Consider the following 223127-nt stretch of genomic DNA (forward strand, 5'->3'; position numbering starts at 1 on the left):
AGCTGATCAAAGGCCCCGCCGCCTTTCGTCCGCACAAAGGCAACCCGCATACTGTCCCGCGCCTGTTGCGCAATGCGCGCCCACTGCCGCGCCACGGGGCCTCGCACGATCACCGAACTCCCGTCCAGATGCACCAGCGGCATATCCTGCGCAAAGCTTGTTCCACCCCCAGATGACACCCGGCTTCCAGAAGCCGCGTCCGGGGTAATCGCCACGCTAATCGAACTTGCGCCCACCACAGCTTTGTCCGGTGACTTCACCCAAAAGGCCATGGTGAGCGTTCCGCCGCGACACGCAAACTGAAACTGGGCCTTGTCTGTCTCAAACCACGCAATGGGCGTCGCACCGCCCTCATAGCGCCAAAGTTCATCGGCCATGAGCGGCCCGGTGAAAGCCAAAGAAAGAACTGCGGCAGCAAAAATACGCATGGCAAACCAGTGAGTGATCGACAGGTTCACTGGCCACCAAAACCGCTAAAATTCTCTTTCAATTTTCGCGAGCCAACAAAAGGTGATGACCCAGTCGCACAGGGCGCCTCTCACGCTGATCAAATAATTCCAGAGCACTTGCCAAGAGTTCGAGAGCAGAACACTCTCCTTCTCATCAAAGGACAAGCTTGGCTTGAGGACGAGTCTCATATGACCGAAGTACAATCCAATATCGGACTTAATCGTCGCCATGTTCTGTTTGGCGCAGCGTCTTTAGCGGCACTGACGCTGGCCGGGTGCACGAGCATGGGCGGCGGCATGTCTCACGAGGAAGCTCTGCTCGCCTATGGTCCTCTGCCCAAAGAACGTTTCCCGGTCCCGGCCGTCAATCTGAACAAGGTCGACCCACGGTATTTGCGCCGCACGGTCGCCTATAAATCCAATGAGGCGCCCGGAACGATCATCGTCGACCCGGGCAAATTCTATGTCTATCGCATCGAGGGGAATGGCATGGCCACGCGCTACGGCGCCAATGTTGGCCGCGCAGGCTTCCTCTGGAATGGCGACGCTTATATCGGCCGCAAGGCCGAATGGCCGGTCTGGACGCCGCCCCGCGAGATGATTGCCCGCCAACCTGAAGTGGCAAAATATGCGGGCGGGATGGCCCCCGGTCTCGACAACCCACTCGGGGCACGAGTGCTCTATCTGTATCAGGATGGCCGCTACACGCTCTACACCATCTACAGCACCATCATGCCGGAGACGATCGGCAAGAACATCACTAGCGGCTGCGTTGGCCTTCTCACGCAAGACGCCAAGCATCTGTTCGACAAAACCCCGGTCGGCACCAAGGTTGTGGTGCTCAAGGCCTAGTCGCCAAAACACAAAAGGCCCCTGCGGGGGCCTTTTAGCAGTCTATCGACGATGGGGCCTCAGCGGTCCTGCTCGTCGCTCCAACCTTTAGCCCACATCATGCCAATGATCGCCCCTTTGATGGGCGGCATCACAGCGAGCGAGCCGAAAAGCGTCACCGGCACCAAAATGTAGAGATAGAACATCGGGTCATTCGCCCCCCGCAGTTCCATGTCCAGCATCAACACAGCGACAACATGAACGATAAGCGTGATGACCACGAGGCTCGTAAACAGCCCGGCCTTAAACTCACCGATTGGTTCATTGCAGTTGGCGCAGACATCCACCTGTTCGAGATAGTGATGGAATAGCCATCCCTTCCCACAATTTGGGCACTTGCACTTAAGGCCACGCTTCATCGCTGGCCATACGCGCTTCTGGTTAGAGACGGGCTCTTGCATCTGCCTTCCCCTCTTTCGGATTGCGGCCCTCTAGGGCTAGGTCCGCATACCGTCTGGGTCAAAGTGGCGATTTGTATCACCCTGACCAAAATTTACGCATCAGGCGACTAAATTAGCCAAATCCCAACCCAATCGGCCACGGAACAATTTTCACGCTTGCGCGGTGCCTTAAGGGAGAAACACGCATATGGGTTCCACACTCTTGACCTTACCCCTTGGGAAGGCCGTACCTACCGTGCCGGTCCCGCCAACCATGGGTCAATCCGGCCAGTTTCGACCCACTCAAGCCGACTCAGCGGCTTTCAAATAGCGCTCGAAAAACCATAAAACACTGTCCCGCATCTGGGGCGTTTCCATATGGCCAACACCCGGCTCTATCAGCAGGTCGAGCGCTTCTGGCTTACCCAGATAGGCTGCTTCAAGCTCCAACCAAGCAGCCTTAAACGCATCTGGCGGCGTCAGGCTATCGTCTTCACCGATGCACACCATTTGCGGACGTGGCGCGATTAAAGCTGCCACCTGTCCGGCGTCGAACTCTTCCAGCAAGCCCGGCACGACCATATAGATGCCGTGACCGTCATGCGCCCCGGAGGCGATCATCTCCCTCTGATTGGCAAAGCAACAGAGATGCGCCACCACGGCAATGCGCTCGTCCAAGGCGGCATGAAAATAGCTCAGCGTTGACCCCATGGACATGCCCAGCGCACCGATGCGACCGGGATCAACATCGTCTCGGCTGGCGAGATAGCTCAATGCGGCAGCTTCTTCATTGAGCATTTTGCCGAGAAGCGATTTCCCATACCAAAGCAATGCCTTAGACGCGCTCGCTTCAGTAACGGTGTTACGTCGACCAAAGCACGGCATGTCGATGCATAGGGTGACATAGCCCGCTTTCGCCAAGGCAGGCCCGGGCCCATCGAGCAAATACTCCCGCCCCCGGATCAACTCTTCAGCGCCAATATCATAATTACCGCCATGCGAATGCGCATAAAGGATCGCTGGCCCGCGCCCGACATGGTCAAGCGGCCTGGTCAGCAGCCCCCGCACCTGCTCCTCGCCGATTTGAAGCGTTAGAACTTCAAGAACATAGCCGTCACGCCGCGTTTCGAGGCTATCAATGACTGCCGCTTCGGGAACCTGCCAGCGAATGAGCTCAGCAAGCCGAGCGCGTGTCTTCGTCATGGTCCCCTCCAAGCCCAAAACCTAAGCGTCAAACAATCATACTTTTGAGAAAGTTCAAACTCCTTCCTTTGCGTATAATCACCGAGCGCCAAGACCATAGGTCTCACGCGACGATCCAAAACCTGTCCCGCTATTGGTCTCCCGAGTTGCGGGCAAACCAGTCGCCGCGAGGCCTATGCCGCTTTCCGCTCTGCGCGGATCGCCACGAGGGCCGCGACAAGCGCAGCGACTGCCGTGGCGAGCATGATCAGGAGTAGGGAATAACGCGCGTTCTCGGGCGTAATGATCACGCCGACCAATCCTGAGATAACGGCCGCCCCACCCACGGAAATCGCGCTGGCAAGTCCCGCGGCACTACCGATCAGCTGCGGCTTGACCGAAATCGCCCCAGCGTTGGCGCTCGGCTGCGTAAAGCCATTGGCAAAGCCAACAAACATGCACGGCACAAAAAGCATCAACACATGGTCGGCTCCTGCCCACACCACGAGCAGCCCGCCCAAGAGCCCGCCGATGGCCAAAAGCCGCCCGAGCAGAAGCAATCGCGATAGCTCAAGCTTGCCCGACAAACGCCCGGCAAAAAAGCTTCCCAGCATGAAGCCGACTGTGATTGTGCCCAAGAGCAGGCCGAGGGTTGCGGGCGAAACGTTATAGAGCGCGTGTGCGGCCAGAGGCGCGCCAGCCAGAAACGCATAAAACCCGCCCATGGAGAAAGACATGCAAAGCGCATAGGCCCAGAACTTCTGCGACGACAGCAACTCCGGATAGGCCCGCATTTGCGACAGCACAGAGGTCGACCGCTTATAGTTGGTTTCGCGGAAATCAGACCAGCACAGAACCAGCACCAGAACCGCCAACACAGCCAACAGCGCGAAACCGACGCGCCAACCGAACACTTGATCTATGACACCACTGATGCTGGGCCCGAGCAAAGGGGCAATGCCCCAGACAGTCGCGATATAGCCAATCTTGCTCGCGGCCTCTTCGCGCGTATGCACATCGCGAATTGAGGCCAGAGACACCGCGTAAACCGGCGCAATCACCGCCTGCACCATGCGAAAAGCGAGAAAACTGGTCGCGTCTTGCGCCAACGCCGCGCCGAGTGTGGCGACAAGAAAAACCGCGAGGGCAGCGAGAATGACCGGGCGTCGACCAAAGCGATCGGACAGTGGCCCAAGCACCAGCTGCAAACACGCCGACACACCAGCATAACCAGCCAGCGCCAGGCCGATAACGCCGTAATCAACCTCGAACTCCCTCGCCAAGGCCGAGAGCGACGGGACAATGAAATTCAACGGCAAGACAGCAAGTGCAGCCAGCAAAATCAGGGTTATGACGCGCGGCGCGCGAACTTCTGTCGTCATTGGGAAACCGCCTTTGCCAGCCGGAGATGGGAGTCGAAACGGAGCCTCAGCCCAGTTCCTTCCATCTCAGCTTAACCTATGCAGCACGACAAAAATCGCCAACTCTGTTCATCATGTGAGAGACAGCTCGCATGGCTCGTCTATTCGCCCGACCACGGCCCGCTTGAACCGCGCGGCACCAGCGACACCGGCACAACACGGTCTTCGCGGCTGATCCCCGGCGCCTTAATGCGTTGGATGAGCAGATCGACAGCCCCCTCGCCCAGTCTATCCAGTGGCTGACGCACGGTAGAGAGGTCAATCAGCGGCCAACTGCTCATCTGCATATCGTCAAAGCCGATGACAGAGACATCCTGAGGAACACGAAGTCCGAATGTTTTCAATGCACTCAGGGCTGCAATCGCAACCAAATCATTCACGCAAGCGATGGCCGTAACGGCGCGCCGACCAATGGCCTCTATGGCGCTTTCTGGCAGCTGGGGAATGAGCTCGACCCCGTGCTCCCATACAATGTCCAGCCGCCCTTTGGCAGTTGCGAAGAAACCCTCTCGCCGACTGTCCGAGGAGAACAGCTCCTGCTGGCCCCGCAAATAGCCAACGCGTTTATGGCCCAAGGCGATGAGGTGTTCTGCCGCCAGTCGTCCGCCAACGAAATGGTCGGACATAATGCTGTCTAGGCCAAGATGAGGCGAGTCCAATGCAACGAGGGGAAAGTGTTCAATGCCGTCCATATCGAAGCCGGGATGAAGGAGGGCGACGGCCCCGTCGACTCCATGGTTGATCAGCGTCTGGATCAGATGCTCCTCGCGCTCAACCTCCGTACCGGAATCAACAACGACGGTCGCAAAGCCGTGTGCTTCAGCGCGTCGTTGCACCGCCTGAGCTATCTCAGGGAATATCGGGCTGGTCAGGCTCGGCAGGATACAGCCGATGGTATTGTTGCGTCCGGTCTTGAGCGCACGCGCAGCATTGTTGCGCGTATAGCCCAGTTCGGCCGCGACCCTGCGGACCAACTTATCCACCTCGGACGAGACTTTATTAAGATCGTTCAACACGTAAGAGACTGTAGCGGACGATACGCCCGCAGCTCTTGCGACGTCTTTGATGGTCGGACCGCGCCCTTTAATCATTCCGATCAAATCCCCCGTTCATCCGCCCCTTCATTGCTGAAATCTCCGCCGCCGCCAAGGAAATACTAGTCCCTGCCCGCTCCATCTTGACGCCCGCAGAAAAATGCCTTTAAAAGTTTACACGATTAAACGCCGCTCATCAGGCGGTTTGCGAGCGCTCCGGCTTCCGCAGCGTGACGAAGGACTATTGCTATGAAAGCTTGGGAACTCACCCGAGATCTACTGCGCGACACCAAGCCTGTCGTGCGGACCGCTGAAGAACAGACCTGGGACGCGACCGATGTCATGGCCGGGACGGACTTCAACCTCAAGCTCTTTTGGTCCAGCAATGTTCCGGGCTCCGCAGCCCCAGAAAGCCTGATGGCTGGCGCGCTGCAGTCGCTTGAAAACAAGGGCTACATCCTCGCGCCTTACGCTGACTTGCTCCAGCAAGGTCTCGATGCCGTTGCCGCTGGCGACTACGAAAACCTCTACATGATCGACATGCGCCTGCGCGCCATCATGCAGGCCGCCAAGCCCGATCCAGAACACAAGTCGCAAAAGACCCTGCGCTACAAGTCTTGGGAAGAGTTCGACGCGGCCGTAACTTGGCCAGCTGACGAAGCCGTCGACACCACCAGCAAAGACTTTGCCGATCAGACCCGCGCCGCTTGGCTCGGCCAGCTCGTTGGCGCCGCTGCCGGCACCGCGCTCGAAGGCTACACTGCTGATAACATTGCCGAAGTGTTCGGCCCGATTACCAGCTACCCGCGCGAACCCAACACCTATAACGACGACATCACCTTCGAGATCGCCTTCCTCGAAGCCTATCGCGAAAAGGGTTCGGCCGTGACGGGTGAAGACATCGCCGCCCGTTGGACCGGCATGATCCCGCTCGGCTGGTCGGCTGAAGCCATCGCGCTCAACAATATCCGTCGCGGTATTCTCCCGCCCGTCTCCGGTTCGCTCGACAACCCGTTCGACGAATGGATCGGCGGCCAGATGCGCGGCACCATTTGCGGCATGGTCGCTCCCGGCGAGGCACGGGAAGCTGCGCGTCTTGCTTATATGGACGCTGAAATCTCAGCAGCCGGTAACGGCATTTTGGGCGAAGTGTTCAACGCCGTTCTCGCGGCCCGCGCTTACACGCTCACCGACACGCGTGAGCTGCTGAACTCGACCATCGATCTCATCTCCACCGAAACCGAATACGGTGCCGTTCTGGCTTTCGCGCGCAACGCTTGCGAAACCTCGCCAGATTGGCGCTCGGCTTGGGCCAAGTGCGATGAAGAATACGTCGAATACAACTGGATCCACGTCTACCCCAACGCTGCCGCTCAGGTCGTGGCGCTGTGGTTTGGTGAAGGCGACTTCGACAAGACCCTCGAAATCATCTGCGGCATTGGTCACGACGTCGACTGCAATGCCGCTCAGATCCTGTGTGTCATCGGCATCCAGAAGCGCAGCGGCGTGATCGCTGAGAGCTGGTACAAGCCGCTGATTGCCGACGATATCGTCACCTACATGCGCCGACCGGCTAAAATCGCGTTCGCAGACCTCGTTGCCCAGACAATTGAGGGCGCGCAGAAGGCGTGACGAGCGCAGAGCATGGCGGTGCCCCACTGCCGTGCTCTGCCCCCAATTACGCCCCGCAAGAGGCGTATAAACGCAAGGCCCTTCCCCCGAGGGCCTTGCAACCTCTAGTGGCTAGTCTTTCAGCCGCACCCAGCGACCATCAGAATGGCTTTTGGCCATGGCATGGATAGCGCGCTCAATCTCCAGCCCCTTGGCAAAATCAATCACATGCCCCTGCCCGCTCTTGATCGTGCGGATGAGCTCGTGCGCCTCGATCGCCTTGAGGTCGTTGAAACCGAGGCCATGGCCTGCTGCCGGAACAAATAGATTATAGGGTGGATGATCTGGGCCAGCCAAAATGGTCCTGAACCCTTGATCGGCTGGTTTGCCGCTGCGCGTGAACAGCTGCAACTCATTCATCCGCTCCTGGTCATAGGCAATCGTGCCGTCAGAGCCAAAAAGCTGAATGGCAATGCGCCCCTTACGTCCCCAAGCGGCGCGGGACAGTTGAATGGCGCCGGACACACCGTCCGTAAGGCGGAGGAGGACATGGGCGACGTCAAAGTTCTCGACATCGCGGGCCGTGCCGTCCGCCGTCAACCGGCTTGCATAAGGCTTGCCGAGATCGGCAAAAACCGCATCAACAGGCTCGAGCATGGTCGAGAGAATGGACAGCGGATGCACGCCGAAATCATCAACCACGCCATAGCCGGACTTGGCCTCGCTACGCCATGAGAATGGCGCGTTCGCATCCGCCATAAAATCTTCATCCATCTCCACGCGGAACGAATGCACCTGACCAATCGCGCCGGATTTGACCAGTTTGGCCATGTGCCGGACCATTGGATTTTGGATGTAATTATAGCCCAACACCGCCTTACGGCCGCTCGCCTTGGCGGCTGCGAGCATAAGCTCGGCATCAGCAAAACTTGGCGACATCGGCTTTTCGCACCAAACATGCTTGCCAGCCTCTAGGGCGGCAATCGCCATTTCCGCATGCAGAGCATTGGGCGTCGTGATGGAGATGACCTGAACTTCGGGGTCCAGCAACAGATCCCGCCAATTGCCGGTCGCGCGTTTAAACCCAAGCTTATGCGCCTGATCGTCGGCCAGTTCGCGGTTCCACTCGGCCAGATGGATCAGCCGAGGCCGCTCAACATCCCCGAATATGGACGCCACGCTATTCCAGGCCAGCGCGTGGCACTTCCCCATATAGCCAGTGCCGATAAGGCCAACACCTAAGCCCGCCATGTTCTCACTCCCAGACATGCAGACGGCGCCCATAAAGAGCGCCGTCGTTTCGTTCGTTACGCTCGCTTACTTGTATTCAGCAGCATTGGACGCATCGACCAGCACGGTGCCGGTATCGACCCAAGCGTCGACAGTCTCGCCCTTCTTGAGCTTGATCAGGCTTTCAATGCCGAACTTGCCCATATTAGTTGGTGCCTGAGCAATCGAGGCTTCCATGTCACCAGCGATGATGGCATTGGCAGCGTCTGGGTTGGCGTCAAAACCAACGATGGTGATCTTGTCGAGAAGCGCTGCCTGCTTGACCGCTTCAACAGCACCGAGCGCCATATTGTCGTTCGAGCCGAAGATACCAGCAAGGTTTGGATTACCAGCCAGAATGGTTTCAGTCACAGAAATACCGGTCGCACGATCCCAGTTTGCTGGCTGTTCGGCCACGATCTTGAGGCCGCAACCTTCAAGACCACCCTTCGCACCATTGTAACGTTCCTGACCGGTCGACTGGCTGATCAGGCCCTGCAGAATGGCGACTTCAGCGCCGCTTGGCAGGTTGTCACAAAGATACTTGGCGGCAAGTGCTGCGCCGACTTCGTTGTTGGTGCCAATGAAGGAAACGCCTTCATTGGTGCCACGGGTGTCGACGAACACCACTGGAATGCCCTGAGCCTTAGCTGCCTCCACAACTGGGGCCAGAGCATTTGGATCGGTTGGAGCCAGCGCAATGCCGTCAACCTTCTGCGCGATCAAGTCTTCGATTTGGTTGATCTGAGCCTGAACGTCGGATTCCTGTGGCGGAGCCACAACAATCACTTCAACGCCATGCTCAGCACCGGCCGCCTTGGCACCGGCTTCAACAGCGGCCCAGAATGGGTTGCCCGCGCCGGGGCCCTTCATACCGAGCACATAGGTTTCTGCCTGTGCGCCGATTGCCATGGTTGCGAAAGCAACGCTAGCGAGTAGTACAGCTTTCATCACGGTCCTCCCTAAGAACCACTCCACTTGAAACTACGGTTCGGTCCGGCTGGAGTGCACCGGACCGACCTGTTGGTAAATCCTAACGGCGAACCGATGCCCGACGACGGACCACGTCGATCCAGACCGCGAAGATAATGACGGCACCAATAAGAACCATCTGCCAGAACGGGCTGACATTGTTGATGTTTAGGCCATTCCTCAAAAGCCCCATGATCAACACGCCAGCCAGAACACCGATCACCGTGCCACGCCCACCAAAGAAGGACGCACCGCCAATGATAACCGCCGCAATGGCGTCAAGTTCAAGGCCGATCCCCGCATTGGGGAAGCCAGAGTCTGTGCGGCCAGCGAGCAGCAACCCGCCAAGACCAGCGAAGAACCCAGAGATAACGTAGACCAAGACCAGGACGCGGTCGACGTTGACCCCGGACACACGAGCCGCCTGCGGATTGCCGCCAATGGCATAGATATGGCGACCGACATTGGTCTTCTCGAGGAAGAACCACAGGCCCACAGCACAGACCGCAACCAGAAGGAGCGAGGCCGGGATACCTGCCGGTGGCGCAAAGATGCCAAGGTCATAATAGGCCTGCCCGATGTAACGCACTTCTGGCTGCAGACCCGAAACCGGCGCACCATTGGTGGCGAGATAGGTCAGACCGCGAGCGATATTGAGCGTGCCGAGCGTCATGATGAACGGGTGCGGTAGCTTCAGCCACGTCAGGCCAATGCCGTTGACGAGACCCACTGCGATCCCAACGAGCGGCCCAATCAGAATAACGACCGGCCACGGCAGCCCCATCTTACTGGCAACCGCCAGACAGACCATGCCCAAAGCCATGGTTGAACCGACCGACAAGTCGATACCGGCAGTAACGATGACAACGAACATGCCGAGCGCCAACAGCGCCAAGGTCGCGTTCTGCTTGAGAATATTGGTCAGGTTCTGCGGTGTCAGGAACACGTCAGGACGCGACAAGGCAATCACAAAGGCCATCACCAGAACGACGATGATAATGCCGTAGGACTCAAGGAATTTGGAGAGCTTGGGGTTATACATCTCAGGCTCCTACAGACGGTCATGAGCAAGGGCTTCATTGTGCCCCTTGGTGCCCATGATCCAACCGATCACTTCGTTACGATGCGTTTGATCCAGCGGCGCTTCAGCGAAATTCGTGCCCTGATAGAGCGCCATGACGCGGTCGCAGCAGTAGAAGATATCGTCCATACGGTGCGAGATGATGATCACCGCCACGCCGTGGTCCTTCAGCCGCTTGATCAAGTCGAGCACCTTGCCCACTTCCTTGATCGCCAAGGCGGCAGTCGGCTCATCCATGATAACCAGACGCGCATCAAACGCCGTTGCACGGGCAATTGCCACAGCCTGACGCTGCCCACCGGAGAGATCTTCGGTGTTCTGGTCGACCGACTTCACATGAATGTGGAGGTTATCGAGATGCTTCTTAGCCATCTCTCTGGACTTGCTGTGGTCAATGACAGTCAGCGGCCCGAACTTCACACCCGGCTCGCGCCCCATATAGATGTTTTCGTAAATGGGCATGTTTCCGGCGAGCGCGAAGTCCTGATAGACCATCTCAATGCCTTGAGCACGAGCGTCCTTGGGGCTAGAAAACCGCACCGGCTTGCCGTCGAGCACCAATTCGCCTTCAGAAGGCTGAAACAGGCCCGACAGAATTTTCATCAAGGTCGACTTGCCCGCGCCATTGTCACCAACAACGCCCAGCACTTCACCTTTGCCAACATGGAAGTTCACATCATGCAGAGCGGTGATCGCCCCGAAATGCTTTGCTACTCCCCGCGCCTCCAACAGAGGCACCTGCGTATGAGCCATGTCTGTTCCTCCCAGTCACAGCAGCAAATAGAACGCCTGTTCATATTTGCGAGTTAGTAGAACATTCATTCCATCTATGTTAGAAAGCGTCAACAGTATTCTTCAAACAAATTGCTCGCCTTTTGGGCCAAACAGCGAAGACCACTGACACCATTGAATAATCTTCTCCCTCACAGGGATCGCTCTGGAGTATTTTAGAATGACCAACTCAAAACACACTCCAGAATCCGACAACAAGCTGGCTCCGCCCCGCGATTATTCTGCCTTGCGCGACATGGTTGTTGCGCGCTGGGAAGACCTCCCCAAGCGCCTCACCGAAGTTGCTCGCTACGCACTAGATAATCCTGATGAAATTGCTTTTGGAACGGCAGCCTCGATCGCCGCCAAGGCCAATGTCCAACCATCGACCCTGGTTCGCTTTTCCCAGTCGCTCGGCTACCAAGGCTTCTCCGATCTGCAGGATGTGTTCCGCTCCCGTCTGCGCGATCAGGTGATTGGCTATGACCAACGCCTCGCCAAGTTCGGCGAGAATGCGGACGGCAAATCCCGCTCCACCTTGATTCTGGAAGGGGTCACGGAAGCCGCCAGCACCTCGCTCGCGGCGCTGCAGAGCCGCACTCAGCCCGACCAGCTCGACAAAGCTCTCGACATCCTTACCCCTGCCGAGACCATTTATCTCGTTGGCCTGCGCCGCTCGTTCCCGGCCACGTCTTATCTGGCTTATGTCTTGGGCAAGCTCGGAATTAAGTCCATGCTGATCGATGCGGTCGGCGGGCTCGCCCCTGAGCAAGCCAGCTTCATCACCCCGCAAGACGCCGCCATCACCATCTCCTTCACGCCCTATGCGAGCGAAACCGTCGCCCTCACCCAGCAAGTGCGGGAGCGCGGGGCAAAAGTGGTGGCCATTACGGATTCAGTCTTCTCGCCACTGACAGCGCAGTCGGACCTCTGGTTTGAATTGGCCGAGGCAGACTTTGAAGGGTTCCGCACCCTTAACGCCACGATCACCCTCGCAATGGCAATCGCAGTTGGAATTGCCGACCGCCGCAAAGCGACAGCCGGCTAATGCATTGCCCAAAGGCAGACTTCAGAGCTTGATGACCGAACCGGTCTTCAGGCTCTCGGTTGCAGCTTCCGCCAGCTTCTGCGCCATCAGACCATCATGGCCAGACGCACGCGGAGCCTCACCCTTTTCCAGATAATCCAGGAACTTATGGATCTCGGCTGTGTAAGCCGCCTGGTAGCGTTCAACGAAGGAGAACGGGATGGCGTCTTCAGTCCAACCGTTTTCATTCGCCAATTCCACCGTGGTGTTGTGAATATTGGCAGCGCGCAGCAGGCCCTTAGAGCCATGCACTTCAATGCGCTGATCATGCCCATAGGTGGCGCGACGCGAATTGGTAATGACAACCATTTTCCCCGAAGCAGTCTGCATATGCACCGCCGCCGTGTCGATGTCGCCCGCCTTGCCAATGGCCGGATCAGCCATCACGCCACCCAGGGCATGAACCGTCGCCACTTCTTCGCCGCCGAGCAGGAAGCGCGCCATGTCAAAGTCATGGATCATCATATCGCGGTAGAGGCCACCCGAGCGCTCGATATAAGAGACTGGCGGCGCCGAAGGATCGCGGCAGGTGATGGTGATGATTTCCGGGTCACCAATTTCACCAGCGCGCAAACGCTTTTCAAGCACCGAAAAATTCGGATCGTAACGACGGTGGAAGCCGATCATCAGCGGCACACCTGCCGCATCGACAACCTTCAAGCATTCTTCAATGCGCGACACCGAAAGCGACACAGGCTTTTCGCAAAGGATCGCCTTTCCCGCACGCGCCGCCATCTCAATCAGATCGGCATGGGTATCGGTCGGCGTCGCGATCAGAATGGCATCGACGTCAGACGCGGCAATAACCTCCTCCAGCGGAGCGGTTTTCGCGCCAACAACCTCGGCCAGCTTGCTCGCGGCGTCAGGCATCGCGTCAGCAATATAGCTGACCTTCGCACGGCCTGAGCTCGCAATAGAACGAGCGTGCACATTGCCAATACGCCCTGCCCCAAGAATACCGAAACGCAACATGAGTTTGCCTCCTAACAATCTCGCCGCGCATGTAGCGTTGCACGGACCTCACGCCAAGTCATAGTGATTTGCGTCATTCCGAAAAGAATTTCAACATCAAAATAGAACGTACATTCCAGATTGACGAAGTGACGGAATTGATGTTTCACTCAAAACAACACATCCGCGAGCTCTCGACAGCGCGCGCATCGAGATTCTGAGGAGGCTATCGATGAGTGAGGTACACCCCACGCTCGACATTATTACTCTAGGCCGCGCCTCGGTCGACCTCTATGGCCAACAGATTGGCACACGGCTCGAAGACACTGTCAGCTTCGCCAAGTCGGTTGGCGGTTGCCCGGCCAACATAGCCATTGGTTCGGCCCGTCTGGGCCTGAAATCGGCATGGCTTGGCCGCGTCGGCAACGAACAATTCGGTCGTTACATCACCGAACAAATGGCCCGCGAAGGCGCATCGACCGATGGGATCACCATCGACCCCACCCGCCTCACCGCCCTCGCCATTCTCGGCATTGAAGACGACAAGAAATTCCCACTCCTGTTCTATCGCGAAAACTGCGCCGACATGGCACTGAGCGAAGACGATGTGGACGAGAAATTCATCCTCAGCGCGGGCGCCATCCTCGTCACCGGCACCCACTTCTCCCGCGCCAATACGGCTGCGGCCCAGTTCAAGGCGATCAAGATCGCCCGCGAAAACGGCATGAAGGTCGTTTTCGACATTGATTACCGCCCAAACCTGTGGGGCCTTGCTGGCCACAATGCCGGCGAAGAGCGCTACATCGCCTCCGACACTGTCTCGCAAAAGCTGCGCGATGTGCTTCCCCATTGCGATCTCATCGTCGGCACTGAAGAAGAAGTGCTCATTGGCTCCGGCGCTGATGATCTGCACGAAGCCCTCCGCACCATTCGCGCCCACTCCCGCGCCACAATCGTTCTCAAGCGCGGCCCGATGGGATGCATCGTTTACGAAGGCGACATCCCGAACGATTTGGAAGACGGCATTATCGGCCAGGGTTTTCCAATCGAGGTCTATAATACACTCGGCGCTGGCGATGCCTTCATGAGCGGGTTCCTCCGCGGTTGGCTGCGCAACGAGCCGCTCGACACTTGCGCCACTTGGGCCAATGCCTGCGGTGCCTTCGCTGTCTCCCGCCTCCTCTGCTCGGCTGAAATCCCAAGCTTTGTTGAGCTGCAGGATTTCCTCGCCAAGGGAAGCTCTGAACGCGCCCTGCGCAAGGACGCGCGCATCAATCACATCCACTGGGCGACCACGGCCCGCCGCCGCGATTATCCGACCCTCAAGGCTTTCGCGATTGACCATCGCATCCAGCTCGAAGACGTGGCTGACCGACTTGGCGCGCCGCGCGAAAAGATCTCCGAATTCAAGGTGCTCGCCGTGCAGGCTGCCGCCCGCGTTGCCGATGGCCGCGATGGCTTTGGCATGCTGCTCGACGACAAATACGGCCGCGACGCGCTGTTTGCCGCCTCGAAAGTACCAGACTTCTGGATTTCTAAGCCACTAGAAGAGCCCGGCTCGCGCCCGCTGCGCTTTGAGTTCAGCCAGGACGTGGGCTCGCGTCTCGTCGAATGGCCGATTGATCACTGCATCAAATGCCTCTGCTTCTATCATCCCGACGATCCGGCCGACCTGCGCGCTACCCAGATCGACAAGCTCAAAACCCTGCACGAAGCCGCCCGCAAGATCGGTCGTGAACTGCTGGTCGAAATCATCGCCGGCAAACACGGCAAGCTTGACGCCAACACCATCGCCCGCGCGCTTCAGGACGTCTACGACGCCGGAATAAAGCCCGATTGGTGGAAGCTCGAACCACAGGCCTCGCCCGAGGCTTGGGTCGCCATTGACGGCACCATTGAACGCAACGATCCGCTCTGCCGCGGCGTCGTGCTCCTCGGCCTCGAAGCGCCCCGCGCCGAGCTCGAAGCAGCGTTCAAAGCCACCACTGCCTCGCGCACCGTAAAAGGCTTCGCGGTCGGCAGAACACTCTTTGCCAGCGCCGCCGAAAAATGGTTGGCTGGCACAATCACAGACGATGAGGCCGTGGAGGATATGGCCCAGCGTTTCGCCGAACTCGTTTCGGCTTGGGAGCAGAGGGGGAACGCATGACCCAAACTATTCGCCTCACCATGGCTCAAGCCGTGGCGCAATTCCTCGCGGCTCAACGCACCATTATCGACGGCAAGAACGTTCCGATTTTTGAAGGCGTCTGGGCAATCTTTGGCCACGGCAATGTCGCGGCCATGGGCGAGGCGCTGTATTCGGTCAAAGACAAATTGCCGACATATCGCGCTCACAATGAGCAAGGCATGGCTCACGCCGCCATTGCTTATGCCAAGGCCAATTTCCGCCAGCGCTTCATGGCCTGCACCACTTCCATCGGCCCCGGCGCGACCAATATGGTCACCGCCGCCGCTCTGGCCCATGTGAACCGCCTGCCCGTGCTCTTCCTGCCCGGCGACGTGTTCGCCAATCGCCGCCCCGATCCAGTGCTGCAGCAGGTCGAAAATTTTGCAGACGGCACTGTCTCGGCCAATGACTGCTTCCGCCCGGTCTCGCGCTATTTCGACCGCATCACCCGCCCTGAGCAGATCATCTCCGCTCTCCGCCGCGCAATGCAGGTTCTCACTGATCCCGTCGATTGCGGCCCAGTCACCCTTGCACTGTGCCAAGACACGCAGGCCGAGGCTTACGACTACCCAAGCTCATTCTTCGATGAAACCATTTGGTCGCTCCGCCGCCAGGGTCCGGACGAGAATGAACTCGCTGCCGCTGTCGCAGCGCTTCATAACGCCAAGCAACCGGTGATCATCTCCGGCGGTGGCGTGCTCTATTCCGGCGCCACCGAGGCTTTGCGCAGCTTGGCCGAAACCCACGGCGTGCCCGTTCTCGAAACTCAGGCCGGAAAATCCTCCCTGCCCCATTCGCACCCGCTTAATATGGGTTCGGTTGGTGTTACGGGTTCCTCGGCCTCCAACCAGTTGGCAGAAGCCGCTGACGTGGTTCTCGCCGTCGGCACCCGCCTTCAGGATTTCACCACCGGCTCTTGGGCCCTATTCAAAAACCCGAACGTCAAATTCATCGGCCTTAACGTCGCCGCCCCCGACGCTGCCAAGCACCGCGCCTTGCCGCTCGTCTCCGATGCAAAGCTGGGCCTCAAGGCTCTCAGCGCTGCTCTGAGCACGACCAAAGCTCCCGCTGCATGGACCGACAAAGCTGCATCCGGCAAAGCCGAATGGCTCAAGGCCGCTAACGCCGCGACCGCCTCGTCAAATGCGCAGCTCCCATCCGACGCTCAGGTGATCGGCGCTGTTCAGCGCGCCATCCCCGATGCCATCGCCGTCTGCGCCGCAGGTGGTCTGCCCGGCGAATTGCACAAGCTCTGGCAGGCCGAAAAGCCGGGCCATTACCACCTTGAATACGGCTTCTCCTGCATGGGCTACGAGATCGCTGGCGGTCTCGGCGTCAAGCTGGCGCGGCCCGACGAAGAAGTCGTCGTCATGGTCGGCGATGGCTCCTATATGATGATGAATTCTGAGCTCTCGACCTCGGTCATGATGCGCACAAAGCTCATCGTCGTGCTGCTGGACAATCGCGGCTACGGTTGCATCAATCGCCTGCAAATGGGCACCGGCGGCGCCAACTTCAACAATCTGCTTGAAGACGCCAATATCGAAATCATGCCCGATATCGACTTCGCCCTCCATGCCCACGCGCAGGGCGCGCATTCGGAAAAAGTCGCCTCGATCGCCGAACTCGAAACCGCCCTCGCCGCTGCCAAATCCCGCGACATGACCTCGGTCATCGTCATCGACACCGATCCGCTGATCACCACGCAGGCGGGCGGTCACTGGTGGGATGTGGCTGTGCCGGAAGTGTCAGACCGCGCCGAAGTCCGCACCAAGCGCGCCGAATACGAAACCAATATTACTCGCCAGACCATCGGCTAAGTCTTTTCTAGGGAACACGAAGAATGATCCGCATCGGTGCAAACCCCATCGGCTGGTCCAATGATGACATGATCGAGATTGGTGGCGAAACCAGTCTCGAAACCTGTCTGACCGAAGCGCGCGAAGCTGGCTTCACCGGCATGGAGCTTGGCAACAAGTTCCCGCGCGTTGCCAGCCAGCTCCGCCCGATCCTTGAGGCCCACGGCCACAACCTCGTCTCCGGCTGGTATTCAGTCGAACTGCTCACGCGCGACGTCGCCGCCGAACTCAAGGCCGCCGAAGCCCACGCCACGCTCCTGCGCGACATGGGCTGCAAGGTCTTCATCGTCTGCGAAACCTCCAACGCCATCCACGGCCAGATTGAAACCCCGCTGTCGGCGCGTCCGGTTTTGGCCAAGGCGGATTGGAAGCAGTTCGGTGAGCGCCTCACAGCCTTCGCCGAAGCGATCAAGGCACAGTACGGTCTGACGCTGGTCTATCACCACCACATGGGCTCCATCGTCCAGACCGAAGCCGAAATTGACCGTCTTATGGCTGTAACCGGCCCCGCAGTGCATCTCCTGCTCGACACCGGCCACATCACTTGGGGCGGCGGCAATCCGGCCCGCGTCGCGCGCAATCACCGCGCTCGCATTGGCCACGTCCATTGTAAGGACGTTCGCGCTGCGGTCATGAAACAGTCGAACTCGGAAGACTGGTCCTTCCTCAATTCAGTCCTCGCAGGCGTCTACACGGTCCCCGGCGATGGCCTGGTCGATTACCCCGCAGTCTTTGCCGAAATCTCGGGCTACGAAGGCTGGGTGGTCGTGGAAGCCGAACAGAACCCGAAGAAAGCCAATCCGCTGCAATACGCCAAGCTCGGCTACAAAAACCTGCGCGGCTATATTGAAGCCGCTGGTTTCACCGTCACCGAATAAAGCGAGAAGCCGACATGTCTAAACTGCTCGTAAAACCAAACGGCACCTCCGGAAAAGTCATCGACGTTACGCCGGAAAGTGCAGGCTGGACCTATGTCGGCTTCACCCTCCACAAGCTCAGCCCCGGCCAGTCGGTCAGCGCCCCAACCGGCGACCGCGAAGTCTGCCTCGTCCTCGTCTCCGGCACAGCCGACATCACCGCCGGGTCCGAAAACTTCCCATCGGTCGGCAAGCGCACCTCGCCTTTCGAAGGCAAGCCCGAAGCCGTCTACATCCCCGGCCATTCCAACTGGTCGGCAAAAGCGGTAACCCAAGTCGAATTAGCCGTCTGCTCTGCACCAGCGCTCACCGAGAAAAAAGCCCGTTTCATCTCGTCCGAAGACATGAGCCAGGAAACCCGTGGCAAAGGCACCAATGTCCGCCACGTTACCAACATCCTGCCCGAAACCGACCCAACCGCAGACTCTCTGCTGGTGGTGGAAGTCATCACCCCCGGCGGCCACACCTCGTCCTACCCGCCCCATAAGCACGACGAAGACAATCTCCCCCACGAGAGCCTACTCGAAGAGAGCTACTACCATCGCCTCAACCCGCCCCAAGGCTATGCCTTCCAGCGCGTCTACACCGATGATCGCTCCCTCGACGAAACCATGCTGCTTGAAGATGGCGTCACCGCGCTCGTACCCAAGGGCTACCACCCCTGCGCCACCATCCACGGCTATGACCTCTACTACCTAAACGTCATGGCCGGCCCGACCCGCATCTGGAAGTTCCACAATCAGACCGAACACGAGTGGCTGCTCAAGCAGTAGCGCCAAAAACACAAAAGCCGGGGTCCTGCCCCGGCTTTTTCATGAGCCTACCATCTCAATCGGTTCCAGCAGTCAGCACGACTGGAGGAGTAAGCGTCGTCCGACTTAGGCGGAAGCGGCACGTTGCTCGGATAGCAACTCCAACAATATCGCCTTCATATCTGCGACGTCCTGCACTGTGACAGATACAGTCAAATCACCATGCACGAACCTATTCCGCTTAGCGGCCATTGCGCGCATTTGAGCAGCTTGCTCCGGCAGAATATCTCCCTGTCCGGCCAATAGCTCCACCAACCGTCCCGGACTCTGTGGGCGCTGGGTGTGAGAAGGATAGATGGTCCGCACCAATGCCTCGGCCAACGACCAAAGCTTAATCAGTGCCAACCTTGGATCAACTGAGCTGATGGCATCTACCGCCTGAAACTCGACTTGTAACTGATCAAGAGCGAGTTTCGGCAAGTCATCCTGCGCCTGCCCATAATAGACGACCTGAAATTTCCAATCGGGGTGGCGCTCGAAGAGTGAGCGCACTCGCTCCAAGTTCTGCTCAGCACCTGGATTACTCTTCACACCCTTAGATTTGACCTCAATGGCAAACTTCTCGTTACCTTTGGTCGCGATTAAATCGGGCTGATAGTACCGAAAAACGTCTTCTAACCCAGAAAAACTACGGGGTTCGACTTGCACGTCAAACCCGCGCGCTTGCCACTCTAACGCGAGTTGTTCGGTCATTTCATTCGCGGCACTAGATAAAGCGCTCATAGCGAAACTCCGACAGTCGAAACCTCATCAATGCGTATGTAGAGCACGGGATCCTCCACAGCCATAGCTCTCAACAGGACGTCACTAGGCGCGACAAATGCGGCTGCATCGCGCACATTGAACCTTTGCACCAGCACTCGATCTACAATGGCATCATCAGTGTAAACCCTCGGCACCAGCGCATCCATCGTTAATTTCACGATGTTGTCTATGTCGCCCTCCATCGGACTTGCGGGAAAGTATAACATTGTAAAGGACAGCCTCGGCCATTCATGAAACGCCCAGAGCTTGGCACCAATCTGGTTTTCCGCGTCGAGAAGTGCGGCTTCTGCTGCCTGTAGCACCAAACGCCGCCACGCCGCCCGTGCTTGACTGTTGCCTGACTGCAAACTTACGGGCGTACCAACCACCAAAAATTCTATCGGCAGTGAAGGCCACATCGCATGAAACTTTCGATGGTGACGCGCTGGTAAAAAGCTTGCGAGCGCGCCTAAAAGGGCGTGATCAAATGAAAGCACAATAACTGGACAAGCGAAAAGCGGGAGAAATCCCCCCCCTTCTCGCACCCCGCCCCAAGCCCGCCGCAACTGCGCATTAAGTCAATCTCCACAGCCGCCCAAAGCTGCGCCAAAAACCCATTGCCTAGCGCCCATTCCGCACTATGGTCACGGCGAAATAACCCGAGATTGAGCGACATGTCCGAAATCGACACCCGCATTGCCAAACAGATCGCCACCGAAATTGCGGCACGCCCTGAACAAGTGCGCTCCGCCGTGGAATTGCTCGATGGTGGCGCGACGGTTCCGTTCATCGCCCGTTACCGTAAGGAAGTCACCGGCGGCCTCGACGACACCCAGCTGCGCAACCTTGCCGAGCGCCTCACCTATCTGCGCGAGCTCGAAGCCCGCCGCGCGTCCATCATCAAATCCATCGATGAAAAAGGCCAGCTCACCCCCGAATTGACGGCCTCACTCGTCGGCGCGACCACCAAGGCCGAGTTGGAAGACCTTTACCTTCCCTATAAGCCCAAGCGCCGCACCAAGGCCGAAATCGCCCGCGAACGCGGCCTTGCGCCCCTCGCCGAAGCCATTTTGGCCAACCACAATGCCGACCCCTATAAGCTCGCCGAAGCCTTCATCACCGAAGAGGTTCCGGGCACCAAGGAAGCGCTCGAAGGCGCGCGCGACATCGTCGTGGAAGGCCTCACCGAGAATGCCGCCCTCCTCGGCCAGCTCCGCGCCTATATGCGCGACAAGGCCATGCTCGTGTCCTCCGTCCTCAAGGGAAAGGACGCCGAAGGCCAAAAGTTCTCCGACTATTTTGAGCATTCCGAACGCTGGAACAAAACCGCTGGCCACCGTGCTCTGGCGATGATGCGCGGCCGCGACGAAGGCTTTTTGGGCCTCGACATTACCATCGATGCCGACCTCACCGATCCGGTAAAGCCGGTCGAACGCATGGTTGGCGCAGCCCTTTCCGCCCAAGGCTCTGGCGCGGGCGATATCTGGCTGCGCGAAGTCGCCGCTTGGGCATGGCGCGCGCGCCTCTCCGTGTCGCTTTCGGTCGATCTGATGGTCGAGTTGCGCGAACGCGCTGAAGCCGAAGCGATCCATGTTTTCGCCCGCAATTTGAAAGACCTGCTGCTCGCCGCTCCCGCTGGCTCGCGCACCACTATCGGCCTTGATCCGGGCATTCGCACCGGCGTCAAAGTGGCCGTTATCGATGCCACCGGTAAGGTTTTGGATACCGATACCATCTACCCCTTCCAGCCGCGCAACGACGTTATGGGCGCGCAAGCCGCTCTTGGCCTGCTGATCAAAAAGCACGGCGTAGAACTCATCGCCATCGGCAATGGCACGGGCTCCCGCGAAACCGAAAAGCTCGTCGCCGACCTGATCGAACGCCTGCCCGCACCAAAACCCACCAAGGTCATCGTTTCGGAAGCTGGCGCATCGGTCTATTCGGCCTCCCAGCTCGCTGCAAACGAATTCCCCGATCTCGACGTTTCCCTGCGCGGTGCGGTCTCCATCGCCCGCCGCCTGCAAGATCCGCTAGCGGAACTGGTGAAGATTGAACCCAAGGCTATCGGCGTTGGTCAGTATCAGCACGACGTCGATCAGGGCCGCCTCGGCCGTCAGTTGGATGCCGTAGTGGAAGACGCTGTGAACGCCGTCGGTGTTGATCTCAACACCGCATCCGGCCCCCTTCTCGCGCGCATCTCGGGTCTGTCGTCCTCGGTTGCCGACGCCATCGTTCTGCACCGCAACGAAAACGGCCCCTTCGCCAATCGCAAGGCCCTGCTCAAGGTCGCCCGCCTCGGTCAGCGCACCTTTGAACAGGCCGCCGGGTTCCTCCGCATCACCGATGGCGACGAGCCGCTCGACGCCTCCGCCGTGCACCCGGAAGCCTATGGCGTCGCTCGTAAAATCGTCAAATCCTGTGGCCGCGATCTGCGCACGCTGCAAAACGACAAAACCGCGCTCGCCAACATCGACCCGCGCCAGTTCGTTGACGACCGTTTTGGTCTGCCGACGGTCAAGGACATCCTCGCCGAACTCGAAAAGCCCGGCCGCGACCCGCGCCCTGCCTTCAAGACCGCCACCTTCGCCGAAGGCATTGACGAGATCAAACATCTCGTCCCCGGCATGTTGCTCGAAGGCACCGTCACCAATGTCGCCGCCTTCGGCGCTTTCGTTGATATTGGCGTCCATCAGGACGGTCTCGTCCACGTCTCGGCCCTTGCCGACAAATTCGTCAAAGACCCCCATGAAGTGGTGAAGGCGGGCGACGTCGTAAAAGTCCGCGTGGTGGAAGTCGATGTCGCCCGCAAGCGCATTGCGCTCTCTATGCGCAAGGACGATACCCCCATCCAGCGCGAGCGCGGCAATGAACGCCCGAATGAGCGTCCAAGCGGCAATGCCCGCCCGAACAATTTACGCCCGCCCAACCAGCGTCCCGCCCAAAATAACTCTGGTGGCGCCTTTGGGTCTCTCGGCGACCGCCTCAACGACGCTTTCAAAAAGCGCACTTAAAGATCAAAAAAGTGGGGCGACACTGTCGCCCCGCTTATCGTTGACCACCGCCCTTAAGGCAGATGAACCGTATGCTTCGGCTCAAACTCGGCCTTGCCAAAGGTGGCGCGCAGATTGTTGTCGGTCCATTCAAACGGATAGCCCAGCTTGAGCGGCATAGCCTCGGTCAGCTGGCGCTGAATTTCATCCGGCAGGTTGAAATCGCCCGCGTGCAGGTTCTCCGCCACCTGCTCCACCTTGCGCGCCCCAATGATTGCAGCGGTAACCTGGTGATTACCGAGTAGCCAGCTCAAGGCCACTTGGCTTGGGGTTTTGCCGAGTTGCTTGGCCACCGCGACCAGCACATCAATGGCCTTGAGAGCATCGTCGAACCAATAGCGCGGCAGAGCAATCGACGCCTGAATGCCCATCCGCGTATCAGCGTCGGGCTTATCCTTGCCCTGATATTTTCCCGATAGCATCCCCGCCGCCAGCGGGCTCCAGCAGATCATCCCCACACCCGCATCCTCACATGCGGGCAGGATTTCGCGTTCCACATCGCGACGAATGAGATTGTAGAGATGCTGCGCCGAGATCAGCTTCTCATAGCCCTTGGCCTCCGCCAGCGTATTCGCCTTGGAGATTTGCCAGCCGTAGAAATTGGAGCACCCAAGGTAACACACCTTCCCTGAGCGCACCAAATCCTCCGCCGCCCGCATGCTCTCCTCAATCGGCGTATAGGGGTCAGGGCCGTGGAACTGGTAGAGATCGATATAGTCGAGCCCCATGCGCTTGAGGCTCTTCTCGCAAGCCTCAATGATATGTTTTCGCGACAGCCCGCGCGAGGTCACGGCGCTATTGGTCGGAAACCAGCACTTCGTTGCCACCACCAGATCGTCGCGGACAAAATCCTTGAGCGCGACCCCGAGCATGCGCTCGCTATCCCCGCCGGAATAGCCGTCCGCCGTATCAATGAAATTGCCACCGCCCTCGACAAAGGCGCGCACAATGGCCGTAGACGCTTCCTGGTCGCAGCCCCACTGCTTATTGCCAAAGGTCATAGTGCCAAGGCAGAGGCGCGAGACCAGAAGCCCCGACTGTCCCAAATAGCGATATTTCATAATCCCCTCCTCCTTGGACTAATCAAAGAAACCGGCGTCTTCCTCCGCGAGATATTTTTTCGCCCCTTCGGCATCAATGTCCAGCCCAAGGCCGGGCGCTTCGAGAAGCGCGACATGGCTATTGGTGACGATCTTTTTGGGGAGGCCAATGACGATGTCCGTCCACCACGGGTCAGACGCACTTGGATATTCAAAGGCGATGAAATTGGCTGGCAGCGTCGCGCAGACATTGATCAGCGCCCCCAGTCCCAGCAGGCCATTGGCCGTGCCATGCGGCGCCATCATGATCGAGTGCATATAGGCGTGCTCCGCCACCCACTTCAGCTCGGCGATTCCGCCAATATCCGCCGGGTCCGGCCCCACCACGCGCACCGCCTGCGTTTCAATCAGCTCTTTGAAATTGTGCCGGAGATAAATCTGCTCGCCGGTATGGATCGGGGTTGAGGTAGACACGGTCAGCTCGCGATAGGCTTGCGGATTGACCCAGGGCACATAGTCCCCCGTCAGCATATCCTCGAGCCACATGAGGTCATATTTCTCCACCGCCCGCGCAAAGCGGATGGCATCGTTGAGAAACCACCCCGGCCCACAATCGAGCGCTAGGGATACCTTATCCCCCAGCACCTCCTTCATGGCCGCGACGCAATCGAGCATATGATTGAACCCACGCTCAGAGATCTGCCCCTGATCCATCGCCCCATGATAGCCCGTCTTGGTCTGGCGCGGCCCATAGTGGAAGTCGTCTATGCTGTCCTTCATGTTGGAGTGGAAGCTGATCCCTTGCTTCACCATGAAGAAGTTCTCGTCCCGCTCCATCATCCATTTCACATCCGCCGCATAATCCTCCGGCCGGTCGCCGGTGCGCTTCTGTCGGATGGAACCATTGTAGACGCGCACACTATCGCGCACCTTCCCGCCCAGCAGCTTATAGGCGGGCACACCTGCCGCTTTACCGGCAATATCCCAGAGCGCGTGCTCAATGGCACTAACAGCCGCCCCATAAGGCTTGAACGACCCGCGCTGGCGGATTTTCATCATGCAGCGCTCGACGTCTGTCGGGTCCTCCCCAATCAGCGCCTCTTTGAAATGCAAAACGAAGGGCTTGAGATAGGTCTTGGTGAATTCCACCTCGCCTAAGCCATAAAGTCCTTCATCGGTCACAATGCGAACAATAGGGTGACGCCCGATAACGGCGCAGCGCAGATCAGTAATCTTCATGGGTCCCCTCCCGTAAAAAGATAAGACCTAGGCGCTTGCACTCCCTGGTGCTTTGAGACGCGCTAGGCGCATTTGCTCGATAATATGGCGCCCAGAACCCTCCACGTGCTGGGCAACAATAGCTGCGGCCTTCTCCGCGTCTTGCTTGCGGATCGCCTCAATCAGCTCTCTATGTTCCCGCACCACCGTCTGGCGACGGCTCAAGGATGTCGGGAATTTTCGCGCGATAGAGCGCAAAATCTCTCTGTGCCGCCACCAAAGGTCCGCCGCATGGCGATTATAGTGCCGGCCATAAATGACCATGTGAAATTGCGTATCGAGCTGGCCGTGCTTTTCCGGATCACCGAAGTTCAAACCCTCGATCTGATCCTGAATGCGTTCCAGTTCGGCGATATCCGGATCACTGGCAATCGTGCAAAACCACCGCGTCAGCGAGGGCTCAATGAGCATTTCGATCTCGCAAATATCACGCACGAAATCCTCGTCAATGCGCACCACCCGCGCCCCACGATTGGGCTCGATCGTCACCAGCCCTTCGCCACGCAAAACCTGTAACGCTTCGCGCACCGGATTGGTCGATGTGCCATAGGTCGCGGCCAGTTCGCCGATCTTCAATCGCGCCAATGGAGCCAGTCGGCCCGAGACAATATCGTCGCGGATCCTCTGGTAAATCGTGCTGTGTGAAACGTCGAAATCAGGCGCGATCATGATGCTTTTTGCGCAACCAACATGCCCCATCTGTAGCGCCAGAACATCGACAAGCCAAGAGCGATCATCACATAATCAGATTCAGATAATGTACGATCTAATAGCCATTGACAGACAGGTTAACGTCTGTAACGTTTTCGACAGCAACAAAACGTTCATCGAAAGAACGATTGCCAGCAAGCAGGCAGTACGTCCCGTCAGGCCCCGCATGGTCTGGACTGCCACCTAAGGAGGCGCAGCTGAGATTACTCGCTGCGGGGAGGACAAACCTCGGCCGAGGGGGCTGAGAGCTTCTCCCATGATGAGGAGGACTACCAATGACACATTCGCAAGGCCGCTTCACGCGGTCGGGCTGGGCTTGTGCACGGCGTGTTTCTGCTTACGCCCTAGCCGCAGCCACCACCGCATCCATGCTTTCACTTCCTGCCATGGCGCAGACGGTCGACCTCAGCAAATGGTCGCCGGAATACGTCAAATCCATTGCGGGCACCCACACATTTGACACCAATGGCGATTGCGCTGCTGTCGTCCCCGCCGACTACAAGGGCAAGGTCAGCTATTGGTACACTGGCCCCTTTGAAGCCGATCCCGAAATCGCCCACAAGGTCGACAAAGACTTCTGGGAAGCCTTCAAAGCCGCCTACCCCAATATCGAAACTGACATTCAGTCGATCACCTATAACGAGCTCCTCGACAAGTTCCGCACCTCCCTGCTCGGCAATGCCGCCCCAATGGTCGTGCGCTTGCAAATTCTCGGTGGCGTCGAGTTCTCCGCCAAGGGCTATTTGAACCCACTCAAGCCCGAAGATGTCGGCTATTCCAGCTCCGATTTCTGGCCAGGCGCGATGAAATCCGTCACCTATGACGGCGTCCCCTACGGCATTCCCACCAATAACGAGACGATGGCGCTCATTTGGAACGCCAAGATCTTCAAGGACGCCGGTCTCGATCCTGAAAACCCACCCGCCACTTGGGACGATCTCGTCACCTATTCGAAAACCATCAAAGACAAGCTCGGCATCTCTGGCTATGGCCTCGTCGCCAAGCAAAACGCGGGCAACACCCCGTTCCGCTTCATGCCTCAGCTCTGGGCCTATGGTGGTGGCGCGCTCGACGAAGCCGCTGACAGCCCGTCCTATACCGATGTCTGGGTGAACAACGATGGCTCCAAGGCGGCGCTGCAAGCCGCCGTGCAGATGTATGTGACCGATAAGTCGGCTCCGACATCTGCCCTGACCAATACTCAGGCCGAAAATCAGGCGCCGTTCATCGCTGGCCAACTGGCCATGATGATCGCCCACCCGTCTGAATACGCCCGCATGGTCGATCTTTCGAGCAAAGCCACCGGCGCTGATAAAGCCGTGGCCGACGAAGTGATTGAGAACATGCGTTATGGCCTCATTCCAGAAGGCCCAGCCCGTCGTGCTGTGGTGTTCGGTGGCTCCAACATCCACGTGGTCAAACCCGAATATGTCAACGGCGGTGCCTATGACGAACAGGCTGTAAAGGCGCTCGTCTGCATGTGGACCAGCCCGGAATGGTCAACCAAGCTTGCTTGGACAGGCTCCAACCCGGGTCACCTTGGTGGCTTCACCACCGAATGGATGAAAGAGCGTCTCGACACCATCAAGTTCCTCGACGTCACCACCTCCATGCTGCCCAACGGCATTCCCTTCCCGGTTCTGCCCGAAAGCCCGGAAATCATGAACATCGTCATTCCGGACATGATGCAGAACGCGCTGACCGGAGCCATGACGGTTGATGAGGCGGTCAACGACGCCGCGGCCAAGATCGAAGAGATCATCGGCGGCTTCTAACCCGGTTTTCGCTCCCGAAACGCTGATCGGCGGTCGCAGGGCACCCGCCACCGCCGGTCACTCTCAAGCCTATAGGGACGTCTCTAATGACCAATATTTCAGGGCAGCCCGCCATGCGTGGGCGGCAGTTAGACGAGGTTTATCGTAAACCCAATGTCGCCGAACGGGCCTGGCAGAGCCGTGCAGACTATCTCTACGTCATGCCAGCCATTGTGGTGATGTTGGTGGTGATCGCTTACCCGGTCTACTACACCATTGAATTGAGCTTTTTCAAAACGCCGCCGAGCCTCCAGCTCAAAGACAAGATTTTCATCGGCTTTGAAAACTACACCACCATTCTGGGCCAGGCCTCGTTTTGGAAGGTCACCGTCAACACGCTGATCTGGACCTTCTTCTCCACGCTCTTCGCCTTTGTGCTCGGCTTAGGCGCAGCCCTCGCCCTCCACCGCGAATTCGTCGGCCGGGCATTCCTGCGCGCCATCCTCCTTATTCCGTGGGTCGTCAGCGCCGTAGCTGCCTCTTACGTCTGGAAGTGGATGTACCACTCCGACTTTGGCGCCATTGGCGCACTCATGGTGCAGCTCGGTGTCACTGATCAGCCCATCAACTTCATCGACAACACCACCACCGCGCTGCCCTCGCTCATTGTCATCAACGTCTGGAAGGAATTTTCCTTCGCCATGATCATGCTCATGGCCGGCCTGCAGACCGTGCCCGAGCAATTGCTGCGCGCCGCCAAGGTCGATGGCGCTAATGCCTGGCAGCGCTTCTGGCATGTGACCTTCCCGCATTTGGCGGGCGTCTCCACCGTCACCGTGCTTTTGCTGCTGGTGACAAACTTCAATTCCTTCATCATCCCTTGGCTCACCACCGGCGGCGGACCCGCTGGCGCGACCGACATCTGGATCACCCAGATTTATCAGCTCGCCTTTGGCCGCCAACGCTGGGGCGTGGCAGCGGCCTACTCGGTCCTGCTGTTCCTCATCATGATGACACTGGGCTATTTCTATGTCCGCGCGCTCTCTCGCGGCGATGACAAGAGGGAAGTCGCATGAGCACTTTCACCGCATCGCAAGACCGCGCCGTTGCCAGAACCAGCTTTGACGGCTGGCGCTGGGGTGGCCGCTTGTTCTTGGTCTTTCTCGTCGGCTTCACCGTCATGCCTATGGCGTGGATGCTGATCACCTCGCTCAAGACCGGCTTTGCCGCCATGCAATATCCACCGCAATGGTGGCCGACCGAGCCAACGCTCGACAATTACTGGCGGCTTCTCGATCCACGCGGGCAAGTGGGGCAGGATTTCCTGCGCTACTTCGGCAACAGCGTCTGGGTTTCCGTCGCCACCACAGTTCTCGCCGTGGTCGTCGCCGTCCCCGCTGCCTATGCCTTTTCCCGCTTCCGCTTTCCGGGCCGAACATTCCTCTTCTTCGCGGTGCTGCTGCGCAACATGTTCCCGGCGGTCATCTTCCTCGTCCCGCTCTTCATCCTGATGCGCTGGCTGGGGCTGGTGAACACCCACGGATCGCTGATCCTCACCTATCTCACCTTCGGCCTGCCGCTCGCCATTTGGCTGCTCAAAGGCTTTTATGACAACATCCCGATCCAGCTGGAACAGGCCGCCCGTATCGACGGCGCCACCCGCTTCCAGGCCTTCTTCTACATTGTCATGCCCCTCTCAACGCCGGGGATCATTGCCACCTCGATCTATTCCTTCATCGGCGCATGGAACGAATACATCTACGCCTACACCTTCCTGACCCGTCACGATCAGATGACGCTTCCGGTCGGCATTCAGCGCTTCTTCTCTGAAAACGCCACCGACTGGCCCGGCCTCATGGCCGCGACCTTCCTCATGAGCGTGCCCGTCGTGGTGCTGTTCCTTGTCCTTCAACGCTATTTCGTGCGGGCCCTCGCTGAGGGCGCCGTCAAGCACTAGGGAGCACTCCCATGGCTGAAGTCGTCCTCCAAAACATCATGAAGCGCTACGGCGATCTCTATGCCGTCAATGATGTGTCCTTCACCGTCAACGATGGCGAGTTCGTCGCCCTCGTTGGCCCCTCGGGTTGCGGCAAAACCACGACCCTAAACCTCATCGCCGGGCTCCTCCCTATCACGTCAGGGAACATCTCCATCGGTGATCGTAACGTTACCCGTCTTGATCCCAAAGACCGCGACATTGCCATGGTTTTTCAAAACTATGCGCTCTACCCGCAAAAGACGGTCTTTCAAAATCTGGCCTTTCCTTTGCAGATGCGAAAGCTGCCCAAGGACCAGATTGAGACCAAGGTGAAAGAGGCCGCCCGCGTCCTCGACATCACCCACCTGTTGGAGCGTCGCCCCCGCGAACTCTCAGGCGGTCAGCAACAGCGCGTTGCCTTGGGCCGGGCTCTGGTGCGCGATCCGCTGGTCTTTCTCATGGACGAGCCGCTCTCCAATCTCGACGCCAAGCTGCGCGTGCAGATGCGCTCTGAGATCAAGCGCTTCCACCACAACCTTAACGCCACCATTGTCTACGTCACCCATGACCAGCTCGAAGCTGTCACCATGTCCGACAAAATGGCGGTGATGAACGGCGGCCTGCTCCAGCAATACGACGCTCCAGAGAAAGTCTTCGCCGATCCGGTGAACATGTTTGTCGCCAGCTTCGTCGGCTCTCCGGCCATGAGCCTTATCCCGCTCGAAGCCGTCACTAAGGGCGCCGATACCGTCCTGCGCTCTCCCGAAGGCTGGGACTTTACCCTGTCTCCGGAGAACGCCCGTAAAGCGCAACGCTCGACGACCGTCAAAGTCGTCCTCGGCGCGCGCCACTCAACCCTGAAACTGCACCACAGCGCCCAACCGGGCACCGTTCCCGGCAAAGTCTATACCGTCGAACCCACCGGCGACATCACCTTCGCCCAGGTCTTCATCTCCGGCGCAGTGGTCAACATCAGCCTCGACCCTTCGGTCCACATCCGGCCCGACGACTTGGTCCATATCGAGTTCGACCAATCCCGCATCCATCTCTTCGACGAAAACACCACTATGGCCCTCAAGGCCGATTGAACCGAGTTTTGCCATGAACCTGCACGACGCTGCACTCAATCACGTCAATACAAACTCCCGTCCATCGGAACTGCGCATTACCGATATGCGGGTCGCCGAAATCCAGGGCGCCCCCTTCTATTCGGCCATCCTCAAGATCTACACCAACCAAGGCATTGTCGGCCTTGGCGAGGTCCGCGACGGCGCCAGCGCAACTTTCGCGCTCATGCTCAAAAGCCGTCTCTTGGGCGAAAACCCCTGCGATGTGGATCGCCTCTTCCGCCGCATCAAACAATTTGGTGGCCATGGCCGTCAGGGTGGCGGTGTCTCCGCCATTGAAATCGCCCTATGGGACATTGCCGGCAAAGCCTATGGCGTGCCGATCTATCAGATGCTCGGTGGCAAATTCCGCGACAAGGTCCGCATGTATTGCGATACCGACGCCACCGTCCCAAGCGGCACCGAAACCGGTAAGCGCCTCAAAGAACGCATGGATCTGGGCTTTACCTTCCTCAAGATGGATCTGGGCCTCATGCAGATCGTCGACACGCCCGGAGCGGTCGTCTCGCCCGCCGGCTCGCTGGAAGGGTTTAAAACCCACCCGTCGCGCGGTGCTGTTCGCTCGATGGAAGATCGCCGCGCCCGCAATGCGGTCTATGACGTCCACAATGTCCGCCACCCCTTCACCGGCCTCAACTTCACCGAACGGGGGCTCGAACTGCTCGAGCAATATATCTACGAGGTGCGCGAGGTCATCGGCTACGAGATCCCGCTCGCCATCGACCATGTAGGTCATATCTCGCTGCAGTCGGGCATTCGCCTTGCCAAGCGCATCGAAAAATACGCCCCCGCATGGCTCGAAGACGTGATCCCTTGGCAATACGCCGACCAATATCGCACGCTGCAACAAGCGACCACCGTGCCGATCTGCACGGGCGAAGACATCTACCTCAGGGAAGGCTTTGAGCCGCTCCTCAATTCCGGCATCGCCATTATCCACCCCGATCTTCTGACTTCAGGCGGCATTCTCGAAACCAAGAAAATCGGCGATGCGGCGCAGGAAAAGGGCATCGCTATGGCCATCCATATGGCCGAAAGCCCGGTCGCGTGTATGGCCGCCGCCCACATGGCGATCGCCACCGAGAACTTCATGGCCCTCGAATACCACTCAGTCGACGTCGACTGGTGGGACGACATCGCCGTCGGCATTGATGGCCCCATTGTCAAAGACGGCTTCATCACCGTCTCCGACAAACCCGGTCTCGGCATTGATGACATCAACGACGAAGTCATCAGCCAACACATGGGCCCCGGCGTCACCGGCATCTGGCAGCCAACCGATCAGTGGGACGATGAATACAGCTGGGATCGCACTTGGAGCTAAGGCGGCCACAGGGGGAATGTACCGATGAAAATCACAGCAATCATTCCCTACCCCGCCTGGGTTGGGATCAGAAACCAACTCATCGTCAAAGTGGAAACCGATGAAGGCATCTACGGCTGGGGAGAGTCAGGTCTCTCCGGCCGAGAGAAGGCCGTCATCGGGGCCATCGAGCATTTTCGCGAGTTCCTGCTGGGCAAAAACCCAATGGCTATTGGGGCGATCTGGCAGGAAATCTATCGCTCGCAATATTTCGAGGGTGGGCGCGTGCTCACCGCCGCCATGTCGGCCATCGACATCGCCCTGCATGATCTAAAAGGCAAGGCCCTCGGCGTGCCGGTCTATGAATTGCTCGGCGGCAAGCAGCGCGACTTCATCCCCACCTTCGCCACCGTTCGGGGCCCCTGTGGCGAGATCATGGTGCGGCAAGCCGAAGAACTGGTTGAGCTGGGCTGGCGCGCTATTCGCCTCTTTCCACACGGCCATGAAAACCCCCGGATTTTCGAGCCCCGCGAAAGCCTCGCCGAGACGGCAAACTGGTGCACAAAAACGCGAGATGCCGTGGGCCATGAGATCGTTCTCGGCATTGATTATCACCATCGCCTCTCAGTCGCCGAAGCGGCGAGCTTTTGCCAGAAAATGCCCCCGGGAACCCTCGATTTCCTCGAAGAACCCATCCGCGATGAAACGCCCGAGGCCTATGAGGCCCTGCGCCGTCTCACCGACATTCCCTTCGCTATCGGCGAGGAATTCGCCAGCAAATGGCAGTTCCTGCCCTACATCGAACGGGACATTCATCAGTTCAATCGCATCGACGTCTGCAATGTCGGTGGGCTGACTGAGGCGATGAAAGTGGCGGGATGGAGCGAAGCTCACTACGTCGATGTCATGCCCCACAATCCATTGGGGCCCATCTGTACCGCCGCCACCGTCCACTTCGGCGCGGCCGTACCCAATTTCTCGTGGCTCGAAACCCGCGCCTCTCCCGGCGAGCTTTACCACGGCTTCGACAACCCTGAGTTGTTCCCCAGCCAGATCACCCTCAATGGCACCGTCTATGACGTGCCCGACACACCCGGCCTTGGCGTCGAGGTGGATGAAGAGCGCCTCAAAGCCCAAAGCTTCAAATTCTGGGAAGCGCCTCATCTCATCCGCCGCGATGGCTCTGTCACCAATTGGTAATTTGGATTTTTGCAACGATGACCCATACGCCTGATATTACCCGCCCTTCCCAAACCCTTGTTGACGCCGTCTTGCACATTGGTGCTGCCGCTGCCTCGTCAACCTTGGCCAAACTCGGTGTCCGCAATTGCCATATTCGCGGCCCGGTGGCGCAGCAGTCGGGCAAGGCCATTGCGGGTCCTGCTTTGACGCTCCAGTTCATGCCCAAGCGCGAAGACATTTACGGCGAGGACGAATATTCCGACCCAGAAAAGCAGCTCCATCGCCACGTGCTCTACCATGTGCAAGCGGGCGATATTGTCGTGGTGGATGCGCGGGGCGACATGAGTTCCGGCGTGTTCGGGGATATGATGTCGACCTATTTCAAAGGCCGTGGCGGCGCGGGCATGGTCATTGACGGCGTCCTGCGCGACCGTCCCAATCTGTCAAAACTCGACATCCCACTGTGGATCAAAGGCTGGACGCCTAACTTCCACACCCAGACCGACATCATGCCTTTTGCCGTCAACGTTCCCATCGCCTGCGGCGGCGTCACCGTCATGCCGGGCGACATTATCGTTGCCGATGACGACGGCGCGGTCTGCGTCCCGGTCGCCTTGGCTGCGCAAGTGGTTGAATTCGCCAACAATCATCACGAGTGGGAGGACTATTCCCGCATGATGCTCAAGCGCGGCGAACCGCTCCAGCGCTATTATCCACTGCACAAAGACGCGCGTGAAGAATACGAAGCTTGGCGCAAGCTTAACCCGCTACAGCTCTAGCGTCCCTAACGGGTCTCCCTCCCGGAGGAAGGGTGGCATGCGGATGCCACCCTTCTTTTTAGCTGATGCTGTGGGGGCCTTCGTCGGACCCGGCTTCCCAGCGCCGCAGCGCATCGCGACCGCGCGACAAGCGAGACATGACCGTCCCCGGACGAACACCGAGCACCCTGCCCGCCTCGTCGTAACTCAGCCCTTCCATCGCCACCAGGCGCACAGCGTCCTGCTGCTCAGGCGGCAAAAGGTCAAACGCCCGCTGCAACTGGCTCAGCCGAACGCTGTCTAATTGATTGGGCGCCAGCGTATGGCTGTTCTGCTCAACAAAATCACACTCGCGCGCTCTGCCACTATGGCCCGAACGCAGCTGGTCGATGTGCAAATTATGGAGGATGGCGAGCAGCCACTGTTTTAGATTGCGCGATGGGTCGTAGGTGGCGCGGCGCTCGATGGCACGGAGCAAAGTATCATGCACCAGATCGTCAGCATCAATCGGATGTCGCGTGAGCCTCAGCGCATAGCGCCTCAAAACCGGCACAGCACTTAATATCTCAAAATCGCTTGTGTCTAACCGCCCCATCAGCCCCCCAGCTTATCCAAGCGCATAGTCTAAGCTGACGACGGACAACTAGGCAAACCTCTTTTTGCGGCACTCGCCTCCGCTAGACCCACAGAGATTTCAGACGTAGCGGCGCATTGTCGAGAAATTATTGGACAAGCTCTTGGCGCGGCAACACAAAATCTAGGATCTTCTGTCGCCGCGCTTTTCTATATGAGTCTATGACTTAGACAACTTTGGAGATGTCCGGCACCGCATCGAGCAACATCTTGGTATAGTCCGCCTGCGGACTATCAAAGATCGCGTCGGTCGGCCCCTTCTCCACCAACACGCCATTGTGCAATACGCCAACGGCGGTCGACATCTGCCGCACAACGGCAAGGTTGTGGCTGATGAGCAGATAAGTCAGCCCAAATTCGGCCTGCAATTCGCTCATCAAATCCAAGACTTGCGCTTGCACGGATACGTCCAGCGCCGAAGTCGGCTCATCACACACGATAAATTCCGGCTGGCTCGAAAGCGCACGCGCAATGGCGATGCGCTGCCGCTGCCCCCCCGAAAACTCATGCGGGAACTTCCGCATAACGGACGGGTCTAGGCGCACCTTGGTGAGAAGATCAGCAACGCGTTGCTCGACTTCGCTGCCATTGCGCGCAATGCCGAGCGTCCGCATGGGTTCAGCGATAATGTCCTTCACCCGCCAGCGCGGATTAAGGCTCGCATAGGGGTCCTGGAAAATCATCTGAACGCGCTTGCGCCGCTCTTGATGCCCAGCGCCACCAGCCCAAATGTCGTGACCGGCCACAGTGATCTGGCCCGAAGTTGGGCGCAGCAGCCCGACAATCATCTTGGCGCAAGTGGATTTACCCGAACCGGATTCCCCCACGAGGCCAAAGGTCGTGCCCTTCTCAATCGAGAAGCTAACATCGTTGACCGCGCGGAATTTCTCCACCTTGCCCGGCAACAACTTGAAGAAGCCGCCACCGCCAATTTCAAAGTCACGGTGAAGGTTTTTCACCTGCACATAGGCTTTGTCGTCAGCGACAGTGGGCGCAACCGCCGCTGCCCCGTCCTTGCGTTCAATCGTCGGGATCGAGTTGATCAGCTTGATCGTATAGGGCTCGCGCGGACGACGAATAATGTCCCCGACCGTCCCAGTCTCCACCACCGTACCCTGATGCATCACCACCATGCGGTCGGCGGTTTGCGCAATCACGCCCATGTCGTGGGTGATCAGCATCACCGCAGCGCCACGGCTCGAACACAGCTTTTTCAGCACCTTGATGATCTGGGCCTGCACGGACACGTCAAGCGCCGAAGTCGGCTCGTCCGCAATGATCAGCTCCGGCTCAGCCGCGATAGCCAGCGCGATAACCACACGCTGGCGCATCCCGCCCGAAAACTGATGCGGATAGGAGTCGATGCGTTCGGCGGCGCGCGGAATGCCCGCTTCCGTCAGCAGATCAATCGCCTTCTGCCGCGCTTCCGCTTCGGAAAGCGGCAAGTGCGTGCGGATGGTTTCAACCAGCTGCTGACCCACCGTGTAGAGCGGGTTGAGGCTCGTCAGCGGATCTTGGAAGACCATGCCGATACGCTTGCCGCGCAACGCGTCACGCTGTTCGGTCGGCAGATTGTCGATGCGCTGACCATTGAGGAGGATTTGGCCTCCCGCAATATGCCCAGGACGATCGATGAGCCCAATAACGGCGGAGCCGGTCATCGACTTGCCCGCACCGGACTCCCCGACGACGCCGACAATTTCGCCCGGCATGATGTCAAACGACACGCCGTTTACGGCACGGAACACGTCGTCGCGGAATGGAAACTCAACAACGAGGTCGCGAATAGAAAGAACGGGTTCAGGCATTAGCGCAACTTCGGATTGAGAGCATCACGCAGCCAGTCACCAAGGAGGTTGACCGACAGAGCGAGAAGGATGAGCGTCAGTGCGGGGAACGCGAGGATCCACCATTCGCCGGAGAACAGGAACTGCTGGCCGATACGGATCAGCGTCCCAAGCGAAGGCTGCGTCGGAGGCACGCCCACACCAAGATAGGACAATGTCGCCTCTTCGATGATGGCGAGTGCCAGCCCGATCGTGCCGATCACCAGAACCGGACCAACCACATTGGGCAGCACATGGCGGAAGATGATGAAAATCGGATGCACGCCAAGAATGCGCGCCGCTGACACATAATCCTTCTGCCGCTCAACGAGGGTTGCGCCACGCACCGTGCGCGCGAACTGCGCCCAGTTGGCCAGACCAATGGCAATAATCAGAACCCAGACCGCCGCGCCTTCCTGCTGATTGGGCGGGATAACGCCGCGCGCAATGCCGAAGATCAACAGCGCAATGAGAATGGCCGGGAAGCTGAGCTGAACGTCGCAAACACGCATGATGATCGCATCCACCACGCCGCCGACATAGCCTGACACGAGGCCGAGCCCGACACCCATCACCATAGCGAACAGCGTCGCCATAATGCCCACGAATAGTGACACGCGCGATCCGTACATAATGGTCGAGAGCACATCGCGCCCCTGACTATCCGTGCCGAGCGAGAAATACTTGCCGGACATCGAAGTCGAATTGGGCGGCGTGAACCCGTCCATCAAATTCAGCGTCGCTGGATTGAACGGATTATAGGGCGCCAACAATGGCGCAAAAACCGCCATCAGAATAAGCGCCAGCGCGATAATCGAGGCAACGATCGCAACGGGTGAATGGCGATAGGACCAAACAACGTCTGACTTGATAAAGCTCTGCCAACGCGACGGCGCGGCCGCTGGAGCTTCCGGAGTTTGAGGGAGGTCTGTCACGAGTTACTTCCCCGTTCTTGCGCCGTCGCGCAGGCGCGGATCGACGATAAAGTAAAGAATATCAACGATGAGGTTGATAATAACGAACACCAACGCCACGAAGACGAGGTATGCAGCCATGACCGGAACATCGACGGCGGCGACCGAATTGACGAAGAGCGAACCCACGCCCGGCCACTGGAACACCGTCTCGGTGATAATCGCGAAAGCGATCACCGACCCCAGTTGAAGCCCCGTGATGGTGATCACCGGCACCATGGTGTTCTTGAGCGCATGACCAAAATTGATGGCACGCTTGGAAAGGCCCCGAGCGCGCGCAAACCGGATGTAGTCCGTGCGCATCACTTCGAGCATTTCTGCCCGCACAAGGCGCATGATCAGCGTCAACTGGAACAGCGACAGCGTAATCGCCGGCAGAATGATCGAGCGCAGGCCCGATTGGGTCAGCAGCCCGGTTTTCCACCAACCGAGCTCGACAACTTCGCCACGACCAAACGAGGGCAGCCATTTGAGCTCGACCGCGAAAACGTAGATCAGGCCAATACCAATAAGGAAGGTCGGCAAGGACACGCCCACCAGCGACAGCGTCATGATCACGCCAGTCGAAAACGCCTTCTGGCGCAGAGCGGTGTAGATGCCGAGCACAACACCACCCACCAGAGCGATGATGGACGAGGCGAAAGCCAATTCGATGGTTGCGGGCAAGCGATCGAGGATGAGTTGGCTGACCGGCTGTTGCAGCCGATAGGAAATGCCAAACTGGCCTTGAAGTGCGTTCACCACGAAATGGAAAAACTGGACATAGAAGGGCTCGTTTAGACCAAGCCGTTCACGAGCCGCGTCATAATCCGCTTGTTTTGCGTCCTGGCTCAGCAAAGCTGCGAGCGGATCGCCGACGTAACGGAAGACGAGGAAGGCAATAAACGCCACGACGAGCATGACGAGGACGGATTGCAGAAGTCGTCGGGCAATAAAGGCGAGCATGTGGCTCCCTCAAAATACGAACCGCCGCGGAAGAACTCTCTTCGCGCGGCGGCCTTGGATTGCAGGAAGTTAGTCGAAGGTGACCGTAGTCATGTTCGGCTGGTTTTCCGGCTGAACAGCCAGGGTCACGCCATCACGCATTGCGTATGCGAGCACCTGGTTGTGGATCGGCATGAGCACGCGATCTTCCTTCACGACCTTCCAGATTTCGGCAATGGTCGCATCGCGCTGTTCGATGTTGTCCATGGTGCCGAGCGCGATGATCTTCTCATCGAGTTCTGGGTTGGTGTAGAGGCCGACGTTATAGGTGCCGTGCAGATCAGTCTTGGAGTGGACGAGGTCGTTGAAGACATAGGCCGAGTCAAATGTCGGAACGCCCCAACCGAGCAGGTAGAAGTCCGACTTGTTCGCCAAGATGATCGGGCTGTGTTCAGCCACTGGACGCGATGCCAGCGTCACCTTGATGCCGATCTGGCCGAGCATGCCGACATAAGCGGTCGAGATCGCTTCGTCGTTCACGTAACGGTTGTTTGGCGTATCGAGCGTCACCGTAAAGCCGTTCGGGTAGCCAGCTTCAGCCATAAGGGCCTTCGCCTTTTCCACGTCTGGCTTCGGATAAGCGTCGAGTTCTGGCGTCCAACCGTTCACGAACGGAGGGTTCGGGATACCGGTCGGGATCGACTGGCCGCGCATCACAACCTGCTTGATCGCATCACGATCTAGCGCAAGCTCCATCGCTTCGCGAACCTTTGGATTGTTGAAGGGGTTGCTGTCCTTGATGTCGGACGAAGCCAGTGGCTCTTCACCAAAGCGATAGCCGAAATAAATGAAGCGGTTTTCTGGGCCGATTTCGACCTTAAAGCCTTCGGTATTGCTCAGACGATCGATGTCTTGTGGCGGAACGTCCTGAACGATATCGACTTCACCCGAGAGCAGAGCCGAAACGCGGGTCTGCGCGTCAGCGATCACCAGATATTCGATCTTGTCGACAGCAGGCTTTTCGCCCCACCAGCCGGCGTTGTAATCAAGCACGGTCTTCACGTCGACTTCGCGCGAAGCGAGCGTGTATGGACCGGTACCATTGGTGTTGAGCACCGAGTAGTTGCTCGCGCCAGCGGCAAAGTCCTGCACCACAGCCAGATCATGTTCATCGGACCAGGTCTTGTCCATGATGAAGGTGTTGGTGAGGTTGTTTGGGTAGATCAGGGCTGGGCCCTTCATCTGGAATTCGACGGTGTAATCGTCGACCGCAGCAACCGAAACCACTTCGGCATGCAGCTGCTTCATGTTCGAGAACTCGCTCTTGGCGCGTTCAATCGAGTAGATCACGTCTTCAGCGGTGAAGTCGTTGCCGTTGTGGAATTTGACGCCTTCACGCAGCTTGAACACCCAAACTGTTGGGTCGCCTTCCTTCAGGGCCCACTCTGTCGCCAAACGTGGCGTCAGAGCGCCGTCATTGGCGCGGCCGAGCAGCGTTTCATAGATGTGGTGGGAAAGAGTGTGGGTATTCCCTTGGTTCTGCGAGTGCGGATCCATAGTCAGCGAGTCCGAGGAACGCGCCCAGCGAATGGTTTCCGCGCTGGCCACACTAACGAGCATAGTGGATGCAGCGAGCACCGCAGCAATGCGGGTGAGTGAAGTGTTCATTAAGTCCTCTCCATTTCCTGAATACTTGCTCTCTCTCGAATGAACTGGAGAGCTTTGAAGACAGCAAAGCCGAAAACAAACGCCAGTGCAATTGCAGGCAATGGGCAACAATATTCAGGAATGTCGGGAAAACTAACCCACGTAACCCCATTCGCCCGGATTCGGGAGGGTTATCTTTCGATAGCAGGCCCTAAGATGAAACACATACAAAGCTTGCAACGCATGCTTTGTATACGGAGCCAAGTCCGCTTTTCTTCCAATCGTCCTCAAAAAATAATCATTCGTCTGATTTCGCCGCTTTGAGACCAGTTCAACACAGCACGACCGCAGAGAATCTTTAAATTTTTCAAGTCTGACGCCAGTTCAGTCCCTCTGTCCTGCCTCTTCCATCTGCCCAAATCTCTGTCATGATCAGAAGAAGAGATTGAGGATTCCGGAGGAGACACGAATGACAGAACAAGGCCTCTACACTGTCGTAGATACGCGCTTCTCAGGGCTAATTTTGGGCAATGCCAAGCTCGAAACAATCTACACCGGCTGCCGCTGGGCCGAAGGCCCGGTCTGGTTCAAAGATGGCAATTATCTCTTGTGGAGCGACATCCCAAACCATCGGATGCTGCGCTACATCCCCGATGTCGGCACCCATGTGTTCCGCGCCGATAGCCACTACTCCAACGGCAACACCCGAGATCGCTCTGGCCGCCTGCTCTCCTGCCACCACGGCACGCGCAGCGTCACCCGCACCGAGCATGACGGCACCATCACCACGCTCGCCGACAGTTTTGAGGGCAAGCGCCTCAACTCGCCCAATGACCTTGTTGTCCATTCCAATGGCAGCGTCTGGTTCACCGACCCGACCTACGGCATTCTCTCGGACTATGAAGGCTTCATGGCCACCCCAGAGCAGGCCAAACACAATGTCTTCCGCCTTGATCCATCAGGCGAATTACAATCAGTTTCCGGCGACTTCGCCCAGCCCAATGGCCTCGCCTTCTCGCCCGACGAAAAGCTGCTTTATGTCGCCGATAGCGACTCCAGCCACGACGAAAACGTGCCGCGCCGCATCACCATCTTTGATGTCATCGACGGCCGCCTCTTGGCCAATGGCCGCAAATTCTGTGATTTGAAATTCGGCATTCCCGACGGCCTGCGCACCGACACTTTTGGCAATGTCTGGACCAGCGGCGGCAACGCCGTGCACTGCTACGCCCCCGACGGCACGCTCCTAGGGCGCATCAACATCCCCGAGACCGTGTCCAACCTCACCTTCGGCGGCCCGCGCGGCAATCAACTCTTCATCACGGCGACAACCTCAGTCTACGCAATCTTCGTCAACGCCAAAGGCGCGCAGGTGCCTTAGGTTTCCTGCCCCATCCCCACCGTCATTGCCCGACTTAATCGGGCAATCCAGCCCAACGCCGCCACGCTCTGGATCACCCGGTCGAGCCTTAGTGATGACGACGGGGGAGAGAGAGTGCTCAGAAGAGCAACGGCCGTTGTCTGAGCGATAGCTCGCCACACCACAGGGCCAACTCCTCCCCCTGACAGGGGGAGGCTGGGTGGGGGTACGCCTCGCCAGCAAGCCTGTCACCCTCGCCAAAGCGAGGGCCTCTGTTTCGCTTCCGCATACGCCAGCGCAACGAACGACCACCACTGCCCCGTCATTGCCCGACTTGATCGGGCAATCCAGCCCAACGCCGCCACGCTCTGGATCACCCGGTCAAACCGGGTGATGACGACGCGATAAGCCAACACTCATAAGCCCCCGCCTTCCACGGCCGCATAGCCCCTTCGCCTCCCTCCCCCTTGCGGGGAGGGACTGAGGGTGGGGGGCGGCGTCCACCAGCCCCGCCACCCCGGGGCCTACCACGAGGCTCTGTACTTTCCATTGGCCCATCACCAAGCACACGGACACTCTCGCCTGCACCGCCGAGCCCTCCTGCGTGCTGAATACTCGGTTCGTAACAGTGACACTGTCTTGTGGGAGGGAAAAGAGACGGGCAGATTTTGGACGGCCCTGCAGCAAAAGCCGCCGTCGACCTAACCGACGAGCTTCCAGAACGACGCGCCTCCTCCCAGCAACTCCGAGCGCCTCGACCACTGGCCGGAGAGCATCGCGCGCTATCTCGCGGAGCATGATGAGACGGACCGTACAGAGAATGGACTGGCCGCACCGCGGATCGAACATCCGATGGAGAGGCTGGCGTCACTTCGTGGGCGTCTCTGCGGCGCGGCCTCTATGCGGTGCGCGAAAGCAGTTGACCGGGGATTGCGCCTTCTTTCGCTTTGAACTCAAGCCATTCGCTTTGGGTCTGTGCGGTGCTGGCCTTCAACATCTCAGCCACAGACTTACCGGCGTTTTTTTTACGTGTCCGCCAGGGGAGCATTCTGGCTGTCCGTGACCACGATCCCGCGGGCTTCCAGTGCAGACTTGGCCTTCGCCATTCTCTGTTCTGCAAGGTCTGGGCCAACGATTGACTCGGTGCCTACGTCCTTTGCCAGAAAAGCATAGTCATCGGCGTATTCCGCACCCCCGCCATTGTAGAAGCGAGCGACCACTTTGCCGTCGATCTTGATTTCCGAATAGGCCTTGGAGACGTGGTTGTCGAAGCGGGTCATTTCCCCGTCATAGGCGGGTGGCAGACGGTCGGCGACACCTGGAATGGATGGCCGCTTGGCAAGTTCATCAAGCCAGGCGCCCCTATCGGTTTCGCGCAGCTTAGAAAGAGCCCGATTCTTCGCTACCCTTTCTGCCACATCCTCGGGAAGGGTAATCTTTAGGTCAGCGGGCTCGCGCCGCTCAATTGTTGATGGCGCGTTTTTGGAGGTGTTGCCAGCTTCAGACGCAGCCCGCATGCCAGCCACCCGCATCTCAGCGGTCCTACGTGCCTCAAGCCGGCGGTGATACGATTGGAAAGGGCATCGACCATTCTGGTCTCCCGCGAGTGAGATGTTTCTTAGTCGCGTTTGACCTAGAGATAGCGATGTGGATATGAAAAGATCCGCTCGTGCCTGTCATTTCTGCCCTAGATACTCTACGCGCTTCTGGATTAAAGTTTGCATATCCGTATAGCGCTGATCAGATTCCATCCCGGCCCGGTCAATGATGAATTCTCGCTGGGGTGGTGGGGCAAGAGCCGCGAATTTTTGCTGTGTTATGGCAGTATCGGCCCTCGCGACTTTTCCGCCGAGCATTTCGGCGATCTGGTCGGCTCTTGCCTGAGCCAGGTCGGGACCATTGGTCCCGTTCACGTCATTTGTGAGCTTGCCTTGTAGTAACCCTTTCATGGAGTCGTCAGCCCTAACAGCGCCTTGATTATCCACGGTGGCCACCACCTTGTTGTTCACAACCACCTCGGCATAGGTCTTGGCACCTTCGTAGCTTTTTAACTCCGGTGGATCGATGAACCCGGTTGTATATTCAGACTCAAGGCGGAATTGAAGGAAACGGAGCGTCCGTTGATATTCCTCTTCTGATCCCTTCATTGCCCGCGAAATCATGTCTTCGCGCGGGGTGATCCCCTTTATCACCGCTGGGTCTTCGCTTGTGACGGAGGCTGTACCTCCGATGGCTTCCGATATGACCTTCAGTTCAGCCACCCGCAGGTCAGCGTTCTTGCGCGCTTCTAGGCCGGCGGTTATTCGATTGGAAATGGCATCGACCATTCTGGTCTCCAAGGTAGCTTGAAGTGTAAAAGACAGGGTTCAGTAGAAAAAATTAAAATTCAATTACTCACGGACATTGAATTTCATCGAAGTAGTTGAAGTGGCGCGAAAGAATATCTTCGCACCACTATAATTTTCAAAAAGAACATGTTCGATTTATCGTTGGCCAAGAACACTTCGATATGGTCCACCGAGATGAACTAGTCCGTCAGGCTGGCATAATTTTCGAATAGGGTATCTGCGGCGTCCGCAATGATCAGGGCGTTTCCATTGTGATAGAACGCTAGGTCAGAAACGCTTGCGACGTTGAAGAACAGGATGTCCTGGCTGCCGCCGGAATCGAGGATTTCGTTCACACCATCATTGTTGTGATGGATGCTATCCTCCGCGAGACCACCTTAGATAATGCCAGTGCCGCTGGTCATGTCGAAGATCTTGTGGTCGTTGGCCCCGCCACCCTCAGACCCGCCCCGAAGTCTCGGCTCCGTGCCCGATCACCACCCCGTCTCCCTCGCGAAAGCGAGGGCCTGCGTTCCGCTGCCGCAATCACCGGCCCAGCCCCTTCCCCCAAGTTTGGGGGAGGTTGGGTGGGGGTAACGCTTCGCAAAAACAGGCCCAGCGCCTGCGCCCCGTCATTGCCCGACTTGATCGGGCAATCCAGCCCAACGCCGCCACGCTCTGGATCACCCGGTCAAGCCGGGTGATGACGCTGCGAAAAGCCAACACTCATAAGCCCCCGCCTTCCACTGCCGCACAGCCCCTTCGCCTCCCTCCCCCTTGTGGGGAGGGACTGAGGTTGGGGGTCGGCGCACACCACGCCGTCACCTTTGGCCCCGACCCGAGCTCTCAACACTTTGCCCCACCACCACCCCGTCGCCCTCACGGAAGTGAGGGTCTCCGTTCCGCTTCCGCAATCACTAGCCCTGTGCCCATCGCCCTCCCTCCCCACCGTCATCCCCGGGCCTGTCCCGGGGATCCAGCCCGACGCGACCACGCACTGGATCACCCTGACAAGCCGGGTGATGACGAAGTGAAAAGATAACGCCCAAGAGAGCCACGAACTCGCCACGTGCACCGACGCAGCTCCTCCCCTTAGCAAGGGGAGGCTGGGTGGGGATGCGCCCCGCACACCCAACTCGTCACCCTCGGGCCTGACCCGAGGGCTCTGCACTTCGCGATGCCCAAACGCCGACCGCGCCCGCGCCCCGTCATTGCCCAACTTGATCGGGCAATCCAGCGCGATGCATCAACGCTCTGGATCACCCGGACAAGGCGGGTGATGACTGCGCGAACAAGGCAAATCGGCGGCAAGAACAAATGCAAACCCCACTGAACACAAGAAACAGTAGAGTAGCTCCTGTTCATAAGTTCCTCTGTAGCCTTGAACTCGTCCACAAACCGCGCGCATCAAATAAAACTCTACAATCACGGGAAATATTCATGACTCAACTCTCGACGGCAGACATGAAGCTGATCGACAGCATATTCGGGATGTACTCTGGTTACGTACTCGACTTTAGCAACGACAGATTTGCGTCGTTTTTCAATAGAGACTTGAACATCGACATCTACAACGCCCGCTACGCGATGCACGGAGGCTCGAAGGGAAAGGTGTTCCGAGGTTTTCTCGAGATTTCCAGCAATGTGGAGGTTGTGAGGGCACTGACGGCGCTGTGGGAATATCGCGAAAACTATCGGCTGGACCACAACGAATCCGAGACTGTGCCGCAGGCACGTCAGCGCCTCTCCCAGTTGGTAGTCAAACTGGGCGGCAAGCCACTTCCAGCTGGTTTCGACGAGCCGACGCCAACAGCACCGCCACAGCCAGAAGCGTCGAAAGAGCCGAGCGAAGTCGTTCAGGCAGCATTGGAAGAAGAATTCCTAGCAATGACTCAAATGGGAGACCATCCGCAGCAGCGAGGCTATGCTTTCGAGCGGTTCCTAAAGAAATGGTTCGACGCTTGGGGGCTCGATGCGCAAGCAGCCTTCACGACCAAGAGTGAGCAGGTCGACGGCTCGTTCCAACTCGACGGTGCAACATACCTCGTGGAAGCCAAATGGCACACAAAACCCACTAATGGTGCCATGTTGCACGGCTTCCAAGGCAAGCTGCTAGAAAGACCGGACTGGACCCGCGGACTGTACGTCAGCTACGGCGGCTACTCGGACGAGAGCTTTGAAGCCTTCACCGCGCGGCGTCTAATCATGATGGATGGCACCGACATTTACCACACGCTGCACCGCCGACTAGATCTGGGTATCGTAATTGCCAAGAAAGTTCGGCATCATAGCGAACATCGGCAGCCCTTCGCCAAAGTGACTGACCTGTTTTAGTTCTGGCGGTAGCAACGTCGCAACTATATCGACCTGCGCCACGCTCGTTGGCGCTATCTGAATTTTTTAGATCGCAAGTGTGTGCCCGGTCACCACCTACTCAAAAAACCATAGGTTCGAAACGTCCGCCGCCCTCACCCAATGCGCAGTATCTCCACCTCACCCCCAGCCACGCTCGCCACATCGCCTTCCCCCTTCCCCATCAGCGCCCGCGCGATGGGTGAGCTGAACGAGATCGTGCCCGACTTTGGGTCAGCCTCGTCCTCGCCAACAATGCGATAGGTCTGCACGCGGCCGTCTTCGCGCTCAAAGGTCACTGTCGTACCGAAGGCCACGACAGAGCGGTCTACGGAATTTTCCACCACCTGCGCCGTGCGAATGCGTTCTGAATAATAGCGAATGTCCCGATAAGGCGACGCCGCTTGCCGACGACGCTCATTGATATCCTCCACCACCATCGCCGTGTCATAAGCGTGTTTGGCCGCCAGCAGCTGCGCCTCCAGCGCCTCCAGCCCCGCTGCCGTCACCAGATTGGGACCATCCGGGATCGGACGATCCGGCAGCATGGTTTCCGATGCCGTTTCAGCACTGTCTTCTTTTGTAAAAGCCACGCTCATCGCGGAAACCTCAGTGAAATATCAGGAAACTCGCACGCCCTAAGGCCCCGCCGCGCCCATGCGGTGCCAAGCCAGAGGCCAAACAATGCCAGCCATATGCCCATAATTGGCCAAAAAAAAGCGGACCGAAGCCCGCCCTTTGTCTCTGCTGTATGAGCAGGTCTTAAAATTCCCAGTCTTCGTCTTCGGTGGCGACAGCCTTGCCGATGACATAGCTCGAACCCGAGCCCGAGAAGAAGTCGTGGTTCTCGTCAGCGTTCGGCGATAGCGCCGACAGGATCGCCGCATTCACCTGGCACGCTTCGGGCGGGAACAGAGCCTCGTAGCCGAGGTTCATCAGCGCCTTGTTCGCGTTGTAGTGGAGGAACTTCTTGACGTCTTCCGAAAGGCCAACGTCGTCATAGAGTTCTTCGGTGTAGCGGATTTCGTTGTCGTAAAGCTCGAGCAGAAGATCGTAGGCGAAATCCTTGATTTCCTGCTTCTTTTCGGCCGACAGCGTTTCGATTTCGCGCTGGAATTTGTAGCCGATGTAATAGCCGTGCACCGCTTCGTCGCGGATGATGAGGCGGATCAAATCGGCCGTATTGGTGAGCTTGGCGCGGCTCGACCAGAACATCGGCAGATAGAAGCCCGAGTAGAACAGGAAGCTTTCGAGGAAGACCGAAGCGACCTTCTTCTTGAGGCTATCCCCGCTCTCATACTGATCGAGGATCAGCTTGGCCTTGTGCTGCAGGAACTGGTTTTCTTCAGACCAACGATAGGCATCGTCCACGTCTGGCGTCGAGCAGAGCGTTGAAAAGATTGACGAATACGAACGTGCGTGCACCGCCTCCATGAAGGAGATGTTCGACAGAACAGCTTCTTCGTGCTGGGTCTGCGCGTCGCCCATCAGGCGGATCGAGCCGACACCATTCTGGATGGTGTCGAGCAAGGTCAGGCCCGTGAACACGCGGATCGTCAGCTTCTGCTCATGCGGGGTTAGCGTCGCCCAAGACGGTATGTCATTGGAAAGCGGCACTTTTTCCGGGAGCCAGAAGTTCGACGTCAGGCGGTTCCAGACCTCAAGGTCCTTCTCGTCCTGAATACGGTTCCAGTTGATCGCACGGGCAGCAACGATGGGGCGGAATGGTACGTTCATTGTTCTAAAATCCCGGTCAGAGCGCGCAGGAGACGCAACCCTGCACCTCCGTGCCTTCTAGCGCCAGCTGACGCAGGCGGATGTAATAGATTGTTTTAATGCCCTTTTTCCACGCATAGATCTGCGCCTTGTTGATATCGCGAGTGGTCGCGGTATCGCGGAAGAAGAGTGTCAACGACAGGCCCTGATCGACGTGCTGCGTCGCGGCAGCATAGGTGTCGATGATCTTTTCAGGGCCGATTTCATAGGCGTCCTGATAGTACTCAAGGTTGTCGTTCGTCATGAACGCAGCCGGGTAGTACACGCGACCAATCTTACCTTCCTTACGGATTTCAATCTTGGACACGATCGGGTGGATCGAGGAGGTCGAGTGATTGATGTAAGAGATTGATCCCGTTGGCGGAACGGCCTGCAGGTTCTGGTTGTAAAGGCCGGTCAGACGCACCTTGGCTTCCAGATCCTTCCAGTCTTCCTGGGTCGGAATGTGAATGCCGGCATCTTCAAACAGCTTTGCCACACGTTCGGTCGCAGGCGTCCATTCCTGGGTCGTGTACTTGGTAAAGTACTCACCCGAAGCATATTTCGAGTTCTCAAAACCCTTGAAGGTTTCGTTCCGCTCAGTCGCAATCTGGTTAGACGCGCGAATGGCGTGATAGGTCACGGTGTAGAAGTAGATATTGGTGAAATCCACACCCTCTTCCGAACCGTAGAAAATGCGCTCACGAGCCAGATAGCCGTGCAGGTTCATCTGGCCAAGGCCGATGGCGTGGCTTTCAGCATTGCCCTTGGCAACCGATGGTACCGAGCTGATATTGCTCATGTCCGACACAGCCGAGAGGCCACGGATCGCGGTTTCAATCGTCGTGCCAAAGTCCGGAGAATCCATTGCCGCAGCAATGTTTAGCGAACCGAGGTTGCACGAAATGTCCTTGCCCATGTGCTCATAGGACAGGTCTTCATTGAACACCGAAGCGTCGCTCACCTGCAGAATTTCCGAGCAAAGGTTCGACATGGTGATGCGACCGGCAATCGGGTTCGCCTTGTTCACCGTGTCTTCGTACATGATGTACGGATAGCCGGATTCAAACTGAATTTCGGCGATCACCTGGAAGAATTCACGAGCCTTGATCTTCTTCTTGCGAATGCGCTTGTCGGCCACCATTTCGCGGTACTTTTCAGTGACCGAGATTTCGGTGAACGGCACGCCATAGACGCGTTCCACGTCATAAGGCGAGAAGAGATACATATCTTCGTTGTCGCGCGCGAGCTCGAAGGTAATATCGGGAATAACCACGCCCAGCGACAGCGTCTTGATACGGACCTTTTCGTCCGCATTTTCGCGCTTGGTGTCGAGGAAGCGCATGATGTCTGGGTGGTGGGCATGCAGATATACTGCGCCCGCGCCCTGACGCGCACCGAGCTGGTTTGCATAGGAGAAGCTGTCTTCGAGCAGCTTCATCACGGGCAGCACGCCCGAAGACTGGTTTTCGATATGCTTGATCGGCGCGCCCATCTCACGAATGTTCGTGAGGCTCAGCGCCACCCCGCCGCCGCGCTTGGAAAGCTGCAGCGCCGAATTGATCGAGCGACCGATGGATTCCATATTGTCTTCAACGCGTAGCAGGAAGCACGACACGAGTTCGCCGCGCTGCTTCTTGCCAGCATTGAGGAAAGTTGGGGTTGCTGGCTGGAAACGGCCAGAGATGATTTCATCAACCAGCGACATCGCCAGCTTTTCATCGCCGCGCGCCAGCGCCAGCGCCACCATGCAAACGCGATCTTCGTAGCGCTCGAGATAGCGCTTACCGTCGAAGGTCTTGAGCGTATAGCTGGTGTAATATTTGAACGCGCCGAGGAAGGTCGGGAAACGGAACTTCTTGTCGAAGGCGTGGTCAAACAGGTCGCGCACGAAGTTGAACGCGTACTGATCGAGCACTTCCTGCTCGTAGTAGCCCTCTTCGCACAGATAGGTCAGCTTCTCGCGCAGATTATGGAAGAACACGGTGTTCTGGTTCACATGCTGCAAGAAGAACTGATGCGCCGCTTGACGGTCCTTATCGAACTGAATGTGGCCCTCTTCGTCATAGAGGTTCAGCATGGCGTTCAGCGCATGGTAATCCAGCGACTGATCTTGCGCCTGCGACGGACGTTCTAGTGTGAGCTGGTCCAAAACCGTTCGAGTCCCTGTATGACGTTGGCGACATCCTCATCCGTTCCGAGCAATTCGAAACGATAGAGGAGCGGTACGGAGCATTTCTGCGAGACGATATCGCCCGCCAAACAATAACCCGTACCAAAGTTCGTATTCCCCGCGCCGATCACGCCACGGATAAGGCCACGATTACTGGCCACATTGAGAAACCGGATCACCGGTTTTGGCACAGCCCCCTTCCCGTCCCCGCTGCCGTATGTCGGCAGCACCAGTACGAAGGGCTCGCTCACCACGGGTGGGTCGCTCGCGGCATCCACCGGCAATCGTACGCTTGGCAAACCAAGCTTGACGACGAAGCGGTGAGTGTTTTCCGAAGTACTGGAATAGTAGACGAGAGAAGCCATGCCCGCGGCGCGGCTTAAGCGAGAGCGCCGATCATATCCGGACGGAAACCAGCCCAGTGCTGATCACCAGCCACCACGACTGGAACCTGACGGTAGCCCATCTGTTCAACGCGAGCGTAGGCATCTGCATCTTCAGAGATGTCGACGATAGTGTAATCAAGACCCTTACGGTCCAACGCACGCGTGGTCGCGGTGCACTGTACACATGCTGGCTTGCTGTAAACTGTAATGCTCATCGATAAACCTCGACAGGTTGTATGACGGGTAGTGAGCAGTTCGGCGAGATCGTCATCGCCCTATTCCGCCCCAGCCCCCGCCGGTGGACAATTGGCGCCTAAGCGATCTCAACCCGCATCCAAATTTGCGCCCGAATTTGTCTTCCCCAACCTCACGGCTCGGTGACAAACGCGACGCAAACTCAACGCTTACAGTTGCGGAATTTCGGTAGGTCTGAATAGTCAGCTTACCGTCCTTCCCTCACTCCAACTCTAGGCGAGCAGAAGTGTCTCAGACGCTATATATAGTATGCCGATACGCTGGCGCTTCAACCGTTCTTCGCACACGACAAGGGCTAATTCGGGCTTGACGGCATTTCGTGATCGGACCCGTTCGAATCGCGGTTCCGTGAAACACCCGGAAGCCCTCGGCTCTTGCCACCGTGAAGCAAAAACATCGCTCTTGATGTATACCAAAACTGTCTCGATAACCTGCCGTATAGCGATACATTTTGAGGGGATGAACTATGGGGAATACGCGCAAACTTCGCTGGGGGATTCTCTCCACAGCCAACATCGGCATGCAAAAAGTCACCCCCGCGATCATGAAATCGGCGCATTCCGAAGTCGTCGCCATTGGGTCCAGAAATCTGGAGCAAGCGCAGCGCGCGGCCAATAAACTGGGCATTCCTAAGGCTTTTGGGTCCTATGAAGAGCTCATAAGCTCCCCAGATATCGACGCAATTTACAATCCGCTGCCCAATCACCTGCATGTGGAGATGACGCTCGCCGCCAACGCAGCGGGCAAGCATGTGCTCTGCGAAAAGCCGGTTGCGATCACTGCTGAAGACGCAAAGCGCCTGCGTACGGCGCGTCCAGACCGACTCATCTTGGAAGCCTTCATGGTGCGCTTCCATAAGCAATGGCTCCGCGCCCGCGAAATCATGCGCTCGGGCGAATTGGGCGAAGTGCGCGCCGTTCGCTCGGTCTTCACCTATTACAACGCCGACCCAAACAACGTCCGCAACAAGGCCGACATCGGTGGCGGAGGCCTACTAGATATAGGGTGTTACCCCATCACGGGCGGTCGCTTCTTCTTCGAGAGCGAACCACTACGGGTAGTATCCCTCGTGGATCGCGACGCCAATTTCGGCACAGACCGTCAGGCGTCCGTCATTGCCGATTTCAGCAATGGTCGTCAGCTCACCTTCCTCGTTTCAACCCAGCTGGCGCCCAATCAATCGCTTGAACTTCTGGGCACTAAGGGCCGCGTCGAACTGATCATTCCGTTCAATGCGCCAGCCGATACGCCGACAGCTGTCTTGGTCGACGAGGGCAAGGCCCTTGATGGCTCGCTGGCCCGCCGCGAGATCATGCCGGCATGCGACCAGTATACCGAAATGGCCGAGGCCTTCGCCTTGGCGGCTTTGGGAGAAGGCACCCTACCCTATGGCGTTGAGGACGCGATCCGCTCGATGCACATTCTCGACGCTATCTTCGAAAGTGAAAAGACCGGTGCCTGGGCACCGGTCAAGAAGGACTAACTAGCGCTTTGGTGGACGGGGTTGGCTTGGGCCGCCCCGTCGATCTGCCCCCGGACGAGCCGCTGGCTTGCCCGTGGTCGGGCGGCCAGACGTTGGGCGACCCGCAGTGGGCTTGCCGCCGACCGGCTTACCTGCTGCAACACGCCCTGCACTGGGCCTGCCCGCTGGCTTCCCTACATCCTTAAAGCCAGGCTTGCCACCGCCCTTACCGACCTTGCCTGCCGCAAGGCGCTCGGCGCGACGCGAGCCTTCGGCCCGGCGCTCTGCCAAACGTGTTGGCGAATTGCGCTTGTCCTGCAAAGCGCGCGCACCACCGGTTGGGCGCTTCGCCTCACCATCGTCAAAACGCGCGCCGCCAGCGCGAGCCGGTTTCTTGCCTTCAAACTTACGGCCCTCAGGCCGCTTGAAGCCGCCACCCGCCGGTCGACCAGCTCCCTCGGTCCGTGGCGCACGCTCGCGCTCAACAAAGCCTTCGGGCATCGGCGCATCGCGCCATTCGCCCGGCGCCAGTCCGTCCACGGTCCAATCGCCAATAGCCCAGCGCACCAAGCGCAGGGTTGGGAAGCCGATAGCTGCCGTCATCCGACGGACCTGACGGTTACGCCCCTCGGTAATGGTCAGCTTCAACCAGATATCGGGCACACTCTTGCGGAAACGAACGGGCGGATTGCGCTCCCAAAGCTCTGGCGGATCAATCCGCTCTACCTTGGCCGGACGGGTCTTGCCGTCATTGAGTTCAACCCCGCGCGCCAGCTTACGCAGCACGTCGTCACTCGGGTTGCCCTCGACCTGCACCAGATAGGTCTTTTCTTTTTTGAACTTCGGCGAGGAGATTTGGGCATGCATCGTGCCGCTGTCGGTCAAGATCAGCAGCCCTTCGCTATCCTTATCGAGGCGACCAGCCGCATAGACATCGGGCACGTCCACGAAGTCGGATAGGGTCTGCTCCCCGTCGCCATTGGTGAATTGGGTAAGCACCCCATAGGGCTTATTGAGGAGTATAAGACGCGCCATCGACCTGACCAATAATGAATTGCCCCCTTAGTGCGGGTCCTGCGCCACAAAGGGAAGCAAAATTCTTCTCATTCACACGCTAGACAGGCCCAAATAACGAGCGCTTGATCGCCGCAGGCGCCAGAAAGCTTCTGGGAGGGGCAGAAATGGAACGTCACTACGGTTGGGTCATCGTTGCGGCGGGAGCCGTGATTACCTGCCTCGCAATGGGTGCCATGTTCGCCCTGCCCGTCTACCTTCAGCCTATGGCAGACGAAACCGGCTGGTCTCGAGCGGGCATTTCCGGCGCGATGACTGTTGGCTTTATCGTCATGGGCATCGCTGGCTTTGTCTGGGGCACCATCACCGACCGCATTGGCGCTAGACCCGTTATCGTCACCGCTGCTGTCATTCTCGGACTTGGCCTCTTCATCGCCAGCCGCACAGAAAATCTACTCGTCTTTCAATTCGCCTATGGCGGACTGGTGGGCGCCGCAGGTGGCGCATTCTTTGCGCCCTTGATCGCAACCACATTGGGCTGGTTCGACAAAAACCGCAGCCTTGCCGTTTCCCTCGTCACCCTAGGCGCAGGGGTCGCGCCCATGACCATGACGCCACTCGCCACCATATTGATAGAAGCCATTGGCTGGCGGCAGTCGATGGCCGTCATCGGCCTGACCGCCGTGGCCGTCATCATTCCCTTAGGCTTCCTCATTCGCAGCGCACCGCAAGTGCAGCTACAACCGTCGAGCAGCGACATTGCTCCGGCCGCAAAAGAACCCAGCCGTATTGGCGAAATCTTCCGCACGCCGCAGTTCATCATTCTAGCGGGCGTGTTCTTTCTCTGCTGCGCCGCTCATTCTGGCCCCATCTTTCACACGGTCAGCTACGCCATATTGTGCGGCGCGACGCCTTTAGCGGCGGCAAGCATCTATAGTGTTGAGGGTCTGGCCGGGCTTGGCGGGCGCGTTCTCTTTGGCCTTATGGGAGACAAGCTCGGCGTGCGTCGCGTTATCGTCGGCGGCCTAGCGCTACAAGCGATCGGCATCTATTGCTATATCTACGTCACCGAGCTGCAGCACTTCTACATGCTGGCCGTCGTTCTCGGCCTCGTCTACGGGGGCGTCATGCCGCTCTATTCCGTTCTGGCGCGCGACTATTTCGGCCCCAAAGTTATGGGCACCGTGCTTGGTGGCATAACCATGACCTCCTCGATCGGCATGGCCTTCGGCCCGGTCGGCGGCGGCTATCTCTACGACACCTATGGCAGCTACCACTGGCTCTATATCGCCTCGGCTGCTGTTGGCATTGGTGCAGCTCTGCTGGCTCTGGTCTTCCCGCCTAAGTCAACCAATGACGATCTGGCAACGGCGCAACCAGCCTGATCACCAGATCGGTGGCCAATAGACATTGTCGGCAAAATCACTCGGAATGGGCGACATGCGCGACAGTGCATTCGCCGCGAGATCGATCTCCTTGCACTGCCGCTGCACCCGCATGGGCATCGGATTGCCCGAGACATATTCTTCCATCTGCCATTGGTCGATATTTAGCGCCGCTTTGCGACGCCGCGCTTCGGCAAAAACCTCTTCAATACCGATAAGTCGATTGGCAGCGACAAATTGGCCGTTCTCAGTCCACTCGCGCCTATTCCCGAAGTCAGTATAACGCATAACAAACATCCCAGTACGGAGATGATTTCACGCCTAAAATCTTACTGAATACCAAACGCTCCTTGCTTCGTGATCACAACTGATCTTAAGCAAGAGCATGACTATTCTCTATCTCATGGCTGCGCCTGCAGAATATGGGCCACACCTGCAAAAGCGTATTTCACCTGTCATGATCGGCATCGGTCCGGTCGAGGCGGCCGTGGGCACCATGCGTGCCCTCGCCGAACGCGCGTCCAACCTGCCGTCGTTAGTCGTGTCTTTGGGCTCTGCCGGGTCGCAGCACCTTGATCAATGTGAAGTGTATCAAGCGATCTCGGTCGCTTATCGCGATATGGACGCAACAGCGCTGGGCTTTGAGAAGGGCCTGACACCCCTCGCCTATATCCCGATCACTATGCCCTTGGAGCCACATGTGCCGGGCCTGAAGCCCGCCACGCTTTCCACTGGCGCAAATGTTGTGTCGGGTGCCGCTTATGACCGCATCGCCGAAGATATGGTCGATATGGAGACCTTTGCTGTCCTGCGGGCCTGCCAGAGTTTTAGCGTGCCGCTGGTCGCCTTGCGCGGCATCTCCGATGGCAAGTCAGACGTCACCGAACTCGCTCACTGGACCCAATATCTCCATATCGTAGACGAGAAACTGGCCGAGGCCGTCGACATCATCGAGGCCTATTGGGCCAACCGCGCCTAGACCTCGGGATCTTGCTCCTTCTCGCGCTCCGCCTTTTTATCGCGGCGCGAGCGGCTCCAGTTGTTGTACCAGCGATTACCGCGCAGAACCGTGTAGTTCACCGGCTTCTGCAGGAAGATCAGATCAAGCGCCAGCAGCAGTAACCCGAGCGGCAGCATCCACACGCCGAGCACCGGCAGGAAACTAAAAATCCCGCCGAAGACCAAGAGAATGCCCAAGGGGACGCGGATAATCCGCGCCTCAGGGCGACGCACGCGCGCCAACCATCGCGCCGCGAACGGCGGTATGCTCCGCTCCAGCCTATCGAACAGACGGTTCAGCCGCTGCGCACTCTTGTTCATTTGAGCACCTCTCATCTTCTTCTAAATGGCGCTGCACTGTGTTCGTTCAAGGGCAAGTCGGAACCTGCAGCCATTCTATCTCGTTGATTGGCAAAACGAGGATGACCATGACCATTGACGACATCTTACTCCGCCTCGGCGTTCGCCCAAAGAAGCGTGGCCTCGAAGCCCAGCTCGAAAACCTGCGCCGCGACATCGCCAAACTCAGCCACAGTGCGACAAATCACGCTGGGCATTTGGCCGGTTCAGTTTCTCACAGGGCATCCCATGTCAGCGATGAATGGGGCGACAGCCTTGCCGGTCTCACCCGCGAAGCCGCACGCTATGGCACGCAAATCGCTGAGTCCGCAGGAGAACAATCGCGCCGCGCCGTACGCGCCGTCAAAAATGATCCCCTACCGGTTATCGCTGTCATCGGCACAGTCGTATTGCTGAGCGCCCTGCTTCGCAGCAAGTAATTGGATTTTAACCACATCTCTGAGGCTTTTCTTAAGCGTAACCGGGCAATTTCTGCCCAAGAGCTGCTTATGCACTAGTCTCGGAGATGGTCCATGCCCCGCCTGTCCAGCGCCCTATTGCGCCTTACCGCTGTCGCGATCACAGCGTCGACCCTTGGCGGGTGCTCTTTCCTCGGCATGAATTTCGCTTGGAACCAGATGAGCGAAAAAGAATGCATGATGCGCGCGATGTATTTCGAATCCAATCGCTCCAGCGCCGAGGGCATGCTCGCGGTCGGCACCGTTGTGGCCAATCGCGTCAACGATCCGCGCTATCCTAAATCCGTATGCGGCGTGGTCGGGCAGAAGAACCAGTTCGCTCAGGGCGTTCTCACCAAGCCGATGACGGACAGCGGCGCAGTGCTCGCCTCACAGGTTGCAGACTCGGTGATGCGCGGCGATCGCCACCCCGGCGTGCAAAATGCCCAGCATTTCCACACCGCAGGGCTCAGCTTCCCCTACAATAACATGCACTACGTGCTCGAAGCGGGCGGCAACGCCTTCTACGAGAAGCGCTCGACCCGCTAAAACCCTTTGCTCTGGCGCAGCACGTAGCCAATGACCACGGCCATGGCCTCATAAAGCTCGACGGGAATTTCCTCGTCGAGGTCGACCCCGCTCAGCGCCTCTGCCAGTATCGGGTTGGTTTCCACGAGCACGCCGTGCTCTTCGGCCAGCTCGATAATCTTCTCAGCGACAAAGCCACGGCCCTTGGCAACAACGCGCGGGGCCTCGAGTGACCCCTCCTCATATTGCAGAGCGACCGCGATCCGCGGCTTGGTGGGCATTGCGTCATCGCTCATGTCGTCGCATCCACATAGCTGTGGCCGGCAGCGCGTTCCGGGCTGGCCGGAGCCCCGACACGCACAATCACCGCGCCCGGTTGTAGTCCGACGCTCTCAAGCCCCGTTTGGAGCTGTTCAATGTGCTCTTTAAGCGCCTGCCCCGTCGCTTCTTGATCGGCCCAGATCAATACGTTGGTCCGCTTGCCACGCAGAGACAATTGCGCGCCGACTTCGCCCTGCTCGGCCAAATGGATTGCAAAACGAACCTGCCAGCCCCGGTCGGCGGTTGGCGTTTCCTCTTCGGGCGCTTCCCCCTGAATTTGAAGGCTCAATACGGTGTGGTGCCCGGCGTATTGCACTGGGATATCAAGGCTCCACGATTGATCCTGCCGCCCCACAGTTTGGCTTTGGTCCGGCATGGAGGCCCCTTGGTGCAAGCGCAAGCGCGCCAGACTAGCCTCAGTCCGATCAACAAGGATCTTGCCGATCTCGGTCGGATCGCGCGGCAGGCCATTGGCATCCTCACGATGCTGCCGCACCCGTGGATTGAGCCCCTTGAGCGGCGGCGGCAATTGCGACAATTGCTGCACCATCTCCGCATTGCTCCCAAGCCATGCGCCAAGGGCGCGCTGCAGGCCCAGAAGTGATCCCTTGAGGTCTCCATTTGCGCTTTGCGCCTGACCAGCCCCTAGGAGTGTCTCGTGGAAAATGCCCGATTGTTTGACGGCATTTTTGAGCACGAGCGGATCGATTGCGCCGCCATCCAGATTCATCTGCTGGCCGAAAACGCCCTGCGCCGCTTTCAGCACATCAGGCGGCAGAGGCACGCGGCCAGCGACCGCCGAAATGACCGAATTCAACGCCGCAACACTGTTCTGCTTTGGCAAAGCTTGCGACACCATTTGCGCCACGGCCGCTTGCGCATTGGCAGTGGCCTGTGCGCTCGCGCTCTGCGGCGTCGCTGCGGAGGCCGCAGGATTGGCCTGCACCCCATCAGCACGCGCTGGCGAGCCTAGATTGGCCTGCCCAAACGGCTGCCCAGACGACGACATCCCATAAGGGGGGCGGTCACCCAGTTGTGCCGCCCCACCAGCATCAACCGCTGCGATAACGGGCATCGGCGCAGGCTGGTAGGCCACCGTCCCCTTCACAAAAGGTGGAACGGCAGTGGCAATAGGCAGCTGTGGCGGCGCATCGGAGCGCGCTCCTGCCTGGGGATTGGAATATTGCTGGTGCGTCGGTGCGTAAGTCTGTGCTGGCGGCGTCGGCGGCGGCAGCGGAGCACCCGGGGGCAAGGCCTGCGGCGTCACCGGAGCGCCACCATTGCTCGGCCCTGGCGGCGGCAAGGTCACATGCTGCGCCAAGGGCGAAAGCTGCACCTGCGTCGCGGGCGGATTAACCGGCAAAATGGGGGAGCCTGATGGCGAACTGGTCGGCTGCGCCAGCGTATTTGTCACGGCCGGGGTGACCGAGAGCAGCGAAACCCGAACCTGCCCCTCAACTTGCTGAACCGCTAAAGTGAGCGTGGTACCAACCGGCTGGGCCGCGGGCAGTTGCAGTGTCATGGTCTGCCGCCCGACCTGAACTTCCGTCGAGCCATTGGGCAGCTGGCCAACCACGCGCGCTTCCACAGTCTGCCCCTGTTGACGGGCCAGAGCCTGAACGGCTGCTACACTTGGAAGATCAGTAGTGACACTCATAGATGGACTGCCTCCAACCGCGCCTGCGGTTGCATCAGTCTAACCTATCATTATCAGATTGAGAGTCCGCGAATTTTAATCGCGGATATCTTTATATTCCTTAGTGACAGGCTTGCCGCGGAACGTCACCCAGAAGAAATTTAGCGTGTAAGTTCCAGCAGTTGCGAAGACGCCTTCCTTCTCCAGACGACGACCGGAGGTCTTCATCCGCAGCTTGTAGGTCCACTTCACATTGCCAACACGCGACAGGCGGACAGCCACGTCGGTGTCTTCACCGAAGAATTCGATTTCGCGATTATAGCCACCAACATCGGCCCAAGCCTGACGCTTGAACACGAAATTGCCACCCTGCACCACGGAACCGACGCGCAGAATGTAGCGGTTCAGGATATAAATCAGCTTGGTCAGCAGATAAAAACCGCCAATCATCGCACGGTTGTGCCACGCCATATCGTAATAGATATAGGGGCCGGAAACGCACACCAGCTTTGGATCTGCCGCGTATTCGCGCATCACCACATCCAGCCAACCTTCTGGCACGATGGTATCGCTGTCGATATTGGCGACGAGATCATAGCCCTCGCTTGCGGCAAAGCCCGCGTCGCGCGCATTGACCAGCCCCTTCTTGGGCTCATCAACCACGGTGACACCATCGAAACTGCGCGCAATCTCGCCGGTCCGGTCGGTCGAAGCGTTATTGACCACAATCACGTCGGCAGGAATGCCAGCGCGCTTAATTTCAGCCAGCACAGATTGGAGGCACTGACCAATCAGCACTTCTTCATTGTAGGCCGGAATAACAAAAGCAAGCTTCATAAGGCACCCTTGCCGCAGACAGTGCGGCGTTTATTAGGTTAACGCACATACAGTGATGCGCCCGTATCGGCAACACCGAGCATGTCATCAAATGGCGCTTTTGGAACCGATATTGCGTTGAGGCTTTTGCAAGTGGTGGCGTGATACGCCGAGAATGCAACAAAACCCGCCGGGGACCATGGCACATAGCGACGACACTTCACCGCGGGAAAAGCGTGTCCCGGCCCACCCATTTACCCGGTTCCGATCTCTCCTACGCATCCTCTACCACGGCCAGTCGCCTATGGCCGTGCGGTTTCAGGCAACGATTCTGGTCGTCGACCTTGCCATCATCGGCTTCTTTATCGCCACTCCATTCCTGCGCGAATCCAGCACCTATATCTGGCTCGACTATTCCATCGCGGCGCTTTTGGGTCTCGATCTCGTCGCGCGTGGCCTCGCCTCAACGCACCCATTGCGTTGGGCGCGGCAGCTGCCGGTTGTGATCGACATTTTTATTCTGATCACCCTTTTGGCCCCGACTTGGCTCTTCAACTTCGGCTTCCTGCGCATATTGCGCCTATGGACCCTATCGAAGTCCAATTTCTTCTGGCGCGATTTGGAAAAGCACGGGCTTTCGGACTATCGCGAGACCATCCAGGCCATCATCAACCTTCTGGTCTTCATCTTCGTGGTCACGGGGTTCGTCTATACCGCGTTTGCCAAGCGCGATTCTGACATCAACGGTTATATCGACGCGCTCTACTTCACCGTCACCACCATGACGACGACAGGCTTTGGCGACATCACGCTGCCCGGCCCTTTCGGAAAGCTGGTGTCGATCGTCATTATGATCATCGGGATTTCGCTGTTCGTACGCCTCGCGCAGCTGGTGTTCCGTCCGCACAAGGTGTCCTTCCCTTGCCCGCAATGCGGCTTACGCCGTCACGAGCCAGACGCCATCCACTGCAAGTCCTGCGGCCATATCCTCGCCATTCCCGACGACGGCCACGACTGAGCTATTTGATCACCGGCAGGCGAATACGAAAACTTGCGCCGGGTAACACGCCCGGCACAAGCTCCAGTGTGCCGTTCATCCGCGTCACGATCTGGCGGCTAATGGCAAGCCCCAGACCCGCGCCACCTTGATCCCCGCTCCCCTCCACACCGCGCCAGAATTTCTGGAACACGAGCTTGCGGTTACGCTTGGAAATCCCCGGGCCGTTGTCAGAGATTTCGACCACATATTTGCCCGCCCGCACCGAAGAGGAAATCCGCACCAACGGCTCCTCGGCATCGTTGTATTTCACGGCGTTAGATATGAGATTGATGAACACCTGACACAGACGGTCAGCGTCCCCCTCGATCATCGTCACATGGGCACGCTCACCCAGTTCGAGCCGCATCCCGCGCTGCCGCAACAGCGCATCGCAAACAGTGATTGCCCGGTCGAGCGCAATCTCCGCATCAACGGGCTGGTTTTGCCAACTCCGCTCCCCACGCTCCAACGCGCTCAAATCCAAAATTTCATCGAGCAATCGCGTTAGACGCAGGCTCTCTTGATGGATGGTGGTGGTGAACTTGCGCCTTTGCCCATCGTCCAAATCGCCCGCTTCCAGCAGGATTTCCGAGAACGAACGGATGGAGGTCATCGGCGTGCGCACCTCATGGCTCACCTGGCTTAGGAACTCGTCCTTCTGGCTATCGAGCTCGCGCAACTGCGCATTGGCATCCTCCAACTTGCGCGCAGTCACCCGCAACTCCGCCGAGGTTTTCTCCAATTGCTGCGAATATTCAATGACTTGCTGCGTTTCATCAGCCATCTGCATCATCTCTTCGAGCGACACGTCACCACCGGCCACAACCTTGGACAGCATAACGTGGGCCGAAGACGCGCCAATCGAGCCCGCCAGCTCGCGCTCAAGTCGCCCGATAAACTCCGGCGTTGGCTCAAGCAGCGCTGGCTCCACCCCACTCTCGCGCGCCGCGCTTTCAAACAGCGCCGCAGCCCGCCGATCGCCCAGCACACGCTCCGCCACAAAGTAGAGATCATTTGCGGTCGCCGACCCTCGCATAAAATTATGCTGCAGGAGATTGCCGCGCTTGAACACATCGACAAACGCCGTCGCCTGAATGCGCTCCAGGGTGGAAGGGGTCGTGATCAGAGACCCAATGATCAGCACAGCGATGTTGACCGACAGGCTCCAGAACGTGGCATGAGCGAGGGAGTCCCAGCCTTCAAGGCCAAACATGGCTTCCGGTCGCAACCAGCTTATGCCCCAAGGCCCAGCCTGCAACAGCGCCGAAACCGAAGGCGAGACGCTCTCGAACGAGGGCAGGAAGCAGCACCATGCCCAAACAATAAAGCCGGTGAGAATGGCGGTCGTCACCGCCTTAAGCGAAGCGTCTTTCCAAAAGATCGCCGCCAGTAGCGACGGAAAAAACTGCGCAATTGCAGCGAATGAAATCAGCCCAATCGGCGCCAGCGCATCGCTGTCGCGCGTGAAGAAATAATAGAAGAACCCAAGTGACAGGATCAGAACGATGGACACCCGTCGCGCCGGCAGCAGCACATGGCTCACCCCTTGCCCGTCAGAGTTTTGCCCCGCCGCCGTAAAGCGGAGCACCAGCGGCATGATGATGTGGTTCGAGACCATGATCGAGAGCGCGATGGACTCCAGAATGATCATCGACGTCGCCGACGAGAACCCACCGATAAAAGCAAACAGCGCCAGCCCTGTCTGCCCCGATTGCAACGGAATGGTCAGCGCGAACATATCCGGATTTGCGCCCGGCTCCGATACCGTCAGCCCATAGATGGCGATGGGCAGGATAAAGACGCTCATCAGCATCATATAGGCCGGGAACACCCAACCTGCGACGCGCAGATGATCCTCATTGGAGTTCTCAACCACCGTCACCTGAAACTGTCGCGGCAAGCAGACAATCGCTGCCACCGACAAGATCATGGTCGTGATCCAACGACTATCAAAGCTGTGCCGCGTATCGAGCACAATGCCACTCTCAGCGGCGCGGGTGAAAATGCCCTCAAAGCCGCCCCCGATGTAGACCACGAAGAGCCCCACCGCGACCAAGGCGACAAGTTTGACAACCGCTTCAAACGCAATGGCGGCGACAACCCCGTGGTGCTGCTCCTTTGCGTCGACATGCCGTGTGCCAAAGAGAATTGTGAACAGCGCCATCCCGGCGGCGATACCGAAGGCGAGACCGATGTCATCAATCCCCTTCAAACTGCCTTGGCCGAATTCCGACGCGCCAGCAACGGCCTGAATAGACGATGTCACCGCCTTCAATTGCAGCGCGATGTAAGGCGCAATCCCGACCACGGCGATGCAAGTGACCAAAACGCCCAAGCGGCTCGACTTGCCGAAGCGCGACGACAAAAGGTCGGCGACCGAGGTGATGCGATGGATATGACCAATCCGCACCAAACGCCGCAAAAGAAAATACCAACCGACGAACACCAGCGTCGGCCCAAGGTAAATCGTTAGGAATTCCAATCCACTACGGGCCGCGTTTCCCACCGCACCATAAAAGGTCCAACTGGTGCAATAGACCGAAATGGAGAGCGTGTAGACTAGCGAGGAATTGAGCCAGGATTTTTGCCCCTGCCGCGCGCGCCGATCCCCGACATAGGCCAAAAGGAACAGCAGGCCGACATAAGCTATGGCTGTCGCGATGACGAAATCAGCTGACAGCATTGCCCTACCCGCCTTCGCCCTTGCGACCACGCTTGCGGCCCACAGCCGCGTTCAAAACAGCCGTCGCAGCGATCATCAGCGCCCAAACCGCGAAGAGATAAGCGACGATGTTGGGAATGCCGAAGATATGGGCTGGATGATTGAACAGATGCACAAACGGTGGCAGCACCAGCAGCGCTGAGCCTATCGTCAGCACCAACAGACCCGCAACCAATTTGCGGTGGCGCTCAACCATCTTCGCCCAACAATTGCCGAACCACGCCCACCACCTCAGCATTGGCATAGGGCTTGGTCACAAAGGCGTCTGCGCCCAAGTCCTCGGCAATGCGTCTATCCTGCTGCTGGCCTTTAGCGGTCAAAATGAGCACGGGCAGGTCGCGCGTACTTGCGTCGCTACGCAGCTGTTTGAGCACATCAAAGCCACTGCGCTTCGGCAGCATCACATCGAGCACCAAAACGCGCGGGCGATTGAATCGCACTCTCTCCAAGACGGCGTCGCCATCGGTCACTGATTCAATATTCCACCCCGCACGGCGCAGAATAAAGTCGAGCGAATCCAATATGCTTGGCTCATCTTCGGCAATCAAAACATCGATAGCCAATTTCCCCCCTTGCCCGCAGTCTCCCCTCCGCAGGCAGGACTAGTTACGCATAATCAAGGCGCGGAGCCAAGGGTAAATCCATCAGGCACCAGCGCGGTCCGCATGGCTGGCACACTCCCAGAGGGGCCCATCGCTTCCTCTTGGCGGCTGGTGCAATCGGCCCGCGTACACAATCGGCAGCTTGGCCCAACAGGCACGTCAGCCGCGCTATCGGCCAAATTCATACCCCTGCCATAAACGGTGCGATCCACATGCAGCACGTCACACGCGAGCATCACCGAGGCCATGACCGGCACCTCATGAAACGCCGCAGACCGCCGCTGCACCGTGCGCGCCAGAAACAAATATCGCCCTCCGTCCGAGAACTGCACCAACTGCCGCACCGGCACGTCGGGCGTACGGAAAGCCCCATAGATCGCCCAAAGCGGACACGCATGTCCCGAATATGGCAGCAGCAAGCCCGGCAATGGAAAGTGCTTGGTGAGCCGCCCTGCAGGATCGGACCGCAAAAAGCCGAAGGGTATGCCTTCCTCGCCGCGCCGTCTCAACGTCACGAGGCGATGCGCCACCTGCTCATAGCTGGCGTTAAAATGCTGGCGCAGCGCGTCAATATCATAGGCCGCCGCTTCCGCCGCCGCCAGAAACAAAGAATAGGGAAACACGATCGCCCCGGCGAGATAGGACCCAAGCGCCCGACGCGCGAGGCGCAGCGCCTCTTCTGTCGTCAGCTTGAAACTGGCCATCTCGCGATCGATCACATCCGCGGCTGTCATTTCCCCAAAGAGCCGCGCCAGCTGAAACTGCCGCGTCGCAAGCGTGCTCGCCCCTTGCAGCCAGAGAATGTTGCTCGGCGGATCAAACCGATACTGCCCCGGGAAATCCGTCCCACGCCCCGGCGCTTTCCCGCCCACGACAACGCGCACCCCGAATTTATCTTCCAGCAGCCGCGTCAGCGTCGTCATGCCAAAGCCCCCGCCCGCCTCGATCTGCAAGCGCAAGCCCATCGCCGCGTCTTCCAGCGACTGGAAATAGTTCTCACGCTCGATAAGAAGGTCGTCGATCTCGCGCGCAGGCGAAACACTGCGCCGCGCATCGCTGGCATTTTCAAAGTGACCGATCAGATTGCGCGCCAGATCGCTCAAACTGCGGGTTTCGCGCCCAATGGCATCAACAAACCGCCTGCGCTCCGCTTCCCCTAGGTCTGGCACATCCTCGAGAATTTCCGCCCCCGAGCGCACAGCCGTGATGCTCGACAACACTTGGTGCAGCAATTGGGCCAACAAGGGGTCAGATCGCAAACGGTCCGCATAACTATCGGCATGCTCAAGGGCCTGCGCATAGGCCCGATGCACCCGCGCGAGGGCCATAGCGCTGGCCGGATATTGCGCCACCAGATTGCGCTGCTCATCCGGCTGGAACGGCAGTGAATCAAGCAGCGGGTCTGCGTAAATTTCTTCGAGGTCTGAGAGCAGTTTGCTTTCTGCCTCGCCAGTCAGATCATCAATATTGATGTTGAGCTCATGCGCAATGCGCTGCAGGAGCGCCCCCGCAACGTCACGCTTATTGTTCTCGATTAAATTCAGATAGCTGGGTGAGATCCCAATTTTACGCGCCAGATCCGCCTGAGAAATCTTCAAAGATTTCCGCGCATTACTGACCCTAAATCCAATCGGCGCACGCATATTTCGCCCCCACCAAAACAGCACTCAGTAAATGAATTTACAAATACAAGACGCCAGCAGATCAAGTCTTTACAAAATATTCGAGCTTTTACAATGACCTATTGTCGAGATTTTCTAATCGCGTGAATACTGCGGTGTGCGGTGAGCCATTGGCAAAGTATCAATTGCCCCGCGCGCAAAGGAGGAGATCAATGACACTACTCACGCGTGGATTGAACCGACGCAGGGTTTTGCAGACTGGCATGGCGGGCATCATCGGTACCGGTGTTGCTCCTATGGTGTTCACCCAGGGGGCTTGGGCTCAAGAGTTCTGCAACAACCCGACTGGTGACACTGTTACCATCGGCCTCAACCTGCCCCTGACCGGCGCTTACGCCGAAGAAGGTGCTGACGAACAAAAAGCTTACGAGCTGGCGATTGCGCACCTGAACGGTGAAGGCGATGGCGGTCTGCTCAATGTGCTCACCCCGACTGCCCTCAAGGGCAACGGTATCCTCGGCAAGAAGGTCGGCTATGTGTCGTCCGACAGCCAGACCAAATCCGACGTGGCGCGTGCTGGTGCCACCCGCATGATCGAACGCGACGGCGCTATCATGATCACCGGCGGTTCGTCCTCAGGTGAAGCGATTGCGGTGCAGAGCCTGTGTCAGGAACTCGGCATCATCTTCATGGCCGGCCTGACCCACTCCAACGACACCACCGGCAAGGACAAGCGTCGTTATGGCTTCCGCCATTTCTTCAACGCTTACCAGTCCGGTATCGCTCTCGGTCCAGTTCTCGGCGAGCAGTATGGCAAGGCCCGTCGCGCCTACCACCTCACCGCCGACTACACTTGGGGCTGGACCCAGGAAGAATCGATCAAGGCTGCTACCGAAGCACTCGGTTGGGAAACCGTTGCCACCGTTCGCACCCCGCTCGGCTCGTCCGACTACTCTCAGTACCTCACCCCAATTCTGAACTCGGGCGCGGACGTACTGATCCTCAACCACTACGGCCTCGACATGGTGAACTCGCTGCCACAGGCAGTTCAGTTCGGCTTGCGTGACCGTCAGGCTAACGGTCACCAGTTCGAAATCGTCACTCCGCTCATCTCCGAGTTGATGGCGAAGGGCGCTGGCGAAGCTGTTCGTGGGGTCTTTGGCACCTCAAACTGGCACTGGAACCTGCAAGACCCAGGCTCTATCGCCTTCACCAAGTCGTTCGGCGCTGCTTACGGCTCGCCGCCGTCACAGGCCGCGCATACGGCCTATGTGCAGATGCTGCTTTACGCAGATGCCGTTGAACGCGCTGGCACCTTCTATCCGCCAGAAGTCATCAAGGCCCTTGAAGGCCATGAGTTCGACGGCATGGGTAACGGCAAGACGCTCTACCGCGCTGAAGACCACCAGTGCATGAAGTCCGTTCTTGTGGTGCAGGGTAACGCCGCTCCGACCAGCGAATTCGACGTTCTCAACGTCGTTCAGGAAGTCGATCGCGAAACCTCGACCTACGACGCCTCGATCTTTGGCGGCGAACTCGGCCCGGCAGAACCCGCGCCTATGTGCGCGTAAGAGGCCTCTGGCCTCTTCTGACACACCGGTCAGCACTGTGATCAGCCCTCTCCCTTCGCGGGGAGAGGGCAAGCTCTCAATGACCACACGGCGCATCGGTCAAAGCGTAGGACGCTCCTCATGTTCGAAGTTATCTTTCTGCAATTTCTCAATGGGCTTGATAAGGGCGCGGCATACGCGCTGATCGCCCTTGGGCTCACCCTGGTGTTCGGCACCCTCGGCGTGGTCAATTTCGCCCACGGCGCCCTGTTCATGCTCGGCGCATTCATCGCCGTCACCGTGCGCATGTTCCTCACTTTGGAAACAGTCACGCTTGATCCAGAAAAACTCTCCCCCTGGGGTGCGCCACTGGAAATCCGTGAACCGCTGGTACAGGCCTGGCTTGGCGATTTCGGTGCCGTGCTGGTGAACTATTCCGTGCCGGTTTCGATCATCGTTGCTATCCCGATCATGCTGGTCATTGGGATCGCGCTCGAACGCGGCATCATCAAGCATTTTTACAAGCGTCCTCATGCCGAACAGATCCTTGTCACCTTTGGCCTCGCCATTGTGGCGCAGGAAGTGATCAAGTCGATCTTCGGCCCCAACCCAATGCCACAGCCCATGCCTATTGAGCTGCGTGGTGCCGCCGATATCGGCGCTTGGCTTGGCATGCAGGCCAATATCATCACCTACCCCATTTGGCGTTTGGTCTACTTCCTCTTCGCCGCAGTGATTATCGGTGGCGTGTTCGCCTTCCTCCAGTTCACCACCTTCGGCATGGTCGTTCGTGCTGGCATGGCTGATCGCGAAACCGTGGGCCTTTTGGGCATCAACATCGACCGTCGCTTCACCATCATGTTCGGCCTCGCCGCCGTCGTCGCGGGCCTGGCAGGTGTCATGTATACGCCGCTACTGCCGCCCAACTATCACATCGGCATGGACTTCCTCGTCCTCTCCTTTGTGGTCGTGGTTGTGGGTGGCATGGGGTCTCTGCCTGGCGCGGTTGCCGCTGGCTTTATGCTCGGCATCCTCCAGTCCTTCGCCTCCATGAACCAGGTGAAGGCCGTCATCCCCGGCATCGACCAGATCATCATCTATCTGATTGCCGTTGTTATTCTACTCGTGCGTCCACGTGGTCTGATGGGCCGCCGCGGCGTCATGGAGAGCTAAGATGAACCTATCCATGTCCCGTCAGGACCTCACCCTCTTCCTCGGTTTTACCGCCGTCGTCCTGCTCATGCCGATCTGGCTGGCGCCCTTCGGCGCGTCCTACCCGGATTTGATGCAGCGCTTCATGATCTTCGGCATCATGGCCGTTGGTTTCAACATCCTCTTCGGCCTTACCGGCTACCTCAGCTTTGGCCACGCCGCCTTCTTTGGCGTGGGCTCCTACACCGCCGTCTGGTCTTTCAAACTGCTCACCCTCGACGTGATCCCGGCGATTATCTTTGCCATCATCGTCTCGGGTCTGTTTGCTCTGGTCATCGGCTTCCTCTGCCTCCGTCGCTCGGGGATCTATTTCTCGATCCTGACCCTCGCTTTTGCGCAGATGAGCTACAACCTCGCCTATTCGGTACTGACCCCGATCACCAATGGTGAAACCGGGCTGCAGCTCACCCTTGGCGACAATCGTGTCGTTGACGCGATGGTTGGCCATACCTATGTCGGCCAGCCGGTCCCGACCTTCCTCGGCTCGCAAATGGGCGGCCTTGGTGGCTTCTACTTCTGCGCCGTCTTCCTGATCGTCGCCTTCTTCATCGCCCAGCGCATTGCTGGCTCGCCATTTGGCATGATGCTGAAATCGATCAAGTCCAACCAGACGCGTATGCAGTTCACCGGTTTTAACACCCGCCCCTATGCTCTATCGGCTTTCGTCATCTCGGGCATGTATGCCGGTCTCGCCGGTGCACTCCTCGCCGTAACCGACCCACTGGCAGGCGCTGAACGCATGCAGTGGACCGCATCGGGCGAAATCGTGCTCATGACCATCCTTGGTGGTGTTGGCACGCTCGTTGGCCCAGTCATCGGCGCTTGGGTGATCAAGTATTTTGAAAACATCTTGTCGGCACTCAACGACAACGTTCTCAAAGCCTTCTGGAGCTTCTTGCCCGATGGTGTGGCCGATGTGGTCGTGACCATCACCAGCAAGTTCGTTGGCGACGGTTGGCACCTCACCTTGGGCCTCGTCTTCGTGATCATCGTGATCTTCCTGCCCGGTGGCATCATGGAAGGCGCTCGCCGCGTCAACAATGCCATCACGAAACGCCGTGGCGGTCAGCGCCGCGCCGCACCACAAGCTGCTGAATAGGAGAACGTATAATGAGCACTCCAAACATCGTTCTCCACGTTGCCGACGTCCATAAGCGCTTCGGTGGCCTGCACGCTCTGGCCGACATCGACCTTGCGGTTGAGGAAGGCAAGACCCACGCGATTATCGGCCCCAATGGGGCCGGTAAATCCACCCTGCTCAATGTCATCATCGGCAAGCTCGCGCCAACATCCGGCCAAGTGGTATTCGATGGCGCCAATCTCACCGGCAGAAAGCCCTATGAGATCAACCAGCTCGGCATCGCCCGCGTGTTTCAGACGCCCGAAATCTTCGCCGATTTGAGCGTTCTGCATAACGTCATGATCCCGGCCTTCGCCAAGCGCGATGGCCAGTTCACACTCAACATGCTGCGTTCACTCGATAGCGAAACCATCATTCGCCAAGAGGCCGAGCACATGCTGGAGGATGTGGGCATGCTCAATCGCCAGCACATGCAGGCGGGCAGTCTCAGCCGTGGCGACAAGCGTCGTATGGAATTGGCCATGTGCCTCATCCAGCACCCACGCCTGCTGTTGCTCGATGAGCCGACCGCTGGCATGAGCCGCCACGACACCAACACCACCATCGAGCTCCTCAAGAAGATCAAAAGCCGTGGCATGACCAAGGTGATCATCGAGCACGACATGCATGTGGTGTTCTCGCTAGCCGACAAGATCTCCGTGCTCGCGCAGGGGCGTATCATCGCCGATGGCACCCCTGACGAAGTGCGCGGCAATCCCAAGGTGCAAGAAGCCTATCTCGGAGGAACCCACTGATGAGCGCGGTTGCAATGCAAATGGACACAACAACCTCACACGCCGCGGCCATGGAAACGTCCCGCCCGTTCTTCTCCGTGCGCGACATCCACGCCTACTACGGTGAAAGCTACATCGTGCAGGGCGTTAGCCTCGACATCCGCAAGGGCGAAATCCTCGCCCTGCTCGGACGCAACGGCGCTGGCAAATCTTCAACACTGCGCACCATCGCCCGCACCGCCAATCCGCACATGCGCCAAGGGGAAATCTGGCTCGACGGTGAACCCGTCCATGCCATGAAGAACTTTGAGGCGGCGCGCGCGGGCATTCAGCTGGTGCAGGAAGATCGCCGCATCATCCAGGGCCTCACCGTCGAGGAAAACATCAAGCTGGCTAAGGTCGCGCCCGGCAATGGCTGGAGCCTTGAACAGATCTACGAAAGTTTTCCAAGACTTGCTGAGCGTCGCATGCAGGAAGGCGTCACGCTGTCCGGTGGCGAACAGCAAATGCTGGCCATTGCGCGCGCCCTCGCCCGCAATCTCAAGTTGCTACTGCTTGATGAGCCCTACGAAGGCTTGGCCCCGGTGATCGTCCACGAAATCGAACGCATTCTGCATTCGATCAAGCCCTTGGGCATTACCACCATTATCGTCGAACAAAACGCCGTTGCTGCGCTCAAGCTGGCCGACCGCGCCGTCATTCTCGACACGGGTGAAGTGGCCTTCGCCGGCACCGCCAAGGAAGTCCTCGATAACACCGAACTCCGCCACGAATATCTGGCGATCTGATCTTTCTCTCTCGGCCTTCGCGTCGAGAGAGAAGCGAGCTACCCTGGGTCTTTCGGGTTCAAAGGCATAATGCCGATATCACCCTCTCCCAACCCGTGGTCCCAGGGTAATTCCACTTCCGGCTGTGATGCCGCAATCGTAATCCCCTCACCCTCCAGCGCGTCACGAACCTCCCGTGCCAGATCAACGGCTCCGGGGGTGTCTCCGTGTAGACAAATCGAACGCGCTTTCGACTTCAGAACGCTGCCATCAATGGCAACGATCTCTCCCGCTTGCGCCAGCCGTAAACAGCGGGCGATGACGGCATCGACATCATGAATAACCGCACCGTCTTGGCTGCGCGGCACCAATAGTCCCTCGGCAGTATAAGCCCGGTCGGCATAAGCTTCGCGAATGAGCGGCAGACCCACGGCCATGGCCGCCCGCACCTGCTCGCTATTGTCGAGCGCCAGCACCGCCATTTTCTTATCCATGGCCTGAATGCTGGCGAACACGCCGATCGCAAAGGTCAGCTCTTCCGCCGTTTGGTTCGCCAAAGCGCCGTGTAGTTTGACATAGGACAGTGGATAGTCGACCTCATCGGCAATATGCCGAACCAGAAACATCTGCTCGCGAATTTGCGAGAGCAATTGGTCCAGCGGCATAACCAAGCGAAAACGACCGAACCGCACCGGATCGGCGTAACCGGGATGAGCGCCCGCACGCACGCCTCGAAGCTTACAAATCTTGAGCACACGCCGGATGGTGCCCGCATCTCCCGCATGACCACCACAGGCAATGGACGCGCTCGACACAATTTCGAGCAGATCATCGTCTGTGCCCATGCCCTCACCGAGGTCGGCATTGAGGTCAATACTGGTCATTTTTGTCGGCTCCGCCACAAGGCCTGCGCATGCTCAACTGTAACGGGCGTGAACGCAAGCTCGGTACCGGGTCGCATTTGTGCCAAACGATCAAGATCGGCGCGAATGACTGTCGCGATACGAGGGTAGCCTCCAGTCGGCTGATGATCTCGCATCAACACAATCGGCGTGCCATCGCCAAGGATCTGCACATCACCGGGCAGAACCGGCTCAGACACCAGCGACAGCGAACTCTTCCCCTCAAAAACATTGCCCGCGTCTTTGAGACGAAACCCCATCCTATCCATCGCCGCGGTGACGAAAAACGATGAACTTACAAAGCGCTGTGGCACGTCCTTCGTAAATTGCTCAGCGTGAACGCCCCAAATGAACCGAACCGGCGACAGATCTTGGTCGACCGCATCTACCGACTGCCGCTCCACCCCGGGACCAATAATGGTCAGCTCATCCACTGACTGCAACACCCGCCCGTCGAGCCCCCCAATACGCGCCCGCATACTGGTCGCGCGACTGCCCATAAGCGCCGGCACATCAATCTCGCCAGAAAAGCGCAGATAGCCAAAATTGCCCCACGCGCCCGCGGCGATCTCCAAAACGCTCCCGGGCTGCAAATCCGCAGCCGAAGACCACGGCACAGGCACGCCATCGACGGCCGCGCGAAAATCGCCCCCACTCCAGCCGATGCTCACTGAGCCTTCGAGAAGTCTCAGCGCTATTCCCCCGGTGGTGAATTCGATGCCCGCCGTCCCAGATGTGCCCGCCAAATTCCCGGCCCGTGCAAAGGCTCCGGCATCCATCGGCCCCGAAGCACTTACGCCGTGGCGCAAGCCATTGAACCGCCCAGCGTCCTGAATGGTCGTCAGCGGCCCGCAGCGCAGCAATTGTATCAGCGCGCTCATAGGGCCGAAAACACCAGGCTATCGCCCGCGCTCAGCACAGTGGGCGGATTGGCAAAAGCGTTGAAATTACAAAACTCTGTGCGCCCGATCACATGCCAACCCGTAGGTACTTCGGTCGCCGTAATGGCCGTCTGCCCCGCAGCAAACAAAACACTGCCCACCGGAACCCGTGCCCGTACGCTGGCGCGGCGCGGCACTGTCATTTCTTGGCTATGAAAGCCGCAATAGACGAACCCCGGCGCAAACCCAGTCGTCAGAACCCGCAGAGGCTGCGCGTTATGTTGCGCTATAAATTCGCTCGGTGTCAGCCCCAATTGCGCGGCGACGTCCAAGAGGTCGGGGCCATCCTCTCCGCCAAAACGCACAGCAATATCGTGGGTCTTTGCGGCGCTCGGTGCGGCACCACTGCTCAGCCGAAGCCCGATCTCGCCAGAAAGGCGCACCAAGTCAATGACATCGCTGTCATATCGCACCAAAACCGATACGAGACTGGGGGCTATTTCGAGGACACCGGCAATCGGGCTTTTCTCAAGTGCATCGGCCAAAGCCAGTGCTGCGCGGTTCGCCTGATCGTCAAGCCGATCCGCAAAGCGAACCAGCGCGGCGGCGTCGCCGAGAGGCACAATACGAGCCCGCTCCACATCTGCGGCAGAGGTGCCAATCATGGACCGCTCCATGTCGTCAAAAGAGAACGCGAGAGTGCATGTCCCGCGCCCTCCAATTTTGTCAGTCTAAGCTGAAAATTCTGTATGAGACGCTGGTTTCACTGTCAGTTTGGGTCTCGCCCCTCCTGTTCAATCACCGCCTCGAACAAAAGCTTGGTTTGTTCCGTCCCAATCGTCTCAACCGCTACTTCCACAATAGCTGCGAAAAGCTCAGCGATTTCTTGGGGATCGGTGATTTCGGCATCGTCGTCTTCGGCATCGGCGTTGATCAAAGAATACATGGAACGCGCCTCCTGTCGGTGAGCCTACCGTTCCAGTGTGGTTGATTCCGCCGCGCCGTGAAACTGCACTTTCGCCTCGCGCTGGGCAGAGAGAGTCTTGCCCAACTTAGCCAGCCGTCTTATTCTTCGCCCGCTTCCAGATTTTCGATATAGGCTTCAACTTCGTCGAACGTCGCCGAAAATGGCTTCGGCACGTCGCCAAAGATGATCTTGTAGCTTTCGTCTTCGCGGATCTGGTGGCCGCCGTGACCGCCCAAAATCTTCATCTTTTCAGCCGTCATAATGGTCAAACCATAGCGGGCAGCAATGCGCTTCATGCGGCGCATACGCGAAGCGTCAAATTCCTTGCGGCTCATCAAGACCACTCCAAAGTCAATTCCGCCCCTTTTGCCTACAGTCAGCGCATCTGTCCAGCCTTGAGCCCTAAAGGGGCGATCAAGCCCCCTGCCGTGCTGACGCATATGCGCCCCAGCTCAGCAGACGGTCACATTCGCCGCCAGCCCCGCAAGGCTCGTTTCCTTGTAGCGTTCGCTCATATCCAAGCCCGTCTGCCGCATGGTTTCAACGCAAGCGTCGAGGGAAACAACGTGCTCGCCATCCCCCCGCAACGCCAGTGACGCGGCCGTAATCGCCTTCACCGCGCCAAACGCATTGCGCTCAATGCACGGAATCTGCACCAGACCTTTGACCGGGTCACAGGTCATGCCGAGATGATGCTCAAGCGCGATCTCGGCCGCATTCTCAACCTGCCGGGGCGTGCCGCCCATTACAGCGCAAATCGCCGCCGCCGCCATAGCAGAGGCTGACCCCACCTCACCTTGGCACCCGACCTCCGCGCCTGAAATGGAAGCATTGTGCTTGATCAGCCCGCCAACAGCGGCAGCGGTGAGCAAGAAGTCATGAATTTGGCTCCGCCCCATGCCGGGCAGGAACTGCTCGGTATACTTCAACACCGCCGGAACCACGCCCGCCGCGCCATTGGTCGGGGCAGTCACCACACGCCCACCGGCAGCATTCTCTTCATTCACCGCCATGGCATACAGGCAAAGCCAATCATTGGCGGCCGTTGGTGAGGGCATGTTTTGGCGTTCCGACGCCAGCAATTGCTCATGAAGCTTTTTCGCCCGCCGATGGACTTTAAGCCCGCCGGGCAAGGTCCCGTCCTGCTCCATCCCGCGCAGAATACAGCCGTTCATCGCCGCCCAAATCGCGTCGAGCCCTCGGTCCAATTCCAACCGGCTCATCTGCCGCTCTTCATTCGCCCGCTTCATCCGCGCAATGGACAAGCCCGATTGCTCCGCCATAGACAGCATGGTCTGCGCATTTTCGAACGGAAACGGCACATCAACCAACCGGGGGTCGGCGCTTGGCCCGGCCGCCAGCTCATCGGCACTCAGCACAAAGCCGCCCCCGACAGAGAAATAGCGCTGCCGATAGACCACCTGCCCGCCCTGATCGCGCGCCACAAACTCCATGCCATTGGGATGCCCGGGCAAGGGCGTTTTCATATCAAAAATCAGATCGACCGCAGGCCTAAAGCGATACGCCGGATGCCCCTCGGGCCGCACTTCGCCAGTTGCCTCGACCTCGGCAATCAGGGCGTCCATTTGGTCCGGGTCGACACTCGCTGGCAATTGGCCACAAAGGCCCAGAATAACCGCCCGCCCGGTGCCGTGCCCGACGCCCGTAAAAGCCAAAGAGCCATGCATCGTCGCCACTATCGAAGCGGGACGCGCACCCACCGCTCGCGGGCGATCGAGACGCTTGAGTTCTGCAAGAAACCGTCCAGCCGCCGACATAGGTCCCATCGTATGGGAGCTTGAGGGGCCAACACCAATTTTGAAAACGTCAAAAACTGACAGAAACATGCGCAAATCTAAGCATGTTCTGCGCCGAATTCAAAACGCAGCAGAACTGCTTCTCACGCCACGATATTCGGGCCGGACGGCCAATAAAAAAGCGGCGCGATTGTGTCGCGCCGCCTCAAATCGATCAGCAGTGAAAAGCGATTACGCTTCCTGAATAGCCGACAACTGCCAGGTGCCACCGACTGGACGAACGAAGGTCCAGAGTTCGGTGCTTTCGCTTGGCTCGTTCTCGTCGCCTTCGACAACGCGACCGCTCGAACGTTCACGCACGAAGTCGATAGCCGAATAGCGCATCGCAACGGTTGCGTATTCGGTCTGGCCTTCGCGCCAGCTTTCGGCCATGTCGCCCTGCAGCAGGGTCACATCGGTCACTTCGTTCTTCACGCCATTAGTGGCGTTGGTCGCGAGTTCTTCCGAGAGATAACCCATGATTTCTGGGGTCGTGAGCGCGCGCAGAGCGGCATAGTTTTCGTTCGAGAACGCTGCCTGAACGCGGGTCAGCATGCTTTCGAAGATTTCGAGGTCTTCCATGCCAATGCCGAGCTCGTTCGGATCAGCCGGAGCCTTTGCCGAACCACCGCGACCGAAGTTGCCCAACAGGCCTTCAAGACGGTTTTCGCCCTGGCGTGCAGTGGTGTGCTGCTGCGCTTCTGGCTGTGGAGCCTCATACTGTGGCGCTGCATAGCCGTTAGCCGCGGCAGCCTGTGGCTGACGACGACGACCGAAAATACGCATTGCCAGCCAGATCACGCCACCGATAACGGCGATCTGCACGATCATGGCCATGATGCCACCCATGCCGCCGAGCCCGCCGCCCATGAGCAAGCCGATCAGGCCGCCGAGCATGAGACCGCGCATAAGCGAGCCACCGAAACCGCTCATAAAGCCGCCCGGACGCGCTGCGCTCTGGGCCGCACCAGCTGCAGGGTTATTCGCCTGCTGGTTCGGGGTCATAGACCGCTGAACTGGAGCCGCAGCATTTGGCGCGGTCTGAGTTACAGCAGGCTGTTGGAAGGTACGGCCACCACGGCTACCAAAACTGCCACCCTTACGGGCCTCAGCTTCGCCAACGGCTACCATGGAGAACGCCATAACCAATACGGCGAAGACACTAGCGAACCGGAAGCTCCGGGAAGCGAACATAGGTTTGATCCAGATTAAATATAGTTGAGTGGGAATATAGGGAACCACAACGCTGATTTGAAGGATCACGCACCATAAAATCGGCAAAAATACCTAAGTGCGTGTCGCCGGACCGACAACCGACCTAAAAATCGCCCGGAGATCGGCCTTACCGATAAATCATACAAATCAACTTGCTCGCCAACCATACAAGAAGTACAACCGGATTAACTGATACAAATCAGATAACCGGTATCTTTGGGAGGAAGCGGTGAAGGCCAGTGTTGTGGCGAATAAGGATTACACGATCTCCAAAATTGACGATCGTGTCTATGGCGCATTTTTGGAGCATTTGGGCCGCGCGATCTACGAAGGCATTTACGAGCCCGATCATCCAACCGCTGACAAAGATGGCATGCGCGGCGACGTGGCCGATCTGGTCAAAAAGCTCGACGTCCCCTTCGTTCGCTACCCCGGTGGCAATTTCGTCTCTGCCTATAACTGGGAAGACGGCATTGGCCCGCGCGAAAACCGCCCTACCCGCCTAGACCTTGCTTGGCACACCTCTGAGAGCAATGCTGTCGGCATTCACGAATTCGCTGATTGGTGCGCCACGGTAAACACCGAAATGATGCTAGCGGTGAACCTGGGTTCACGCGGCGTCGATGAAGCTCGCAACTTCCTAGAATACGTCAACCATCCGGGCGGCTCCTATTGGAGCGATCTGCGCATCAAGAACGGCCGCAAAGAGCCGTGGAACGTAAAGCTCTGGTGCCTCGGCAACGAAATGGACGGCCCTTGGCAGGTCGGCCACAAGGATGCCGATGAATATGGCAAACTCGCCGCCAACACGGCCCGCGCCATGCGCATGTTCGACAAGAACCTCGAGCTGATCGTCTGCGGTTCCTCCAATGCCGATATGCCGAGCTATCCCGATTGGGAACGCATTGTGCTCGAACATACCTATGAGCATGTCGATCACATCAGCCTGCATATGTATTTCGCCAACCGCGATGACAACACGCCGAACTTCCTCGGCCTCGCGGAAAAGCTCGACACCTATATCGAGACCGTCGCGGCGACCATTCGCCAGGTCAAATCGAAGAAGCGCTCGAAGAAAGATGTCACCATCTCCTTTGACGAATGGAACGTTTGGTACCACTCCAACAAGAAGGATCGCGAGATCCTCGACGGCAATGGCGGCTGGCCGCACGCGCCGGGCCTGTTGGAGGACATGTACAATTTTGAAGACGTGCTGATGGTGGGCCTCATCCTCAACACCTTCATTCGCCGTTCCGATGTCGTCAAAATCGCCTGCATCGCGCAGCTGGTGAACGTCATTGCCCCGATCATGACCGAAAAGGGCGGCCCCGCTTGGGCGCAGACCATCTATTATCCCTACTACTTCGCCTCGGTTTACGGTCGCGGCACCGCGCTTCAGCTCGTCACCACCTCGCCGACCTATGAGACGCCACACTCGGCTGAAACCAAGTTTGTCGACGTATCGGGCGTGCACAACGAAGACGAAGGCGTCCTGACCTTCTTCCTCGTCAATCGCAACCCGAGCGAAACCGTCGAAACCTCGGTCAGCCTCCAGGGCTTCAATGGGGTTGAAGTCATCGACCATCAGGTCATGACCCATCCGAACCTTAAGGCGATCAACACCAGCGCCAAGCAGAACGAAGTCGCCCCCCGTAAGGGCGAAGGCGCCAAGCTTGCCAATGGCAATCTCTCGGTCAGCCTGCCGCCATACTCTTATCAGATGGTGCGCGTCCGCCTCGGCTAATCACCCCCTATGCGCGCCCGGGCTCCGGCTCGGGCGCGTTTTCTGTCATCTCTTGCATAACCCTGCACGCCGTCTACAAAAGAGCCAGCCGTTCTCTTTTCCGGTAGTGTTGTGAAACCTGTCGATCCACAAGCGCCGCCACCGAAGGGGCACAAAAAACTGTCCAGCACCGGTCGTCGCGTCACCATGACAGATATTGCGCGAGCGGCAGGCTGCTCGCAGGCCACCGTGTCCTTTGTGCTGAACAATACAGCGGGCATGAAGCTCTCCGCCGAAACGCGCCAGCGCGTACTCGAAACCGCTTCCGCACTTGGCTACGCCATTCCCGAAGCCGCCACCGCACCAATACCCGCCGAAACGCCCAACCGCATCGGTATTATTGTCGATCAGATCGCCACCAGCCCCGAAGCCGTTCAGGCCATTGATGGGCTCAGCGCCGCTATCCAAGAGCGCGGCGGCCTCGTCTACGTTGGCCAAAGCCGTGGCGACAGCGATGTCGAAGCCCGGCTCATCGACGATTTTCTCCAGCAGGGAATTTCGGCGCTCGTCTATCTGACCATCTTCACGCGCGAAGTGACGCCGACCACCGCCCTGCGCAATGCGCCAGTGCCGGTCTACCTTCTCAATTGCTACACCGCCAATCAGGCGACGCCGTCTGCCGTTCCCAGTGAAATCGCGGGCGGTCAGCGCTCCACCCATCACCTCATCACCCAGGGCCACCGCCGTATCGCCACCATCACCGGCGAAATCTGGATGGAAGCCGCGCAGGACCGCCTAAAAGGCTACCGCCGCGCCCTTGCCACCGCCGACATCCCCTTCGAACAATATCTGGTTTTTGAGGGCGATTGGTCTACCAGCGCTGGCTATGAAGCCACCCGCAAAATCCTCGCCCTCCCCGATCGCCCCACCGCGATCTTCTGTCAAAATGATCGCATGGCCGTCGGCTGCTATCAGGCGCTCAAAGAGGCAGGCCTGTCCATTCCGCAGGATATGTCGGTGGTGGGCTATGACGACGAAGAAATCGCGCGCCATTTACACCCACAGCTCACAACTTCGGTGCTCCCCCATCGCGCTATGGGTCAGTGGGCTGCCGAGCAAATCCTCGGTGGCACTGAAGCGCGTGCCTCCGGCATGACCAAGGTCGAATGCCCGCTCATTATCCGCGCTTCGGTTGCCCCGCCACGCTCTTAGAGCTTTGGCGCACCCACCGATTGCCGCTCAACAAGCTCACACTCGATCTTGAGCTTTTGCAGCCGCTCGTCGTCGTCTACTCCCTCAAAACTCTCGAGCAATTGCCCCACCGCCCAGCGCGCCATTTCATTGTGCGGCAGCACCAGCGTCGTGAGGGGTGGCAACAGGTTTGCGGCAATGTCTTCGTCATCAAACCCAATGATGGAAATATCCTCTGGGATCGAAAGCCCCAGGATACGGGCCGCGTCATAACACCCGACCGCCATACGATCGCAGAAACAGAATATGGCCGTGGGTCGATCTGACCGCGACAGCAGCGCCATCGCCCGCTCCCGCCCCTCGCGCACGTTCCAGCCACCCTGCGTTACGAGGCTTTCCTCAATGCGAACGCCGTATTTCTCCATCGCCATCCGGAACCCCTGATAGCGATCGGTTGACGCTGCGATAATGTCCTCACCGGCCAAATGCGCGATCCGGCGATGCCCCGCCTTGATCAGCGCTTCCGTCGCAACATAGCCGGCAACCACGTCGCCCGGCACCACGGAGGGGAAACGCAGCTCGCCCTCGTAGCAATTGAGCAGAACCAGCGGCAGCTGCGCGAAATGCTCGGGCACCACGACCTCGCGGGTAATCAGCGTCGTATAGACCGCGCCAATCGCATTCTGCGCCACCAGCATGTCGATGGCCGTCTTCTCCAGCAGCGGATCGCCCCCGGTAAAAAACACGGCCACAGCGACGTCCTGTAACGCCCCTTCTTCCATCGCTCCTTCGAGAAACGGTCCAAGCATGGGCGTCGTCGTCACTTCGTCGACAAACAGCCCAATCACCTTGGCGCGTCCTGCGGGCACCGGATGCTGCGGCCCCCGCCGATACCCCAGTTCATCGGCGGCATCTTGCACACGCCGCCGCGTTGCTGCGGACACGCGCGCATTCGCAACGCCATTGAGCACGAGCGACACTGTCGCCTGCGAAACGCCTGCCTTTTCAGCCACATCCTGCATGGTCGCGCGCTTATCCATACTCATTCAATCCTTTGGCGAGCGCCCTGCTCCCATGCGCGCTGAAACTGTTTTCCTATCCAGCACACTTCGCTCTTGTATGTAAGTTGGATTCGATCCTATGCTGATAAAAATATAACTAATATTGCCTACGGAGGGATTATGAACTTGGGCCGCGCTGTTGACGCCGACCACCACAACGCGACGCGACAGACTGTGTCGCTCGATGGTGTCTGGCAGTTCCGCTTTGAAGATGGGGATTGGCGCGAGGCGCACGTCCCCCAGCCTTGGCAGGCTGAGTTCGATGATCTCTTCGATAGTTTCGGCCACGCCGTTTATAAGCGCAGCTTCACGGTCCCAGCCAATTTTGCTGGCAAGGACCTCGCTCTGCGCTTTGCCGCTGTTGCCTATGCTTGCGAAGTTCTCCTCAACGGCACCAAGATCGGCGATCATGAAGGGGCCTATCTCCCCTTTGAATGCGCCATTGATCCGGCCCTCCTCCGCGCGGAAAACGAAGTTGAAGTGCGCGTCACCACGCCTTCTGCCGATCAGCATGCCTTCCCCGAATACCCCTTCAGCGAAGTGCCGCATGGCAAGATGAGCTGGTATGGGCGCATGGGCGGCCTTTGGCAGTCTGTGTCGCTGGAAGCGCGCAACAAGAAGCGCCTGACCAGCCTCACCATCACCGCCAATATGCACGGCACCCTCGTCGCCAACCTTGGCTTTACCCCTGCCGCGTCTGGTCTTGAGGCCAAGATTGTCGTGCGCGATGATGCAGGCAAAGCCGTCGCCGAAAGCGCAGCCGCAGCCTCCGAGGCGGTGGATGTCGCCCTGGCTGTGGCCAATGCCAAGCTCTGGGATGTCTTCCAGCCCAACCTCTATACGCTCACCGTCACCTTGGGGAACGGCGAGGACGAAGTCACCGAGACTTTCGGTTTCCGCACCGTCACCACAGAAAACGGCTCTATCCTCCTGAACGGCAAGCCCGTTTACATGCGCGGCGCACTCGATCAGGACTATTACCCTGAAGGCATCTACACCGCCCCTTCGTTGGAATTCCTCGAAGACCAAGCGCGAAAAGCCATTGAGCTTGGCCTCAATACCCTCCGCTGCCACATCAAAATCCCAGATCCGCGCTATTATGATGTCGCCGACCGCTTCGGCCTCCTCGTCTGGACCGAAGTCCCCAACGTTGCGATCTTCACCACGGATTCCGCGCGCCGCATGCGCGAAACCATGGAGGGCATTCTCCAGCGCGACCGCAATCACCCCTCCATCATCGCCTGGACCCTCATCAACGAAGATTGGGGCACGCGTCTGGTCGAAAACGCCGAACACCGTCAGTGGCTCAAAGACAGCTATGATTGGCTCAAGGCCGAAGACCCAACCCGTCTCGTCGTCGACAATTCGGCCTGTTTCCCGAACTGGCACGTCAAAACTGACCTCAACGACTTCCACTACTACCGTTCTGTTCCAGAGCGCCGTCAGGAATGGGATGATCTCACCGCCCAGTTCGCAGCCGGTGCCGATTGGACTTATTCGCCACTCGGCGACGCCGAACGCCGTGGCGACGAACCACTGATCGTTTCCGAGTTTGGTGTTTGGGGCCTCCCCAATCCAAAACTCCTGCGCGGCGAAAACGGCAAAGAACCAACATGGTTTGAAACCGGCTCGCTCTGGGGCGATGGTGTTGGCCTGCCACACGGTATCGAACAGCGCTTTGCCGCCCTCGACCTTTACCGCACCTTTGGTGATTTCGATCAGTTCATCGACAAGGTGCAGTGGTACCAGTTCATGAACCTGCGCTACGAAATCGAGGAAATGCGCCGCTATTCTTCGATTCAGGGCTATGTCATCACCGAGCTGACCGACGTTCACTGGGAAGCCAACGGCCTCTTGGATATCGAGCGCAACCCGCGCGTCTTCCATGATGTGTTCGGCACCATCAACGCCGACATCGTCATCGTTCCGCGCCCAGAACGCTACTCTGCCTATTCCGGCCAGCAGCTCGCACTTGAACTGCGTGTCGCCACCGGCGGCCTCTCAATCCCTACGGGCGCAGTCCTTCACTGGAGCGGCGACATCTCCGGCTCGATCGCCGTCCCAGCCACCGGCCCGGTCTCCGTTGCCGACCTTGGCAACACCGTGCTGACCATGCCGAAGGTTTCGGCCAATAAGGAGCTAACCCTCTCCTTCTCGCTGGAAGCGGGCGGCACAGTCCTCGCGACCAACACCTGCACTATCGCGCTCTACGCCGAACGCAAAACCGCCGGTCGCCCGACCATCGCAGTCAATGACGCCGCTTTGGGTGATTATGCCCGCGGGCTTGGCTATGAAATCGTCGACAAGAAAAAGGCCGATATCGTGCTCGTCCACGCCGTCAATGGCGAAGACGTCGACGCCATGAAGGCCGGTGCGAAATACCTGATCCTGGCCGACGGTTCGGTCAAGACCAACCACAATCTGCGCACCGACATGCCCGATGGCGAGCTGCCCCACCGCTCCATCGTCGCCGATGGCAAGCAGTTCAAGCCGGCCTATGATCACCACCTGCCCAACATCAATCTGGTTGAGCGGGACGGCACAATCTGGCGCGGCGATTGGATCGCTGGCTTTTCATGGCTCCGTCGCGATGGTGTCTTCGTCGATATTCCGGGCGGCCCGATCTTTGATCTCAGCTTCTCCGGCGTGGTCCCGCTCAGCCTTCTGACCGGCTTCAAGCCTTGGGAGTTTGGCAACAATGTCCAGTCTGGCATCGTCTGCGGATGGGTTCACAAGCCCGCTGCCATCATCGGCAAAAAGCAGATTGGCCGGGGTGGCGTCGTCGCCACGACCTTCCGCCTGACTCGTGAAGCACCCGGCGCAGACCCAGTTGCAGCTGCCCTTCTCGACCGTCTGATCTCGGCAACTGCCGGGCTCAGCCAAGACCTCTAAGGCAAACCGCTTGGGTAGTGAGAAAATCGCGCTCAAATCACGACTTAGGGATTGACGCGACAGACGTTTCGAGACTGAATAGTATGATAAATAGAGCGGCGAATGAGGAGATTTGCCGCTCTACAAAAATAGGCCGGAACGCAGTTCTGGCGCGGGAGGAAATATGGCCGATATCGTTCTCAAGGACGTCAGCAAGTCCTATGGTGTGGTGAGCGTTCTTGACCACGTGTCGATGCACATACACTCAGGCGAGTTCATCGTCTTTCTCGGCCCGTCCGGCTGCGGAAAGTCGACCCTACTGCGCATGATCGCCGGACTTGAAGAGGTCAACGGCGGCGAGATCTATATCGGCAATGAACGCGTCGATCAGAAGCCGCCAAACCAGCGCGGCGTCGCCATGGTTTTCCAGAACTACGCGCTCTATCCGCACATGACCGTGCGGGACAACATGTCCTTCGGCCTGCAAAACATCGGCACCCCAAAGGCAGAAATCACCCGCCTCGTTGATGATGCCGCTCGCATGCTGGAAATCACCCAGCTCTTGGATCGCAAGCCCGCGCAGCTCTCTGGCGGTCAACGCCAGCGCGTTGCCATTGGCCGCGCCATTGTGCGCGACCCAAAGGCTTTCCTGCTCGACGAACCGCTGTCCAACCTCGACGCAGGCCTGCGCGTGCGCACCCGTCTCGAGCTGGCGCAGCTGCACAATCGCATCAAGGCGACGATGATTTTCGTGACCCACGATCAGACAGAAGCCATGACTTTGGCCTCGCGCATCGTCGTCATGAACAATCGCAAGATTGAGCAGATTGGCACGCCTATGGAGATCTACACCCGCCCAGCGACCCGTTTCGTTGCCGGGTTCGTCGGCTCGCCGGGCATGAACTTCCTGCCTGTCACGGGTTCAGTCGACAGCGTCGGCACAGCCAAAGTCACCATCGGCTCGGGCGACGTCATTGCCACCGCAGTTCCAAGTGCAGGCCTAGCCCAAAGCGGGCTCACCTTGGGCATCCGTGCCGAAGCCGTTCGCGTCAGCAAGAGTGATGAGGGCGTAACCGGTACGGTGGATGTCGTGGAACGCCTCGGCGAACGCACCCTCGTTTACACGCGCCTCACCGATGGCTCGATTGTTGTTGCTGAAGACGCTGGCCTCAGCACGGTCAGCGCGGGCGACACGATCAAGCTCACCTTTGATGGCGCCACTGCCATCCTGTTCGACGAAGCAGGAAAAGCCTACCACGCTGTCCAATAAGGCAGCGCCATAGACGCAGGGAGCCAGCGCACAGCGCCCGTCACGAAGACACCCCTGTGAACAGAGTTCAGGATCGCGAGGAGCGTTCTGAAGTTAGGCGCGGATCGTTTCGCCAGCGGTTCGTATGCCGGAGGAAAGGCGACGGGGCTCTGCCCCATGGGAGGAATAGTCGTGAAGAAATTCATCAAGATTGCCCTGCTTACAACCACAGCAGCTATGCTGTCGTTCGGCGCACAAGCAAAAGAAACTGTTGTCTGGTGGGACTTCCTCAGCGGCGGTGACGGCGTCCGCATGAAGGCGCTGATCGAAAAGTTCAACGCTGAACACGCAGACACCATCGAAATCCAGCCAACCACTCTCGAGTGGGGCGTGCCTTTCTACTCCAAGGCGCAGACCTCTGCTGCCATTGGCGAAGGCCCAGACGTGATGACCTATCACCTCTCGCGCATGCCGCTCGGCATTTCGACCGGCACCTTGGCTGAAATCACCGCCGACGATCTGGCTGGTGTTGGCCTCTCGGGCGACAACTTCGCTGCTTCGAACTGGCAGGCTGCTCAGGCCGATGGCAAGCAGTATGCTGTTCCATTCGATATCCACTCGGTCATTCTGTACTACAACAAGGACAAGCTGGCCGAAGCTGGTCTGATCGGCGACAACGGCCTGCCAACCGGCCTCGATGGCGTCGACAACTTCAACGCTGCACTTGAAAAGCTCCAGGCTGCCGGCACTCAGTACGGCGTCTCGATCCACTCTGCAGCGGCTGATAGCCAGTGGCGTATTTTCCTCGGCCTGCTGGCTCAGCAGGGCGGCGAGTTCATGGACGCGAACGGCGAGTTCCTCTCCGGCGACAACCTCGACAAGGCCGTCAACGTAACCGAACTGGTTGCCTCTTGGGTTGCCAATGGCCAGGCTCCAGAACAGACCGACTACGCAGCGTCCATCGCGCTCTTCACCTCGGGAGAAGCCGCTATGCACATCAACGGCGTGTGGGAAGTTCCTACCATGACCGACCTGCATGCTAAGGGCGAACTGTTCGAATGGGGCGCCATCCAGCTCCCAACCTTCTACGACAAGCCAGGCACTTGGGCTGACTCCCACTCCTTCGTCATCCCGAACAACGTTGGCAAGGAACAGACCGCTGAAAAGCGTAAGGCTGTGATGGAAGTCATCGCTTGGATGAACAAGAACTCGATCTCTTGGGCCAATGCTGGCCACATCCCAGCTTACACCGCCGTCCGTGAAAGCGAAGAATTCAAGAACATGCAGCCAAACGCTGTGTATTCGACCCTCGCCGACACTGCAGTCTTCGATCCACAGTCCAAGCTCGCTGGCGTTGCCTCCCCAGTCTATGACGCGGTTGGCAACTACATGGTCCCCGCCATCAACGGCGAAATGGAAGCCCGTCAGGCCATCGAAGAAATGCGCGACGATCTGAACGATCAGCGCGACTAATCCCAAACCTCTCGCCGGCCGGGGCAACCCGGCCGGTCCTATTGTCTAGCAAGCGCGCGCAAAGACCGCGCTCTATCGGGGAGCCTTGGGATGATTAGAAGCAGACGTTCCGAGATCACGTGGGCCTTGATATTGGTCGCGCCATTTGTCGCCGCCTACCTTGTGCTCTTCATCTGGCCAACCATCCAAATGGTGTTGCTCAGCTTCACCGACGCGCCGCTCATCGGCCCCGGAAACTGGATCGGTTTGGACAATTATTTCGAAATGTTCGACGATCGCCGCTTCAAAACGGCAGTGGTCAATACCGGCTATTTCGTTCTGCTCACCGTCATTCCCAACACGCTCGTGGGCCTGCTCATCGCCATTGGCGTCAATCGCCTCAAAGGCTGGCAGCAGTCTCTCGTCCTCGCGCTGTTCTTCCTGCCCTATATCCTGCCCGTGTCCGTGGTCTATCTGATGTGGAATTGGATGTTCGACACCCAGTTCGGCATCATGCAGGGCCCGCTGACCATGATCTTCGGCAAGCCCACCCACGTGTTCCGCACCACTTGGCTGTTCATGCCTGCGGTGGCGCTCGTCACCATCTGGTGGACCTGTGGCTTCAATATCCTGCTGTTCTTGGCTGGCCTGCGCTCGATCTCCCCCGAGATCTATGAAGCGGCCTCCCTCGACAATGCTGGGCGCTTCAAGCAGTTCTTCCGCATCACTTGGCCGCTGATCTGGCCGGTAACGGCGCTGGTCCTCACCATCCAGCTCATCCTGCAGCTTAAAATCTTCGATCAGGTCTATCTCTTCGTCCAGGGCGGACGCGCTGACCCCTCAATGGTTCTGGTGCAGTACATCTACAATCAGGCCTTCCAGAAGAGCGAAGGCGGATATGCCGCCACGATCTCTGTCGCCCTCTTCGTCATCATCATCACCGTTTCGGTTCTGCAATACACGGCGCTGCGCGCACGAGGTGCAAAATGACCGCTATGACCTCGAGCCTACCTGAAAAGACCGTTTCGACGCGCAAACTCAACATCATCAAGACCGTCGACAAAGTTGGTCTGGTGATTTCACTGCTGACCATCATCTGCGCCGTGGTTTGGGCCTTCCCGCTCTATTGGGCGATCATCACCAGCCTCAAGCCCGAAAGCCAGGTGGTTGAGCCCGGCTTTGCCCCATGGCCCCGCACATTCACGCTGGACGCCTACACGGCCGTTCTATTCAACACCAAGATTGGCCTTTGGTATTTCAACTCCATCGCCATTGCGCTGCTAACCACCGTCATCGTGGTACTGATGTCGGCCTGCTGCGGCTATGCCATCAGCCAGCTTAAATTCCCCGGCCGTAAGGTCTTGTGGTTCGTCATTCTCGCCAGCTTCATGGTGCCTATTCAGGCCCTGATCGTGAACCACTACATTCTCGCCGCGCAGTTCAAGCTGATCAACACATGGGCAGGCATCATCATGCCTTCGCTGATCGCGCCGATGTCCACCATGATCTACAAGCAGTTCTTCGATGGCGTTCCCAAAGAATTCCGCGAAGCCGCGATCATGGACAACACCAATGAATTCCGCATGTTGTTCCGCATCTTCCTGCCGATGAACTGGGGCGTCACCACCGCGCTCGCCATCATCACCTTCATCGGCGCATGGAACTCCTTCCTCTGGCCATTCCTGGCCGTCACCAAAGAAGAAGCTATGACCGTCGCTGTCGGGATCACGCAGGTCAACGATGCCTTCGGCGTTGCCTATGCCCGCGAGCTCGCCTCTGCGGTCATGACCGGCCTGCCCGTCGCCATCGTCTACCTCATCTTCCAGCGCCGCGTGACCCAGGCGATCATGCTCTCGGCTGGCGTGAAGGGCTAACACATCCAAAAAACTCCGCTTCCAAAACCCCGCTTCGGCGGGGTTTTTCTTTGCACGCGTAACAGCCCAAAACAAAAGACCGGCAACCATTTCGTTGCCGGTCTTCATGCGTGAGATGAAGGTCCTTTGCCTTATGCGTTGCGCATCCAGACCAACATTTCGCCCGGCGCGCGATTGTCCCATAGATGATAGGGCACGAGCCTTGCATTGACCGCCTCTGTCGCAGCCTCCGCTTCCGCGTAAAGCGCATTCCCCCAGGCGCCAGCACTCTCCTTGAGCACCGGCAGATCAATGGCAATGGCCCCGCGCAGATCGGGAATAACCGCAGTCTGTGCCTTGCCCAAGCCATTCCCCAACAGAACGGAATTGAGCCCCACGCCGTTGTCAGCGCCTTCCATGCAATAGACCAGCGGCCCACGCATGATCGCCACCCTGCCCGCATTCTGGCGGACATAGGGGTGCGCCCGGACCGCACGCGGCTCAAGCGGCAACGTCAGCTGGATCACATCGCCCTTCGCCCACTCGCGCTCAATGCGCACATAGCCATCGGCCCCCAAGTCAAACAGCACAATAGGCTGCCCGTTGACGCAGAGCTTTGCGGCCCGCGCCCACTGAGGGATACGCAGCGACACCGCGAAAGTTGCGCTTTGCTCTGGCGCAATCTCAATGGCGATATCACCCGACCACGGATAGTCCGTCTTTTGCGTCAGCGTGAACTTTGCGCCATTGGCCAGCTCCACCCGCGCTTCGCTCTGGGCATAAAGGTGTACGGCGATTTCATCATCCGCCACCTGATAGATGTACGAGCCCAGCGACGTCACTAGCCGCGCAATGTTCGGCGGACAGCACGGGCACGGATGCCAAATCCAGCGGTGGTGCTTGCCGGTCGACTCGAGCGGGTTGTCATAAAAGAACGTCTTGCCATCCATGGCGAGGCCAGTGATCGCCCCGTTATAGAGCGCCTGTTCCATCGTATCCGCATAGAGCCGCTTCGGCCCACGCCCCAACATGCGCGACGCCCAGAACACCAGCCCAACCGACGCGCAGGTCTCCGCATAGGCCGTGTCATTGGGCAGGTCGTAATAGTCGGTAAAACCTTCATTGGAATGCGCCGGGCCGATACCGCCGGTCACATACATCTGCTTTTGTGTCAGGTCCGCCCACAGCGTTTCCAGCGTCGCTGTCAGGCTGTCGTCATTATACTCGGTCGCAAGGTCCGCCATGGCCGAATAGAGATACATCGCCCGAACGGCGTGCCCCACCACCTTGCTCTGCTCCCGCACGGGAGCATGGGACTGCGAATATTCCAGAATATTCTTCTGCCAGCCCTTCGGGTCGCGACCGAACGCCTTCGCTTCTTCCATAAAGAAGTTCGGCGCTTGCCCGCGCTCATCCACGAAGAATTTGGCTAGATCCATGTAGGATTGGTTACCGGTCTCGCGTGCGAGGCGCACCAGTGCCAACTCGATTTCTTCGTGCCCACAATAGCCGCGCATCTGCCCCGGCCCATAGCCAAACTTTGCGACGCAGTAATCCGCCATGCGGCTCATGACATCCATGAACTTGCGCTTGCCGGTTGCCTGATAATAGGCCACCGCCGCCTCAATCATGTGCCCGGCACAGTAAAGCTCATGGAAGTCGCGCAGATTGCTCCACTTCCACTCCGGCTTAATCCGCTGGAAGAAGGAGTTGAGATACCCGTCCGCGTCCTGGAGCTTGGCGTACATGTCGATGATCTCATCGGCCCGCCGCTCCAGCTCTGCATTGGGCTTGCGATAGAGCGAATAGGCAATGGTCTCGATAGACTTGGCCATGTCGCTATCCCAGAACATCTGGGTGGTCCCGCCCCAATTCATAATGGGAAGAACCACGCCCGGGCTCGGCACATCCGGGTTAATCTGCTCGAGCATCCGCGCCGAGACACAGCGATCCAAAAGCGTCTTGGCGGTCTCGTCGCAAACAGCGTCCTGCCAATCCCCCCAATACCCACCAATAGAGACGGATGGCACAGGCAATGGCCTGAACTGACGGTTCTCAGAAATAGTCATTCTCGTTCCCATAGATAGTCAGCGCGCAAGCCCCTCGGCCGCGCCCTCCTCATGACCAGTCTATAGAGATTCACCCTTCTGCCATACATGATTTACGGCAATACCGCGCCTGCAACGTAAGGCCCGAAAACAAAAAAGGCAGGCCGAAGCCTGCCCTCTCGCACTATGTCTGTACGCCTAGCCGCCGGCGACCATCAGCATCACCCGACGGCCATCCTCCGCCTTGAGTTCGAGCCCTTCAGGCGAGGTTTCTGCGTATGAAACCTGCTCCAGCGCATTCAACAGCGCGATGGTGTTTTTATACGCCGGACAGCTGTCCTCATAAAAACCCTCTACCTCGCTGAAAGTCACCTTCGGCAGTGCGATCTCAACTTTCGCTGTCCAATCGGTTTCACACCCCGTTTGCCCGCCCACATGACCGAATTCTCTATCTGAAACGACAAGAGTGGTTGGCGCCAGCTCAACGCCTTCGATCTTGCCTTCATATTCGATAGCGACCCAATGGAGGTCAAAGAGCTCATCGGTCAGCGGCACCGCCTCTTGCGCCGACACGGCGCCACAGGCGCCCATCAGGCCCAAAGCGAGTACGATATTGCGAAGCCCAGCAGCGTTAAATGGCATCTGTGAAAATCACCTTCTTTGAATAGCTTAGTATCTTAGTCCTGCGCACTGCATACCAAGATCAAGCAAACAATGGTGCTTTTATGGTGACGCCGTCACTTAACAAAGCTAAATGCCCCCGAGCATAGCTGCAAAGCAGTCCATCAATATCCAAACCAGACAATGGGGCGTCGAAAGGCGGCTCCTAAGTCTGAAATCTATCTCTAATCCTATTCCCCACTGAACAGCGCCCCCGAACATCAATCAAAAAACAGGCGTGTAAAAATCAGAACCCACCACAACCAACAACCTCAAAAACTATATTAAAAGTGAGACTGCATAATATATTCAGGAATCAGATATATTATAAAACATCAAACAAATTGGGTAGTTATCACAAATGAAACCACTCTTTGTTGCCATAATCTCGCTAACCTCTGTCGTATCTGCAAATTCCGCAGATGAAACTTTCATAGCACCACCCCCCATAAACAACTACAACTCAACCTTCGATTGGTCTGGGGGCTACATTGGTGCGCATCTTGGCTATGGCTGGCAACGCGGTCATTTCGCTGACAGCGAATACAATGGCGGCTTTCCGTCTTTCCCTGCTTATGCGTTCGATGTTGATGTCCACGGTGCCGTATTGGGCGCGCAAGCTGGCTACAACTGGCAATCGGCCGATGTCGTCTACGGCCTAGAAGGCGAGCTAGGATATATGAGGATTGAAGGCAGCGCTTTCCCGCCTTTCTTAGACCCATTCGACGCCCCCTATGATGGGGCCGGGACATTTGGAGGGGGCTGGTACGGTAGCCTTGCTGCCCGCCTCGGCTACGCCTTAGATCGTTCGCTTGTCTACGGAAAAATCGGCGGGATATATTCAGGCGCGCGTGTCGGCTTCCTAGACACCTGCTCGACTGGCACATGCGGTGGCGGAACGTTTGATGCGTCTCGCGACTTGGGGCTCGGACTTGTTGTTGGCGCAGGCCTAGAGCACGCGATCACCGACACCATCACCGCAAAGGCCGAATACAACTTCAACTATTTCGGTAGTACCACGATCTCTGGCCCGGGTGGCGGCACATCGACGGGGCTCGATTTCAATATCGGGTCGAAAGTGTCAACGCATATCGTAAAGATCGGTCTGAACTATAAGTTCTAACGCGCAATACACGACAGGTTTTAGTTGAATTGCACAAAGCGCTCAGCGTAAGCGGAGACTAATCATAAGTCTGCGTTGCATTTAAAAATGCAACTCACGCTCAAGTACTGGCGGGCAGGGAGGGAGTGCCACAAGCCTTTATTCTCATGGCCTTATATTGGCTAACCACCCCAAAATCTCGGACTGAGGAATCAACGCTTTTTGCCAGCAATGGCTAACCCCTTATGATGCCTTAGAAGACAGTCTCACGAACGACCGGCATAGTTGGGGAGGCCACATGCAGGTTTGGAGGGCGCCTCTAGGTTAGCGGACTTCGGCAGTACTTCAACCACGCTGTGAAATGAGTTTTGATTGCAACATCAACGCTGACTGATCATCACTCAGCCGCGGATGTTGCATATCGTTTAGCGAGTTCGTCGACGATGTGCTCTGCGTCCTGCGCATTTGCACAGATCACCTGCTGCTCCAGCGGCAAAAGCTGCTGGTCTAAGACCACCCACCTAGCTTGCTCCATCGACTGCTGATCAAGAATGTCGGAGATGGCGCTCATCGCAGCTAGAGGCACAAGCGCCGTGACGAAAGCGCCATTCATGGTGTCGCGCGTGCGTCGATTCTGCAGGAAGTAATTCAGGGACCAACCCAGCCGACCGCGGTTCGGCTGCGAAGGGTCATAGACGAATGCTAAGATTGGTAGATTTCGGCGATCTGCTTCGCTCGCTGCAGCTTCGATTGTACCGACCGGCCTGTTCTCCTTGAAGATGTCCGCCTCGGGCGGTAGAGCGTTGGGATCACTGACTGCAGTTATTAGCCTGGCAACAAGCCAAGCTTGAACAGCTGCATGGAAATTCTCCCCATAGTCGGGTTCTGCAAGGTCCGTTCGGTACACGTTGTCTTCGGCCAAACGAACCACTAACTCCTCACCTGCAGGCACGACCTCATAAGTGACCGACAGTATGCGATCTCTTGATCCCGGCTCCGACAAAGTTAACGTGTTGACGCCGAGTGCGCCATCAACGCTCCATCCGGTTTGGCTGATCGACAGTGTGCCTCCTATGGATTGCCGCACCTGATTGAAAACTTGTTGCACCTGCCTAAGTGCCTCGCTGAGCTTGGTGATTCTCTCATTCAGGTGGCGGTTAACGTTGGTATCAAGAATCTCGCGGAGAGCAGCTATGTCCTGTTCTGCCGAAGCTCCTGTTGGCTGGTCATGCATTATCCTCTCCAATCGTTCGTGCATCACCTGAGTTGAGGACATGCGGTTGACCAAACGTGTGGCAAAAGCTTCGTCAAATAAAGCGCGAAGCCGAGCCAATTGCCGCGCTGCAACACGCTGAAGCTTAGCGAGCGCGTCAGGTCGCTGGTGTGGCAGTCTCCCATGCCCGTCTTCAAGCACGTCAGGATGGTCGCCTGTCAAAACATAGAAAAGAATGCCCGCCGCGAAACTAATGTCGGATCGGGGATCCTGTTTGGACAGGCTGCCCGCCGACAGTTCGGGTAGCCGAAGGAACCTGTTTCCAACTTCTTGATGATCCGCCGTTCGGAAATCGATGTTGGCCAGATTATGATGGCTTAAGCCGAAATCGAGCAGCCAGACTTGGGCTGGATCACCATCTTCTAGAATGATGTTGTCAGGTTTCACGTCGCGATGGACACATCCTTCTACGTGACAGGCCCCAAGGATATGGAGCAGCCTCATTGTGATCATCACGGCAATCTCAACTGACACCGAAGCTTGTGCCTCACGCCAAGACCGAAGCGTACTCCCGTCAATGAACTCGGTTACGATGAACGGGGTATATCCCCCATCTGCGTGGTGATGAGCGTTGCTTTCTATGAGCCTAGGTATTCCATCTACGCCGAAGCTATCATAGGCAGTCGCCTCGCGAAAAAAGCGGGCCCTGCGCTCAGGGTCCTTTTTAGACTTGATAATTTTCAGGAACGCGATGTTACCATCAGACAGGCTGCGCACTTTATAGGCGTCGCCCTGGCCTCCTCCTTCTAGCGTCTCAATCTTCTCCCAGCGCTCACTCCAGGTTGGGCAATCGACCCATGACGATGAATTGTCTGTCATCTAGGGCCTCGAACATACTTCTCTGCGTTCAACACAGGATGCGTTCATTGGACCACCAGCTTTCCGTAATAGAGTTGCCTTCCGGATGGCAATTTTTTGGCAAACGCACGCAATTTTGGAACGACCTAAATGGGGACGGTCGCCGACCGTGGCTTTTGGGGTGGCTTGCACGCTGGGAGGTTTCGGGCGGTGGACGGGGAGAGCAGTGTGGTCACGCTTCATGGGCTGCTTCTGTTGACAACGTTTTGATATGGCCGATCAAGTGAAAGATGAAATCCGTCATAACCAGAGAGTTCAGGCTGTTCTGCATGGTGCTGTAGGTCACGATGCCATGCAGTGATGCGTGACGGTTTGGAACCGCGTCCGCGACCGCTGCTGCAATCTCATCGGGGCGCCTGACGGCCTTGTACAGATGCTTTTCCAATTTGATATATAGCGCATAGCCGTAATCCGTCGTCAGCACATGGCCGACCGGAAGTTCCCCAATCGCTGCGGCAAAATCCGGAAGGCTGGTTATGGGGAGTTCAAGCGACTTACCGCTTTTCGCGTCTTCCTTGCGGTATGTTCGGAAGCCGTCATATAGCTCGGCGCAGGCCACCCGTTCGATCTCGGGGAACAGGGTCCGAGGCACAGAGCGATAGAGGCCATGCCTATGACTGACAAGTGCTTCCCTGAAGGTTGCATTGGCTTCTTCGTCAAGCTGACTAGCTTCTAGCCGTCCTAAGAAGGCGCTTTCGACATCGCGCCAGTTCTCCCGGTAATGCTGCGCAATGACGGCACTGATTTCTTCTGCCGTCATCTCGTCGTTGATCTCAGCGAAAGGTGTTGTGTAATGCGGTAGCCATCCGGACGCTTCAATCCTTTTGGATCGCTCGATGGGTTCGCTAATATCCCTGAACAGATCGACTGCAGGCACCCACGCGGCTAGCATTTCCTCGCTCATCCGTCGAAACGCCGCCCCAGCCTTGGCCAAATCGTCAAACATCGATTCTGGAAACAGCGTCGGAATTTCGAGGCTCGGGAAGGTGAGCGGACGAAAAAAAAACGTATCTGTCAGGGATAGCGGATTGTTAGGGACCTTGTTGGCGCCCCCATCGGTTGCAATTTCGTCTTTGGTCATTCTAGCCTCGGATATAAGGATTCGCTTTCCGTCCTGTTATTATATAGCGGAAGGATAGAGCGAATGCCCGAACGGCGATCCAAATAGTCCACGCGGCGGCAGGTTTCGGTCAGAGGTTGAACCGGTTGAAATGACAGGAACGAGGTTGGAAACGGCCCTCCCCTGCTCGGCAAAGTATTCACCCCATATGGGTCGTCCGCCAAACCAACGCGATGAGTACAATTATTGCTGCAGTGGAGAGCATCTGACATGATGCACTTCATTTGCTTCCACTTAAATAGTCGCGGACTTAGCATGGCTCGCACTCCGAACACCACAAGCATCGCCGCAATACTGGGAGTGGCAATCGATCAGGTGCCGCTGGTGCAACTTGTCGATGATAATGCAGTCCGTATCATGCTGAAAGAGTTTGATCGGCAAGTGCAGGAAATCGAGCGACGGAAGCAACGCCCAGATGTGCAACCTCTATAGCCACACCAGCAACCGTTCTGCGATCACAGCAATGGTGCGCGATCTAACGCGCGTGCATTCGAGCGTGGGTAATCTTGAGCCGCAGCCAGGCATCTTCCCCGATTACCTCGCGCCCATCGTTCGGAACACAGCCGATGGCAGAGAAATCGCTATGGCTCGCTGGGGCATGCCGTCGAGCCAGTTCGCGTTAATGCAGAGCGCGAAGAAGCGCGCGGAGAAATTGGAAGCGAAAGGCCAAGTGGTCGATTTCGCAGAACTGCTCCGACTTGAGCCCGACGCCGGCACGACAAACGTGCGCAACATCTACGATCCTGACAAGGACAAATGGAACCGTCACTGGTCCCGATGGATGGGCGTAGAGAACCGGTGCGTTGTCCCGTTCACCAGCTTTTCCGAGTTTGACAGCCACACGGACGCGGACGGAAAGAAGCTTGGCGACACTTGGTTTGCGCTCGATGAGAGCCGACCCTTGGCATTCTTCGCGGGGATTTGGCTCGAATCATGGACCGGCGTTCGGAAGGCGAAAACTGGCATTGAAGAGGGCCTAGACCTCTTTGCCTTCCTCACCAGCTCACCAAATGACGTGGTTGGCGCGATCCATCCCAAAGCCATGCCGGTTATACTGACTGAACCAGAGGAAATCGAAATGTGGCTTACGGCTCCGAAAGAGATCGCTATCGGATTGCAAAGGCCCCTACCCAACGGCGCTCTTGAGATCGTCGCCGTGGGCAAGAAGTCTGATCAGTGACCTACGACGATCGGACCATCTCGGGACCGTACATCTCCCATTTCCAAAGCTGGCGCCGACCGGCAGGCCTTCTGAGGCGAAGCGTGCCGTAGTCAAAGCGCGTCGGGATATGAAACCTGACGGTCATGCGGCCCGATGCTTTGCAGAACCCGCACCGCGACGGCGGCTGATAGACCACCATCTCTGGGTCATAGATTTCAAGCATGTCGGTCGCCAGCAATGCAGTTTCTCGCTTGCAGCAGCCGCACCGGTAAATGATGACCCTGCCCTCTTCGGCAGCGTGATGTAGGCGATAGGCTTCAAGCTGCCGCCTGCTAGGCGTCATGCTCATTTTTTCAAAGGTCGCTTAACTGCCAATGCATCACGCACCACGACAGGCGCATATCCTGTCAGCTTTACGATGTCGTCCGCATCGAGGCCAGTTTCAAAAAGCCGCCTGATTTGAACAGTGGGGCCAACCTTGATCGCTATGCTCATTTTCGATTCTCCGCTTTGCTCGATTTATGAGAACAAAAAGAGAACGCGTCAATTCACGGCTTCAAGCGCGCAGTCTCAGGGAGTGGGCTGTGGATACCCGGAACTGGCAAGCCGCTAACGTGGAGCTGATAGTCGCAACATGGGAAGCGGTAGGCGATCAGCAGCTTGCCTGCGCAGCGATATGGCATCCAATCCCAGTTGGGTGGGCAGCCGTGATGTGGGCAAACTACGGGCCCATCATTATTGCCCATCGCCCCGCCCCTGTAGGTCTCTAAGCTTTTGGGCTGCTATCTGGTTTTCCATCCAAAGCTTGCGTGCTGTCAGCCCTAAGATGAACAGGCCCAGTAGCGCGATCAAAAACTGGTTCGCGCCGGTCATAAAGACCACAATCTCATTCCACCACGGGAAGGTTATCCCTGCCGTGCCGGTGACGGCTCCCAGCGTTGTATCTTTCACGTTTACCGCCCCTTCCAGCCGCAGGCGCGCTCGCCATATAGATTGTGCGCGAGGATCTGAGCCTTCGTACCGTCCGTCATTTCATCTAGAAAAGACGGCCGAACGGCGCTTGACACGTCGCAGAAATCACCGCTCGTCGTCGCGCATCCAGCGATTAAGGCCGCGATCAAGATCATTGCTGCCAAGGTTGGAAACTTCATCATCGACCTCCTTGCGGTCTTTCACGGATTGGATGCGGCGAGAGACTTGCTCGCCTTCAATGTGCTTGATGCCGTCTTTGCGACCGGCCCACCAAGCCCAAAACAGGGCAATAAAAAAGCCCGCCAGAGCGAGCCTAATCATCTCCAATTTGGCGAGCATGGTTCACCTCGTCGCTTTTCGGATCACCACAATGGCAATCGTTATGGCGGCAATGACCATGAGTGCGGCCATAGCGTATTGCACCGGGCCGTTGCCGCTTGCGATTGCCGCAGCGCCGCCAAGCAGGCCGCCACCTGCCGCCATGCGTTCCGGCGTCATTAGCTCAGTCAGCGGGTTCCCCGGCTTGGCATCGACAGGCGCGGAAGAAACAAACGAGCCCTTTACCCAAAGCCCTGCTTCGGCGGCACGCCGGTTGATCAGCCCTTCCATGACCTTGCCGTCATTGTACTTCCACTTTGCCAGTTCGCCAGGAACAGCGCTGTAGTCGCCAGAGTTGAGCTTTTTCAGCAGCGTTGAGTTAGAGAAGCCAATCTTACCGCCCCCACCCCAGCCGACGTTGTCCGCGAACGAAACGAGTGTGGCTAGCTGATATGGCGAGAGCGGCATTCTCACCACTGACAGCGCACGCGCCGCCAAAGTGTTGTGGCGCTGCTGAAGCAACTGAGTTGCCCGCGCCTCAGTGATCGTGTCGCCTTTCTTCACCGGGACGCCATCAATAACCGTCTGGCCGTAACCAATGGTCCAAGGGGTCCCATCACGCGAACCCGGATCGGGGTATGCATCCGCGCGGAAGCCCTCCCATTGCTTTGAGAACGCAAGGAAGTCCGCTGGCAACTGTGTCACCATCGTTAGTCTCCTATCGATTTAAGCACTAGTGTATGGTTCAGTTTTGAGGAAAGCGCCGCAAGCTGTTCCAAACCGTTACGGCTACCCTTACCGCAATTCAGTTCTAACTTGGAGGACACGGCCGCGAGCGCACCAACGCAATTGCGTATCGCGCCCATCTGCGCTAGTCGATTTGCATTAGCTGAGAGATAGTAATGACTGCACCAAGCACCCAAGAGAAACAGCCAACACTTTTGGGTCTGCACCTCCTACGAGGGCTCTGCGCTATTGCAGTAATGTTCTACCACTACCTTCACGAGGCTGGCGTCGGAACTTTTCACGCAGTCGGCACCTACGGAGTGTATATATTCTTCGCGCTTTCGGGCTATGCTTTGACATACGTCTATGGCGAAAAGCGCCTTAATGGGCGAAGCCTCGGGAATTTCTTCGTTTCGCGAGTGTTTCGAATTCTGCCACTGTATTTTGTTGTGGCTACATATCAACTCTATATGCTCCGAGCCACGCCCGGGATTTGGGAAAAATATCTGTTAAACGTCACTATGTTCTTCGGGCTAGCCACACCAGGAGCAACCTCTATGGTTCCTGGCGGGTGGAGTATCGGCATCGAAGCAGTATTTTATCTAATGTTCCCGCTGATACTCTGCATCAGCAACCTTCGCGCCCTGGCGGGGATGCTCTTGTTTGCCGCCTTTATCAATCATGTTATGACCGCGTGGAGCTACACAACTCCAGTTATAGACAATCAATGGATGGCCTACACTCAGGCTCCCACGTTTCTTGTATATTTCATCGGCGGGGCCCTGCTTGCTAGACTGAGACCGAGGATTGTAGAGTTTATGCTCCAGCATAAGAAACTTTCCTCATTATTGCCTCCAATCTTAGCGATCATTATTGTCGCCATGTTCTTTATTCCGTCCGCAATGTCCATTTCTCGCCAGGAAATAATTTTAGGGCTGCCAGCCAAAATAATGATCATGGCGAGTTTGCTTGTGATCGCCATAGCTTCTTTATTAGAATTGCGGTCTCGGATGGAAGCATTGGCGCTTTTTCTAGGCGAAATCAGCTATTCGCTTTACCTGCTCCACTACCCGGTCTGGTATCGCGTGCAAATGCACGTAAACGCGGACTTGGGGATCCAAGCATTGCTAGCGATAGTAGTCAGTCTGGTTTTAGCTACGTTGACCTATCGATACTTCGAGAAACCAATGCGGGACCTCAAATACCTTCCAGCTTTCAGATCCCGATTAGCACCGACAGATTAGCTATATAAAGGTCCGATCCCAGCGATCCATGACTACCGCTGTAGTAAAGCATGAATGTCATTCCGTGTGCTTCGAAGACATGCGGATGACCACTGTCTCCGTCCCCACCCGGCTTATCGGGGAAACTTCCGGCTTGAGCGGGAGAAAATACCGCAAATGGGGTTTGCGCCCTCCAAACAGCGCCTCCAGCGATCAGCTGTGCCTTGGAAATACTCGCGTAATAAAACGGAAACATCCACCGTGTCGCCCCATCCGCGAGATGAGTCTGCCCCCGTGATGGCCAAATTGCATAAAGCGTTTCTCTGGCGCTGTTATACCAAAGGCACGGCGGGTTTTTGCCCATAGCGATATTGGTAATTGCCTGTGGTGCGCCCCACGTGATGCCGCCATCGGCAGATTTCATCAACAGCGGGGTGTCGTCTCCAGTCTTCTCACGTCGCATGAACGATACGTGGTGCGTTGCGTCGAGTGCTACAGTATACGGCTCTGCAGGGTTTGGGCCGCTCAGGCCGGGACCGTCCCAAATAGTAGAATATGTGGCGGTTTGAAAATCATCGGACGACGAGAATAATGACTGGTCGCCATCGGCATTTGCCGCTGGATTGGCATGCCCATGGTAGCAGCGGAAATAGCACGTTCCGTCATTGCGGAGTACTAGGCTTCCGTAGGGAACAATCCGAGTCATTGCGGGGTTACTTGCTGCACTTGTTCGCTCAGCAAACGCGACTCCGTCCAGCGAAAAGTAGAAGCGCGTTCTATTTCCCGACGCCCCCCCTGTCGAAACGGTAATGTCCTCGGTGGCGACAACAAAAACGCCATTCTGGGTGACGCCAGCAGAATAGTTCCGATAGTCGTGGTCAGCGAGAGATGCGACTACTACCGGCGCGGACCACGTCAGCCCGCCATCGTCACTAAAAATCGCCTCCATCCTCGACACTGCGATGTTGTGCGTAGTTGCGCTCCGATAACAGACAACGATCCGGCCATTAGGCAGAATTCCTAACGCATGACCCATCTTGTTACGACCTGGGTCATGGTAGGTAATTCTACGCGAGGAGGCCAATAGTGTGGCCAACTTCGAATAGTCTGCACCGATATTGAGGCGCGCCTGCTCTTGCTCTGGCTCCGCAATCGACTGAGGGTCATAGCCTACCGCTCGCACGTTCTCGCGAGCCTGTGCTCGTTGACCAGGACCCAGCAACTGGATTCCACCGTAACTAACTGGATACTCGACGCCAGCTGACGCCGTTTCAGCTCGCTCAGCAGCCTCCTCAGCGCGCTCCGCGTCGCCACTGGCGTCACTCGCACTTGCAGCGGCAGCTACAGCAGCACCGGCATCATTGATAAGCTGGAATTTACCCGCAGGATTAATTCGGAACAGGACGCCTCCTGTCCATTCGCCTGCAGACAGCGGGTTGCCCGCAGCGTTCACAACATCGCGCTGAACACCGCCGATGGTGAGCTTGAGCGTGTCAGTGTTCGGCGTGGTGACCTCTGCGAAGTAGACCACCACCGATGCCGGATTGACGCCGGGGCTAGGCATTCCAGTCTGAGCCGTTCCGCTGCCAGATAGCGTGACGCCAGCAATGGTATCAGGGAAAGGACGACCAAATAGCCAAGCGCCGCCAGACCTGCTGTAATAACCCGCACCAGCGCCGGTTAGCACCATGCCCATATAGTTCTCATTGGGAGGGATGACGGCATTCAGAGCGGCAAGCGTGTTACGGGTGATCGATTGACCGCCGCTATTCTGGATCATTTTCAGAAGTGAGCGGATATCTTTCTTGTCTGGCAAATGCTCACCAGAGGCAGGAACCCCCTCTGTATTGAAGTCACGAAATACCTGATCGATCGTTTGGGACACGATAGGAGCCTTTCCATAAAGAAAAAGGCCGCCGAGATGGCAGCCTTGTAGGGTGTTGGTTCTGCGAGAAATTAGGAGACTGTGATCGCGCCAGTTGCGACTGCTGTAGTTGGAATTCCAGAGCGGTTTATCGCCACTACAAAACCATAACGCGTTCCGGCTGAAACGCCTGTCACAACACGCGTATCCGCGATGTTTGGAGGCCCAAACTCGGTAGCTACCAAAGTGGCGCCGGTCATCGAATTGGACGTGTTGATGTAAAGCCGAGAGCCTGCGTAGTTGGCGCTGTTCGGAGCGGACCAACCGAAGGTGATTTGCGCTGTTCCTCCCGTTGCTGAGACAGCCGTGACTACCCCCGGCGCAACCGGATCGGCCGTGACAGTTATGCTGCCCACCGAAGACCACGAGCCCGGAGAACCGGCGGGCGATAGAGTGCGAACCCTATAGTTGTATGTGCCACCATCATCCACCAGAGCCGAAGTTGCGAAGCTGCGATCGTCGGCCGTCTGCATGTCTTGCCAGACGCTCTCAGTGCTCTTCTTGTATTGTGCATGAACGCCCAAAGCTTCACGTGGTGGCCTTGTCCAACCTACGATTAGACGCACGCCGATGAGAGACCCATCGATAGCGACCTGCTCCGTTGCGGCAGTGATACTCGTGGGTAAAGGTAAACTCGTTCCGCCGCCCGTTCCCGGTGCAACCCCTGAAGGCGTTCCTTCTTCCAGCGCCGCATCCCATGCATAAGCAGTCGGGCTAAGCGACGAGAGTTGAAGCTGCACCCCTGTTAAATCGTCAAGAATTTGCAGGCCGGTGATAGCGAAGGTTGTGTCAATCCCCATTGGCCCGAACTTGATCGTCAGTGTTTCTTCCCCGATCGCGTTGAGGCCGTAGAAGTTCGTGACAATTGTCCCTGTCCACACTGGGTTAGATTTGTGGGTGTAGATCTTCGCAACGCGCCGGGCCTGAGAATGCGAAGGAACGCAAAGCAAGTCCAACGAGTGAGGCAATACACGACCACGGAGTGCGACGTTAACAGCGTCAACCCAACGCTGCGCTTCTGTCTCGACAAATCCTTGCGCCGCATCTGTGTACTTGATCGTCAGTTCATTGAACGCGACCAGTGCACCCTGCCCCCTTTGGAAGTCGGCAGAGATGATGTGCCCCTTGCTATCGTCTAACATTAGGGTGGGTGCAGTAAACTTGCCGCCACGGATGGCAATCTTGCCTGCAGAATTAATGTAAAGGTCGGCGTCACACGCTTGGCACATGCGGCCGAGAACCGAGCGCATCTCTTCGGTAAGGCTGTAACCAAGTGCCAGGCGATAACGCTTTTCAGTACCGCCAGATTTTAGTGGCACGGGCTGATCGCAGAGGTTCGCGAAGGCCTGAAAGCTAGCAAGATCAATTTTGCTCTGTGGAAAACCCGCCCCATACGGGAAACCTGCGCCATCACGTCCGGTGAGGTAGTCATAAACGCAGTCTGCCGGATTGTCCGAGAATATGCGAACGCCCGTGCGAACCGATTTAACCAGAGAAAAGTCTGCAACCACGCGCAGAGTTGGCGGGCCCTGCGGGTAGACCTTGCCGATCTGCTCTCCTTCGACTTCTTCGAAGATCGTTAGAGCATTTGCAACGCCACGCATTCGGTGCGCGGAGGTATAGACGCCGGGGAATGCTGAGATGAGTTCGCTATAAGCCGTCTGCGCACTCTGCCCCATGCGGAACAAGATACGAGCGACCTTCTTCAATCCACCGAACCCGAAATTCACTTCATAAGGATCGGTTGTAACGTATCCATCGCCACCGATTGCAACGAGCTGATCGTTCAGCCATACCTCTTTGATCTGCGATATTTCGCCTTCATTGAGCGTCGTCTGAGAATAAAGAAAGCCGCCTTTACTCTCGAAGAATGAGAGCGTTCCGCCAACCTTGTTTGTGCCATAAAAGCGGACGCGCGCACCCGTCGATTGACGCACAGTAGCTTGTCGGTCCTGCGGTGTCGGCGTGTTGAATTGCGGCTTCGGAGTGAAGGCGTTCAGCAAGGCCGAGGCGCCAAGCACCCCAGCGCCGATAATGGCAGAACCCACCAAGGTCGCGCCTAAGCCTGTGATCGCACCGCCCCAGCCGATGTTTACAAGGAAGGCGACGCCGATGGACAATGGGTCACGGCGTCGACGCGGATCCCGGCTCTTACGGCCGCTATCATCCCTCCACCTACTCATGGATAGACCACGCAGCAATGACGGTAGGAGCGGTGACAAACGCGATACCGGTTTCGGAACGCACTGCCCAGCACTTGGCGGGGCCAGCTGTGCCAGTACAAATTGCGCCGTAAGGAACGCCGTTATGATCGATGATGCCGATGTCGCCCATCGCAGGGCTATCAGTTGGCTTCGCGCCGACAGCATCAGCAAGCCGATTGATGAAAGCAGGTAGGCCACCTTCGCGTTCAATCAGAGCGTGCTTCTCTGCCTCGGTGCGATACGCGCCTCGCCACTCAGGAACCGGATCAACGCCGTGCACGGCCTTCCACCAATCCGCCATAAGCAGGCAGCAATCATTTTGGCCCAGCACAAAGCGGCGACCCGCACTGGCGTGCAGGAACTCAATCAATTTGCATTGCATGGAATGTCCTAAGCTCTAAGCCAATTGACGGTCTTGAACAGGAGGGAAGGCGCGAACTCGAAACCGCGATCCCCCGGCCAACGCGCTTGCTGGTCAGTGTCAGTTTGGAGCCCCCACGGCGCACGCACACGATCAACAAAAAGCGTTTCTGCTGTAAGGGAAATTGCCTGTTGGCCAAGCCGTGCAGACATGCGGGGCGTATCCATGACCCCGGCCCAGATAGCGATCTTGCTATCTAGCGACGTCCCCGCTTCTGTCAAAAACTGGAGGTAGACAGCACAAGGTCTCCCAGTCGCTTCATACGAACCATTAGCCGCCACGCTGACGAGAAACGCGTCGACGCCTGAAAGCATAAAAGTCGCCTGGGGCGCGGACATCTTCACGCTCTGTTCAAGGCCAGACACAGAAAGCAACTGGCCAAGTCCCAACCATTCGTGGCCGTCGACCGTCAGATAGCCTTCCCGATCCGTGAAGCGCTGAGTGCCGCTGGCGAACTCGAATTCAAACAGCACAGCAACTGCCACGCGCCTGCCCTCGGCAAGCTCGCGAACCACAAGTGGCAACATGTGAGATACCCTTGCTTAGGTCCAGCCAAGCGGCTCGATGAGATTGATCTGTGCTGTAGCGAAGCGGCCTAGGCGAAGGTCCGCACGCCCTTCATCGTCGCTTTCCAGTCGCCAAACACTTTTGGCGTCAAAGTCGACTACATCGGTTTCCGGAACAGCAGCGACCCGCAATCCGGGCTCAAAGCCCAGACGATAGGTGTCGCCAATCTTTTCCCAGTTGGTGATGACATACAGCCGATCGGCGATAGAGAAGAACAGCCCTGCTGACATGGCATCATTGAGCCCAATTGCGGTAATCCCAATGGATTTGGCACCCTTGGGCGCAAAAGCGAGAATCTCTGCGCTCGGCTGCGCAAGCTTAAAGCCTGCGCCGTCACTGTGCGGTACGCCGTCAGCATAGAGTACAGGCGCTCTGCCCGAAGCTCCGATCTCATTGCGGTTCAAACGATATCGATCGCAAACGCGAATGCGGACGTAATTCCAGCGCCCCTGCAACTGATGCCGAACCATACGCCACCCGCGAACGCGGGCTTCGTTGTTCAACGGCAGATTGATCGTCCACTTCCACACCGACGAAAGCGGAGAGATGATCTGTTCTTGGCCATTGATTGCTGAACCGCCCGAGCGCGTGTTAGGCACCAAACGCGGGTCGGTCCTGTCGGTGATCGGCAAGGAAAGATTGTAGATTTCAGGCATTCGGCCTAACCCATCCCATACCGAAGTTGCTTTTCAGCCGTGGCGGCTGGCGAAGCGTTAACACTGGTTCTGATCAAAGCAGGGGCAGCACCGCCGACCACGCGCCCGGCGTGATCAGTGACGTAAGCCGACATCTTCTCGTCATTTGTCTCGACGTGAACTGTCAAAGCCTGCGGCTGCGCGGCCTGAGGGGAGTGCTGCGGGCTTTGGACAATCACTGGCACTTTGCCGCCTGCCGGAAGTGGGATAACTGCTTCTTGACCGTGCACGACGCCACGGGCTTCACCTCGACGGCCACCGGTGTTTGCAGTGCCCTTAGCGAAACCAAACATGCTACCGATAGCGCCGAAGATCCCGCCGCCACCGCCGCCGAATAGACCACCGCCAATTGCGTTGATGCCCATTTTGATCAGGTTCTTGAGCAGGTCCTGCATGACGCTGTTCAGCAGTTCGCCAGCGTCTTTCCCCTCAAGAAACCCGTCAATAATGCTATCAAGAGCATTGCGGCCAGCCTGAGCAAGTTCGTCTGCAGTCTGACGCGCCTTGTTTTGAGCTTCTGCAAGGCGAGCCGCTTCTGCTGTCGCAGTTGCGTACCCAGTTGCCAGTGCTTCAATCTGTGCTCGCTGATCAGGCCCCAAATCTAGGCCAGCTCTGATGGCGGCATTCTCAAGTTCTTGTACGGCCTTTAGTCGCTCTTTGGCGTAGCCGTAATCATTGAGCAGCGGATTAAGCGCAGCTGTTAGCGCTGTCTCCTGCTTGAGCATGTCAATCTTCCGCTGGAACTGCTCAATGCTGTCTCCGTATTTATCTCCTGCAGACTTGCCGCCCCCTTTGCTGCCCAAGCTGGAAGGGATTGAGGGGCCGCCAGGCTTTCCTTCGTTAGATAGGTCTGGCGCGAACTGCTTCCCGAACTGGCGCCAACTGGGCATGTCGCCCAAATCATTTGTTGTGCTTGCGGCAGCGGCCCGCGCCGCATTCGCTGCATCCCTCATCGCGAAGAAAGTATCGATGACACCCAACACACCCGTTTTGAGTGCTGCGAAATCCGGGTTTACTGAAGCCAGTGCCTCAACCGCCTGATGAGCTTTCTCGACGCTGCCACGGCCCTTGAGTATCTGATTGAAGAGATCCTGCACTGCTGCATCGACTTCTCCAAATCGCCCCTTGGTATTAACCGCTAGATTTACAATCGCCTGCTCTGCGTCGGTTAGCGCTAATTCATATTCCTCTGCGGTGCGAACATTGCCACCGAGTGCTTCGTTGAGTGCGACAACCCCATCCGCGGGGGACTTCCCGAGCTTAGACAAGGCAACGAGTATCTGAGCTATGTATGCAATTTCGCGGGCACCCTCAGAAAGGAACTGTGCCAGCTCGTTGCCCAAGCCATTGAACACCTTATCGAACAATGGTTGGTCTGGCGCATTGCTGATAGCATCAGAGATCGCGATAATCCCTTCAGCCAACGCGGCGCTTGAACCAACTGCCTTGTCAGCTTCTCCAACGAAGATCATGACGGCGTCTTTGAGTAGAATGAAGCCGTCTGCGACCGTTGCAGGCATATTTCCCGCCTCAACGCGCAGAGCCTCCATTTGGCTGGTCACGCCATACATTTTGTCGGTCGTGATTTTGCCTTCTTCGCCCAGCTTCCGAAGCTCGTTTACCGATACCCCCATACTGTCAGCGAGGGCTTTCGAAAGGCGTCCACCCGATTGAATGACTATATTAAGGTTCTCGCCACGCAGGGAGCCTGAGGCCATGGCCTTTGACCAGGCATCCATGACCGACTGCGCTCGCTGACCGCGCACCGCGCCAACGACGAGCGCGTTATTCAGCGTCTCAACTAAGTCCAGCTGCTGCTCGGTGCTGTAGCCTAGGGCTGACAGCGCTTGCTGGTTTTGAAGGTAACCTTCAGAGGTCTGTTCTAGGGAGGAATACGTACGCCGCGCCATCTCAGACAGACGGCCCATTACGGCGGCCCCGCGCTCTATACCACCAGCAGCGTTATTCACTCGCGAGTTCAAGTCTGTCCAAGCGGACGTCATGGAGATGATCGACGTAGTGGTCAAGGCAATCCCGAGGACGCCAAACGCTCGCCCAACAGAGCCAAAAGCGCCGACCATCCGTCCCTGCATGCCTTGGGCGCTTCTGCTCAGGCCGTCAAACTGACGCTGCATGGAGCCAACACGTTTATCTGTCTCGCTGTTGGCCTTGGCGAGAGCACGCTCATATTTGTTGGTGCTCGCCTCTAGCGAGACGATTAGGCGCTCAATGTCAGTTGCCATCTTGCCTCACTGAAGTTTTATGCGATTTGAGGCAGGAAGGTCGCGCCGTCCCAAAGGTACGTCACGGTGACAGGTACGCCTTCTGGCGTGTCCATTTCCTGCATTCTTGCCCAGATGCGGTCTTTTTCAGTCTCTGAGAGCTTGTTGTTTTGCTGCGGAGAATTTGCGCGCACGTAGCCGTGCCAAGCGGCCCAAAACTTCCACATAGACGTCCGGTCAACTTCTTGAGCTGTCCAGCCCATTGCAGCGCCGGCGGCGTAGATCCGCGACATTCGAAACTTGCCATTCGGCAGATCGTCTAGCCGGTCACCTTCTTCGCCCGACGCCGCCTGGGCTCCCCCGGCGGTTCTTCTGGCGCCCCCACAATCGAAGTTTCCAGAATGCCGCGAGCAAATGATGCGTTTACGACAAGGTCTTGCGGCCGCGCTTCGACATAGGTCTTGACCAGCTTGAGTGCCTTGGCGGGATCGACGCCACTGCCTATCAAACCGAGCCGGATCGTTGTCGCAACATCTTCAATTCGCCACTGGCTGGACGCTAGCCGCGCCAACACCACGAAGGGGCCCGCATTGCACGCATCCTGCAGCTCGCTGAGTTCGCCCCAACTGAGGGCGAACTCATATGTGCCGTCCGCCCAATCGAGTGGCGGCGTTTTTCCCGAACGGCTCATTAGGTTGTCGCCGCAGAAGTACGGACCATCTCACCATCGGACTGAAGCGAGAAATTGCCAGTGACGCGGCCGGTGTTATTTGGCGCACCCACTTCGACGGTTTCAACGTGCATAGCGCCGGTCCAAGTCCAAGTGGTCGTCGGGAACTCCATTTCTATCTTGACTGGAACAGGGTCTGGGCTCTCCCAAGCAGACAGCCACGTGTCGACGGCAGCTTGGGCAAGAACGCCCTCGCCAGATACCGACATGCTGAGGCTCGTCGCATCGCGGCCAACCCAGTCCACCAACAGCGGATTATCGCAGTCCGGCACCTGAAATTCTTCAAGGCCCTTTGTCATCGTCAGAGACTTAGATGTGAGCCCGCATGGGGCCGCATAGACGATAGTTTCGGAGCCGCTGCCGAGCATGATGCGCAGCAAGCCGCCCTTCGTAGTCACGGGTTTAGCCAAAGTGGCCTCCTATTATGTTGGATTATGGGGTTTCAACAGTGGCCGTGAACTGGATCACTGCGTGGTTGATCACACCGTCGCTCTCGCGAAGGATGCGGGTCATTTCGTGCCGGATGGACACGAGCGCATTTGTTGACAGGTCGAGGTCTGCTTTGTGGAGCGCCTTCTTTACGAGCCCTGCGATTTGACGGGCTTGGACTGAGCCGTAGGCAAGACCGGAGCCCCACGACCAAACGTCAATCTGGAAAGTGATCTCTTCGCCGTCGATACAATCGGCATCATCAGGGGCCGAAGTTACAGGCCCAAAGCTGATGTAGGGACTAGCGACATCAGGAACGAGCGCACCGCCAGAAAGCTTCTCAGGCACACGGTCATAAATTTTGTTGCCGACGATTGCGGTAAGCGCCGCCACCTCTCGGAGCTTGTTCAGCGCCGCGAGCTGCAGATCATAGCTTGGTTCCATTTCAGCCCCCGGCTGCGATGCGTTTGGCTGCCTTATTGACGGCGCGCGTTACACGGCCCTTGGCACGCTTCCGAACCGCCCTGTAGGCAGGGTAGAAAAATGGCTGCGCTGCTGAGCCAGGATGCTTACTGCCCGCAAACCGCCCACCATTGAGGTGTGGCGCGGTACCAAATTCGATCAAGCGTGCGTAGTAGGCATCTCCGCCACCAGCAAAAATTGTGATCTTCATATTGCCGGAAGCTGTGGCCCCTGATTTCACCCGGCCGAGAACAATCGCGCCCTTCGGGGCTTCTCCCCACGTCCAGCTGATCGACATTTGAAGATCGCCGCTATCTACAGGAGCCAGAGACTTCGCCAGTGCGACTATCTCGTTGGCGCTTTGCTCCATTGCCTTGCGGATCTCGGCTTCTACTGCCTTCGGAAATGCACGCAGTTTCCGCTTCAGGCTTTCGAGCCCTTGGATGCGGGTTGCCATTAAGATCACGCGCCTTCCACCGCGATGAACTCAAGCCATTGGTTCGTCCCATCAGGATCGGCCGGAGGCGAAGTCACTGCGAACACTCTGGCGGCATTGCGGGCATCAACCAGTCGCCACGCAGTCGTGATCTGCCTGGTTTGAGAGTTGTTCCGCACTGTGACTACGTAAGGCTGACGACCGCCGAGACGAGCTGCAGTTACTTCCTCACCTCCAGTTCTGGGTTTCAGCCCAGCGGCGATCGGTTTGGGAAACGCGTTCTCGAACTCGCCAGCCCCAGGCACTGGATTACCCCAGCCATCATCGAGCGGAGCCGCAAACTGACAGTGCAGACGTTCACGCAGCGCCCCTGCCCGCCGAAAGTTCTCAGCCATCAGTCTTTGGAGGGCTTGTTCGGAACGCCGACCTTCTGGCCCTTGCCCGCCTTGGTGGCGGCATCGACCACGGCGTTAGTGATCTTGCCAGAAACAGCAGCACCCGTGACGATCTCGCCTTCATGACCCTTGCGGAAGGCTATGGTGACCTGAGATGTCGGCTTGTAGTCGAAGTCGTCAGTGAATTTGAAACGTTCGGCCATCTTAGGCTCCTAGATTGCTACCCAGCGGTAGGGCCAGATCAATTTGCGCGCAGCAGCCGGAAGGCCATCGCCTTCTTCACCGCTCCGACTGTCATAAAAGGCACCAACCGTCAAAAAGCCCGCAGCCTTGAAGACCGCTTCCTGACCGTGAGGGACTAAAGCAATGTTGCAAAAGCGAAGCATCGCCTGCTCTGCCGCGTCCATGTAGGCTCGGATGAGCGCATCTTCGTCGTCATGGTCGACACGGATCGCTGCCTTGACCTCTGCTAGCTCCCAAAGCGGGCCTAGCTCGTTAATGACGATATCGGCCATCGTCAGGCCTCCTCAGCCGCTTCTACAGCGTCAGTTAGCTGGCTCGTAACACTCGCGAAGCCCTTCCAGTTCTTGGCATGCTCCGAAACGGAGAGCGGCTTACCCTCTTGCGCCTCAGTGAGGAGAAAGGTCGGACCTGTTGCTCCGGGGATTGCTACTCCATCAGCCAGCAATTGACGGCTAACCTCTGGAGGCTCTTTGCCGCTCCAAACGCCCGGAACGATCGTGATCGTTTCGCCAACCGTAAGCGTTCCGGTGATGCTTGGCAGTGTGGTGTTTACTGGCGCTGCTGGCGCTCCGCCCTGTGCACCCACAAAACCGGCGTAGCTACGCTTGTGATTTGCCTTGCTGCGCATAGCTCACGCCTTCGCCTTTGCCGCAGCCTCTGGCTTAGTGGCGTTAGCTGGCTCGGTCTTGTCCTTGTCCTGCTCAGACAAAGCTGCCTCACCGGCGGCGAGCGCCGCTGTATCGTGCGTTTTGGCCGCAATGGCGGCATCCAGATCGGACAGCTCCGCCTTCTTCGCCGCGATCAGCGCGTCAAGGTCGTCGATTTCGGACTGCTTTGCTACTTTCTCGTCGTCGATGGCCTTCAATGCACTGTCAGCGGCGGCCCTTGCCGTGTCGACCACCGCTTTGATTGCAGCCACCGCGGTATCGGCCTTATTGCGCTCTGATACGTTAGTATCGGGCGTTTCGGCGGCGGCCTTGGGCTTCCGGCCGGTAGCCTTCAGAACACCTAGCTTTACCAGGTGCGCCGCATCGGCTTCGGTCAATTCACGCTCGGCACCCTCTTTGTAAAATCGGTCGCCTTCGTGCCCACGCAGCACGTCATAAACGATGGTCTTGGACATGATGGTCTCCTTCGGTTCATAGAAAAGGCGGAGCCAGAGCCCCGCCTTTCGTGATCAACCGAACGACTTACGAAACGCGTCCAAAGTCGCCGTAGATGAACGCTTCCGGACGATAGACAGCCAGGGCGAGGCGCTCTTCTGCGAGGACGGTGACGAGGTTCTTGATGAAGTCGTCTTCGTTCTCTGTGGCCACTTCGACGCGAGCCTGCCAACGGTCGAAGACCTGAGCACCAAGCTTGAAGGCGCCGGTCAGGAACTTGTCGACAGCAATTGCCTGCGTGGTCACTACCGGCAGACCCCAAAGGGTTGGCGAAATCGACCCCTGCGGATTGCCGATAATGTAGTTTCCACCAGCGTCCTTAAGGGTTTCAATCCACGCCCAATCTGTCGGGTGCATCACGTGGCCGGTTGCAGGGTATTCAGCAAGCGCTGCCTGCAGCATAGCCAAGCGCATCAGATCAATGCTGGTTGGGCTGGTGAGGGTGATCGGTGCCGAATAAGAGGTTGCCTGCGGGATAATGCCGAGCAGGTTCTGGCCGGTGCCGTCGCCATTCAGGAGCTGCCCTTCTTCCTTGAAGGCAAGACCATAAAGGAGACGCTGATCGATGATTGAGCGAAGCTGGGGAATATCACTGAGGACCTGACGCGAAGCCTTCATCCAGTGCGCGATGACCTTAGCCGATGTGTTTTTCAGATCGAGCTTGATGTCTGAACCTGGCTTTGCAGCTCCTTCCGCAACCATTCCGGCGTTGTTCGTGAAGCCGGTTTCCTGAACGAATTCAAGAGTGCTTCCGTCCATCTGGCCGGGCGAGATCAGATCACGAACTGTCATGCGGCGCTGAGGCAATGCCTGTATGCCTGAGAGGCGTGTGTTCTGAATGCCGTCGCCGACTGAGCCGCCAGCATCAGTGGTGAGTGAGGTCAGCGTGGCCTTAGCTTGGAAGTCAATTCGCCCGCGAGGAGTGGCCTGTGCCATGAAGGCCTTAACCTTCTCGTCTTCGGCGAACTGCTCGCCGAACGACTTGGCACGCTCGTCGCCGCCACCTGCACCTTCAGCAACGCGCTGTTCGAGCTGAGAAAGCTGCTCGTTCAGTCCATTCATCTTGATCAGCGCTTCGTCGGCCTGCGTCTTGATGGAGGTGCTGATTTCGCCAGATTTCTTGGCTTCGCCAAGGGCCGTTTCAGCGATTTCTTTGACCTTATCCAGCGACTGCTGGAACTCGGACTTAACTTCTGCCGCAAGCTGTGCAGCAGTTTTGCTGGGCCCGCCGTCGTGGTCAGGGGCACGCATAAAGCGGCCCATGGACTTTTCGGCGGGGGTCATGGCGCCAAGAAGCGCCGCGCTGCCCATAAGGGCAATTCGGTTGGTTTTCATGGAAAAGCTCCAAAGTGGGTTGTAGGGGTTAGCCTTTCAGGGCCAGCAAGAATGCAAGTCCATCATCCGCAGCGGCAGGTTCCCCCTGCCCCTTAAGGCAGACGCGCGCGGCACGCTCTGCCTCCGAATTCGAGAAGCCCAATCCCTTGAGCCAAGTCTCAAATTCGCGCTCAGTAAGCCGGTCCCCGGCCTTGAGCTTATCCGTCAATTGATGAGCGGCCTTGAACGCCTTCACGCTGGTAATGCGCGCGTTCTCATTGGCACCGATGCTCACCACAGAAACTTCTTTAAGATCGAGCTTTTCGAGCGTCCAAACGCCCGTTTCTGTATCGACCTTGTATTCTTTAATGCGATAGCCGATGGACAGGCCGTCAATATCGCCGTTCTTGAGTAACGAATGCGCTTCGCGAGCGCGCTGAACGTCCATATTCAGACGCCCTCGCATGAACAGGCCTTTCTCGTCCTCGAAAGCCTCAACCCATTTGCCTATTGGCTCGTCACGCTGATGTTGCCAGAACAGCTTTGGCATGGTTCCGGCCGCTTTGTGCGATGCTAGGCTTTCCGCGAAAGCACCGGGCGCTACGACATCTCCATAGCTGTCGGGTTCGCCGCCAAACGTTGATCCGTACCCTTCAAACTCACCGTCATCCTTAAGTGCCTTGATCTGCAGGACTGGGGCAGAATGGGCCAAGCTTAAGCCAGCGTCTTTAAACTGCATCTTCTGTCTCCTGAGCCCCGGCCTGAGTGATTGGGACGTTCTGCGACTGCATTCTCGGCACCTCACCGCCCTCGACAGGTGGAAGATTTTCGAGCGCACGCACTTCGTTGATGGTCATCCATCCGTTGTTGAGCGCAGAGCCGTAGAAAGCCGACCGACCGGCGCTATCGCCGCGTAGCAGGCCCTCAAGGTTGAATTCGATGGTAATACCCCGCGCCACGTCGTCGGCAGTGAGCAATTGCTTCTGCAAAGCCTGTTCAATGCGCTTAAGGCGGCGGCGAAGGGTGAATTTGACAAAGCCCAGCGTCTGCTGCTCGATACCAGTGCCCCAACTGGTCGACTTCTCGGTATGCCCGACCATGTGTGGCGGCACACCGAACAGACGGCAGATTTCCTCGACCGAGAAAGCGCGAGACTCCAACATCTGGGCGTCTTCAGGCTTCATCGAAATAGTCGAAACCGTTTGGCCGCCCTCTGCAATGAAAGGACGCCCTGCGTTCATCGCGCCCTGGTACTTTGCCGCGAGCGCATCTTCGACATCTTTACGCTGCGCGGGCGTCAAAAACTCTTTGAACGCGACAACAACGTTGGGTCGCAGGCCATTCTTAAAGGTTTGGGTAGCCGAGGCGTTGATACCGGTGGCTAGATCGAATGTCTTGCGCCCGTATTCGAGGGTAGATAGGCCGCCGAGAGGGCTCCCCCCGAAACCGCGAATGTGGAGGACTGTTTCGTCCGTTTCGTCATAGCTCTTACCGTCGAGCGTCCAACGATAGCCGATCCGACCACCTGATAGTTGCCGCACCGACATCAGATCAGGATAAATCGGCACCAAACCGACGACTTTGCCCTTATTTTTGACCTTGCGGGCGTAGCCGTTACCCCGCAATTCGAGGCTAGCGCAAACAAATTCCCAGAAATCCAAGGCCGTCTGCTGACTGTTCGGGCTGTCATGAAGCACCCTGTAGAGAGGGTGATCTTTAGCCAGCTCGCGCGAGCCGTCCTTTGCAGCGCGGTAGACCATTACAGGCAAAGATGCCTGCGTTCCTACCAGCAAATTCACACACGCCCACGCTGTAGACAGCCCTAGAACAGCGTTTTCCGTCATGGCAACGCCAGTGATTGTGTCCTCGTCTCGGTTCCGCCAATGCGTGGGATCTCTGAGAGATAGCGGCGTCCCCTTGATGAGGGTGAGCAGCGCGGCCTTTACTCGGTTCATGCTGCCCCCGTGAGACTGCTCAAATAGTCGTTCAGAGATCCGCCAGTACGCGCCTGGGGGTTTCGTGACATCAGCGTCACCGCGTTAAACATCGCCATGGCCGGGTCGATCTTCGCGTCACCAGCTGATTGCTTGGTGGCTCGAATGCCTGTTGCTGTCGGTTCAATTTTCAGGTTCGGCACACACCAGTTCATCAGCGGGCCGCCGGAGTGTTTGAGCAGCCCAGAAGCAAGGCGGCGTTCAGCGCCCTTAATACTGCTCATCATCCAGCCACCTTGCGGCGCAGCAACGAGCAGGCCAGCTTCCTGAGTGACCTCGATCTCGTCGAGGGCATCTTCCATTTCGCCTAAGCCAGAAGCGTCAACTGCTACACCGCCAAGCAATCCCATGTCTTTGATCCGAGTGATATGCTCGATGATCGTGGCAACGTCGCCGAGTGGATCATCCAGCACCGTCAGTTCGCGCGCTGCCTGAAGTGTTTCGAGCCGCGTAACCAGTTTGGGCCGGAGCTTGAATAGGCCCTTGTGGCACCAAGCATGAGACCAGCTTAGCCAACGCTTCATTCGTCGAGTGGACTTAACCCCGTCGATTTCAAATTCGACTTCGATCTCGGCAGGCTCTCGGCCAAGGACTGAAAGCCCGAAAAGGTCATCAAGGCCACCGCCATCGATACCCACCACAGCCACTTCGCTTCGCTCCAGCAACCGCTCCAGCGCTTCGTAATGACCAAGCGCGCCAAGCTCGGTGTCCTTAGCTTCTGCCCAGTGGTCCGCGCCGGGCCAGCGGTTTGCCCGCAGGTTGAGACCTATCTCGACGTTGAGATGCTTGGCGAGGAAGGTTTGGAGGCCACTACCCTCGCCTGTCTTCTCCTTGATGAACTCGCGCTCAAGCCACTGCTGGCTAACTGACCGCCCCAGATTAGGGTTAGTCACATAGAAATTGGATGCCTCTTCATAAGCCTTGTCCTTGAGCATCTGCTCAGGGAATTCGTAGAGAACCGGCAAGAACTGAGGATCGACAACCTGCCCGTCTCGCACTTGGCGCGCATAGTCGAGCTTAGCCTTGAACACGCCCGCTGGCGGCTCGTCGCTCTGCGTCGAAGCGTAAATCACAAAGCCTTCAGGCCGCGACACCAACCCGCCCGTAGCCTCTCGGAGCATTGCGTCGGCATTGGGCCGCTTTCCGAAGACCCAAAGCTCGTCGATGAAGATGCGGCCGGCCTTTTTCCCGGAAACCGTATCGGTGTCGGCCGCGACGACTTTCAGCGCGGCCTTGTTGCTCAAGTGCGTTATGGTCCGAAGATGGTCCTGAACGTGCAGGAAACCATTCTCGCCAGCATTCGCGTCCAACTCAGGATCGGCCCGCACCATGGCGGCCGCTGGCTTGTAAGCGTTCTGCGCAACCTCGATCGTTGGCGCCAAGATGAGGATTTCCTCATTAGCTCGCCAATTTACGATCAGGGCCGTCAACATGATCGCCGCAGCGATCGTGGATTTGGTGTTCTTCTTACTGATCAGCAGAAAGAACTCGGTGATGAGCTGCTTGCCTGTTTCCGGATCGTTGGCGCCAAAGATGGCTGCAACGAAGTCGAACACCCACTGGTCGCTGACCTCACCGAACGTCGGCTGCCCGGGCAGATCGACGACACGCAGAGATTTGAAAACCTCCAGCGCGTGTTCGGCTTCGCTTTGGAACAGCGGGGTGAACGGTATCAGCGATCGCTGGGCGACTATTCGTGTCTCCCAGTCAAGGCAGGCAGTGCTCCAGTTTGGCATTTAAGTGTTGTCCGCCACCAGACGAGGTGCCTGTCGAGGGGCAAACCGATTGCCCGGAGCTGTTGCTGCGTCGGCTGCGGCCTGTCGTTGCTGTTTCTTGCCCTTCGCGGTCTCTGCCGCTGTTTCGCCCATAGTCTTCAGCGCCAGCGCGATTGTCTGCAAAGTCTTCGCCCTGGTCGGAAGGCTCACCGCCTGTTTGAGGGCACTGATGCGATCTGGGTCAGTTTCGTTGAGCTGGATGATGACTTCCATCTCACCCTTATGAAGCGTCTCGGCGCTGAGCTCATCAAGCAGGCGCTCGGCAATATTTCGGCCGCGACCGATGACGTCCTCAACCTTCGTCTGCTCCGCTGGCGTGAGGTCCACAGAGGACTGGTTCGCACTTTGCGTTTGGTGCGAACTTTGGCTTTGGTTCGCAACCTTCCAACCGTGCTTTTTGGCCTGCTTGCGGATCGCGGCATCGGAAATCTTGTACCACTTGGCAATCGCCCGGATACTCTGCTTTCCAGCCTCAAATTCCTTTCGAATAGAGGCCCAGTCGATGGCGCTTTTTTTGTCAGTCATGGGTCTGTACGCGCCTTGGTTCGCACCCTCGATTTTCAGCCAGCAAAAAAATCTCTGCGTGAGGGCGACGTGGGTCCAGAAAGACGAGGCTTCCCAGACTTCGGATACCCCCCTGGCTGGGTCAGGGTTGCCCGGGCCGCTTCAGCCGCTCGATGACATCGACGATGCACCTAGTGCCGACCTTGTAAGGCGGCGACCCTTCGGTCTCGTCCTCGAAAGTCAGCTTGTAGTCGACAGCATCAACATCATCGTCTGGTCCGTGTTCATCACGTATCTCGTGGTGCACCATATGACCGATGATGGACTCGAGCTCATGCCGGTCGAGGATGCGGCGAACACGGCGCTCATGCACCTCTTTGGTGTTGAGCTTGCTCATAGCTGCATCTCCATCTTGCGCTTGTCGCTATCGTGGTAGGCCTTACTCACAGCCTGCAGATTGTCGACATCCCAGAACAGCCGCTCATCGCCTCGATGCGGGACCACGTGGTCAACCACTGGGCTGTTGGGCGCAGGGTGCGCACCGATGAGCAGCACGCCTGTCTGCTGGCATGTGTAAAGGTCACGGACAAGCACTGCATCTCGGAGCTTCTGCCAGCGAGCTGAGTGATACCAGCTGCGGACTGTAGCATCGGCACTGTAGCGCTTGTCTCTGATCTCTCTTGTGGTCTTGAGCTTGGGAGGAAGGGCGGACAGCCGAGGCTTCAGTACTTGGATCACCCACGAAACTCCGACCAGAGCGCGACAGCGGCCAAAGCAATTGGCGTGATGACCGCGCTGACCAACACCAGGCCTACAAAGCGAGGTTCTGAGAGCGTCTGCATGCCCAGAAGCATATCAACACCAGCCCAGAGCACTCCTAGGGCAAACCCTAGAGCGAGGCCAACGAGGATGAAGAAGAACCCTGCTTCCACGATGCTCTCCTGAAACTGATTACCGGCATCCTGTTAGGCGGGGCGATGCTTGTGCCAGTCCTGCTGGCTAACAATGATGCTAAGTCCGAACGGGAGCCGGTAGTAGTCGTGCCACTGGCCCTGACGATCCGCAGCGCGGCTGATGATTGTGCTGCCGCCACATTTCGCCAGAACCACCGACCAGTGCCAAGTTGCACTTCCTCGCGGATGGTACGCGACGAGCACCAAGTTGCCCGCGCTGTCGCGATGCATGAGGTCATAGCCGCCGATGTGCAGACGAATGCGGTTGCGGCTTACTTGTGCGGCCATGCTCATCACTCCATGAATTGATCACCGGCATCCCACCGGTATGACGCGAGACTGCGCACGCTGCGGATGAGGGTTAGGCCGGGATCTTCTCGCTCTCGATCAATTTGGTAAGGAAGCGATTGGCGACACGTTGTGCCTCGGCGCGCGTCGACCAGAAGGCCTGCCCATTTTCCCCAACCGGCTTGCCGTCAACCTTTGGGAAGAAGGCACCTTCATCGGTTGTCATGCCAAGGCCGAGCTTTTGCGTGGTCGCACGAGCTTTCATGGTCGCTTCTCCAATAGGGTTTCGAGCGGGACAGTGTTTGCAGAAGCTGTTGAAGATACCCGCTCGATAGTGTCAGCAGGCCGGGGGAGCCGTATCAGTGCAAAGGAGTATGCGTAACCGCCCGTCCCTGCGGTTCAATGCACTTACCTGCTTATCGAGCCTCTGAGACAGAAGCCGGAAAAACAGGGCGACCCGCGATGAAGCGGGCCGTCCGTATTCAATCGCCGGTGGCTAAGCCAGTAATCGGCCCGGATCGTAATGAAGGCGCGCACTGACAAAGTCGAGCTTAGCCGGGAATGTCACGAAGCGAGGATGAGCGGCATCTTCATCATCGCCGTCCGGACTGAGGAAGGCGTGAGATGCCGGGAGCGCTTTGTGCTCGCAGATAGCAAAAGCCGGAGCCTGGAATTCAGGGGCCGCAGTTTCGAGGAAGTTTTCAGAGGGCAGTTCGAGAACGCAGATGTCAGGCGCTGGGTCTGCCATGGCGATGGGCGCAGAAGCCATCATCGCAAGGCCAAGCAGCGCCGCACCAATGAAGGAGCGAATGTGCATGGTTGCCTCTATGTTGTGTGATTACCCAAAGAAGAAGGCAGTCGCCGAAGCAACTGCCTTTAAGTTAGCGGCCTACACCTTTGGCGTGCCCCTCGAAAGTGCCAAACATCAAAACTTCAGCAATTCAAATCACTAAAGCAAAATCGCTTGGCGCATTTACCGCTAATACCTGAATCATACTTGTCCGTGCCCCGCTGTCAAGCAGCGCCACGCACTTTTGCCTTGTACGCACTTTGCTAGATCCAGCAGGCGAGACAAAGAATTGTGTGCTTATAACGTATAAGGCGCTTCAGATCACAACTTCTGACTACAATGAAAAAAGAAGCGTTCTGGTCATGACTGCAGAAACTAAGCACGCATACCGAAATTCGCCCCCACTTAATCGACTCGCCACTGAGTGATCCTAGGCGTAAGGTTCGTTTGCTGCCGGGATCTACTTTAGCGTGAAGTTCCGCGGAATAGTTAGTCTTGGTGCCTATTAAGGCGTCCTGAGCGGCCACAGCGATAAAGGAACGCGCAATGCCTGTCGTTACCGTCAATTGCCCTCACTGCAACAAACAGAACAAAATGCACATCGAGGGAGTAAGTTTGAACCAGCAAGTTCAGTGTTCGAACTGCTCGAAAAAACTTGGCCATTTAGATGCCTTGATACGGGCGAAAGGCGCAAATGGCGATGCCGTTGACGGCGCATGACCACCATCACGTGAGGCGATGTACGCGTCAGGCCAACATGCTGTCTCCACGTGACTGTGACGCTAATCTACCCCAGCTAAATAACGTGATCCTGGAGCCCCTATGCGAGAGAGGGAGTGCCCCTCAGCGTTAAGAGCTTGTGCACGTGGATCATTTCTTTCTGCTGAGAGTTTACCCGTTCGATAAGTTTGAATGGGTTTTGTGAATTGTCGAAAAGACCGAAAATTGGAGTAGTTTTGCCGCGCCGCTGGGAGAAAGCCTATTTTGGCCGAGGAGGCAAATTGGGCGACCTAGATGCCTATTTAAGTGCAGAATTTCCTCCCTTCGAGTTCAACACGGATCTTGTTGCCGACGAGCCGAACGAAACTCTCATCGTCTTAGCTCTGTCTACCGATGGAGAGACGGTGAGCGCTGAGGTTTCAGACACCGAGCTCGAAGCTATTTATCAGGCAATTGAAGCTTTCTTTGCGCCTAGCCTATCGCCCTCGAATTGAGCTCTCTTGCGAAACGCCTCACTTCAACGCCCGTTAGCCTAGCCTTCTGATATGTCTCCATTTTAAGCGCGAAAATGCCCCTCGCCTAAAATGGGCCATAGATTTCATAACCTGGTCCCCCCAAACCTGCCCCCTATCAGAGTCCAAGCTCATGCCCTTAAAAACGGTCACTCGCGAACAGCTAACTGAAGTGGCGTATGCAGCTTCCTACGTCGACAGAGATGAAGCGAAAAGCATCGTGAGCCGAGCGATCGAGATGATAGGTAACGCAATCATCGACGATCAGCTTGTTAAGCTAACTTCGTTCGGAACATTCGAGGTGCGCTCCAGGCTGGCGCGCTTGGGACGGAACCCCCGAACACTTGAAACTGCGACAATAGCACCACGTAGAGTAGTGGTTTTCAGGCCGAGCGCCGCCTTACAAAACAAGATCAAAATAGCCCAAAGCAAATAAACCCTACAATTAAACTTAGGGTCATTATCTATTTCACCTCAATACTGCAAAATCATATCCAGTCGCAAATGGCACTACGGCCAAAAACACTGCATCACCTGATAGTGTTCGGCTATCACGCATTTATTGGAACACTTTCCCTATTGGCCCATTGCTGACCGTGCTCAAGAATAGGCACTTATAGGAGGAAGATACCATGGCTAACTCAGACTCAGACAAACGCAATGTTTCTGCCAACGATCAAGCCAAGTCTGGAGATCATGCCAAGCAAGCTGACTCTGGCGTTAAGAACCGTGATGAGAAAGGTTCCGCCGGCAGCGAAAGGAATGACAAGCCTTCTGAAGACACTAAAACGGGCCAGAAACGCAGCTAAACGCTAAATCACAACGGACGGAGGACCCTTGGCCCTCCGCATCTATGGTCTCACAGCTTGCTGAGTGTTTTTAGCCACCATTTTGAGTTTGAAGTGACCTGCTAAATCCTCAAGCGTTGCTAATAGCTCTTCTTTTGCTCGCGACCGCTCTCTCGCCCCCATAGTGCGACTTGTCAGCGGTTGGTCGTGGCAAACCACGCGCTCAATATGGGATGATCTCGTTAGGCCAAGAAACTGTGCCGCGCGGCGGTAGGTTTCTAGCGCGTCTGCAACCGAGAGCGTCAAAACATCCTCCCGCGGCCCGCTGGTGTCCACCTTAACCGCTTCATAGTCCACCGCCCTAGCCCCGCCGATCTGAGCTCGCTCGTATGCGTTGCGATACTTCGCTGCCGCCATGATCTGAAGCTCTGAGACGCCCTCAAGCCGTGCCAGCCCGCCGATGTATTCGACAAGGTTGAACTGGACCATCACCTTGCCAACGTTCGGCCCGGATTTGATCTGACGCTGATGGTAGTATTCCGCGTCACTCATCGAAGGGTCTTGGATCAAGCGAGCGGCGATAATCCGTTTAGCACTCTGCTGGCTCATCGATCTTCCCCTTCGACCTGTTTGCCGCCGTAAAGCATTTTGGCTGTGCCGTAGGAGCCAGGGCCCCACACGTACCAAGCGTGATCTTCGGTTCCGGTTTCGCCATTGCCCGCCCATGAAACTCGGTCGAGCAATGCGATCTTAGCCATGAAGCGAGGATTGTTTTGAAAGAGGTGCCGGCGCGTTTTCCCGAAGTCGAACTTGGCGGTGAGCAGCAAGGCGACCATGCCGTCGCAACGCTCAAGCGCCAGCTCTGCAAACTTCACTGCGTCACGATTTCCCTTGCCGTAGGGAGGATTCGTGATGATCGCACCGAAGAAGTCTGACGGTCCTGCGTGAAAGCCAGCGAGGAAGTCGAAGTTGTTATCATGCACGCGGTCGTAAGTTGCGATATCGGAAGTGAAGACCTTTGCGCCACTTGCCTTCAACACATCAGCCATCATGTGATTACCCGCAGCGGGCTCCCAGACGTGCAAGCCTGCCATCGGGAAGTGACGCAGCAACACTTCCGTTGCCCAAGGCTCTGTCTGATAGAGGTCGTTTGCCTTGCGCTCGAAGTTCGAGGCTATGACGGTCATGCTGCTGCCCTCGCCTGTTCGATTTCTTCGATGCGGAACGTTGCCTTGCCAGACTGCCCAATGAAGACCTTGCGACCACGCAGGCGCTCAACGGCGATGAAGTCGGGATGATCAGGCGGAAGAACGACGAGGCCTTCGGCAGTCGCCGGAACGGGATCGGACTTGAGCGGCAAGGTCAGCGCCTCAACCCATTGACCAGAGCGCAGCCACTTGCCGAGACCAACTCGAAACTCTAGCTGCGACACAGGATCGACCTTGCGGGCCTGGGCGTCTTCGATGTGCCACTGGTGATAACGTTTGGCAGCGACGAGAACGCGGCCATGGCTTTCGACGTCGATGGTCTTGAAGGCAGCTTCTGCCTCTGATTGGTTCGTCATGGGCCGACGTGGGTAAGCATTCCAAACATCATCAAACGAAACCTGCTCGCTTGCTGCGCGCAGCGCGTTACCGGTTCCCTTACTGGTTCTATTACTGGTTAGTGTCTCAGAGCTGTGAGACACGGATACTGCCGATTTTGAGACACGGCTTTCGTCATTTTTGAGACACGGCTCGTCGCTTTTTTCCGTGTCGCAATCTGAGACACGGGCCACAACATCTAGTGGTTCAAAGCCAGCTTCAAACGCTAGCCGATAGCGGGTCGGAAGCTGGCGTCGAGTATCCTTATCGACCTGCTGTTCGCGGCGAATGACGCCCTTCTGCTCGAGCTCAGCGAGGATGCGATTTACCGAAGCGCGACTGACCTCCGCTTCGCTGGCGAGATATTCTTGTGTTGGGTAACAGCCGTGAACAGGGTTGTGACAGTCAGCGAGGTGCCAGAGAACGATCTTCGCGATCGGACGCAGCCCCTTCTGCTTAACAGCCCAGTTCGTTGCGTCGTGGCTCATGGCTGCTGAGCCTCCATGCGCTTCGTGTGCTGCTTTATGCCGTGAAGAACAGTTGTGTGGTCGCGGCCGCCAAGTCGCCGGCCAATCTCGGGCATCGACATCGTAGTCTCCACGCGCATGCGAAACATGGCTTCATGCCGTGCACGGACCGTTGCGCGATCGCGCCTGATACTCATCAGATCAGCCAGATGAATTTCGTACTTCTTGCAGATATCTCGAATGATCACCTTCCATTGCCCGGCCTTAAACAGAGGTGGCTCGGGCAGGCACGGCTCGACTGTCGTCAGCACCGGTGTAACCAGTAAGATGTCTCGTGGTTTGGGAATGGCCTTCTGGCGCGCAACTGGCTTTGCCCTGATCACGCCGAGGCGCACCTTGGCCGCCAGCGCGGCGCTATGCTGGCGCCGTTGTTCAGGCGTCGGCAGTTGGGCATGAGTGCTGAGGTTAAACATGCCCCTGCCCTTTGATGGCCGCGCGCTTGATCGCAGCTTTGACTTTCGCCTGGCTACGGCCAGCTTTCGCTTTCACGAAGGCCTCTAGCTCGGCGTGCATGCACTGCTGCTTACGCTGGTAAGCTTTGGTGGATTGGGCGGGAGCTGACAGGTTCATTCACTTCCCTCCTCGGGGTTAGGTTGGTTTGGCGGCAGTTAGTGGGGGGGCTTACTGCCCCTCACCTGTCTTGAGTTCTGGCGCGATCAAAAGCGCCAAGGTACGCGCTGAGCCCAGCAACGAACGAGCGATAGAAATCCTCATCGCCGCGCTCCAAGAGGGCTTCGGCTCTCGACATGAGTGCATCAATTTCCGCAAGCTCCCTCCTGCCGTGACCGGTCCGTTCGGGGTCATAAACAACTCCAGTGAAATGCTCGATTTTGCGCAATTCAGCAGGGCGGAGAGCAACGCGCTCATCGCCGTACCAACACGTTCTTGTTCTTGAAAAAGACCACCCCAGTTTGCTGGCGGCAAAGCGGATGCGAGCCCCCATGTCGCTAGAGATGGATGGTGGGGCTACAAGTGAGTGCAAAGCATTCTGCACGAATGCGAGCTCAGACATTTCTGAAAACTCCAACGCATAATCTGACAAATCCAACTCCTCTCGTTTCACTGTCCAAAGGCCCCAAGGACGTGGGTACGAGAGGAGACGCGGCGTGGTTGAGATCAGCGATGAATTGAGAAGCAAGCTGATACTCTTGTTTCCCAAGCTGGAGGCCGGTGCCAATGGCTTGGGAAAATCGGACGCGAGCAGCGGAAAGCGCGCTCAGCGAAAAGGGTTGGGCCAGTGCGAGGGAGGAGGAAAACGCACCGGCCCCACGGCTGCGCGGGGGGGAAACGCGAGCCGAATGGGAATAGCTGTCGTTACGACGACGAGGAAAGGCACTCACCTGCGCGTCTATCGCGTGGTGCCCTTGCTGGCAGTCGTGGTTGAGAGCGAGGACCATTAATTGGTCCCGCCGATTGCTGTGAGGATGAAGGCGAAGACGACGACGAGTAGCGTCCACGAGAAGACTGTCGAGGTCAGCATGATGATCGTGTGTTTATGCGATTGCATTTCCGAGCTTCCAGTTCACGGCCGATCAGAGGCAGAAACCGCCCCTGATCAGTGCCGTTTGAGATCAAGCTGTGTAGAAAACCGGAGTGTTGGTCTTGTTCCGCACGTCCTCGCCAATGCGGCGGAATTCATCGCGCTCAAGCTTGTCCAAGCCGGGAACCGCAATGATGAAGGCTATGGTGCCTTTATCCATCCGATAGCGGAGCTTTGCGTCGAGCTGGATCAGTCCGCCGCCTTGGAAGATGGGAACAACGATCTTCACTTCTTGCGGAAGAGCTACCCTGCCGTCGCTGCGCTGACCTTCGCTATCGACCTCTTCATAAGTGATCTGAACAGTGCCGTTTCTGTCGTTTCTTCCCGACTTGAAGCGTACTTCACGGTCAATCTTGAGGTCGTTGATAGCGTCCATCAGGTCTGCCACTGGCGGTTCAGAAATCGTGTGAACCATGTCTTCCAGAAGCTCTGCGAAAGCATGTTGCCCGAGTGGCTGGCCGATTACCTTACGCCACTTGGCATAGTCGAGGTCGAAGGGGCACTGCAGAGTGGCCAGATGCGTCTGCGGCTGCGGCAAGGCGTGGTCGGCCCCTTCCCGAGCGCGGCCATGATAGTCGAGCACTGCAACGATCTGATTTCGCGACAACGACGCCTTACAGATGGCAGTCGAGGTCTTAAACATAGTGATGTAGTCGATGAAGGATGCAGGTTCGACAACAGTCTCCGACTGCGCCACGCGCGCTGGGAGCACAGGGTTCAAGGCCGGTATATTCTGCAGCCTCAAACCGTCCCCGATGAAATAGTAATCATCACCATTGGGGGCCTTCATCGCAGGCGAAAGATACGAAGCCTCAATTGCTTCCAAAGCGACTTCTACGTCGCCGCGTGTAGTTTGTGGGTTGGTCATGTGCCGATTTCCTTAGCTGGCGGTTTTTGCATCGCGGCGGCGATTAAGTTCATCGGCGTCCGAAACGGACGGCATGACCGGCTGGCGAGGATCGCGCCGCGAAAGCTCCCCATCCCCGGTGAGGAACATCAGTGTGGTGACGCGCTCTGGCTTGCTGAGCTTGTGGTTCAGCTCAGGCAAAATCTGCACAGCGCCATTCTTGGTCTTGAACTTGATCTTGATCGTGACTTCGCCGGATCGCTCGTAGTCGTCGTTGAGCGCTGTCAGTATTTCTTCGATTGCGAAGTCTGCATCGGTGAGCAATTGCCCGCGATCAGCTTCGGCGATGATGTTCTGGATAGAACTCAAGATTTCCTCCTATTGAGCCGTTCAGAATTTTCAGAGTGGAATTGCGGGGGCCTAAGCTTCGGCCATCTTGCAGCCAGCGGCAGCGTCGAACACACGGCGGCAGTTCCGCGCTTGTTCAACAGAGCCAGACCAAGCTTGTTTGGGATCGTCGGTGAGAAAGCCGCCCGACCAGTGCAGGAATTTGTCACCGGCCTTAGGGACGACGCGGCGCATGGTCTTGGCCTCGTGGGCAAGCTTCATGCGGGTGCTGCTGGTGCGAATGGCGAGGGTCATGCGTCCACCCGCTCTGGAGCGGTGTTGACGAAGATCTTTGAAAGATCGGGGCGCAGCTCATGGCGTGAGATGCCGGTAACGCGCTCCACATCGATCACCCGATCATGGGGCACCTGCCTCCACTGGGAGATCGCCTGCGACGTGATGTTGCCAAGTGCTTTCGCAAGCCCCGCAGGACCGCCAAGCGCCTCTTTTGCTCGTTCAAGTGCTGTTTCCATAAACGGAATGAAAGCATTTCTTTCACTCCAATGCAAGCATAACTTTCAGTGCGTGAAAGGAGCGCTTTCGCCATTATTCGCTTCATGAAAACCAAAGGCTCTCGAATCCTCGCCGTTCGGCAGAAACTCCAGCTCACGCAAACTGCGTTCGCCGACATGCTTGGCGGCGTAACTCGGGGAGCAGTGGGAAACTGGGAGCGCGATCAGGGTATCAAGGAAGAGAACCTTGAACTGATCAGCGAGCGCACCGGCGTATCTTACGAGTGGCTTGCCACCGGCCGCGGCGACATGGACCCGTCGCAGAACGTGGCGCCGATCCCCCGCCCTTCGAGCCTGGTGCGAATTCCAGACTTGAACCTGTTCGGATCTCTTGGCGGCGGCGGGCTACTGGAAGTCATCAGTGGCGTGGACAACGGCATGCCTACTGATCCCGACCAACTGCGTGGATATTGGACGTTCCCGGAATACATGGTGAGCGCGTTCCGCAATGGACGCGGGGTCTATGCTTGGGAAGTTCGTGGAGACAGCATGGAGCCGACACTTGCTGGCGGTTCGGTAGTATTCGTTGACACGGAACAGAACCAGTTACCGCCAGACGACATATATGCGCTCGATGCGGGGGACGGCCTAGTCGTTAAGCGTCTTCGTCTAGTGCCGCGCACGCCGCATATTGATGTCATTTCGGATAACAACGAACGCTACCCTACTGACCGTCTACTACGGGACGAAGTTCGCGTATATGGACGGATCATAGGTTGGTTTCAGTGGCGAAAATAGCGAAAATGGACAGTCGAACGCATAAGAACTGTCACTAAACGCTGCACCACGCGACGCACCAGATATTGATTCCATTTAATATTTAAGACCGGCATACCCGCACGTCATCGATTGATTGAAGCAGCAATCAAGCACACGCACGCAACACTGTTCAACATCAGCATTGCTAATCCCCCACCATTACCAATAATGACAGTAGTATACGTTGCTGGGGCAGACGATTCTACAAATGACACAATACGACTTTATCCGACTTGATAGGGGCGGACCAACTTACGACGACTTATTGAATGCGTGGCGAGAAGAAGCGGAAGAACTCGGAGAGGATTTCGAAATTTTTTCCGACATTCCGGTCTCGGTTTTTCAACAGATTACCGAAAAAGATGGCCCCAATACAGCGTTGTACGCCGCACAGTCAAATGACGGGAGCTTTGGCGCGGTCTGCATGCTCAATCACGCCAGAATACCTGGTTATGACGGCCCAGTTCTCCGTGTTAGACACATATTGTTATCACCTAAATTTGATCTAACTGACATGCCGCTTTCCGAGTACTCGGACGTTCTCTTCACAATCTTGAGCGGCGTAATAGTTTATTCAGATGATGATGCAACACTGCGCGCCAATCATATTAAGTTCCATTTGCGTAGTCCTGCTGACGTCCAGTTTTTTGCTGCAGTTGGTAAGCAGCTAAGCGGCGCCCAGATTTACCGATCTGTACAGTCGCGTGGTTCGTGGCTATACATCACCAAGGAATGAGGGGATCATGACGATGACTAAAAATGAGATGACACTCAAAATCGCCATTGAACAGGCTATCAACGAAATGGGAATCGATGCTTTCAAGCGAACGTCCTTCTTCATTTCGAACCACGTGATTTCCGCGGATACTCGTAAAGCCGCGTGACTTTTTAAATCACTGCCCACCCCGGGCGGCCTATTGACCCCGCTTCGGCGGGGTTTTTCATTTCAATTAGCCTCGCCCTGACCGGCGAGGCTTTTTCGTATCTGTACATGTGCGACTACCGCGACGCAGTGACTCCACAAGCACTGGAATGAAAGATTTGCTTTCTTTTGTATTGAAAGTGGATGAAAGATATGCTTTCATAACTTCATCAACCGAGCCCGAAGACGCCCCCGGCAGATCGGCTCAATAGGAGGATGAAGAGAATGAACGGACCGCATTTCAGCAAGAACTCCGATCAAGCCGCGAAGGCTGCTGAGCGCTACGAGCAAATGACACCGCCAGCCGCTCGTAGCGGATATGAGCGTATCAATCTGATGATGGATCTGACCGCTGCAGACGGCGTGAACGGCAATCGTCCAATCGATTGGGACCGCCTCATTGCGGCCGACGATTTCAACTTTCTGCACGATATCGGCGGCATCTCGCGCCACGTAGACCGCACCACTGGCCATCTCGGCGGCTGTTTCCTGCCTCGTCACACCCTCCCGCAAGCCGCCTGACCCTTCCTCCCTGCTGATCGCCCTCCCCGGTCAGCAGTCCTGAATGGTTATTTCCAACGAAGGGACGGCGGGGCGAAGTCGGAAGACTGAGCAGCTTAATAGGCACCCGCCGAATTATCGAATGGCCGGCACACGAGGACTACGCACGCATCGCGGCAGCAGCCACCTAACGAACGTTCTTTTCAAGAAACCGTCAGCCGGGCGCCGACCTGAGATCGATCCTGCCGAAAGACAAGCGCGCTCCGATGCAACGCTGGCTTTGGCAGAGGAGATGTTCAACCGCCCACGCCAGCCAGGCGAACTAGGCTTTGCTGGTCCGGTACCGCAGTCAGCCCAAGAGCGCGCCATGGAGAAGATCAAGGACACAGAGGCCCGTCAGGCTGCTGAAGGCAACACCGATCTGAACCACGACAATCTTGAGGGCGGATCATGACGCTCTACTACAGGACTTGCTTCTTACTCACCCACATCGCCGTCACCTTTAGCGCCGCCTTTTGGCTTCGTTTCGGGGCATTTCCTTGGGAGTTGATCTGATGAACTGGCAGCAAAAGCTCGCTGAAGCTCAGGAAAAGACTAAGAGCGCCGACCACGTTTCCAGCTTCGACATCTACAATTTGGCAGCGACACGTCACGCGGACAGCGACCAAGCTATGCGCATCGCTGAACTCTCTTCACACCAAGCGGCCGGCACTGTGCCACCGCCTCTAGTGTTCTCTCGCCCCCAGCCCGACCCGAGCAAATCGGAAGCGCTTGAATGGTCCGGCTACGTCCGCTCGGACTCTCCCTATGAACGCTGGAGATAGTCATGGGCATTAAACCGATCCTATTCTCTGCACCGATGGTCCGATCGCTGCTCGATGGCACGAAGACGCAGACGCGCCGGGTAATCAAGCCGCAGCCGAGTGACTATCAAGGCAACCCCAATCCACCGCGCGGCCAGTCGTGGGTAAACAAAACCCGTGATGAGCCATACATCGCCCTGCACGACGACCAGGTGCACTGGTGTTGGTGGGATGAGTACAATCAGCAAGGTCCTGACTGGTTCAAGCTGCCGATCGCTAAGGGCGACACGCTCTGGGTGCGTGAGACTTGGACTGCCCGCATGACACATGGGTGGACAATCGCCGATGCGCGATCCCGCATGTACCAAGAAGAGATCTTCTACAGAGCTGATAACGTCGAAGCTATCGACGGGTGGTGGCCATCGATCCACATGCCCCGCGAGTTCTCGCGCATTGCCCTCAAGGTCGCAGGCGTCAAAGTTCAGCGGCTGCAGGATATCAGCGAAGAAGATGCAATCGCTGAGGGCATGACGCTGGCCACCGCCGACGCTGTGTTGAACCCAGAAGAACGCGTCCTCTACGCGACAACACACATATTCAGCCCCAATGACCGCGCGCGCTTCCTCTACGCCGCCGTATGGGACCTCATCAACGGCCCCGGCTCTTGGGACGCCAACCCCTTCGTCGCTGCCTACACCTTCACTGTCCACCGCGGAAACGTGGATGCACTCAATGGAGCTGCAGCATGACCAAGAACAAACTTGCTGACCTGAATGACCACCTCTTCGCCCAGCTTGAGCGTCTGTCTGACGAAGATCTCACGCCGGAGCAGATCGAAGTCGAAGCGAAGCGCGGCGCGGCCATTGTCGCTGTTGCTGACAACATCATTCGGAATGCAGACCTGACCTACAAGGCCTCTGTCTTCGTGGCTCAGCACGGCGACCGCTTCCGCCCGGCCCTGTCTGGGCTGATCGGCAAGTCGGTGACGGTGGAGGCCAGCGAAGAATGAAGCGCCGCTCTATCCCCTATTCCGACGCTGAGATGCAGTGGCTTGAGGCCAACCGCATGATGGTGATCAGCGACTATCACCGGGCCTTCGTGGCCATGTTTGGCCGAGACGATGTGTCGGCATTGAACCTGCATGGCCTTCGCAAGCGTAAGGGCTGGAAGACCGGGCGGGAGGGCGACCGATACAAAGGGCGCCACCGCAAGTTTAGCCCCGAAGAGATGGCCTGGCTCAAAGAGAACAGCCTACTGCCGATCAGCGATTACCACCGCGAATTCGTCACAGCCTTCCCGCGTGAAGACGTCCGCCCGCAGAACCTTCACGCCCTGCGCAAGCGCATGGGATGGAAGACTGGCAGGACCGGCCAATTCGCTAAAGGCAATGTCTCGCACAACAAAGGGAAGCGCTGCCCGGACGGTGTAGGCGGGCGTCACCCAAATGCCCGGAAGACCCAGTTCAAGAAGGGCAACATCTCGCACACTTATCGCGGGCCTGGTCATGAGCGCATCGACAGCAAGGACGGCTACGTCGTCCTGATCGTGGATGAAGTGAACCCATGGACCGGCGCAAAGACCCGCCCTGTGCACAAGCACGTCTACCTCTGGGAGCAGATCAACGGTCCGATCCCAAAAGGGCACTGCCTCAAATGCCTGGACGGAAACAAGCTCAATACCGATCCATCAAATTGGGAGTTGATTTCACGCGGCCTGCTACCTCGCCTCAATGGCGGGAAGGCATCTAGGACCATCGCATATGACAGTGCGCCGGCTGAGTTGAAGCCGGCCATCCTGACGGTTGCGAAGATCGATCATGCGATCAAGCAAAAGCGGGAGAAGGCAGCATGACCACCGCACTAGAGCTTTTGAACAAAATTGCTGAGGTATCAAGCGCTGTCGGCTGGCAGTCAAACACGGGCGCCGTTGAAACTGCGGGCCAGATCATATCATGCCTCTATGCTAATCCCGATCAGATTGAGCGCTTCATTACCGAAGGCACAGGCTTGTTCTTCGACGGCACCTTCGCCTTTGAGAATGGCAGTTTGACCTGGCACGCAACTGACGGCCGAGTGATTTCTCCCAGCGAGTACCGCGCCGCCAAGGGGCTGCAGCAATGAGGAAGCCAAATCAAACCGAACGCAACGCGCTCGCAATGGTGCAGCGCTGCGGCGGTTCGTACTGCCCAAGCCAAGACGCGTGCACTGAACCCTTCATCATGGACACCCTCAACGGCCTAGTCCGCAAGAAATTCCTCTCTGTTTCAGCTGAAGATGGCGCACCGCCAATGTTCAAGCTGACAGCGTATGGCGAGCGGGAGGCACTCAATGGCTAGATCCAAACGCTACGAGTTCAGCAAAGGAACCAAGCGCGAAGCACGCCACCGCTCTCAGGATCTGTGTGAGGCTGTCGGTGAAGTCTATGGCCTTCCGCCAGGACAGCGATGCAATGCGCCACTAAGCGCGGGTGTTGAATACGATCACTACCCTGCCCCAGCAACTGACAAGGGTAGCGACACGCTGGAGAACTGCGTGGCTACCTGCAAAACCTGCCACCGCTTCAAAACCAGTTCGTTCGACGTGCCAATGCAGGCAAAGGCCAAGCGCGTCTCGGACAAGCATCTTGGCATTCGCCCACACTCCAAATGGGCCTCCCGCCCTCTTGGCAGCGGCAACAACCAACGCTCAGCAACCCGCCCTCTCATCAGGAAGAGTGAACAGGTATGACCGACAAGATCGACAACGAAGACCTTCTGACTTGCGAACATTGCGGCAAGTCATTCCCCGGCACCGAGCCGCACTACGCCTTCTCGGATGGACCATGGCTGTGCGAAGAGCACGCGCCGTCCTTATCGGACGCGATAGCTCAGCATGAGCAGTTCCTTGCTTATGGCGAGAATGATCCGGTCGATTTCGATTACGAAACCCGAGAGGACATGGAGGCCGCGCTTGCTGACATGAAGGCCGACCTCGACGCTAACGGCGACCGCAAACTGGTTTGGGCTGATGAGGTGGCGGCATGACCGACAAGGCAAACGCACTCTCACAGCTTGCGGACAAGCTCTCTTACCGCGTCGAGAACCCATCGGCATGGCCAGAGGGCTTTGATCAGGCAGGTTCAGACCTATTCCGTGAAGCCGCCACGACGATCCGGGCTTTTGCTACCGCCTCCAATCCATTGCAGTCAGTGCTGGATAGGTTTCCGGGCGGGGAAGCAGCTTTCAACGCAGTGCTGCAATGCCCGCACGAAGTTGACGCCGAAAAGGTTATCCTCAAGGCCGGCCATTCGAAGCCGGGCAACGCCCTAGCGCAGCTTCACGCCCGCCTCTCCGCCCTCGAAACCACACCTGCACCAGTGAGTGAGATCACTGAGGAGATGGTGGAGCGTCTTTGTTTTGCTGCGGCTAAATACGCGCCAGCATGTGGCGGAAACTACAGCCGTGCACTTTTTCACACCCCGGAGGCGGCAGCTCTCCGCCGCGTCCTCACAGCAGCTATGGGAGGTGGGCCAGCGCGACAAGCCTCTCAGGCCGCGCGCGACGTGCTGAGTGAACGCCAGCGGCAGATGAGCGCCGAAGGCTGGGCGACAGAGCACGACGACGCTCACACCAACGGAGAACTTGCAACGGCGGCTGGGTGTTACGCTCTTGGCGATAAGCTGACGATGCGCGAGGTGGATGGACCGGGTACGATTGTGGCTCCGGTGCAGTGGCCTTGGTTTGGTTGCTGGTGGAAGCCCAAGACCCGCCGCCAAGACCTTGTCCGCGCTGGCGCCCTCATCATAGCTGAAATCGAACGTCTCGACCGCTCAGCAGCTATAAGAGGTGAGTGAGATGACTAGACCCGCCGTATTCACCCAAAGCGACATCACGAAAGTGGTGAAGGGCATCAAAGCCGGAGGCGAAAGAGCGCAACGCATCGAAATTGATCGTTTTGGTAAGATCGTCGTTATGCTGGCTCACGAAGCGCCAGCAGCAGAAGAAACCACACTCGATAGGATCATCCGTGCCCAAACTGAGCAGGCTGCCGACAAACGTGACGGAGTTCAAAGACCGACACGGAAACTGGCACGTACGCTTTAGAGCTAAAGGTCGCGCGACCTATTACTTTCAGCACAAGCCTGGAACCGTCGAGTTCGAGGCTGAGCTAGCCGCGTGCCGTTCTGGCGTTGCCGCGCCTAAGATTGCCTCCAAGACCATGCGTGCTACGCCGGGGTCAATGAATGCGCTGATCTCGATCTACTACGCCTCCCCTGAGTTCCTTGGCCTCAAGGCCAGCACAAAGGCGGGTTACAAAGGCGTTCTAGACCGCTTCCGCGCAATCTATGGCGAAGCTCTGGTGACAGACTTCAAACGCCAAAGCATCAAAGAGATTTTGGGCACTATGGCGGACCGGCCATCAGCGGCGAACCACCTGCTCGACAGGCTCAAGGCGATCTTTGGCCTTGCCATTGATCTCGAATGGCGCGGAGATGATCCGACGATCAGCGTCAAAGGCTATAAGATCGACGGAGACGGCTTCCACACTTGGACGGAAGATCAGATCACTCAATACGAGCAGGCCCACGGGCCCGGAACAAAGGCGAGGCGCGCGCTCTATATTGCGCTCTATGCTGGCCAGCGCCGTTCAGACGCCGTTCAAATGGGAAAGCAGAATAGGCGGGGCAATCGCATCGATGTGCGACAGGAGAAAACGGGCGCGTATCTTTCGATACCCTTGCACCCTGCCCTAGCGGCGGAACTGGACGCCGCGCCAGAGGGAGACTTACTCTACCTCATGACCGAGTATGGGAAGCCTCATTCTGCGAAGGCTTTCGGCAATTGGTTTCAGAAGCGCGTGCAGGAAGCGAGCCTAGACGGCTGCACTTATCACGGCTTGCGCAAGGCCGCAGCAAGACGGCTTGCAGAGGCTGGCTGCACCAACCAACAGATCAAGGCTATCACTGGCCACAAGACAGATAGAGAGGTCTCGCGCTATACTGCAGCAGCAGACCAAATCACCCTTTCAGACCAAGCTTTGGTCAAGCTACAGCAGAGCAAAGGGCGAACATAAAATGGCTAACCGGCGATTTTGGAGTGGCTAACCATCCCCTAAATCGTTGATATCGCTGCCAACGATTTAGGGGATGGCGGGCAGGGAGGGATTCGAACCCCCGGAAGGCTTGCACCTTCGCCGGTTTTCAAGACCGGAGCAATCAACCACTCTACCACCTGCCCGACGACAATGCGTTTAACGAGGGGGATCGCGCCTGTCCAGTAGCCCCTCTCGTTTTTTCGCTATGGCTTGAGGATAACTGATCCCGTCGTGCCCCGAGACTCAAGGGCGGAATGGGCTTTCGCAGCCTCCTCCAGCGCAAAGCGCTGGCTGATCTCGACTTTGATCGCCCCGCTAGCTATCGCGCCAAACAACGCCTCCGCCCCTTCGAGCAGTGCTGAGCGTTCCGCGAAATAATGCGCCCCCGTTGGCCGGGTCACATACAACGATCCCTTGCGCGCCAAAACGCCAAGGTCCGGGATAGCAACAACGCCCGAGGCATTGCCAAAGCTCACCATCAGTCCACGCGGACGCAGACAATCGAGCGAGGCGTCAAACGTCGCTTTGCCGACGCCGTCATAAACGACATCAACACCCCTGCCCCCGGTCAGCGCCTTCACGCGGGGCGCGAAGTCCTCCGCCTTATAGTCGATAACATGGTCACAAAACCGCTGCGCGCTCGCGACCTTTTCTGCGCCCCCAGCCGTGGCGATGACCGTTGCGCCTAGGGCCTTGGCCCATTGCGTCCCGATCATCCCCGTACCGCCCGCCGCCGCATGCCAGAGGATGGTCTCCCCCCCTGCCACCGGCCAGGTCTTGAACAGAAGATAGTAGGCCGTCAGCCCCTTGAGCAGCGCTGCCGCCGCCGTCTCATCATCGACCCCATCGGGGATCGGCACCACCCGATTGGCGGCGATAATCCGCTCCTCGGCATAGGCACCGACCGTACCCTGATAGGCGACGCGATCCCCTTCACGGAATTCGCTGACGCCCTCGCCCACCGCTGTCACCACGCCGGCAGCTTCATTGCCCGCCACAAAGGGCCGCGGCACGGGGTACAGCCCCGACCGTTGATAGGTGTCGATGAAGTTGAGGCCGATAGCCGTCTGCCGGATTTTGATTTCTCCGGCTTTGGGCGCGCCGATGTCCCAGTCTTCGACCTTCAGGACTTCAGGACCACCAGTTTCATGGACGGCGACGACTTTACTCATTTAGGGGCCTTTGGCTTGCGGGGCGCTGATTTCGGGCGCGACTGCGCCCGCGAAATCGGCGTCGAACGCGGTAGAGATTTATCACTCACTGGCGCTGGGCGCGACGGCATCACGCTGTGGGACTGTCCCATAGATGACAGCGCGTCATCGGTGGAAACTCCGCCCACATTGCCGGTAAAGGGCGAAAACTTATGCCCGCCACTGCGCTTGGTTTTGCGCTGCTTGGCGAACACATTGAACGCCTCGACCAGCACCGAGAAGGCCATGGCCGAATAGATGTAGCCCTTTGGAATATGGAAGCCCAAGCCGTCGGCCACCAGCGTCACGCCGATCAGCAGCAAGAAGGCCAGTGCCAGCATTTTCGTCGTCGGGTGATCAGCCACAAACTTTGCGATCGGGCCGGAGGCAAAAAACATGACCGCGACAGCCACCAGAACTGCGGCGACCATAACCGCCACCTGATCTGCCGGAACCATGCCGACGGCGGTGATGATCGAGTCGATCGAGAACACCATGTCGATGATCACGATCTGCACCAGAATGGCCTGCAGCGTAGCCGTTCCCGCACTCGCAGCGCTCACCTCATGGTCGCCCTCGATGGCAGCATGCATTTCGTGCGTCGCCTTGTAGATGAGGAACGCACCACCGGCGAGCAGGATGATATCCTTCCAGCTGAACGGCTGCCCGAAGGCTTCAAACACTGGATCTTTGAGCTGCACGATCCAAGAAATCAGGAACAGCAGGATGATGCGGAACACCAGGGCCAGCCCGATCCCGAGCTTTCGCGCAAATTCCGCCTGTTCGCGCGGTAGGCGCGAAACCAGCACAGAGATGAAAACGATATTGTCGATACCAAGCACGATCTCCATGACCGTGAGCGTACCAAATGCGATCCACACATTGGGATCGGAGAGGAGTTCCATCATGGCAGTGTCTCCCAAAGCCGACTCGGGCTCAATTGTCAGTGTATGGTGTGGGCAGCGAGTGGTGAAGCACCCGCCTCCGAACCGCGAAAATGGCCACGCTTGGGCTACCGCTCAGCCCCAAGCACTGCTATGGCCGGAACAGCAAACGCCCTGCGGCGGTTCCACCGTCGCAAAAGGCTTTTCGACCGACACCCAAGAGGATGCGCCATGAATAAGGATGCTGATGTCATCGTGGTGGGAGGCGGGCTTGCGGGCTCCGCCGCTGCTGTCGCCGTGGCGCGGCTCGGGTTTGACGTCATCCATCTGGCCCCGGCTGCCCCGCCAGACCGGCGCACCTCGGCCCTGATGATGCCAAGCGTCGAATTCCTCGTTGAAAGCGGCCTCGTCTCCGAACCAGCGACCCTAGGCCATCCGCTCACCGCAATTCGCATCATCGATGCCACATCCCGCCTCTTCCGCGCGCCAGAAACCCTGTTTGAGGCGGTCGAGATCGGCCTTCCCGCCTTCGGATGGAACTTTGGCAATGCGCGACTTCTTGAGCACTTTCAAAGCACTGCCCCAAAAACCGGATTCACTATCCGAACCGAAAGCGTGGCGACCTATCACCATGATGGCCGGCTGGGCACAGTCACACTGGCCGATGGCTCGACCCTCTGTGCGCCCCTCGTGGTCGGTGCCGATGGCAAGAAGTCTCTGCTGCGCAAGGCCGTTGGCATTACCACGCGCGAGCATCAGTTCACTGAGGCTGCTCTCGTCTGTGATCTTGAATTGACCCGCAGCGTTGGTGGCACCTCCATCGAGTTCCACTACCCGCGCGGGCCCTTTACGCTCGTGCCAGCCGGAGAGAACCGCGCCAATCTCGTTTGGATCGATGATGAGGCCAAGTTGCGTGCTCTTCAGGCAGCTGGGCCGGAGGCCCTCCGAAACGCCATCCTGGAGACCTCACAGCGCCTATTCGGCGATCTCAAGATTGTCTCCCCCAGCTTCGTCTTCCCCCTCTCGACACTAACCGTTGATAAGGCCGGAGCATCTGGGGTGGCCTTGGTCGGCGAGTCTGCTCACGCCTTCCCACCCATTGGCGCACAGGGCCTCAATCTGGGTCTGCGGGATGTCGCCGATCTTATCGCCGCCCTGAAAGCCGCTGACACGACCCTGCCCGATTGGGGCGCCAAGGCCGCTGATGATTATGCGCGCCGTCGCGCAGCCGATCTGGCGCAAACCAGCACTATTGTCGACACGCTGTTCAAATCGCTTCTCGCCGACATGCTCCCCAGCCAAACCCTGCGCGCTGGCGGCTTGTGGGCACTCAAGCTGTCCCCGTTCTTGCGCAAACAGGCTTTCGCCGTTGGCATGGGCCAACGCTAACCCCCTCCGCGCCTCTCACCAGCACAACAAAAAAGGCCCGGTTTCCCGGGCCTTTTTCAAATTCGTCTGCGTAGAGCTTATTGCGCCGCAGGTGCTGCTGGCGCTTCGCCTTCAGCTGGCGTTTCGCTCAGCTGCTTGCGGAGCTGCTCGGCGCGATCCTGAAGAACCTGCTCAAGCGCGTTTTCGCCCGATTCCTGGCTCTGCAGCTGTTCGAACGTCAGGGCCGTATCGCTATCATAAGTCGCGGTGAAACCAGCGAGGTTGATATCGATGGTCAGGTCCTGGTTCTGACGGTTCTTGGCGGTCAGCTTCAGGGTCGAGCCCTTCTTGAGCGAAGCGACATACTGCTCGTTGATCACGAGCTGAGTCGAGCACGACTGCTGATCACACAGCATGTACGGCACGCGCACTGGCTTTGCGTTGTCGATCTGCCAGGTCAGGCCGAATGGCAGCAGCACGCCAAGCGGAACGGCAGCAACAGCCAACAGGCGGCTTTCCTGGCCTGGATCGTCACGCAGCAGGAAGGAGCCGAGGAACTGGCCGTTTGCGAGCACCACTTGGCGCATCACGCAAGCCTTCTGGCCGTCGTCCAGCGGGTCACAAACCTTCAGCCAGTTCTGCGATGGCATATTGTCGACGGCAGCGCCGACTTCAGCGACAGCACCGCCCTCGGCCGCAGCAGGAGCTTCAGCAGCTGGCGCTTCAGCAGCCGGTGCTGCAGGAGCCGCGTCCTGCGCGAAAGATACAGCCGGGGTCAGCATAAACGCTGCCGCTGCGATTCCGGCCACGAGGGGTTTCTTGAACGTCATAAAATGTCCTTGTCTTCCTTGGCGGTCCGGGCAGCCCAAAGCTACCGAAATACCTGAACTGCCCTTCAAGGGCTCAAATCGGGCAATAACATGACCGATGAGAGTTGCCAAAAGATTATAGCGCCTCGTGTCCGAGACTTCAGTTAACTCTTATTCTCAGCCAAACGCGCCAGTTTACTCATAATTGCGGCCGCACCCTTGAGCCTTTGCTCCGGCGTTGGCCAATTGCGCACGAACACGAGCTTCTGATCAGGCTTGATCTTCACCTGATTGGACAGGTCCGAAACCATGCGCACCAGACCAATCGGATTGGGGAACTCGTTGTTTCGCAACGTCACCACTGCGCCCTTCGGACCAGCATCGACCTTTTCGACATTGGCCTGACGGCAGAGTGCCTTCACGAGAATGACCTTGAGCAGCGATTCCACCTCTTCCGGCAGTGGCCCGAACCGGTCGATCAGCTCCGCACCCGCAGCATCAATATCGCGAATATCGCTCAGATCACCCAAGCGGCGATAGAGCTGCATACGCAACTGCAGATCAGGCACATAGCTTTCCGGGATCATCACCGGCATGCCGAGCGAAATCTGCGGGCTCCACTCGTTCTTGTCGTCGTATTCCTCGTCGCCACCAGCGCGCAGGTTGGCCACGGCTTCTTCCAGCATCGACTGGTAAAGCTCGAAACCGACTTCACGGATATGGCCCGACTGCTCGTCGCCCAAGAGGTTCCCTGCCCCGCGAATATCCAAATCGTGGCTCGCCAGCTGGAAGCCAGCGCCAAGGCTTTCGAGCGACTGCAGCACGCCCAAACGACGCTCTGCGGTGTCGGTAAGCTTCTTGTCGGCAGGCACGGTGAACAGCGCATAGGCGCGCTGCTTGGCCCGGCCGATACGCCCACGGATCTGATAAAGCTGCGCCAGCCCGAACTGGTCGGCACGATGCACGATCAGCGTATTGGCGTTCGGAATATCGAGCCCCGATTCCACAATGGTCGTCGCCAACAAAACGTCGAACTTGCCGTCGTAGAAATTGTTCATGATGTCGTCGAGTTCGCCCGGCGGCATCTGCCCATTGGCGATGACATAGGAAACTTCCGGCACCTGCACGCGCAAGAACTCGGCAATATCGGCCTGATCCTTTATGCGCGGCACCACATAGAAGCTCTGCCCGCCGCGATACTTTTCGCGCAGCAAAGCTTCGCGGATAGAAAGCGGATCGAAAGGCGAAATAAAGGTACGGATCGCCAAACGGTCGACCGGCGGCGTCGCCAACAGCGACAGATCGCGAACGCCAGTCAGCGCCAGTTGCAGCGTGCGCGGGATCGGCGTTGCCGTCAGCGTCAGCACGTGAACATTGGCCTTGAGCTCCTTGAGGCGCTCCTTGTGGCTCACGCCAAAGTGCTGTTCCTCGTCGATAATCAGCAGGCCCAAGTCCTTGAAACTGATCGACTTCGACAAGAGCGCATGGGTGCCGATAACGATATCGACATGCCCATTGGCCAAGCCTTCCTTGGTCGCTTTCAATTCGCCCGCAGGCACCATGCGCGAGGCATGACGCACATTGACCGGCAAGCCATGGAAGCGTTCAGAGAAGTTCTTGAAGTGCTGACGCGCCAAGAGCGTTGTCGGCACAACCACCGCCACCTGCTTGCCCGAAAGCGCCACGGCGAAGGCCGCGCGGATCGCAACTTCGGTCTTCCCAAAGCCAACGTCGCCACAGACAAGGCGATCCATCACCTTGCCCGAGGTCAGATCGTCAAACACCGCCCCAATGGCGTTGAGCTGATCTTCCGTTTCCTCATAAGGGAAGCGCGCCACGAACTCATCGTAAGCGCCGGAATTGAGGTCCACCGCATCGGCGCGGACCAGCAAGCGCTGCGCCGCCAACTTGATAAGCTGTTCCGCCATTTCGCGGATGCGCTTCTTGAGCTTGCCCTTTTTGGCCTGCCAAGCCACGCCACCGAGCTTATCGAGCGTCACCGACGCATCGTCTGCACCATAGCGGGTTAGCAGTTCGATGTTTTCAACCGGCAGGTAAAGCTTAGTCTCGCCGCCATATTCGAGCTCGACGCATTCATGCGGAGCGCCACCGGCCTGAATGACCTTCAGCCCCAGGAAGCGCCCGATACCGTGGTCTACGTGCACCACGAGATCGCCGGCACTCAAGCTAGCCGCTTCTGTCAGCGCATCCGAAGCCTTCTTCTTGCGCTGCGGCCGCAGAATGCGCTCGCCCAAAATATCCTGCTCGGTCAGAACCAGCAGGTCTTTGGTTTCAAAGCCAGATTCGAGTGGCAACACGATCAGTGAAGTCGTCGCTGCGCTCGTGGTTTCCGCGTCTTTCCAATTCTCGCCGAGGCGCGGATTGGTCAGCCCGTGATCCTTGAGCACCTGCGCCATGCGATCGCGCGTCCCCGCGCTCCAGCAGGCCACAATCGCGCGGCGACCATTGCGGCGCTCCGTAAGCAGCCGCTCCACGACCTTTTCAAAAAGGTTGACGTCATTGGCCAGACGGTCCGCTGCAAAGCTCGGCGCAATATGCCCACCGGCATCGTCACCCGATTTCGTCTGCGGCGACAGGAACGCCGAAAGCTGAATGACCGACGCACCCGCCAACTGCGCTGGCGTCACATCAACATTGTAAAGCAGTTCTGGCTTGATCGGCTTATAGGGCGCCCCTGCCCCCGCCACCTGCGGCGCCAGACGCGCGGTCTCGCGCGCATCGTAATAATCGGCAATCTGCTCGACGCGCTCGCCATAGGCTTCGTTCACCTGATCGTCGAAGACGAACGGGGCATCGCCCACATAATCCGCCAAACTATCGAGCTTTTCGTAAAAGAACGGCAGCCAGTGCTCCGTGCCCGAATAGCGAGACCCGCCACTCACCGATGAATAGAGCGGGTCATCATGAGTGTTGCCACCAAAAGTCGCCGTATAATTCTGACGGAAACGGCGAATGGTGTCATCATTGAGCACCAGCTCGCTCATAGGCGTCAGATCAATGCGCTTGAGATTGCCCGTCGTCCGCTGTGTATCGGGATCAAACGTCCGGATCGTTTCCAGCTGGCTCCCAAAGAAGTCAAAGCGCAGCGGCGCGTCCGCATTGGCCGGGAACAGGTCAATCAACCCACCACGGACTGCAAATTCGCCGCTTTCGCGCACCGTCGGTACGCGCAAATAGCCATTGTTCGCCGCCCAACCGATCAGCTTATCGCCATCGACCACCCGACCCACCGCCGCCGAAAACGACATGGTCTCAACCACAGCGCGCGGCGGCAGCTTTTGCACCAGCGCATTAACCGCCGTCAGCACAATCGCGCCCTTGGTCCCGCTGGTCAGCGCGGCCAGCGTTTTCATACGCGCCGCGATGGTCACATTATTTGGCGACACACGGTCATATGGCAGGCTGTCCCAGGCGGGCAGTTGCAATATCGTGTGTCCGGGCAACATCGCCCCCAACACTTCCGCCATGCGCTGCAAGCGCCGTCCATCACGCGCCACGAACACCACAGCCGCCGCATCATCCGGCGCGTTTTTGAGGCGTTGTTCAACCAGTCGTGCCAACACCAATGGCTGCATGCCATCGGGTACGTTGGAGATGGTACGAACGGTGGGCGTGATGTCAGAAGAAGTCATCGGGCGACGCGGGCCTCGTGGTCGGCAATAAGAAGGTCTAGGAACGAACGGTCCACATGCTCTGGTGGCTCCTCCTGCCGGAGCACCCATTTTAGCAATGGCGGGTCTTCTTCGTTCATCAGCGCTTCGAGCTTGTCGAGTTGCGCCTCATCGTAGTTTTCCAGATGCGCATCCGCGAATGGACCGAGCACCAAGTCCATTTCCTTGGTCCCACGATGCCACGCGCGATAGCGGAGCCGTTTACGTCGAATAGCGATCTCTTCACCGGCCGTCATTTGCGACACCCATGATTGAATTTTGTTCTCGATTTGGACTTGTTCTTTACGCGTGTTAGCCAACAATGTCAGCCCTATTCCGTCATGCCTCTGAATGTCAGCAATTTGCCCCTTCAGAGGCCCAAAAGTGCCGGCCAAAGGCCACAGAAGTGCCAATAGATGCCCCTCGGTAAGGAGAATCATTCTTGTCCCGTCCCGATGAATTGCAGCCCCTGTTCCGCTCGCTCCACTCCATCAAAGGCGTGGGCGATAAGCTTGCAGCACTGCTAACCAAATTCTTCGGCGCCCCTGACGGACAAGAGGCCATCGTCCTCGACATTCTGATGCACATGCCCTCCGGCGTCGTCGATCGACGTCGACAGGTCGGCATTGCAGAAGCCTATTTAAATCAAATCGTTACGCTGAAACTCCACATCGACCGGCACCAACCGCCACCACGCGGAAAGCTGCATGTGCCACATCGCGTTTTCGCGCATGACGAGACCGGCGAACTGTCCTTGGTGTTCTTCCGCGCCCAAGGCGGCTGGGTCGAAAAAGCTCTCCCCGTCGGCGAAGAGCGCTATGTCTCTGGAAAGGTCGATTTCTTCAACGGCCAAAAGCAGATAACGCACCCAGACTATATCGTCGAAGCCGAGAAATTCGCAGAACTCCCCCTCGTCGAGCCAGTCTATCCGCTCACAAGTGGCTTGAGTTCCAAGGCCTTAGCGAAACTCGTGCGCCAGTCCGTTGATATTATTCCCGAATTACCGGAATGGATCGACGCCGAAACCATGCGCCAACGCAAGTGGCCAAACTTCGCCCAAGCCATGCGCGAAGTCCATTTGCCAGAGAATCCTGACCAGGGCCAACTCTGGTCCCCGGCCCGCCAACGCCTTGCTTATGATGAGTATTTAGCCGGCCAAATCACCCTACAATTGGTGCGTTCGACTATGGTCGCCCAAAAGGGCAAGTCCCGCACTTTCAACGGGAGTATCACCTCCCGCGTCGCCGCCGCGCTACCCTTCTCCCTGACCGATGGCCAAAATCAGGCCCTCGAAGAAATCCGCGCCGACCTCGCCAGCCCCGACCGCATGTCCCGCCTCCTGCAAGGCGACGTCGGCTCCGGCAAGACCGTTGTAGCTCTTATGTCCATGGCAGCAATGGCAGAAAGCGGCGCGCAATCGGCGTTGATGGCTCCGACCGAATTGCTGGCTTCACAGCATTTTAAAACCATTCAGCCCCTCGCTGAAGCGGCAGGCCTAGGCTGCGCATTGCTCACCGGCAAAATGCCCGCAGCCGAAAAACGCAAGATTCTAGCAGGGCTTGCAGATGGTTCGATCCACATCGCCCTCGGCACCCACGCCCTCTTCCAATCCGGCGTCGCCTTCCACAATCTCGGCCTCACCGTCGTTGACGAACAACACCGTTTCGGCGTCCACCAGCGCCTCGCCCTCTCCGACAAGGGCCGCGACACTGACCTCCTCGTCATGACCGCCACGCCGATCCCGCGCACCCTTGTGCTCACCCACTTCGGCGACATGGCCGTCTCTGTTCTCAAAGAAAAGCCGCGCGGCCGCCAACCCATTGATACGGCAGTGCTCTCGATCAATGACTACGGCCGCGTCATCAACCGTCTCATCGCCCGGTTAGGCGAAGGTGCGCAGGCCTATTGGGTCTGCCCGCTGGTTGAAGAAAGCGAATTTATCCAAGTCGTCAGCGCTGAAGATCGCTTCGCCGAACTGCAAAAAGTCTTCGGAGATCAGGTTGCGCTGGTTCACGGCCGCATGTCCGCCGCCGCCAAGCAGGAGGTCATGGCGCGCTTTAAAGCCAATGAAATCAAACTTCTGGTCGCCACAACGGTCATCGAAGTGGGCGTCGACGTCCCCAACGCCACGATCATGATCATCGAACACGCCGAGCGCTTTGGCCTCGCGCAGCTCCATCAGCTGCGCGGCCGCGTCGGCCGTGGTTCGCAACGCTCTGCCTGCCTGCTTCTCTTCAAAGAACCGCTCAGCGAAACCGCTCAAGCGCGCCTCGAAACCATCAAATCCACCGAAGACGGTTTCGAGATTGCCGAACGCGACCTCGACCTCCGCGGTCAAGGCGACGTCTTAGGCACCCGCCAGTCCGGCATGCCCGGCTATCGCGTCGCTGTCCCAGACGTGCATCGGCACTTGCTTGAGTTCGCTCATGACGACGCCAAAGCCCTGATGCAACGCAACCCCGGCCTCACCGGCCCCGACGGCGAAGCCGCCCGTACGCTGTTGTATTTATTCCGAAAAGATCTGGCGATTCCACTGATCAGGGCGGGCTAGTCAGGCCATCACCGAACCAACTCCTCCCCCTACCAGGGGGAGGTTGGGTGGGGGTTACTCCACCGTCACCGATTTGGCCAAATTCCGCGGCTGGTCCACGTCCGTGCCCATAAATACCGCCGTGTGATAGGCCAACAACTGCACTGGGATCAGTGCCAAAATCGGCGCCACAAACGGATGCACGTGCGGAATTTCGATAATATCCGCAACGCCATGCCCGACGTGCTGTGCCCCTTCAGCATCGGTAATAAGAATAATCTTACCCCCGCGTGCCGCGACCTCCTGCATATTGGACAGCGTTTTATCGACCAGTTCATCAGAAGGAGCGACGACGATCACCGGCATGGCTTCATCCACCAGCGCAATCGGCCCATGCTTCAGTTCACCTGCTGCATAACCTTCGGCGTGGATATAGCTGATCTCTTTGAGCTTCAGCGCGCCCTCCATGGCGACCGGGAACATCGGACCACGACCGAGATAGAGTACGTCCTTCGCCTTGGAGAGGCGTTTGGCGATGTCCATGATCACGGCTTCGGTGCCCAATGCCGCCGAAACCGCGCTCGGCAGCGCCGTCAGCGCCCGAACCATCTCCGCCTCTTGCTCGGCGCTCAATGCGCCGCGAGCTCGGCCAGCGGCGATGGCAAGGCTTGCCAAAGCGGTCAATTGCGCCGTCAGCGCCTTGGTGGAGGCAACGCCGATTTCCGGCCCACAAAGGATCGGGAAAACCACACCCGATTCACGTGCGATGGTCGATTCCAGCGTATTGACCAGCGACGCCACATGTTGCCCCTGCCCGGCGCAATAGCGCAGAGCGGCCAAAGTATCAGCCGTCTCGCCAGACTGCGAAATGAAGAATGACAGCCCGTTCTTTTCCAGCGGCGGCTCGCGATAGCGGAATTCTGACGCGACATCGATATCAACCGGCAGGCGAGCATAGCGCTCAAACCAATATTTCGCGATGGCCCCGGCATAATAAGCCGTACCACAAGCAGACATCGTCAAACGAGAAAGCTCAGCAAAATCAAATGGTAAGCTCTCGCGGATAGAAGCCTTTTCAGCGCCCATATCCACATAGTGGCTCAGCGTGTGCGATATGGTTTCAGGCTGTTCGTAGATTTCCTTAGCCATAAAATGGCGATGATTGCCCTTGTCGACCAAGAGAGCCGACGCCTGCGACACCATCTTAGCGCGCTCAACGAGGGCATCCTTGCCGTCGCGGATGGTCACGCCCTTCGGCGTCATCACCGCCCAGTCGCCATCTTCGAGATAGGTCAGGCGCGAGGTGAAGGGAGCGAGCGCCATCGCGTCAGATCCCAGATACATCTCGGTCTCACCATAGCCCACAGCCAGCGGCGCGCCGTGACGGGCGGCAATCAGCAGATCGGCCTGCCCCTTGAACATAAAGGCGAGTGCAAACGCACCCTTAAGCGCTTTCAGCGTGCGCGCGACGGCCAGTTCAGGGTCAGCGCCATGATCCAGCTCGCGCGTCACCCACAGGGCAACACTTTCGGTATCGGTCTGGCTTGTTGGCACATAGCCATCTTTAGCGAGATCTGCGAGCAACTCGCGAAAATTCTCGATAATGCCGTTGTGCACCACTGCAACGCGCTTGGTGGCGTGTGGGTGGGCATTGGCCTCTGTCGGCGCGCCGTGGGTCGCCCAGCGGGTATGGCCAATGCCAATGGTGCCCGCCAGCGGCTCCATGCCAAGCTTGGTCGCCAGATTGCCCAGCTTCCCCTCAGCGCGGCGGCGAGCAATCTCGCCGCCTTCCAGCGTCGCTACGCCAGCACTGTCATATCCGCGGTATTCTAGGCGCTTGAGAGCATCCACCAATCGTCCGGCGACAGGCGCGTCACCGACAATACCGACAATACCGCACATCGTTACTTCCCTTTCGCGGCCTTCTTCGCGAGGGCCCGCTCGCGCAGCTTTGGCGCGTAATCAGCCTTGTTTTCCTGACGCGCGCGCCCGAAAGCTACAGCATCAGCCGGAACATCTTCGGTGATGACGCTTCCCGAAGCAGTATAGGCACCATCACCAATCACAACAGGCGCGACGAGCGACGCATTTGAGCCAATAAAGGCATTTGCACCAATAACGGTTTTATCCTTGTTAACGCCATCGTAATTACACGTAATCGTGCCTGCGCCAATATTTGTTTTGGCACCAATCTCCGCATCACCCAAATAGCTGAGATGTCCCGCTTTTACGCCATCGGCGAGCTTTGATTTCTTCACCTCAACAAAATTTCCGAGGTGAACATCTTTGCCCAGCTCTGCGCCGCCACGAACGCGCGCAAAGGGGCCTATGCTAGCGCCTTCACCGATCACGACATCTTCGAGATCACAGAACGCGCGAATTTCGACATTGTCAGCGATTCTGACGCCCGGGCCAAAAACCACATTGGGGAAGATGGTCACGTCACGACCGCATTCCGTATCCCAGGAAAAGAACACGCTCTGCGGATCACGTAGCGTCACCCCGTTTTCCATCATCTCAGCGCGTTTGAACTGCTGGAAAGTCGCCTCGGCCTCAGCCAGTTTGGTGCGATTATCCACGCCAACCAATTCGCTGGCATCGGCTTCGATATAGTCAATCTGGCGCTTATCCGCGACGGCCAGCTCTACCGCGTCGGTCAAATAGTATTCGCCCTTGGCGTTCTTGTTATCTATGCGATCAATAACAGCGCGAAGCGTATCAGCGTTGAACGCGATAATGCCAGAATTACAAAGACCTACGCGGCGTTCCTCGTCGCTCGCATCCTTATGCTCGCGAATAGCCAGCAACCGATTGCCATCCGTGAGAAGGCGACCATAACCGGTGGGATTGTGTGGCCTGAAACCGACCACAACCATATCCGCGCCTGCATCAAGTCTTCCGACGATCTGGCCGATTGTTTTCTCGGTCACAAGCGGGGTGTCGGCGTAAAGAACGAGAACGTTGCCAGTTTCATTCTGAAACGCGTCACGCGCTTGCTGAACAGCATGACCTGTCCCAAGACGTTCCAGCTGACGCGCAATAAAAGCATTGCTCTCAAACCGCGTTACTGCCTGCTCAACTGCTTCGTGACCGGGCCCCACAACAACAGCAATGCGCGACCCAAATGATTTTGCTGTCCGCAAAACATGGCTCACCACAGGCAATCCACCCACGGGGTGTAATACCTTAGGCAAAGCGGATTTCATTCGCGTCCCTTCGCCAGCCGCGAGGATAATCGAAAGCAAATCAGCCATAACGCTCACTCCAATACCGAAAATCACTCGGCTTATGGTAAATAAATAGCCAACAACTATTGGCGAACCCACAACAACAGGCCAATCCTCATTTCCAGCATAAGGCTCGATTCGGGCCAAACATTTGAGGACTGCGATTGGCTAGAGCATCCGACCATTTCCGGCAATCCGACGTGACATTTTGGGGCTTAGTTGCCTTAGTCACGGCGGCGCTTGCTGTCATCAGCTCTAATGTGTCGGCAATCGTACCACACGATTTTATCAAAGCGTTACATACGCCCCGCATCAACTCTACTTCTGTAGAAGGACTGCGCGAACAGGTCAGCGGCCTGCAAGATAATCTGCAAAAACTCAATCAGGACTACCAGTCCCTGCAGTCGCAGACCCAGCTCCAGGACCAATCGGGCAAAGACGTCTTGCGCCGGGTAAGTGCCCTAGAAGTCACAATACCCAATATTGTCGAAGCCATCCCGCGGCCAACCGTCGACGTCACCAGTTTGACGGCGACTGTCGACCAAGCCTCCGAACCGATTGAAATGGCGGCACTGGGTGGAAGCGTTTCTATCCGCCAATCCCCCTTGCCCGGTGCCCAACCCGTGCCGGTCACATTACCACAAGCCATGCCTGCGCCGCTCAGTGACGCGCCCAATTCGGTGCCACCGAACCCGATCCCCTATGGTGTTGCCATTGGCGGATTCGTTGCACCACAAAATGCCGAAGCCACTTGGCGAGACCTTCAAATGAAGCTGGGACCACTCCTTCTGGAGTTTTCCCCAGTCCTGAGTGCGCAGACTGACCAGGGTAGCCGCATCCTTGTTGGGCCCATGGAAACCCTAGCAGAAGCTAGGCAAATGTGCGAACGACTTGAACGAATTGCCTTTTCCTGCCTGCCAGTGAGCTATGAAGGCCGCCAATTGTTTGCACAGGAACCGCATGAGGGCGGTTGACTTGGCGCGAACTCTAGCTATGTTCCGCCCCAACGCCGCAGGGCGTACATAGCGGGCGCCGGTAGCTCAGTGGTAGAGCATTCGACTTTTAATCGAATGGTCGCGGGTTCGACCCCCGCCCGGCGTACCACTTCCTTTCTATTCCCAATCAGATTTCAATGCCTTGGGCGAATGGTGTACCTGAGCGGTTCAGCTTTATGACCCAGACAGATCTCGATCCTGATCCCTATGCAGAGTTGGAATATCGCGCAGACGCTTTCGAGCTCGCCGAGGACTTCCGCAAGCCTATTCGCGTGCAGCGTGGCGCCCGCAAAGGCCCGCCAAACTCTCTGAGTGGTGCACTGCGCCGTCGCTCGCTTTAGAATCAGCCCTGCCCCATGCTATGGGCAGACAAGCGACTTCTAAGGGGCACACATGTCGAACGATCTGGCAGATCTCATCAAGGTCATGGCTGTAACCCTGCTGGTGACTGCTGTCTCCACCTTAGTCATGCTCTACACGATCTGGCTGGTTCGTCGCTACGTTGGCGACATCCCCGTCATCGGCCTAGTTGGTCAGGTCGGCGTGCCCGGCGTGGCCGCCATGCTAGCGGACAACCGCATCTTCAGCACCTTGATCACGCTCCACGTCATTGCCACGGGCGTTGCCCTGCTCTTAGCGAGCAACACCATAGACATGGCCCTCCTGATCACCGCAAAGGCCGCCACGGTCATCCTTTCGGCTCTTCTGGGCTATGCTGTCGGCTTTATGGGCTACTTGCAGATCAACAATGCCGGCGCATTCAATCTGAATGCCCTGCTCCCAGCCATTATCGCTCTGCTGATCTACTTGGTGCTGAGCACTTGGGCCAGCATGCCCAGCCTGCGCAGGCTCAATCACCTGCGCTTCCCTTTGGGCATTCTCGCTATCCTGTTCGGACCGCTTCTTCTTACCGTACTTTAAGCTGCGACGGTGACGACAAGCGGACCGTTCTTGGTCGCAACAATCGTGTGCTCATACTGAACGGTCGGAGCCATTGGCTCCGCGATGAGCGTCCATTCATCGTCTTCAGATTTTTGTTCAGCCCATTCGCCGCCGAGCGACAAGAATGGCTCAACCGTGAACACCAAACCCTCTTGGATAATGCGGCGCTCCGACTTATCCGGCCAGGTGGAAATCTGCCCCGGCTCATCGTGCAAGCTATCGCCAACACCGTGGCTGGCGAGGTTGCGGATCAGCGTATAGCCGCCCTTCTTGGCAAACTTGCCGATGGCGTCGCCAATATCGGCAAGCCGCGCACCGGGCTTAACAACCCGGATACCCGCCCACATCGCCTTTTTGCCATCGCGACAGAGGTTTTGCAGGCGCGGGCTCCCGCCGCCTAATACCAGCGACATGCCGCAGTCGGCATAGACGCCGTCCTTTACGGCAGAGACGTCAATGTTGACGAGATCGCCTTCCAGCAAAATCCGATTACCGGGAATGCCGTGGGCGATCTCTTCATTGACCGAAATGCAGGTCTGACCTGGGAATTGATAGGTCACGACCGGGGCAGAAAGAGCGCCATGTTCCGCAAGGACTTTGGCGCCAATCTCATCCAGCTCGAGTGTCGTCATACCGGCTTGCAGTCCTTCCGCCATGGCGTCTCTCGCCAGTGCGCAAATTCGGCCGATAGCTTTCAGTTTAACGAGCTGGTCCTCGGTAGTGATAATCAATTCTTATGCCTTGTTGGCGAGGTAGTATTTGACGAGCCCCTGCGTGGAGCTGTCATGGTTTTCTGCGGCCTGTTCACCCTGCACCTTTGGCAACAGTGCCTTAGCCAGCTGCTTGCCGAGCTCAACGCCCCACTGATCATAGGAATTCACATTCCAGATCACGCCCTGCACGAACACCTTGTGTTCGTAGAGCGCGACCAGCGCACCAAGCAATTCCGGCGTCAGCTGCTTGTAGAACAGGGTGTTGGACGGACGATTGCCGGGGAACACCTTGTGCGGGGTCAGTTCCTTGATCTCGTCCTTCGACAGGCCCTGAGCCTTAAGCTCTTCGACGACCTCAACTTCGGTCTTGCCGAGCATCAGCGCTTCAGACTGTGCCAACACATTGGCGACCAGCTTATCGTGATGCGGCGGCAGCTGTTCATGTGGCTGCGCAGCGATCAGGAAGTCACACGGAATAACGTCCGTGCCCTGATGGATCAGCTGGTAGAAAGCGTGCTGACCATTGGTGCCGGGTTCGCCCCAGACGATTGGCCCAGTCGACCAGCCAACGTTCTTGCCCGAAAGCGTCACGGACTTGCCGTTGCTTTCCATGTCCTGCTGCTGGAGATAGGCCGGGAAGCGGCTCAGGCGCTGGTCATAAGGCAACACGGCATGGGTCGAGAACCCCCAAGCGTTGCGGTACCACACGCCCAACATGCCCATGATCACCGGCAGGTTGTTTTCCAGTGGCGTTTCAAGGAAGTGGCGGTCCATAGCGTCGGCGCCAGCCAGGAACTTCTTGAAATTGTCAAAGCCAACGGCCAGTGCCACTGGCAGGCCGATCGCCGACCACACCGAGTAGCGACCGCCGACCCAGTCCCAGAAACCGAAGATACGGTCTTCGCGGATACCAAACTTAGCGCAGGCAGCGATATTGGTCGAAACGGCAGCAAAGTGGTTCGGAACAGCGTCTTCGCCGAGCGCCGAAGCCAACCAATTGCGCGCCGTATGCGCATTGGTCATGGTTTCGTCGGTGGTGAAGGTCTTGGACGCGACGATGAACAGCGTCTTGGCCGGATCAAGCCCCTTGAGCGTGTCATGCATATGCGCGCCATCGACGTTCGACACATAATGCGCGCGCAGGTCGGCACGGGTGTATGGCGCAAGGCCCAGTGTGACCATTACCGGACCAAGGTCCGAGCCACCGATACCGATGTTGACGATGTCGGTGAACTGCTCGCCGCCATGGCCGCGAATATCGCCCGAACGCACAGCGTTGGTATAGGCCTCAATGGCTGAAAGGACCTCACGAACGTCTGGCATGACGTCCTTGCCATCAACTTCCACCGGCTTGTCGCCCTGATAGCGTAGCGCCATGTGCATGACGGCGCGATCTTCGGTGATGTTGATGTGTTCGCCTTCGCACATCTGCGCACGGCGTTCTTCGACGCCCGCTGCACGTGCCATCTCAAACAGAGCGGCCATGACCTCTTCATCGATGCGGTTCTTCGAATAATCGAGAAGAATACCAGCACCTTCCGCCGAGAAGCGCTTGAAACGGTTTGGGTCTTCAGCGAACAGCAGACGCATTGGGCGCTCTGCCATCACATCGACCATCTCGCTCAGCGCTTCGAAACCTGCCTTACGACCAGACTTACCCATGTGTTCCAACCCTTCTTCGATCATTAGAGTGGCGCAATATCACCAGCGGCCCACTGGGCGCGAGTTGCTGCAGCGAAATCGTTCATGCGCCCGGCCGAAATAGCCGCGCGAGCACCTGCCGTAAGCTCTTGATAGTAAGCCAGATTGATCTGCGACAAGATCATCGCACCCAAGATTTCCTCGGTACGGATGAGGTGGTGCAGATAGGCTCGGCTCCAACGACGGCAATTTGGATTTGGTGAAGCCTCATCGAGCGGGCGATGATCTTCCTTATGGCGTGCATTCTTCAAATTGATGACGCCAAAACGCGTGTAAGCGTGACCGTGTCGGCCCGCACGTGTTGGGTGGACGCAATCGAACATGTCGATACCGCGCTCAATACCGCCCAAAATATCATCTGGCTTACCAACGCCCATCAAATAGCGAGGACGCTCGGTCGGCAGTTCTGGGGTAATGTCGGAAAGCACGCGGAACATGACTTCCTGCGGCTCACCCACAGCCAGACCACCCACAGCATAGCCATCAAAGCCAATCGACTTCAGGCCCGCAGCTGAACGGGCACGCAGCTCTGGGTCATCCCCGCCCTGCACGATGCCGAACAGCGCACGGTTCTGCTGGTTGTTGAACGCAACCTTAGAGCGGTCAGCCCAGCGGAGCGAAAGCTCCATAGCGCGCTCGATTTCCTTGCGCGGCGCGGGCAGCGAAATACATTCGTCCAGCTGCATAATGATATCGCTATCGAGCAGCGTCTGAATTTCGATCGACCGCTCTGGGGTCAATTCGTGGCTCGAACCGTCGATATGCGACTTGAAGGTCACACCCTTCTCGGTGAGCTTGCGGAGCTTCGCCAGCGACATAACCTGGAACCCGCCACTGTCGGTCAGGATCGGGCGCTGCCAGTCCATAAAGTCATGCAGGCCGCCCAGTTTGGCGACGCGTTCCGCACCCGGACGCAGCATGAGGTGATAGGTATTCCCGAGCAGAATATCCGCACCGGTCTCGCGGACCTGTTCAGGATACATAGCCTTGACCGTACCAACGGTACCAACAGGCATAAATGCGGGCGTATTAATCTCACCGCGCGGCGTGTCGATACGACCGCGACGGGCCATGCCGTCCGTGGCGAGAAGCGAGAAGTTGACTTGTTTCATGGCCTGCGTTCTAGCCGTTTGTTTGCCGTCGGACAATGGAGCTTATCCCGTAGCGGTTACCCATATTCAGCGCATTACCCATGCGTTCTACGAAGACCGGGAAAACAAACATATCAAAACAGAAAACACAGAACTTGTTTGTGCCTCAATTATTCCGCCAAAATATCAGAACCATATGGAGGATTCTTGCATGCGCCTTGCCCCTTTAGCGCTTTCGATTGTGGTCGGCATGGCCGCACCAGCCTACGCAGATATTGCAGGGAAGTGGAGCGGCGAAGGTGAAGGCGACCTCTCGGCCGAAATCACCCATATCGAGGCCGACCGCTATGGCGTTTCGCTCTCAACTGTTGTTCCGATTGGCGACACTGGTGGCTGTGCTGGTGGCATTGATGGTGAAGCGCTGTTCACCGCAGAGGGCGGCAACTTCTTCGTCGAGAATGAAGACTACAATCCGTCTGAACCACAATCTTACTACAACATCCGCATGTGCGAGATTTCCTTCAAGCTCACACCCGATGGCACACTCATCACCGAAGAAGTCGAAGGCTGTGGTTACTATCACGGCGCCGCATGCGGGTTCTCGGGCGGACTGACCAGGATCGACTAACCCGCCTTAAGCCAGCGCCCCAACGGCCGCGGCTCCCAGCTGGAAAACACCATAAACAAGCGCCAAAGCCACAGCGAGCCCAATTGCTGTGGCAATCAATCCGATGATCAATGCAACGCCATCGCGGTTCAGCATGGCGAAAGCCACGATACACAACCCAACATTGGGAATGGCATTGATCAGCGGGATGGGAACAACCATTACCAGCCCCACAATGACGACCAATACCGCATAAGGAATGGTCATGACCGCGCCGGTCATCCAGCGCAGGCGCGGCCGCGAAAACCGCGCCACGATGGCCGAGACCCGCGCCACGATTTCGCTCCCCTTCAGCAGAGGAGCAACCGGAAGACGCCGATCCCCGATAATCCCCGGCAATCGGATTGTCCGACCCAAAAGCATAGCCCCTGCGACAGCGATCATTGTCCAGGCGATAACGCCGCCGAAGCCTGGCGGACCGGGCACCATATTGAGCAGGCTCAGCAGCAAAAGGATAAGGCGATGGGATTTTTGCCCCATCGCCTCAATCAGTTCAGCAAACGTCAGCTTCGGCGAACCGCTCTCCGCCAGACGGCGCAAGACGGAAACGATGCGGTTTGAATAACCGACGATCGGCGCCGAAATATCACTCACGCAGCATCCTCAGCATGTGGCGCGCGATGCAGCAGCGAAGAGTCGCCGTAAGAATAGAAACGATAGCCATTAGCGATGGCGTGGGCATAAGCCTCGTGCATTTTCTCAAAGCCTGCAAAGGCCGACACCAGCATGAACAGCGTCGACTTGGGCAGGTGGAAATTGGTCATCAGCACATCAACCGTGTTGAAGCGATACCCCGGCGTGATGAAAATGTCGGTGTCGCCGACGAAGGCCTCTAGCTTGCCCGTCGGACGCGACGCAGACTCGAGCAAGCGCAAGCTCGTCGTTCCCACGGCAACCACACGACCACCAGCGGCGCGACGCGCATTGATGCGATCGACCGTTGCTTGCTCCAATTCACCCCATTCGGCATGCATCTTGTGGTCGTCGGTGTCTTCCGCCTTCATCGGCAGGAAGGTCCCCGCGCCTACATGCAGCGTCACGCGCTCGATTGTGACACCCATAGCTTCAATCTTGGCCAGAAGCTCGTCGGTGAAGTGCAGGCCAGCGGTCGGCGCAGCCACCGCACCATCTTCAGCCGCATAAACCGTCTGATAGTCGGTCTTGTCACGTTCCTCGATGCCACGCTTCGCGCCGATATAGGGCGGCAAAGGCATCGCGCCATTGGCCTTAATAGCCTCGTCGAGCTGCGCGCCCGAGAGTTCAAACTTAATCGTCACCTCGCCAGCATCACCTTTTTCGGTGATTTGGGCCCGCAACGCCTCACCCTCTTGCCCAAGTTCGAGCAGATCGCCTTCAGCAAGCTTCTTGGCGCCCCGCGCAAAAGCGCGCCACGTATTGGCGTCATCGCGCTTATGCAGGTTGAAAGACACCCCTGCCCGGTTCTCACCCCGAATACGCTGCCCCTTGAGCTCCGCAGGCAAAACGCGGGTGTCATTGACCACCAACACGTCGCCCGCACGCAGCAGATTGAGCAAATCAGGAATATGGCTATCCACGAGCGCCTCGCCCGGACGCACAACCAACAAGCGCGCACTATCGCGTGGCTCAGCCGGATGCAGGGCTATCAGGTCTTCGGGAAGTTCAAAGTCGAAATCGGAAACACGCATGACGGCTCGTTACCATGTTCACGCCGCAACACAAACACGGCTCTCGCAATCACTGTCTAAAGCACCCGGATCATCACCGCGCCAATGATCAAAAGCGCCGCACCAGTGATGCGCCCGACACTGAGTTCACGCACCGCCATGCCCATAAACCCGATTTTATCGAGCCACAGCCCAGCCATAAGCTGTCCGGTCACGGCCAGCGCCATCACTGCACCTGCCCCAATCATGGGCGTCAAAGTGATATTGGAAAACACATAGACCGCGCCCAGCAGCCCGCCGGCGATCAGCGTCCACCAGGCCGGTGCTGCAAAATTGATCGGGGTGGCGGTGACATTGCTGAACAAAAACGCTAGCGCCCAGAGCACAATCCCGCCCGCCAGAAACGACACAGCCGCCGCCGCGATTGGGACTTCGAGGGCTTTACCCAGATTGGCATTGATTGGCGCTTGAACAGCGATACACGCGCCAGCGACGACGCCCACGAGCGCCCAAAGAATTGCATCCATTTTCAAAGCAGCGACCCTAGAAGACCCGACGGGGATGAACCATCAACCCATCGGCAATTACGCTCTTCCATTCCAGAGTCGGTCAACACGGTTTGAACTGTGTCGCCAAAAACAAACTGGCGACCCGAAGGCCGCCAGTCTGAAAACAATTATTCGGTGATGTCAGCAGCGACCTTAACCGAGATCATGTGATCCGGGTTGATCACTGGCTCGCCGCGCTTGATCTGATCGACGAATTCCATGCCTTCGATCACATTGCCCCAAACGGTGTACTGCTTGTCGAGGAAGCGAGCATCGCCGAAGCAGATGAAGAACTGCGAATTAGCCGAGTTCGGGTCCTGAGCGCGGGCCATCGACGCAGTGCCACGAACGTGTGGCTCAGCGTTGAATTCAGCCTTGATGTTCGGGTACTTCGAACCACCGGTACCAGCGCGAGCTGGGTTGAATTCTGGCAGATTGGTGTTGCCGAACTTCACGTCGCCGGTCTGCGCCATGAAGCCTTCGATCACACGGTGGAACACTACGCCATCATACGCGCCTTCACGAGCAAGCGTCTTGATGTGCGCAACGTGGCCAGGAGCCACTTCTGGCTTCATGGCGATAACCACTTTGCCCTTGGTGGTTTCGATGACGAGGGTGTTTTCCGGATCGGCGTAGGCCATGTGACTGCCTCTTGATTTAAAATTTGTTGGGCGGGTTTAGGCGGTATGGGCAGCAAGCGCAAGCGCTTCGGCACTTCCCACAGTCATGACAAAGCCCCCAGACGCTCCGGGGGCTTTGACTGAGCTCTTACTTATATTCGATTTCAGCGTCGATGATCTTGTCGGGGTTAGCGACCGAACCATTGTTGGACTGGTTGCCCTTTTCGAGCGCGTCGACAAGTTCCATGCCCGACGCAACCTTACCGAAAACGGTGTACTGGTTGTCGAGGAAGCTCGCGTCAGCGTAAGTGATAAAGAACTGCGAGTTAAACGAATTCGGGTCCGACGAGCGCGCTGCGCCGACGATGCCGCGCTGGAAGCTTTCCTTGTTGAATTCAGCTTCTACGTCTGGGAGATCCGAACCACCCATGCCCGCACGGCCGAGGTTAAACTCAGCGCCCTCAGTCTTGCCGAACTGCACGTCGCCGGTCTGGGCCATAAAGCCATCAATCACACGGTGGAAAACAACACCGTCATAGTCACCACGCTTGGTCAGCTCGACAATGCGCTCGACATGCTTTGGTGCCAATTCCGGCAGCAGTTCAATATCGACCACGCCGTCTTCTAGCGTCAGGATGAGGTGCGGCTTACCTTCTTGGGCGAATGCGGGAGCGGCAACCAGCGAAACACTCAGCGCAAGCGCAGCGAAAGTACGGCGAGTAATCATGGTCATTTCTTCTGAAGAGCCTTGAGAACGATTGAAGGTACAAAAGCGGAAATATCGCCGCCCATTTCAGCGATCTGACGCACTAATGTGGCCGAGATGTGCCGAACAGGCGGGCTTGATGGCAGAAACACAGTTTGTAGGTCCGGCGCCATTTGCGCATTCATCCCCACCATCTGCATTTCATAATTATAGTCGGTCGTATCACGCAGCCCGCGAATGATCAGCTTGGCGCCATGTTCGCGCGCCACATTGACCATGAGACCCGAGAAATCGACGAATTTGAATTCGGTCTGGGTACGCACGCCGATCGGGCCGAGCACCTGTCGCAGAATTTCGGTGCGATCTTCGTGTGTGAACAGAGGGTTCTTTTTGGTGGCACTCACACCAACACCGACAACAAGCACATCCACGAGCTTGCAGGCCCGCTCAATAACATCGAGATGACCATTGGTCAGCGGATCGAACGAGCCAGGATAGAACCCAACAAGATTAGCCACAAAAACCTCCCTGTACGTTAGCTCGTTTTTTCATGTGAACAGGACTGAGGCAAGTCTCTGGAAAAGATGATCAAAAGCTCGGGTCCAACGTTCCGCTCAATAATCTGCCAGCCAAGTCTCTCGTAAAAAGCCTGCAACGGCGGTTTCGCGGAGAGATAGACTGTGTGATGCCCGAGCCGTCGCAGGCGCATGGTCACCTCAGCAACCAACGCTCGGGCCACGCCTTTACCTCTCGCCCAGTCCTCGACCCATAATGCCGCCAGACATGGGGATAGTTCCGGGCGCTCGAAAATATCGCTGTCGATTGCCGTAACAGTCCCTGCGAACCGACCATCGAGAAGCGCGACGAGCGTAAAGGGAAACTCCTTTGCGTCCAAAACTGCCGAGAGTTCCGACTTCACGCTCTCGGGCGTCTCGCCATATGGCTGCCACCAAGTGCGCCATAGCCGGTCAGCGACAACATCCAAATGTGTGCGTGCGTCCTGCAACCGGCAGATGGTGAGCGTGGAAATCTGCAGCCCCCTCAAGCCTTCTGCATGAAAGCCAGCCACACGGCTCCGAGCATCAGGATCACCCCCGAAACCCGCGATACCAACTGCACGCGCTGCGCGCTGATCAACTCGCGAGCTCGCCCCGCCACTAGCGCATACAGCGCGTCGGTAGAACCCGCGACCAGCATGAAAAATATCCCCAAGGCCATAACCTGCGGAAACGCCGGCTGATTGAGGTCAACAAACTGCGGCAGGAAAGCGCCTAGGAAAATCAGCACCTTGGGATTGCTCAGAATGACGAGAAACCCTTCTACTGCAATGCGGAAATTGGAGCGCTCAGTCTTCACCGCGCCTTGCCCGAGTTCACCTTTGGAGCGCAACATGTTCCAACCCAGATAGACTAGGTAGCCAGCGCCAATCAGCTTGATGATGTCGAAGGCCCAGCCCATGAACGCGACGAGCGCTTCCATGCCGAGGGCGACGACAAATGTCATCGCCAGAAACCCGGCCTGCGTACCGGCAACAATGGCTAGACCGGCCTTAGTGCCGCGTGCCAGCGAATTGGCAATGATCACCGTCACCGTCGGGCCTGGAACGATGGCCAACAGGAAGCAAGCGACCAGATAAGGCAGAAGCGTAGACATGGAGACCATCCGTCATCCCCCAGCGTGTGTTCTCAAAGCCCCTATCGGGGGCGTGCCTAAAGCGTCACACGTCAACCTTGAACCCAAGTTCAATTTCGCTGGCCGGAAGCCCACCGAGCCCCCAGTTTTCTCGCGGAACCTCGTGCAAGATCACCTTGACGTCATGGGCTGCAACACCGAATGGCGCGAGCTCTGCCACCAGCGCAGCATAAAGACGACGCTTGGCCTCAATGCTCCGCCCGGTGAAGAGGCTGATCTCAATCACCACATAACCCGGGCCCTTCTCCTTGCCCGTGATGAAGGCTTCATCATCAATCTCGACAAGCCTGACGCAGCGATCATTTTCGGGGATCAGAATGCCCGTGATCAGCGCCCGCTGAACGGCTTCCAGAAACTCCCGTCGCCTCTCTCCCAACCAGCCACGTCGTGTTTCAATTCGCGTTGAAGGCATAGCTCTCTCAACTCATATTTCAGCACAAACAAAAGGGCCGTCCCAATGGAACGGCCCTTTCAATTATTTACTCTTGATCGCCCTCTGGAGGCGTCTCGCCTGCATCAGGTTCGCTCGGCGGCGCTTCTGGCGCAGTCGGATCGACCGGAGCCTCACCGTCAGCTGCAGTCACGACCACGTCTTCATCATCTTCCGGCTCGGAGATGTGCTCGACCGAAACGACCTTCTCGCCGTCAGCTGTGTTGAACACAATCACGCCCTGCGAGCCACGGCTCACGATGCGGATTGGCTTATCACCGCCCACTGGCAGACGAATGGTCTGGCCGCCATCAGAGATCAGCATGATCTGGTCAGCGTCTTCGACCGGGAAGGACGCAACGAGATTGCCGTTACGCTTGTTGACCGCCATCGCCACGATGCCCTTACCACCGCGACCGGTGATACGATATTCGTGGCTCGAGGTGCGCTTGCCATAGCCGTTTTCGGAGATGGTCAAGATGAACTGCTCGACAGCACTCATCTCAGCGTAGCGTTCCTGGCTCAACTCGCCAGCAGCGACTTCACCTTCGTCCGAACCGCCCTCTTCGCTTTCACCTTCGCCACGAACGGCTCGGCTCATCTTGAGGTAGGCAGCACGTTCTTCCGCACTCGCGTCCGAGTGGTTGATGATCGTCATTGAGATGACCGTGTCGCCTTCGGCAAGCGCGATACCACGCACGCCCATGGAGTCACGGCCCTTGAACAGACGGACGTCATCAACGCGGAAGCGGATCGCCTGACCCAGTGCGGTCGTCATCAGCACGTCGTTGTTCACGGTGCAGGTGTCGACGCCGACGATGGAATCGCCCTCATCGAGCTTCATCGCGATCTTGCCGTTCTGACGCACTTCGACAAAGTCGGACAGCGAGTTACGGCGAACCGTACCGCGCGTTGTCGCGAACATGATGTCGAGGTTGCTCCAGGTGGTTTCATCCTCTGGCAGCGGCATGATGGAGGTAATGCGTTCACCCTGCTCAAGTGGCAGGATGTTGATCAGGGCCTTGCCCTTGCCGTTCACAGCAGCGAGCGGCAGACGCCAGACCTTGAGCTTGTAGGCGATACCACGGTTGGTGAAGAACAGAACCGGCGTATGCGTATTGGCAACAAACAGACGCGAAACGAAATCTTCCTCACGCGTCGCCATGCCGGAGCGGCCCTTGCCGCCACGGTTCTGTGCACGATAGGTCGAGAGCGGAACACGCTTGATGTAGCCCGCATGCGACACGGTCACGACCATGTCTTCGCGCGCCATCAGGTCTTCGTCATCGAAGTCTGCAGCGTGGTCGGTGATCTCAGTGCGACGCGGCTTGCCGAACTCTTCGCGGATCGCTTCAAGTTCTTCGCGAATGATCGCGCGAATACGCGTGATCGAGCGCAGAATGTCGAGATAGTCCTCGATTTCCGTGCCAAGACCATTCAGTTCTTCGCCGATTTCGTCACGACCGAGAGCGGTCAAACGAGCCAGACGCAGTTCGAGAATAGCGCGAGCCTGTTCTTCCGAAAGGTTGAAAGTCTCGTCGTCATTCATACGGTGACGCGGATCGTCGATCAGCTTGATCAGCGGCGCGACATCGGCCGCAGGCCAGCGACGGGTCATCAACTGCTCACGCGCTGTCGCCGGATCGGGCGCGGTACGAATGAGCGCAATGACTTCGTCGATATTCGCCACCGCAACAGCCAAGCCGACCAAGATATGCGCGCGGTCACGCGCCTTGTTCAGCAGGAAGCGTGCGCGACGCGTTACGACTTCTTCGCGGAACTGCACGAAAGCCGACAAAATCTGCTTGAGATTCATCAGCTCTGGCTTACCGCCGTTCAGCGCAACAAAGTTGCAGCCAAACGAGCTTTGCAGCTGGGTGTAGCGATAGAGCTGGTTGAGCACGACCTCAGGAAGCGCATCGCGCTTCACTTCGATAACAATGCGCATGCCTTCGCGGCTGGATTCGTCGCGCAGGTCTGAAATGCCCTCGACGCGCTTTTCGCGCACGAGTTCAGCAATCTTTTCAACGAGATGCGCCTTGTTCACCGAATATGGGATTTCGGTGATGACGATAGCTTCACGGTCCTTGCGAACCTCTTCCACGGTCGAGCGACCACGCACCATGATCGAACCACGGCCGGTCTCATAGGCCTGGCGGATACCCGCACGCCCCAGAATGATGCCGCCTGTCGGGAAGTCTGGACCGGGCAAATGGTCGATCAGCTCTTCAGTGGTGATGTCTGGATTGTCCAGAACAGCCAAAGCGGCATTGATCGTTTCGCTCAGATTGTGGGTCGGAATATTGGTGGCCATGCCCACCGCAATCCCCGTCCCGCCGTTGACCAGCATGTTCGGGAAGCGCGCAGGCAGCACAGACGGTTCACGCTCGGAGCCGTCATAGTTGTCGCGGAAGTCTACCGTGTCCTTGTCGAGGTCATCGAGCAAAGAGTTGGTGATCTTCTGCATGCGCACTTCGGTGTAACGCATAGCGGCCGGCATATCGCCGTCCACAGAGCCGAAGTTCCCTTGACCCTGAGCCAGCATCTCGCCCATGGCGAAATCCTGAGCCATACGGACCAAGGCCATATAGATCGAGGAGTCACCGTGAGGGTGATACTTACCGATAACGTCACCGACCACACGCGCCGATTTACGGAACGGCTTGTTGTACTCGTAACCGTTCTCGCTCATCGAGAACAGGATACGACGGTGAACAGGTTTTAGGCCGTCACGGACGTCTGGCAGAGCACGGCTCACAATCACGCTCATCGCGTAATCGAGGTAGCTCGTGCGCATTTCGTCGGTGATGTAGATCGGTTCGATGTCTGAGGTTGGCGAAGCGCCTGCCCCATCTTCTGGCGTGTCTGTCACTGTGTGATTCTACATTGATGCAGTTGGCCTAATTGATAGGCGATTCCACCGGAAATTACCAATTTTGCACCTCCCCACCCTGTGGACGGGGCTTTTCACAGGATTTCACCGCTTCAAGGCTCTGGAACGAGAAGCAGAAGTTTGAAACTGCGCTCTGTCGCTAGACGGGCCTAGGGTGGTTTCATACAAATCCGGCAATCTATTTCCGACACCGGGGAGTCGGTCGCAAGTGTCTCAGCCGTCCATTTTTAAACGCGCGCTCGACCGCGTCACGCACAAGCGCTCTATCGGCTTTGGGCTGGAACACATCGGGCTGACGACCCTACGCCACCCCAAAATCGTGGCGCTCCTCGTTGTACTTTTGTCGATTGCCACCTTCAGCCAGCTCCCCAAAGCCAATGTCGACGGCGATCTTTTGCGCGTCTTCGCCCATTCTGGCGAGCACTATGACGCTTATGAAGACCTCTCTCGCACCTTCGGAACCTTCGAAAATGACATCTATGTCATGGTCACAGCTGAGCGGTTGGTCGAGCCCGAGGTCTTGGAAGAAATCCGCAGCCTCGCCTTTGAGCTAGAACTCAACGAGTTCGTCACCGGCACCATGTCCCCCTTCACCATGCGCACGCCAACTTGGGACGGCTCTTCCGTTCCCGCTGTGCCAGAGGACATGCTGACGCCCGACGAAGTGGCGATGACGCTCATGGATCTGCAGCAATATGATCCCATGATGCGCAATCTGATCACGCCGGACCTAGATGGCGTGGTCCTCATCGTCTTCACCGATAAGGATATGGTGTCAGAGCATGGCGCCCCCGCCATGATTGCCTCTTTGCGCGAGAGCCTCGCGCTCTACGAAAGCACCGATATTCAGACTGAGGTTACAGGCCCACCGATTTGGACCGGCGAAATGGTCAATGCCTCTGTGTCGGACCAAATCAAGTTCACCATCTGGGGCTTTGCCCTCGGCGCGATCATTGCCTTTGCAACCCTCCGCAGCTTCTGGGGCGCACTGCTCGTCGCCGCCACGCCATTTGTTGCTGTCTCATGGACCATGGGCGCAGCGCTCTATTTCTTCGGCTCCTTCACCTTCCTCACCATTATCGTGACGACACTGGTGCTGGTGATCTCCTTTGCCGAAGCCATGTTCTTCATCTTCAACTGGCTTGGCTATTGGCGCGACGGCATGGAGCCAAACGAGGCCGTAGACGCCACTGTCAAACTGGTCGGTCCGGCTGCAGCGCTTACTATGCTCACAACCTTTGTCAGCTTCGCCTCGCTCTCCCTCACGCCGGGTCAGGGCATTCGCGAATTCTCCATCGCCGGCGCCATGGGCACATTCCTGCTCTTTGTGTGCCTGATGACCTTCCTGCCGCTGCTGCTCAAACTGGCGATCAAGCTCGGCTTTACGCCGCCCAAGCGCTATTCCCGCGCCCTCACCGCCCCCCTGCCCTTGAGCTGGAAACTCGCCAACAAATTCGGTCGGCCAATTTCCGTCGCAGCGATTGTCGTCACTCTGCTGCTGCTCATTCCTTATGCGCTAATCAAGCCGCACTTCTCCTTTGAAGATTTCATGGCCAAGGACTCGATGGCCCTGGCCACCGCCGAAAGCATCGACGAAGGTGTTGGTGGCGTTGCCCCGCTCTATGTCCGCATCGGCCTAGCCGATCCCGGCGACGGCCTGAGTGACCTCGACTTTACGAAAATCCAGACTGTCCACGCGATCACCGAAAAACACGTCGGTGAAAACAAGGTCATCTCTGCCGCGAGCGTCACCGAATATGCTGCCGCGGGCCTAACCCATGACGAGCTCTTTGAATCCGTCGGACCCTTCATGCAGCGCCGTTTCATCAATGAGGAAGGCTCGCAGGCGCTCGTGACGGGCTTTATCCCGACGATCATTCAATCCGACGCTTTGCAGGACATGGTCGACGCCATGCAGGCAGACCTTCGTGCAGCCGGTATTGACGATGCCACTGTTGGCGGCTTCCGCGTATTAGCCACTCTGGCCACCGATGACATCGTCCGCGGGCTGCAGCTTGACCTAACCCTATCGGTGCTCGTCAATTTGGCGCTCATTGGCTTTGCCTTCCAAAGCTTCCGCGTCGCGCTGGCCTCGGCGATCCCCAATCTTTTCCCAATTTTGGCAACCGAAGCCTGGCTCTATTTCAGCGGCGCAGGCCTTCAACTGACCACCGTCATCGCCCTCACCATCGCCTTCGGCATCGCCGTCGACGACACCGTCCACTTCCTCTCACACTATCTCCATGCTCGCCGCAGCAAAGGTCTCGAGCATAAGGAAGCCGTCAAACACACTATCGACCGCATCGGCGGCGCCATCATCGCCACCACCATCATCCTGTGCGCGGGCGTGTTCATCGTCGTGTTCTCGGACCTGCCACAGGTGGCCCTATTCGGCACTCTGTTCGTCGGCACGCTCGCTTTTGCGCTCATAGGAGATCTTTTCATTCTCCCGGCCCTGCTGGTTGCTGGCGGAAAGTTCTTCCAGCCCTTGGGGCAAATCAGTGTTCAACTCGGTGAAGAAGCTGGGAGCAACATGGACGCCCACGCGCCGGATCTAAAATCGGCAACAAATCCGAAACCGTGATAGCGGATTATGCTGAGCGAGCTTGCCGCTCAGTTTGAGCTCCGCCTAGAGTCGCATGACGATTCTCAGTAGGCATGACGCCGACAAAGTAAAAGTTTTTGCGTCCTATAGAGAGACGCAACGCATATACCGGGGGGCTTCGGCCGTGACATTCTTTAAGACTTTCGTGCGCTCGGCTGCGCTGGCCGCAGTTTTTGTCGGCGCACCTACGAGCCTTTCGCCGGTCATTGCGGCGCCAGCGGATGTCGCCCTGATCAAGTCCTACATTGGTGAATGGCGCGGTCGTGGAACGCTTTACGGCGCAACCACAGAAAGCGTTGTCTGCCGCCTCACCATGTCCCAGGGCAACGGCGACAAGGTGAACTACAATGGCCGCTGCACTCTGGCAGGCACCACCATGTCGCTCGCCGGCACTGTTGCATTCAACGAGCAAACGCGCCGCTACGAAGCCGCCCTCACCACGAACGCCACCTTCCACGCCACGGCGATTGGTCAGAAGCGCGGCCGCAATCTGATCTTCAACCTGCGCGAACGCGAGCAGGACGAGAAGGGCAAAGACCTCAACATCTCGGCTCAGATCCAGCTCACTGGCGAGAGCATCGGCATCGTTTTTGAAGCCATTTACATCGAGTCCGGCGATAGCCTGCGCGCTGAAGTTCCGCTGACGCGAAACTAAACCATTGCGCTAACGCCCCGACAAAATGAATACGCCGTCAATTTAAGGAATATCATCGTGTCTCAGTCCCAGCCACTCATCTCGGCACTGCATCGCTTGCAGTCCGACGAAGAATGGCTGGACACTGTTCGCACGGCCATTGGCTGGGAAGGCGCGGGCTTACAGTCGGCCGACGGCGCATGGCAAATGCAGCTCGGTCTCGTCCTAGCCAATTTCAACTATTCTCCGATCCGGTCCGACGAGGGTACGGTACACACTTTACCAAATGGCATGAGCCTGATTGGCGTGCCTTTCCTTTCGGCCTACGCCACCGAAGCCAGCTGGTGCTTATTCTGGACCTATGAGCGGCGCTCCTCCGCCGACCTCTATCGGGCCCTCGCCAAGGCGACGGCGCTTCTAGCCAAAAGCGCACTTGGCCAGCATCGCAAAGCCGCCGATCACCACGCCGAGCTCGTCGAGCGCGCCGCAGCCACAGCGCGAATAGGCGTCTGGGGCTGTACTTTGCCCGACGAAATTCTGTCTTGGAGCGATGGCGTCTACGATCTTTTCGAATTGCCACGTCGCACGATCGTTTCGCGCGATGAAGTATTGCGCCTGTACAGCGCTGAGTCAGCCGCCGAGCTTGAACAACGCCGGGCCCGTGCCATCGAAACCTTGACCGGGTTTTCTATGGACGCTGACATCACTACGGCGAAAGGCAATAAGCGCATTCTGCGCATTACCGCCGCCATTGATCACATCAATGGCGTCCCGACGCAGATTTATGGCGTCAAGCAGGACATCACGGCAGAACACGCACTCGTCGAGCAAACCCGCCTACTGGCTGAAACCGACCCACTGACGGGCATCGCCAACCGCATCCGCTTCCAATCCTGCCTCGATGATCTGCATGGCCGTACCAAGCCTCAGGCGGTCGGCGCCCTCCTGCTCGTCGACCTCGACAATTTCAAGACCATCAACGACACTTTCGGCCACCTTGCAGGCGACGCCTGCCTCATCGAGACGGCGCGCCGCCTTAAAGCTGTCGTCCCTCCCTCCGCGCTCGTGGCCCGTTTGGGTGGCGACGAGTTCGCTATTGTGACGGATGCTTCCGAGCCCTTTGATCACACTCTACCAAGCACCATTTTGGAGGCCTTCGCCGCCCCCATGATGTTCGGCGACAAATCGTGTCGGATTGGGATTTCGATTGGCGTCGCCGTGCGTCAGGCCGACGATGTGGCAGACACACTCTATCACAGCGCCGATCTGGCCCTCTATCAGGCCAAGGAAAGCGGCCGCGGAACGTGGCGCCTGTTCCGCGACAGCTAATTCACGCGTACCAGTTTCGCATGCGCAACTCGATCCCTTCACCCAACCCTGTTTCCAGTGGGCTGAGGTCACTTTTCCCAAAGTGATAGGGATAAACAATCTTGGGCTTGAATGTATTGATCGCTTCAAGCGCTTGGTCAGGCGTCATCGTATACGGCAGGTTCATCGGCACGAAGGCCACGGTGATATCCGTTAGCGCCAGCATGTCGTCGGTTGGCTCTGTATCGCCAGCCACATAGACAGTCACATCGCCAAAGCTCAATACGTAACCATTGCCGACGCCCACGGGATGATAATTCATCCTGTCTGCCGTGATGTTGTGCGCCGCAATAGCACGCACGGGAATATCGAGCAGGCTACCCTCTGCTCCATTGGCCAGAGCAGTTGCATTGGCTTTCAGTGCTGGCGGCAAAAGGTCAAACACTTCCTGATTGGTAATCAGCTTGGCATCCCCAGCGATGGCCATCAGCGTTTGCAGATGGAAGTGGTCCTGATGACCATGTGTGATCACGATGGCATCGGCTGGCGGCAAGTTCGCATAGAGTTCAGCCCCGCCAACAGGATCGACATAAATCGCTTTGCCACCCCACTCCAACACGAGGCTGGCGTGGTTTACTGGGTGAATGAGCAGATCGCCCCCGCTGGTTGGAATTGTGTCTGCGCCTGCCTCCTGCGCCATAACCAACCCTCCACTCGCGGCCGCACCCAAAGGTAGCAGTGCCATCCCAAACAAAACTGAACGTCGTTGTACCATTTCTTCCTCCAAGAAAATTCCCACGGTTGCCGAGTGTAAAGCGCTCTACCAAACCTATGCTTTGCATCAATATTGCAAAACTCTAGCGCGCATCCCCCCTCGCACCAACCCAAATCTCATCCTCTGGCCAGTCACAAAAGCAAAAGGGCCGCTCTCGCGAGCAGCCCTTCAAAAATTCCATGCCTGCTAAAGCGACATCAGAACGGGATATCGTCATCCATGCCGCCTGGCTCAAACACTGGCGCATTGGAAGAAGGACGACGCGATGCGCCACCCTGATTGCCGTAGCCACCGCCGCCGCCACCGCCCTGGTTGCTGACGCCACGGAAACCACCGTCGTCCTGCTGACCACGGAAACCGCCGCCGCCACCGCCACCTTCACCCTCGCCACGGCCATCTAGCAGCACCATGGACGAGTTGAAGTTCTGCAGCACGATCTCAGTGGAGTACTTGTCCTGACCGGACTGATCCTGCCACTTGCGGGTCTGCAACTGACCTTCGATGTAAACCTTCGAACCCTTGCGCAAATACTGCTCAGCAACACGCGCCAGACCTTCCGAGAAGATCACCACGCGATGCCATTCAGTCTTCTCGCGCTGTTCACCGCTGTTGCGGTCCTTCCAGCGTTCAGAAGTCGCGATAGAAAGGTTTACAACTTTACCGCCATTCGGCAGGTTGCGGACTTCGGGCTCATTGCCCAGATTGCCCACGAGAATAACCTTGTTCACACTGCCAGCCATGGCAAATCCTTCCGAATTCAGTCCCGGTCTGCACCGTTACGGGACGCTCCAAGGAGGTGAGGCCATCCCCGGTGCGGGACACTCACCTAAGTCAGACACCTTAAACCAGTCCGCCTCGCGGTACAGGCGCGCATTTCAGGTTCTTAACAACTGACTAATGTTCTCAAAATGTTCCACACCAAAGCCCGCCGGTCAAGCCCCTGCTGACACGGTCTGTCAGCAGGCTTGATGCAAGCAGACTTCCGAAGTCGCGCAGTATTCGGGGCTTGCTCAAATAAAATGTTCCCTTTACGTTCACAAAACATTTGAACCGGACTCGAAAACCTTTGCGTTGACGATCGCGTTAGCATTTCTTGCGCGCAACCCAACGCGAGCCTATGTGATGGCTTTCGCCAAATCCGTATAACTCCCATGGTGCAGCAGCCGCTGCGCCATTTGAAGCATGGACGACCAGATGAAGAACCCGCCGAGCCAAAACCGCGAAATCATCGTCCGCGGGGCGCGCGAACACAATCTCAAGGGCATTGACGTCAAGCTACCGCGCGACAGCCTCATTGTGATGACCGGCCTTTCCGGCTCGGGAAAATCCTCTCTCGCCTTCGATACCATCTACGCTGAGGGCCAGCGCCGCTATGTGGAGTCTCTCTCCGCTTACGCCCGCCAGTTCCTCGAGATGATGCAGAAGCCCGATGTGGAACACATCGAAGGCCTGTCTCCGGCGATTTCGATCGAACAAAAGACCACCTCGCGCAATCCGCGCTCGACGGTCGGTACGGTCACCGAAATCTACGACTATCTGCGCCTGCTCTACGCCCGCGTCGGCATACCCTATTCACCAGCGACCGGCCTGCCGATTGAAAGCCAAACCGTCACCCAGATGGTGGACCGCCTGCTTGAGCTCCCGGAAGGCACACGCCTCTATCTGCTGGCGCCGATTGCACGTGGCCGCAAGGGTGAGTTCAAGAAGGAACTCGCCGAGCTGATGCGCCGCGGCTTCCAACGCGTCAAAATCGATGGCGAATACCACGAGATCGAAGACGCTCCGGCCCTCGACAAAAAGTTCAAGCATGACATTGAAGTCGTGGTTGATCGGCTTGTCGTTTCACCCGATATCTCCGGCCGCCTCGCCGAAAGTTTTGAAACGGCACTTGGTCTTGCAGAAGGCATTGCCTTTGCCGAGTTCGCCGATGAGAAAGACGAAAAAGGCAATCCGCGTCGCCTGACCTTCTCCGAGAAATTCGCCTGCCCTGTTTCCGGCTTCACCATTGCCGAGATCGAGCCGCGCCTGTTCTCCTTCAACAATCCCTTTGGCGCTTGCCCGGTTTGTGACGGCATCGGCACCGAGCAAGGCATTGACGGCGATCAGATCGTCCCCGATACCGAGCTTTCGCTTAAGGACGGGGCCATTCTACCTTGGGCCAAGACCAGCGCGCCCTATTACCAGCAGACCCTCGCGGCCGTTGCGTCCCACTACGGCGCGTCCATGACCACGCCGTGGAAAGACCTGCCGTTTGAGGTTCAGCACGCCGTTCTGTTCGGCACCGGCCGTACTGCTATCGACTTCGTCTATGACGATGGCCTGCGCCAATACAAAACGTCAAAAGCGTTTGAGGGCGTCATCGGCAATTTGCAGCGTCGCTACAAGGAAACCGAAAGCGCCGGCACGCGTGAAGAGATCGAAAAATACATGTCGGCAAAGCCATGTCTGTCCTGCGGCGGTTATCGCCTCAAGCCAGAATCCTTGGCCGTCAAGATCGATGGTCTACACATTGGTCAGGTGACGGAGAAGTCGATCCGCAATGCCGCTGAGTGGTTCAATGAGCTCACCGACAAGCTGAGTCCGACCCAAAAGCAGATTGGCGAGCGCATCCTCAAGGAAATCCGCGAACGCATCAATTTCCTGATCGACGTGGGCCTCGACTATCTCTCCATGTCCCGCAATTCCGGCACATTGTCGGGCGGCGAAAGCCAGCGAATTCGTCTTGCCAGCCAGATTGGCTCGGGCCTGACCGGCGTGCTCTATGTTCTGGACGAGCCATCCATCGGCTTGCACCAGCGCGACAACGCCCGCCTTCTCGAAACCCTGCAACGCCTCCGCGATCTCGGCAATACCGTCATCGTCGTTGAACACGACGAGGACGCTATCCTCACCGCCGATTATGTTCTCGACATTGGCCCCGGCGCTGGCGTCAACGGCGGCAATATTGTTGCCGAAGGCACGCCGCAGGACATTCTAGACCACCCGGATTCCCTAACCGGCAAATACCTCTCCGGCCGCATGGGGATCGCTATCCCCGCCGAACGCCGCGAAGGCAAAGCGGGCAAATCGCTCTCGCTCAAGGGCGCCACTGGCAACAATCTCAAGAATGTCGATGTCGACATTCCTTTGGGAATGTTCGTCGCCATCACCGGCGTTTCCGGTGGCGGCAAGTCGACGCTGATGATCGACACCATGTACAGTGCGATTGCGCGCCGCCTGAATGGTGCACGCGTGGTCCCCGCCCCGCACCAAAGCCTCACTGGTCTCGAATACCTCGACAAGGTCATCGACATCGACCAATCCCCGATTGGCCGCACGCCGCGCTCGAACCCTGCCACTTACACCGGTGCTTTCACGCCGCTGCGCGAGTGGTTCGCGGGCCTCCCCGAAGCCAAGGCACGTGGCTACGGCCCGGGCCGCTTCAGCTTCAACGTTAAGGGCGGCCGTTGCGAGAAATGCGAAGGCGACGGCGTTCTCAAGATCGAGATGCACTTCCTGCCCGACGTCTACGTCACCTGCGACGTTTGCAAGGGCAAGCGCTACAACCGCGAAACGCTGGAAGTCCAGTTCAAGGGCAAGTCGATCTCCGACGTTCTCGACATGACCATCGAAGAAGCCGTCGAGTTCTTCGCCGCTGTTCCCGTCATTCGCGACAAGTTCGCCACCCTGCAACGCGTCGGCCTTGGCTACGTCAAAGTTGGCCAACCGGCAACGACCCTCTCGGGCGGCGAAGCGCAACGCGTGAAACTGTCGAAGGAACTGTCGAAACGCGCCACCGGCCGCACGCTCTACATGCTCGACGAGCCGACCACCGGGCTTCATTTCCACGACGTCGCCAAGCTCTTGGAAGTGCTTCAGGAACTGGTCGATGGCGGCAATACCGTTGTCGTCATCGAACACAATTTGGAAGTCATCAAGACTGCCGATTGGGTGATCGATCTAGGCCCTGAGGGCGGCGATGGTGGTGGTGAAGTCGTCGCCGCAGGCACGCCGGAGACCGTTGCGGCGAATAAGCGATCCTATACGGGCAAGTACCTCAAGGAGGTCATCGAACGACGCCCTCAATACGCGACCCGCGCAGCCGAATAGATTCAAACTCTCAACAGGGGCCACTAGGCCCCTGTTTTATATACAGTTCCCACCCGCAAACCGAACACAACCAGCCCCGCAAAGCGGGAAACCGCGCTCACCCGCTGGCACAGAACCATCGCCCCGCGCCCCCGTGGGGAGGGATCGAGGGTGAGGTTCAGCGCCCGTCAGATCAGCCCCATCCGTGCCAATTCAGCGGCGATCTCCATCGAGTTATCGCTATCGTTATTCGCCCCGACGCCCAGATCAGGCGGAGCGTCCTCTGGACGAAGATAGCGCCAACCTTGGAAAGGACGCTTGGGATAGGGCACAGTCCGGACAATCTCTGGATCAAGGATCAAATCGCAATAGTTGATCCCCTCTTCACTGGTGTGCGAGCCAAACCGCAGGATCTTCTGACGGCAACCGATAGAGCCTGCGATGACCCAATAGATCGACGCCTTGCCGTCCATCTCGTCGCCGCGTTTGGGCGTCATACGCGTCCGGTGAACGTGCACGTCCTCGCCATAATCAGCGCCCCACCAGTGAGCGCGCTCATGGCGGTAGCTTTCGAGTTCCTCCACGCTGGAAATCCCAACGCAGAGTTTAACCATATGAATCATGCCAAATTTCCCGGAGCGACACGCCCCTGAATAACGTCGATCTCATCATCGTCAACGATCCAGGGTTCCTGTAACGCCAAATTGCGCCATGCCTGGAAGGCGGGCAGCGCATAAATCGCCTCGACATAGCGACCAGCCAAATCCGACACTGGCAATACATAGGTGCGAATGCGCGTTGCGACAGGCGCAAACATCGCATCAGCCGCCGAGAATGCGCCAAAGAGGTATGGCCCGCCCGACTTCTGCAGCAAGCTTCCCCACAACGCTTCGAGACGCGCCAAATCAGAACGCACCGCATCCGCATCCACCCTGCCCGGGTGCGAAGCCCGTAGGTTCATCGGGGCGCGATTGCGCAATGCCGAGAACCCACCATGCATTTCCGCCGCTGCGGCACGAGCCAATGCGCGCTCTGCTCGATCACGCGGCCAGATTGCATGCTCCGGAAATGTCTCGGCAAGATACTCGATGATGGCGATTGATTCTGGGATCAACAGCTCCCCATCGATCAGCAGCGGCACACGCCCGGTAGGTGAATGTTGGGCCAGGACATCGCGGAAATTCGGGCCAGAGAGCTGTAGGACTTCATCCTCGAAGGCGATGTCAAAATGCTTGAGCACGAGCCAAGGACGCAAAGACCACGTCGAATAATTGCGATTCCCGATCAATAGCTTCACCGCAGTCTCCTCAACCAAAAAAGCAGGGCGCCCGGTGGCCAGGCGCCCTTCCTGAACTCTTGGGAGAGACTAGTCCCGGCGTTTAAGCAACGCCAGCTACAATCGAAAAAACCAGTGCCATGGACACAAGGCACACCAGTGCCCAACTCATGGTCATCCACAGATTAGGCTTCGGTTGACTGCGCATGAGATCGCTCCTTGTCAGTCGTCCACACCAAGCCGCCACCGCGCGGCAGATGGTAAATGAAACGCTAATGACAATAGAGATGGGATGCAAGCGACCATTCTGCAACAGTCACGCGGGTGCGTTCGCGTGACTGTTTGTCAGAATAGGCCGAACCACAGCCCGGCAATTCCCAAAAATGCAAAGAAGCCAACCACATCGGTAATCGTCGTCACGAATACTGCCGATGCAATCGCCGGATCCGCTTTCAAACGATCCAGCGTTAAAGGAATGAGCACGCCGAATGTACCGGCAACGATCATGTTAATCACCATGGCCAAGGCGATCACCACACCCAGTTCTGGATTGCTATAGCGGAACCAGGTCACAAGCCCGATCAGAATGGCGAAGAGCACACCATTGGCGACGCCCACCACCATTTCGCGGCGAATGAGCCGGCGCAATCGCCCACCATCCAGCTCACGCATGGCCAGCGCACGCACCGTCACCGTCATCGTCTGCGCCCCGGCATTCCCGCCCATAGAAGCAACAATGGGCATCAACGCGGCGAGAGCCACCATTTGCTCGATGGTGGCGTCGAAGAGCCCAATGACCAGCGACACGAACAGCGCCGTGAACAGGTTCACCACCAGCCATGGCGTACGGCTCTTTACCGTGTCGACCGTGGTGTCAGAAACGTCTTCGTCGCCCACGCCCGCCATCAGGCGAATGTCTTCTTCGGCTTCTTCCTGAATAACGTCGACAATGTCGTCGATGGTCAACACGCCCACAAGACGGTCGCCGTTATCGACCACGCCAACCTCGACATAGTCATAGCGTTCGAAAATGCGCGCGGCTTCTTCTTGGTCGTCTTCCGCTTTTATGAGCGTCAGCTGCGTGTTCATGATCGTATCGACCTTGGCCGCACGCTGCGTCCGCAAGAACCGATCAAGCGGCAAAACACCAAGCACCTTATAGCCCGCATCAACCACGTAGAGCTGATAGAACTCTTCAGGCAGTTCGGGCTCGGCGCGCAGATAGTCGATCGCCTGCCCCACCGTCCAAAATGGCGGAATGGCGATGAATTCCGTCTGCATCCGGCGTCCGGCCGAATCTTCAGGGAAATCAAGGCTTCGCTTCAAAGCCAGCCGTTCGAACGTGGGCATAGCCCGCAGAATTTCGTCTTGGTCTTTTTGCTCCAGATCTTCGAGCAGATACACCGCGTCGTCATGGTCGAGCTCGGCCACGGCGCGGGCGATTTCCGTATTGGGAATCGCGTCCATGATCTCGACACGGATGCTTTCGTCGACCTCCGTCAGGGCCGAGAAGTCGAACAAATCACCGAGCAGTCGAACCAGATGGATACGCTCTTCAGCTTCCAGCTGTTCGAGCAGGTCGCCTACGTCCCCCGCGTGCAGCGGCTCTAGGAGCGCGACCAGCGCCTCAAGCTGCTCGCGTTCGAGCAGCGCCCGAACCTCGCCCACCCAAGCAAGGCTGATCCGCCCCTCCGCATCGCGGAAGGTGCTGTCGACACGGCCCAGGTCTTCACCGGACATGATTGTGGATTCGTCGCTCATAGGGAGCCCTTTTCGTGTCCTGGGGGTTTCAGGGGCGTGGCAAGCTGTACCTGTTCAATCTGCGCCGCGCCAGTGACCTGCAAAAGCTTTTCTCTTCTCTAATGTCGAGGCTATGAAAATGTCTGAGCCAATCGCCGTCCGCACCGACTTTTCTCGGGTTTACACCCTCGCTCAAGCTGCTCTGGATGATGAGATTATGGTCAAAGAGGGCATAGCGGGGCCCTGCATCACTTACCACGACCAGATCATCGCCGAGCTGCGTGAAACCGGCCTACTGTGGCTAAAATGCCCTGCAGACCAAAAGGTTCTCCTGCTCGACATCTCGCCCGACATATATTTTGAAACCGACGAGCTCGTCGGCCAAGACGGCGTTTTCATCCGCATGACAACAATAACAGATCAAGAACTAGCACTTCGCCTAAGTGATGCGCTGGCGTCCAGTCGCAGGCCACTTTCGCGCGAATAACAAAAACACTATGACTACTTTCAGATCAGGCCAACCTCTGGAGTAGGAATGGACGTTACGACCACACTCGTGTGCCAATGCGGGCAATTTCACATGGAAGTTGTTGGCAGTCCGCTGTTGAACGCACAGTGCCACTGCGCCTCCTGCAGAAAGGCTGCACGGGAGTTGGCGAACTTTGGCCCAGCACGCGCCCTAACCGAAGATAATGGTGGCACCAACTACACGCTCTACCGCAAGGATCGAGTGCGCTTCCCCCATGGGCTCGATGGCCTACACGCCTATCGCCTATCAGCAACAGCCCCGACACGGCGCGTTCTCACCGCTTGCTGCAATTCGCCCGTCTTCGTCGAATTCACTGGCGGCCATTGGCTGAGCATCTACACCAGCATGTGGCCCATGGCCGAGCGTCAACGCCCTGACCTGCGCACGCAAATTGTCGATGCACCGGCGCAGACGAAGTTCGATCTCTCGATTCCAGCCAGCAAGTGGCACACCACAAAATTCTATGCGCGCTTGGCAGCCGCGTGGGCAGCCATGGGCTTCCGCACGCCAAAATTGAAAATCTCTGACTGGCCCCCGATCAGTCCTGCGCTTCCGGCCACAGAAGTTTCAACACAATCAGCCACATCACCACGGCAATAGCACCCTCTAGCCAACGCCATGACGCAGGATTGGCGAACGCAGGACGCAGCAATCTTGCGCCAAATCCGAGGGCAAAGAAGAACACAAAAGACCCGGTGATGGCCCCTGCAGCAAACAGCATCTGTGCGCCGGGGAACTGGGTCGAGATCGATCCAAGCAAAACCACCGTATCAAGGTAAACATGTGGGTTGAGCCAGGTGAGCGCCAAACAGGTCAGCAACGTCGCGCCTAGGCTAGCACTTGGCTTTTGCTCGTCCACCACCAGTGCCCCAGTCGATTGCAACGCTGACCGCAAGCTTCTCAGCCCGTACCAGATGAGAAAGGCCGCGCCCGCAAAGCGCATGCCGGTCTCCAGCCACGGCAAAATCGCGGCCACATGACCAAAGCTCGTCACCCCGAGCGCGATAAGCAGTGCATCCGATATGGCACAGGTCAGCACCACCGCGAGCACATGCTCCCCGCGCAAGCCTTGCCGCAACACGAAGGCGTTCTGCGCGCCGATGGCCAAGATCAAAGTGAGGCCAGTGGCCAAGCCTATGCCGAACACGTCCATTGCGATTCCTTCAGTGAGCACCCGGCCCTTGCCTAACGACCGTGCAATCAATTAGGCCAATTAAAGAAATTGCATCACCATTAGGAATGCTAATGCCATGATTGACTATCCTGCAGCACACGCCGTTGCCATGGTGGTGCAAACTGGCAGTTTCGAGCGCGCCGCGCAAAAGCTCAACATCACACAGTCAGCCGTCTCCCAACGGGTGCGCCAGCTCGAAGAGCGTCTGGGCGCTGTTCTCATCGAACGCGGCACACCCTGCATTGCGACAGAAAAGGGCGCTTGGCTCTGCCGCCATATGGAATTGGTTGGCTCCCTCGAAAACGACCTGCTGACCCACTTGCCCTCACTTGGGGACACCGCCAAGCCGCTCACGCTAGACATCGCCGTGAATGCCGATAGCCTTGCGACCTGGTTCATGCCCGCTGCCGCTGCATTTTCGGCGACCAGCTCCAACGTCATGAACATCACCATAGACGATCAGGATTTCACGCATGATTGGCTGCGCCGAGGCCGCGTGCTCGCCGCAGTGACATCAAAAGCAGAGCCGATCATCGGTTGCGATGTCATCAAGCTGGGCAAGCTCCGCTACCACGCCACGGCCAGCCCTCAGTTTTATCAGCGCCATTTTTCACAGGGGGTAACCGCCGCAGCCCTCGCACATGCCCCAGTCGTGACCTTCAATCAGAAGGATCAGCTGCAACGGGACTGGCTGGTGACCAACTTCGGCACAACGGTTTCGGGGCCGACGCACTTCATCCCGTCCAGTCATGGTTTTGTGGAAGCCTCCCTCGCCCACATGGGCTGGTGCCTCAACCCCACCGCGTTGGTGCACGATCATCTGGCCAGTGGTCGCTTGGTAGAACTGATCCCCGGAGCGACGCTCGACGTCGATCTCTATTGGCAAGTTGGTCGCCTCGCCGCCAAACAGTTTGCAGGCCTCACTGAAGCGGTTCAGCGCGCGGCAGCGTCAGGGCTCGTCACCTAATCATTGTGATTGTTGATATGCCCAAAAACTCAAAACCCCGCCGATCCGAAGATCGCCGGGGTTTTTGAATAATGGTGCGGTCGAGAAGACTCGAACTTCCACGCCCTCTCGGGCACAGCGACCTCAACGCTGCGCGTCTACCAATTCCGCCACGACCGCACATTCTGGTAGAATGTTGAACCGCATCTGCGCTTCAACGAGGAGGGGTTTAGCAAAGGCTTCTGGCCTTAACAAGCACCCCGAGCCTCTGATCACGACCTATTTCAATCTTTCCACAACGGAAGTCGAAAATGGAAAAAGATAGGAAAATCAGAGCCATGAAAACTCAAAACCCCGCCGATCCGAAGATCGCCGGGGTTTTTGAATAATGGTGCGGTCGAGAAGACTCGAACTTCCACGCCCTTTCGGGCACAGCGACCTCAACGCTGCGCGTCTACCAATTCCGCCACGACCGCACATTCTGGTAGAAGTTGAACCGCATCTGCGCTTCAACGAGGGGGGATGTAGCAAACGGTTCTGGGGACCACAAGCGTTTAAATTCGAAAATCCTCAGCCTGTGGAAGTTTCCCACTACCCTGCTTTAAAAGTCTTTTCCTTGACGAAAACGCGGAGGCGCCCGTCTTCGACATTCACCTCGCCTTTAGCCACGAGCGTATTATTGGCATAAATGCGCAGGGGATCATGTTCAGTGGTGTCGAGTTCGATCACAGCACCGCGACCCATGCGCAGCAAATGGTGGATCGGCAACGTGGACGCGCCGAGTTCCACGGTGATGTCCACTTCAATATTGTCCAGAGTGCTCATAGATAGGTCTTAGGCTCGATCTGTTAGTGTCGCGCAGCTTCTACCTTAAATTCGGCCCAGCATGGTTATGAAAGTGTTAACAACCAACAACGAAGCGTGTCAGATCAAGTCAAAGCTCCTCCGCTCGGATGATCAGGCTGTCGAATGGACCATCTTCGATGCGCCACTGGATTATCCAGAGGCTCTGCGCATGATGGATGAGCGCGTAGCAGCGATTGCATCAGGCGAGGCTTCTGAGGCCGTCTGGCTCTTGGAGCACCCTCCCCTTTACACCTCTGGCACCTCCGCGCGCGCTGAGGATCTGCTCACCGCGCGGTTCCCGGTCTATCCCGCGGGCCGAGGCGGTCAGTACACCTATCATGGCCCCGGCCAGCGCGTTGCCTATGTCATGCTCGACCTCACCCAACGCGGGCGCGACATTCGCTGCCTCGTCCAGGGGCTCGAACAATGGGTCATCGACACGCTCGAAAGCCATAATGTTAAGGGTGAGCGCCGCGAGGGGCGCGTCGGCGTCTGGGTGCAGCGACCTGAAAAAGGCTTAGGGCGTGAAGATAAAATCTCAGCCATCGGCGTTCGCGTGCGCAAATGGGTGACGTTCCACGGCATCGCGCTCAACGTTTCGCCTGATCTCAGCCATTACAACGGCATTGTGCCATGCGGAATCACCGACCAAGGCGTCACTAGTTTTGAGGACTTGGGGCTTCTGGTGAGCATGCCTGAAGTAGATTCGGTTCTACGCACCCGGTTCGAAGCTATTTTCGGCGCAACAACAGTGGCGTAAAACCTTGCCATAGGGCACTTGGACGAACACCTTTAGACCGTCCGCGAATCGAGGAGCTGACTTATGAAATTGGACGATATTAAACGCCTACTCACCCGTCAGACCCTGTTCCGTCTGGACGCGATTCTGTCGCCCAAGCTCATGCCGATTTTCTACGCCCTTGGCCTAGCCGGTATTCTGCTCTGGATTGTGAGCCACTTCTTCTTCCGCTTCTCGCAGGGCTTTGGGAACGGCCTGTGGGGCATTCTGGAAATCGCCGTCTTCGGTCTATTGGCCTTCGTGGCGCTGCGCATCCTCTGCGAAGCTCTTCTCGTCTGGTTCAAGAATCATGAAACCGCAGGCGACACGGTCCAGCGCTCGCGGTACTCAGCATCCCTGCTCGATGAAGTCCGCGACGCTATTCGCGATCTTGCCGAAGAAGGCGAAGACGACCGCGATTATGCTGAAGCTGCTGAATATATGACGCCAGCCACCGAGCCCGCGCCCTATACGCCGCCAGCGTCGACCCCGCTGAACCCGGAAGACGCTGTTCGTTCGCCCTCCACCAAACCCGGCCAGACACACGGAAGCTAACCTTAGCGTCCCGCCTCCCGCGCGTTACAAAGAGAGCCCCACAGGCTCTCTTTTTTTATTGGCCGCACCGCCACACCCTCCCAACAGCAGACAAAAAAAGACCCCCGGCCGAAGCCGAGGGTCTCTATCAGCACCGAGGGAGGCACTTATTTCTTGTTGATGCTCCAAGCGCCAGGACCTGCAAATACCAGGTAGAGGAACACGAAGCAGAACAGGATTGCCGCGTCACCACCGTTGTTGACCGGGAAGAAATTCTGCGGCGCGTGGCCCATGAAGTAAGCGAAAGCCATGGTACCCGAAGCGATGAATGCCGCTGGACGGGTGAAGAAACCAATTGCGATCAGGATACCGGTGACGATCTCGATAACGCCTGCCCAGAAGAAAATCGTATCAGCGCCTGGCTGGAAACCGCCAGCAGGAAACGCCATGAGCTTCTGTGTGCCGTGAGCGAGAAACAGCAATGCTGCCATAATGCGCAGCACAGCGAGGGCCTGCGGCGCGTATGCGGAGAGACGGTCGAACATGGGAACTCCAATAATGCTGCGCCAACTCGGCGCGCCAGTCGCTAAAAGGTAATCGAACAACGCTGTTCTAATAAACCACACTGTTACAGACGCACTGTTCACGCATTAATTCCATTCACGAGCCCGTGATCCGCGTTCGCTGCACAGCTGATCATCGGTAAGTGACGGCCAGTCACATTGCGTAACCGTGCAGAATTCTGTATGACGCGCCATTCTCTTACTTAGCGGAATTCTGCACGCGCATGACTCAGGCGCCAAAAATCGGACTCGTCAGCCTCGGCTGCCCCAAGGCGCTTGTGGACAGCGAGCGCATCATGACCACGCTTCGGGCGCAGGGCTATTCGTTTAGCCGCGACTATGCAGGCGCGGACATTGTTCTTGTCAACACTTGCGGCTTTCTCGATAGCGCCAAGCAGGAAAGCTTGGAAGCGATTGGTGAAGCTCTCAACGAAAACGGCCGCGTGATCGTCACTGGCTGCCTCGGCGTTGAAGAAGGCCTCATCCGCGAAACCCATCCGAACGTGCTGGCCATCACCGGCCCGCACCAGTACGAAAACGTGGTTTCGGCGGTTCATGAGCACCTGCCCCCAGTTCCAAATCGCTTCGTCGATCTGGTCCCGGAGAGCGGTCTCAAGCTCACGCCTCGCCATTATGCCTATCTGAAGATTTCGGAAGGCTGCAACAATCGTTGCTCCTTCTGCATCATCCCTCAGATTCGCGGCGATCTCGTCTCGCGCCCTGCGGCCGGCATTCTCGGCGAAGCCGAGGGCCTCATCCGCGCTGGCGTCAAGGAACTGCTCGTTATCTCGCAGGACACCTCGGCATACGGCGTCGACCTGAAATACGCGACATCCAAGTACCGTGGCCGCGACGTGAAGGCGAAGTTCTATGACCTCGCCAAGGAGCTCGGCGAGCTCGGCGCATGGGTACGTATGCACTATGTCTACCCATACCCACATGTCGATCAGGTGATTGAACTGATGGCCGAAGGCCTCGTTCTGCCCTACCTCGACATTCCGTTCCAGCACGCTTCGCCAAACGTTCTGCGCGCTATGAAGCGCCCAGCAAACCACGAAAAGACCCTCGACCGGATCAAGAAGTGGCGCGAAATCTGCCCAGATTTGACCATCCGCTCGAACTTCATCGTCGGTCACCCCGGTGAAACCGAAGAAGATTTCGAATTCCTTCTCGACTGGATCGAAGAAGCCGAAATCGATCGTGCTGGCTGCTTCAAGTACGAACCAGTGACCGGTGCTCCTGCCAACGATCTGCCGGGCATTGTTCCGGAAGAAGTAAAGGAAGAGCGCTTCGCCCAGCTCATGGAAGTGGCACAGGACATTTCCTACCACCAGCTGAGCAAGAAGGTCGGTCGCACCATCGACGTGATCGTTGACGACGTACAGCCCGAGCAGAACCGCGTTATCGCGCGCTCCAAGTGGGATGCTCCGGAGATCGACGGTCAGGTCTATGTCGACAATGCTGACGGCATCAAGATCGGCGACATTGTTTCGGTCACCGTGACCGACAATGACGAATACGATCTCTTCGCAGTCCCTGCTGCAAAATAGTCAAACAGCTATCAGCAGTAATAAAAATTCAAAATGCCGGCACAATATGTGTCGGCATTTTTGTTTATTGCAGCAATTTTAGGCAGTTCTTGCCTTTTCTCCGTAGTGTGCCACGCTAAGCCCGTACAGACTCACTTCGCGAGGAGGCGAAAACATGGGTTTTGACGGTGTTGGAATTATTGGTGCGATCATTATTGGCGGCATCGCCGGATGGCTTGCCAGCATGTTCATGAATGCCGGTGGCGGCGTTCTCAAGAACATCCTGCTCGGCATCGTTGGTGCCATTATCGCCAGCGTTCTGTTTGGCCTGCTGGGAATTTCCTTCGGTGGCTGGATTGGTTATCTCGTCGCGGGCTTTATTGGCGCCTGCATAATTATCGGCATCGGACGCGCCGTGGCGAAATGAACTTGCGCTGGTCGCCACTGGCGGCCAGCACCTTTAGAATAAAATTCGCGCGGCCTTGAAGTCAGGCGCAATGGATTTGCGACTAAGTTTCATCGCGTAAATTACTCATCCAGTTCAGTCTTTTGGACCTTTACGACGCACCGCAAGCCGTTTCATCTCCATCTCAATTGCTCAAACCGATGGACTTGCGCCGTTATGAATAAGCTCCTTGTTTCCACTTTGGCTGCACTGACCGTTTCTGCTGCGCCGGTCTATGCTCAGCCCACCGACATCTTGAACGCCTCATATGATATTGCGCGCGAGCTCTTCGCCGCCATCAACGAGGCCTACACAGCTTCCGGCGCGACCGTCACGGTCAACCAGTCCCATGCCGGCTCCTCCGCTCAGGCCCGCGCCATTCTCGAAGGCCTGGCGGCCGACGTCGTGACCTTCAATCAGGTTACGGACGTTCAACGCCTCGTGGACGGCGAATTCGTTTCGGCCGATTGGGCAACTGAGTTCCCGAACAACGCCACCCCATTCTATTCCTTCCCGTCCTTCCTCGTCCGCGCTGGCAACCCAAAGAACCTCAACGATTGGGGTGATCTGGTGACCGAGGGCGTGCAGATCATCTTCCCGAACCCCAAAACCTCCGGCAACGGTCGCTACACCTATCTCGCAGCCCGCGCTTGGGCGACCGAGGAATACGCAGGCGACACCGCCAAGGTCGAAGAGTTCCTCACCAAGCTCTTCAACAACGTGCCCGTTTTTGAAACCGGTGGCCGCGCTGCAACCACCGCCTTCACTGAGCGCCAGCTTGGCGACGTTCTGATCACCTTTGAGGCCGAAGCACTCGCAGTCGCCAACGAATTTGGCACGGACAAGTACCAGCCGGTCACACCGTCTGTGTCGTTCCTGTCCGAGTTCCCGGTTGCCATTGTCGATAAGGTCGTGGACGCCCGTGGCAGCCGCGATGTGGCCAAGGCCTATCTCGACTTCCTCTTCTCGCCAGAAGGTCAGGAAGTTGCAGCCGCAAACTTCCATCGCCCAACCAACGAAGAAGTCTTGGCCAAGCACGCAGATCGCTTCCCAGAAGTTCGCCTCGTGACCGTCGAAGAAGAGTTTGGCGGCTGGCAAAAGGCTGCTGAGGAACACTTTGCCGACGGCGGCCTGCTCGACAAGGTCTTCCTGAACCAATAACCCCTTCTGCCATACCTATTCTATCCGGCGGCGCAGCTTTTGTTGCGCCGCCAAGTCTATGAGAACACCCCATGGCAAAACCGCATTCTAAGCACTTGCTGCCCGGCTTCGGCCTCACCATGGGCGTATCTGTTTTTTACATCTCCCTCATCGTCCTCCTGCCCATCGCCGCCATGTTGCTGAAAGTCACGGGCATGGGTTGGGGCGAGTTCTGGCGCATTATCTCCTCAAACCGCGCCTTGGCCGCCTATCGCATCACCTTCAGCTCTGCCTTCTACGCCACCATCATCAATGGCATCGTCGGCATGCTCTTTGCGTGGGTTCTCACCCGCTATCGTTTCCCCGGTCGCCGTATTCTCGACGCCTTGGTCGACCTGCCCTTTGCCCTGCCGACAGCTGTCGCGGGCTTGGTCTTGGTGACGCTGTTCTCGGGAACGGGCTGGTATGGACAATTCCTCGAGCCCAACAACATCAAGGTCAACTACACCCAGCTCGGCATCATCGCCGCCATGACCTTCACCTCCATTCCTTTCGTTGTTCGTTCTGTGCAGCCGGTGCTCGAAGATCTCGACGAAAGCTATGAGGCAGCAGCGCAAACCCTCGGCGCAAGCCGCTGGCAGATTTTCACCCGCGTCATCTGGCCCACCATCCTCCCCGCCTTCATCTCCGGCTGCGTGCTCTCTTTCGCTCGCTCGCTCGGTGAATTCGGAGCAGTCGTCTTCATTGCAGGCAATCTACCGGGCATGACCGAAATCGTATCGCTGCTGATCTATATCCGCCTCGACGAGTACAATTACGAAGGCGCAGCGGCCCTCGCGACGGTCCTCCTTCTCGTCGCCTTCCTCACGCTCGTCGCCACCAACGCCCTCGCCGCTTGGCAAACGCGCTACGCTGAGAGGAATGGGTAAGACAATGTCCGGAATCAAAAAGCAAAGCATGACCGCCAACGCGTTGATTGCACTGGCCTTTGCCTTCGCCGCACTCATCTTGGTCGTGCCGGTCGCGCTGATCTTCACCTTCGCCCTGCGCGAAGGGATTGCCGTCTACCTCGCCAATATCATTGAACCCGGCACGCTCCACGCCATCTGGCTGACAGTGCTCGTCGCGCTCATCGCCGTTCCGGTCAACATCGTCGTCGGCACATCTCTGGCATGGCTTGTCACGCGCTTCCGCTTCCGCGGCCGCCAATTGCTCATCAGCTTTATTGAGCTCCCAGCGGCCATGAGCCCCATCGTCGCCGGTGTCGCCTATCTCTTCCTTTACGGCGGACAGGGCCTCTTCGGCCCCGCCCTCAAGGCCGCGAACATCCAAATCATGTTCACGCCCCTCGCCATTGTTCTTGTCAGTCTCTTCGTCACCGCCCCCTTTGTGGCGCGTGAGTTGATTCCCTTGATGAGCCAGCAAGGCACTGAAGATGAAGAAGCTGCCCTCTCGCTTGGCGCCAATGGCTGGCAGATGTTTTGGTTCGTCACCCTGCCCAACATCCGCTGGGCGCTGATCTATGGCGCAATCCTGACCAATGCCCGCGTCATGGGCGAATATGGCGCGGTCTCAGTTGTCTCTGGCGCCATCCGTGGCCAAACGAACACCCTGCCCCTGCAGATCAATCTCTTGTTCAACGATTTTAACATCACCGGCTCCTTCGCCGCCGCATCGACCCTGACCTTCATCGCGGTGCTGACTTTGATCTTAAAAACCCTCGTCGAAACCCGCGAAGGCAAATAGCGCTCCACAGCTTCCGTGGCACGAACCATGACCACGCCGCGTTTCTACGCTATGGGATGAGGATCATTTCACGCGGAGCATTCGATGCACACGCACCACGCCTACACGCTGCGCAGCGGCCAAAAGCTCATTGCTGGGCCGCGTGCACTTGTCATGGGCATTCTCAACGTCACCCCGGATAGTTTTTCCGATGGCGGCACCCACGACAGTGTCGAAACCGCCCTTGCCCATGCGCAAGCCATGGTTGCCGAAGGCGTGGACATCATCGACATTGGCGGCGAAAGCACACGTCCCGGCCACGCACCCGTCTCGGTTCAGGAAGAGCTTGATCGCGTCATCCCTGCGATTGACGCCATTCGCGCCGCTGGCATCACCACGCCCATCTCCATCGATACGATGAAGCCCCTCGTCGCCGATCAAGCCATTCAGGCCGGCGCTGACATCATCAACGATGTGAACGGCCTACAGGCTGATCCCTATATGGCCGACGTCGCCACCCTCTACGGCGTGCCGACCATTGCCATGCATTGGGACCGCAACTGGACCGCCGAAACGGACGTCATCCCCGCCATGATCGCCTTCTTCAACCAAACCGTGAAGATCGCTTCCGATGCGGGCCTTGCGCGCGAAAACCTCATTCTAGATCCAGGCTTAGGCTTCTCTAAAACCCTGAATCAAAATTATAGCATCCTGCGCCAACTCCCTGAATTGATTCGCGCTTTCCCAGACCTCGCAACGCTCGTCGGCACTTCGCGAAAGTCGATGATCGGCAAGGTGCTGCGCAACGAACCGAGCGAGCGCTTGGCAGGGACTTTGGCCACCACGGTTGCAGGTTACGAGCGCGGAGGCCATATCTTCCGCGTCCACGATGTTCGCGCCAATTCAGATGCGCTGCGCATTGCCCAAGCTACGCTCTACGGCCCCTAGGAGACCGCTCCATGACCACCCCATTCACCGGCGACCGTATCATCCTCAATGATCTAGGCTTTTTCGGCTATCACGGCCTCTTTGAGGAAGAAGCGAAGCTGGGCCAACGCTTCTTCATCGATTTGCAGTGCGGCGTCGATCTCAGCCCGTCCGGCGAAACCGACACCATCACCTCAACCGTCAGCTACGCCTCGATCTATGACGTAGTGAAAGCCGCCTTTGAGGCCAAGCGCTTCAACCTGATTGAAGCCGTCGCCCACACCATCACCACTGCCCTCTTCGCTGAGTTTCCTGACATCAACTGGATCATTCTGCGCCTGCGCAAACCCTCGGCCCCCATCGCTATGGTGTCGGGCGAAGCGGCGATTGAAATTCATCGCGTGAGACCAAACTAATGGCAAAAGCCTGGCTCAGCCTTGGCGCCAATATCGGCGACCCAGCCGCCCAACTCGAGCAAGCCATCGCGCTTCTCGATGCGCACGACCAAATCATCATCACCAAGCAATCGAGCGTCATTCGCACGAAGGCATGGGGTAAAACCGATCAGCCCGACTTCGCCAACATGGCCGCAGAAGTCGAAACCGACCTATCGCCCGTCGATCTGCTCCACGCTTGCCTCGACGTCGAGCGCGACATGGGGCGGGTGCGCCACGAAGTCTGGGGCCCACGTTTGATCGATATTGATGTTGTGGCTTACGAGCGCGTGGTGATGGATACGACCAAGCTCATCTTGCCGCATCGTTTTGCCCATGAGCGGGCCTTTGTTCTCGACCCGCTCACGGAGATTTCGCCAGAAACGGCGCAGTGGATTGTGGAACGCGCGCGTTAACGCAGCGCGTCCACCACAGCGATAGCCACGTCGAATTCGACGCGGCGTTTGGCCCGGCGTTCCATCGCTTCATCATCTTCGCCCCAAAGGCGATTCTGGTGGTCTTCGTCGACATGCGCCGCGTCCCACACATCATTGGCTGTCAGCAGCTGATGAAGGTAAGCGATAGCCAGAAGACCCGAGCCGGTAATGCCGGTGATCGACACCAGCGCAGTCAGCGTCAGCAGCCCCTGCCCTTCAAGACCCGCATCGAGCTTTTCAAGCGTCGCCTTGGGCTGATCCTGATGCAGAATGCCAACTGTCGGCTGGAAGGCAACGTCGAAGTGCCGTGCCAGCTTCACCAGCGCACCGTCCCAGAGCTTGTCTTGCTCTTCCACCAATTCCTGCGGAGCATCGGCACGATACAGCAACAAATCACCAGCTGCGAACTTGACCACTTCAGCGCGGAAGGCCAGAGCCATTTCGTCGCCGCTCTCGATCGCCGAATTGATCAGGCGGACAGTAGGCATAGTCGCCGGATCGATGAACTCACCCTGCGCCGCCCATTCTTCAGCCATAGCCTGAGCCATGGACTGAACTGGCACAATAATCGGCTTTTTGTGGCCGGGGGTTTTGGTCTGCTTGCCGTCAAGCGTGACGACAAAGCCGTCCTCAACCCGCGCCACGTCCACTTCCTTATAGAAGCGCTTCGGCAGCTCGGTCTGCTGCAGGTGCTGTGCGCGACCGTAGCCGTCTTCCATGTGCTTGTGGGCTTCTTCAAGCTGGTCGCGCATGTCAGTTCTCCAATACTTGGTCGATAGCGGCCGGCAGGTCTTCGTATCTCTCGATAAGAATGTCCGCGCCAGCTCGGATCAGATCATCCGGCTCATGATAGCCCCACAGCACGCCAATAGCCTTGGTGCCTGCGGCCTTGCCCATTTCGATATCGAATGTGGTGTCGCCGATGATCACGGTCTGATGCGGCTGAGCGCCCGTTTCCGCCATAGCGGTCAACATCATGCTCGGATGCGGCTTGGACGGGTTATTGTCCGGCGTCTGCAGCGTCGAAAAATAGTGTTCGATACCATGCATCTGCGTAATGCGATGCACACCACGCAAGCCCTTGCCGGTGGCAATGCCAAGCAGCGTTTCCTGCTGCGCATGCAAAAGGTCCAGCGTTTCGCGCGCGCCGGGATAAAACCCCTCGCGCTCCGCGCCGGTCGTCAGCATCGCCCGATAGCGGCTGCGATAGTCTTCGGCCATCTGCTCAGCCAATACCATATCGTCCGAGCCCATAAGGGTAGCGATAGCATTGGGGAGCGACAAGCCAATCACACGACGCGACTGCGCGGGCGTCGGAGGCGTTAGCCCCGCGCCCACGAAGGTTTGCGTCATATGTTCAGAAATCAAGGACTGGGTGTCGATCAACGTCCCGTCCATGTCGAACATGACGAGCCTCAAATGTCCGTCTCCGGATCATTCTTCTGCACGTCATAGCGGTCAGCATCGAAGCCAAGCGCTTCCCAGCTCTGACGCATATGGTCCGGCAGAGGCGCCGAAATATCGAGCTTCTTGCCGTTACGCAGTGGGATCGCTAGGCGGCGCGCATGCAGGTGCAGACCTTCGCCGAGCCCCGGCGCTTCCTGCCAGTTCTCAATATTGAAATACCGCGGATCGCCGATGATCGGCGTGCCGTTCTGCGCCATGTGAACGCGCAACTGGTGTGTACGCCCAGTCACAGGCTTGAGCGTTACCCAAGCAAAGCGGCGGCTTGCCGTTTCTGTGGTCGAGAAATAGGTCGATGAGTGAACAGCGCCCGGAGCGCCATTGCGCACCACAACCATCTGTTCGCCGTCCTCAGTCGCCTGCTTGGCGAGGAAGCACGAGATTTCGCCCTGGCGTGGCGTTGGATTACCCGCCACCAGCGCCCAGTAAATCTTGCGCGCCGAACGCGAGCGGAACACGGCACCAAAGTGCTTGGCCGCCTGAGCCGTCTTGGCGACAACGAGACACCCGGAGGTATCGCGGTCGAGACGGTGCACGAGGCGCGGCGCTTCACCGAGCTTGTTCGGCAGGTTCTTCAGCAGACCATCGAGGTGACGAGTGGTGTTGGTGCCGCCCTGCACGGCAAGGCCTGCAGGCTTGTTGAAGACGTAGATATCGTCATCTTCATAAATGATGATGTCTTCGAGGAACCGCACATCGTCTTCATTCACCTTGAAGGCACGAACGGTATCCGGATCATCGATCGGCGGAATGCGCACGGTCTGACCTTCGGAAAGGCGCGTGCTGGTCTCGACCTTCTTTTTGTCGACCTTCACTTCGCCATTACGAATGATCTTTTGCAGCCGCGCGAAACCCAACTGGGGGAAATGCCGAGCGAACCACCGGTCCAGACGCATACCATCGTCGTCTGCTGTTACTTCACGATGTTGTACGCCGCTCATGCTGTTCCACCTTTGGTCATTAGAAGCCCGAGATATAGCCCTATGAGACAAACCACAACCGACAAGGCGACATAGATCACCGCCTGCGCCAGCGCGCCGCGCTCAATCAACGAAATTGTATCCAGAGAGAACGACGAAAACGTCGTAAAACCGCCCAAAACGCCGACAGCGAGAAACAATCTGATGTCTTCGGCATGGGGCGACAAGAATCGCGCGAGCAGCCCAACCAGCACGCCCATCGCCAATGATCCCAAAACATTAGCGACAAGTGTTGCCACCGGGAACGTGCCGAACCAAAATCGTCCGACACCAAGCGCTAGGCCATAGCGGGCCATAGCGCCCAACGCTCCACCGATCCCGACGAGCGCAAAGTTCTGGATCATGATTTCTTATCACGTTCACGTTTAGCCGCACGCAGACGATCAAAATAATCGACGCGCTTTTTCAAATCGCGCTCAAACCCGCGTTCTACCGGCTCGTAGAATCTCTGCCGACCAATCTTTTCCGGGAAATATTCTTGGCCCGAGAACGCCTCGGGCGTGTCGTGGTCATAAATATACCCCTCCCCATAGCCCTCGCCCTTCATCATCTTGGTCGGGGCATTGAGGATCACCATCGGCGGCGTTGGCGATCCCGAGGTTTTCGCAAGCGCGCGCGAAGCTTTGTAAGCGGTGTAGATGGCGTTCGACTTGGGCGCGAGCGCCAAATAGACCACGCAATTGGCCAGAGACAGCTCACCCTCGGGCGAACCGAGCATCTGATAGGCGTCTCTCGCCGCCACAGCATGAACAAGCGCCTGTGGGTCCGCTAGGCCAATATCCTCCGAGGCCATCCGAATAAGCCGCCGCGCGAGGAATAGCGGGTCCTCCCCCGCCTCCAGCATGCGATTGAAATAATACAGCGCCGCATCCGGGTCCGAGCCCCGAATGGTTTTGTGCAGCGCCGAGATCAGATTGTAATGCCCGTCCTGCGCCTTGTCATAGACCGGCGCACGCCGCTGCACGACCGTCAGCATGCTCGTTGGATCGAGCACTTCGCCGTCCTGTGCCGAAGCGAGCAGCTCCTCCACCAGCCCGAGCATAGCGCGTCCATCGCCATCAGCGAGCGTCAGCAGCGTCTCACGCGCTTCTGGCGTCAGAGGCAGCGCGATCCCAAGATGCGTTTCAGCCCGCTGCAGCAGCTTTTCCAGATCCCCCGCATCAAGCGACTGGAACCGCAGCACTTGGCTCCGCGAGTTCACCGCTGCATTGAGCTCGAACGAAGGGTTTTCTGTCGTCGCCCCAACCAGCACTACCGTGCCGTCTTCCATCACCGGCAGAAAACTATCCTGCTGGGCTCTGTTGAAGCGGTGAATTTCGTCGACAAACAAGAGTGTCCGGTGCCCCGTCTGCCGTTCAAATCGCGCCGTCTCAAAAACCTTTTTAAGGTCCGCGACCCCCGAAAAGATCGCGGAAATCTGCACGAACTTATAGCCGATCTGATCGGCCAAGAGACGCGCCACAGTGGTCTTGCCCGTGCCGGGGGGCCCCCACAAAATCAGAGACCCGAGACGTCCCGAGGCTAACATGCGGCGCAGCGTGCCGCCCTCACCCAACAGATGCGTTTGTCCGATGACCTCATCGAGGTTTTGCGGACGCAACTGGTCGGCGAGAGGCCGGGCTCTATCAGTATCAGCAGGATCTGCAGCGAATAGATCAGACATGCCCGACCATTAGCAGGTTCCCTTCAAGCTTTCACTAGCCGCTCACGATGAAACGGCTGACCCGACCATCACGCTGAAGAATAATCTGCCATGTCCGCGTCCGCTGCGATGCCATTTGCGCAAAGCTGGCCGCATCCGTCATCTGAACCTCATTGAGCTCCAGAATAATGTCGTCCACTTGCAGTCCCATCGCGTCAGCAGGCGAGCCGCGAACCACCTCGGTCACCATGATCCCCTGCGCGTCATAGGCCAGCCCCTTGGCTTCCGCCAGTGCCGGGTCGAGCTGACGCACAGTAATGCCTGAGAAGCGGCTATTGGCGTCGATCGTTGCCACGCTATTGGCATCGGTCTGCGGCGCACTCTCAACCAAGAAGTTCACCGTCTCATTCACCCCGCCACGCAACCGCTCCAGCTGCACAGTCTCGCCGAGAGGCCGCGTGGCCAGCCGGAAATTGAATGCTGCAGGGTCCTCAACGCGCAACCCATCGATAGACAGGATAACATCGCCCGGACGGAAGTCCGCGCGCGCCGCCGGACCGCTCGGCGCCGTCTCCGTAATCATCGCACCATACGGCGTATCCATAGCCAGGCTCTGCGCAATATCGGCGGTCACCTTCTGCAGTTTTGCACCGAACCAGGGCCGGATAATCTCCCCACCCACAGCGCCCGCGTCAGCGACCACACGTGCCATATTCGCGGGAATGGCAAAGCCGATACCCACCGAACCACCGGAGCGCGTGTAGATCGCCGTATTGATCCCCACCAAGCGCCCATCCATGTCGACCAGCGCCCCGCCCGAGTTCCCCGGATTGATCGCCGCATCCGTCTGGATGAAAAACTCATAGTCCGACACATCAACGCCGGTCCGCGCCAAGCCAGAAACAATACCGCTCGTCACCGTCTGCCCAACGCCAAACGGGTTCCCGATGGCCAGTACCAGATCCCCAACCAGCAGATCATCACTGTCTGCAAACTCGAGCGCTGGGAATTCCACCCCAGCCGTATCCCGAACCTTCAACACAGCAAGGTCCGTCTGTTCATCCTGAACCACAACATCAACCGCGAACTCGCGCCCATCGCTGAGCGAAATCCGCACATCGGTCGCGCCCTTGATGACGTGGACATTGGTCAGGATCACCCCGCCCTCGCCCACGATCACCCCCGAACCGAGCGATTGAGATTCGCGAGGCCGTGTCTCGAAGAAATTCTGCCCGAAGAAGCGCGAGAAAAACGGATCGGACGCAAAAGGCGAAGCCAATTGCTGCTCAATGCGCGTCGCATAAACGTTCACCACCGAGGGTGATGCAGCCTGAACAATCGGCGCAAACGACAACTGCACTGCCGCTTGCGACTGTGGCACCGCCCGAAGTGCGGCCCCGCTTTCCTGCGCCACACTGGGCGCACCACTGTGCAAACCCGCAAAACCAAGGCTTGCCGCGACCGCAACACCGACCACAGCGACTGACGAAAACATGAGATTGCGCAATGACATACCGGATTCCTCGGAATCAAAACTCAAGGTCAAACCTGAGCTAATCTATCCCCCTAAAAGGCCTCGTAATTCTGTCATGAAAATGACCTTTAAACATTGTTGTTTCGAGGACGAAATTATCGTTTGCGCCCGGGGGCAAGCGGTCCTATATGCAGCGCTCATTTCATAAGTTTCCATCGAGGAAACCGGGAGCTTTACCACCCTCGGAAACGTTGTGACCCTTTCATAACTCCAGCCCCGAAAGGCCTGTTGTCCAATGACCGACGAGCCGAAGACCGTGTACGCCAACACCTCCGCACTGATTGCGGCTGAGGCACCGGATTATCCCTCATTTCTTTTCTCGGAGCGGGAGTTCCACAAGGCCGTAAAGGTCTTCAAGAAGGGCTTTGACGGCCTTCTCACCTATGCCGTTAAGTGCAACCCTTCCCCACACATCATTGCCCAGCTGCATGCTGAAGGCCTGAAGGCGTTCGACGTTGCCTCGAACACCGAAATGGAACTCGTGCGCGATTACGCGCCGGGTGCCGTCATGCACTACAACAACCCGATCAAGAACAAGCGCGAAATCGCCCGCGCTTATGAAGAGTTCGGCGTTCGCTCTTTCACCATCGACCACCCACAGCAGCTCGACCAGCTCGCCTCCGTCGTCGGCCCAAGCCGCGACGTTGAAGTGACCACTCGTTTCAAGGCCGGCAAGGCGCTGAAGTCCTATGACTTCGGCATCAAGTTTGGCGTCATGGAACAGGGCGCAGCAGAAATCGTGCAGGCCGTCGAAAAGATGGGCTACACACCAAGCCTGTGCTTCCACGTCGGCAGCCAGTGTGAAGACGCTTACGCCTATGAGCGCCACATTGCAGCAGCATCGCGGATCGTCGAAGAAGCTGGCATCGAACTCAAGCGCCTCAACATCGGCGGCGGCTACCCAGCCCCCTACCCGACCAGCGAAGCGCCTCCGATGAGCCACTACTTCGACACCATCAGCCAGGCCGTCTCCGATCACTTCGGCAAGACCAAGCCTGAGCTGATCATCGAACCCGGTCGCGCCCTCGTCACTTCCTCGACCTCGCTCCTGCTGCGCGTAAAACATCAGCGCGGCGGTCAGGCTGTGTACGTCAACGACGGTGCCTATGGCTCGCTGATGGAAGTGAAGTTCATGCACTTCACACCACCACTGCGCGTCTGGCGCGGCCCACGTGTCCACGACAACAATGGCGAATTCTCCGAATTCACCATCTGGGGCCCAACCTGCGATAGCTATGACGTTCTCCCACAGGTCTTCACCTTGCCGGCGGATATCGATGAAGACGATTGGATCGAATTCGGTCTGATGGGCGCCTACACCCAGGCCTCCCTCACCCCATTCAACGGCTTCGATCGCCGCGACCAATACTGGGTCGACGAGATCTACACCGGCAAGGACATGGCTCCAGCCGAATAAGGATTTTTATCCTTCGCCAAATTACAAAACGCCCTTGGGAAACCGAGGGCGTTTTGCTTTACACGTCGCACCCCCACCACCCGCCACCCCGGGCTTTGCCCCAGACCCCTCTGCGCCGACCTGCCGTCGCCTTATGGAACTCCACTCTCACCAGTGGCGCTCAACCACCTGACCCGCTAACCTATCCGCTCAAAAGTCGCGAGAGAACCGATGCACATCCCGCCCCTATCCGATTTCGGAAATCGCATCATGATCCTTGGCCCCACCAACGCGGGAAAATCGACCTTCACCGTCGCGCTCGCAAACACGCTCGAGGTACCGGCCATCCACCTCGATCGCTATCGCCATTTGCCCAACACCATGTATGAGCAACGGCCCGACGCCGAGTTCAAAGCGCTCCATGACGAAGCGGCCGCACTCGAGGGCTGGGTCATGGACGGCAGCTACTCCGCTCACTTCCCGGTCCGCCTACCCCGCACCACTGGGATCATCGTGCTCGACGAAAGCTATCTCACCCGCAATTGGCGTTACGTCTGGCGCACTGTGTTCCAAAAGGACCGCCCCGGCGGTCTCGAAGGCAATCAGGACAAGCTAACGCTCGAAATGTTTCGGTGGTTATGGACAACGCGTAACAACAGCCCCGAGGTACGGGCCTGGGTCAGCGCCAGCGGCAAACCCCATGTTCTCACCCGCAACACCGCTGAAACCAACGCGCTCTACCGCGCTTGGGGCTTACGCAACCCTCACGCGTAAGAACACTCCCCCAAAGCCCCTGCACCGAAAGCCAAAAAACAAAAAACCGACCCCAGTTTCCTGAGGTCGGTTTCAAAGAGCTTATTCGCTGAGCCTAAGGCTCAATGAATTATGCTGCTTCCGATTCATCAGATGCGAAGGATGGACCGGAGTCCAGACCCTTTGCATTGACGTCGCGGTCAACGAATTCGATGACTGCGAGCGGAGCATTGTCGCCGTAGCGGAAGCCAGCCTTCAGAATGCGGATGTAACCGCCCTGACGCTCAGCATAACGTGGGCCGAGGGTCGAGAAGAGCTTCTGAACCTGACCTTCGTCACGGATCTGAGCGATTGCCTGACGACGAGCGTGCAGGTCACCGCGCTTGCCGAGGGTGATCAGCTTTTCTACGATCGGACGCAGATCCTTCGCCTTTGGAAGGGTGGTGACGATCTGTTCGTGCTTGATCAACGCAGCAGCCATGTTTGCGAACATGGCCTTACGGTGAGAAGAAGTGCGGCTAAACTTGCGGCCGGAATTACCGTGGCGCATGGTGGTCTCCTAAAAATCGTGGCAGCGCCGGATCAATAATGATCTTCGTAGCGCTTAGCGAGGTCATCGATATTCTCGGGCGGCCAATTTGGCACGTCCATCCCGAGATGAAGCCCCATCTGTGCCAGGACTTCCTTGATTTCATTGAGCGACTTACGACCGAAGTTCGGCGTACGAAGCATTTCGGCTTCCGTCTTCTGGATGAGGTCGCCGATATAAACGATGTTGTCGTTCTTGAGGCAGTTTGCCGAACGAACCGACAGCTCGAGCTCGTCGACCTTCTTGAGCAATGCAGGGTTGAAGGCGAGTTCTGGAACAGTGTCCTGGGCCTTTTCCTTGCTTGGCTCTTCGAAGTTGACGAAGACCGAGAGCTGGTCCTGGAGAATGCGGGCGGCATAAGCCACTGCATCTTCCGGCGACACTGCACCATTGGTTTCGACCTGCAGGGTCAGCTTGTCCTTGTCGAGGCTTTCGCCCGCACGGGTAGCATCAACCTTATAGCTCACACGGCGAACCGGCGAGAAGAGAGCGTCAACTGGGATGTACCCAATTGGAGCGTCTTCAGGACGATTCTTGTCGGCTGGGACATAGCCCTTGCCGGTGTTAACGGTGAACTCGATGTTGATCTCAGCGCCGTCGTCGAGGTGGCAAATAACCAGCTCTGGGTTCAGCACTTCGATATCACCGGATACCTTGATGTCACCTGCGGTAACAGCACCCGGGCCCTGACGTGTGAGAGTGAGGCGCTTAGGGCCTTCACCACCCATCTTCAGGGCGATTTCCTTGACGTTGAGCACGAGGTCAGTGATGTCCTCACGCACGCCCGGCAAGGACGAGAATTCGTGCAGGATGCCGTCGATCTGGATGGCGGTAACAGCCGCACCCTGAAGAGACGACAGCAGCACGCGACGCAGAGCATTGCCAAGGGTGAGGCCGTAACCGCGCTCAAGCGGCTCGGCAACTACCGAGGCCACGCGCGCGTTGTCGCTGCCCGAAACAATGTCCAGCTTGGTCGGCTTGATCAGTTCCTGCCAGTTCCTCTGGATCGTCACGGTATGGTCCTTTCAAATTAGCGGCCGCTAGAGCCGCTCCGCCGCAAACACAATAGAACTGCCGACCCGAAAAGGCCGGCAGCTTTCCAATGGTGTAATTAGACGCGACGACGCTTACGCGGACGGCAGCCGTTGTGCGGGATCGACGTTACGTCGCGGATCGACGTTACGTTGAAGCCTGCAGCCTGCAGAGCGCGCAGGGCCGATTCACGGCCTGAACCTGGACCACGAACTTCGACCTCAAGGGTCTTCATGCCGTGTTCCTGAGCCTTCTTTGCAGCGTCTTCTGCAGCTACCTGAGCAGCATATGGGGTCGACTTACGCGAACCCTTGAAACCCATCACGCCCGAGGAGGACCACGAAATCGTGTTACCCTGCATGTCAGCGATGGTAACCATCGTGTTATTGAACGAGGCGTTCACGTGAGCGACGCCAGAGGTGATGTTCTTGCGCTCTTTGCGACGGACGCGCGCGACTTCAGCTTTTGCCATAAAGGTCCTCTTGGGTATCGGCGCTGCCGTAATACCAGCAGCTCCACCATGGAAGTAGCGGCCCAAACCTCCCAGGTTTGCCCGCCCCTCCAAATTCCAACACCGTTCCGCTTATGCGGACGCGGTAATTACTTCTTCTTGCCTGCGATCGGCTTCGCTGGACCCTTACGGGTACGAGCGTTGGTGTGGGTGCGCTGACCACGGACCGGAAGGCCACGACGGTGACGCAGACCACGGTAGTTACCAAGGTCCATAAGACGCTTGATGTTCATCGCTACGGAACGGCGAAGGTCGCCTTCCACGATGTACTCGCGATCGATAGCTTCACGAATCTGAATTACTTCAGCGTCGCTCAGCTCATTAACACGGCGTTCAGCCGGGATATTAACCGACGTGCAGATATCGGTAGCGAACTTAGCGCCAATACCGTGAATATACTGCAGCGCGATAACAACGCGCTTGTTGGTCGGGATATTGACGCCAGCAATACGAGCCACGTCTGCTCTCCTTCATTCACACGCGCCGTCACGGCGGGTGCCTTTAAACAACAAGGGACCGGATTTCGACCCCCAACGATTGCGAGGAACCGAATCCAGCCCATTGATCCATGAGACTGATGCGGTTCTTTAAGGATAAGACCGGCCAGAGTCAACTGCCCTGCCCGGCCTTAGGAATTACTTACCGAGTGCCGTTTTAATGGCTCCGGTGACCTGGTCAACCGGTTCCATACCATCGACAGCCTTCAGCAGACCCTTAGCGGTGTAATACTTCACCAAAGGGGCTGTCTGTTCAGCATAGACGCCCAGACGATTGCGAAGAACCTCTTCGTTGTCGTCTGCACGGGCGCCGCCCGATTCCTTAGCGCGATTGATAACACGCTTTACCAGTTCGTCAGCCTCTGCCTTGATCTCAACAACAGCATCAAGAGCAATACCCTTGTCTGCCAGCATCTGATCAAGCGCTTCAGCCTGAGCAATCGTGCGCGGGAAGCCATCGAGGACGAACCCCGACTTGCAGTCCTCTGCATCGATACGCTCGGAAACAATACCGTTCACAATCGCATCAGAGACGAGATCACCACGGTCAACCACTGCTTTAGCTTCGAGGCCAAGAGGGGTTTGCGCGGCAATAGCCGCGCGCAGGATGTCGCCAGTAGAGAGCTGAGGGATACCGTAAGATTCTACGAGAATCTTAGCCTGTGTCCCCTTCCCTGCTCCCGGCGGCCCCAGAAGAATCAATCTCATCGACGCTTACCTCCGAGACGGGACTTTTTCAAAAGCCCTTCATATTGCTGGGCAACCAAATGGCTCTGGATCTGGGTAACCGTATCCAAAGTCACCGTGACCATGATCAGAAGCGATGTTCCGCCGATAAACTGGCTGACGGCCAGCTGGCTGAAGAACACTTCTGGCAACAGGGCCACGAAGGTTAAGTACAGTGCGCCAGCCACGGTGATGCGGGTCAACACATAGTCGATATGAGCCGCAGTCCGTTCACCCGGACGAATGCCCGGAATGAAGCCACCTGAACGCTTGAGGTTGTCAGCCGTCTCGGTGGGGTTGAACACTATCGCCGTGTAGAAGAAAGCGAAGAAGATGATCAAGAAGGCAAATAGCGCCATATACAGCGGTTGCCCGCGGCCTAGTAGCGCAGTGACGGTTGTCAGCCACCCTGGAGCGTCGCCCTGAGCCGCAAACGACGCGATTGTCGTCGGCAGCAGCAGCAGCGAAGAACCGAAGATCACGGGAATCACACCAGCGGTGTTGAGCTTAAGCGGCAGGTGCGAAGTATCGCCCTGGAACAGCTTATTGCCAACCTGACGCTTGGGATACTGGATCAGCAAGCGGCGCTGAGCGCGTTCAAAGAACACGATGATTGCGATCACGACGAGAGCCAGAAGCAGCATGCCGATGCCTGCGAAGGCTGGCAGAGCGCCTGTACGGCTCAACTCGAGGGTCTGAGCGATAGTCGAAGGCAAGTTTGCCACGATACCAGCAAAGATGATCAGCGAAATGCCGTTACCGACACCGCGCGAGGTCATCTGCTCGCCCAGCCACATCAGGAACATGGTGCCACCAACAAGGGTGATCACGGTCGAGATGCGGAAGAACCAGCCTGGATTGAGAACCACGCCCTGGCTGCCTTCCAGGCCAACGGCAAGGCCGTATGCCTGAACAGCGCAGAACAACACCGCCAAATAGCGGGTGTACTGGTTCATCTTGCGGCGCCCCGCCTCCCCTTCCTTCTTCAGCGCTTCGAGACGCGGCGAAGCGGTCGCAACCACCTGCACAACGATCGAAGCAGTGATGTAAGGAATCAGGTTGAGGGCGAAAATTGCCATACGCTCAACAGCACCACCGGAGAACATGTTGAACATGCCGATGATGCCCTGCTGCGACTGTTCAAAAGTCGCGCGGAAAGCGTCAGGGTCAATACCTGGAACAGGAATGAAGGTGCCCAAACGATAAATAAGCAGCGCTCCCAGTGTGAACCAGATGCGCTGCTGCAGGGCCTTGGCCTTCGAAAAGGTCGAGAAACTTAAATTACGTGCCAGCTGTTCGGCTGCGGACGCCATATACCGCTCCTATGGCTTGAATGCCAAGTGCGCTCGGAGCGCCTAAGGAGCATACTAAATTGCCGCCCAGACGCAACAAACCAAAAAAGCGCACCCGGCCTCACGACCGGGTGCGCTCACTGACTGGATTAGACAGTGCGTGCTGGCTTCTTCCAGGTTTCCTTCACTGGGATCAGCTCAATCTTGCCACCAGCAGCTTCGATAGCTGCGGCAGCGCCCTTGGTTGCATAATCCACCTTGAAGGTAGCCTTGGAAGCCTTGAAGCCTTCTGCGCCGATCAGACGGACACCGTCCTTAGCGCGGCGGATAACGCCAGCAGCAATCAGAGCTGCCGAGTCGATAACTGCCTTGGCATCAAGCTTGCCAGAGTCGATGTAGGCCTGGATGCGGTCAATGCGGACTTCGTTGAAATCCGAAGGATTCCAAGCATTGAAGCCACGCTTTGGCATACGCATGTGAAGGGGCATCTGGCCGCCTTCGAAGCCGTTGATCGCAACACCAGAACGTGCAGTCTGGCCCTTGCCGCCACGGCCGCCGGTCTTACCAACGCCCGAACCGATGCCACGGCCCACGCGAACGCGGACCTTGTTTGCACCTGGGTTGTCGCGAAGTTCGTTCAAACGAGTCATTGTTCTACCGACCTTCTCTTACTCGCCGACGACGCGGACGAGGTGCCCGACCTTATTGATCATGCCACGTACTTCTGGCGTATCAATGAGCTCGCGCTGCTTGTTCATCTTGTTCAGCCCGAGACCGATAAGGGTCGCGCGCTGGCTCTTTTCGCGGCGGATTGGCGAACCAACCTGCTTCACGATAATGGTCTTTTGATTGGCCATAGTTGTGTCTCCTGGCCGGTCTTACGCTTCGACCGAAGCTTCGCCGCGGCGAGCTTGCAGTTCCGAAACCTTAAGGCCGCGACGGGCAGCCACGGAACGTGGGCTATCAACGCGCTTGAGCGCATCGAAAGTAGCACGAACCATGTTGTACGGGTTAGCCGTACCCTGCGACTTAGCAACGATGTCGTTGATACCAAGCGTTTCGAAAACCGCACGCATTGGACCACCGGCGATGATACCAGTACCCGGAACGGCTGCACGCAGGATCACCTTACCAGCGCCGTGGCGACCGGTAACATCGTGATGGAGCGTACGTGCGTCGCGGAGCGGCACGCGGATCATCTGGCGCTTAGCCTGTTCGGTTGCCTTACGGATTGCTTCAGGAACTTCACGGGCCTTACCGTGACCGAACCCAACGCGACCCTTCTGGTCACCAACTACGACGAGGGCAGCGAAACCGAAGCGACGGCCGCCCTTCACTACCTTAGCCACACGGTTGATGTGGACCAGGCGATCGACGAACTCGCTTTCGCGTTCTTGAACGTCTCTGCTCATAATCTTCTCTTCCTCGCCGTATTAGAACTGCAGACCGCCCTCACGGGCAGCGTCTGCAAGGGCCTTAACACGGCCGTGATAGATGTAGGCGCCGCGGTCGAACACCACTTCGGTCACGCCAGCCTTCGAACCGCGCTCAGCAATCAGCTTGCCAATTGCAGCAGCGGCTTCGGCTGTACCACCGTTGGTGATGGTTGCACGAACGTCCTTGTCGAGCGTCGAAGCTGCAGCGAGTGTGCGGCCAGCTGCGTCGTCGATGATCTGTGCGTACATATTCTTGCCTGAACGGAAAACCGACAGACGTGGGCGACCGAAGGCACGAGCCTTGAGCGCCTTGCGGACACGAGCCTTGCGGCGGTCCGCACCCTTTGCAGAAATAGCCATAGGTGGCGCTCCTTACTTCTTCTTGCCTTCTTTGCGGAAGACCTGCTCGCCAGCGTAACGCACGCCCTTGCCCTTGTAGGGCTCAGGGGGACGCCAGCTGCGGATCTCAGCCGCAACCTGGCCAACAGCCTGCTTATCGATGCCAGTTACGACGATTTCCGTCGGAACCGGCACCGCAAGCGTGATGCCTTCAGGAGCGTTATAAATCACTTCGTGGCTGAAACCGAGCGAGAGCTTAACGTCCTTGCCCTGCATCGCGGCGCGGTAACCCACGCCTTGAATTGCCAACTTCTTTTCGAAGCCTGCGCTCACACCGGTGACCATGTTCTGGATCAGCGCGCGTGTGGTGCCCCAGGCAGCGCGAGCAAAACGGCTATCATTTGCAGGAACAACGGAGATACCGTCGTCGCCCTGCTCTACGTTGACGATATCCATGAGCTGGAGGCTCAGTTCGCCCTTCGGGCCCTTTGCGGACACGGTACGACCATCGATCGTTACCGTAACACCGCTAACCGGGGCCACCGGTTTCTTGCCAGTACGTGACATATTCTTTCCTTGAGTAATCGTCTTACCGTACTTCTAAGCCAAATGGCTTAGAAGACGCGGCAGAGTACCTCGCCACCCACATTGGCAGCCTTAGCTTCGTGGTCGGCCATCACACCCTTAGGGGTGGAGAGGATCGACACGCCGAGGCCATTAGCAACCTGTGGAATATTCTTGACGGAGGCGTAAACGCGACGGCCCGGACGCGACACGCGTTCGATGGTGCGGATAACGCCTTCATTGTCAGAATACTTCAGTTCAATTTCGTATTCGGCAGCGCCGTTTTCGAACTTGGTTTCCGAGTAGCCGCGAATAAAGCCCTCGGACTGAAGAACGTCCAGCACACGACCACGGAGGGTCGACGCTGGGGTCGTTACGGTGTTCCGGCGACGCATTTGTGCGTTCCGGATACGGGTCAGCATATCGCCGATTGGATCGGAAAAGCTCATCTTAGTTTCTCCTTACCAGCTCGACTTTACCAGACCCGGGATGAGACCCAGGTTGCCCAGCTGACGCAGGGCAATACGGCTCATCTTGAGCTTGCGGTAGTAAGCGCGCGGACGGCCCGACACTTCACAACGGTTGCGAACGCGGATCTGAGCCGAGTTGCGTGGAAGTTCAGCGAGCTTCAAGCTAGCCTTGAAGCGTTCTTCAATCGGCGTTTCCTGGTTCATCACAGTTGCCTTCAGCGCAGCGCGCTTATCGGCATACTGAGCGGCCAGAACTGCGCGCTTCTTGTTCTTTTCAATGGAACTGGTCTTTGCCATATCCTGATCCTCTATCCCTTCCCTATCCGCTTACGCGCGGAATGGGAAGTTGAAAGCCTTAAGAAGCGCACGCGCTTCATCATCTGTACGGGCTGTGGTGCAAACCACGATATCCATACCCCAAACCTGATCGATCTGATCATAGTTAATTTCTGGGAAGATGATGTGTTCCTTGATACCCATGGCGTAGTTGCCACGGCCATCAAAGGCGTTCGGGTTGAGGCCACGGAAGTCGCGAACGCGAGGCAAAGCGATGTTTACCAGGCGGTCCATGAATTCATACATGCGGACGCCACGAAGGGTAACCTTCACGCCCAGCGGCATGTTTTCACGTACCTTGAAGCCTGCAATCGACTTGCGAGCGTAGGTGATGATTGGCTTCTGACCAGCGATGAGTTCCATCTGCTCAGCAGCGGACTTCACCTTCTTGGTGTCAGCAACGGCTTCACCAACGCCCATGTTCAGGACGATCTTTTCCAGGCGCGGAAGCTGCATGACGTTCTTGTACTCGAACTGCTTGAGCAGCTCGGGCTTGATCGATTCGTCATACTGGGTGCGCAGGCGCGGAACGTAAACGGTCTCAGCCATTGATCGCATCTCCGGTGGTCTTAGCAACGCGGGTCTTCACGCCATCGGTGATCTGGAAACCAACACGGGTTGGCTTACCATTCGCGTCTGCAACTGCAAGGTTCGACAGGTGGATCGGTGCTTCTTTCGAGAAGATACCGGAGTCCTGCGTAGCAGTCTGCTTCTGGTGGCGACGTACAAGGTTGATACCCTGTACGAGCGCACGGTTTTCGGTCGGGAAGATCTGCAAGACCGAACCGGTCTTACCCTTATCCTTACCTGCAAGGACGACTACCTTGTCGCCCTTCTTAATCTTGGCGGCCATTACAGCACCTCTGGGGCGAGCGAGATGATCTTCATTTGGTTCTTAGCGCGAAGTTCACGCGGAACTGGTCCGAAGATACGGGTGCCGATTGGTTCTTTCTGATTGTTCAGAAGAACTGCGGCGTTCTTGTCGAAACGGATGACGGTGCCATCTGGGCGACGGATGTCGGTTGCGGTGCGAACGACCACAGCCTTCATTACCTGGCCCTTCTTAACGCGGCCACGCGGAATAGCGTCCTTGACCGAAACGACAATAATGTCGCCGACCGAGGCGTACTTGCGATGCGAACCGCCCAGCACCTTGATGCACATTACTCGCTTGGCGCCGGAATTATCGGCGACGTCGAGGTTGGACTGCATCTGGATCATGACTGGATGCCTTCTAGTTTGTCGGCAGCACCGCTAAACGGTGCGCCGACCTATTGTTTCTCTTACGCAGACACGGAAGAAGAAGCGTTATCCTGGACCAGAGCCCAACGCTTGTTCTTGCTGATCGGCGCAGTTTCTTCGATCCAAACGATCTGACCGATTTTCGCGACGTTGTTTTCGTCGTGAGCATGGTACTTCTTGGAACGACGCACGGTCTTTTTCATAACCGGGTGCGTGAAACGGCGCTCGACACGAACCACGATGGTCTTGTCATTGGCGTCGGAGACCACAGTCCCCTGCAAAACGCGCTTTGGCATGGGTTTTATTCCTTACTTAGCTGCGTTCTTTTCGGCGAGGATGGTTTTGATCCGCGCGATATCGCGACGGACTTCCTTCACCCGAGCCGGCTTTTCCAGTTGCTGGGTAGCACGCTGGAAACGCAGGTTGAACTGTTCTTTCTTAAGGTCGACGAGCTGGTCTTTCAGTTCGTCTGCGGTTTTGGCCCGCACATCACTGGAATTCATCACTCGTGTTCCTTAGTCAGCAATACGCGTAACGATACGCGTGGTGATCGGCAGCTTCATTGCACCGAGGCGAAGTGCCTCCTTTGCAACGTCTTCTGGTACGCCGTCAATCTCAAAAACGATACGACCAGGTTTTACACGTGCAGCCCAGTACTCCACGGAGCCCTTACCCTTACCCATACGGACTTCGGTAGGCTTCTTGGAAACAGGCAGATCCGGGAAAATACGGATCCAAACACGACCCTGACGCTTCATTTCGCGAGTGATCGCGCGACGCGCAGCTTCGATCTGACGAGCAGTAACACGTTCTGGCTCAGTGGCCTTCAGTGCGTACTGACCGAATGCGAGGGTGGTACCGCCCTTGGCTTCGCCATGGATACGGCCCTTGTGGGCCTTGCGGAACTTAGTTCTCTTTGGTTGCAGCATAATGAACTAACCTTCTTATGCGCGTTCGCGATCGCGGTCGCCACGCTCATGGCGTGGAGAACGCTGACCAGCACCTTCGCCACCTTCGGTAGCGCGACGCTCGTGAGCCGACGGATCATGCTCAAGGACTTCGCCCTTGAAGACCCAGACCTTGATACCGATGATGCCGTAAGTGGTTGCGGCTTCTGCAGTACCGTAGTCGATGTCAGCACGGAGGGTGTGCAGTGGAACACGGCCTTCGCGGTACCATTCGGTACGAGCGATATCGGCGCCACCAAGACGACCACCAACGTTAACGCGGATACCACCAGCGCCCATACGGATCGCTGTCTGAACCGCACGCTTCATAGCGCGACGGAATGCCACACGGCGCTCGAGCTGCTGGGCAATGCCCTGAGCAACCAGAGTCGCGTCGGTTTCCGGCTTGCGCACTTCAACGATGTTGATGTGCACTTCGCTATCGGTGAACTTCTTCACCTTGGCGCGGATCTTGTCGATGTCTGCGCCCTTCTTGCCGATCACAATGCCTGGACGGGCAGTGTGGATCGACACGCGGCACTTACGGTGCGGGCGTTCGATAACGATCTTGGAAACCGCAGCTGCCTTGAGCTCTTCCATGAGCATGGAACGAATCTTCAGGTCTTCCTGAAGAAGCGTGCCGTACTCACCACGGTTTGCGTACCAGCGGCTGTCCCAAGTGCGGTTGATACCGAGGCGGAAGCCGATTGGATTGATCTTCTGACCCATTATGCGGCCTCCTCAACTTGACGGACGACGATCGTCAGGTGCGAGAATGGCTTCTCAACACGAGCCGACTTGCCGCGACCACGAGCGTGGAAGCGCTTCATAACCAGCGAGTTACCGACGAAGGCTTCGGCAACAACGAGAGCGTCGCTGTCGAGACCGTGGTTGTTTTCAGCGTTGGCGATGGCGCTTTCCAGCACCTTCTTCACCTGGCCGGCGATACGCTTGTGGCTGAACTCGAGGTCGGACAGAGCACGCTCTACCTTCTTACCACGGATCAACTGCGCGACGAGGTTCAGCTTCTGAGGGCTGATACGCAGCATGCGCAGTACAGCCTTAGCCTCGTTATCCTTGAGAGCGCGCTCAGTCTTTGGCTTGCTCATCTTACTTCCTCTTGGCCTTCTTGTCGGCCGCGTGACCGTAGTAGGTACGGGTCGGCGCGAATTCACCGAACTTGTGGCCAATCATGTCTTCAGTCACGAGGACTGGGACGTGCTTCTGACCATTGTGAACGCCGAACGTGATACCCACGAACTGCGGCAGGATCGTCGAGCGACGCGACCAAATCTTCACCACTTCGTGGCGACCAGATGACGCAGCCTTCTCGGCCTTCTTGAGCAGGTAACCGTCTACGAACGGCCCCTTCCAAATCGAACGGGTCATGTTGTTACCTGCCCTTCTTCACGTGACGGCTACGAACGATAAACTGGTCCGTTGCCTTGTTGGTACGCGTACGCTTGCCCTTAGTTGGCTTGCCCCACGGAGAAACCGGGTGACGGCCACCAGAGGTACGGCCTTCACCACCACCATGTGGGTGGTCGACCGGGTTCATGGTAACACCACGGTTGACTGGCTTGCGGCCGAGCCAACGGTTGCGACCTGCCTTACCGAGCGAGGTGTTAGCGTGGTCCTGGTTGGACACAGCACCAACGGTCGCAAGGCAAGTGCCGTGAACGCGACGCTGTTCACCCGAGTTCAGGCGAAGGATCGCCCAACCGGAGTCACGGCCAACGTACTGAGCATAGGCGCCAGCAGAACGAGCGACCTGACCACCCTTGCGAGGCTTCAGTTCGATGTTGTGCACAATGGTGCCGACCGGCATGCGCTCGAGCGGCATTGCATTGCCTGGCTTCACGTCGACTGCGTTCATGGACGATACAACCTTGTCGCCAGCAGCAAGACGCTGTGGAGCAACGATGTAAGCCAGTTCGCCGTCTTCGTACTTGATCAGAGCGATCCAAGCGGTACGGTTCGGATCGTATTCGAGACGTTCTACGGTCCCGACTGCGTCGAACTTAACGCGCTTGAAATCGATCAAACGGTACGAGCGCTTGTGACCACCACCACGGTGGAAAGCAGTGATGCGGCCGGTGTTATTACGACCACCGGATTTGCTGAGGCCTTCGGTCAAAGCCTTGACCGGTGCACCCTTCCACAGTTCCGAACGATCAGTCGTAACAAGCGTACGACGGCCTTCAGAGGTGGGATTGTAAGTCTTTAGAGCCATTTTTGTCTCTTATCCCTTAGAGGCCGGTCGAGATGTCGATCGACTGACCTTCGGCCAGGGTCACAACTGCCTTCTTGACGTCGTTGCGAACACCAACACGACCACGGAAGCGCTTTACCTTGCCCTTGCGGACCAAAGTGTTAACAGCCTTCACCTTGACCGAGAAAAGCTGTTCAACAGCTGCCTTGATCTCAGTCTTGTTCGCGTCAATAGCAACATCGAAAACGACCTGGTTGGCTTCAGAAGCCATGGTCGACTTTTCCGTCACGACTGGGTTGCGGATAATGTCGTAAGCGGCAAGCTTGTTCATGCGAACCTCGCTTCGAGCGCTTCAAGCGCTGCCTTGGTGAGGACGAGCTTGTCACGCTTCAGGATCGAAACAACGTTGATCCCCTGCACCGGCAGCACGTCGATATTTGGGATGTTGCGAGCAGCAAGAGCGAAGTTCTGGTCAACGGTTGCACCGTCGATGATCAGAGCGTTAAGCCATTCCAGCTTGCCGAAAGTGGTGCGCAGAGCAGCAGTCTTTGCCTGAGCCTGTGCAACGCTGTCGAGAACGATCAGCGAGCCTGCAGCAGCCTTAGCCGAGAGAGCATGCTTGAGAGCCAAAGCACGGACCTTCTTTGGAAGATCGATAGCATGGCTACGCGGAGTTGGACCGAATGCACGGCCGCCACCACGGAACTGAGGAGCCTTACGGTCGCCGTGACGAGCGCCGCCAGAACCCTTCTGCTTTACAAACTTCTTACCGGTCAGTGCACCTTCAGAGCGGTTCTTGACGTCGTGGGTGCCAGCCATAGCCTTAAGCTGCTGGTAGCGAACCATACGGTGAAGAAGGTCAGCACGGACTTCAAGGCCGAACACGGCGTCCTGAAGTTCAACCTTGCCTGCGGACTTACCGTCGAGAGTGGTTACCTGGAGTTCCATTTACTTCGATTCCCCCGCAGCAGCGGCTTCGAACGAACCCGGAAGGGCAACGTTCGCGGGAGCCGGCTTCTTGACGGCGTCCTTGACCATGATCCAAGCACCCTTGGAGCCCGGAACAGAACCCTGAACCATGATCAGACCACGTTCTACGTCGGTCTTCACAACAGTGAGGTTCTGAGTGGTGATGCGACGGTCGCCCATGTGGCCCGGCATCTTCTTATTCTTGAAGGTACGGCCTGGGTCCTGACGCTGACCGGTCGAACCGATCGAGCGGTGAGAGACAGACACACCGTGCGACGCACGAAGACCGCCAAAATTCCAGCGCTTCATACCGCCGGCAAAGCCCTTACCGATAGAGGTACCGGTCACGTCGACCAGCTGACCTTCGGCAAAGTGATCGGCCTTAAGAGTTGCACCAACCTCGATGAGGTTATCAGCGTCAACGCGGAATTCCGCGACGCGACGCTTCGGCTCAACCTTAGCGACAGCATACTGGCCACGTTCGGCCTTGCTGACGTTCTTGGCCTTTGCCTGGCCGGCGCCGAGCTGCAGGGCTACGTAGCCATCCTTCTCGGCGGTCCGCTGAGCTACCACCTGGCAGTTTTGCAGGCTCAGCACCGTTACAGGGACGTGGGATCCGTCCTCTGCAAAGATGCGGGTCATGCCCAGCTTCTGTGCGATCAATCCAGAACGCATAGGTTCTTACCTTTTCAATTGGCGCGCTGCCGGGTCATGGTTTCAGAGGACCCTTTTAACGGCAGGCGCGGAAACTTGTATGCTTTAGAGCTTGATTTCGACGTCGACGCCGGCGGCGAGGTCAAGCTTCATCAACGCATCGACCGTTTGAGGGGTCGGATCCACAATGTCAAGCAAACGCTTGTGGGTACGAATCTCAAACTGCTCACGCGACTTCTTATCGATGTGCGGCGAGCGGTTCACGGTGAACTTGTCGATGTGGGTCGGCAGCGGGATTGGACCGCGAACCTGAGCACCCGTACGCTTGGCGGTGTTGACGATTTCACGAGTCGACGTATCGAGCACGCGATGGTCAAACGCCTTGAGGCGAATGCGAATATTCTGACCGTTCATCTTTTAAATCCTGACAAAAAGGATCGCGGCGCGCAACAAAGCACGCGCCGCGAGTGTCAAATTGTTCTTACTTCAGGATCGTAGCTACGACGCCCGAACCAACAGTACGGCCGCCTTCACGGATAGCGAAGCGGAGCTTCTCTTCCATAGCGATCGGAACGATAAGCTGAACGTTGATATTCAGGTTATCCCCAGGCATCACCATTTCGGTGCCTTCTGGAAGGGTAACAATGCCGGTCACGTCGGTTGTACGGAAGTAGAACTGAGGACGGTAGTTACCGAAGAACGGGGTGTGGCGACCGCCTTCTTCCTTGGTGAGGATGTAAACCTCAGCAGTGAAGTCGGTGTGTGGCTGTACGGAACCTGGCTTGCAGAGAACCTGGCCGCGCTCAACCTGAGTGCGGTCGATACCACGGATCAGCGCGCCAACGTTGTCGCCTGCCTGACCGGAGTCGAGCAGCTTGCGGAACATTTCAACGCCAGTAACGGTGGTCTTCTGGGTTGCCTTGATGCCGACGATTTCGACTTCTTCGCCAACCTTGACGATACCACGTTCAACACGACCGGTCACAACAGTACCGCGACCCGAGATCGAGAACACGTCTTCGATCGGGAGCAGGAACGGCTGGTCAACTGGACGTTCTGGCTGTGGGATGTACGCGTCAACAGCGGCCATCAGTTCGAGAACAGCGTCATGGCCGAGAGCCTTGTTGCTGTCTTCGAGAGCTGCGAGAGCCGAGCCCTTGATGACTGGGATGTCGTCGCCTGGGAATTCGTACGAAGAAAGAAGTTCACGAACTTCCATTTCGACGAGTTCGAGCAGTTCAGCGTCGTCAACCATGTCGCACTTGTTCAGGAACACGACCAGTGCTGGAACGCCAACCTGGCGAGCGAGCAGGATGTGTTCGCGAGTCTGAGGCATTGGGCCGTCAGCAGCCGACACAACCAGGATCGCGCCGTCCATCTGAGCAGCGCCGGTGATCATGTTCTTAACATAGTCAGCGTGGCCTGGGCAGTCGACGTGTGCGTAGTGGCGGTTCGCGGTTTCGTATTCAACGTGCGAAGTGTTGATGGTGATACCGCGTGCCTTTTCTTCTGGCGCGCTGTCGATCGACGCATAGTCCTTGAACGCTGCGCCGCCGGATTCAGCCAAAACCTTGGTGATCGCTGCGGTCAGCGAGGTCTTGCCGTGGTCAACGTGACCAATGGTGCCGATGTTGCAATGCGGCTTGGAGCGGGAAAATTTTTCCTTACCCATCGATTTTCTCCAAAATTGTCAGCGCAATCGCCGACTTAAAGTTGAGATTAGTTAGCTTGCGCTGGTTTTAGGCGTACTTGGCCTGGACTTCGTCGGCAACCGCCTGCGGAACCTGTTCGTAGTGATCGAACACCATGCTGTACTGTGCACGACCCTGGCTCATAGAGCGCAGCGAGTTCACATAGCCGAACATATTCGCGAGCGGAACAAACGCGTTCACGACCTGGACGACACCACGGCTTTCAGTGCCCTGGATCTGACCACGACGAGAATTCAAGTCGCCGATTACGTCACCCATGTAGTCGTCTGGCGTGACAACTTCAACCTTCATGATTGGTTCGAGAATCTTCGGACCAGCTTCACGAAGCGCTTCACGCAGACCTGCACGGCCGGCGATTTCGAACGCGAGAACAGACGAGTCAACGTCGTGGTATGCGCCGTCGGTCAGAGTGACCTTAACGTCAACCACTGGGAAGCCGATCAGCGGGCCTGCGCCCATGACCGATTCCATGCCCTTCTGAACGCCTGGGATGTATTCGCGAGGAATAGCACCACCGACGATCGAGTTCACGAACTCGAAGCCCTTGCCAACTTCACCGGGTTCAACAGTGAACTTGATACGAGCGAACTGACCCGAACCACCAGACTGCTTCTTGTGGCTGTAGTCCTTGTCCGACTTGCGCGTGATCGTTTCACGATACGCAACCTGCGGCTGACCGATGTTCGCTTCGACCTTGAATTCACGCTTCATACGATCGACGAGAATATCAAGGTGAAGTTCACCCATACCCGAAATGATCGTCTGGCCCGATTCTTCGTCGGTCTTAACGCGGAACGATGGATCTTCAGCCGCCAGGCGGTTCAGGGCGAGGCCCATCTTTTCCTGGTCGGCCTTGGACTTTGGCTCGACGGAGATGTCGATAACCGGATCCGGGAAGATCATGCGTTCAAGGATAACCTGTGCGTTCGCTGGGGTCAGGGTATCACCAGTGGTGGTGTCCTTGAGACCAACGATAGCAACGATATCGCCTGCGTAAGCTTCAGTGATCTGCTCGCGGCTGTTTGCGTGCATCTGGAACATGCGGCCAACGCGTTCGCGCTTGCCCTTCACGGTGTTTTCCAGCTGAATGCCAGCTTCGAGGTGACCCGAATAGATGCGGCAGAAAGTCAGCGAACCCATGTGCGGGTCGTTGGCGATCTTGAACGCCAGCATGGAGAGCGGCTCGTTGTCGTCAGCGTGACGTTCGATTGGCTCTTCAGTCTTCGCGTCGATACCCTGGATAGCAGGAACGTCGGTCGGAGCTGGCAGGAAGTCGATAACGCCATCGAGGAGCGGCTGAACGCCCTTGTTCTTGAAGGCAGAGCCAGCAAAAACGAGGAAGAACTTCGCATCGATAACGCCACGGCGAAGCAGACGACGGATGGTATCGTTGTCCGGTGTTTCACCGTTCAGATACGCTTCCATTGCTGCATCGTCCATTTCGACGGCAGCTTCGATCAGCTTTTCGCGGTATTCGACAGCCTTGTCCTTCAGATCCGCTGGGATCTCAAGAACGTCCCAGGCAGCGCCGAGTTCTTCGTTCTGCCAGACGAGTGCCTTCATCTCGATGAGATCGACAACACCCTTGAACTCGGTTTCAGCGCCGATTGGCAGCTGAGCCGCGACGCCCTTGGCACCGAGACGCGAACCGATCATTTCGAGGCAGCGGTAGAAGTCTGCGCCGATCTTGTCCATCTTGTTGACGAAGATGAGACGTGGAACGTTGTACTTGTCAGCCTGGCGCCAAACGGTTTCAGTCTGAGGTTCAACACCAGCGTTCGCATCGAGCAGAGCAACAGCACCGTCGAGCACGCGCAGCGAACGTTCTACTTCAATGGTGAAGTCAACGTGGCCGGGGGTGTCGATGATGTTGAAGCGGTGCTGCACGCCATCACGCGAGGTCCACGAAGTCGTGGTCGCTGCGGAAGTGATGGTGATGCCGCGTTCCTGCTCCTGCTCCATCCAGTCCATGGTCGAAGCGCCATCGTGGGTTTCACCCATCTTATGGTTCTTGCCAGTGTAATACAGGATGCGTTCAGTCGTAGTGGTCTTGCCAGCATCGATGTGAGCCATGATGCCGAAGTTACGGTACAGATTGATCGGAGTGGTACGTGCCATAATCGGTTCCTACTACCAGCGGTAGTGCGAGAATGCACGGTTGGCGTCAGCCATACGGTGCGTGTCTTCGCGCTTCTTAACGGCCTGACCACGGCCGTTCATAGCATCCATGAGTTCGCCGGAAAGACGCTCACGCATGGTGTTTTCGCCGCGCTTACGAGCGGACTCGATGAGCCAACGAATGGCCAGAGCCTGCTGACGGTCAGCACGAACTTCGACAGGAACCTGGTACGTAGCACCGCCAACGCGACGCGAACGAACTTCAACAGCCGGACGGATGTTGTCCAGAGCGCCGTGGAACACGGTGACTGGATCCTGCTTGGTCTTGGTTTCTACGATGTCAAAAGCACCGTAGACGATGGATTCGGCGGCGGACTTCTTGCCGTCGAGCATCAGGTAATTCATGAACTTGGAGACGACGAGATCACCGAACTTTGGGTCCGGAATAACGTCACGCTTCTCTGCACGGTGGCGACGGGACATGACTCAAATACTCCTTACTTCGGACGCTTCGCGCCGTACTTCGAACGGCGTTGCTTACGATCCTTGACACTCTGCGTATCAAGAACACCGCGAAGCACGTGGTAACGAACACCTGGCAAGTCGCGTACGCGGCCGCCACGGATCAGAACAACAGAGTGCTCCTGCAGGTTGTGACCTTCGCCCGGAATGTAGGAGATCACTTCGCGCTGGTTGGTGAGACGTACCTTGGCAACCTTACGCAGTGCCGAGTTCGGCTTCTTTGGGGTCGTCGTGTACACACGGGAGCAAACGCCACGCTTCTGCGGGTTCGCTTCCATGGCGGGAACTTTGTTCCGCTTTGGCTTGCTGGCGCGTGGCTTGCGGATCAGCTGATTAATGGTGGGCATTGCGCTCTTTCCATTGGTCCAAATTTATAAACGGTCAACACAAGCAAACCAAAGCGACGCCCACCTCACCCCATTAAGGATGCGGCAGCGCCTCAGTTGCAGAGGACCACCCGCCCTATTACAGGCAGCAGTCATGCGCACAAGGATTTACTTCGTCTAATACCCGACAGTGTGTTTGATTGCCCTGGATTCCCGCTCTAGGTGGCAGGGACCCGGTGTGACAATCACGACCGACCGCTAAGGTAGGGGCTGTTTAGAGCCGATGACTCGCTCCGTCAAGGATTCTTTCTTGAACAACTCGAAGGGAAGCTATGCGTTTCCGGGGGTTCGGCGGGTCAAGAGCTTTTTCCGAAACCTGACGGATTAAGTAAAAACCGTTCGGCGGCAAACACGAAATTACATTAACGAATTTTTCGCCACGGTTAACAAATCCACAATTCCGGCGCTTCTTGCCTCTGTTCACACCTGCTTGAGGCGTTACCTCGGAGTGAAAGTTGACGCGCAAAATCGATCGACCCACTCGCGTTCTCAATTCATTTGCGCTCAAATGTCGCTATGATCGCTCCCCTGCCCCGCAGCCCGAATACGGCCTTAAAAACAAACATTGTCATCATCGGCGCTGGGCAGGCTGGACTCAGTGCTGCTTATCATCTCACCCGCATGGGCTATGTGGCGCGTCGCGACTTCTATGTCTTAGACGCCAACCCCAACCCTGGCGGCGCTTGGCAACACCGTTGGCCATCCCTCACCCTCTCGACGGTCAATCGGGTTCACGACCTGCCGGGCATGCAGTTCGCCGCCTTCGCCAACGGCCCATCGGTGCAGGCTGCACAAGCCGTACCCGCATATTACACGGCCTACGAAGCCCGTTTTGATCTTGAGGTTGTGCGCCCCATACGAGTGCAAGTGGTCTGCGACCGCGGCGAGCGCTTTCGTATCGAAACAGATAGGGGCCTGCTCTCCGCCCGGGGCATCATCAACGCCACGGGCACTTGGGAAAAGCCTTATATCCCACCCTACCCCGGCGCGGACACCTTCCTTGGCACCCAGCTCCACACCAAGGACTATCAAACCGCCGAGCGCTTTATCGGCCAGCATGTTCTCATCGTTGGCGGCGGCATTTCAGCGATCCAGCTTCTGGACGAGATATCGCAAGTCACTCAAACCACATGGGTCACCCGCACACCGCCGCGCTTCCGTACAGGACCGTTTGATGAAGCCGCGGGCCGCGCCGCCGTCGCCATGGTCGAGGACCGCGTGCGTCAGGGTCTTCCTCCCAAGGCCGTCGTATCGGTGACTGGCTTACCCGTCACCCCCGCCATCGAAGCCATGCAGCAGCGCGGCGTTCTCAACCGCCTCCCCATGTTCTCTGAGATTACCCCGACCGGCGTGCGTTGGTCGGACGGGCAAGAGCGCGCTGTCGATACCATCCTATGGTGCACCGGCTTCCAGTCAGCGCTTGACCATCTCGCGCCCCTGAACCTGCGCGAACAATCCGGCGGCATTATCATGACCGGCCGTCTCGCCACCCAAGTGGCCAAAGATCCCCGTATTCATTTGGTTGGCTATGGCCCTTCAGCGTCAACCGTCGGGGCCAACCGCGCTGGCGCCGCAGCCACGCGCGAGCTCACCGACTACCTCGGCTTGCAGCCTCCCACCCCCTGAGTTCAAACGGCAGAGACAAAAAAGGGGCCCCGAAGGGCCCCTTTCCTATTCAATGTCGTGTCGCTTAGCGGCGCGGAGCAGCAATTGCTGCTGTCTCTGCCTGACGACGGCGTTCTTCCAGGATCAGCTCGTCGCGCTTCTGCGCAATCAGCTTCGCCTTGGTCTGGCCTGCGCCGGTACCGGCTGGGATCAGACGGCCAACGATCACGTTTTCCTTCAGGCCTTCGAGAAGGTCGGCCTTGCCGGAAACGGCAGCTTCGGTCAGCACGCGGGTCGTTTCCTGGAAGGAAGCGGCCGAGATGAACGAACGGGTCTGCAGCGATGCCTTGGTGATACCGAGCAGAACTGGGTTAGCAGTCGCTGGCTTCTTGCCATCGGCAACGAGCGCGTCGTTGAGTTCATCAAAGTCGAGCTTGTCGAGCTGTTCATCCTTCAGGAGACCGGAGTCGCCTGGGGTGACGATTTCGACCTTCTGCAACATCTGACGAACAATCACTTCGATGTGCTTGTCGTTAATCAGAACGCCCTGCAGACGATACACTTCCTGAATTTCGTTCACGAGGTAACGAGCCAGTTCTTCAACGCCCTTGATCGCAAGGATGTCGTGTGGAGCTGGGTTGCCGTCCAGGATGTATTCGCCCTTTTCGATGGTGTCGCCTTCCTGGAGGTGGAATGGCTTGCCCTTCGGGATCAGGTACTCAACGGCTTCTGCACCGTCTTCGTTTGGCTCGATAATGATGCGGCGCTTGTTCTTGTAGTCGCGGCCAAAGCGGATCGTACCATCGATTTCGGCGATGATAGCGTGGTCCTTTGGACGACGAGCTTCAAAGAGTTCAGCAACGCGTGGCAGACCGCCGGTGATGTCCTTGGTCTTCGCGCTTTCGAGCGGGATACGAGCAAGAATGTCACCTGGCGAGACCTTTTCACCTGGCTCAACGTTGATAACAGCATCAACGGAAAGCAGGTAACGAGCGTCACCACCACGTTCAACCTTAGCGACCGAACCGCCACGGTTAATCACGAGTGCAGGCTTGAGGCCTTCACCGCGCTGATTGCCGCGCCAGTCGATAACAACGCGCTTGGTGAAGCCTGTTGCTTCGTCGGTGTTCTCCGCAACGGAAACGCCGTCGTTCAGGTCTTCAAACTGCGCTTCGCCTTCAACTTCAGCCAGGATCGGACGGGTGTACGGATCCCATTCAGCCAGACGCTGGCCGCGACGAACATTGTCGCCAGCCTTCACGAGGAGCTTGGAGCCGTAAGCAACCTTATGGACTGCGCGTTCCTTGCCTTCGCCATCAACGATAACGAGAGCAACGTTACGAGCCATAACCACCTGCTTGCCGTCTGCGACGTTAGCGAGGTTAGAGTTACGAACTTCGATCTTACCTTCAGCGCCGGACTCGAGGAACGAGCTGTCAACAACCTGTGCCGTACCACCAATGTGGAACGTACGCATGGTCAACTGAGTGCCTGGTTCACCGATCGACTGTGCAGCGATAACGCCGACAGCTTCACCCATGTTGACCGGCGTGCCGCGTGCAAGGTCACGACCATAGCAGGCCGCGCAGCAACCCTGACGCATTTCGCAAGTCAGTGGCGAACGGATACGGATCGACTGGATACGCGCGTCTTCGATGACTTCGATATGCTTTTCGTCGAGCAGAATGCCCTTCGAAGCAATGAGGTCACCAGTGAGCGGGTGGAACACGTCATCCGCAGTCGTACGACCAAGGATACGCTGACCGATCGAAGCAACGACCTGACCGGCGTCCACGATGGGCTCCATGGTCAGACCCTTTTCGGTGCCGCAGTCGTCGACCACAATGATCGCATCCTGAGCAACGTCCACGAGACGACGGGTCAAGTAACCCGAGTTCGCGGTCTTCAACGCGGTATCAGCAAGACCCTTACGAGCACCGTGCGAGGAGTTGAAGTACTCAAGAACGTTGAGGCCTTCCTTGAAGTTCGCGGTGATCGGCGTCTCAATGATCGAGCCGTCTGGACGAGCCATAAGGCCGCGCATACCAGCAAGCTGCTTCATCTGTGCTGGTGAACCACGAGCACCCGAGTGGCTCATCATGTAAACCGAGTTGATCGGCTTCTGACGACCGGTTTCCTTATCGATCTGAACGGCAGCAATGCCCTTCATCATCTCTTCGGCAACCTTGTCACCACACTTCGCCCAGGCGTCGACAACCTTGTTGTACTTTTCGCCCTGGGTGATGAGACCGTCGTTGTACTGCTGTTCGAATTCTTCGACCAGCTTACGGGTTTCATCAACCATGGTGTACTTCGCGGCCGGGATAACCATGTCATCCTTACCGAACGAAATACCGGCGTCGCATGCGTTCTTGAAACCAAGCTGCATGACGCGGTCACAGAAAATGACGGTCTCCTTCTGACCACAACCGCGATACACGGTGTCGATCATCTTCGAGATCATCTTCTTCGTCATCAACTGGTTTGCAGTCGAGTACGGAACGGTTGGGTGCTTCGGCAGGATCTGACCGATGAGCATACGGCCCGGGGTCGTGTCCACGATCTCGGTGATTTCCTTGCCATTCTCGTCCCAAGCAGGCACGCGGGCCTTAATCTTGGTGTGGAGCGTGACAACGTCATTGTCGAGCGCGTGTTCGAGTTCAGCATAAGAGCCGAACGCCATGCCTTCACCTGGCTCACCGTCGTTAGCGAGCGAGAGATAGTAGAGGCCCAGAACAATGTCCTGCGACGGCACGATGATCGGCTGACCATTCGCTGGGTGCAGAATGTTGTTGGTCGACATCATCAGAACGCGTGCTTCCAGCTGCGCTTCGAGCGACAGCGGAACGTGCACAGCCATCTGGTCACCGTCAAAGTCAGCGTTAAACGCCGAGCAAACGAGTGGGTGCAGACGGATTGCCTTGCCTTCGATCAGGATCGGCTCGAATGCCTGAATGCCCAAACGGTGAAGGGTCGGAGCGCGGTTCAGCAGAACCGGGTGCTCGCGGATCACTTCTTCCAGGATATCCCAGACTTCTGGCTTTTCCTTCTCAACAAGCTTCTTGGCCTGCTTGACGGTCGAGCTAAAGCCCTTGGCTTCAAGGCGCGAATAGATGAACGGCTTGAACAGTTCCAGAGCCATCTTCTTTGGAAGACCGCACTGGTGCAGCTTGAGGTATGGACCAACGGTAATAACCGAACGACCCGAATAGTCGACGCGCTTACCGAGCAAGTTCTGACGGAAGCGGCCCTGCTTGCCCTTGAGCATGTCAGAGAGCGACTTGAGCGGACGCTTGTTCGCACCGGTGATGGTACGACCGCGACGGCCGTTATCGAACAGCGCGTCAACAGCTTCCTGAAGCATACGCTTTTCGTTACGGATAATGATGTCCGGCGCACGCAGCTCGATCAGGCGCTTGAGGCGGTTGTTACGGTTGATCACGCGACGATACAGATCGTTCAGATCCGAAGTCGCGAAACGACCACCATCCAATGGCACAAGCGGACGCAGTTCCGGTGGGATCACCGGAATAACGGTCATGATCATCCATTCTGGCTTGTTGCCAGAAACGATGAACTGCTCAACGATCTTAAGACGCTTTGCGAGCTTCTTTGGCTTCAGTTCGGTGGTGGATTCCGCGATTTCTACACGCAGATCACCAGCGATCTTTTCCAGATCGAGCGCCAGCAGAATGTCACGGATAGCTTCCGCGCCGATCTTGGCGGTGAAGCTGTCAGCACCGTACTCGTCCTGTGCGTCGAGGTACTGTTCTTCGGTAAGAAGTTCGTTCAGCGTGAACGGGGTCAGACCCGGATCGAGAACGACATAGTTTTCGAAGTACAGAATACGTTCGATGTCTTTCAGAGTCATATCGAGCAGAAGCGCGATACGGCTTGGAAGCGACTTCAGGAACCAGATGTGCGCAACTGGCGCGGCCAGCTCGATGTGGCCCATGCGCTCGCGACGAACGCGGCTCAGGGTAACTTCAACACCGCACTTTTCGCAGATGACGCCCTTGAACTTCATACGCTTGTACTTGCCGCACAAGCATTCGTAGTCCTTTACGGGGCCAAAGATACGCGCACAGAACAGACCATCGCGTTCAGGCTTGAACGTACGATAGTTGATGGTTTCAGGCTTTTTGATTTCGCCGTACGACCAGGACAGGATTTTTTCCGGCGACGCGATCGAGATTTTCATCTGATCAAATGTCTGCACGGGGAGCCCTGGGTTGAACGGGTCCATAACGTGGGAATGATGGTTCATCAGTTCTCTCCTCTATCCGCCCAGGCAGCGTTTTAACGCGCCTGAACGGAAGGTGATTAGGATTGGAAGTGCCGGATTATTCCGCCGCTTCCTGAGGAGGCGCGAGCTCCGCTTCTGCCTGGTTTTCCAGGTCCTTGTCCCGCATGTCGAGTTCGACATTGAGACCGAGGGACCGGATTTCCTTAACCAGAACGTTGAAGCTTTCCGGAATGCCCGCTTCGAAGGTATCGTCACCACGGACAATGGCTTCGTAGACCTTGGTACGACCGGCCACGTCGTCCGACTTGATGGTGAGCATTTCCTGCAGCGTGTAGGCGGCGCCATACGCTTCAAGAGCCCAAACTTCCATCTCACCGAAGCGCTGACCACCGAACTGTGCCTTACCACCAAGCGGCTGCTGGGTGACGAGGGAGTACGGCCCAATCGAGCGCGCGTGGATCTTGTTGTCGACCAAGTGGTCGAGCTTCAGCATGTAGATGTAGCCAACAGTAACCTGACGGTCGAACTGTTCACCGGTACGGCCGTCAAAGACGGTCGACTGGCCAGAGGCCTTAAGACCTGCACGCTCCAGCATCTCAACGATGTTGTGTTCCTTCGCGCCGTCAAACACTGGCGTTGCGATGGAAACACCCTTCGAGAGGTGCTCGCCGAGACGAACCAGACCGTCGTCATCGAGATCGCGAAGCTGTTCGTCGTTCGAGAACAGTTCCTTGATTTCGCTGCGCAGTGGCTGGAGATCGCCCTTGGAATGATATTCGCGAACCATCTTGTCGATGCGCTTACCCAGACCGGCACAAGCCCAACCAAGGTGCGTTTCGAGAATCTGACCCACGTTCATACGCGACGGAACACCGAGTGGGTTCAGCACGATATCAACCGAGGTACCATCTTCAAGGTATGGCATGTCTTCGACTGGAACGATGCGCGAAACCACGCCCTTGTTCCCGTGACGACCGGCCATCTTGTCGCCTGGCTGGATCTTACGCTTGGTCGCGATAAAGACCTTGACCATCTTCATCACGCCAGGAGGCAGTTCGTCGCCACGCTGGAGTTTGTCGACCTTGTCGATGAAGCGCTGTTCGAGCAGACGGCGGCTTTCTTCATACTGAGCATGAAGCGCTTCCATCTCGGTCATGACCTTGTCGTCATCAACCGCGAACTGCCACCACTTCGCGCGCGGTTGCGCTTCGAAGATGGAGTCGTTCAGGCGCGTACCAACTACATAGCCCTTTGGACCAGCAGTTGCGGCCTTACCGAACAGCATTTCCTTGAGACGCGCGTAGACGTTACGGTCGAGGATCGACTGTTCGTCGTCACGGTCCTTAGCCAGACGTTCGATTTCTTCGCGCTCGATAGCCATCGCGCGCTCGTCCTTGTCGATACCATGACGGTTAAAGACGCGAACTTCCACGACAGTACCGGCGTCGCCTGGTGGCACGCGCAGCGACGTATCGCGAACGTCAGAAGCCTTTTCACCGAAGATAGCGCGTAGGAGCTTTTCTTCTGGCGTCATTGGCGATTCACCCTTCGGGGTGATCTTGCCAACCAGAATGTCGCCCGGCTGAACTTCAGCACCGATGTGAACGATACCCGCTTCGTCGAGGCTCTTCAGCGCTTCTTCCGAAACGTTCGGAATGTCGCGCGTGATTTCTTCTGGGCCAAGCTTGGTGTCGCGAGCCATAACTTCATATTCTTCGATGTGGATCGAAGTGAAGACGTCCTGCATCGCAATCTTTTCAGACAGCAGGATGGAGTCTTCGTAGTTATAGCCGTTCCACGGCATGAACGCGACGAGCACGTTACGGCCGAGAGCCAGATCACCGAGTTCGGTCGAAGGACCGTCTGCAATGATGTCGCCAGAGTTGATGTGGTCGCCCACAACAACCAGCGGACGCTGATTGATACAGGTCGACTGGTTCGAACGCTGGAACTTCATCAGATTGTAGATGTCGACGCCCGAACGCGACGCATCGGTTTCTTCCGTTGCACGGATAACGATACGGGTCGCGTCAACCTGGTCAACGATACCGGTACGCTTGGCAACGATAGCAGCGCCCGAGTCACGAGCAACGATTGGCTCCATGCCGGTGCCGACAAACGGTGCTTCCGCGCGCAGCAGAGGCACAGCCTGACGCTGCATGTTCGAGCCCATCAGAGCGCGGTTAGCGTCGTCGTTTTCAAGGAACGGAATAAGCGATGCCGCAACCGAAACCATCTGCTTCGGGGAAACGTCCATAAGGTCGACGTTTTCCTTCGGGGTCAGGCCGTTGTCACCGGCGTGGCGAGCCACAACCAGATCATGCATCAGCGTACCGTCTGGATTGAACTCAGCATTCGCCTGCGCGACGTAGTGCTTAGCCTCTTCCATAGCGGAGAGGTAGACAACGTCTTCGGTCAGCTTGCCATCAACGATCTTGCGGTAAGGGGTTTCGATGAAACCGTACTTATTGACGCGCGCGAAGGTCGAGAGCGAGTTGATCAGACCGATGTTCGGGCCTTCCGGCGTTTCAATCGGGCAGATACGGCCGTAGTGGGTCGGGTGAACGTCACGGACTTCAAAGCCTGCGCGTTCACGGGTCAAACCACCAGGTCCAAGTGCCGAAAGACGACGCTTGTGGGTGATTTCCGAAAGCGGGTTGGTCTGGTCCATGAACTGCGACAGCTGCGAAGAGCCGAAGAATTCACGAACTGCAGCAGCAGCCGGCTTAGCGTTGATCAGATCCTGCGGCATGACGGTGTCGATTTCGACAGAGCTCATACGCTCCTTGATCGCGCGTTCCATACGCAGCAGACCGAGGCGGTAGGAGTTTTCCATCAATTCGCCAACAGAGCGAACCCGACGGTTGCCGAGGTTGTCGATGTCGTCGATTTCACCGCGACCATCGCGCAGATCAACCAGCGTACGAACAACTTCAACAATGTCTTCCTTGCGCAGGGTGCGCATGGTGTCTGGAGCATCGAGCTCAAGACGCATGTTCATCTTGACGCGACCAACGGCCGAAAGGTCGTAGCGTTCGCTATCGAAGAACAGCGACTGGAACATCGCTTCTGCAGTTTCGACGGTTGGTGGTTCACCTGGACGCATCACGCGGTAGATGTCGAACAGCGCGTCTTCACGCGACTCGTTCTTGTCCACGGCAAGGGTGTTACGGATGTAAGCACCGATGGTGATGTGGTCGATGTCGAGGATCGGCAGATCGTGATAGCCGAGGTCAACCAGCTTAACGAGAAGCTTCTCGTCCAGCTCGTCGCCAGCTTCGGCGTAGATTTCACCGGTCTTGAGGTTGACGATGTCCTCGGCCAGATACATGCCGTAGAGGTCTTCGTCGGTCGCCAGCAAGTGGGTCAGACCGTTTTCAGCCAGCTTCTTAGCCTGACGTGCAGACAGCTTCTTGCCGCCTTCGTGCACGACGTCGCCAGTTGCCGCGTCGATGAGGTCGTGGGTTGGCTTTGCGCCCTTCCACTTTTCCGCATCGTAAGGAACGCGCCAGCCGCTCTCGGTCTTTTCGTACTCAAGCTTGGTGTAATAGGTGTCGAGGATTTCCTCGGCATCCATGCCAAGCGCCTTGAGCAGCGAAGTAACCGGGATCTTACGACGACGGTCGATACGTGCGTAGACGATATCCTTGGCGTCGAATTCGATATCGAGCCAGGAACCGCGGTATGGAATGATACGGCCAGCAAACAGCAGCTTGCCAGACGAGTGGGTCTTGCCCTTGTCGTGATCGAAGAACACGCCCGGCGAACGGTGCATCTGCGATACGATAACGCGCTCAGTACCGTTGACGATAAAGGTACCGTTGGACGTCATGAACGGCATATCGCCCATGTAAACGTCCTGCTCCTTGATGTCCTTAACGGAACGAGCATT

242 protein-coding genes, 4 tRNA genes and 1 pseudogene (2 of these 247 only partly in view) are annotated in these 223127 nt (G+C 57.6%); 85 read left to right on the forward strand and 162 right to left on the reverse strand.

Annotated features, from left to right (window positions below; translation table 11 throughout):
• Positions 1–377: the 5' portion of a hypothetical protein gene (locus tag JHL21_RS01960; RefSeq protein WP_210338824.1), read on the reverse strand. It extends 70 nt beyond the left edge of the window; 377 of the gene's 447 nt are visible here — the first part of the coding sequence; its start codon is at positions 375–377; the stop codon falls past the left edge of the window.
• A gap of 261 nt (positions 378–638) precedes the next feature.
• On the opposite strand from JHL21_RS01960, the gene JHL21_RS01965 reads away from it, so the two are divergent.
• A complete protein-coding gene (locus JHL21_RS01965) occupies positions 639–1301 on the forward strand; it encodes a L,D-transpeptidase (RefSeq protein ID WP_200211642.1) in 663 nt (220 codons plus the stop codon).
• 59 nt (positions 1302–1360) lie between these two features.
• Here the strand turns inward: JHL21_RS01965 and JHL21_RS01970 are convergent, their stop codons facing one another.
• From JHL21_RS01970 to JHL21_RS01985, 4 genes are all read right to left on the reverse strand, one after another.
• A complete protein-coding gene (locus tag JHL21_RS01970; RefSeq protein WP_169196408.1) occupies positions 1361–1741 on the reverse strand; it encodes a DUF983 domain-containing protein in 381 nt (126 codons plus the stop codon).
• 282 nt (positions 1742–2023) lie between these two features.
• Entirely contained in the window at positions 2024–2923 is a 900-nt protein-coding gene (locus JHL21_RS01975) for a S9 family peptidase (protein ID WP_199531594.1), read from the reverse strand.
• Positions 2924–3096: 173 nt separating this feature from the next.
• Positions 3097–4284: a Bcr/CflA family efflux MFS transporter gene (locus JHL21_RS01980; protein WP_200211644.1), complete on the reverse strand. Its 1188-nt coding sequence runs from the start codon at positions 4282–4284 to the stop codon at positions 3097–3099.
• Between the two features lie 140 nt (positions 4285–4424).
• Positions 4425–5414: a LacI family DNA-binding transcriptional regulator gene (locus tag JHL21_RS01985; RefSeq protein WP_200211645.1), complete on the reverse strand. Its 990-nt coding sequence runs from the start codon at positions 5412–5414 to the stop codon at positions 4425–4427.
• A 192-nt stretch (positions 5415–5606) separates the two neighbouring features.
• Here JHL21_RS01985 and JHL21_RS01990 point away from each other — a divergent pair, with 192 nt between their 5' ends.
• A complete protein-coding gene (locus tag JHL21_RS01990; RefSeq protein ID WP_200211646.1) occupies positions 5607–6989 on the forward strand; it encodes an ADP-ribosylglycohydrolase family protein in 1383 nt (460 codons plus the stop codon).
• Between the two features lie 111 nt (positions 6990–7100).
• Here JHL21_RS01990 and JHL21_RS01995 read toward each other — a convergent pair whose 3' ends face one another.
• The 4 genes from JHL21_RS01995 to JHL21_RS02010 form a co-directional block, all read right to left on the reverse strand.
• Positions 7101–8219: a Gfo/Idh/MocA family protein gene (locus JHL21_RS01995; protein WP_200211647.1), complete on the reverse strand. Its 1119-nt coding sequence runs from the start codon at positions 8217–8219 to the stop codon at positions 7101–7103.
• A 66-nt stretch (positions 8220–8285) separates the two neighbouring features.
• Entirely contained in the window at positions 8286–9188 is a 903-nt protein-coding gene (locus tag JHL21_RS02000) for a sugar ABC transporter substrate-binding protein (RefSeq protein WP_169196399.1), read from the reverse strand.
• A gap of 82 nt (positions 9189–9270) precedes the next feature.
• On the reverse strand, positions 9271–10251 hold the full coding sequence (locus JHL21_RS02005; protein WP_169196398.1) for an ABC transporter permease: 981 nt from the start codon (positions 10249–10251) through the stop codon (positions 9271–9273).
• A 9-nt stretch (positions 10252–10260) separates the two neighbouring features.
• Positions 10261–11043: an ATP-binding cassette domain-containing protein gene (locus JHL21_RS02010; RefSeq protein ID WP_169196397.1), complete on the reverse strand. Its 783-nt coding sequence runs from the start codon at positions 11041–11043 to the stop codon at positions 10261–10263.
• A 199-nt stretch (positions 11044–11242) separates the two neighbouring features.
• Between JHL21_RS02010 and JHL21_RS02015 the strand changes: the two genes are divergently transcribed.
• Complete coding sequence (locus tag JHL21_RS02015) at positions 11243–12109, forward strand: MurR/RpiR family transcriptional regulator (protein ID WP_200211648.1); 867 nt, start codon at positions 11243–11245, stop codon at positions 12107–12109.
• Between the two features lie 21 nt (positions 12110–12130).
• On the opposite strand, the gene iolG is transcribed toward JHL21_RS02015, so the two are convergent.
• A complete protein-coding gene (iolG, locus tag JHL21_RS02020) occupies positions 12131–13120 on the reverse strand; it encodes an inositol 2-dehydrogenase (RefSeq protein ID WP_200211649.1) in 990 nt (329 codons plus the stop codon).
• A 211-nt stretch (positions 13121–13331) separates the two neighbouring features.
• Here iolG and iolC point away from each other — a divergent pair, with 211 nt between their 5' ends.
• Genes iolC through iolB form a run of 4 tightly spaced genes read left to right on the forward strand, consistent with a single transcriptional unit; the run spans position 13332 to position 18818 of the window.
• Positions 13332–15248, forward strand: coding sequence for a 5-dehydro-2-deoxygluconokinase (iolC, locus tag JHL21_RS02025; RefSeq protein WP_200211651.1), 1917 nt, complete (start codon positions 13332–13334; stop codon positions 15246–15248).
• On the forward strand, positions 15245–17089 hold the full coding sequence (iolD, locus tag JHL21_RS02030) for a 3D-(3,5/4)-trihydroxycyclohexane-1,2-dione acylhydrolase (decyclizing) (protein WP_200211652.1): 1845 nt from the start codon (positions 15245–15247) through the stop codon (positions 17087–17089). Before iolC ends, iolD begins: the two co-directional genes overlap by 4 nt.
• 23 nt (positions 17090–17112) lie before the next feature.
• Positions 17113–18006 (forward strand): myo-inosose-2 dehydratase, encoded by an 894-nt coding sequence (gene iolE / locus JHL21_RS02035; protein ID WP_200211653.1) that lies wholly within the window; start codon positions 17113–17115, stop codon positions 18004–18006.
• Between the two features lie 14 nt (positions 18007–18020).
• The gene (gene iolB, locus JHL21_RS02040) at positions 18021–18818 is read left to right on the forward strand and encodes a 5-deoxy-glucuronate isomerase (RefSeq protein WP_200211654.1); all 798 of its coding nucleotides are present in this window, start codon (positions 18021–18023) and stop codon (positions 18816–18818) included.
• 105 nt (positions 18819–18923) lie between these two features.
• Here the strand turns inward: iolB and JHL21_RS02045 are convergent, their stop codons facing one another.
• Positions 18924–19580: a hypothetical protein gene (locus tag JHL21_RS02045; RefSeq protein ID WP_200211655.1), complete on the reverse strand. Its 657-nt coding sequence runs from the start codon at positions 19578–19580 to the stop codon at positions 18924–18926.
• Positions 19577–20098, reverse strand: a complete 522-nt coding sequence (locus tag JHL21_RS02050; protein WP_367948143.1) for a RusA family crossover junction endodeoxyribonuclease — start codon at positions 20096–20098, stop codon at positions 19577–19579. Before JHL21_RS02050 ends, JHL21_RS02045 begins: the two co-directional genes overlap by 4 nt.
• Positions 20099–20275: 177 nt before the next feature.
• Between JHL21_RS02050 and JHL21_RS02055 the strand changes: the two genes are divergently transcribed.
• Positions 20276–22612 (forward strand): Tex family protein, encoded by a 2337-nt coding sequence (locus tag JHL21_RS02055; RefSeq protein ID WP_200211656.1) that lies wholly within the window; start codon positions 20276–20278, stop codon positions 22610–22612.
• 53 nt (positions 22613–22665) lie between these two features.
• On the opposite strand, the gene JHL21_RS02060 is transcribed toward JHL21_RS02055, so the two are convergent.
• From JHL21_RS02060 to JHL21_RS02070, 3 genes are read right to left on the reverse strand one after another with little or no spacing between them, the layout of a single operon-like run.
• A complete protein-coding gene (locus JHL21_RS02060; RefSeq protein ID WP_200211657.1) occupies positions 22666–23712 on the reverse strand; it encodes an aldo/keto reductase in 1047 nt (348 codons plus the stop codon).
• A gap of 18 nt (positions 23713–23730) precedes the next feature.
• The gene (locus JHL21_RS02065) at positions 23731–24930 is read right to left on the reverse strand and encodes a mandelate racemase/muconate lactonizing enzyme family protein (protein ID WP_200211659.1); all 1200 of its coding nucleotides are present in this window, start codon (positions 24928–24930) and stop codon (positions 23731–23733) included.
• Between the two features lie 27 nt (positions 24931–24957).
• Positions 24958–25638, reverse strand: coding sequence for a GntR family transcriptional regulator (locus JHL21_RS02070; protein WP_254081898.1), 681 nt, complete (start codon positions 25636–25638; stop codon positions 24958–24960).
• A 317-nt stretch (positions 25639–25955) separates the two neighbouring features.
• Between JHL21_RS02070 and JHL21_RS02075 the strand changes: the two genes are divergently transcribed.
• The 7 genes from JHL21_RS02075 to JHL21_RS02105 all read left to right on the forward strand — a co-directional run bounded on the left by JHL21_RS02075 (position 25956) and on the right by JHL21_RS02105 (position 33803).
• The gene (locus JHL21_RS02075) at positions 25956–27455 is read left to right on the forward strand and encodes an extracellular solute-binding protein (RefSeq protein WP_200211663.1); all 1500 of its coding nucleotides are present in this window, start codon (positions 25956–25958) and stop codon (positions 27453–27455) included.
• A gap of 113 nt (positions 27456–27568) precedes the next feature.
• Positions 27569–28510, forward strand: coding sequence for a carbohydrate ABC transporter permease (locus tag JHL21_RS02080; protein WP_254081932.1), 942 nt, complete (start codon positions 27569–27571; stop codon positions 28508–28510).
• Positions 28507–29391 (forward strand): carbohydrate ABC transporter permease, encoded by an 885-nt coding sequence (locus JHL21_RS02085; RefSeq protein ID WP_200211665.1) that lies wholly within the window; start codon positions 28507–28509, stop codon positions 29389–29391. Before JHL21_RS02080 ends, JHL21_RS02085 begins: the two co-directional genes overlap by 4 nt.
• Before the next feature lie 11 nt (positions 29392–29402).
• Positions 29403–30500 (forward strand): ABC transporter ATP-binding protein, encoded by a 1098-nt coding sequence (locus tag JHL21_RS02090; protein WP_200211667.1) that lies wholly within the window; start codon positions 29403–29405, stop codon positions 30498–30500.
• Positions 30501–30513: 13 nt separating this feature from the next.
• The gene (locus tag JHL21_RS02095) at positions 30514–31863 is read left to right on the forward strand and encodes a mandelate racemase/muconate lactonizing enzyme family protein (RefSeq protein ID WP_200211669.1); all 1350 of its coding nucleotides are present in this window, start codon (positions 30514–30516) and stop codon (positions 31861–31863) included.
• A 24-nt stretch (positions 31864–31887) separates the two neighbouring features.
• Positions 31888–33042: a mandelate racemase/muconate lactonizing enzyme family protein gene (locus JHL21_RS02100; RefSeq protein WP_200211670.1), complete on the forward strand. Its 1155-nt coding sequence runs from the start codon at positions 31888–31890 to the stop codon at positions 33040–33042.
• Between the two features lie 17 nt (positions 33043–33059).
• On the forward strand, positions 33060–33803 hold the full coding sequence (locus JHL21_RS02105; RefSeq protein ID WP_200211671.1) for a ribonuclease activity regulator RraA: 744 nt from the start codon (positions 33060–33062) through the stop codon (positions 33801–33803).
• Positions 33804–33861: 58 nt separating this feature from the next.
• On the opposite strand, the gene JHL21_RS02110 is transcribed toward JHL21_RS02105, so the two are convergent.
• The 5 genes from JHL21_RS02110 to JHL21_RS02130 all read right to left on the reverse strand — a co-directional run bounded on the left by JHL21_RS02110 (position 33862) and on the right by JHL21_RS02130 (position 39807).
• Positions 33862–34377 carry a sigma-70 family RNA polymerase sigma factor gene (locus JHL21_RS02110; RefSeq protein ID WP_200211672.1) on the reverse strand — a complete coding sequence of 172 codons (516 nt, stop codon included), beginning with the start codon at positions 34375–34377 and terminating at the stop codon, positions 33862–33864.
• Between the two features lie 205 nt (positions 34378–34582).
• Entirely contained in the window at positions 34583–36223 is a 1641-nt protein-coding gene (locus JHL21_RS02115; RefSeq protein WP_200211673.1) for an ABC transporter ATP-binding protein, read from the reverse strand.
• Entirely contained in the window at positions 36223–37113 is an 891-nt protein-coding gene (locus tag JHL21_RS02120) for an ABC transporter permease (protein WP_349236481.1), read from the reverse strand. Before JHL21_RS02120 ends, JHL21_RS02115 begins: the two co-directional genes overlap by 1 nt.
• 66 nt (positions 37114–37179) lie before the next feature.
• Positions 37180–38160 (reverse strand): ABC transporter permease, encoded by a 981-nt coding sequence (locus JHL21_RS02125; protein ID WP_169196374.1) that lies wholly within the window; start codon positions 38158–38160, stop codon positions 37180–37182.
• Positions 38161–38229: 69 nt separating this feature from the next.
• Positions 38230–39807: an ABC transporter substrate-binding protein gene (locus JHL21_RS02130; RefSeq protein ID WP_200211674.1), complete on the reverse strand. Its 1578-nt coding sequence runs from the start codon at positions 39805–39807 to the stop codon at positions 38230–38232.
• A gap of 448 nt (positions 39808–40255) precedes the next feature.
• Between JHL21_RS02130 and JHL21_RS02135 the strand changes: the two genes are divergently transcribed.
• The gene (locus tag JHL21_RS02135) at positions 40256–41167 is read left to right on the forward strand and encodes an SMP-30/gluconolactonase/LRE family protein (RefSeq protein WP_200211675.1); all 912 of its coding nucleotides are present in this window, start codon (positions 40256–40258) and stop codon (positions 41165–41167) included.
• Between the two features lie 1004 nt (positions 41168–42171).
• On the opposite strand, the gene JHL21_RS02140 is transcribed toward JHL21_RS02135, so the two are convergent.
• The 3 genes from JHL21_RS02140 to JHL21_RS02150 all read right to left on the reverse strand — a co-directional run bounded on the left by JHL21_RS02140 (position 42172) and on the right by JHL21_RS02150 (position 43829).
• Positions 42172–42678, reverse strand: coding sequence for a hypothetical protein (locus JHL21_RS02140; RefSeq protein ID WP_210338825.1), 507 nt, complete (start codon positions 42676–42678; stop codon positions 42172–42174).
• 144 nt (positions 42679–42822) lie between these two features.
• Entirely contained in the window at positions 42823–43473 is a 651-nt protein-coding gene (locus tag JHL21_RS02145) for a hypothetical protein (RefSeq protein ID WP_200211677.1), read from the reverse strand.
• Positions 43474–43673: 200 nt separating this feature from the next.
• Positions 43674–43829, reverse strand: coding sequence for a hypothetical protein (locus tag JHL21_RS02150; RefSeq protein WP_200211678.1), 156 nt, complete (start codon positions 43827–43829; stop codon positions 43674–43676).
• Between the two features lie 1084 nt (positions 43830–44913).
• Between JHL21_RS02150 and JHL21_RS02155 the strand changes: the two genes are divergently transcribed.
• Positions 44914–45807, forward strand: a complete 894-nt coding sequence (locus JHL21_RS02155; RefSeq protein WP_200211680.1) for a restriction endonuclease — start codon at positions 44914–44916, stop codon at positions 45805–45807.
• Positions 45808–45941: 134 nt separating this feature from the next.
• Here the strand turns inward: JHL21_RS02155 and greA are convergent, their stop codons facing one another.
• The 5 genes from greA to nrdH form a co-directional block, all read right to left on the reverse strand.
• A complete protein-coding gene (gene greA, locus JHL21_RS02160; RefSeq protein ID WP_200211681.1) occupies positions 45942–46424 on the reverse strand; it encodes a transcription elongation factor GreA in 483 nt (160 codons plus the stop codon).
• 163 nt (positions 46425–46587) lie between these two features.
• The gene (gene nrdF, locus JHL21_RS02165) at positions 46588–47562 is read right to left on the reverse strand and encodes a class 1b ribonucleoside-diphosphate reductase subunit beta (RefSeq protein WP_169196370.1); all 975 of its coding nucleotides are present in this window, start codon (positions 47560–47562) and stop codon (positions 46588–46590) included.
• Between the two features lie 16 nt (positions 47563–47578).
• On the reverse strand, positions 47579–49732 hold the full coding sequence (gene nrdE, locus JHL21_RS02170; protein ID WP_200211683.1) for a class 1b ribonucleoside-diphosphate reductase subunit alpha: 2154 nt from the start codon (positions 49730–49732) through the stop codon (positions 47579–47581).
• Positions 49714–50118: a class Ib ribonucleoside-diphosphate reductase assembly flavoprotein NrdI gene (nrdI, locus tag JHL21_RS02175; RefSeq protein WP_169196368.1), complete on the reverse strand. Its 405-nt coding sequence runs from the start codon at positions 50116–50118 to the stop codon at positions 49714–49716. Before nrdI ends, nrdE begins: the two co-directional genes overlap by 19 nt.
• A gap of 14 nt (positions 50119–50132) precedes the next feature.
• Positions 50133–50354, reverse strand: a complete 222-nt coding sequence (nrdH, locus tag JHL21_RS02180; protein WP_169196367.1) for a glutaredoxin-like protein NrdH — start codon at positions 50352–50354, stop codon at positions 50133–50135.
• A 506-nt stretch (positions 50355–50860) separates the two neighbouring features.
• Here nrdH and JHL21_RS02185 point away from each other — a divergent pair.
• Positions 50861–51877, forward strand: coding sequence for a Gfo/Idh/MocA family protein (locus JHL21_RS02185; protein WP_200211685.1), 1017 nt, complete (start codon positions 50861–50863; stop codon positions 51875–51877).
• Here JHL21_RS02185 and JHL21_RS02190 read toward each other — a convergent pair whose 3' ends face one another.
• Positions 51878–52891 carry a pseudouridine synthase gene (locus JHL21_RS02190; protein WP_200211686.1) on the reverse strand — a complete coding sequence of 338 codons (1014 nt, stop codon included), beginning with the start codon at positions 52889–52891 and terminating at the stop codon, positions 51878–51880.
• 146 nt (positions 52892–53037) lie between these two features.
• Here JHL21_RS02190 and JHL21_RS02195 point away from each other — a divergent pair, with 146 nt between their 5' ends.
• On the forward strand, positions 53038–54255 hold the full coding sequence (locus JHL21_RS02195) for an MFS transporter (protein WP_200211687.1): 1218 nt from the start codon (positions 53038–53040) through the stop codon (positions 54253–54255).
• Here the strand turns inward: JHL21_RS02195 and JHL21_RS02200 are convergent, their stop codons facing one another.
• Positions 54256–54543 carry a hypothetical protein gene (locus tag JHL21_RS02200; RefSeq protein ID WP_200211688.1) on the reverse strand — a complete coding sequence of 96 codons (288 nt, stop codon included), beginning with the start codon at positions 54541–54543 and terminating at the stop codon, positions 54256–54258.
• Between the two features lie 97 nt (positions 54544–54640).
• Here JHL21_RS02200 and JHL21_RS02205 point away from each other — a divergent pair, with 97 nt between their 5' ends.
• Positions 54641–55234, forward strand: a complete 594-nt coding sequence (locus tag JHL21_RS02205; protein ID WP_200211689.1) for a 5'-methylthioadenosine/S-adenosylhomocysteine nucleosidase — start codon at positions 54641–54643, stop codon at positions 55232–55234.
• On the opposite strand, the gene JHL21_RS02210 is transcribed toward JHL21_RS02205, so the two are convergent.
• On the reverse strand, positions 55231–55575 hold the full coding sequence (locus JHL21_RS02210; RefSeq protein WP_199531631.1) for a hypothetical protein: 345 nt from the start codon (positions 55573–55575) through the stop codon (positions 55231–55233). The two genes, JHL21_RS02205 and JHL21_RS02210, sit on opposite strands and share 4 nt — an antisense overlap.
• A 107-nt stretch (positions 55576–55682) precedes the next feature.
• On the opposite strand from JHL21_RS02210, the gene JHL21_RS02215 reads away from it, so the two are divergent.
• Complete coding sequence (locus JHL21_RS02215) at positions 55683–56033, forward strand: hypothetical protein (protein ID WP_200211691.1); 351 nt, start codon at positions 55683–55685, stop codon at positions 56031–56033.
• Positions 56034–56126: 93 nt separating this feature from the next.
• Positions 56127–56591 (forward strand): annotated as a pseudogene (locus JHL21_RS02220) (cell wall hydrolase); the annotation flags it as partial.
• 5 nt (positions 56592–56596) lie between these two features.
• Here the strand turns inward: JHL21_RS02220 and JHL21_RS02225 are convergent.
• From JHL21_RS02225 to JHL21_RS02235, 3 genes are all read right to left on the reverse strand, one after another.
• Positions 56597–56875, reverse strand: a complete 279-nt coding sequence (locus tag JHL21_RS02225) for an EscU/YscU/HrcU family type III secretion system export apparatus switch protein (protein ID WP_199531632.1) — start codon at positions 56873–56875, stop codon at positions 56597–56599.
• Positions 56872–58557, reverse strand: a complete 1686-nt coding sequence (locus JHL21_RS02230; protein WP_200211693.1) for a flagellar hook-length control protein FliK — start codon at positions 58555–58557, stop codon at positions 56872–56874. Before JHL21_RS02230 ends, JHL21_RS02225 begins: the two co-directional genes overlap by 4 nt.
• Positions 58558–58632: 75 nt before the next feature.
• On the reverse strand, positions 58633–59373 hold the full coding sequence (locus JHL21_RS02235; RefSeq protein ID WP_169196356.1) for a glycosyltransferase family 2 protein: 741 nt from the start codon (positions 59371–59373) through the stop codon (positions 58633–58635).
• 283 nt (positions 59374–59656) lie between these two features.
• On the opposite strand from JHL21_RS02235, the gene JHL21_RS02240 reads away from it, so the two are divergent.
• Positions 59657–60370: an ion channel gene (locus JHL21_RS02240; protein ID WP_367948144.1), complete on the forward strand. Its 714-nt coding sequence runs from the start codon at positions 59657–59659 to the stop codon at positions 60368–60370.
• Position 60371: 1 nt separating this feature from the next.
• Here the strand turns inward: JHL21_RS02240 and JHL21_RS02245 are convergent, their stop codons facing one another.
• From JHL21_RS02245 to JHL21_RS02260, 4 genes are read right to left on the reverse strand one after another with little or no spacing between them, the layout of a single operon-like run.
• Positions 60372–63074 carry a sensor histidine kinase gene (locus JHL21_RS02245; protein ID WP_200211695.1) on the reverse strand — a complete coding sequence of 901 codons (2703 nt, stop codon included), beginning with the start codon at positions 63072–63074 and terminating at the stop codon, positions 60372–60374.
• A gap of 4 nt (positions 63075–63078) precedes the next feature.
• Positions 63079–63309 (reverse strand): hypothetical protein, encoded by a 231-nt coding sequence (locus JHL21_RS02250; protein ID WP_199531636.1) that lies wholly within the window; start codon positions 63307–63309, stop codon positions 63079–63081.
• Entirely contained in the window at positions 63302–63676 is a 375-nt protein-coding gene (locus JHL21_RS02255; protein WP_200211697.1) for a response regulator transcription factor, read from the reverse strand. Before JHL21_RS02255 ends, JHL21_RS02250 begins: the two co-directional genes overlap by 8 nt.
• 53 nt (positions 63677–63729) lie before the next feature.
• On the reverse strand, positions 63730–65358 hold the full coding sequence (locus JHL21_RS02260; RefSeq protein WP_302052348.1) for a short-chain fatty acyl-CoA regulator family protein: 1629 nt from the start codon (positions 65356–65358) through the stop codon (positions 63730–63732).
• Positions 65359–65549: 191 nt separating this feature from the next.
• Here JHL21_RS02260 and JHL21_RS02265 point away from each other — a divergent pair, with 191 nt between their 5' ends.
• From JHL21_RS02265 to JHL21_RS02285, 5 genes are all read left to right on the forward strand, one after another.
• Positions 65550–66908: a substrate-binding protein gene (locus JHL21_RS02265; RefSeq protein WP_200211699.1), complete on the forward strand. Its 1359-nt coding sequence runs from the start codon at positions 65550–65552 to the stop codon at positions 66906–66908.
• Between the two features lie 120 nt (positions 66909–67028).
• The gene (locus JHL21_RS02270; RefSeq protein WP_199531639.1) at positions 67029–68060 is read left to right on the forward strand and encodes a branched-chain amino acid ABC transporter permease; all 1032 of its coding nucleotides are present in this window, start codon (positions 67029–67031) and stop codon (positions 68058–68060) included.
• A gap of 1 nt (position 68061) precedes the next feature.
• Positions 68062–69198 carry a branched-chain amino acid ABC transporter permease gene (locus JHL21_RS02275; RefSeq protein ID WP_200211700.1) on the forward strand — a complete coding sequence of 379 codons (1137 nt, stop codon included), beginning with the start codon at positions 68062–68064 and terminating at the stop codon, positions 69196–69198.
• Between the two features lie 11 nt (positions 69199–69209).
• Positions 69210–69974, forward strand: a complete 765-nt coding sequence (locus JHL21_RS02280) for an ABC transporter ATP-binding protein (RefSeq protein ID WP_169196347.1) — start codon at positions 69210–69212, stop codon at positions 69972–69974.
• A 50-nt stretch (positions 69975–70024) separates the two neighbouring features.
• Positions 70025–70741 (forward strand): ABC transporter ATP-binding protein, encoded by a 717-nt coding sequence (locus JHL21_RS02285; RefSeq protein WP_248306078.1) that lies wholly within the window; start codon positions 70025–70027, stop codon positions 70739–70741.
• A 38-nt stretch (positions 70742–70779) separates the two neighbouring features.
• Here JHL21_RS02285 and pxpA read toward each other — a convergent pair whose 3' ends face one another.
• From pxpA to JHL21_RS02320, 7 genes are all read right to left on the reverse strand, one after another.
• On the reverse strand, positions 70780–71604 hold the full coding sequence (gene pxpA / locus JHL21_RS02290; protein ID WP_169196345.1) for a 5-oxoprolinase subunit PxpA: 825 nt from the start codon (positions 71602–71604) through the stop codon (positions 70780–70782).
• Positions 71601–72503, reverse strand: a complete 903-nt coding sequence (locus tag JHL21_RS02295) for a biotin-dependent carboxyltransferase family protein (protein ID WP_200211701.1) — start codon at positions 72501–72503, stop codon at positions 71601–71603. Before JHL21_RS02295 ends, pxpA begins: the two co-directional genes overlap by 4 nt.
• The gene (locus JHL21_RS02300) at positions 72500–73168 is read right to left on the reverse strand and encodes an allophanate hydrolase subunit 1 (RefSeq protein ID WP_200211702.1); all 669 of its coding nucleotides are present in this window, start codon (positions 73166–73168) and stop codon (positions 72500–72502) included. The genes JHL21_RS02295 and JHL21_RS02300 overlap by 4 nt, the downstream gene beginning before the upstream one ends.
• A gap of 104 nt (positions 73169–73272) precedes the next feature.
• A complete protein-coding gene (locus JHL21_RS02305; protein WP_169196342.1) occupies positions 73273–73449 on the reverse strand; it encodes a hypothetical protein in 177 nt (58 codons plus the stop codon).
• A gap of 119 nt (positions 73450–73568) precedes the next feature.
• Positions 73569–73805, reverse strand: coding sequence for a hypothetical protein (locus JHL21_RS02310; protein WP_169196341.1), 237 nt, complete (start codon positions 73803–73805; stop codon positions 73569–73571).
• 117 nt (positions 73806–73922) lie between these two features.
• Entirely contained in the window at positions 73923–75317 is a 1395-nt protein-coding gene (locus JHL21_RS02315) for an L-serine ammonia-lyase (RefSeq protein WP_200211707.1), read from the reverse strand.
• Positions 75318–75458: 141 nt separating this feature from the next.
• Entirely contained in the window at positions 75459–76460 is a 1002-nt protein-coding gene (locus tag JHL21_RS02320) for a Tim44 domain-containing protein (protein WP_200211708.1), read from the reverse strand.
• A 250-nt stretch (positions 76461–76710) separates the two neighbouring features.
• Here JHL21_RS02320 and JHL21_RS02325 point away from each other — a divergent pair, with 250 nt between their 5' ends.
• Together JHL21_RS02325 and JHL21_RS02330 are read left to right on the forward strand one after the other, a co-directional pair.
• Positions 76711–78225 carry an alpha-N-arabinofuranosidase gene (locus tag JHL21_RS02325; protein ID WP_200211709.1) on the forward strand — a complete coding sequence of 505 codons (1515 nt, stop codon included), beginning with the start codon at positions 76711–76713 and terminating at the stop codon, positions 78223–78225.
• A 111-nt stretch (positions 78226–78336) separates the two neighbouring features.
• Positions 78337–79416 carry a LacI family DNA-binding transcriptional regulator gene (locus JHL21_RS02330; RefSeq protein WP_367948145.1) on the forward strand — a complete coding sequence of 360 codons (1080 nt, stop codon included), beginning with the start codon at positions 78337–78339 and terminating at the stop codon, positions 79414–79416.
• Here the strand turns inward: JHL21_RS02330 and JHL21_RS02335 are convergent.
• Entirely contained in the window at positions 79413–80435 is a 1023-nt protein-coding gene (locus tag JHL21_RS02335; RefSeq protein ID WP_200211710.1) for a LacI family DNA-binding transcriptional regulator, read from the reverse strand. The two genes, JHL21_RS02330 and JHL21_RS02335, sit on opposite strands and share 4 nt — an antisense overlap.
• 141 nt (positions 80436–80576) lie before the next feature.
• On the opposite strand from JHL21_RS02335, the gene JHL21_RS02340 reads away from it, so the two are divergent.
• The 5 genes from JHL21_RS02340 to JHL21_RS02360 all read left to right on the forward strand — a co-directional run bounded on the left by JHL21_RS02340 (position 80577) and on the right by JHL21_RS02360 (position 87902).
• On the forward strand, positions 80577–83348 hold the full coding sequence (locus JHL21_RS02340; protein ID WP_200211711.1) for a glycoside hydrolase family 2 protein: 2772 nt from the start codon (positions 80577–80579) through the stop codon (positions 83346–83348).
• Positions 83349–83511: 163 nt separating this feature from the next.
• Positions 83512–84597, forward strand: a complete 1086-nt coding sequence (locus tag JHL21_RS02345; protein WP_169196334.1) for an ABC transporter ATP-binding protein — start codon at positions 83512–83514, stop codon at positions 84595–84597.
• Positions 84598–84768: 171 nt separating this feature from the next.
• The gene (locus JHL21_RS02350) at positions 84769–86049 is read left to right on the forward strand and encodes an extracellular solute-binding protein (protein WP_169196333.1); all 1281 of its coding nucleotides are present in this window, start codon (positions 84769–84771) and stop codon (positions 86047–86049) included.
• 90 nt (positions 86050–86139) lie between these two features.
• Positions 86140–87018 (forward strand): carbohydrate ABC transporter permease, encoded by an 879-nt coding sequence (locus tag JHL21_RS02355; RefSeq protein WP_200211712.1) that lies wholly within the window; start codon positions 86140–86142, stop codon positions 87016–87018.
• Positions 87019–87023: 5 nt separating this feature from the next.
• On the forward strand, positions 87024–87902 hold the full coding sequence (locus tag JHL21_RS02360) for a carbohydrate ABC transporter permease (RefSeq protein ID WP_200212251.1): 879 nt from the start codon (positions 87024–87026) through the stop codon (positions 87900–87902).
• Positions 87903–88033: 131 nt separating this feature from the next.
• Here JHL21_RS02360 and JHL21_RS02365 read toward each other — a convergent pair whose 3' ends face one another.
• Together JHL21_RS02365 and JHL21_RS02370 are read right to left on the reverse strand one after the other, a co-directional pair.
• Positions 88034–89950 carry a glycoside hydrolase family 127 protein gene (locus JHL21_RS02365; protein WP_200211713.1) on the reverse strand — a complete coding sequence of 639 codons (1917 nt, stop codon included), beginning with the start codon at positions 89948–89950 and terminating at the stop codon, positions 88034–88036.
• A gap of 177 nt (positions 89951–90127) precedes the next feature.
• Complete coding sequence (locus JHL21_RS02370) at positions 90128–90571, reverse strand: hypothetical protein (RefSeq protein WP_200211715.1); 444 nt, start codon at positions 90569–90571, stop codon at positions 90128–90130.
• A 379-nt stretch (positions 90572–90950) separates the two neighbouring features.
• Between JHL21_RS02370 and JHL21_RS02375 the strand changes: the two genes are divergently transcribed.
• On the forward strand, positions 90951–91712 hold the full coding sequence (locus tag JHL21_RS02375) for an outer membrane protein (RefSeq protein ID WP_200211717.1): 762 nt from the start codon (positions 90951–90953) through the stop codon (positions 91710–91712).
• A gap of 376 nt (positions 91713–92088) precedes the next feature.
• On the opposite strand, the gene JHL21_RS02380 is transcribed toward JHL21_RS02375, so the two are convergent.
• Both JHL21_RS02380 and JHL21_RS02385 read right to left on the reverse strand, forming a co-directional pair.
• A complete protein-coding gene (locus JHL21_RS02380) occupies positions 92089–93783 on the reverse strand; it encodes a protein kinase (protein WP_200211720.1) in 1695 nt (564 codons plus the stop codon).
• Positions 93784–93994: 211 nt separating this feature from the next.
• The gene (locus JHL21_RS02385) at positions 93995–94903 is read right to left on the reverse strand and encodes a hypothetical protein (protein WP_200211721.1); all 909 of its coding nucleotides are present in this window, start codon (positions 94901–94903) and stop codon (positions 93995–93997) included.
• 294 nt (positions 94904–95197) lie between these two features.
• Here JHL21_RS02385 and JHL21_RS02390 point away from each other — a divergent pair, with 294 nt between their 5' ends.
• Positions 95198–95374, forward strand: a complete 177-nt coding sequence (locus JHL21_RS02390) for a hypothetical protein (protein ID WP_200211723.1) — start codon at positions 95198–95200, stop codon at positions 95372–95374.
• On the forward strand, positions 95358–96122 hold the full coding sequence (locus JHL21_RS02395) for an SOS response-associated peptidase (RefSeq protein ID WP_200211724.1): 765 nt from the start codon (positions 95358–95360) through the stop codon (positions 96120–96122). The genes JHL21_RS02390 and JHL21_RS02395 overlap by 17 nt, the downstream gene beginning before the upstream one ends.
• A gap of 1 nt (position 96123) precedes the next feature.
• Here JHL21_RS02395 and JHL21_RS02400 read toward each other — a convergent pair whose 3' ends face one another.
• The 5 genes from JHL21_RS02400 to JHL21_RS02420 form a co-directional block, all read right to left on the reverse strand.
• Entirely contained in the window at positions 96124–96447 is a 324-nt protein-coding gene (locus JHL21_RS02400) for a hypothetical protein (RefSeq protein WP_200211725.1), read from the reverse strand.
• A gap of 2 nt (positions 96448–96449) precedes the next feature.
• Positions 96450–96599: a hypothetical protein gene (locus JHL21_RS02405; protein ID WP_200211726.1), complete on the reverse strand. Its 150-nt coding sequence runs from the start codon at positions 96597–96599 to the stop codon at positions 96450–96452.
• A gap of 240 nt (positions 96600–96839) precedes the next feature.
• On the reverse strand, positions 96840–97055 hold the full coding sequence (locus JHL21_RS02410; RefSeq protein WP_200211727.1) for a hypothetical protein: 216 nt from the start codon (positions 97053–97055) through the stop codon (positions 96840–96842).
• Positions 97056–97181: 126 nt separating this feature from the next.
• On the reverse strand, positions 97182–97415 hold the full coding sequence (locus JHL21_RS02415) for a hypothetical protein (RefSeq protein WP_200211729.1): 234 nt from the start codon (positions 97413–97415) through the stop codon (positions 97182–97184).
• 3 nt (positions 97416–97418) lie between these two features.
• A complete protein-coding gene (locus JHL21_RS02420; RefSeq protein ID WP_210338826.1) occupies positions 97419–98102 on the reverse strand; it encodes a lysozyme in 684 nt (227 codons plus the stop codon).
• 194 nt (positions 98103–98296) lie between these two features.
• Between JHL21_RS02420 and JHL21_RS02425 the strand changes: the two genes are divergently transcribed.
• A complete protein-coding gene (locus tag JHL21_RS02425) occupies positions 98297–99364 on the forward strand; it encodes an acyltransferase (protein WP_182395492.1) in 1068 nt (355 codons plus the stop codon).
• Here the strand turns inward: JHL21_RS02425 and JHL21_RS02430 are convergent.
• The 27 genes from JHL21_RS02430 to JHL21_RS02560 all read right to left on the reverse strand — a co-directional run bounded on the left by JHL21_RS02430 (position 99336) and on the right by JHL21_RS02560 (position 118879).
• Positions 99336–101228, reverse strand: a complete 1893-nt coding sequence (locus JHL21_RS02430) for a sialidase family protein (protein WP_200211730.1) — start codon at positions 101226–101228, stop codon at positions 99336–99338. The two genes, JHL21_RS02425 and JHL21_RS02430, sit on opposite strands and share 29 nt — an antisense overlap.
• Before the next feature lie 71 nt (positions 101229–101299).
• Positions 101300–103450, reverse strand: a complete 2151-nt coding sequence (locus JHL21_RS02435; protein ID WP_200211731.1) for a hypothetical protein — start codon at positions 103448–103450, stop codon at positions 101300–101302.
• Positions 103443–103853, reverse strand: a complete 411-nt coding sequence (locus tag JHL21_RS02440; protein WP_200211732.1) for a hypothetical protein — start codon at positions 103851–103853, stop codon at positions 103443–103445. Before JHL21_RS02440 ends, JHL21_RS02435 begins: the two co-directional genes overlap by 8 nt.
• A gap of 8 nt (positions 103854–103861) precedes the next feature.
• Entirely contained in the window at positions 103862–104419 is a 558-nt protein-coding gene (locus tag JHL21_RS02445) for a hypothetical protein (protein WP_182395488.1), read from the reverse strand.
• A gap of 15 nt (positions 104420–104434) precedes the next feature.
• Positions 104435–105115 carry a hypothetical protein gene (locus JHL21_RS02450; protein WP_182395486.1) on the reverse strand — a complete coding sequence of 227 codons (681 nt, stop codon included), beginning with the start codon at positions 105113–105115 and terminating at the stop codon, positions 104435–104437.
• A gap of 5 nt (positions 105116–105120) precedes the next feature.
• Positions 105121–107397 (reverse strand): tape measure protein, encoded by a 2277-nt coding sequence (locus tag JHL21_RS02455; RefSeq protein WP_200211733.1) that lies wholly within the window; start codon positions 107395–107397, stop codon positions 105121–105123.
• Between the two features lie 17 nt (positions 107398–107414).
• Positions 107415–107669 (reverse strand): hypothetical protein, encoded by a 255-nt coding sequence (locus JHL21_RS02460; protein WP_182395483.1) that lies wholly within the window; start codon positions 107667–107669, stop codon positions 107415–107417.
• Positions 107670–107695: 26 nt separating this feature from the next.
• Positions 107696–108067 (reverse strand): gene transfer agent family protein, encoded by a 372-nt coding sequence (locus tag JHL21_RS02465; protein ID WP_200211734.1) that lies wholly within the window; start codon positions 108065–108067, stop codon positions 107696–107698.
• Positions 108067–108516, reverse strand: a complete 450-nt coding sequence (locus tag JHL21_RS02470; protein WP_200211735.1) for a phage tail tube protein — start codon at positions 108514–108516, stop codon at positions 108067–108069. The genes JHL21_RS02465 and JHL21_RS02470 overlap by 1 nt, the downstream gene beginning before the upstream one ends.
• A 22-nt stretch (positions 108517–108538) precedes the next feature.
• Complete coding sequence (locus JHL21_RS02475; RefSeq protein ID WP_200211736.1) at positions 108539–108979, reverse strand: DUF3168 domain-containing protein; 441 nt, start codon at positions 108977–108979, stop codon at positions 108539–108541.
• Position 108980: 1 nt separating this feature from the next.
• Positions 108981–109454, reverse strand: a complete 474-nt coding sequence (locus tag JHL21_RS02480) for an HK97-gp10 family putative phage morphogenesis protein (RefSeq protein WP_200211737.1) — start codon at positions 109452–109454, stop codon at positions 108981–108983.
• Between the two features lie 5 nt (positions 109455–109459).
• A complete protein-coding gene (locus JHL21_RS02485; RefSeq protein WP_200211738.1) occupies positions 109460–109828 on the reverse strand; it encodes a head-tail adaptor protein in 369 nt (122 codons plus the stop codon).
• Positions 109828–110031, reverse strand: coding sequence for a hypothetical protein (locus tag JHL21_RS02490; protein WP_200211739.1), 204 nt, complete (start codon positions 110029–110031; stop codon positions 109828–109830). Before JHL21_RS02490 ends, JHL21_RS02485 begins: the two co-directional genes overlap by 1 nt.
• Positions 110032–110040: 9 nt before the next feature.
• A complete protein-coding gene (locus JHL21_RS02495; RefSeq protein WP_200211741.1) occupies positions 110041–110343 on the reverse strand; it encodes a head-tail connector protein in 303 nt (100 codons plus the stop codon).
• A 2-nt stretch (positions 110344–110345) separates the two neighbouring features.
• Complete coding sequence (locus JHL21_RS02500; RefSeq protein WP_200211742.1) at positions 110346–110699, reverse strand: hypothetical protein; 354 nt, start codon at positions 110697–110699, stop codon at positions 110346–110348.
• A 3-nt stretch (positions 110700–110702) separates the two neighbouring features.
• Entirely contained in the window at positions 110703–111194 is a 492-nt protein-coding gene (locus JHL21_RS02505) for a hypothetical protein (protein WP_200211743.1), read from the reverse strand.
• A 67-nt stretch (positions 111195–111261) separates the two neighbouring features.
• The gene (locus JHL21_RS02510) at positions 111262–112485 is read right to left on the reverse strand and encodes a phage major capsid protein (RefSeq protein WP_254081935.1); all 1224 of its coding nucleotides are present in this window, start codon (positions 112483–112485) and stop codon (positions 111262–111264) included.
• 112 nt (positions 112486–112597) lie between these two features.
• Entirely contained in the window at positions 112598–113287 is a 690-nt protein-coding gene (locus JHL21_RS02515; protein WP_200211745.1) for an HK97 family phage prohead protease, read from the reverse strand.
• A complete protein-coding gene (locus JHL21_RS02520) occupies positions 113277–114503 on the reverse strand; it encodes a phage portal protein (RefSeq protein WP_200211747.1) in 1227 nt (408 codons plus the stop codon). Before JHL21_RS02520 ends, JHL21_RS02515 begins: the two co-directional genes overlap by 11 nt.
• Positions 114500–116278 (reverse strand): terminase large subunit, encoded by a 1779-nt coding sequence (locus JHL21_RS02525; protein ID WP_200211748.1) that lies wholly within the window; start codon positions 116276–116278, stop codon positions 114500–114502. The genes JHL21_RS02520 and JHL21_RS02525 overlap by 4 nt, the downstream gene beginning before the upstream one ends.
• Positions 116279–116842, reverse strand: a complete 564-nt coding sequence (locus JHL21_RS02530; RefSeq protein ID WP_200211750.1) for a hypothetical protein — start codon at positions 116840–116842, stop codon at positions 116279–116281. It lies immediately after the preceding gene.
• A 121-nt stretch (positions 116843–116963) separates the two neighbouring features.
• Positions 116964–117218, reverse strand: coding sequence for a hypothetical protein (locus JHL21_RS02535; protein ID WP_200211751.1), 255 nt, complete (start codon positions 117216–117218; stop codon positions 116964–116966).
• Positions 117215–117559: an HNH endonuclease gene (locus JHL21_RS02540; RefSeq protein WP_367948147.1), complete on the reverse strand. Its 345-nt coding sequence runs from the start codon at positions 117557–117559 to the stop codon at positions 117215–117217. Before JHL21_RS02540 ends, JHL21_RS02535 begins: the two co-directional genes overlap by 4 nt.
• Complete coding sequence (locus JHL21_RS02545) at positions 117556–117753, reverse strand: hypothetical protein (RefSeq protein ID WP_200211752.1); 198 nt, start codon at positions 117751–117753, stop codon at positions 117556–117558. The genes JHL21_RS02540 and JHL21_RS02545 overlap by 4 nt, the downstream gene beginning before the upstream one ends.
• Before the next feature lie 33 nt (positions 117754–117786).
• Positions 117787–118062, reverse strand: coding sequence for a hypothetical protein (locus tag JHL21_RS02550; protein WP_200211753.1), 276 nt, complete (start codon positions 118060–118062; stop codon positions 117787–117789).
• Positions 118063–118135: 73 nt separating this feature from the next.
• On the reverse strand, positions 118136–118327 hold the full coding sequence (locus JHL21_RS02555) for a hypothetical protein (RefSeq protein ID WP_200211754.1): 192 nt from the start codon (positions 118325–118327) through the stop codon (positions 118136–118138).
• A gap of 231 nt (positions 118328–118558) precedes the next feature.
• Positions 118559–118879: a hypothetical protein gene (locus tag JHL21_RS02560; RefSeq protein WP_200211756.1), complete on the reverse strand. Its 321-nt coding sequence runs from the start codon at positions 118877–118879 to the stop codon at positions 118559–118561.
• A 974-nt stretch (positions 118880–119853) separates the two neighbouring features.
• On the opposite strand from JHL21_RS02560, the gene JHL21_RS02565 reads away from it, so the two are divergent.
• The 3 genes from JHL21_RS02565 (at position 119854) to JHL21_RS02575 (ending at position 120893) form a co-directional block, all read left to right on the forward strand.
• Positions 119854–120066 carry a hypothetical protein gene (locus JHL21_RS02565; RefSeq protein WP_200211757.1) on the forward strand — a complete coding sequence of 71 codons (213 nt, stop codon included), beginning with the start codon at positions 119854–119856 and terminating at the stop codon, positions 120064–120066.
• A 151-nt stretch (positions 120067–120217) separates the two neighbouring features.
• On the forward strand, positions 120218–120520 hold the full coding sequence (locus JHL21_RS17950; RefSeq protein WP_200211758.1) for an HU family DNA-binding protein: 303 nt from the start codon (positions 120218–120220) through the stop codon (positions 120518–120520).
• A gap of 196 nt (positions 120521–120716) precedes the next feature.
• Positions 120717–120893, forward strand: a complete 177-nt coding sequence (locus JHL21_RS02575) for a hypothetical protein (protein ID WP_200211759.1) — start codon at positions 120717–120719, stop codon at positions 120891–120893.
• A 42-nt stretch (positions 120894–120935) separates the two neighbouring features.
• Here the strand turns inward: JHL21_RS02575 and JHL21_RS02580 are convergent, their stop codons facing one another.
• From JHL21_RS02580 to JHL21_RS02625, 10 genes are all read right to left on the reverse strand, one after another.
• On the reverse strand, positions 120936–121481 hold the full coding sequence (locus JHL21_RS02580) for a hypothetical protein (protein WP_200211760.1): 546 nt from the start codon (positions 121479–121481) through the stop codon (positions 120936–120938).
• Positions 121478–122059 carry a hypothetical protein gene (locus JHL21_RS02585; RefSeq protein ID WP_200211761.1) on the reverse strand — a complete coding sequence of 194 codons (582 nt, stop codon included), beginning with the start codon at positions 122057–122059 and terminating at the stop codon, positions 121478–121480. Before JHL21_RS02585 ends, JHL21_RS02580 begins: the two co-directional genes overlap by 4 nt.
• Complete coding sequence (locus tag JHL21_RS02590) at positions 122056–122943, reverse strand: helix-turn-helix domain-containing protein (protein WP_200211763.1); 888 nt, start codon at positions 122941–122943, stop codon at positions 122056–122058. Before JHL21_RS02590 ends, JHL21_RS02585 begins: the two co-directional genes overlap by 4 nt.
• Entirely contained in the window at positions 122940–123395 is a 456-nt protein-coding gene (locus JHL21_RS02595; protein WP_200211764.1) for a helix-turn-helix domain-containing protein, read from the reverse strand. Before JHL21_RS02595 ends, JHL21_RS02590 begins: the two co-directional genes overlap by 4 nt.
• A complete protein-coding gene (locus JHL21_RS02600; protein WP_182395439.1) occupies positions 123388–123552 on the reverse strand; it encodes a hypothetical protein in 165 nt (54 codons plus the stop codon). The genes JHL21_RS02595 and JHL21_RS02600 overlap by 8 nt, the downstream gene beginning before the upstream one ends.
• Positions 123553–123613: 61 nt before the next feature.
• The gene (locus JHL21_RS02605) at positions 123614–124030 is read right to left on the reverse strand and encodes a hypothetical protein (RefSeq protein ID WP_254081899.1); all 417 of its coding nucleotides are present in this window, start codon (positions 124028–124030) and stop codon (positions 123614–123616) included.
• 523 nt (positions 124031–124553) lie between these two features.
• Entirely contained in the window at positions 124554–125390 is an 837-nt protein-coding gene (locus JHL21_RS02610; RefSeq protein ID WP_200211765.1) for a DUF2303 family protein, read from the reverse strand.
• Positions 125391–125402: 12 nt separating this feature from the next.
• Entirely contained in the window at positions 125403–125738 is a 336-nt protein-coding gene (locus JHL21_RS02615) for a hypothetical protein (RefSeq protein WP_200211766.1), read from the reverse strand.
• 51 nt (positions 125739–125789) lie between these two features.
• Positions 125790–126011: a hypothetical protein gene (locus tag JHL21_RS02620; RefSeq protein ID WP_200211767.1), complete on the reverse strand. Its 222-nt coding sequence runs from the start codon at positions 126009–126011 to the stop codon at positions 125790–125792.
• Positions 126008–126229 carry a Cro/CI family transcriptional regulator gene (locus tag JHL21_RS02625; RefSeq protein WP_200211770.1) on the reverse strand — a complete coding sequence of 74 codons (222 nt, stop codon included), beginning with the start codon at positions 126227–126229 and terminating at the stop codon, positions 126008–126010. Before JHL21_RS02625 ends, JHL21_RS02620 begins: the two co-directional genes overlap by 4 nt.
• A 48-nt stretch (positions 126230–126277) precedes the next feature.
• On the opposite strand from JHL21_RS02625, the gene JHL21_RS02630 reads away from it, so the two are divergent.
• From JHL21_RS02630 to JHL21_RS02705, 16 genes are all read left to right on the forward strand, one after another.
• Positions 126278–127006, forward strand: a complete 729-nt coding sequence (locus JHL21_RS02630; protein ID WP_200211771.1) for an XRE family transcriptional regulator — start codon at positions 126278–126280, stop codon at positions 127004–127006.
• 229 nt (positions 127007–127235) lie between these two features.
• Positions 127236–127763: a hypothetical protein gene (locus JHL21_RS02635; protein WP_200211772.1), complete on the forward strand. Its 528-nt coding sequence runs from the start codon at positions 127236–127238 to the stop codon at positions 127761–127763.
• Positions 127764–127770: 7 nt separating this feature from the next.
• Entirely contained in the window at positions 127771–127911 is a 141-nt protein-coding gene (locus tag JHL21_RS02640) for a hypothetical protein (protein WP_200211773.1), read from the forward strand.
• Between the two features lie 263 nt (positions 127912–128174).
• The gene (locus JHL21_RS02645; RefSeq protein ID WP_200211774.1) at positions 128175–128471 is read left to right on the forward strand and encodes a hypothetical protein; all 297 of its coding nucleotides are present in this window, start codon (positions 128175–128177) and stop codon (positions 128469–128471) included.
• A 271-nt stretch (positions 128472–128742) separates the two neighbouring features.
• Positions 128743–128904, forward strand: coding sequence for a hypothetical protein (locus JHL21_RS02650; protein WP_200211776.1), 162 nt, complete (start codon positions 128743–128745; stop codon positions 128902–128904).
• Positions 128905–129004: 100 nt separating this feature from the next.
• Positions 129005–129274: a hypothetical protein gene (locus tag JHL21_RS02655; RefSeq protein WP_200211777.1), complete on the forward strand. Its 270-nt coding sequence runs from the start codon at positions 129005–129007 to the stop codon at positions 129272–129274.
• A 2-nt stretch (positions 129275–129276) separates the two neighbouring features.
• Positions 129277–130002, forward strand: coding sequence for a hypothetical protein (locus tag JHL21_RS02660; RefSeq protein WP_200211778.1), 726 nt, complete (start codon positions 129277–129279; stop codon positions 130000–130002).
• Complete coding sequence (locus tag JHL21_RS02665; RefSeq protein WP_200211779.1) at positions 129999–130262, forward strand: hypothetical protein; 264 nt, start codon at positions 129999–130001, stop codon at positions 130260–130262. The genes JHL21_RS02660 and JHL21_RS02665 overlap by 4 nt, the downstream gene beginning before the upstream one ends.
• A complete protein-coding gene (locus JHL21_RS02670; RefSeq protein ID WP_200211780.1) occupies positions 130259–131104 on the forward strand; it encodes an HNH endonuclease in 846 nt (281 codons plus the stop codon). The genes JHL21_RS02665 and JHL21_RS02670 overlap by 4 nt, the downstream gene beginning before the upstream one ends.
• Complete coding sequence (locus tag JHL21_RS02675) at positions 131101–131373, forward strand: hypothetical protein (protein WP_200211782.1); 273 nt, start codon at positions 131101–131103, stop codon at positions 131371–131373. The genes JHL21_RS02670 and JHL21_RS02675 overlap by 4 nt, the downstream gene beginning before the upstream one ends.
• Positions 131370–131588 (forward strand): hypothetical protein, encoded by a 219-nt coding sequence (locus JHL21_RS02680; RefSeq protein ID WP_200211783.1) that lies wholly within the window; start codon positions 131370–131372, stop codon positions 131586–131588. The genes JHL21_RS02675 and JHL21_RS02680 overlap by 4 nt, the downstream gene beginning before the upstream one ends.
• Positions 131581–131979, forward strand: coding sequence for an HNH endonuclease (locus JHL21_RS02685; RefSeq protein ID WP_200211784.1), 399 nt, complete (start codon positions 131581–131583; stop codon positions 131977–131979). The genes JHL21_RS02680 and JHL21_RS02685 overlap by 8 nt, the downstream gene beginning before the upstream one ends.
• Positions 131976–132275, forward strand: a complete 300-nt coding sequence (locus JHL21_RS02690; protein ID WP_200211785.1) for a hypothetical protein — start codon at positions 131976–131978, stop codon at positions 132273–132275. The genes JHL21_RS02685 and JHL21_RS02690 overlap by 4 nt, the downstream gene beginning before the upstream one ends.
• Positions 132272–133084 carry a hypothetical protein gene (locus JHL21_RS17665; protein ID WP_200211786.1) on the forward strand — a complete coding sequence of 271 codons (813 nt, stop codon included), beginning with the start codon at positions 132272–132274 and terminating at the stop codon, positions 133082–133084. Before JHL21_RS02690 ends, JHL21_RS17665 begins: the two co-directional genes overlap by 4 nt.
• Before the next feature lies 1 nt (position 133085).
• Positions 133086–133334, forward strand: coding sequence for a hypothetical protein (locus tag JHL21_RS02700; RefSeq protein ID WP_200211788.1), 249 nt, complete (start codon positions 133086–133088; stop codon positions 133332–133334).
• 115 nt (positions 133335–133449) lie between these two features.
• The gene (locus JHL21_RS02705; RefSeq protein WP_254081900.1) at positions 133450–134304 is read left to right on the forward strand and encodes a tyrosine-type recombinase/integrase; all 855 of its coding nucleotides are present in this window, start codon (positions 133450–133452) and stop codon (positions 134302–134304) included.
• A gap of 74 nt (positions 134305–134378) precedes the next feature.
• Here JHL21_RS02705 and JHL21_RS02710 read toward each other — a convergent pair.
• From JHL21_RS02710 to JHL21_RS02720, 3 genes are all read right to left on the reverse strand, one after another.
• Positions 134379–134468, reverse strand: a tRNA-Ser gene (locus JHL21_RS02710).
• A gap of 60 nt (positions 134469–134528) precedes the next feature.
• Complete coding sequence (locus tag JHL21_RS02715; RefSeq protein ID WP_200211789.1) at positions 134529–135497, reverse strand: quinone oxidoreductase; 969 nt, start codon at positions 135495–135497, stop codon at positions 134529–134531.
• Positions 135494–136423: a TerC family protein gene (locus JHL21_RS02720; protein WP_200211790.1), complete on the reverse strand. Its 930-nt coding sequence runs from the start codon at positions 136421–136423 to the stop codon at positions 135494–135496. The genes JHL21_RS02715 and JHL21_RS02720 overlap by 4 nt, the downstream gene beginning before the upstream one ends.
• 207 nt (positions 136424–136630) lie before the next feature.
• Between JHL21_RS02720 and JHL21_RS02725 the strand changes: the two genes are divergently transcribed.
• Positions 136631–137788 (forward strand): FAD-dependent monooxygenase, encoded by a 1158-nt coding sequence (locus tag JHL21_RS02725; RefSeq protein WP_200211791.1) that lies wholly within the window; start codon positions 136631–136633, stop codon positions 137786–137788.
• A gap of 77 nt (positions 137789–137865) precedes the next feature.
• On the opposite strand, the gene JHL21_RS02730 is transcribed toward JHL21_RS02725, so the two are convergent.
• The 3 genes from JHL21_RS02730 to JHL21_RS02740 form a co-directional block, all read right to left on the reverse strand.
• Complete coding sequence (locus JHL21_RS02730) at positions 137866–138597, reverse strand: invasion associated locus B family protein (RefSeq protein ID WP_200211792.1); 732 nt, start codon at positions 138595–138597, stop codon at positions 137866–137868.
• A gap of 143 nt (positions 138598–138740) precedes the next feature.
• On the reverse strand, positions 138741–142172 hold the full coding sequence (gene mfd, locus JHL21_RS02735; RefSeq protein WP_254081937.1) for a transcription-repair coupling factor: 3432 nt from the start codon (positions 142170–142172) through the stop codon (positions 138741–138743).
• A gap of 53 nt (positions 142173–142225) precedes the next feature.
• On the reverse strand, positions 142226–142504 hold the full coding sequence (locus tag JHL21_RS02740; RefSeq protein WP_200211795.1) for a succinate dehydrogenase assembly factor 2: 279 nt from the start codon (positions 142502–142504) through the stop codon (positions 142226–142228).
• Positions 142505–142689: 185 nt separating this feature from the next.
• On the opposite strand from JHL21_RS02740, the gene recG reads away from it, so the two are divergent.
• Positions 142690–144798, forward strand: a complete 2109-nt coding sequence (recG, locus tag JHL21_RS02745; protein ID WP_200211796.1) for an ATP-dependent DNA helicase RecG — start codon at positions 142690–142692, stop codon at positions 144796–144798.
• A gap of 54 nt (positions 144799–144852) precedes the next feature.
• On the opposite strand, the gene glmS is transcribed toward recG, so the two are convergent.
• Together glmS and glmU are read right to left on the reverse strand one after the other, a co-directional pair.
• On the reverse strand, positions 144853–146679 hold the full coding sequence (gene glmS / locus JHL21_RS02750) for a glutamine--fructose-6-phosphate transaminase (isomerizing) (RefSeq protein ID WP_200211797.1): 1827 nt from the start codon (positions 146677–146679) through the stop codon (positions 144853–144855).
• A 2-nt stretch (positions 146680–146681) separates the two neighbouring features.
• The gene (gene glmU / locus JHL21_RS02755; protein ID WP_200211798.1) at positions 146682–148031 is read right to left on the reverse strand and encodes a bifunctional UDP-N-acetylglucosamine diphosphorylase/glucosamine-1-phosphate N-acetyltransferase GlmU; all 1350 of its coding nucleotides are present in this window, start codon (positions 148029–148031) and stop codon (positions 146682–146684) included.
• A 137-nt stretch (positions 148032–148168) separates the two neighbouring features.
• Between glmU and JHL21_RS02760 the strand changes: the two genes are divergently transcribed.
• The 4 genes from JHL21_RS02760 to JHL21_RS02775 all read left to right on the forward strand — a co-directional run bounded on the left by JHL21_RS02760 (position 148169) and on the right by JHL21_RS02775 (position 149920).
• The gene (locus tag JHL21_RS02760; RefSeq protein WP_200211799.1) at positions 148169–148978 is read left to right on the forward strand and encodes an SPOR domain-containing protein; all 810 of its coding nucleotides are present in this window, start codon (positions 148169–148171) and stop codon (positions 148976–148978) included.
• A 55-nt stretch (positions 148979–149033) separates the two neighbouring features.
• Positions 149034–149108: transfer RNA gene (locus JHL21_RS02765), tRNA-Lys, on the forward strand.
• 67 nt (positions 149109–149175) lie between these two features.
• A complete protein-coding gene (locus JHL21_RS02770; protein ID WP_169194835.1) occupies positions 149176–149340 on the forward strand; it encodes a hypothetical protein in 165 nt (54 codons plus the stop codon).
• A gap of 52 nt (positions 149341–149392) precedes the next feature.
• A complete protein-coding gene (locus tag JHL21_RS02775) occupies positions 149393–149920 on the forward strand; it encodes a hypothetical protein (RefSeq protein WP_169194836.1) in 528 nt (175 codons plus the stop codon).
• Here JHL21_RS02775 and map read toward each other — a convergent pair.
• From map to tgt, 3 genes are read right to left on the reverse strand one after another with little or no spacing between them, the layout of a single operon-like run.
• On the reverse strand, positions 149917–150672 hold the full coding sequence (map, locus tag JHL21_RS02780) for a type I methionyl aminopeptidase (RefSeq protein WP_169194837.1): 756 nt from the start codon (positions 150670–150672) through the stop codon (positions 149917–149919). The two genes, JHL21_RS02775 and map, sit on opposite strands and share 4 nt — an antisense overlap.
• A gap of 3 nt (positions 150673–150675) precedes the next feature.
• Positions 150676–152316 (reverse strand): glucose-6-phosphate isomerase, encoded by a 1641-nt coding sequence (gene pgi, locus JHL21_RS02785; protein ID WP_169194838.1) that lies wholly within the window; start codon positions 152314–152316, stop codon positions 150676–150678.
• Between the two features lie 23 nt (positions 152317–152339).
• Entirely contained in the window at positions 152340–153467 is a 1128-nt protein-coding gene (gene tgt, locus JHL21_RS02790) for a tRNA guanosine(34) transglycosylase Tgt (protein ID WP_200211800.1), read from the reverse strand.
• 190 nt (positions 153468–153657) lie between these two features.
• Between tgt and JHL21_RS02795 the strand changes: the two genes are divergently transcribed.
• Positions 153658–154074, forward strand: coding sequence for a hypothetical protein (locus JHL21_RS02795; RefSeq protein WP_200211801.1), 417 nt, complete (start codon positions 153658–153660; stop codon positions 154072–154074).
• Between the two features lie 6 nt (positions 154075–154080).
• On the opposite strand, the gene JHL21_RS02800 is transcribed toward JHL21_RS02795, so the two are convergent.
• The 10 genes from JHL21_RS02800 to gyrA form a co-directional block, all read right to left on the reverse strand.
• Complete coding sequence (locus tag JHL21_RS02800) at positions 154081–154707, reverse strand: exopolysaccharide biosynthesis protein (protein WP_200211802.1); 627 nt, start codon at positions 154705–154707, stop codon at positions 154081–154083.
• Positions 154704–155780, reverse strand: coding sequence for a tRNA preQ1(34) S-adenosylmethionine ribosyltransferase-isomerase QueA (queA, locus tag JHL21_RS02805; RefSeq protein ID WP_200211803.1), 1077 nt, complete (start codon positions 155778–155780; stop codon positions 154704–154706). The genes JHL21_RS02800 and queA overlap by 4 nt, the downstream gene beginning before the upstream one ends.
• A gap of 56 nt (positions 155781–155836) precedes the next feature.
• Positions 155837–156286: a DMT family transporter gene (locus JHL21_RS02810; RefSeq protein WP_210257045.1), complete on the reverse strand. Its 450-nt coding sequence runs from the start codon at positions 156284–156286 to the stop codon at positions 155837–155839.
• A gap of 149 nt (positions 156287–156435) precedes the next feature.
• The gene (locus JHL21_RS02815; protein ID WP_199532478.1) at positions 156436–156948 is read right to left on the reverse strand and encodes a peptidylprolyl isomerase; all 513 of its coding nucleotides are present in this window, start codon (positions 156946–156948) and stop codon (positions 156436–156438) included.
• A 127-nt stretch (positions 156949–157075) separates the two neighbouring features.
• Positions 157076–157654, reverse strand: coding sequence for a peptidylprolyl isomerase (locus tag JHL21_RS02820; RefSeq protein ID WP_169194844.1), 579 nt, complete (start codon positions 157652–157654; stop codon positions 157076–157078).
• A 2-nt stretch (positions 157655–157656) separates the two neighbouring features.
• Positions 157657–158151, reverse strand: a complete 495-nt coding sequence (gene coaD, locus JHL21_RS02825; protein WP_199532476.1) for a pantetheine-phosphate adenylyltransferase — start codon at positions 158149–158151, stop codon at positions 157657–157659.
• A 17-nt stretch (positions 158152–158168) separates the two neighbouring features.
• On the reverse strand, positions 158169–158702 hold the full coding sequence (locus JHL21_RS02830; RefSeq protein ID WP_200211804.1) for a GNAT family N-acetyltransferase: 534 nt from the start codon (positions 158700–158702) through the stop codon (positions 158169–158171).
• The gene (locus JHL21_RS02835; protein WP_254081901.1) at positions 158675–159286 is read right to left on the reverse strand and encodes a LysE family translocator; all 612 of its coding nucleotides are present in this window, start codon (positions 159284–159286) and stop codon (positions 158675–158677) included. Before JHL21_RS02835 ends, JHL21_RS02830 begins: the two co-directional genes overlap by 28 nt.
• 64 nt (positions 159287–159350) lie before the next feature.
• Entirely contained in the window at positions 159351–159737 is a 387-nt protein-coding gene (locus tag JHL21_RS02840; RefSeq protein ID WP_200211806.1) for a tautomerase family protein, read from the reverse strand.
• A 67-nt stretch (positions 159738–159804) separates the two neighbouring features.
• On the reverse strand, positions 159805–162627 hold the full coding sequence (gene gyrA / locus JHL21_RS02845) for a DNA gyrase subunit A (protein WP_367948148.1): 2823 nt from the start codon (positions 162625–162627) through the stop codon (positions 159805–159807).
• 229 nt (positions 162628–162856) lie between these two features.
• On the opposite strand from gyrA, the gene JHL21_RS02850 reads away from it, so the two are divergent.
• The 3 genes from JHL21_RS02850 (at position 162857) to JHL21_RS17955 (ending at position 167216) form a co-directional block, all read left to right on the forward strand.
• A complete protein-coding gene (locus JHL21_RS02850; protein WP_200211807.1) occupies positions 162857–165232 on the forward strand; it encodes an efflux RND transporter permease subunit in 2376 nt (791 codons plus the stop codon).
• Between the two features lie 145 nt (positions 165233–165377).
• The gene (locus JHL21_RS02855) at positions 165378–165908 is read left to right on the forward strand and encodes a hypothetical protein (protein ID WP_200211809.1); all 531 of its coding nucleotides are present in this window, start codon (positions 165378–165380) and stop codon (positions 165906–165908) included.
• A gap of 57 nt (positions 165909–165965) precedes the next feature.
• Positions 165966–167216: a GGDEF domain-containing protein gene (locus JHL21_RS17955; RefSeq protein WP_200211811.1), complete on the forward strand. Its 1251-nt coding sequence runs from the start codon at positions 165966–165968 to the stop codon at positions 167214–167216.
• A gap of 1 nt (position 167217) precedes the next feature.
• Here the strand turns inward: JHL21_RS17955 and JHL21_RS02865 are convergent, their stop codons facing one another.
• Together JHL21_RS02865 and ssb are read right to left on the reverse strand one after the other, a co-directional pair.
• Complete coding sequence (locus JHL21_RS02865) at positions 167218–167895, reverse strand: MBL fold metallo-hydrolase (protein WP_200211812.1); 678 nt, start codon at positions 167893–167895, stop codon at positions 167218–167220.
• 272 nt (positions 167896–168167) lie between these two features.
• Complete coding sequence (gene ssb, locus JHL21_RS02870) at positions 168168–168710, reverse strand: single-stranded DNA-binding protein (protein WP_182393905.1); 543 nt, start codon at positions 168708–168710, stop codon at positions 168168–168170.
• A gap of 454 nt (positions 168711–169164) precedes the next feature.
• Between ssb and uvrA the strand changes: the two genes are divergently transcribed.
• Positions 169165–172059, forward strand: a complete 2895-nt coding sequence (gene uvrA / locus JHL21_RS02875; protein ID WP_200211815.1) for an excinuclease ABC subunit UvrA — start codon at positions 169165–169167, stop codon at positions 172057–172059.
• 167 nt (positions 172060–172226) lie between these two features.
• Here the strand turns inward: uvrA and JHL21_RS02880 are convergent, their stop codons facing one another.
• The 3 genes from JHL21_RS02880 to mgtE form a co-directional block, all read right to left on the reverse strand.
• Positions 172227–172661 carry a DUF1489 family protein gene (locus JHL21_RS02880; RefSeq protein WP_200211816.1) on the reverse strand — a complete coding sequence of 145 codons (435 nt, stop codon included), beginning with the start codon at positions 172659–172661 and terminating at the stop codon, positions 172227–172229.
• Positions 172658–173335 carry a glutathione S-transferase family protein gene (locus tag JHL21_RS02885; RefSeq protein WP_200211817.1) on the reverse strand — a complete coding sequence of 226 codons (678 nt, stop codon included), beginning with the start codon at positions 173333–173335 and terminating at the stop codon, positions 172658–172660. Before JHL21_RS02885 ends, JHL21_RS02880 begins: the two co-directional genes overlap by 4 nt.
• Positions 173336–173659: 324 nt before the next feature.
• A complete protein-coding gene (gene mgtE, locus JHL21_RS02890; protein ID WP_248305943.1) occupies positions 173660–175075 on the reverse strand; it encodes a magnesium transporter in 1416 nt (471 codons plus the stop codon).
• A gap of 118 nt (positions 175076–175193) precedes the next feature.
• Here mgtE and JHL21_RS02895 point away from each other — a divergent pair, with 118 nt between their 5' ends.
• Positions 175194–175541, forward strand: coding sequence for a hypothetical protein (locus tag JHL21_RS02895; RefSeq protein WP_200211819.1), 348 nt, complete (start codon positions 175194–175196; stop codon positions 175539–175541).
• Between the two features lie 48 nt (positions 175542–175589).
• Positions 175590–176183 carry a GFA family protein gene (locus tag JHL21_RS02900; protein ID WP_200211821.1) on the forward strand — a complete coding sequence of 198 codons (594 nt, stop codon included), beginning with the start codon at positions 175590–175592 and terminating at the stop codon, positions 176181–176183.
• On the opposite strand, the gene JHL21_RS02905 is transcribed toward JHL21_RS02900, so the two are convergent.
• Positions 176122–176736 (reverse strand): LysE/ArgO family amino acid transporter, encoded by a 615-nt coding sequence (locus JHL21_RS02905; protein WP_200211823.1) that lies wholly within the window; start codon positions 176734–176736, stop codon positions 176122–176124. The two genes, JHL21_RS02900 and JHL21_RS02905, sit on opposite strands and share 62 nt — an antisense overlap.
• Before the next feature lie 97 nt (positions 176737–176833).
• Between JHL21_RS02905 and JHL21_RS02910 the strand changes: the two genes are divergently transcribed.
• Positions 176834–177724 (forward strand): LysR family transcriptional regulator ArgP, encoded by an 891-nt coding sequence (locus tag JHL21_RS02910; RefSeq protein ID WP_200211825.1) that lies wholly within the window; start codon positions 176834–176836, stop codon positions 177722–177724.
• 72 nt (positions 177725–177796) lie between these two features.
• Here the strand turns inward: JHL21_RS02910 and JHL21_RS02915 are convergent.
• From JHL21_RS02915 to JHL21_RS02925, 3 genes are all read right to left on the reverse strand, one after another.
• Positions 177797–177883: transfer RNA gene (locus JHL21_RS02915), tRNA-Leu, on the reverse strand.
• 209 nt (positions 177884–178092) lie between these two features.
• Positions 178093–178179, reverse strand: a tRNA-Leu gene (locus tag JHL21_RS02920).
• A gap of 115 nt (positions 178180–178294) precedes the next feature.
• A complete protein-coding gene (locus JHL21_RS02925; RefSeq protein WP_169194859.1) occupies positions 178295–178528 on the reverse strand; it encodes a FliM/FliN family flagellar motor switch protein in 234 nt (77 codons plus the stop codon).
• A gap of 67 nt (positions 178529–178595) precedes the next feature.
• Here JHL21_RS02925 and lipB point away from each other — a divergent pair, with 67 nt between their 5' ends.
• Together lipB and JHL21_RS02935 are read left to right on the forward strand one after the other, a co-directional pair.
• Complete coding sequence (gene lipB, locus JHL21_RS02930) at positions 178596–179309, forward strand: lipoyl(octanoyl) transferase LipB (RefSeq protein WP_200211827.1); 714 nt, start codon at positions 178596–178598, stop codon at positions 179307–179309.
• Positions 179310–179372: 63 nt separating this feature from the next.
• Positions 179373–179882, forward strand: a complete 510-nt coding sequence (locus JHL21_RS02935; RefSeq protein ID WP_169194861.1) for a DUF4282 domain-containing protein — start codon at positions 179373–179375, stop codon at positions 179880–179882.
• Positions 179883–180028: 146 nt separating this feature from the next.
• Here JHL21_RS02935 and JHL21_RS02940 read toward each other — a convergent pair whose 3' ends face one another.
• Positions 180029–180406 carry a DoxX family protein gene (locus JHL21_RS02940; RefSeq protein WP_200211829.1) on the reverse strand — a complete coding sequence of 126 codons (378 nt, stop codon included), beginning with the start codon at positions 180404–180406 and terminating at the stop codon, positions 180029–180031.
• A gap of 242 nt (positions 180407–180648) precedes the next feature.
• Between JHL21_RS02940 and rimO the strand changes: the two genes are divergently transcribed.
• The 8 genes from rimO to folK all read left to right on the forward strand — a co-directional run bounded on the left by rimO (position 180649) and on the right by folK (position 187040).
• The gene (gene rimO, locus JHL21_RS02945; RefSeq protein ID WP_199532452.1) at positions 180649–181974 is read left to right on the forward strand and encodes a 30S ribosomal protein S12 methylthiotransferase RimO; all 1326 of its coding nucleotides are present in this window, start codon (positions 180649–180651) and stop codon (positions 181972–181974) included.
• A 154-nt stretch (positions 181975–182128) separates the two neighbouring features.
• Positions 182129–182380: a GlsB/YeaQ/YmgE family stress response membrane protein gene (locus JHL21_RS02950; RefSeq protein ID WP_169194864.1), complete on the forward strand. Its 252-nt coding sequence runs from the start codon at positions 182129–182131 to the stop codon at positions 182378–182380.
• 195 nt (positions 182381–182575) lie between these two features.
• Positions 182576–183559 (forward strand): sulfate ABC transporter substrate-binding protein, encoded by a 984-nt coding sequence (locus JHL21_RS02955; protein WP_169194865.1) that lies wholly within the window; start codon positions 182576–182578, stop codon positions 183557–183559.
• A 71-nt stretch (positions 183560–183630) separates the two neighbouring features.
• Positions 183631–184467, forward strand: a complete 837-nt coding sequence (gene cysT, locus JHL21_RS02960) for a sulfate ABC transporter permease subunit CysT (RefSeq protein WP_182393913.1) — start codon at positions 183631–183633, stop codon at positions 184465–184467.
• Positions 184468–184495: 28 nt separating this feature from the next.
• A complete protein-coding gene (cysW, locus tag JHL21_RS02965) occupies positions 184496–185284 on the forward strand; it encodes a sulfate ABC transporter permease subunit CysW (protein WP_248309028.1) in 789 nt (262 codons plus the stop codon).
• 84 nt (positions 185285–185368) lie between these two features.
• Positions 185369–186211, forward strand: a complete 843-nt coding sequence (gene folP / locus JHL21_RS02970) for a dihydropteroate synthase (RefSeq protein ID WP_200211833.1) — start codon at positions 185369–185371, stop codon at positions 186209–186211.
• 11 nt (positions 186212–186222) lie between these two features.
• Positions 186223–186606 (forward strand): dihydroneopterin aldolase, encoded by a 384-nt coding sequence (folB, locus tag JHL21_RS02975; protein ID WP_182393916.1) that lies wholly within the window; start codon positions 186223–186225, stop codon positions 186604–186606.
• Entirely contained in the window at positions 186606–187040 is a 435-nt protein-coding gene (gene folK, locus JHL21_RS02980; RefSeq protein ID WP_200211835.1) for a 2-amino-4-hydroxy-6-hydroxymethyldihydropteridine diphosphokinase, read from the forward strand. Before folB ends, folK begins: the two co-directional genes overlap by 1 nt.
• Here folK and JHL21_RS02985 read toward each other — a convergent pair.
• The 6 genes from JHL21_RS02985 to JHL21_RS03010 are packed head-to-tail and all read right to left on the reverse strand — an operon-like array spanning position 187037 to position 192660.
• Entirely contained in the window at positions 187037–187813 is a 777-nt protein-coding gene (locus tag JHL21_RS02985; RefSeq protein ID WP_200211837.1) for an ATP12 family chaperone protein, read from the reverse strand. The genes folK and JHL21_RS02985 overlap by 4 nt on opposite strands.
• 1 nt (position 187814) lies before the next feature.
• Positions 187815–188468, reverse strand: coding sequence for an HAD-IA family hydrolase (locus JHL21_RS02990; protein ID WP_182393917.1), 654 nt, complete (start codon positions 188466–188468; stop codon positions 187815–187817).
• 8 nt (positions 188469–188476) lie between these two features.
• On the reverse strand, positions 188477–189466 hold the full coding sequence (locus JHL21_RS02995) for an RluA family pseudouridine synthase (protein WP_169194873.1): 990 nt from the start codon (positions 189464–189466) through the stop codon (positions 188477–188479).
• Positions 189463–189849 (reverse strand): fluoride efflux transporter CrcB, encoded by a 387-nt coding sequence (gene crcB, locus JHL21_RS03000; protein WP_200211839.1) that lies wholly within the window; start codon positions 189847–189849, stop codon positions 189463–189465. Before crcB ends, JHL21_RS02995 begins: the two co-directional genes overlap by 4 nt.
• Positions 189846–191168, reverse strand: coding sequence for a replication-associated recombination protein A (locus JHL21_RS03005; protein ID WP_169194874.1), 1323 nt, complete (start codon positions 191166–191168; stop codon positions 189846–189848). The genes crcB and JHL21_RS03005 overlap by 4 nt, the downstream gene beginning before the upstream one ends.
• A gap of 34 nt (positions 191169–191202) precedes the next feature.
• A complete protein-coding gene (locus JHL21_RS03010; protein WP_254081902.1) occupies positions 191203–192660 on the reverse strand; it encodes a Do family serine endopeptidase in 1458 nt (485 codons plus the stop codon).
• Between the two features lie 256 nt (positions 192661–192916).
• Here JHL21_RS03010 and JHL21_RS03015 point away from each other — a divergent pair, with 256 nt between their 5' ends.
• A complete protein-coding gene (locus JHL21_RS03015; protein WP_169194875.1) occupies positions 192917–194098 on the forward strand; it encodes a type III PLP-dependent enzyme in 1182 nt (393 codons plus the stop codon).
• Between the two features lie 210 nt (positions 194099–194308).
• A complete protein-coding gene (locus JHL21_RS03020) occupies positions 194309–194851 on the forward strand; it encodes an AAA family ATPase (protein ID WP_200211841.1) in 543 nt (180 codons plus the stop codon).
• Between the two features lie 109 nt (positions 194852–194960).
• Here JHL21_RS03020 and rplQ read toward each other — a convergent pair whose 3' ends face one another.
• The 31 genes from rplQ to rpsL all read right to left on the reverse strand — a co-directional run bounded on the left by rplQ (position 194961) and on the right by rpsL (position 213345).
• On the reverse strand, positions 194961–195380 hold the full coding sequence (gene rplQ / locus JHL21_RS03025) for a 50S ribosomal protein L17 (RefSeq protein WP_169194877.1): 420 nt from the start codon (positions 195378–195380) through the stop codon (positions 194961–194963).
• 32 nt (positions 195381–195412) lie between these two features.
• Positions 195413–196432 carry a DNA-directed RNA polymerase subunit alpha gene (locus JHL21_RS03030; protein ID WP_169194878.1) on the reverse strand — a complete coding sequence of 340 codons (1020 nt, stop codon included), beginning with the start codon at positions 196430–196432 and terminating at the stop codon, positions 195413–195415.
• 98 nt (positions 196433–196530) lie between these two features.
• Positions 196531–196923, reverse strand: a complete 393-nt coding sequence (gene rpsK / locus JHL21_RS03035; protein WP_169194879.1) for a 30S ribosomal protein S11 — start codon at positions 196921–196923, stop codon at positions 196531–196533.
• A 128-nt stretch (positions 196924–197051) separates the two neighbouring features.
• Entirely contained in the window at positions 197052–197420 is a 369-nt protein-coding gene (rpsM, locus tag JHL21_RS03040; RefSeq protein WP_169194880.1) for a 30S ribosomal protein S13, read from the reverse strand.
• A gap of 177 nt (positions 197421–197597) precedes the next feature.
• Entirely contained in the window at positions 197598–198167 is a 570-nt protein-coding gene (locus tag JHL21_RS03045) for an adenylate kinase (protein ID WP_169194881.1), read from the reverse strand.
• Positions 198164–199498, reverse strand: a complete 1335-nt coding sequence (secY, locus tag JHL21_RS03050; protein ID WP_169194882.1) for a preprotein translocase subunit SecY — start codon at positions 199496–199498, stop codon at positions 198164–198166. Before secY ends, JHL21_RS03045 begins: the two co-directional genes overlap by 4 nt.
• A 128-nt stretch (positions 199499–199626) precedes the next feature.
• A complete protein-coding gene (gene rplO, locus JHL21_RS03055) occupies positions 199627–200127 on the reverse strand; it encodes a 50S ribosomal protein L15 (RefSeq protein ID WP_169194883.1) in 501 nt (166 codons plus the stop codon).
• 18 nt (positions 200128–200145) lie between these two features.
• Positions 200146–200334 (reverse strand): 50S ribosomal protein L30, encoded by a 189-nt coding sequence (gene rpmD / locus JHL21_RS03060; RefSeq protein ID WP_169194884.1) that lies wholly within the window; start codon positions 200332–200334, stop codon positions 200146–200148.
• Between the two features lie 21 nt (positions 200335–200355).
• The gene (gene rpsE / locus JHL21_RS03065) at positions 200356–200889 is read right to left on the reverse strand and encodes a 30S ribosomal protein S5 (RefSeq protein WP_169194885.1); all 534 of its coding nucleotides are present in this window, start codon (positions 200887–200889) and stop codon (positions 200356–200358) included.
• 21 nt (positions 200890–200910) lie between these two features.
• Entirely contained in the window at positions 200911–201273 is a 363-nt protein-coding gene (rplR, locus tag JHL21_RS03070) for a 50S ribosomal protein L18 (protein ID WP_169194886.1), read from the reverse strand.
• Between the two features lie 12 nt (positions 201274–201285).
• Positions 201286–201819 carry a 50S ribosomal protein L6 gene (rplF, locus tag JHL21_RS03075; RefSeq protein ID WP_169194887.1) on the reverse strand — a complete coding sequence of 178 codons (534 nt, stop codon included), beginning with the start codon at positions 201817–201819 and terminating at the stop codon, positions 201286–201288.
• A gap of 47 nt (positions 201820–201866) precedes the next feature.
• Positions 201867–202265 (reverse strand): 30S ribosomal protein S8, encoded by a 399-nt coding sequence (gene rpsH / locus JHL21_RS03080; protein WP_169194888.1) that lies wholly within the window; start codon positions 202263–202265, stop codon positions 201867–201869.
• Positions 202266–202277: 12 nt separating this feature from the next.
• On the reverse strand, positions 202278–202583 hold the full coding sequence (rpsN, locus tag JHL21_RS03085) for a 30S ribosomal protein S14 (protein WP_169194889.1): 306 nt from the start codon (positions 202581–202583) through the stop codon (positions 202278–202280).
• 30 nt (positions 202584–202613) lie between these two features.
• A complete protein-coding gene (rplE, locus tag JHL21_RS03090) occupies positions 202614–203171 on the reverse strand; it encodes a 50S ribosomal protein L5 (RefSeq protein WP_169194890.1) in 558 nt (185 codons plus the stop codon).
• On the reverse strand, positions 203164–203475 hold the full coding sequence (gene rplX / locus JHL21_RS03095) for a 50S ribosomal protein L24 (protein ID WP_169194891.1): 312 nt from the start codon (positions 203473–203475) through the stop codon (positions 203164–203166). Before rplX ends, rplE begins: the two co-directional genes overlap by 8 nt.
• Positions 203475–203843, reverse strand: coding sequence for a 50S ribosomal protein L14 (gene rplN / locus JHL21_RS03100; protein ID WP_169194892.1), 369 nt, complete (start codon positions 203841–203843; stop codon positions 203475–203477). Before rplN ends, rplX begins: the two co-directional genes overlap by 1 nt.
• A gap of 62 nt (positions 203844–203905) precedes the next feature.
• Positions 203906–204160 (reverse strand): 30S ribosomal protein S17, encoded by a 255-nt coding sequence (gene rpsQ, locus JHL21_RS03105; RefSeq protein ID WP_169194893.1) that lies wholly within the window; start codon positions 204158–204160, stop codon positions 203906–203908.
• A 12-nt stretch (positions 204161–204172) separates the two neighbouring features.
• On the reverse strand, positions 204173–204367 hold the full coding sequence (gene rpmC / locus JHL21_RS03110; RefSeq protein WP_169194894.1) for a 50S ribosomal protein L29: 195 nt from the start codon (positions 204365–204367) through the stop codon (positions 204173–204175).
• A gap of 12 nt (positions 204368–204379) precedes the next feature.
• Complete coding sequence (gene rplP / locus JHL21_RS03115) at positions 204380–204793, reverse strand: 50S ribosomal protein L16 (protein WP_169194895.1); 414 nt, start codon at positions 204791–204793, stop codon at positions 204380–204382.
• Positions 204794–204808: 15 nt separating this feature from the next.
• The gene (gene rpsC / locus JHL21_RS03120; RefSeq protein ID WP_169194896.1) at positions 204809–205540 is read right to left on the reverse strand and encodes a 30S ribosomal protein S3; all 732 of its coding nucleotides are present in this window, start codon (positions 205538–205540) and stop codon (positions 204809–204811) included.
• Positions 205540–205920, reverse strand: coding sequence for a 50S ribosomal protein L22 (rplV, locus tag JHL21_RS03125; RefSeq protein WP_169194897.1), 381 nt, complete (start codon positions 205918–205920; stop codon positions 205540–205542). The genes rpsC and rplV overlap by 1 nt, the downstream gene beginning before the upstream one ends.
• A gap of 1 nt (position 205921) precedes the next feature.
• The gene (gene rpsS / locus JHL21_RS03130) at positions 205922–206200 is read right to left on the reverse strand and encodes a 30S ribosomal protein S19 (protein ID WP_169194898.1); all 279 of its coding nucleotides are present in this window, start codon (positions 206198–206200) and stop codon (positions 205922–205924) included.
• Positions 206201–206204: 4 nt separating this feature from the next.
• Positions 206205–207044: a 50S ribosomal protein L2 gene (rplB, locus tag JHL21_RS03135; RefSeq protein ID WP_169194899.1), complete on the reverse strand. Its 840-nt coding sequence runs from the start codon at positions 207042–207044 to the stop codon at positions 206205–206207.
• A 16-nt stretch (positions 207045–207060) separates the two neighbouring features.
• Positions 207061–207354: a 50S ribosomal protein L23 gene (locus JHL21_RS03140; protein WP_169194900.1), complete on the reverse strand. Its 294-nt coding sequence runs from the start codon at positions 207352–207354 to the stop codon at positions 207061–207063.
• Entirely contained in the window at positions 207351–207971 is a 621-nt protein-coding gene (gene rplD / locus JHL21_RS03145) for a 50S ribosomal protein L4 (RefSeq protein WP_169194901.1), read from the reverse strand. The genes JHL21_RS03140 and rplD overlap by 4 nt, the downstream gene beginning before the upstream one ends.
• A complete protein-coding gene (gene rplC / locus JHL21_RS03150; RefSeq protein ID WP_169194902.1) occupies positions 207972–208667 on the reverse strand; it encodes a 50S ribosomal protein L3 in 696 nt (231 codons plus the stop codon).
• Positions 208668–208751: 84 nt separating this feature from the next.
• Entirely contained in the window at positions 208752–209060 is a 309-nt protein-coding gene (gene rpsJ / locus JHL21_RS03155) for a 30S ribosomal protein S10 (RefSeq protein ID WP_169194903.1), read from the reverse strand.
• A 67-nt stretch (positions 209061–209127) separates the two neighbouring features.
• Complete coding sequence (gene tuf / locus JHL21_RS03160) at positions 209128–210318, reverse strand: elongation factor Tu (RefSeq protein WP_169194904.1); 1191 nt, start codon at positions 210316–210318, stop codon at positions 209128–209130.
• A 67-nt stretch (positions 210319–210385) separates the two neighbouring features.
• A complete protein-coding gene (gene fusA, locus JHL21_RS03165; RefSeq protein ID WP_169194905.1) occupies positions 210386–212476 on the reverse strand; it encodes an elongation factor G in 2091 nt (696 codons plus the stop codon).
• Positions 212477–212488: 12 nt separating this feature from the next.
• Positions 212489–212959, reverse strand: a complete 471-nt coding sequence (rpsG, locus tag JHL21_RS03170) for a 30S ribosomal protein S7 (protein ID WP_169194906.1) — start codon at positions 212957–212959, stop codon at positions 212489–212491.
• Between the two features lie 14 nt (positions 212960–212973).
• Positions 212974–213345, reverse strand: a complete 372-nt coding sequence (gene rpsL / locus JHL21_RS03175; protein WP_035080811.1) for a 30S ribosomal protein S12 — start codon at positions 213343–213345, stop codon at positions 212974–212976.
• Positions 213346–213900: 555 nt separating this feature from the next.
• On the opposite strand from rpsL, the gene JHL21_RS03180 reads away from it, so the two are divergent.
• The gene (locus JHL21_RS03180) at positions 213901–215010 is read left to right on the forward strand and encodes an NAD(P)-binding domain-containing protein (RefSeq protein WP_200211843.1); all 1110 of its coding nucleotides are present in this window, start codon (positions 213901–213903) and stop codon (positions 215008–215010) included.
• A 64-nt stretch (positions 215011–215074) separates the two neighbouring features.
• On the opposite strand, the gene rpoC is transcribed toward JHL21_RS03180, so the two are convergent.
• Both rpoC and rpoB read right to left on the reverse strand, forming a co-directional pair.
• Positions 215075–219256, reverse strand: a complete 4182-nt coding sequence (gene rpoC / locus JHL21_RS03185; protein ID WP_200211845.1) for a DNA-directed RNA polymerase subunit beta' — start codon at positions 219254–219256, stop codon at positions 215075–215077.
• Between the two features lie 76 nt (positions 219257–219332).
• Positions 219333–223127, reverse strand: partial view of a DNA-directed RNA polymerase subunit beta gene (gene rpoB, locus JHL21_RS03190; RefSeq protein WP_169194909.1) — the 3' portion only. 345 nt of this gene lie beyond the right edge of the window; the window shows 3795 of its 4140 coding nt (coding positions 346–4140); the start codon falls outside the window, past its right edge; its stop codon occupies positions 219333–219335.

Origin of the sequence: Devosia sp. WQ 349K1 (assembly GCF_016595685.1) — a bacterium.
Lineage (GTDB): Bacteria > Pseudomonadota > Alphaproteobacteria > Rhizobiales > Devosiaceae > Devosia.

Excerpts from the sequence above, each read along its gene's own strand:
- JHL21_RS01990 (WP_200211646.1), top strand. The coding sequence starts at position 5,607 with ATGAAAGCTTGGGAACTCACCCGAGATCTACTGCGCGACACCAAGCCT.
- secY (WP_169194882.1), bottom strand. The coding sequence starts at position 199,498 with ATGGCGTCCGCAGCCGAACAGCTGGCACGTAATTTAAGTTTCTCGACC.
- nrdF (WP_169196370.1), bottom strand. The coding sequence starts at position 47,562 with ATGAACGTACCATTCCGCCCCATCGTTGCTGCCCGTGCGATCAACTGG.
- JHL21_RS02500 (WP_200211742.1), bottom strand. The coding sequence starts at position 110,699 with ATGCGCAGCAAGGCAAATCACAAGCGTAGCTACGCCGGTTTTGTGGGT.
- JHL21_RS02995 (WP_169194873.1), bottom strand. The coding sequence starts at position 189,466 with ATGAGCGGCGTACAACATCGTGAAGTAACAGCAGACGACGATGGTATG.
- JHL21_RS02270 (WP_199531639.1), top strand. The coding sequence starts at position 67,029 with ATGTTCGAAGTTATCTTTCTGCAATTTCTCAATGGGCTTGATAAGGGC.
- JHL21_RS02795 (WP_200211801.1), top strand. The coding sequence starts at position 153,658 with ATGCGCCTTGCCCCTTTAGCGCTTTCGATTGTGGTCGGCATGGCCGCA.
- JHL21_RS02305 (WP_169196342.1), bottom strand. The coding sequence starts at position 73,449 with ATGTATTCTTTGATCAACGCCGATGCCGAAGACGACGATGCCGAAATC.
- JHL21_RS02230 (WP_200211693.1), bottom strand. The coding sequence starts at position 58,557 with ATGAGTGTCACTACTGATCTTCCAAGTGTAGCAGCCGTTCAGGCTCTG.
- JHL21_RS02240 (WP_367948144.1), top strand. The coding sequence starts at position 59,657 with ATGGCCGTGCGGTTTCAGGCAACGATTCTGGTCGTCGACCTTGCCATC.
- JHL21_RS02675 (WP_200211782.1), top strand. The coding sequence starts at position 131,101 with ATGACCACCGCACTAGAGCTTTTGAACAAAATTGCTGAGGTATCAAGC.
- JHL21_RS02775 (WP_169194836.1), top strand. The coding sequence starts at position 149,393 with ATGTCGAACGATCTGGCAGATCTCATCAAGGTCATGGCTGTAACCCTG.
- rplF (WP_169194887.1), bottom strand. The coding sequence starts at position 201,819 with ATGTCACGTACTGGCAAGAAACCGGTGGCCCCGGTTAGCGGTGTTACG.
- JHL21_RS02650 (WP_200211776.1), top strand. The coding sequence starts at position 128,743 with ATGTTCAACCGCCCACGCCAGCCAGGCGAACTAGGCTTTGCTGGTCCG.
- JHL21_RS02535 (WP_200211751.1), bottom strand. The coding sequence starts at position 117,218 with ATGAGCAAGCTCAACACCAAAGAGGTGCATGAGCGCCGTGTTCGCCGC.
- JHL21_RS02820 (WP_169194844.1), bottom strand. The coding sequence starts at position 157,654 with ATGATTACTCGCCGTACTTTCGCTGCGCTTGCGCTGAGTGTTTCGCTG.
- JHL21_RS02285 (WP_248306078.1), top strand. The coding sequence starts at position 70,025 with ATGGAAACGTCCCGCCCGTTCTTCTCCGTGCGCGACATCCACGCCTAC.
- rplE (WP_169194890.1), bottom strand. The coding sequence starts at position 203,171 with ATGGCTGAGACCGTTTACGTTCCGCGCCTGCGCACCCAGTATGACGAA.
- JHL21_RS02065 (WP_200211659.1), bottom strand. The coding sequence starts at position 24,930 with ATGAAGATTACTGATCTGCGCTGCGCCGTTATCGGGCGTCACCCTATT.
- JHL21_RS17665 (WP_200211786.1), top strand. The coding sequence starts at position 132,272 with ATGACCGACAAGGCAAACGCACTCTCACAGCTTGCGGACAAGCTCTCT.
- JHL21_RS02090 (WP_200211667.1), top strand. The coding sequence starts at position 29,403 with ATGGCTGAAGTCGTCCTCCAAAACATCATGAAGCGCTACGGCGATCTC.
- JHL21_RS01980 (WP_200211644.1), bottom strand. The coding sequence starts at position 4,284 with ATGACGACAGAAGTTCGCGCGCCGCGCGTCATAACCCTGATTTTGCTG.
- rpsN (WP_169194889.1), bottom strand. The coding sequence starts at position 202,583 with ATGGCAAAGACCAGTTCCATTGAAAAGAACAAGAAGCGCGCAGTTCTG.
- rpsE (WP_169194885.1), bottom strand. The coding sequence starts at position 200,889 with ATGAGCAGAGACGTTCAAGAACGCGAAAGCGAGTTCGTCGATCGCCTG.
- rpsH (WP_169194888.1), bottom strand. The coding sequence starts at position 202,265 with ATGAGCTTTTCCGATCCAATCGGCGATATGCTGACCCGTATCCGGAAC.
- JHL21_RS02320 (WP_200211708.1), bottom strand. The coding sequence starts at position 76,460 with ATGTTCGCTTCCCGGAGCTTCCGGTTCGCTAGTGTCTTCGCCGTATTG.
- JHL21_RS02770 (WP_169194835.1), top strand. The coding sequence starts at position 149,176 with ATGACCCAGACAGATCTCGATCCTGATCCCTATGCAGAGTTGGAATAT.
- JHL21_RS02190 (WP_200211686.1), bottom strand. The coding sequence starts at position 52,891 with ATGGCGCGTCTTATACTCCTCAATAAGCCCTATGGGGTGCTTACCCAA.
- JHL21_RS02575 (WP_200211759.1), top strand. The coding sequence starts at position 120,717 with ATGGCTAACTCAGACTCAGACAAACGCAATGTTTCTGCCAACGATCAA.
- JHL21_RS03010 (WP_254081902.1), bottom strand. The coding sequence starts at position 192,660 with ATGTCATTGCGCAATCTCATGTTTTCGTCAGTCGCTGTGGTCGGTGTT.
- rpsG (WP_169194906.1), bottom strand. The coding sequence starts at position 212,959 with ATGTCCCGTCGCCACCGTGCAGAGAAGCGTGACGTTATTCCGGACCCA.
- JHL21_RS01995 (WP_200211647.1), bottom strand. The coding sequence starts at position 8,219 with ATGGCGGGCTTAGGTGTTGGCCTTATCGGCACTGGCTATATGGGGAAG.
- JHL21_RS02195 (WP_200211687.1), top strand. The coding sequence starts at position 53,038 with ATGGAACGTCACTACGGTTGGGTCATCGTTGCGGCGGGAGCCGTGATT.
- JHL21_RS02595 (WP_200211764.1), bottom strand. The coding sequence starts at position 123,395 with ATGTTTAACCTCAGCACTCATGCCCAACTGCCGACGCCTGAACAACGG.
- JHL21_RS02400 (WP_200211725.1), bottom strand. The coding sequence starts at position 96,447 with ATGACGCCTAGCAGGCGGCAGCTTGAAGCCTATCGCCTACATCACGCT.
- JHL21_RS02840 (WP_200211806.1), bottom strand. The coding sequence starts at position 159,737 with ATGCCTTCAACGCGAATTGAAACACGACGTGGCTGGTTGGGAGAGAGG.
- JHL21_RS02660 (WP_200211778.1), top strand. The coding sequence starts at position 129,277 with ATGGGCATTAAACCGATCCTATTCTCTGCACCGATGGTCCGATCGCTG.
- JHL21_RS02355 (WP_200211712.1), top strand. The coding sequence starts at position 86,140 with ATGATTAGAAGCAGACGTTCCGAGATCACGTGGGCCTTGATATTGGTC.
- JHL21_RS02310 (WP_169196341.1), bottom strand. The coding sequence starts at position 73,805 with ATGAGCCGCAAGGAATTTGACGCTTCGCGTATGCGCCGCATGAAGCGC.
- JHL21_RS02905 (WP_200211823.1), bottom strand. The coding sequence starts at position 176,736 with ATGGACGTGTTCGGCATAGGCTTGGCCACTGGCCTCACTTTGATCTTG.
- JHL21_RS02275 (WP_200211700.1), top strand. The coding sequence starts at position 68,062 with ATGAACCTATCCATGTCCCGTCAGGACCTCACCCTCTTCCTCGGTTTT.
- JHL21_RS02490 (WP_200211739.1), bottom strand. The coding sequence starts at position 110,031 with ATGGCCGAACGTTTCAAATTCACTGACGACTTCGACTACAAGCCGACA.
- iolG (WP_200211649.1), bottom strand. The coding sequence starts at position 13,120 with ATGTTGCGTTTCGGTATTCTTGGGGCAGGGCGTATTGGCAATGTGCAC.
- JHL21_RS03180 (WP_200211843.1), top strand. The coding sequence starts at position 213,901 with ATGATCGCTCCCCTGCCCCGCAGCCCGAATACGGCCTTAAAAACAAAC.
- JHL21_RS02950 (WP_169194864.1), top strand. The coding sequence starts at position 182,129 with ATGGGTTTTGACGGTGTTGGAATTATTGGTGCGATCATTATTGGCGGC.
- folB (WP_182393916.1), top strand. The coding sequence starts at position 186,223 with ATGACCACCCCATTCACCGGCGACCGTATCATCCTCAATGATCTAGGC.
- JHL21_RS02340 (WP_200211711.1), top strand. The coding sequence starts at position 80,577 with ATGAACTTGGGCCGCGCTGTTGACGCCGACCACCACAACGCGACGCGA.
- JHL21_RS02835 (WP_254081901.1), bottom strand. The coding sequence starts at position 159,286 with ATGTCTACGCTTCTGCCTTATCTGGTCGCTTGCTTCCTGTTGGCCATC.
- JHL21_RS02580 (WP_200211760.1), bottom strand. The coding sequence starts at position 121,481 with ATGAGCCAGCAGAGTGCTAAACGGATTATCGCCGCTCGCTTGATCCAA.
- JHL21_RS02155 (WP_200211680.1), top strand. The coding sequence starts at position 44,914 with ATGACTCAACTCTCGACGGCAGACATGAAGCTGATCGACAGCATATTC.
- JHL21_RS03015 (WP_169194875.1), top strand. The coding sequence starts at position 192,917 with ATGACCGACGAGCCGAAGACCGTGTACGCCAACACCTCCGCACTGATT.
- JHL21_RS02225 (WP_199531632.1), bottom strand. The coding sequence starts at position 56,875 with ATGAGCGATGACGCAATGCCCACCAAGCCGCGGATCGCGGTCGCTCTG.
- JHL21_RS01965 (WP_200211642.1), top strand. The coding sequence starts at position 639 with ATGACCGAAGTACAATCCAATATCGGACTTAATCGTCGCCATGTTCTG.
- JHL21_RS02375 (WP_200211717.1), top strand. The coding sequence starts at position 90,951 with ATGAAACCACTCTTTGTTGCCATAATCTCGCTAACCTCTGTCGTATCT.
- JHL21_RS02070 (WP_254081898.1), bottom strand. The coding sequence starts at position 25,638 with ATGATCGCGCCTGATTTCGACGTTTCACACAGCACGATTTACCAGAGG.
- JHL21_RS02435 (WP_200211731.1), bottom strand. The coding sequence starts at position 103,450 with ATGAGTAGGTGGAGGGATGATAGCGGCCGTAAGAGCCGGGATCCGCGT.
- folP (WP_200211833.1), top strand. The coding sequence starts at position 185,369 with ATGCACACGCACCACGCCTACACGCTGCGCAGCGGCCAAAAGCTCATT.
- JHL21_RS02715 (WP_200211789.1), bottom strand. The coding sequence starts at position 135,497 with ATGAGTAAAGTCGTCGCCGTCCATGAAACTGGTGGTCCTGAAGTCCTG.
- glmU (WP_200211798.1), bottom strand. The coding sequence starts at position 148,031 with ATGGCTGATTTGCTTTCGATTATCCTCGCGGCTGGCGAAGGGACGCGA.
- JHL21_RS02810 (WP_210257045.1), bottom strand. The coding sequence starts at position 156,286 with ATGGATGCAATTCTTTGGGCGCTCGTGGGCGTCGTCGCTGGCGCGTGT.
- JHL21_RS02075 (WP_200211663.1), top strand. The coding sequence starts at position 25,956 with ATGACACATTCGCAAGGCCGCTTCACGCGGTCGGGCTGGGCTTGTGCA.
- JHL21_RS02200 (WP_200211688.1), bottom strand. The coding sequence starts at position 54,543 with ATGCGTTATACTGACTTCGGGAATAGGCGCGAGTGGACTGAGAACGGC.
- JHL21_RS02865 (WP_200211812.1), bottom strand. The coding sequence starts at position 167,895 with ATGGCGCAGGAGGCAGGCGCAGACACAATTCCAACCAGCGGGGGCGAT.
- JHL21_RS02395 (WP_200211724.1), top strand. The coding sequence starts at position 95,358 with ATGTGCAACCTCTATAGCCACACCAGCAACCGTTCTGCGATCACAGCA.
- JHL21_RS01985 (WP_200211645.1), bottom strand. The coding sequence starts at position 5,414 with ATGATTAAAGGGCGCGGTCCGACCATCAAAGACGTCGCAAGAGCTGCG.
- JHL21_RS02670 (WP_200211780.1), top strand. The coding sequence starts at position 130,259 with ATGAAGCGCCGCTCTATCCCCTATTCCGACGCTGAGATGCAGTGGCTT.
- rpsS (WP_169194898.1), bottom strand. The coding sequence starts at position 206,200 with ATGACCCGTTCGATTTGGAAGGGGCCGTTCGTAGACGGTTACCTGCTC.
- crcB (WP_200211839.1), bottom strand. The coding sequence starts at position 189,849 with ATGATCCAGAACTTTGCGCTCGTCGGGATCGGTGGAGCGTTGGGCGCT.
- rplR (WP_169194886.1), bottom strand. The coding sequence starts at position 201,273 with ATGGCTATTTCTGCAAAGGGTGCGGACCGCCGCAAGGCTCGTGTCCGC.
- rpsQ (WP_169194893.1), bottom strand. The coding sequence starts at position 204,160 with ATGCCAAAGCGCGTTTTGCAGGGGACTGTGGTCTCCGACGCCAATGAC.
- iolC (WP_200211651.1), top strand. The coding sequence starts at position 13,332 with ATGAGTGAGGTACACCCCACGCTCGACATTATTACTCTAGGCCGCGCC.
- queA (WP_200211803.1), bottom strand. The coding sequence starts at position 155,780 with ATGCGTGTTTCCGATTTCGACTTTGAACTTCCCGAAGACCTGATAGCC.
- rplD (WP_169194901.1), bottom strand. The coding sequence starts at position 207,971 with ATGGAACTCCAGGTAACCACTCTCGACGGTAAGTCCGCAGGCAAGGTT.
- JHL21_RS03140 (WP_169194900.1), bottom strand. The coding sequence starts at position 207,354 with ATGAACAAGCTTGCCGCTTACGACATTATCCGCAACCCAGTCGTGACG.
- folK (WP_200211835.1), top strand. The coding sequence starts at position 186,606 with ATGGCAAAAGCCTGGCTCAGCCTTGGCGCCAATATCGGCGACCCAGCC.
- JHL21_RS02510 (WP_254081935.1), bottom strand. The coding sequence starts at position 112,485 with ATGCGTGCCCCTGACCACGACGGCGGGCCCAGCAAAACTGCTGCACAG.
- JHL21_RS02080 (WP_254081932.1), top strand. The coding sequence starts at position 27,569 with ATGCGTGGGCGGCAGTTAGACGAGGTTTATCGTAAACCCAATGTCGCC.
- JHL21_RS02475 (WP_200211736.1), bottom strand. The coding sequence starts at position 108,979 with ATGGAACCAAGCTATGATCTGCAGCTCGCGGCGCTGAACAAGCTCCGA.
- JHL21_RS02265 (WP_200211699.1), top strand. The coding sequence starts at position 65,550 with ATGACACTACTCACGCGTGGATTGAACCGACGCAGGGTTTTGCAGACT.
- JHL21_RS02600 (WP_182395439.1), bottom strand. The coding sequence starts at position 123,552 with ATGAACCTGTCAGCTCCCGCCCAATCCACCAAAGCTTACCAGCGTAAG.
- fusA (WP_169194905.1), bottom strand. The coding sequence starts at position 212,476 with ATGGCACGTACCACTCCGATCAATCTGTACCGTAACTTCGGCATCATG.
- JHL21_RS17950 (WP_200211758.1), top strand. The coding sequence starts at position 120,218 with ATGCCCTTAAAAACGGTCACTCGCGAACAGCTAACTGAAGTGGCGTAT.
- JHL21_RS02480 (WP_200211737.1), bottom strand. The coding sequence starts at position 109,454 with ATGGCAACCCGCATCCAAGGGCTCGAAAGCCTGAAGCGGAAACTGCGT.
- JHL21_RS02060 (WP_200211657.1), bottom strand. The coding sequence starts at position 23,712 with ATGAAATATCGCTATTTGGGACAGTCGGGGCTTCTGGTCTCGCGCCTC.
- JHL21_RS02005 (WP_169196398.1), bottom strand. The coding sequence starts at position 10,251 with ATGTATAACCCCAAGCTCTCCAAATTCCTTGAGTCCTACGGCATTATC.
- JHL21_RS02585 (WP_200211761.1), bottom strand. The coding sequence starts at position 122,059 with ATGACCGTCATAGCCTCGAACTTCGAGCGCAAGGCAAACGACCTCTAT.
- JHL21_RS02045 (WP_200211655.1), bottom strand. The coding sequence starts at position 19,580 with ATGAGCGCTTTATCTAGTGCCGCGAATGAAATGACCGAACAACTCGCG.
- JHL21_RS02700 (WP_200211788.1), top strand. The coding sequence starts at position 133,086 with ATGACTAGACCCGCCGTATTCACCCAAAGCGACATCACGAAAGTGGTG.
- JHL21_RS02895 (WP_200211819.1), top strand. The coding sequence starts at position 175,194 with ATGTCTGAGCCAATCGCCGTCCGCACCGACTTTTCTCGGGTTTACACC.
- JHL21_RS02110 (WP_200211672.1), bottom strand. The coding sequence starts at position 34,377 with ATGGGGCGGTTAGACACAAGCGATTTTGAGATATTAAGTGCTGTGCCG.
- uvrA (WP_200211815.1), top strand. The coding sequence starts at position 169,165 with ATGAAGAACCCGCCGAGCCAAAACCGCGAAATCATCGTCCGCGGGGCG.
- JHL21_RS02655 (WP_200211777.1), top strand. The coding sequence starts at position 129,005 with ATGAACTGGCAGCAAAAGCTCGCTGAAGCTCAGGAAAAGACTAAGAGC.
- rpmC (WP_169194894.1), bottom strand. The coding sequence starts at position 204,367 with ATGAATTCCAGTGATGTGCGGGCCAAAACCGCAGACGAACTGAAAGAC.
- JHL21_RS02465 (WP_200211734.1), bottom strand. The coding sequence starts at position 108,067 with ATGAGCCGTTCGGGAAAAACGCCGCCACTCGATTGGGCGGACGGCACA.
- JHL21_RS02485 (WP_200211738.1), bottom strand. The coding sequence starts at position 109,828 with ATGGCTGAGAACTTTCGGCGGGCAGGGGCGCTGCGTGAACGTCTGCAC.
- JHL21_RS03020 (WP_200211841.1), top strand. The coding sequence starts at position 194,309 with ATGCACATCCCGCCCCTATCCGATTTCGGAAATCGCATCATGATCCTT.
- rplC (WP_169194902.1), bottom strand. The coding sequence starts at position 208,667 with ATGCGTTCTGGATTGATCGCACAGAAGCTGGGCATGACCCGCATCTTT.
- JHL21_RS02295 (WP_200211701.1), bottom strand. The coding sequence starts at position 72,503 with ATGAGCGCGCTGATACAATTGCTGCGCTGCGGGCCGCTGACGACCATT.
- tuf (WP_169194904.1), bottom strand. The coding sequence starts at position 210,318 with ATGGGTAAGGAAAAATTTTCCCGCTCCAAGCCGCATTGCAACATCGGC.
- JHL21_RS03045 (WP_169194881.1), bottom strand. The coding sequence starts at position 198,167 with ATGAGATTGATTCTTCTGGGGCCGCCGGGAGCAGGGAAGGGGACACAG.
- JHL21_RS02720 (WP_200211790.1), bottom strand. The coding sequence starts at position 136,423 with ATGATGGAACTCCTCTCCGATCCCAATGTGTGGATCGCATTTGGTACG.
- JHL21_RS02300 (WP_200211702.1), bottom strand. The coding sequence starts at position 73,168 with ATGATTGGCACCTCTGCCGCAGATGTGGAGCGGGCTCGTATTGTGCCT.
- JHL21_RS02940 (WP_200211829.1), bottom strand. The coding sequence starts at position 180,406 with ATGTTCGACCGTCTCTCCGCATACGCGCCGCAGGCCCTCGCTGTGCTG.
- JHL21_RS02725 (WP_200211791.1), top strand. The coding sequence starts at position 136,631 with ATGAATAAGGATGCTGATGTCATCGTGGTGGGAGGCGGGCTTGCGGGC.
- JHL21_RS02610 (WP_200211765.1), bottom strand. The coding sequence starts at position 125,390 with ATGACCAACCCACAAACTACACGCGGCGACGTAGAAGTCGCTTTGGAA.
- JHL21_RS02145 (WP_200211677.1), bottom strand. The coding sequence starts at position 43,473 with ATGGTCGATGCCATTTCCAATCGAATAACCGCCGGCCTAGAAGCGCGC.
- JHL21_RS02135 (WP_200211675.1), top strand. The coding sequence starts at position 40,256 with ATGACAGAACAAGGCCTCTACACTGTCGTAGATACGCGCTTCTCAGGG.
- JHL21_RS02420 (WP_210338826.1), bottom strand. The coding sequence starts at position 98,102 with ATGGTGACACAGTTGCCAGCGGACTTCCTTGCGTTCTCAAAGCAATGG.
- JHL21_RS02315 (WP_200211707.1), bottom strand. The coding sequence starts at position 75,317 with ATGTTTCTGTCAGTTTTTGACGTTTTCAAAATTGGTGTTGGCCCCTCA.
- JHL21_RS02680 (WP_200211783.1), top strand. The coding sequence starts at position 131,370 with ATGAGGAAGCCAAATCAAACCGAACGCAACGCGCTCGCAATGGTGCAG.
- rplQ (WP_169194877.1), bottom strand. The coding sequence starts at position 195,380 with ATGCGCCACGGTAATTCCGGCCGCAAGTTTAGCCGCACTTCTTCTCAC.
- JHL21_RS02740 (WP_200211795.1), bottom strand. The coding sequence starts at position 142,504 with ATGACGGCCGGTGAAGAGATCGCTATTCGACGTAAACGGCTCCGCTAT.
- JHL21_RS02085 (WP_200211665.1), top strand. The coding sequence starts at position 28,507 with ATGAGCACTTTCACCGCATCGCAAGACCGCGCCGTTGCCAGAACCAGC.
- JHL21_RS02455 (WP_200211733.1), bottom strand. The coding sequence starts at position 107,397 with ATGGCAACTGACATTGAGCGCCTAATCGTCTCGCTAGAGGCGAGCACC.
- JHL21_RS02140 (WP_210338825.1), bottom strand. The coding sequence starts at position 42,678 with ATGCGGGTGGCTGGCATGCGGGCTGCGTCTGAAGCTGGCAACACCTCC.
- JHL21_RS02505 (WP_200211743.1), bottom strand. The coding sequence starts at position 111,194 with ATGTCCAAGACCATCGTTTATGACGTGCTGCGTGGGCACGAAGGCGAC.
- JHL21_RS02925 (WP_169194859.1), bottom strand. The coding sequence starts at position 178,528 with ATGAGCACTCTGGACAATATTGAAGTGGACATCACCGTGGAACTCGGC.
- JHL21_RS02645 (WP_200211774.1), top strand. The coding sequence starts at position 128,175 with ATGAACGGACCGCATTTCAGCAAGAACTCCGATCAAGCCGCGAAGGCT.
- rpsJ (WP_169194903.1), bottom strand. The coding sequence starts at position 209,060 with ATGAACGGTCAGAATATTCGCATTCGCCTCAAGGCGTTTGACCATCGC.
- JHL21_RS02525 (WP_200211748.1), bottom strand. The coding sequence starts at position 116,278 with ATGCCAAACTGGAGCACTGCCTGCCTTGACTGGGAGACACGAATAGTC.
- iolB (WP_200211654.1), top strand. The coding sequence starts at position 18,021 with ATGTCTAAACTGCTCGTAAAACCAAACGGCACCTCCGGAAAAGTCATC.
- JHL21_RS02385 (WP_200211721.1), bottom strand. The coding sequence starts at position 94,903 with ATGACCAAAGACGAAATTGCAACCGATGGGGGCGCCAACAAGGTCCCT.
- JHL21_RS02280 (WP_169196347.1), top strand. The coding sequence starts at position 69,210 with ATGAGCACTCCAAACATCGTTCTCCACGTTGCCGACGTCCATAAGCGC.
- JHL21_RS01975 (WP_199531594.1), bottom strand. The coding sequence starts at position 2,923 with ATGACGAAGACACGCGCTCGGCTTGCTGAGCTCATTCGCTGGCAGGTT.
- JHL21_RS02520 (WP_200211747.1), bottom strand. The coding sequence starts at position 114,503 with ATGAACCGAGTAAAGGCCGCGCTGCTCACCCTCATCAAGGGGACGCCG.
- JHL21_RS02100 (WP_200211670.1), top strand. The coding sequence starts at position 31,888 with ATGAAAATCACAGCAATCATTCCCTACCCCGCCTGGGTTGGGATCAGA.
- JHL21_RS02115 (WP_200211673.1), bottom strand. The coding sequence starts at position 36,223 with ATGCCTGAACCCGTTCTTTCTATTCGCGACCTCGTTGTTGAGTTTCCA.
- JHL21_RS02360 (WP_200212251.1), top strand. The coding sequence starts at position 87,024 with ATGACCTCGAGCCTACCTGAAAAGACCGTTTCGACGCGCAAACTCAAC.
- JHL21_RS01970 (WP_169196408.1), bottom strand. The coding sequence starts at position 1,741 with ATGCAAGAGCCCGTCTCTAACCAGAAGCGCGTATGGCCAGCGATGAAG.
- rplP (WP_169194895.1), bottom strand. The coding sequence starts at position 204,793 with ATGCTGCAACCAAAGAGAACTAAGTTCCGCAAGGCCCACAAGGGCCGT.
- JHL21_RS02185 (WP_200211685.1), top strand. The coding sequence starts at position 50,861 with ATGGGGAATACGCGCAAACTTCGCTGGGGGATTCTCTCCACAGCCAAC.
- mfd (WP_254081937.1), bottom strand. The coding sequence starts at position 142,172 with ATGCAGCCATTGGTGTTGGCACGACTGGTTGAACAACGCCTCAAAAAC.
- JHL21_RS02250 (WP_199531636.1), bottom strand. The coding sequence starts at position 63,309 with ATGGTTGAGCGCCACCGCAAATTGGTTGCGGGTCTGTTGGTGCTGACG.
- JHL21_RS02335 (WP_200211710.1), bottom strand. The coding sequence starts at position 80,435 with ATGGATAAGCGCGCGACCATGCAGGATGTGGCTGAAAAGGCAGGCGTT.
- rplV (WP_169194897.1), bottom strand. The coding sequence starts at position 205,920 with ATGAGCAAGCCAAAGACTGAGCGCGCTCTCAAGGATAACGAGGCTAAG.
- JHL21_RS02635 (WP_200211772.1), top strand. The coding sequence starts at position 127,236 with ATGACACAATACGACTTTATCCGACTTGATAGGGGCGGACCAACTTAC.
- JHL21_RS02730 (WP_200211792.1), bottom strand. The coding sequence starts at position 138,597 with ATGACGTTCAAGAAACCCCTCGTGGCCGGAATCGCAGCGGCAGCGTTT.
- rplB (WP_169194899.1), bottom strand. The coding sequence starts at position 207,044 with ATGGCTCTAAAGACTTACAATCCCACCTCTGAAGGCCGTCGTACGCTT.
- JHL21_RS02460 (WP_182395483.1), bottom strand. The coding sequence starts at position 107,669 with ATGTCGCGGATCTACGCCGCCGGCGCTGCAATGGGCTGGACAGCTCAA.
- JHL21_RS02705 (WP_254081900.1), top strand. The coding sequence starts at position 133,450 with ATGCGTGCTACGCCGGGGTCAATGAATGCGCTGATCTCGATCTACTAC.
- JHL21_RS02260 (WP_302052348.1), bottom strand. The coding sequence starts at position 65,358 with ATGCGTGCGCCGATTGGATTTAGGGTCAGTAATGCGCGGAAATCTTTG.
- JHL21_RS02440 (WP_200211732.1), bottom strand. The coding sequence starts at position 103,853 with ATGCAATGCAAATTGATTGAGTTCCTGCACGCCAGTGCGGGTCGCCGC.
- JHL21_RS02990 (WP_182393917.1), bottom strand. The coding sequence starts at position 188,468 with ATGTTCGACATGGACGGGACGTTGATCGACACCCAGTCCTTGATTTCT.
- JHL21_RS02515 (WP_200211745.1), bottom strand. The coding sequence starts at position 113,287 with ATGCAGTTTAAAGACGCTGGCTTAAGCTTGGCCCATTCTGCCCCAGTC.
- JHL21_RS02000 (WP_169196399.1), bottom strand. The coding sequence starts at position 9,188 with ATGAAAGCTGTACTACTCGCTAGCGTTGCTTTCGCAACCATGGCAATC.
- JHL21_RS02955 (WP_169194865.1), top strand. The coding sequence starts at position 182,576 with ATGAATAAGCTCCTTGTTTCCACTTTGGCTGCACTGACCGTTTCTGCT.
- JHL21_RS02415 (WP_200211729.1), bottom strand. The coding sequence starts at position 97,415 with ATGCTCGCCAAATTGGAGATGATTAGGCTCGCTCTGGCGGGCTTTTTT.
- JHL21_RS02215 (WP_200211691.1), top strand. The coding sequence starts at position 55,683 with ATGACCATTGACGACATCTTACTCCGCCTCGGCGTTCGCCCAAAGAAG.
- tgt (WP_200211800.1), bottom strand. The coding sequence starts at position 153,467 with ATGAAACAAGTCAACTTCTCGCTTCTCGCCACGGACGGCATGGCCCGT.
- JHL21_RS02665 (WP_200211779.1), top strand. The coding sequence starts at position 129,999 with ATGACCAAGAACAAACTTGCTGACCTGAATGACCACCTCTTCGCCCAG.
- JHL21_RS02405 (WP_200211726.1), bottom strand. The coding sequence starts at position 96,599 with ATGAGCATAGCGATCAAGGTTGGCCCCACTGTTCAAATCAGGCGGCTT.
- JHL21_RS02370 (WP_200211715.1), bottom strand. The coding sequence starts at position 90,571 with ATGCCATTTAACGCTGCTGGGCTTCGCAATATCGTACTCGCTTTGGGC.
- greA (WP_200211681.1), bottom strand. The coding sequence starts at position 46,424 with ATGAGCGTGGCTTTTACAAAAGAAGACAGTGCTGAAACGGCATCGGAA.
- JHL21_RS02010 (WP_169196397.1), bottom strand. The coding sequence starts at position 11,043 with ATGGCTCATACGCAGGTGCCTCTGTTGGAGGCGCGGGGAGTAGCAAAG.
- JHL21_RS02560 (WP_200211756.1), bottom strand. The coding sequence starts at position 118,879 with ATGCACATTCGCTCCTTCATTGGTGCGGCGCTGCTTGGCCTTGCGATG.
- rpsL (WP_035080811.1), bottom strand. The coding sequence starts at position 213,345 with ATGCCCACCATTAATCAGCTGATCCGCAAGCCACGCGCCAGCAAGCCA.
- nrdI (WP_169196368.1), bottom strand. The coding sequence starts at position 50,118 with ATGGCTTCTCTCGTCTACTATTCCAGTACTTCGGAAAACACTCACCGC.
- JHL21_RS02935 (WP_169194861.1), top strand. The coding sequence starts at position 179,373 with ATGAAATTGGACGATATTAAACGCCTACTCACCCGTCAGACCCTGTTC.
- JHL21_RS02425 (WP_182395492.1), top strand. The coding sequence starts at position 98,297 with ATGACTGCACCAAGCACCCAAGAGAAACAGCCAACACTTTTGGGTCTG.
- cysT (WP_182393913.1), top strand. The coding sequence starts at position 183,631 with ATGGCAAAACCGCATTCTAAGCACTTGCTGCCCGGCTTCGGCCTCACC.
- iolE (WP_200211653.1), top strand. The coding sequence starts at position 17,113 with ATGATCCGCATCGGTGCAAACCCCATCGGCTGGTCCAATGATGACATG.
- rpmD (WP_169194884.1), bottom strand. The coding sequence starts at position 200,334 with ATGGCCAATCAAAAGACCATTATCGTGAAGCAGGTTGGTTCGCCAATC.
- JHL21_RS02450 (WP_182395486.1), bottom strand. The coding sequence starts at position 105,115 with ATGCCTGAAATCTACAATCTTTCCTTGCCGATCACCGACAGGACCGAC.
- JHL21_RS02205 (WP_200211689.1), top strand. The coding sequence starts at position 54,641 with ATGACTATTCTCTATCTCATGGCTGCGCCTGCAGAATATGGGCCACAC.
- JHL21_RS02445 (WP_182395488.1), bottom strand. The coding sequence starts at position 104,419 with ATGTTGCCACTTGTGGTTCGCGAGCTTGCCGAGGGCAGGCGCGTGGCA.
- JHL21_RS02555 (WP_200211754.1), bottom strand. The coding sequence starts at position 118,327 with ATGAAAGCTCGTGCGACCACGCAAAAGCTCGGCCTTGGCATGACAACC.
- JHL21_RS02095 (WP_200211669.1), top strand. The coding sequence starts at position 30,514 with ATGAACCTGCACGACGCTGCACTCAATCACGTCAATACAAACTCCCGT.
- JHL21_RS02550 (WP_200211753.1), bottom strand. The coding sequence starts at position 118,062 with ATGGCCGCACAAGTAAGCCGCAACCGCATTCGTCTGCACATCGGCGGC.
- JHL21_RS02015 (WP_200211648.1), top strand. The coding sequence starts at position 11,243 with ATGACCAACTCAAAACACACTCCAGAATCCGACAACAAGCTGGCTCCG.
- JHL21_RS02690 (WP_200211785.1), top strand. The coding sequence starts at position 131,976 with ATGACCGACAAGATCGACAACGAAGACCTTCTGACTTGCGAACATTGC.
- JHL21_RS02105 (WP_200211671.1), top strand. The coding sequence starts at position 33,060 with ATGACCCATACGCCTGATATTACCCGCCCTTCCCAAACCCTTGTTGAC.
- JHL21_RS02590 (WP_200211763.1), bottom strand. The coding sequence starts at position 122,943 with ATGAGCCACGACGCAACGAACTGGGCTGTTAAGCAGAAGGGGCTGCGT.
- nrdH (WP_169196367.1), bottom strand. The coding sequence starts at position 50,354 with ATGAGCATTACAGTTTACAGCAAGCCAGCATGTGTACAGTGCACCGCG.
- iolD (WP_200211652.1), top strand. The coding sequence starts at position 15,245 with ATGACCCAAACTATTCGCCTCACCATGGCTCAAGCCGTGGCGCAATTC.
- JHL21_RS02055 (WP_200211656.1), top strand. The coding sequence starts at position 20,276 with ATGTCCGAAATCGACACCCGCATTGCCAAACAGATCGCCACCGAAATT.
- rplO (WP_169194883.1), bottom strand. The coding sequence starts at position 200,127 with ATGACTCGTTTGAACGAACTTCGCGACAACCCAGGTGCAAACAAGGTC.
- JHL21_RS02125 (WP_169196374.1), bottom strand. The coding sequence starts at position 38,160 with ATGCTCGCCTTTATTGCCCGACGACTTCTGCAATCCGTCCTCGTCATG.
- rplX (WP_169194891.1), bottom strand. The coding sequence starts at position 203,475 with ATGGCCGCCAAGATTAAGAAGGGCGACAAGGTAGTCGTCCTTGCAGGT.
- JHL21_RS02620 (WP_200211767.1), bottom strand. The coding sequence starts at position 126,011 with ATGACCCTCGCCATTCGCACCAGCAGCACCCGCATGAAGCTTGCCCAC.
- JHL21_RS02210 (WP_199531631.1), bottom strand. The coding sequence starts at position 55,575 with ATGAACAAGAGTGCGCAGCGGCTGAACCGTCTGTTCGATAGGCTGGAG.
- JHL21_RS02530 (WP_200211750.1), bottom strand. The coding sequence starts at position 116,842 with ATGACTGACAAAAAAAGCGCCATCGACTGGGCCTCTATTCGAAAGGAA.
- JHL21_RS02640 (WP_200211773.1), top strand. The coding sequence starts at position 127,771 with ATGACGATGACTAAAAATGAGATGACACTCAAAATCGCCATTGAACAG.
- JHL21_RS02130 (WP_200211674.1), bottom strand. The coding sequence starts at position 39,807 with ATGAACACTTCACTCACCCGCATTGCTGCGGTGCTCGCTGCATCCACT.
- rpoC (WP_200211845.1), bottom strand. The coding sequence starts at position 219,256 with ATGAACCATCATTCCCACGTTATGGACCCGTTCAACCCAGGGCTCCCC.
- JHL21_RS02495 (WP_200211741.1), bottom strand. The coding sequence starts at position 110,343 with ATGGCCGATATCGTCATTAACGAGCTAGGCCCGCTTTGGGAGCTAGCA.
- JHL21_RS03005 (WP_169194874.1), bottom strand. The coding sequence starts at position 191,168 with ATGTCTGATCTATTCGCTGCAGATCCTGCTGATACTGATAGAGCCCGG.
- JHL21_RS02985 (WP_200211837.1), bottom strand. The coding sequence starts at position 187,813 with ATGCGCGACCAGCTTGAAGAAGCCCACAAGCACATGGAAGACGGCTAC.
- lipB (WP_200211827.1), top strand. The coding sequence starts at position 178,596 with ATGAAAGTGTTAACAACCAACAACGAAGCGTGTCAGATCAAGTCAAAG.
- JHL21_RS02390 (WP_200211723.1), top strand. The coding sequence starts at position 95,198 with ATGGCTCGCACTCCGAACACCACAAGCATCGCCGCAATACTGGGAGTG.
- pgi (WP_169194838.1), bottom strand. The coding sequence starts at position 152,316 with ATGGGTAAGTCTGGTCGTAAGGCAGGTTTCGAAGCGCTGAGCGAGATG.
- JHL21_RS02380 (WP_200211720.1), bottom strand. The coding sequence starts at position 93,783 with ATGACAGACAATTCATCGTCATGGGTCGATTGCCCAACCTGGAGTGAG.
- JHL21_RS02235 (WP_169196356.1), bottom strand. The coding sequence starts at position 59,373 with ATGAAGCTTGCTTTTGTTATTCCGGCCTACAATGAAGAAGTGCTGATT.
- cysW (WP_248309028.1), top strand. The coding sequence starts at position 184,496 with ATGACCGCCAACGCGTTGATTGCACTGGCCTTTGCCTTCGCCGCACTC.
- JHL21_RS02900 (WP_200211821.1), top strand. The coding sequence starts at position 175,590 with ATGGACGTTACGACCACACTCGTGTGCCAATGCGGGCAATTTCACATG.
- rpsK (WP_169194879.1), bottom strand. The coding sequence starts at position 196,923 with ATGGCAAAAGCTGAAGTCGCGCGCGTCCGTCGCAAAGAGCGCAAGAAC.
- JHL21_RS02685 (WP_200211784.1), top strand. The coding sequence starts at position 131,581 with ATGGCTAGATCCAAACGCTACGAGTTCAGCAAAGGAACCAAGCGCGAA.
- rpsC (WP_169194896.1), bottom strand. The coding sequence starts at position 205,540 with ATGGGTCAGAAGATCAATCCAATCGGCTTCCGCCTCGGTATCAACCGC.
- JHL21_RS02815 (WP_199532478.1), bottom strand. The coding sequence starts at position 156,948 with ATGGCCTACGCCGATCCGGAAAACACCCTCGTCATCGAAACCACCAAG.
- JHL21_RS02880 (WP_200211816.1), bottom strand. The coding sequence starts at position 172,661 with ATGATTCATATGGTTAAACTCTGCGTTGGGATTTCCAGCGTGGAGGAA.
- JHL21_RS02910 (WP_200211825.1), top strand. The coding sequence starts at position 176,834 with ATGATTGACTATCCTGCAGCACACGCCGTTGCCATGGTGGTGCAAACT.
- glmS (WP_200211797.1), bottom strand. The coding sequence starts at position 146,679 with ATGTGCGGTATTGTCGGTATTGTCGGTGACGCGCCTGTCGCCGGACGA.
- JHL21_RS02625 (WP_200211770.1), bottom strand. The coding sequence starts at position 126,229 with ATGGAAACAGCACTTGAACGAGCAAAAGAGGCGCTTGGCGGTCCTGCG.
- pxpA (WP_169196345.1), bottom strand. The coding sequence starts at position 71,604 with ATGACCAGTATTGACCTCAATGCCGACCTCGGTGAGGGCATGGGCACA.
- JHL21_RS02345 (WP_169196334.1), top strand. The coding sequence starts at position 83,512 with ATGGCCGATATCGTTCTCAAGGACGTCAGCAAGTCCTATGGTGTGGTG.
- JHL21_RS02365 (WP_200211713.1), bottom strand. The coding sequence starts at position 89,950 with ATGACTATTTCTGAGAACCGTCAGTTCAGGCCATTGCCTGTGCCATCC.
- mgtE (WP_248305943.1), bottom strand. The coding sequence starts at position 175,075 with ATGAGCGACGAATCCACAATCATGTCCGGTGAAGACCTGGGCCGTGTC.
- JHL21_RS02245 (WP_200211695.1), bottom strand. The coding sequence starts at position 63,074 with ATGCTGTCAGCTGATTTCGTCATCGCGACAGCCATAGCTTATGTCGGC.
- rplN (WP_169194892.1), bottom strand. The coding sequence starts at position 203,843 with ATGATCCAGATGCAGTCCAACCTCGACGTCGCCGATAATTCCGGCGCC.
- ssb (WP_182393905.1), bottom strand. The coding sequence starts at position 168,710 with ATGGCTGGCAGTGTGAACAAGGTTATTCTCGTGGGCAATCTGGGCAAT.
- rimO (WP_199532452.1), top strand. The coding sequence starts at position 180,649 with ATGACTCAGGCGCCAAAAATCGGACTCGTCAGCCTCGGCTGCCCCAAG.